Origin of the sequence: Phyllobacterium lublinensis, assembly GCF_020164435.1 — a bacterium.
Lineage (GTDB): Bacteria > Pseudomonadota > Alphaproteobacteria > Rhizobiales > Rhizobiaceae > Phyllobacterium > Phyllobacterium lublinensis.
Genome location: NZ_JAIUDQ010000002.1, coordinates 1 through 230,686 on the forward strand (window position 1 = coordinate 1; position 230,686 = coordinate 230,686).

The 230,686-nt window shown below is 56.9% G+C and carries 214 protein-coding genes, 2 tRNA genes and 6 pseudogenes (1 of these 222 cut by a window edge); 116 read left to right on the forward strand and 106 right to left on the reverse strand.

What is annotated here, in order from left to right; all coding sequences use genetic code 11:
• Positions 1-523 precede the first annotated feature (523 nt).
• Together K9U38_RS03000 and K9U38_RS03005 are read left to right on the forward strand one after the other, a co-directional pair.
• Positions 524-958: a DUF1810 domain-containing protein gene (locus tag K9U38_RS03000; protein ID WP_224492871.1), complete on the forward strand. Its 435-nt coding sequence runs from the start codon at positions 524-526 to the stop codon at positions 956-958.
• 92 nt (positions 959-1,050) lie between these two features.
• Complete coding sequence (locus tag K9U38_RS03005; protein ID WP_224492872.1) at positions 1,051-1,716, forward strand: TetR/AcrR family transcriptional regulator; 666 nt, start codon at positions 1,051-1,053, stop codon at positions 1,714-1,716.
• Between the two features lie 32 nt (positions 1,717-1,748).
• On the opposite strand, the gene K9U38_RS03010 is transcribed toward K9U38_RS03005, so the two are convergent.
• From K9U38_RS03010 to aroQ, 3 genes are read right to left on the reverse strand one after another with little or no spacing between them, the layout of a single operon-like run.
• A complete protein-coding gene (locus K9U38_RS03010) occupies positions 1,749-3,065 on the reverse strand; it encodes an MFS transporter (RefSeq protein ID WP_224492873.1) in 1,317 nt (438 codons plus the stop codon).
• A gap of 43 nt (positions 3,066-3,108) precedes the next feature.
• Entirely contained in the window at positions 3,109-4,014 is a 906-nt protein-coding gene (locus tag K9U38_RS03015) for a shikimate dehydrogenase (protein WP_224492874.1), read from the reverse strand.
• Positions 4,011-4,466, reverse strand: a complete 456-nt coding sequence (gene aroQ / locus K9U38_RS03020; RefSeq protein ID WP_224492875.1) for a type II 3-dehydroquinate dehydratase — start codon at positions 4,464-4,466, stop codon at positions 4,011-4,013. The genes K9U38_RS03015 and aroQ overlap by 4 nt, the downstream gene beginning before the upstream one ends.
• Before the next feature lie 225 nt (positions 4,467-4,691).
• Here aroQ and K9U38_RS03025 point away from each other — a divergent pair, with 225 nt between their 5' ends.
• Together K9U38_RS03025 and K9U38_RS03030 are read left to right on the forward strand one after the other, a co-directional pair.
• The gene (locus K9U38_RS03025) at positions 4,692-5,537 is read left to right on the forward strand and encodes a 3-oxoadipate:acetyl-CoA acetyltransferase (RefSeq protein ID WP_224492876.1); all 846 of its coding nucleotides are present in this window, start codon (positions 4,692-4,694) and stop codon (positions 5,535-5,537) included.
• Positions 5,534-7,426: a bifunctional sugar phosphate isomerase/epimerase/4-hydroxyphenylpyruvate dioxygenase family protein gene (locus tag K9U38_RS03030; RefSeq protein WP_224492877.1), complete on the forward strand. Its 1,893-nt coding sequence runs from the start codon at positions 5,534-5,536 to the stop codon at positions 7,424-7,426. The genes K9U38_RS03025 and K9U38_RS03030 overlap by 4 nt, the downstream gene beginning before the upstream one ends.
• Before the next feature lie 71 nt (positions 7,427-7,497).
• On the opposite strand, the gene K9U38_RS03035 is transcribed toward K9U38_RS03030, so the two are convergent.
• From K9U38_RS03035 to K9U38_RS03045, 3 genes are all read right to left on the reverse strand, one after another.
• On the reverse strand, positions 7,498-7,857 hold the full coding sequence (locus K9U38_RS03035; protein ID WP_224492878.1) for an SPW repeat protein: 360 nt from the start codon (positions 7,855-7,857) through the stop codon (positions 7,498-7,500).
• Between the two features lie 260 nt (positions 7,858-8,117).
• A complete protein-coding gene (locus K9U38_RS03040; RefSeq protein ID WP_224492879.1) occupies positions 8,118-9,341 on the reverse strand; it encodes a TIGR03862 family flavoprotein in 1,224 nt (407 codons plus the stop codon).
• 152 nt (positions 9,342-9,493) lie between these two features.
• The gene (locus K9U38_RS03045; RefSeq protein WP_224492880.1) at positions 9,494-10,483 is read right to left on the reverse strand and encodes a sugar-binding protein; all 990 of its coding nucleotides are present in this window, start codon (positions 10,481-10,483) and stop codon (positions 9,494-9,496) included.
• Between the two features lie 534 nt (positions 10,484-11,017).
• Here K9U38_RS03045 and K9U38_RS03050 point away from each other — a divergent pair.
• The 21 genes from K9U38_RS03050 (at position 11,018) to K9U38_RS03150 (ending at position 32,074) form a co-directional block, all read left to right on the forward strand.
• The gene (locus K9U38_RS03050) at positions 11,018-11,761 is read left to right on the forward strand and encodes an ATP-binding cassette domain-containing protein (RefSeq protein ID WP_224492881.1); all 744 of its coding nucleotides are present in this window, start codon (positions 11,018-11,020) and stop codon (positions 11,759-11,761) included.
• Positions 11,762-11,799: 38 nt separating this feature from the next.
• Complete coding sequence (locus K9U38_RS03055; RefSeq protein WP_224492882.1) at positions 11,800-12,798, forward strand: ABC transporter permease; 999 nt, start codon at positions 11,800-11,802, stop codon at positions 12,796-12,798.
• A 103-nt stretch (positions 12,799-12,901) separates the two neighbouring features.
• Complete coding sequence (locus K9U38_RS03060) at positions 12,902-13,795, forward strand: NAD-dependent epimerase/dehydratase family protein (protein ID WP_224492883.1); 894 nt, start codon at positions 12,902-12,904, stop codon at positions 13,793-13,795.
• 190 nt (positions 13,796-13,985) lie between these two features.
• Positions 13,986-14,867 carry a glycine betaine ABC transporter substrate-binding protein gene (locus K9U38_RS03065; RefSeq protein WP_224492884.1) on the forward strand — a complete coding sequence of 294 codons (882 nt, stop codon included), beginning with the start codon at positions 13,986-13,988 and terminating at the stop codon, positions 14,865-14,867.
• Positions 14,868-14,967: 100 nt separating this feature from the next.
• Positions 14,968-15,582 (forward strand): ABC transporter permease, encoded by a 615-nt coding sequence (locus tag K9U38_RS03070; RefSeq protein ID WP_224492885.1) that lies wholly within the window; start codon positions 14,968-14,970, stop codon positions 15,580-15,582.
• 7 nt (positions 15,583-15,589) lie between these two features.
• Positions 15,590-16,231, forward strand: coding sequence for an ABC transporter permease (locus K9U38_RS03075; RefSeq protein ID WP_224492886.1), 642 nt, complete (start codon positions 15,590-15,592; stop codon positions 16,229-16,231).
• The gene (locus K9U38_RS03080; protein WP_224492887.1) at positions 16,228-17,160 is read left to right on the forward strand and encodes an ABC transporter ATP-binding protein; all 933 of its coding nucleotides are present in this window, start codon (positions 16,228-16,230) and stop codon (positions 17,158-17,160) included. Before K9U38_RS03075 ends, K9U38_RS03080 begins: the two co-directional genes overlap by 4 nt.
• 27 nt (positions 17,161-17,187) lie before the next feature.
• Positions 17,188-17,937 (forward strand): DUF427 domain-containing protein, encoded by a 750-nt coding sequence (locus K9U38_RS03085; RefSeq protein WP_224492888.1) that lies wholly within the window; start codon positions 17,188-17,190, stop codon positions 17,935-17,937.
• Positions 17,937-19,010: an LLM class flavin-dependent oxidoreductase gene (locus tag K9U38_RS03090; RefSeq protein WP_224492889.1), complete on the forward strand. Its 1,074-nt coding sequence runs from the start codon at positions 17,937-17,939 to the stop codon at positions 19,008-19,010. The genes K9U38_RS03085 and K9U38_RS03090 overlap by 1 nt, the downstream gene beginning before the upstream one ends.
• Entirely contained in the window at positions 19,010-20,329 is a 1,320-nt protein-coding gene (locus tag K9U38_RS03095) for an LLM class flavin-dependent oxidoreductase (protein ID WP_224492890.1), read from the forward strand. Before K9U38_RS03090 ends, K9U38_RS03095 begins: the two co-directional genes overlap by 1 nt.
• Positions 20,330-20,343: 14 nt before the next feature.
• The gene (locus K9U38_RS03100; RefSeq protein WP_224492891.1) at positions 20,344-21,345 is read left to right on the forward strand and encodes an ornithine cyclodeaminase family protein; all 1,002 of its coding nucleotides are present in this window, start codon (positions 20,344-20,346) and stop codon (positions 21,343-21,345) included.
• The gene (locus K9U38_RS03105) at positions 21,342-22,817 is read left to right on the forward strand and encodes an HAL/PAL/TAL family ammonia-lyase (protein ID WP_224492892.1); all 1,476 of its coding nucleotides are present in this window, start codon (positions 21,342-21,344) and stop codon (positions 22,815-22,817) included. Before K9U38_RS03100 ends, K9U38_RS03105 begins: the two co-directional genes overlap by 4 nt.
• A 481-nt stretch (positions 22,818-23,298) precedes the next feature.
• On the forward strand, positions 23,299-24,171 hold the full coding sequence (locus K9U38_RS03110; RefSeq protein ID WP_224492893.1) for an amidohydrolase family protein: 873 nt from the start codon (positions 23,299-23,301) through the stop codon (positions 24,169-24,171).
• Between the two features lie 159 nt (positions 24,172-24,330).
• Positions 24,331-25,200, forward strand: a complete 870-nt coding sequence (locus K9U38_RS03115) for an amidohydrolase family protein (protein WP_224492894.1) — start codon at positions 24,331-24,333, stop codon at positions 25,198-25,200.
• Between the two features lie 81 nt (positions 25,201-25,281).
• Positions 25,282-26,190 carry an amidohydrolase family protein gene (locus K9U38_RS03120; protein ID WP_224492895.1) on the forward strand — a complete coding sequence of 303 codons (909 nt, stop codon included), beginning with the start codon at positions 25,282-25,284 and terminating at the stop codon, positions 26,188-26,190.
• A 1-nt stretch (position 26,191) separates the two neighbouring features.
• Positions 26,192-27,556 carry a CapA family protein gene (locus tag K9U38_RS03125; protein ID WP_224492896.1) on the forward strand — a complete coding sequence of 455 codons (1,365 nt, stop codon included), beginning with the start codon at positions 26,192-26,194 and terminating at the stop codon, positions 27,554-27,556.
• Positions 27,557-27,600: 44 nt separating this feature from the next.
• Complete coding sequence (locus K9U38_RS03130) at positions 27,601-28,581, forward strand: PhnD/SsuA/transferrin family substrate-binding protein (protein ID WP_224492897.1); 981 nt, start codon at positions 27,601-27,603, stop codon at positions 28,579-28,581.
• A gap of 8 nt (positions 28,582-28,589) precedes the next feature.
• Entirely contained in the window at positions 28,590-29,495 is a 906-nt protein-coding gene (locus K9U38_RS03135; RefSeq protein WP_224492898.1) for a substrate-binding domain-containing protein, read from the forward strand.
• 14 nt (positions 29,496-29,509) lie between these two features.
• Entirely contained in the window at positions 29,510-30,871 is a 1,362-nt protein-coding gene (locus K9U38_RS03140) for an MmgE/PrpD family protein (protein WP_224492899.1), read from the forward strand.
• 104 nt (positions 30,872-30,975) lie between these two features.
• Entirely contained in the window at positions 30,976-31,533 is a 558-nt protein-coding gene (locus tag K9U38_RS03145) for a chromate transporter (protein WP_224492900.1), read from the forward strand.
• The gene (locus K9U38_RS03150; protein WP_224492901.1) at positions 31,523-32,074 is read left to right on the forward strand and encodes a chromate transporter; all 552 of its coding nucleotides are present in this window, start codon (positions 31,523-31,525) and stop codon (positions 32,072-32,074) included. The genes K9U38_RS03145 and K9U38_RS03150 overlap by 11 nt, the downstream gene beginning before the upstream one ends.
• A gap of 30 nt (positions 32,075-32,104) precedes the next feature.
• Here K9U38_RS03150 and K9U38_RS03155 read toward each other — a convergent pair whose 3' ends face one another.
• Positions 32,105-33,499, reverse strand: a complete 1,395-nt coding sequence (locus tag K9U38_RS03155; RefSeq protein ID WP_224492902.1) for an MmgE/PrpD family protein — start codon at positions 33,497-33,499, stop codon at positions 32,105-32,107.
• 123 nt (positions 33,500-33,622) lie between these two features.
• Entirely contained in the window at positions 33,623-34,603 is a 981-nt protein-coding gene (locus K9U38_RS03160; RefSeq protein WP_224492903.1) for an ABC transporter substrate-binding protein, read from the reverse strand.
• A gap of 398 nt (positions 34,604-35,001) precedes the next feature.
• On the opposite strand from K9U38_RS03160, the gene K9U38_RS03165 reads away from it, so the two are divergent.
• The 12 genes and pseudogenes from K9U38_RS03165 to K9U38_RS21945 form a co-directional block, all read left to right on the forward strand.
• Positions 35,002-36,036, forward strand: coding sequence for a Bug family tripartite tricarboxylate transporter substrate binding protein (locus K9U38_RS03165; RefSeq protein WP_224492904.1), 1,035 nt, complete (start codon positions 35,002-35,004; stop codon positions 36,034-36,036).
• A gap of 71 nt (positions 36,037-36,107) precedes the next feature.
• Positions 36,108-37,142: a Bug family tripartite tricarboxylate transporter substrate binding protein gene (locus K9U38_RS03170; protein ID WP_224492905.1), complete on the forward strand. Its 1,035-nt coding sequence runs from the start codon at positions 36,108-36,110 to the stop codon at positions 37,140-37,142.
• Positions 37,143-37,269: 127 nt separating this feature from the next.
• Entirely contained in the window at positions 37,270-39,360 is a 2,091-nt protein-coding gene (locus K9U38_RS03175) for a tripartite tricarboxylate transporter permease (protein ID WP_224492906.1), read from the forward strand.
• A gap of 87 nt (positions 39,361-39,447) precedes the next feature.
• Positions 39,448-40,704, forward strand: a complete 1,257-nt coding sequence (locus tag K9U38_RS03180; RefSeq protein ID WP_224492907.1) for an MFS transporter — start codon at positions 39,448-39,450, stop codon at positions 40,702-40,704.
• Positions 40,705-40,761: 57 nt separating this feature from the next.
• Positions 40,762-41,994, forward strand: coding sequence for a LysR family transcriptional regulator (locus K9U38_RS03185; protein WP_224492908.1), 1,233 nt, complete (start codon positions 40,762-40,764; stop codon positions 41,992-41,994).
• Positions 41,995-42,258: 264 nt separating this feature from the next.
• Entirely contained in the window at positions 42,259-43,260 is a 1,002-nt protein-coding gene (locus K9U38_RS03190; RefSeq protein ID WP_370631813.1) for an ABC transporter substrate-binding protein, read from the forward strand.
• 38 nt (positions 43,261-43,298) lie between these two features.
• The gene (locus tag K9U38_RS03195; protein ID WP_224492910.1) at positions 43,299-44,189 is read left to right on the forward strand and encodes a substrate-binding domain-containing protein; all 891 of its coding nucleotides are present in this window, start codon (positions 43,299-43,301) and stop codon (positions 44,187-44,189) included.
• A 49-nt stretch (positions 44,190-44,238) separates the two neighbouring features.
• Positions 44,239-45,264, forward strand: coding sequence for an amidohydrolase family protein (locus K9U38_RS03200; RefSeq protein ID WP_224492911.1), 1,026 nt, complete (start codon positions 44,239-44,241; stop codon positions 45,262-45,264).
• A gap of 32 nt (positions 45,265-45,296) precedes the next feature.
• Positions 45,297-46,190 (forward strand): HpcH/HpaI aldolase family protein, encoded by an 894-nt coding sequence (locus K9U38_RS03205; RefSeq protein WP_224492912.1) that lies wholly within the window; start codon positions 45,297-45,299, stop codon positions 46,188-46,190.
• 122 nt (positions 46,191-46,312) lie between these two features.
• Positions 46,313-47,806 carry an FAD-dependent tricarballylate dehydrogenase TcuA gene (gene tcuA, locus K9U38_RS03210; protein WP_224492913.1) on the forward strand — a complete coding sequence of 498 codons (1,494 nt, stop codon included), beginning with the start codon at positions 46,313-46,315 and terminating at the stop codon, positions 47,804-47,806.
• A gap of 38 nt (positions 47,807-47,844) precedes the next feature.
• Positions 47,845-49,266, forward strand: coding sequence for an MmgE/PrpD family protein (locus K9U38_RS03215; protein WP_224492914.1), 1,422 nt, complete (start codon positions 47,845-47,847; stop codon positions 49,264-49,266).
• 45 nt (positions 49,267-49,311) lie between these two features.
• Positions 49,312-49,500, forward strand: a pseudogene (locus K9U38_RS21945) (4Fe-4S dicluster domain-containing protein); the annotation flags it as partial.
• 129 nt (positions 49,501-49,629) lie between these two features.
• On the opposite strand, the gene K9U38_RS03225 reads toward K9U38_RS21945, so the two are convergent.
• The 3 genes from K9U38_RS03225 to K9U38_RS03235 form a co-directional block, all read right to left on the reverse strand.
• Positions 49,630-50,658, reverse strand: coding sequence for an ABC transporter permease (locus K9U38_RS03225; protein ID WP_224492915.1), 1,029 nt, complete (start codon positions 50,656-50,658; stop codon positions 49,630-49,632).
• A gap of 8 nt (positions 50,659-50,666) precedes the next feature.
• Positions 50,667-52,181 carry a sugar ABC transporter ATP-binding protein gene (locus K9U38_RS03230; RefSeq protein ID WP_224492916.1) on the reverse strand — a complete coding sequence of 505 codons (1,515 nt, stop codon included), beginning with the start codon at positions 52,179-52,181 and terminating at the stop codon, positions 50,667-50,669.
• Positions 52,182-52,291: 110 nt separating this feature from the next.
• The gene (locus tag K9U38_RS03235) at positions 52,292-53,239 is read right to left on the reverse strand and encodes a sugar-binding protein (protein ID WP_224492917.1); all 948 of its coding nucleotides are present in this window, start codon (positions 53,237-53,239) and stop codon (positions 52,292-52,294) included.
• Between the two features lie 573 nt (positions 53,240-53,812).
• Between K9U38_RS03235 and K9U38_RS03240 the strand changes: the two genes are divergently transcribed.
• The gene (locus K9U38_RS03240) at positions 53,813-55,045 is read left to right on the forward strand and encodes an MFS transporter (protein ID WP_224492918.1); all 1,233 of its coding nucleotides are present in this window, start codon (positions 53,813-53,815) and stop codon (positions 55,043-55,045) included.
• 41 nt (positions 55,046-55,086) lie between these two features.
• Here the strand turns inward: K9U38_RS03240 and K9U38_RS03245 are convergent, their stop codons facing one another.
• Entirely contained in the window at positions 55,087-55,974 is an 888-nt protein-coding gene (locus tag K9U38_RS03245) for a sugar phosphate isomerase/epimerase family protein (protein ID WP_224492919.1), read from the reverse strand.
• A gap of 33 nt (positions 55,975-56,007) precedes the next feature.
• A complete protein-coding gene (locus K9U38_RS03250) occupies positions 56,008-56,967 on the reverse strand; it encodes a Gfo/Idh/MocA family protein (RefSeq protein ID WP_224492920.1) in 960 nt (319 codons plus the stop codon).
• A 172-nt stretch (positions 56,968-57,139) separates the two neighbouring features.
• Here K9U38_RS03250 and K9U38_RS03255 point away from each other — a divergent pair, with 172 nt between their 5' ends.
• The gene (locus K9U38_RS03255) at positions 57,140-57,949 is read left to right on the forward strand and encodes a helix-turn-helix domain-containing protein (RefSeq protein WP_224492921.1); all 810 of its coding nucleotides are present in this window, start codon (positions 57,140-57,142) and stop codon (positions 57,947-57,949) included.
• 43 nt (positions 57,950-57,992) lie between these two features.
• On the opposite strand, the gene K9U38_RS03260 is transcribed toward K9U38_RS03255, so the two are convergent.
• Complete coding sequence (locus tag K9U38_RS03260; RefSeq protein WP_224492922.1) at positions 57,993-58,694, reverse strand: hypothetical protein; 702 nt, start codon at positions 58,692-58,694, stop codon at positions 57,993-57,995.
• Between the two features lie 369 nt (positions 58,695-59,063).
• Between K9U38_RS03260 and K9U38_RS03265 the strand changes: the two genes are divergently transcribed.
• The 12 genes from K9U38_RS03265 to K9U38_RS03320 all read left to right on the forward strand — a co-directional run bounded on the left by K9U38_RS03265 (position 59,064) and on the right by K9U38_RS03320 (position 73,142).
• Positions 59,064-60,866 (forward strand): thiamine pyrophosphate-binding protein, encoded by a 1,803-nt coding sequence (locus K9U38_RS03265; RefSeq protein ID WP_224492923.1) that lies wholly within the window; start codon positions 59,064-59,066, stop codon positions 60,864-60,866.
• A gap of 97 nt (positions 60,867-60,963) precedes the next feature.
• Positions 60,964-62,280, forward strand: a complete 1,317-nt coding sequence (hisD, locus tag K9U38_RS03270; protein ID WP_224492924.1) for a histidinol dehydrogenase — start codon at positions 60,964-60,966, stop codon at positions 62,278-62,280.
• A 75-nt stretch (positions 62,281-62,355) separates the two neighbouring features.
• Positions 62,356-63,606: an ABC transporter substrate-binding protein gene (locus tag K9U38_RS03275; protein WP_224492925.1), complete on the forward strand. Its 1,251-nt coding sequence runs from the start codon at positions 62,356-62,358 to the stop codon at positions 63,604-63,606.
• A gap of 79 nt (positions 63,607-63,685) precedes the next feature.
• Positions 63,686-64,582, forward strand: coding sequence for a carbohydrate ABC transporter permease (locus K9U38_RS03280; RefSeq protein WP_224492926.1), 897 nt, complete (start codon positions 63,686-63,688; stop codon positions 64,580-64,582).
• The gene (locus tag K9U38_RS03285) at positions 64,572-65,450 is read left to right on the forward strand and encodes a carbohydrate ABC transporter permease (RefSeq protein ID WP_224492927.1); all 879 of its coding nucleotides are present in this window, start codon (positions 64,572-64,574) and stop codon (positions 65,448-65,450) included. The genes K9U38_RS03280 and K9U38_RS03285 overlap by 11 nt, the downstream gene beginning before the upstream one ends.
• 4 nt (positions 65,451-65,454) lie before the next feature.
• On the forward strand, positions 65,455-66,555 hold the full coding sequence (locus K9U38_RS03290) for an ABC transporter ATP-binding protein (protein ID WP_224492928.1): 1,101 nt from the start codon (positions 65,455-65,457) through the stop codon (positions 66,553-66,555).
• Positions 66,556-66,565: 10 nt separating this feature from the next.
• Positions 66,566-68,068, forward strand: coding sequence for a GMC oxidoreductase (locus K9U38_RS03295; RefSeq protein ID WP_224492929.1), 1,503 nt, complete (start codon positions 66,566-66,568; stop codon positions 68,066-68,068).
• Positions 68,068-69,714: a GMC family oxidoreductase gene (locus K9U38_RS03300; RefSeq protein ID WP_224492930.1), complete on the forward strand. Its 1,647-nt coding sequence runs from the start codon at positions 68,068-68,070 to the stop codon at positions 69,712-69,714. The genes K9U38_RS03295 and K9U38_RS03300 overlap by 1 nt, the downstream gene beginning before the upstream one ends.
• Before the next feature lie 158 nt (positions 69,715-69,872).
• Complete coding sequence (locus K9U38_RS03305) at positions 69,873-70,502, forward strand: HAD family hydrolase (RefSeq protein WP_224492931.1); 630 nt, start codon at positions 69,873-69,875, stop codon at positions 70,500-70,502.
• Complete coding sequence (locus K9U38_RS03310; RefSeq protein WP_224492932.1) at positions 70,499-71,299, forward strand: DeoR/GlpR family DNA-binding transcription regulator; 801 nt, start codon at positions 70,499-70,501, stop codon at positions 71,297-71,299. Before K9U38_RS03305 ends, K9U38_RS03310 begins: the two co-directional genes overlap by 4 nt.
• Positions 71,296-72,318 (forward strand): glycoside hydrolase family 3 N-terminal domain-containing protein, encoded by a 1,023-nt coding sequence (locus K9U38_RS03315; protein ID WP_224492933.1) that lies wholly within the window; start codon positions 71,296-71,298, stop codon positions 72,316-72,318. Before K9U38_RS03310 ends, K9U38_RS03315 begins: the two co-directional genes overlap by 4 nt.
• 491 nt (positions 72,319-72,809) lie before the next feature.
• Positions 72,810-73,142, forward strand: coding sequence for a hypothetical protein (locus K9U38_RS03320; protein WP_224492934.1), 333 nt, complete (start codon positions 72,810-72,812; stop codon positions 73,140-73,142).
• Positions 73,143-73,203: 61 nt separating this feature from the next.
• On the opposite strand, the gene K9U38_RS03325 is transcribed toward K9U38_RS03320, so the two are convergent.
• From K9U38_RS03325 to K9U38_RS03365, 9 genes are all read right to left on the reverse strand, one after another.
• The gene (locus tag K9U38_RS03325) at positions 73,204-73,716 is read right to left on the reverse strand and encodes a DUF995 domain-containing protein (protein ID WP_224492935.1); all 513 of its coding nucleotides are present in this window, start codon (positions 73,714-73,716) and stop codon (positions 73,204-73,206) included.
• Positions 73,717-73,742: 26 nt separating this feature from the next.
• A complete protein-coding gene (locus K9U38_RS03330) occupies positions 73,743-74,705 on the reverse strand; it encodes a glycoside hydrolase family 26 protein (protein ID WP_224492936.1) in 963 nt (320 codons plus the stop codon).
• Entirely contained in the window at positions 74,702-75,268 is a 567-nt protein-coding gene (locus K9U38_RS03335) for a DUF995 domain-containing protein (RefSeq protein ID WP_224492937.1), read from the reverse strand. The genes K9U38_RS03330 and K9U38_RS03335 overlap by 4 nt, the downstream gene beginning before the upstream one ends.
• A gap of 47 nt (positions 75,269-75,315) precedes the next feature.
• Positions 75,316-77,184: a glycosyltransferase gene (locus K9U38_RS03340; RefSeq protein WP_224492938.1), complete on the reverse strand. Its 1,869-nt coding sequence runs from the start codon at positions 77,182-77,184 to the stop codon at positions 75,316-75,318.
• Positions 77,181-78,167 (reverse strand): UDP-glucose 4-epimerase GalE, encoded by a 987-nt coding sequence (galE, locus tag K9U38_RS03345; RefSeq protein ID WP_224492939.1) that lies wholly within the window; start codon positions 78,165-78,167, stop codon positions 77,181-77,183. The genes K9U38_RS03340 and galE overlap by 4 nt, the downstream gene beginning before the upstream one ends.
• Positions 78,167-79,180 (reverse strand): UDP-glucuronic acid decarboxylase family protein, encoded by a 1,014-nt coding sequence (locus K9U38_RS03350; RefSeq protein ID WP_370631817.1) that lies wholly within the window; start codon positions 79,178-79,180, stop codon positions 78,167-78,169. The genes galE and K9U38_RS03350 overlap by 1 nt, the downstream gene beginning before the upstream one ends.
• A gap of 283 nt (positions 79,181-79,463) precedes the next feature.
• On the reverse strand, positions 79,464-80,633 hold the full coding sequence (locus tag K9U38_RS03355; RefSeq protein WP_370631814.1) for a helix-turn-helix domain-containing protein: 1,170 nt from the start codon (positions 80,631-80,633) through the stop codon (positions 79,464-79,466).
• A 685-nt stretch (positions 80,634-81,318) separates the two neighbouring features.
• A complete protein-coding gene (locus K9U38_RS03360) occupies positions 81,319-84,615 on the reverse strand; it encodes a GH36-type glycosyl hydrolase domain-containing protein (protein ID WP_224492940.1) in 3,297 nt (1,098 codons plus the stop codon).
• Positions 84,616-84,698: 83 nt separating this feature from the next.
• Entirely contained in the window at positions 84,699-85,250 is a 552-nt protein-coding gene (locus tag K9U38_RS03365; RefSeq protein WP_255606917.1) for a phosphoketolase family protein, read from the reverse strand.
• A gap of 340 nt (positions 85,251-85,590) precedes the next feature.
• Between K9U38_RS03365 and K9U38_RS03370 the strand changes: the two are divergent.
• Positions 85,591-85,757, forward strand: a pseudogene (locus K9U38_RS03370) (aromatic amino acid lyase); the annotation flags it as partial.
• Positions 85,758-85,910: 153 nt separating this feature from the next.
• On the opposite strand, the gene cax reads toward K9U38_RS03370, so the two are convergent.
• The 4 genes from cax to K9U38_RS03390 form a co-directional block, all read right to left on the reverse strand.
• The gene (gene cax, locus K9U38_RS03375; protein WP_224492941.1) at positions 85,911-86,996 is read right to left on the reverse strand and encodes a calcium/proton exchanger; all 1,086 of its coding nucleotides are present in this window, start codon (positions 86,994-86,996) and stop codon (positions 85,911-85,913) included.
• 41 nt (positions 86,997-87,037) lie between these two features.
• Positions 87,038-87,358 carry a potassium channel family protein gene (locus tag K9U38_RS03380; RefSeq protein WP_224492942.1) on the reverse strand — a complete coding sequence of 107 codons (321 nt, stop codon included), beginning with the start codon at positions 87,356-87,358 and terminating at the stop codon, positions 87,038-87,040.
• Positions 87,359-87,706: 348 nt separating this feature from the next.
• Positions 87,707-89,164, reverse strand: coding sequence for a DUF1254 domain-containing protein (locus tag K9U38_RS03385; RefSeq protein ID WP_224492943.1), 1,458 nt, complete (start codon positions 89,162-89,164; stop codon positions 87,707-87,709).
• A 318-nt stretch (positions 89,165-89,482) separates the two neighbouring features.
• On the reverse strand, positions 89,483-89,866 hold the full coding sequence (locus tag K9U38_RS03390; protein ID WP_224492944.1) for a nuclear transport factor 2 family protein: 384 nt from the start codon (positions 89,864-89,866) through the stop codon (positions 89,483-89,485).
• Positions 89,867-90,262: 396 nt separating this feature from the next.
• On the opposite strand from K9U38_RS03390, the gene K9U38_RS03395 reads away from it, so the two are divergent.
• Positions 90,263-90,616 (forward strand): hypothetical protein, encoded by a 354-nt coding sequence (locus tag K9U38_RS03395; RefSeq protein ID WP_224492945.1) that lies wholly within the window; start codon positions 90,263-90,265, stop codon positions 90,614-90,616.
• Positions 90,617-90,724: 108 nt separating this feature from the next.
• On the opposite strand, the gene K9U38_RS03400 is transcribed toward K9U38_RS03395, so the two are convergent.
• Positions 90,725-90,910 (reverse strand): hypothetical protein, encoded by a 186-nt coding sequence (locus K9U38_RS03400; RefSeq protein ID WP_224492946.1) that lies wholly within the window; start codon positions 90,908-90,910, stop codon positions 90,725-90,727.
• Positions 90,911-91,340: 430 nt separating this feature from the next.
• Here K9U38_RS03400 and K9U38_RS03405 point away from each other — a divergent pair, with 430 nt between their 5' ends.
• Positions 91,341-91,811: a YciE/YciF ferroxidase family protein gene (locus K9U38_RS03405; RefSeq protein ID WP_224492947.1), complete on the forward strand. Its 471-nt coding sequence runs from the start codon at positions 91,341-91,343 to the stop codon at positions 91,809-91,811.
• A 166-nt stretch (positions 91,812-91,977) separates the two neighbouring features.
• Here the strand turns inward: K9U38_RS03405 and K9U38_RS03410 are convergent, their stop codons facing one another.
• Positions 91,978-92,250: a hypothetical protein gene (locus tag K9U38_RS03410; protein ID WP_224492948.1), complete on the reverse strand. Its 273-nt coding sequence runs from the start codon at positions 92,248-92,250 to the stop codon at positions 91,978-91,980.
• 101 nt (positions 92,251-92,351) lie between these two features.
• Here K9U38_RS03410 and K9U38_RS03415 point away from each other — a divergent pair, with 101 nt between their 5' ends.
• Positions 92,352-92,834: a DUF6065 family protein gene (locus tag K9U38_RS03415; protein WP_224492949.1), complete on the forward strand. Its 483-nt coding sequence runs from the start codon at positions 92,352-92,354 to the stop codon at positions 92,832-92,834.
• 177 nt (positions 92,835-93,011) lie between these two features.
• On the opposite strand, the gene arsH is transcribed toward K9U38_RS03415, so the two are convergent.
• From arsH to K9U38_RS03450, 7 genes and pseudogenes are all read right to left on the reverse strand, one after another.
• Complete coding sequence (gene arsH, locus K9U38_RS03420; RefSeq protein ID WP_444357256.1) at positions 93,012-93,713, reverse strand: arsenical resistance protein ArsH; 702 nt, start codon at positions 93,711-93,713, stop codon at positions 93,012-93,014.
• Position 93,714: 1 nt separating this feature from the next.
• Positions 93,715-94,137, reverse strand: coding sequence for an arsenate reductase (glutaredoxin) (gene arsC / locus K9U38_RS03425; RefSeq protein WP_224493186.1), 423 nt, complete (start codon positions 94,135-94,137; stop codon positions 93,715-93,717).
• Positions 94,138-94,139: 2 nt separating this feature from the next.
• The gene (locus K9U38_RS03430) at positions 94,140-94,838 is read right to left on the reverse strand and encodes an aquaporin (RefSeq protein WP_224492951.1); all 699 of its coding nucleotides are present in this window, start codon (positions 94,836-94,838) and stop codon (positions 94,140-94,142) included.
• 8 nt (positions 94,839-94,846) lie between these two features.
• On the reverse strand, positions 94,847-95,281 hold the full coding sequence (arsN2, locus tag K9U38_RS03435) for an arsenic resistance N-acetyltransferase ArsN2 (RefSeq protein WP_224493187.1): 435 nt from the start codon (positions 95,279-95,281) through the stop codon (positions 94,847-94,849).
• Positions 95,267-95,779, reverse strand: a pseudogene (locus tag K9U38_RS03440) (arsenate reductase ArsC); the annotation flags it as partial. The gene arsN2 and the pseudogene K9U38_RS03440, both read right to left, overlap by 15 nt.
• Positions 95,772-96,128, reverse strand: a complete 357-nt coding sequence (locus K9U38_RS03445) for an ArsR/SmtB family transcription factor (RefSeq protein WP_224492952.1) — start codon at positions 96,126-96,128, stop codon at positions 95,772-95,774. The pseudogene K9U38_RS03440 and the gene K9U38_RS03445, both read right to left, overlap by 8 nt.
• A 162-nt stretch (positions 96,129-96,290) precedes the next feature.
• Complete coding sequence (locus K9U38_RS03450) at positions 96,291-96,815, reverse strand: DUF6428 family protein (RefSeq protein ID WP_224492953.1); 525 nt, start codon at positions 96,813-96,815, stop codon at positions 96,291-96,293.
• Between the two features lie 46 nt (positions 96,816-96,861).
• Between K9U38_RS03450 and K9U38_RS03455 the strand changes: the two genes are divergently transcribed.
• Together K9U38_RS03455 and arsK are read left to right on the forward strand one after the other, a co-directional pair.
• Positions 96,862-97,191 (forward strand): ArsR/SmtB family transcription factor, encoded by a 330-nt coding sequence (locus K9U38_RS03455; protein ID WP_224492954.1) that lies wholly within the window; start codon positions 96,862-96,864, stop codon positions 97,189-97,191.
• Between the two features lie 7 nt (positions 97,192-97,198).
• Complete coding sequence (arsK, locus tag K9U38_RS03460; protein WP_224492955.1) at positions 97,199-98,431, forward strand: arsenite efflux MFS transporter ArsK; 1,233 nt, start codon at positions 97,199-97,201, stop codon at positions 98,429-98,431.
• Positions 98,432-98,639: 208 nt separating this feature from the next.
• Here arsK and K9U38_RS03465 read toward each other — a convergent pair whose 3' ends face one another.
• From K9U38_RS03465 to bglB, 9 genes are all read right to left on the reverse strand, one after another.
• Entirely contained in the window at positions 98,640-99,008 is a 369-nt protein-coding gene (locus tag K9U38_RS03465; protein WP_224492956.1) for a hypothetical protein, read from the reverse strand.
• 80 nt (positions 99,009-99,088) lie between these two features.
• Positions 99,089-99,162, reverse strand: a tRNA-Gln gene (locus K9U38_RS03470).
• 142 nt (positions 99,163-99,304) lie between these two features.
• Positions 99,305-100,387 carry an ABC transporter ATP-binding protein gene (locus K9U38_RS03475; RefSeq protein ID WP_224492957.1) on the reverse strand — a complete coding sequence of 361 codons (1,083 nt, stop codon included), beginning with the start codon at positions 100,385-100,387 and terminating at the stop codon, positions 99,305-99,307.
• An 11-nt stretch (positions 100,388-100,398) separates the two neighbouring features.
• Positions 100,399-101,451 carry a carbohydrate ABC transporter permease gene (locus K9U38_RS03480; RefSeq protein WP_224492958.1) on the reverse strand — a complete coding sequence of 351 codons (1,053 nt, stop codon included), beginning with the start codon at positions 101,449-101,451 and terminating at the stop codon, positions 100,399-100,401.
• Positions 101,448-102,476, reverse strand: a complete 1,029-nt coding sequence (locus K9U38_RS03485) for a carbohydrate ABC transporter permease (protein WP_224492959.1) — start codon at positions 102,474-102,476, stop codon at positions 101,448-101,450. Before K9U38_RS03485 ends, K9U38_RS03480 begins: the two co-directional genes overlap by 4 nt.
• Positions 102,477-102,612: 136 nt before the next feature.
• Positions 102,613-103,881, reverse strand: coding sequence for an ABC transporter substrate-binding protein (locus K9U38_RS03490; protein WP_224492960.1), 1,269 nt, complete (start codon positions 103,879-103,881; stop codon positions 102,613-102,615).
• Positions 103,882-103,955: 74 nt separating this feature from the next.
• Positions 103,956-106,439 carry a hypothetical protein gene (locus K9U38_RS03495; protein ID WP_224492961.1) on the reverse strand — a complete coding sequence of 828 codons (2,484 nt, stop codon included), beginning with the start codon at positions 106,437-106,439 and terminating at the stop codon, positions 103,956-103,958.
• Complete coding sequence (gene kduI, locus K9U38_RS03500; RefSeq protein WP_224492962.1) at positions 106,436-107,272, reverse strand: 5-dehydro-4-deoxy-D-glucuronate isomerase; 837 nt, start codon at positions 107,270-107,272, stop codon at positions 106,436-106,438. Before kduI ends, K9U38_RS03495 begins: the two co-directional genes overlap by 4 nt.
• Entirely contained in the window at positions 107,269-108,369 is a 1,101-nt protein-coding gene (gene bglB, locus K9U38_RS03505; protein WP_224492963.1) for a beta-galactosidase BglB, read from the reverse strand. The genes kduI and bglB overlap by 4 nt, the downstream gene beginning before the upstream one ends.
• Before the next feature lie 116 nt (positions 108,370-108,485).
• Between bglB and K9U38_RS03510 the strand changes: the two genes are divergently transcribed.
• On the forward strand, positions 108,486-109,544 hold the full coding sequence (locus tag K9U38_RS03510; RefSeq protein WP_224492964.1) for a LacI family DNA-binding transcriptional regulator: 1,059 nt from the start codon (positions 108,486-108,488) through the stop codon (positions 109,542-109,544).
• A gap of 44 nt (positions 109,545-109,588) precedes the next feature.
• Here the strand turns inward: K9U38_RS03510 and K9U38_RS03515 are convergent, their stop codons facing one another.
• The 13 genes from K9U38_RS03515 to K9U38_RS03575 form a co-directional block, all read right to left on the reverse strand.
• Entirely contained in the window at positions 109,589-110,458 is an 870-nt protein-coding gene (locus tag K9U38_RS03515; protein ID WP_224492965.1) for a response regulator transcription factor, read from the reverse strand.
• A gap of 169 nt (positions 110,459-110,627) precedes the next feature.
• A complete protein-coding gene (locus K9U38_RS03520) occupies positions 110,628-111,062 on the reverse strand; it encodes an OsmC family protein (RefSeq protein ID WP_224492966.1) in 435 nt (144 codons plus the stop codon).
• Positions 111,063-111,243: 181 nt separating this feature from the next.
• Complete coding sequence (locus tag K9U38_RS03525) at positions 111,244-111,993, reverse strand: response regulator transcription factor (protein WP_224492967.1); 750 nt, start codon at positions 111,991-111,993, stop codon at positions 111,244-111,246.
• A gap of 45 nt (positions 111,994-112,038) precedes the next feature.
• The gene (locus tag K9U38_RS03530) at positions 112,039-112,266 is read right to left on the reverse strand and encodes a hypothetical protein (protein ID WP_224492968.1); all 228 of its coding nucleotides are present in this window, start codon (positions 112,264-112,266) and stop codon (positions 112,039-112,041) included.
• Between the two features lie 131 nt (positions 112,267-112,397).
• On the reverse strand, positions 112,398-112,634 hold the full coding sequence (locus tag K9U38_RS03535; protein ID WP_224492969.1) for a hypothetical protein: 237 nt from the start codon (positions 112,632-112,634) through the stop codon (positions 112,398-112,400).
• 200 nt (positions 112,635-112,834) lie between these two features.
• On the reverse strand, positions 112,835-114,535 hold the full coding sequence (locus K9U38_RS03540) for a S8 family serine peptidase (protein ID WP_224492970.1): 1,701 nt from the start codon (positions 114,533-114,535) through the stop codon (positions 112,835-112,837).
• Positions 114,536-114,585: 50 nt separating this feature from the next.
• Positions 114,586-115,317 carry a phosphatase PAP2 family protein gene (locus K9U38_RS03545; protein ID WP_370631818.1) on the reverse strand — a complete coding sequence of 244 codons (732 nt, stop codon included), beginning with the start codon at positions 115,315-115,317 and terminating at the stop codon, positions 114,586-114,588.
• 242 nt (positions 115,318-115,559) lie between these two features.
• Positions 115,560-117,539: an SARP family transcriptional regulator gene (locus tag K9U38_RS03550; protein WP_444357259.1), complete on the reverse strand. Its 1,980-nt coding sequence runs from the start codon at positions 117,537-117,539 to the stop codon at positions 115,560-115,562.
• 330 nt (positions 117,540-117,869) lie between these two features.
• Entirely contained in the window at positions 117,870-118,247 is a 378-nt protein-coding gene (locus tag K9U38_RS03555) for a hypothetical protein (protein ID WP_224492973.1), read from the reverse strand.
• 74 nt (positions 118,248-118,321) lie between these two features.
• Positions 118,322-118,795 carry a Urb2 domain-containing protein gene (locus tag K9U38_RS03560; protein ID WP_224492974.1) on the reverse strand — a complete coding sequence of 158 codons (474 nt, stop codon included), beginning with the start codon at positions 118,793-118,795 and terminating at the stop codon, positions 118,322-118,324.
• A gap of 42 nt (positions 118,796-118,837) precedes the next feature.
• Positions 118,838-119,656, reverse strand: coding sequence for a polyphosphate kinase 2 (gene ppk2, locus K9U38_RS03565; protein ID WP_224492975.1), 819 nt, complete (start codon positions 119,654-119,656; stop codon positions 118,838-118,840).
• A complete protein-coding gene (locus tag K9U38_RS03570; protein ID WP_224492976.1) occupies positions 119,653-121,386 on the reverse strand; it encodes a SulP family inorganic anion transporter in 1,734 nt (577 codons plus the stop codon). Before K9U38_RS03570 ends, ppk2 begins: the two co-directional genes overlap by 4 nt.
• Positions 121,380-121,601, reverse strand: coding sequence for a hypothetical protein (locus tag K9U38_RS03575; RefSeq protein ID WP_224492977.1), 222 nt, complete (start codon positions 121,599-121,601; stop codon positions 121,380-121,382). Before K9U38_RS03575 ends, K9U38_RS03570 begins: the two co-directional genes overlap by 7 nt.
• Before the next feature lie 379 nt (positions 121,602-121,980).
• On the opposite strand from K9U38_RS03575, the gene ydiK reads away from it, so the two are divergent.
• Positions 121,981-123,090, forward strand: a complete 1,110-nt coding sequence (ydiK, locus tag K9U38_RS03580) for an AI-2E family transporter YdiK (protein WP_224492978.1) — start codon at positions 121,981-121,983, stop codon at positions 123,088-123,090.
• Between the two features lie 85 nt (positions 123,091-123,175).
• On the opposite strand, the gene K9U38_RS03585 is transcribed toward ydiK, so the two are convergent.
• From K9U38_RS03585 to K9U38_RS03605, 5 genes are all read right to left on the reverse strand, one after another.
• Complete coding sequence (locus K9U38_RS03585) at positions 123,176-123,703, reverse strand: isoprenylcysteine carboxylmethyltransferase family protein (protein WP_224492979.1); 528 nt, start codon at positions 123,701-123,703, stop codon at positions 123,176-123,178.
• A gap of 173 nt (positions 123,704-123,876) precedes the next feature.
• On the reverse strand, positions 123,877-124,830 hold the full coding sequence (locus tag K9U38_RS03590) for a GlxA family transcriptional regulator (protein ID WP_224492980.1): 954 nt from the start codon (positions 124,828-124,830) through the stop codon (positions 123,877-123,879).
• Positions 124,827-125,834: an SLAC1 anion channel family protein gene (locus K9U38_RS03595; RefSeq protein ID WP_224492981.1), complete on the reverse strand. Its 1,008-nt coding sequence runs from the start codon at positions 125,832-125,834 to the stop codon at positions 124,827-124,829. The genes K9U38_RS03590 and K9U38_RS03595 overlap by 4 nt, the downstream gene beginning before the upstream one ends.
• 271 nt (positions 125,835-126,105) lie before the next feature.
• The gene (locus K9U38_RS03600) at positions 126,106-126,378 is read right to left on the reverse strand and encodes a hypothetical protein (protein WP_224492982.1); all 273 of its coding nucleotides are present in this window, start codon (positions 126,376-126,378) and stop codon (positions 126,106-126,108) included.
• Between the two features lie 110 nt (positions 126,379-126,488).
• Entirely contained in the window at positions 126,489-128,108 is a 1,620-nt protein-coding gene (locus K9U38_RS03605; RefSeq protein WP_444357261.1) for an ABC transporter ATP-binding protein/permease, read from the reverse strand.
• 549 nt (positions 128,109-128,657) lie between these two features.
• Here K9U38_RS03605 and K9U38_RS03610 point away from each other — a divergent pair.
• Positions 128,658-129,430: pseudogene (locus tag K9U38_RS03610) on the forward strand (SDR family oxidoreductase).
• 625 nt (positions 129,431-130,055) lie between these two features.
• On the opposite strand, the gene K9U38_RS03615 reads toward K9U38_RS03610, so the two are convergent.
• Positions 130,056-130,931 (reverse strand): bifunctional helix-turn-helix transcriptional regulator/GNAT family N-acetyltransferase, encoded by an 876-nt coding sequence (locus tag K9U38_RS03615; RefSeq protein ID WP_224492984.1) that lies wholly within the window; start codon positions 130,929-130,931, stop codon positions 130,056-130,058.
• 109 nt (positions 130,932-131,040) lie between these two features.
• Here K9U38_RS03615 and K9U38_RS03620 point away from each other — a divergent pair, with 109 nt between their 5' ends.
• The 7 genes from K9U38_RS03620 to K9U38_RS21950 all read left to right on the forward strand — a co-directional run bounded on the left by K9U38_RS03620 (position 131,041) and on the right by K9U38_RS21950 (position 135,607).
• The gene (locus K9U38_RS03620) at positions 131,041-131,580 is read left to right on the forward strand and encodes an AraC family transcriptional regulator ligand-binding domain-containing protein (RefSeq protein WP_224492985.1); all 540 of its coding nucleotides are present in this window, start codon (positions 131,041-131,043) and stop codon (positions 131,578-131,580) included.
• 771 nt (positions 131,581-132,351) lie between these two features.
• Positions 132,352-132,510 (forward strand): hypothetical protein, encoded by a 159-nt coding sequence (locus tag K9U38_RS03630; protein WP_224492986.1) that lies wholly within the window; start codon positions 132,352-132,354, stop codon positions 132,508-132,510.
• Positions 132,507-132,866 (forward strand): hypothetical protein, encoded by a 360-nt coding sequence (locus K9U38_RS03635; RefSeq protein WP_224492987.1) that lies wholly within the window; start codon positions 132,507-132,509, stop codon positions 132,864-132,866. Before K9U38_RS03630 ends, K9U38_RS03635 begins: the two co-directional genes overlap by 4 nt.
• Positions 132,866-133,282 (forward strand): thermonuclease family protein, encoded by a 417-nt coding sequence (locus K9U38_RS03640; protein WP_224492988.1) that lies wholly within the window; start codon positions 132,866-132,868, stop codon positions 133,280-133,282. The genes K9U38_RS03635 and K9U38_RS03640 overlap by 1 nt, the downstream gene beginning before the upstream one ends.
• 23 nt (positions 133,283-133,305) lie before the next feature.
• Complete coding sequence (locus K9U38_RS03645; protein WP_224492989.1) at positions 133,306-134,448, forward strand: hypothetical protein; 1,143 nt, start codon at positions 133,306-133,308, stop codon at positions 134,446-134,448.
• Between the two features lie 13 nt (positions 134,449-134,461).
• On the forward strand, positions 134,462-135,163 hold the full coding sequence (locus K9U38_RS03650) for a hypothetical protein (RefSeq protein ID WP_224492990.1): 702 nt from the start codon (positions 134,462-134,464) through the stop codon (positions 135,161-135,163).
• Positions 135,164-135,475: 312 nt separating this feature from the next.
• Positions 135,476-135,607, forward strand: coding sequence for a hypothetical protein (locus K9U38_RS21950; protein ID WP_255606922.1), 132 nt, complete (start codon positions 135,476-135,478; stop codon positions 135,605-135,607).
• Here K9U38_RS21950 and K9U38_RS03655 read toward each other — a convergent pair.
• Positions 135,608-135,698: transfer RNA gene (locus K9U38_RS03655), tRNA-Ser, on the reverse strand. It abuts the gene before it with no gap.
• A gap of 355 nt (positions 135,699-136,053) precedes the next feature.
• Here K9U38_RS03655 and K9U38_RS03660 point away from each other — a divergent pair.
• The 3 genes from K9U38_RS03660 (at position 136,054) to K9U38_RS03670 (ending at position 138,336) form a co-directional block, all read left to right on the forward strand.
• The gene (locus tag K9U38_RS03660; protein WP_224492991.1) at positions 136,054-136,377 is read left to right on the forward strand and encodes a hypothetical protein; all 324 of its coding nucleotides are present in this window, start codon (positions 136,054-136,056) and stop codon (positions 136,375-136,377) included.
• 225 nt (positions 136,378-136,602) lie between these two features.
• A complete protein-coding gene (locus tag K9U38_RS03665) occupies positions 136,603-137,598 on the forward strand; it encodes a BMP family lipoprotein (protein WP_224492992.1) in 996 nt (331 codons plus the stop codon).
• 96 nt (positions 137,599-137,694) lie between these two features.
• Entirely contained in the window at positions 137,695-138,336 is a 642-nt protein-coding gene (locus tag K9U38_RS03670; RefSeq protein WP_224492993.1) for a LysE family translocator, read from the forward strand.
• Here K9U38_RS03670 and K9U38_RS03675 read toward each other — a convergent pair.
• Entirely contained in the window at positions 138,320-138,793 is a 474-nt protein-coding gene (locus tag K9U38_RS03675; RefSeq protein WP_224492994.1) for a GNAT family N-acetyltransferase, read from the reverse strand. The two genes, K9U38_RS03670 and K9U38_RS03675, sit on opposite strands and share 17 nt — an antisense overlap.
• A gap of 14 nt (positions 138,794-138,807) precedes the next feature.
• Positions 138,808-139,020 (reverse strand): SlyX family protein, encoded by a 213-nt coding sequence (locus K9U38_RS03680; protein ID WP_224492995.1) that lies wholly within the window; start codon positions 139,018-139,020, stop codon positions 138,808-138,810.
• Between the two features lie 172 nt (positions 139,021-139,192).
• Here K9U38_RS03680 and K9U38_RS03685 point away from each other — a divergent pair, with 172 nt between their 5' ends.
• The 7 genes from K9U38_RS03685 to deoA are packed head-to-tail and all read left to right on the forward strand — an operon-like array spanning position 139,193 to position 145,906.
• The gene (locus tag K9U38_RS03685) at positions 139,193-140,725 is read left to right on the forward strand and encodes an ABC transporter ATP-binding protein (RefSeq protein ID WP_224492996.1); all 1,533 of its coding nucleotides are present in this window, start codon (positions 139,193-139,195) and stop codon (positions 140,723-140,725) included.
• The gene (locus tag K9U38_RS03690; RefSeq protein WP_224492997.1) at positions 140,722-141,273 is read left to right on the forward strand and encodes a cysteine hydrolase family protein; all 552 of its coding nucleotides are present in this window, start codon (positions 140,722-140,724) and stop codon (positions 141,271-141,273) included. Before K9U38_RS03685 ends, K9U38_RS03690 begins: the two co-directional genes overlap by 4 nt.
• Positions 141,270-142,412 (forward strand): ABC transporter permease, encoded by a 1,143-nt coding sequence (locus K9U38_RS03695; protein ID WP_224492998.1) that lies wholly within the window; start codon positions 141,270-141,272, stop codon positions 142,410-142,412. The genes K9U38_RS03690 and K9U38_RS03695 overlap by 4 nt, the downstream gene beginning before the upstream one ends.
• Complete coding sequence (locus K9U38_RS03700; RefSeq protein ID WP_224492999.1) at positions 142,412-143,383, forward strand: ABC transporter permease; 972 nt, start codon at positions 142,412-142,414, stop codon at positions 143,381-143,383. Before K9U38_RS03695 ends, K9U38_RS03700 begins: the two co-directional genes overlap by 1 nt.
• 1 nt (position 143,384) lies before the next feature.
• Complete coding sequence (locus tag K9U38_RS03705; RefSeq protein WP_224493000.1) at positions 143,385-143,789, forward strand: cytidine deaminase; 405 nt, start codon at positions 143,385-143,387, stop codon at positions 143,787-143,789.
• A complete protein-coding gene (locus tag K9U38_RS03710) occupies positions 143,786-144,586 on the forward strand; it encodes a purine-nucleoside phosphorylase (protein WP_224493001.1) in 801 nt (266 codons plus the stop codon). Before K9U38_RS03705 ends, K9U38_RS03710 begins: the two co-directional genes overlap by 4 nt.
• A gap of 6 nt (positions 144,587-144,592) precedes the next feature.
• Positions 144,593-145,906, forward strand: coding sequence for a thymidine phosphorylase (gene deoA, locus K9U38_RS03715; RefSeq protein ID WP_224493189.1), 1,314 nt, complete (start codon positions 144,593-144,595; stop codon positions 145,904-145,906).
• A gap of 16 nt (positions 145,907-145,922) precedes the next feature.
• On the opposite strand, the gene upp is transcribed toward deoA, so the two are convergent.
• Both upp and K9U38_RS03725 read right to left on the reverse strand, forming a co-directional pair.
• Positions 145,923-146,549 carry a uracil phosphoribosyltransferase gene (gene upp / locus K9U38_RS03720; RefSeq protein WP_100000521.1) on the reverse strand — a complete coding sequence of 209 codons (627 nt, stop codon included), beginning with the start codon at positions 146,547-146,549 and terminating at the stop codon, positions 145,923-145,925.
• A gap of 32 nt (positions 146,550-146,581) precedes the next feature.
• Positions 146,582-147,601 (reverse strand): adenosine deaminase, encoded by a 1,020-nt coding sequence (locus tag K9U38_RS03725; protein WP_224493002.1) that lies wholly within the window; start codon positions 147,599-147,601, stop codon positions 146,582-146,584.
• A gap of 107 nt (positions 147,602-147,708) precedes the next feature.
• On the opposite strand from K9U38_RS03725, the gene ubiE reads away from it, so the two are divergent.
• The 4 genes from ubiE to K9U38_RS03745 all read left to right on the forward strand — a co-directional run bounded on the left by ubiE (position 147,709) and on the right by K9U38_RS03745 (position 152,085).
• Positions 147,709-148,485, forward strand: coding sequence for a bifunctional demethylmenaquinone methyltransferase/2-methoxy-6-polyprenyl-1,4-benzoquinol methylase UbiE (gene ubiE / locus K9U38_RS03730; protein ID WP_224493003.1), 777 nt, complete (start codon positions 147,709-147,711; stop codon positions 148,483-148,485).
• Positions 148,486-148,493: 8 nt separating this feature from the next.
• Positions 148,494-150,071 carry a 2-polyprenylphenol 6-hydroxylase gene (gene ubiB / locus K9U38_RS03735; protein ID WP_224493004.1) on the forward strand — a complete coding sequence of 526 codons (1,578 nt, stop codon included), beginning with the start codon at positions 148,494-148,496 and terminating at the stop codon, positions 150,069-150,071.
• A 68-nt stretch (positions 150,072-150,139) separates the two neighbouring features.
• Positions 150,140-151,531: a bifunctional phosphopantothenoylcysteine decarboxylase/phosphopantothenate--cysteine ligase CoaBC gene (coaBC, locus tag K9U38_RS03740; RefSeq protein WP_224493005.1), complete on the forward strand. Its 1,392-nt coding sequence runs from the start codon at positions 150,140-150,142 to the stop codon at positions 151,529-151,531.
• A 26-nt stretch (positions 151,532-151,557) separates the two neighbouring features.
• The gene (locus tag K9U38_RS03745; protein WP_224493006.1) at positions 151,558-152,085 is read left to right on the forward strand and encodes a GNAT family N-acetyltransferase; all 528 of its coding nucleotides are present in this window, start codon (positions 151,558-151,560) and stop codon (positions 152,083-152,085) included.
• A gap of 51 nt (positions 152,086-152,136) precedes the next feature.
• Here the strand turns inward: K9U38_RS03745 and K9U38_RS03750 are convergent, their stop codons facing one another.
• From K9U38_RS03750 to dut, 6 genes are all read right to left on the reverse strand, one after another.
• A complete protein-coding gene (locus K9U38_RS03750; RefSeq protein ID WP_224493007.1) occupies positions 152,137-152,682 on the reverse strand; it encodes an SRPBCC family protein in 546 nt (181 codons plus the stop codon).
• On the reverse strand, positions 152,679-153,077 hold the full coding sequence (locus K9U38_RS03755; RefSeq protein ID WP_224493008.1) for an ArsR/SmtB family transcription factor: 399 nt from the start codon (positions 153,075-153,077) through the stop codon (positions 152,679-152,681). Before K9U38_RS03755 ends, K9U38_RS03750 begins: the two co-directional genes overlap by 4 nt.
• 92 nt (positions 153,078-153,169) lie before the next feature.
• Positions 153,170-154,171 (reverse strand): proline racemase family protein, encoded by a 1,002-nt coding sequence (locus K9U38_RS03760; protein ID WP_224493009.1) that lies wholly within the window; start codon positions 154,169-154,171, stop codon positions 153,170-153,172.
• Positions 154,171-154,827, reverse strand: a complete 657-nt coding sequence (locus K9U38_RS03765; RefSeq protein WP_224493010.1) for an HAD family hydrolase — start codon at positions 154,825-154,827, stop codon at positions 154,171-154,173. Before K9U38_RS03765 ends, K9U38_RS03760 begins: the two co-directional genes overlap by 1 nt.
• Before the next feature lies 1 nt (position 154,828).
• Positions 154,829-155,647: an isocitrate lyase/PEP mutase family protein gene (locus tag K9U38_RS03770; protein WP_224493011.1), complete on the reverse strand. Its 819-nt coding sequence runs from the start codon at positions 155,645-155,647 to the stop codon at positions 154,829-154,831.
• Between the two features lie 24 nt (positions 155,648-155,671).
• The gene (gene dut, locus K9U38_RS03775) at positions 155,672-156,157 is read right to left on the reverse strand and encodes a dUTP diphosphatase (protein ID WP_224493012.1); all 486 of its coding nucleotides are present in this window, start codon (positions 156,155-156,157) and stop codon (positions 155,672-155,674) included.
• A gap of 164 nt (positions 156,158-156,321) precedes the next feature.
• Between dut and K9U38_RS03780 the strand changes: the two genes are divergently transcribed.
• From K9U38_RS03780 to K9U38_RS03790, 3 genes and pseudogenes are all read left to right on the forward strand, one after another.
• Entirely contained in the window at positions 156,322-157,131 is an 810-nt protein-coding gene (locus K9U38_RS03780) for a class II glutamine amidotransferase (RefSeq protein ID WP_224493013.1), read from the forward strand.
• 88 nt (positions 157,132-157,219) lie between these two features.
• Positions 157,220-158,809, forward strand: coding sequence for a peptide chain release factor 3 (locus K9U38_RS03785; RefSeq protein ID WP_224493014.1), 1,590 nt, complete (start codon positions 157,220-157,222; stop codon positions 158,807-158,809).
• Between the two features lie 37 nt (positions 158,810-158,846).
• Positions 158,847-158,963 (forward strand): annotated as a pseudogene (locus K9U38_RS03790) (VOC family protein); the annotation flags it as partial.
• A gap of 37 nt (positions 158,964-159,000) precedes the next feature.
• Here K9U38_RS03790 and K9U38_RS03795 read toward each other — a convergent pair.
• Positions 159,001-160,731: a long-chain fatty acid--CoA ligase gene (locus tag K9U38_RS03795; RefSeq protein WP_370631819.1), complete on the reverse strand. Its 1,731-nt coding sequence runs from the start codon at positions 160,729-160,731 to the stop codon at positions 159,001-159,003.
• 1,043 nt (positions 160,732-161,774) lie between these two features.
• Between K9U38_RS03795 and K9U38_RS03800 the strand changes: the two genes are divergently transcribed.
• Positions 161,775-163,406, forward strand: coding sequence for a Na+/H+ antiporter (locus K9U38_RS03800; protein WP_224493015.1), 1,632 nt, complete (start codon positions 161,775-161,777; stop codon positions 163,404-163,406).
• On the opposite strand, the gene K9U38_RS03805 is transcribed toward K9U38_RS03800, so the two are convergent.
• Together K9U38_RS03805 and K9U38_RS03810 are read right to left on the reverse strand one after the other, a co-directional pair.
• Positions 163,403-165,016, reverse strand: a complete 1,614-nt coding sequence (locus tag K9U38_RS03805; RefSeq protein WP_224493016.1) for a GMC family oxidoreductase — start codon at positions 165,014-165,016, stop codon at positions 163,403-163,405. The two genes, K9U38_RS03800 and K9U38_RS03805, sit on opposite strands and share 4 nt — an antisense overlap.
• A gap of 118 nt (positions 165,017-165,134) precedes the next feature.
• On the reverse strand, positions 165,135-165,578 hold the full coding sequence (locus K9U38_RS03810) for an SRPBCC family protein (RefSeq protein WP_224493017.1): 444 nt from the start codon (positions 165,576-165,578) through the stop codon (positions 165,135-165,137).
• A 200-nt stretch (positions 165,579-165,778) separates the two neighbouring features.
• Between K9U38_RS03810 and pgi the strand changes: the two genes are divergently transcribed.
• The 4 genes from pgi (at position 165,779) to K9U38_RS03830 (ending at position 170,358) form a co-directional block, all read left to right on the forward strand.
• The gene (gene pgi / locus K9U38_RS03815) at positions 165,779-167,431 is read left to right on the forward strand and encodes a glucose-6-phosphate isomerase (RefSeq protein ID WP_224493018.1); all 1,653 of its coding nucleotides are present in this window, start codon (positions 165,779-165,781) and stop codon (positions 167,429-167,431) included.
• A gap of 36 nt (positions 167,432-167,467) precedes the next feature.
• Positions 167,468-168,520: a M14 family metallopeptidase gene (locus K9U38_RS03820; protein WP_224493019.1), complete on the forward strand. Its 1,053-nt coding sequence runs from the start codon at positions 167,468-167,470 to the stop codon at positions 168,518-168,520.
• Positions 168,520-169,260, forward strand: a complete 741-nt coding sequence (locus K9U38_RS03825) for an HAD family hydrolase (RefSeq protein ID WP_224493020.1) — start codon at positions 168,520-168,522, stop codon at positions 169,258-169,260. Before K9U38_RS03820 ends, K9U38_RS03825 begins: the two co-directional genes overlap by 1 nt.
• A 108-nt stretch (positions 169,261-169,368) precedes the next feature.
• Positions 169,369-170,358: a threonine/serine dehydratase family protein gene (locus K9U38_RS03830; RefSeq protein WP_224493021.1), complete on the forward strand. Its 990-nt coding sequence runs from the start codon at positions 169,369-169,371 to the stop codon at positions 170,356-170,358.
• On the opposite strand, the gene K9U38_RS03835 is transcribed toward K9U38_RS03830, so the two are convergent.
• Positions 170,331-170,549 carry a hypothetical protein gene (locus K9U38_RS03835; RefSeq protein ID WP_224493022.1) on the reverse strand — a complete coding sequence of 73 codons (219 nt, stop codon included), beginning with the start codon at positions 170,547-170,549 and terminating at the stop codon, positions 170,331-170,333. The genes K9U38_RS03830 and K9U38_RS03835 overlap by 28 nt on opposite strands.
• A 50-nt stretch (positions 170,550-170,599) precedes the next feature.
• Here K9U38_RS03835 and K9U38_RS03840 point away from each other — a divergent pair, with 50 nt between their 5' ends.
• Positions 170,600-172,567, forward strand: a complete 1,968-nt coding sequence (locus tag K9U38_RS03840) for a PhoX family protein (RefSeq protein WP_224493023.1) — start codon at positions 170,600-170,602, stop codon at positions 172,565-172,567.
• A gap of 105 nt (positions 172,568-172,672) precedes the next feature.
• Here K9U38_RS03840 and K9U38_RS03845 read toward each other — a convergent pair whose 3' ends face one another.
• Positions 172,673-173,239 carry a DUF2239 family protein gene (locus K9U38_RS03845; RefSeq protein ID WP_224493024.1) on the reverse strand — a complete coding sequence of 189 codons (567 nt, stop codon included), beginning with the start codon at positions 173,237-173,239 and terminating at the stop codon, positions 172,673-172,675.
• Between the two features lie 125 nt (positions 173,240-173,364).
• On the opposite strand from K9U38_RS03845, the gene lepA reads away from it, so the two are divergent.
• Complete coding sequence (lepA, locus tag K9U38_RS03850; RefSeq protein WP_224493191.1) at positions 173,365-175,173, forward strand: translation elongation factor 4; 1,809 nt, start codon at positions 173,365-173,367, stop codon at positions 175,171-175,173.
• Between the two features lie 233 nt (positions 175,174-175,406).
• Here the strand turns inward: lepA and K9U38_RS21955 are convergent, their stop codons facing one another.
• Complete coding sequence (locus tag K9U38_RS21955) at positions 175,407-175,538, reverse strand: hypothetical protein (protein WP_255606926.1); 132 nt, start codon at positions 175,536-175,538, stop codon at positions 175,407-175,409.
• A gap of 214 nt (positions 175,539-175,752) precedes the next feature.
• Here K9U38_RS21955 and K9U38_RS03855 point away from each other — a divergent pair, with 214 nt between their 5' ends.
• Entirely contained in the window at positions 175,753-175,917 is a 165-nt protein-coding gene (locus tag K9U38_RS03855) for a hypothetical protein (protein ID WP_224493025.1), read from the forward strand.
• A 393-nt stretch (positions 175,918-176,310) separates the two neighbouring features.
• Here K9U38_RS03855 and K9U38_RS03860 read toward each other — a convergent pair whose 3' ends face one another.
• Positions 176,311-176,859, reverse strand: coding sequence for a hypothetical protein (locus K9U38_RS03860; protein WP_224493026.1), 549 nt, complete (start codon positions 176,857-176,859; stop codon positions 176,311-176,313).
• A 745-nt stretch (positions 176,860-177,604) separates the two neighbouring features.
• Between K9U38_RS03860 and K9U38_RS03865 the strand changes: the two genes are divergently transcribed.
• The 11 genes and pseudogenes from K9U38_RS03865 (at position 177,605) to K9U38_RS03915 (ending at position 188,262) form a co-directional block, all read left to right on the forward strand.
• A complete protein-coding gene (locus K9U38_RS03865) occupies positions 177,605-178,063 on the forward strand; it encodes a hypothetical protein (RefSeq protein ID WP_224493027.1) in 459 nt (152 codons plus the stop codon).
• A pseudogene (locus K9U38_RS03870) lies at positions 178,060-178,335 on the forward strand (Rdx family protein); the annotation flags it as partial. The gene K9U38_RS03865 and the pseudogene K9U38_RS03870, both read left to right, overlap by 4 nt.
• A 119-nt stretch (positions 178,336-178,454) precedes the next feature.
• A complete protein-coding gene (locus tag K9U38_RS03875; RefSeq protein WP_224493028.1) occupies positions 178,455-179,408 on the forward strand; it encodes a sugar-binding transcriptional regulator in 954 nt (317 codons plus the stop codon).
• Positions 179,409-179,520: 112 nt separating this feature from the next.
• On the forward strand, positions 179,521-180,831 hold the full coding sequence (locus K9U38_RS03880; protein WP_224493029.1) for an ABC transporter substrate-binding protein: 1,311 nt from the start codon (positions 179,521-179,523) through the stop codon (positions 180,829-180,831).
• Positions 180,832-180,936: 105 nt separating this feature from the next.
• Entirely contained in the window at positions 180,937-181,809 is an 873-nt protein-coding gene (locus K9U38_RS03885) for a carbohydrate ABC transporter permease (RefSeq protein WP_224493030.1), read from the forward strand.
• Between the two features lie 4 nt (positions 181,810-181,813).
• Positions 181,814-182,644, forward strand: coding sequence for a carbohydrate ABC transporter permease (locus K9U38_RS03890; protein WP_224493031.1), 831 nt, complete (start codon positions 181,814-181,816; stop codon positions 182,642-182,644).
• 18 nt (positions 182,645-182,662) lie between these two features.
• Positions 182,663-183,661: an ABC transporter ATP-binding protein gene (locus K9U38_RS03895; protein ID WP_224493032.1), complete on the forward strand. Its 999-nt coding sequence runs from the start codon at positions 182,663-182,665 to the stop codon at positions 183,659-183,661.
• Between the two features lie 18 nt (positions 183,662-183,679).
• Complete coding sequence (locus K9U38_RS03900; RefSeq protein WP_224493033.1) at positions 183,680-184,456, forward strand: L-iditol 2-dehydrogenase; 777 nt, start codon at positions 183,680-183,682, stop codon at positions 184,454-184,456.
• A 63-nt stretch (positions 184,457-184,519) separates the two neighbouring features.
• Positions 184,520-185,998: a mannitol dehydrogenase family protein gene (locus tag K9U38_RS03905; protein ID WP_224493034.1), complete on the forward strand. Its 1,479-nt coding sequence runs from the start codon at positions 184,520-184,522 to the stop codon at positions 185,996-185,998.
• Positions 185,999-186,001: 3 nt separating this feature from the next.
• Positions 186,002-186,679: an HAD family hydrolase gene (locus K9U38_RS03910; RefSeq protein ID WP_224493035.1), complete on the forward strand. Its 678-nt coding sequence runs from the start codon at positions 186,002-186,004 to the stop codon at positions 186,677-186,679.
• A complete protein-coding gene (locus tag K9U38_RS03915) occupies positions 186,676-188,262 on the forward strand; it encodes an FGGY-family carbohydrate kinase (protein WP_224493036.1) in 1,587 nt (528 codons plus the stop codon). Before K9U38_RS03910 ends, K9U38_RS03915 begins: the two co-directional genes overlap by 4 nt.
• Before the next feature lies 1 nt (position 188,263).
• On the opposite strand, the gene polA is transcribed toward K9U38_RS03915, so the two are convergent.
• A complete protein-coding gene (gene polA, locus K9U38_RS03920) occupies positions 188,264-191,224 on the reverse strand; it encodes a DNA polymerase I (RefSeq protein ID WP_224493037.1) in 2,961 nt (986 codons plus the stop codon).
• Between the two features lie 420 nt (positions 191,225-191,644).
• On the opposite strand from polA, the gene K9U38_RS03925 reads away from it, so the two are divergent.
• Both K9U38_RS03925 and K9U38_RS03930 read left to right on the forward strand, forming a co-directional pair.
• The gene (locus tag K9U38_RS03925; protein WP_255606927.1) at positions 191,645-193,033 is read left to right on the forward strand and encodes a M20/M25/M40 family metallo-hydrolase; all 1,389 of its coding nucleotides are present in this window, start codon (positions 191,645-191,647) and stop codon (positions 193,031-193,033) included.
• 17 nt (positions 193,034-193,050) lie between these two features.
• Positions 193,051-193,668, forward strand: coding sequence for a ribonuclease D (locus tag K9U38_RS03930; RefSeq protein ID WP_224493038.1), 618 nt, complete (start codon positions 193,051-193,053; stop codon positions 193,666-193,668).
• Positions 193,669-193,673: 5 nt separating this feature from the next.
• Here K9U38_RS03930 and K9U38_RS03935 read toward each other — a convergent pair whose 3' ends face one another.
• Together K9U38_RS03935 and K9U38_RS03940 are read right to left on the reverse strand one after the other, a co-directional pair.
• Positions 193,674-194,792 carry an acyltransferase family protein gene (locus tag K9U38_RS03935; RefSeq protein WP_224493039.1) on the reverse strand — a complete coding sequence of 373 codons (1,119 nt, stop codon included), beginning with the start codon at positions 194,790-194,792 and terminating at the stop codon, positions 193,674-193,676.
• A 282-nt stretch (positions 194,793-195,074) separates the two neighbouring features.
• Positions 195,075-195,272 carry a hypothetical protein gene (locus K9U38_RS03940; protein ID WP_224493040.1) on the reverse strand — a complete coding sequence of 66 codons (198 nt, stop codon included), beginning with the start codon at positions 195,270-195,272 and terminating at the stop codon, positions 195,075-195,077.
• A gap of 176 nt (positions 195,273-195,448) precedes the next feature.
• Here K9U38_RS03940 and K9U38_RS03945 point away from each other — a divergent pair, with 176 nt between their 5' ends.
• Positions 195,449-197,647 (forward strand): transglycosylase domain-containing protein, encoded by a 2,199-nt coding sequence (locus K9U38_RS03945; RefSeq protein WP_224493041.1) that lies wholly within the window; start codon positions 195,449-195,451, stop codon positions 197,645-197,647.
• A 4-nt stretch (positions 197,648-197,651) separates the two neighbouring features.
• On the opposite strand, the gene glpK is transcribed toward K9U38_RS03945, so the two are convergent.
• A complete protein-coding gene (glpK, locus tag K9U38_RS03950; protein ID WP_224493042.1) occupies positions 197,652-199,142 on the reverse strand; it encodes a glycerol kinase GlpK in 1,491 nt (496 codons plus the stop codon).
• Between the two features lie 122 nt (positions 199,143-199,264).
• On the opposite strand from glpK, the gene K9U38_RS03955 reads away from it, so the two are divergent.
• Positions 199,265-200,014, forward strand: a complete 750-nt coding sequence (locus tag K9U38_RS03955) for an SDR family NAD(P)-dependent oxidoreductase (protein WP_224493043.1) — start codon at positions 199,265-199,267, stop codon at positions 200,012-200,014.
• A 40-nt stretch (positions 200,015-200,054) separates the two neighbouring features.
• On the opposite strand, the gene xylA is transcribed toward K9U38_RS03955, so the two are convergent.
• From xylA to K9U38_RS03970, 3 genes are read right to left on the reverse strand one after another with little or no spacing between them, the layout of a single operon-like run.
• Positions 200,055-201,365: a xylose isomerase gene (xylA, locus tag K9U38_RS03960; protein WP_224493044.1), complete on the reverse strand. Its 1,311-nt coding sequence runs from the start codon at positions 201,363-201,365 to the stop codon at positions 200,055-200,057.
• On the reverse strand, positions 201,362-202,816 hold the full coding sequence (xylB, locus tag K9U38_RS03965) for a xylulokinase (protein ID WP_224493045.1): 1,455 nt from the start codon (positions 202,814-202,816) through the stop codon (positions 201,362-201,364). Before xylB ends, xylA begins: the two co-directional genes overlap by 4 nt.
• A 23-nt stretch (positions 202,817-202,839) precedes the next feature.
• On the reverse strand, positions 202,840-204,084 hold the full coding sequence (locus K9U38_RS03970; protein ID WP_224493046.1) for an ROK family transcriptional regulator: 1,245 nt from the start codon (positions 204,082-204,084) through the stop codon (positions 202,840-202,842).
• Positions 204,085-204,294: 210 nt separating this feature from the next.
• On the opposite strand from K9U38_RS03970, the gene xylF reads away from it, so the two are divergent.
• From xylF to K9U38_RS03985, 3 genes are all read left to right on the forward strand, one after another.
• A complete protein-coding gene (gene xylF, locus K9U38_RS03975; protein ID WP_224493047.1) occupies positions 204,295-205,338 on the forward strand; it encodes a D-xylose ABC transporter substrate-binding protein in 1,044 nt (347 codons plus the stop codon).
• Positions 205,339-205,424: 86 nt separating this feature from the next.
• Positions 205,425-206,732, forward strand: a complete 1,308-nt coding sequence (locus K9U38_RS03980; RefSeq protein WP_224493048.1) for a sugar ABC transporter permease — start codon at positions 205,425-205,427, stop codon at positions 206,730-206,732.
• 13 nt (positions 206,733-206,745) lie between these two features.
• Positions 206,746-207,525: an ATP-binding cassette domain-containing protein gene (locus K9U38_RS03985; RefSeq protein WP_224493049.1), complete on the forward strand. Its 780-nt coding sequence runs from the start codon at positions 206,746-206,748 to the stop codon at positions 207,523-207,525.
• Positions 207,526-207,576: 51 nt separating this feature from the next.
• Here the strand turns inward: K9U38_RS03985 and K9U38_RS03990 are convergent, their stop codons facing one another.
• From K9U38_RS03990 to sppA, 15 genes are all read right to left on the reverse strand, one after another.
• On the reverse strand, positions 207,577-208,155 hold the full coding sequence (locus tag K9U38_RS03990; RefSeq protein ID WP_224493050.1) for a NifU family protein: 579 nt from the start codon (positions 208,153-208,155) through the stop codon (positions 207,577-207,579).
• A 101-nt stretch (positions 208,156-208,256) separates the two neighbouring features.
• Entirely contained in the window at positions 208,257-208,745 is a 489-nt protein-coding gene (locus tag K9U38_RS03995) for a universal stress protein (protein WP_224493051.1), read from the reverse strand.
• A gap of 44 nt (positions 208,746-208,789) precedes the next feature.
• Positions 208,790-209,869, reverse strand: a complete 1,080-nt coding sequence (gene trpS / locus K9U38_RS04000; protein WP_224493052.1) for a tryptophan--tRNA ligase — start codon at positions 209,867-209,869, stop codon at positions 208,790-208,792.
• Positions 209,870-209,975: 106 nt separating this feature from the next.
• Complete coding sequence (locus tag K9U38_RS04005; RefSeq protein ID WP_224493193.1) at positions 209,976-210,344, reverse strand: VOC family protein; 369 nt, start codon at positions 210,342-210,344, stop codon at positions 209,976-209,978.
• 14 nt (positions 210,345-210,358) lie between these two features.
• The gene (murJ, locus tag K9U38_RS04010; RefSeq protein ID WP_224493053.1) at positions 210,359-211,957 is read right to left on the reverse strand and encodes a murein biosynthesis integral membrane protein MurJ; all 1,599 of its coding nucleotides are present in this window, start codon (positions 211,955-211,957) and stop codon (positions 210,359-210,361) included.
• 121 nt (positions 211,958-212,078) lie between these two features.
• On the reverse strand, positions 212,079-214,892 hold the full coding sequence (locus tag K9U38_RS04015) for a [protein-PII] uridylyltransferase (RefSeq protein WP_224493054.1): 2,814 nt from the start codon (positions 214,890-214,892) through the stop codon (positions 212,079-212,081).
• Positions 214,893-214,974: 82 nt separating this feature from the next.
• On the reverse strand, positions 214,975-217,635 hold the full coding sequence (gene mutS / locus K9U38_RS04020) for a DNA mismatch repair protein MutS (protein ID WP_224493194.1): 2,661 nt from the start codon (positions 217,633-217,635) through the stop codon (positions 214,975-214,977).
• 190 nt (positions 217,636-217,825) lie between these two features.
• On the reverse strand, positions 217,826-218,668 hold the full coding sequence (gene olsB / locus K9U38_RS04025) for a l-ornithine N(alpha)-acyltransferase (protein ID WP_224493055.1): 843 nt from the start codon (positions 218,666-218,668) through the stop codon (positions 217,826-217,828).
• A 154-nt stretch (positions 218,669-218,822) separates the two neighbouring features.
• Entirely contained in the window at positions 218,823-219,326 is a 504-nt protein-coding gene (lspA, locus tag K9U38_RS04030) for a signal peptidase II (protein WP_224493056.1), read from the reverse strand.
• A 13-nt stretch (positions 219,327-219,339) separates the two neighbouring features.
• On the reverse strand, positions 219,340-220,209 hold the full coding sequence (locus tag K9U38_RS04035) for a TrmH family RNA methyltransferase (protein ID WP_224493057.1): 870 nt from the start codon (positions 220,207-220,209) through the stop codon (positions 219,340-219,342).
• Entirely contained in the window at positions 220,206-221,252 is a 1,047-nt protein-coding gene (locus K9U38_RS04040) for an RsmD family RNA methyltransferase (RefSeq protein ID WP_370631820.1), read from the reverse strand. The genes K9U38_RS04035 and K9U38_RS04040 overlap by 4 nt, the downstream gene beginning before the upstream one ends.
• A 126-nt stretch (positions 221,253-221,378) precedes the next feature.
• Positions 221,379-222,353, reverse strand: coding sequence for a bifunctional Delta(1)-pyrroline-2-carboxylate/Delta(1)-piperideine-2-carboxylate reductase (gene lhpI / locus K9U38_RS04045; RefSeq protein WP_224493058.1), 975 nt, complete (start codon positions 222,351-222,353; stop codon positions 221,379-221,381).
• Positions 222,354-222,378: 25 nt separating this feature from the next.
• Complete coding sequence (locus K9U38_RS04050; RefSeq protein WP_224493059.1) at positions 222,379-222,711, reverse strand: LapA family protein; 333 nt, start codon at positions 222,709-222,711, stop codon at positions 222,379-222,381.
• A 42-nt stretch (positions 222,712-222,753) separates the two neighbouring features.
• Positions 222,754-223,038, reverse strand: coding sequence for an integration host factor subunit beta (locus K9U38_RS04055; RefSeq protein WP_224493060.1), 285 nt, complete (start codon positions 223,036-223,038; stop codon positions 222,754-222,756).
• A 91-nt stretch (positions 223,039-223,129) separates the two neighbouring features.
• A complete protein-coding gene (sppA, locus tag K9U38_RS04060; RefSeq protein WP_224493061.1) occupies positions 223,130-224,110 on the reverse strand; it encodes a signal peptide peptidase SppA in 981 nt (326 codons plus the stop codon).
• Between the two features lie 236 nt (positions 224,111-224,346).
• On the opposite strand from sppA, the gene lptC reads away from it, so the two are divergent.
• The 6 genes from lptC (at position 224,347) to ptsN (ending at position 229,743) form a co-directional block, all read left to right on the forward strand.
• Positions 224,347-225,084 (forward strand): LPS export ABC transporter periplasmic protein LptC, encoded by a 738-nt coding sequence (gene lptC, locus K9U38_RS04065; RefSeq protein ID WP_224493062.1) that lies wholly within the window; start codon positions 224,347-224,349, stop codon positions 225,082-225,084.
• A 56-nt stretch (positions 225,085-225,140) separates the two neighbouring features.
• On the forward strand, positions 225,141-225,749 hold the full coding sequence (locus K9U38_RS04070) for an LptA/OstA family protein (RefSeq protein ID WP_224493063.1): 609 nt from the start codon (positions 225,141-225,143) through the stop codon (positions 225,747-225,749).
• A gap of 73 nt (positions 225,750-225,822) precedes the next feature.
• Positions 225,823-226,581, forward strand: coding sequence for an LPS export ABC transporter ATP-binding protein (gene lptB / locus K9U38_RS04075; protein ID WP_106712347.1), 759 nt, complete (start codon positions 225,823-225,825; stop codon positions 226,579-226,581).
• 170 nt (positions 226,582-226,751) lie between these two features.
• Entirely contained in the window at positions 226,752-228,395 is a 1,644-nt protein-coding gene (gene rpoN / locus K9U38_RS04080) for an RNA polymerase factor sigma-54 (protein ID WP_224493064.1), read from the forward strand.
• A 217-nt stretch (positions 228,396-228,612) separates the two neighbouring features.
• Positions 228,613-229,206: a ribosome hibernation-promoting factor, HPF/YfiA family gene (gene hpf, locus K9U38_RS04085; protein ID WP_224493065.1), complete on the forward strand. Its 594-nt coding sequence runs from the start codon at positions 228,613-228,615 to the stop codon at positions 229,204-229,206.
• Between the two features lie 72 nt (positions 229,207-229,278).
• Positions 229,279-229,743, forward strand: a complete 465-nt coding sequence (ptsN, locus tag K9U38_RS04090; RefSeq protein ID WP_224493066.1) for a PTS IIA-like nitrogen regulatory protein PtsN — start codon at positions 229,279-229,281, stop codon at positions 229,741-229,743.
• Positions 229,744-229,789: 46 nt separating this feature from the next.
• Here ptsN and K9U38_RS04095 read toward each other — a convergent pair whose 3' ends face one another.
• Positions 229,790-230,224: a Fur family transcriptional regulator gene (locus tag K9U38_RS04095; protein ID WP_224493067.1), complete on the reverse strand. Its 435-nt coding sequence runs from the start codon at positions 230,222-230,224 to the stop codon at positions 229,790-229,792.
• 122 nt (positions 230,225-230,346) lie between these two features.
• Positions 230,347-230,686, reverse strand: partial view of a glycoside hydrolase family 94 protein gene (locus tag K9U38_RS04100; protein ID WP_224493068.1) — the 3' end only. The gene runs 8,288 nt beyond the window's last position; only the last 340 of its 8,628 coding nucleotides appear in the window; the start codon falls outside the window, past its right edge; it ends in the stop codon at positions 230,347-230,349.

The window sequence follows — 230,686 nt, forward strand, 5'->3', positions numbered from 1 at the left end:
CGGCAACAACCAGGGTGGCAACAACCAGGGTGGCAACAACCAGGGTGGCAACAACCAGGGTGGCAACAACCAGGGTGGCGGCAATCACGATGGGCCCGGCGGCAAGAACAAATAAGTTCATTGCCTGAGTCTCGCCTGAAAGAGGCACACAAAATGACAACAGGCTCCGCTTAATCGGCGGAGCCTGTTTCTGTTTCAGAATTGGGGGTTACCGGCTGTATAACCACCCGGCAAAGAGTACCAACATGGTGATAACCACAAAAAGTACCACATAGGGTCGCATAGGCGTGAGGTATGGCTCGTATTCGGTTTTCTGAGGGGTGCGGTCGTCCGGGTCCATATGATGGTCACGCAAGTGGAAGGGGAGAGGCCCGGCCGGGCATTGGGGGACTGAGGGCCGGGCCTCTGCTGGTCAATCAGCAGCGCAAATCTGCATGGATATTACAGTCGATTCAATAACCGGTTCCTCGCTATAATTTCTTAGATGCAGGACGTGGACCGGTCGTGAGTAGGGAGAATTGGCATGTCACAACGCAATTCGTTCGATCTCCAGCGGTTTGTCGTGGCGCAGGCCCCGGCCTTTGACGCAGCACTGAAGGAACTGCAAAGCGGACGAAAGCAAACCCACTGGATGTGGTTTGTCTTTCCGCAAATGCGTGGCCTTGGCCACTCTTCCCAAGCGGAGTTTTATGGCATTGCGTCTTTGGACGAGGCAAGAGCATATCTGGCCCACGAGTTGCTTGGAATGAGACTCGTTCAATGTACAGAAACCGTCCTGCACACTGAGGCTAGTTCGCTGTACGCTCTCTTCGGTTCTCCTGACGACATGAAGTTCAAGTCGTGCATGACGCTGTTCTCGGTGGCTGCTGATGAACCGGACAATCTGTTTCTTGAAGCCTTGCAGCGCTGGTGCGACGGGAGTCTGGATGAAAGAACATTGGCTCTGATTTCAAACTGACGCAGCCAATTGCCGGTGTTGCCTTGAACGTACAAGTTCGTCCATTATGTGCTGCAAGAGAAACAGATCATAGTGATTGGATACAAGTAGGTATGTCGACATCAACATCCCTTCGCAAGCGCGCTTCGAATGAGCGAAGCCGGACTAACGATCCGGATCGCACCAAGGCCGACATACTTGCGGTGGCAACCGAAGAATTTGCTACCTATGGTTTGAGTGGTGCCCGTGTCGATGCGATCGCGGAACGGACCCGTACGTCAAAGCGCATGATCTACTATTATTTCGGCGGCAAAGACGGGCTGTATCTGGCGGTCCTCGAGAAGGCTTATGCCGATATTCGGGCCATCGAAGCCGCATTGGACCTTGATATGCTCGACCCCATCGACGCGTTACGCCGCGTGATTGACCAGACCTTCGAAAATGATGATAGTCATACGGATTTTGTGCGGCTGGTTACCATCGAAAACATCAACCAGGGCAAGCACCTCGCCGAGGCGCTGTCAATTCGTGAGATCAATCTTCGCATCATTCAGATCATCGGTGCCATTCTCGAACGCGGCCGTGCTTCGGGTGTGTTTCGGTCTGACCTGGAGCCTGTGGATGTGCATATGATGATCAGCGCGTTCTGCTTCTTCCGCGTTGCAAACCGTCACACCTTCGGTGCGATCCATCGCGTTGATCTCTCGGAGCCCGGGAGGCGTCAGAAGCATAAGCAGATGATATCCGATGCTGTCATAGGTCTGCTTCAGCAAAAGTAGCGGGCGGAAAGTCGTTCCGCCCGCATTTTGCATCAGGCAGGGACGGCAACAAGTTTCTTGCCGAGGTCGTGCATCGGTGTGCGATAGGTTTCGGAAGCGGTTGCGGCAGAAATCGCGGCGATGGTAGCGGTAACCGACGTGAACGCCGCCACCGGAACCCAACCCATCGGCCCCGTTCCCAGCAGAGCTGCGCTGATCGTTGGCGCAAAGCCGCCGAGAGCAAAGCCGATCTGTGTACCAATCGCCATGCCCGAGAGCCGCACACGCGTATCGAACATCTCGCCGTAGAGTGCGGGCCAGACCCCGTTGGAGGCGCTGTAGACAATGCCCGAAAGCAATATGCCAAGAACGAAGATCAGCGGAAGGTTGCCTTGGCTGATTGCCCAGATATAGGGCCAGATCAGGACGGCGCAGCCAAGGGCTCCGGTTATGAAGATTGGCTTGCGACCGATGCGGTCAGCGAGTGACGCCCACAGGGGGATCGCGCCAAGTGCCACGAGATTGGCGAGAACGAGAACAGTCAACATTGTCGACCGGTCAATCTGCATCGTATTGACCGCGTAGGAGAGCGTAAACACGCTGAAAATGGTGCTGACTACAGAAATCAGCGCGGCAAAGATGATGCGCAGGACATCGGCCCAATGATTGGTGAACAGCAGCACGAAAGGTACCTTGGCGGTTTCGTGCCTGTTGGTCTCCTCGAGAAAGACCGGTGTTTCCGGCAGGCTTCGGCGCACCCAGAACCCGACAGCCACAACAGCAAGGCTGAGGAAGAAGGGAATGCGCCATCCCCATGACAACAGATCTGCCTCCGGCAATTTCGAGATCGGGATGAACACCAGGGTCGCCAGGATAAGTCCAGCCTGTGTGCCGCTCAATGTGAAGCTGGTAAAAAACGCACGCCTATGTGGGGGAGCGTGCTCGAGTGTCATCGAATTCGCGCCAGCTTGCTCGCCGGCCGCCGAAATACCCTGCAGCAGGCGCGCAATCACGAGAAGGACCGGTGCCAGGATGCCGACATGGTCATAGGTCGGAAGGCAACCAATGAGGAAGGTCGAAATTCCCATCAGCAGGAGCGTGAAGGTCAGCACCTTCTTGCGTCCGAACTTGTCCCCTACATGCCCGAGTATGACAGCGCCAAACGGCCGCGCGATGTAGGCAACGCCAAAAGTCGCAAATGACGCGATGGCAGCAGCCTGGGGATTGGCGGCCGAAAAGAAGATCTTCGGAAAGATCAGCGCGGCGGCCGTGCCATAGATGAAAAAATCATAATATTCGACAGCGCTGCCGATCCAGCTGGCAAGCGCTGCTTTCCCGGGTGCTTTCACACCTGCTATTGGTTGATGCATGGACGTCTCCTCTTCGTCGTGAAAATAAACGGGTGGACCCGGCTCAGGCGATGGCCTCCTTCGCCTCTAAGCCGAGTTGAATGAAATGGCGCAACATGCGCTCGTGATCGGGTTTCACACCTGTAAACAGGCGGAACGCTTCGACGGCTTGGAACACCGCCATGCCACCTCCGTCGAGTGTGCGGCAGCCTATGCTCCGCGCCGCCCGAAGGAGTGCAGTCTCAAGCGGGAAGTAGACGATCTCCGCCACCCAGAGTTCCCGCCGGAGCAATTCGGCCGGCAGCGGCATACCGGGATACTTGTCCATACCGGTCGGCGTACAATGGACCAGGCCATCGGCGACAGCCATCTCCGTAGCAAGGTCGTGCGAGACCCGCACTTGATGCGTTCCAAAGCGCTCGAAACGCCTGTTAAGAGAGGCGGCCAACTCCTCAGCCCGACCATTGTCCCTGTCTGACAGAATGAGTTCGCGCACGCCCAGTGTCATGAGTGCATGGGCAACAGCCGCACCCGCGCCGCCCGCGCCAAGTTGCACCACAGAAGACAGGCTGGCGCCGGGCAAGCCCCGCTTGAAGCTCTCCGAAAAGCCCCACCAGTCGGTATTGTGGCCAATGCGGCGGCCGTTGCACAGAACGACGGTATTAACGGCCCCGAGTGCAGCAGCATCGGCTGATAGTTCGTCAAGATAGGGTATGACCGCCTGCTTGCACGGGTGCGTAACATTCAAACCGGTGAACCCCGTCAGCTCTGCAGAGGCAAGCAGTTCCGGAAGGGCTGCTGCGCCCAATCCAAGGCGCTCGAGATCGATGCTCTGGTAAATGAGACGGAATCCTTGCTCATCTCCCTCGCGCTCGTGCATTGGTGGTGTGCGTGACGCCTGGATTCCTGCACCGATCAGCCCAAGCAGAAAGCGTGAAGGTTCAGCATTGATTTTTGGTGGATGAATCATGGAGCGACCTTTTCAAGAAGCGTGGCAAGTCGGCGAAGGGCGAGCGTATATCCCTGTGTGCCGCAGCCGCAGATCACCGCGGTTGCGACATGGGAAGGGTAACTATGATGGCGGAATGGCTCGCGGCGATGGATGTTGGAAATGTGGACTTCGATGATCGGGCACGGACACGCAGCAAGGGCATCCATTATCGCAACTGACGTATGCGAATAGGCTGCAGGGTTGATGATGATCCCTCCGACAGTCTCGCGCGCTTCGTGTAACCAGGAAATAAGTTCGGCTTCGGCATTGCTTTGGCGGAAGTCCACGGACAGGCCAAGTTCGCTGCCGACGCGCTTGCACTTGGCCTCTACATCCCCAAGGGTTTCGGTGCCGTAGATTTCCGGCTGCCTCTTTCCGAGGAGATTGAGGTTCGGTCCATTCAGGATCAGAATCTGGCGGGCGTTCAGCATGATCCTGAACTCCCTGCCGATAGCGGGAACTGCCCGGCGCGTGCACAATTCGGTTCCATGTCTCCTCCCTGACCACCGCACAATTCCCGCACATGAGGGGTCGTCCGGTATTGACGTATAATGTACGAACTGGTACGTTCATGTCAACAGGTTACGAAAACAGTCTCGAAATGCCCAAAGATGACCTGATACGATGGTATCCAGTACAGCCAGGGAGAGGCCAGGATGAATCCAGTCGTCATAGCAGTTGCCATAACCGGTTCGGTGCCCCGCAAACGCGACAACCCTGCGGTTCCTGTCAGCACTTCCGAGCAGATTGAATCAACGCACGAGGCCTATGAGGCCGGCGCATCGCTCGTCCATATTCATGTCCGCAACGACGATGAAAGTCCTTCGTCCGACCCTGAACGCTTTGCGGCGGTGCAAGCTGGTATCATCCAGCATTGCCCTAACATGATTGTGCAGTTCTCCACCGGCGGCCGGGGTCGCGATCCGGGTGCGCGAGGCTCTTCACTTTACCTGAAGCCCGACATGGCCTCGCTGTCGACGGGCTCAGTCAACTTCCCGACGATCGTTTACGAAAACCATGCGGTGCTAGTCAGAGACCTTGCAGGAAGAATGCGTGAAAATGGTGTGAGACCGGAGATCGAGATCTTCGACCTGTCCCACCTGCATGGCGCGCGGCGGCTTGTTGAAGAGGGCATGATGGACGAACGTCCGCATGTTCAGTTCGTAATGGGCGTCGAGAACGCTCTGCCAGCCGACGAGCATGTTCTCGATCTTCTGCTTGGCGAACTCCGCCGTATTCTGCCGAAGGCCACCTGGACGGCAGCCGGGATTGGCCGTCATCAGGCACCGGTTATGGAATGGGCCTTGCAGCGCGGGGCAGATTCCGTCCGGACTGGGCTTGAGGACAATATCCGGGTCACCAAAGACCGTTTGGCTCGCAGTAATGCGGAACTTGTGACGATTGCCGCCGAGGCAATCACGCGCCACGACCGCCGTACCGCCACCTGCAGCGAGGCACGCAACATTCTTGCCATCTCAAAGGTGAGGGGAGATTTGTCATGAAAACGTCGATTGCCACTGTTTCGCTCAGTGGCGAACTCCCGGAGAAGCTCGATGCGATCGCACGGGCAGGATTTGACGGTGTCGAGATATTCGAGAACGATTTTCTAGCCTTTGACGGCAGCGCGCGCGAAGTGGGTGCGATGGTGCGCGACCATGGCCTGGAAATTACCCTGTTCCAACCGTTTCGCGATTTCGAAGGCATGCCCGAACCGCAGCGGTCACGCGCTTTCGACCGTGCCGAGCGCAAGTTCGACGTGATGCAGGACCTGGGCACTGACCTGGTGCTGGTCTGTTCGAATGTATCACCCATTGCCCTCGGCGGACTCGATCGTGCCGCCGCTGATTTTCATGAACTCGGCGAGCGGGCCGCCAAGCGCGGCTTGCGCGTGGGCTACGAGGCGCTGGCCTGGGGGCGGCACATCAATGACCATCGCGATGCCTGGGAAATTGTCCGGCGTGCCGACCACGCCAGTATCGGTCTCATCCTCGACAGCTTCCATACGCTCGCTCGCAAGATCGACGTCAATTCGATCCGTTCGATCCCTAAGGAAAAGATATTCATCATTCAATTGGCCGATGCACCGCTGATCGACATGGACCTGCTTTATTGGAGCCGCCACTACCGCAACATGCCGGGAGAAGGTGATCTTGCTGTGCTTGACTTCATGCGCTCTGTTGCCGCTACAGGATATGACGGCTATCTGTCGCTCGAGATTTTCAACGACCAGTTCCGCGGCGGCTCGCCGCGGTCGATCGCAATCGATGGGCATCGTTCGCTGATCTATCTTGGCGATCAGGTCAAGCGGAGCGAGCCCGACACCATCATGAAAGTCCCGCCAATGCCGGCGCCCATCGAGGTCGAGGGTGTCGAATTCGTGGAGTTCGCCGCCAATGAAGAAGAAGCTGCGGAGCTTGCATCTCTGTTGCATACGCTGGGTTTCCGCAAGACGGGGACACACAAGACCAAGCAGGTGGTCCGCTACAGTCAGGGCGGTATCAATCTTGTGATCAACACCGAACGGGAGGGCTTTGCCCATTCGTCTTACGCGGTTCACGGCACTTCGGCCTATGCTCTCGGCCTCAAGGTTGCGGATGCTTGTGCAACAGTTGCACGTGCCAGGGCGCTTGGAGCGCAGCCGTTCGAGCAGGCTGTTGGACCGTCAGAGCTCGGCATGCCAGCCATTCGCGGTGTCGGCGGCGGGGTACTGTACTTTGTAGATGACAAATCGGAACTGAAGAACATCTGGACGATCGAATTTGACCCTGTTGCAGACGATGCTGCAGCACAGAATGCCGGCCTGAGACAGTTCGACCATGTTGCCCAGACCATGAACTTTGATGAAATGCTGACTTGGCTTCTCTTCTACACTTCGATCCTCAAAACCAGGAAGACACCGATGGTCGATATCATCGATCCTGCCGGTATTGTACGCAGCCAGGTTGTTGAAAACGAAACCGGCTCCTTGCGCATTACCATGAATGGCGCCGAAAACCGGCGCACGCTGGCAGGTCATTTCCTGGCAGAGAAATTCGGATCGAGCATCCAGCATCTGGCGTTTCGGACCGATGATATTTTCGAAACAGTCGCAGCGCTGAAAGCCAATGGCTTTGTGCCACTGCAAATATCGCAGAACTATTATGACGACATAGAAGCCAGGTTCGGTCTTGATCCCGAGCTTGCCGACCGGCTCAAGGCGGCCAACATCCTCTATGATCGCGACGACAATGGCGAATATTTCCAGCTGTACAGCCCGAACTACGGTGAGGGGTTCTTCTTCGAGATTGTGGAGCGCAGGGCCTACAAGGGCTATGGCGCGCCAAACGCAATCTTCCGGATTGCCGCTCAGAAACGCTACATCCGGCCACAAGGCATGCCAAAGGGTCACTGACACCTGATTGGATTGGTACGAGGCCCGCCGATCACTCAGCGGGCCCCGCAATTAGCGTCCCGGCATTGTGTTTAGGCGTGAGCGTGGGGATGGTGATAGCCCCAGACCGCCCAGGCCGATATGGCGGCCACAAGAAGCCCAAGAACGACATGCGTCCACATCGCGTTGGTACTGGCGGCGAAACCGAGCAGCCAGGGGGACGCGATCAGCCAAAGACCAAGTACGAGATTCGCCCATTCCTCCCATTCGGCGAAAGCCGAAATTGCCGCAACCGCCAGTGCACCGAGCACGATGGCCACGGCCCATGCGTTCCAGGTCGGCGTATCCTCTGACATAAAACCGACGACCCAAGGTGAGATGAACAGGCATACCGCCAAGGCCAGGTTGAGCCAGTCTTGCGGTTTCTTGCCTTCCATAAGTGCGTTTGCCATAACAACCTCCTTAGATGAAGCTTAAGCAAAGCATTACTATCCGCGTGCATTGCACGCTTAAGAATAAAATATTCCTGTTGCCGGGAGCTTTCAAGAGATTTTCAGCGGTAGAGTCTTAACGTTTTCGAGAGTAAATTCTCCAAAAGCATGGTTCGAGCGATTTCAACGCACAACCGCAGGATGTTTTACTGGAAATCGCATGTAGTTTTGAATTCTCAATCAAGTAGCTGTTGGTGCTGGCCGAACTGAAAACTTGCACTTCAGGTGGTTGGGCCGGCCGTATGCAGCCAGGCCTCGATTCCCTGCGCCGCCGCCCTTCCGGTCGCGAAGCAGGCTGTAAGCAGGTAACCTCCGGTAGGGGCTTCCCAATCGAGCATTTCCCCTGCGACGAATATTCCGGGCAGGGCCTTCAGCATGTATCGGTCATCGACACTGTCCCAGGAAACGCCGCCCGCCGACGAAATGACCTCCGCGATGGGTCGTGGTCTGACGACGGATAGCGGCAATGCCTTGATGCGTTGCGCAAGACGTTCGGTGTCGGCAATGTCGGCGGCTTCCGCCAATGTCCGCAACAATGCGGCCTTGACGCCCTCCAGGCCAGCACCCTTGCGAAGGCGATTGGATACACTTGCCTTGGCGTCCTGCCGTGCAAGATCGCGGGCCAGGCGCGTGGCAGTCCGGCCCGGCGAGAGGTCGAGCAGGAGGGATGCCTTTCCCACCGCTACAAGATCGTTACGCAAACTTGCGGCGTGGGCATAGACAAGGCTGCCTTCGATCCCCGTGCGCGTGATAACGAATTCGCCTGGGAACGTACCGGCATGGGAAGTTGCTGTTACGGATTTTACAGGTTCACCGGCGAAACGCTCCCCGAACGCGTCGGTCCAATCAACGTCGAAGCCGCAATTGGCGGGCTGGAGATCAGCAACCTCTACGCCGGCAGCGCGCAGTAACTCGAGCCAGGACCCATCGGACCCCAGTCGCGGCCAGCTCCCCCCGCCGAGCGCCAACAAGGCGGCATCAGACTTAACCAACCTTGTTCCTGCGGGAGTTTCGAAGGAATAGCCGCCATCCTTGAAACCTGTAAAGCGATGGCGCGTCAGGATCCGGACACCTTGAGCCTCGAGTCTGCCGAGCCACGCGCGCAGGAGCGGAGAGGCCTTCATGACTTTCGGAAATACGCGTCCGGACGAACCCACAAAGGTTTCCGTGCCGAGTGAAGTGGCCCACGCACGAATATCTTCTGGCGTGAACGCGTCGAGCGCTGGACGCAATTGGCCGGAGGCAGTACCGAACCGTTGCACAAACTGCGAATAATCTTCGCCATGGGTGATGTTCAGGCCGGACTTTCCGGCTAGCAGGAACTTGCGGCCAACGGTTGGCATGCTGTCGTAGATCGTTACAGCATGACCGGACAACGACAGGCGCTCGGCTGCCATCAGGCCGGCGGGGCCGCCGCCAACAATTGCAATCTGTTTTCTGGACATATGTTGGTCTGGCACCCGAATCCTTTGGCAGCAGTTTTGGACCGCCATGACCCCAAGTGCAAGACTCTATTCCCTGACGTCTCTCGGCAGAGTTAGCCTAGTTTACCACAGAAGGAGGGGCACGCCTTGTTGGAGCGTGCCCCTGTTTGCACCTACTTCTGTATGCAGGTGTCGACCGTGTCCTTGGTGCATTCGTCAAGACCCGTAAAGACCGGATCCTCCACTGGCTTACCCTCGATCAGGTCGATCATGACCGACGGAGCCTTATAGCCCATCTCGAACGGCCGCTGTCCGACGAGCGCGGTTACAAGGCCTTCCTTGGCGATTGCGACTTCTTCACCGATCGTATCGGCGGCGCCGATGACGAACTCGTTGCTGGCGATCTTGTCAGCCAAAGGCTTGAACAGGTCGCGATAGGGCTGAGGCGCACCAAACAGCGGCCAGCCGCCCATGATGCCGAAAGCATCCAGTTTTGGGTTGGCAGCAAGAATGTCTGTCATCGCCTGGACACCCTTGGCGCCATCATCATTGGTGAAGACAGGGCAGCCCGCGACTTCCGTCCAACCACCTTCGCCCTTCAGCTCTGCGAGGCCCTTCTGGCCGGTCAGCGCATCGCGCATCCCCTGAGCGCGGCGCAGGATATTATCTGCACCGGTGTTGCCTTCGATCGTGCAGACCGTGCCGCCATTGGGCTTGGCCTTCTTGATGTATTCGCCGATCTTGAAGCCCATCAGGTAATTGTCGGTGCCGAGGTAGGTCTTGCGAAGCGCAGAGTCTTCCGCGGCGAGGTCCGCGTCGAGCGTCATTACGGGAACCGACGGATTGGCCGTCTTGATGGTTTGAGCGATCAGCTTGGCATTGGATGGCGAGATGGCAATCGCGGCCGTGTCGGCTTTGCCGAGAACGTCCTGAACGATTTGCGCCTCCCCAGCTTCATCGGATGTTGATGCTGGGCCAGTATAGAAGCACTCATATTCCGAGCTGGCGTTCTCCTTGTTCCACTTCTGGCAACCTTGATTGATTGCCTCGAAGAAAGGATTGTCGAGACCCTTTACGACGATGACAAGCTGTTTTTTTGCAAGGGCAGGTCCGGCGCCAAGTGCCAGAACCGCAGCAGTGATGAGCAGTAGTGATTTCCTCATTTGTTCCTCCCATAAACAGACGGACGTTGGTGTCCGTCACACCAGATTAACTTCGGATACTGTGCAGGACGGCGCATTTTGCAGACGCTTGAATCGCCATGCCAAGTCGAAGAGCATTTTTCAGTCCATAACTCGAATTCCAGCCCAAGAGGTGTTTTGCCTTGCTTGTGTCCACCCAGTCCCTGAGTTGAGACTGGTCGCAGAGCGCGCGGATGTGAGCATTGGAAAATCGGTGTGATCGGGCGTCCTCCCCCGACCTTGCCTACCGCGCTGGTGACAAGGATTTTCCTCCCAACACTAGCTAATATCGCCGAAGTTCGTACGTCAACGGCTATTTGTCATATAAAACGATTTTTGGGTGTTGCGGGCTTGAATTCACCTGAAAGTTGATTGATGCTCGCGTCCGAACGCCTAGAATGAGCTCACCGTTTTCCGTGGAGGAACTTGGACAACGGGATCGCGACAACGTCCGCCACGATTGCGAACGATGCCTGACGACGCCGAGCATGCAACGGACGGGAGGCTATACGACGGATGGCAGTTCTTGAGCTTATCAATATTTCGAAACATTTCGGCGCCATCCAGGCTGTCAGTGACGTTTCAATTTCCATAGAAGCCGGCGAGGTGGTTGGCCTGATGGGAGACAATGGAGCCGGCAAATCGACGCTCGTCAAAATGATTGCCGGCAACTTTCGACCCAGCCATGGTTCCATGCGGATGGATGGCACCGAACTTAATCTTCACAAGCCGGTCGAAGCCCGCCAGCATGGCATCGAGATCGTTTATCAGGACCTTGCGCTGTGCAACAATCTGACTGCGGCGGCGAATGTGTTTCTCGGCCGGGAGCTTCGGCGCGGCTTCGGCCCCTTTCGAATTCTCGATTACGCCACGATGTACCGTCGGGCAGGTCAGATTTTTGCGGAGCTTAAATCGGAGACGCGCCCGCGCGATCTTGTCAAGCAGATGTCTGGTGGTCAGCGCCAGGCAGTCGCGATTGCCCGGACCAGACTGTCCGAGGCGAAGATTGTGCTGATGGACGAGCCAACTGCTGCTATTTCTGTGCGGCAGATCGCTGAAGTCCTGAACTTGATACGTCACCTGCGAGACCAGGGCATCGCGGTCGTTCTCATCAGTCATCGGATGCCGGATGTCTTTGATGTTGCCGATCGCGTGATTGTCATGCGTCGTGGCAGGAAAGTAGCGGACAAGCGCATTGAAGCAAGTTCACCCGAGGAAGTAACGGGGCTGATTACCGGCGCCATCGAACAAGTTGTATAATCGGCGCTCGCCTAAATGAAAGAAATTGAAGGTCGACAATGGCAATAACTCTTGACCAGACGATCGGACAGAAGCAGCAGAGCTGGCTCTCCGAAAAGTTGGCGAGCCAGACATTCTGGGTTCTCGTCGCCGTCGTTCTCGCCTGCATTTTCCTGTCGTTCGCCACGGATTCGTTTGCGACGTCAAAAAACCTCTACAACATCACGCGCAATGTCACATTCGTCGCGATCATCGCTCTGGGCATGACACTCGTCATCATCACTGGAGGCATCGATCTTTCAGTGGGTTCGGTGCTCTGTCTTTGCAGCATGATACTCGGCGTCGTCATGCATGCGGGGTACAGCATCGAGGTCGGGATAGCGGCTTCGATCGCCACGGCTCTCGCAGTCGGCGCATTTCACGGACTGTTGATCGCCTATATCGGCATGCCGCCATTTGTGGTGACGCTTGGCACATTGTCCATCGCGCGCAGTCTGGCGATGGTAGCCTCCGGCAACACGGTAGTGTTCCAGTTTGGACCTGATCACGACAAGCTTCTTGCCCTCGGCGGGGGCGCTTGGCTTTTTGGTATCGCGAACCCGGTCCTTTACATGATTGTGCTGGCATTGCTGACGGGCTTCGTGCTCCGCTGGACCAAATTCGGTCGTCACGTCTACGCGATCGGCGGCAATGAGCACGCCGCGACGCTTACAGGTGTACCGGTCAAGCCGATCAAGGTGGCGGTGTACATGATTTCCTCGCTTTCAGCGGGTATCGCCGGCATCATCCAAACCGGTTGGCTCGGCGCCATTACGACCAACATTGGCACTGGCCTCGAACTCCAGGTTATCGCGGCAGCGGTTATTGGCGGAGCTGCACTGGCCGGTGGTGTCGGCACGGCCTTTGGGGCCCTTGTCGGTGCGGCACTCATAGAAGTTATCCGCAATAGTCTTGGGCTGCTCGGTATCAACGCCTTCTGGCAAGGTTGCTTCATTGGCGGCGCCATACTGCTGGCGGTCTTGTTCGACCGGCTGCGGAAATTCCGGCAGAGCGACTAACGGGTCAAGCGACTTCGCAGTTCCTGCCTGACAGGGACGAAAGCGCGTGTGGAGACATCCCCAGCGCGGCGGCAAGGTTTCGAATATCCAAGGAGATACCAAGATGAAGAAGCGGATTGTATTCACCGGTGGCACCGGCAAGGCCGGACGTCACGTCGTCCGTTATCTGGTCGACCAAGGTTACGACATCCTGAATGTCGATCTTGTGCCGCTCGAACAGCCGGGCGTAAACACGTTGATCGCCGACATTGCCGATAGCGGAGAGATGTTCAATGTTTTGACCAGCCATTTCGGTTTCGAAGGCTTCGAGACCGGCAAGGGCCCAGGACCTATAGATGCTGTCGTGCATTTCGCAGCGGTGCCGCGTGTTCTCATCAAACCGGACAATGAAACGTTCCGCATCAACACCATCGGGACGTACAACGTTATTGAAGCCGCCGTTAAGCTCGGCATCAGGAAGATCATTATCGCTTCCAGCGAAACGACCTACGGCGTCTGCTTTGCGGAAGGCGACAAGGACTTCCATCATTTTCCGCTTGAGGAAGACTACGACGTCGATCCCATGGACAGTTACGGTCTTTCCAAGCTCGTGAATGAAAAGACCGCTCGCGCCTTCGCCATGCGGACAGGGGCTGATATTTACGCGCTGCGGATCGGAAACGTGATCGAGCCACATGAATATGATCGCTTCCCTGCATTTCTTGCTAACCCGATGTCACGCAAGCGCAATGCGTGGAGCTATATCGATGCCCGGGACCTCGGGCAGATCGTTGATCTGGCAATACGCAAGGATGGTCTCGGTTTTCAGGTGTTTAACGCAGTGAACGACACCATTACCGCCACGCTGCCTACACGGGAGTTTCTGGCAAAATACTGTGCCGGTGTGCCGGTGCAACGGCCGCTCGCTGAGTTTGAAGCGCCATTGTCCAATCGCAAGGCACGCGAGGTGCTCGGCTTCAGGGAAGAGCACGACTGGCGCAAATACGTTCCACGTTGAAATTGATGCTGGGCCGGCGACCCAGGCTTCTCCACGAGGATCCCGAGTTGCAATCGTCCCATAAATAAATTCTACTTCTGCTGGAAACATTGGCAAATTGTTCTGCGACTTGCCAACGAGGATGACTAGCATGCGAGTTCGAAACCGAAACCCGTAGGATACGCTCCTACCTCAGCTTGCAGGGAACATCATGATTTTGAAGAGTGTCGCCTCGATTGGACTTGGCGTTTTGGTGGCTTTGGCGGCGACAACGTCGGGTATCGCCCAAACCGTGAAAATTGGCAGCAAGAACTTTACCGAGCAATTTGTTGTCGCCGAGATCTACGCTCAGGCTCTGGAAAAAGCAGGCATTACTGTTGAGCGCCGGCTCAATCTCGGGGCAACGCTGATTGCTCATTCTGCTCTGACGAATGGTGAGATCGATCTATATCCGGAATATACCGGCACTGCGCTGGCTGCCGTGGTGAAGGGCGACCTCTCGGGTTCTGCCGACAAGATCTACAAGGACGTCAAGGATTATTACGAGAAGAACCTGCAGCTGACACTGCTCGATCCGACGCAAATCAATAATGGCTATGCGATTATCACGCTTCCGGAGACGGCCGAGAAATACAAGCTCAAGACATTGACGGACCTTGGACCGGCGTCAAAGGAACTATCCTTCGGTGCTGAGGGCGGCTTTGGTGAACGCAAGGACGGTCTTCCGGGTCTGAAGCAGGTCTATGGCATTGAATTCAAGGATTTCCGCATCTTTGCCAAACTGGGCATCCGCTACAGTGCGCTGACAAGCAAGAACATTGATGTCTCCTACGGCTTCAGCACCGACTGGCAGATTGCCGACAGCAATCTCGTGGTGCTTGATGACGACAAGCATCTGTTTCCGCCCTACTATCTCGTACCGGTCGTCCGCCAGGACGCGCTTGCCAAGAATCCGAAGATTGCCGAAGTGCTCAACAAGGTAAGCCCGCTGCTGACGAATGAGATCATGCGTGATCTCAACGCGGCGGTAGAGCGGGACAAGAAGGAGCCAAAGGAAGTTGCAGAGGAATTCCTGAAGGCCAAGGGAATTTGATCGGGTTGCTGTGAACCGCAAAGTTCCGGCGGTCATTTGAACATCAGCGGCGGAGATGATCCCATCTCCGCTGTTTCGTTACTGAGGCAGGACAGCAGGTTTGAACTGGGCACCCAAAAACATTCCGGAAATTCTGACGGCGACCTGGCAGCATCTTGTCCTCTCGGTGTCCTCCGTACTCATCGGGTTGGTGATCGCCTTGATCCTTGGGATCCTGTGTGCCCGCCGGCAGAGGCTTTATGCTTTCGTCCTGACCATCACAGGCATCATCTTCGTCATACCTAGTCTTGCGTTGTTCGCGCTGCTCATCCCCTGGCTTGGCCTGGGAACCAAGCCTGCGCTTGTCGGGCTCTCCTCCTATTGCCTGCTCATACTCCTGCGCAATGTCGTTACCGGCCTTCGGGGTGTGCCGTCTGATGTGCTCGGTGCGGCCGACGGCATGGGCTACAGTGCGTGGCAGCGCCTTGTCCGCATAGAACTGCCGTTGGCTCTGCCGCTCATCGTCTCGGGCGTTCGGATCGCTCTCGTCACGGTCATCGGCATCGCGACAGTTGCCGCTTTCATCGATGGCGGCGGTCTTGGCACCATCATCCTCATGGGGATCGATCAAAGCTATACGGAGAAAATACTCGTTGGCGGCATTCTGACGGCGTTGATGGCCACGTTCTTCGATGTGCTCCTCAGCAAAGCTGAAAAACTGCTGGTTCAGGGGTGATGACAATATGCTAGTCACCGCATTCACCTGGATCATCAACAACCAGTCCGAGTTCTATGAGGCCCTTGGCCGGCATCTCGTCATGTCGGGAGTATCGTTGGCATTTGCGTTGATGATTGGATTGCCGCTCGCCGTTCTGATCATCAATCGCGGCGGACTTGCCATGATCGTCATCAATACCATCAACGCACTGCGGACCATTCCCAGCCTGGCGATCTTGGCCATCATGATGCCGCTGCTTGGCATCGGCCTCTGGCCCTCGATCGTGGCATTGACGGTCCTTGCCCTGCCGCCGATCCTGCTTAATTCCTTTATCGGCTTGCGCGATGTGGATCCGGATGCAGTCGAGGCAGCGACTGGCATGGGCATGAGTCGCCGACAGATATTGACCAAGATCCGCGTCCCGCTTGCCGCGCCTGCCATGTTCGCCGGAGCACGCACGGCAGCGGTTCAGGTTCTCGCGGGCGCCACGCTTGCACCTTTCATCGGGGGCGGCGGACTTGGGGACTTCATTGCTGTCGGAATCAGCATGATGGACATGTCACGCCTGCTCGTCGGTGCCATTCCCATAGCGATACTGGCGCTCGCCACCGAGTTCATTCTCGGCCTCGCCGAGAAATACTTCTTTGGAGAAAGAGCCACTGCATGATTACGATGGAGCATGTCACCAAACGCTATACCGAGGGTGGCGCGGCTTCGGTCGATGACCTGTCGCTCGTTGTTCCCGAGGGGACGACGACAGCCCTGATCGGACCCTCCGGTTGCGGCAAGACCACGACCATGAGGATGATCAACAGGTTGATCGATCCGACCGAAGGCAAGATCATCGTCAATGGGGAGGACGTAACCAGGGTTGATCCCGTCAAGCTGCGCCGCCATATCGGTTATGTGATACAGCAAGTCGGCCTTTTCCCGCACATGACAATCGCGCAGAACATTGCGGCGGTGCCGAAACTCCTTGGCTGGACCGAAGCAAAAATCAGGAGCCGCACGGCAGAATTGCTCGACCTTGTCGGCCTGGATCCCGACGAAATGCTCAGGCGCTATCCCCGGCAACTTTCAGGTGGACAACGCCAGCGGATTGGCGTGGCGCGTGCGCTCGCCGCTGACCCTCCAGTGTTGTTGATGGATGAACCTTTTGGAGCGATCGATCCGATTGCCCGGACTCGCCTTCAGGACGAATTTCGCCAGATATTGCAGCGCGTGCGCAAGACGGTCGTGCTCGTCACCCACGACCTGGACGAGGCGATTCGGCTTGGCGATCGTATCGCCATTATGAAAAATGGAAAGATCGTGCAGTATGATACGCCGGACGCCGTGCTATCCAATCCTGCGGATGCCTTCGTGGAAAATTTTGTCGGCATCGATCGGGCGATCAAGCGGCTCAGCCTTTTCACGGTCAAGGATGTCATGGACAGCCTTGCGCCGCGTGAGGACAGTGCGAAAGTGACATCGGGCAGCAATCTGCGCGATGCGCTGGCATTGATGGTCGCCGCCAATAGCGACGTTCTCGCCGTCGTTGACGATGGCGGTTCTGTAAAGGGTCAGTTGACGCGAGACGCAATCTTCTCGGTATGATTTCACTCACATTGGGAGAGCCAAGCAATGTCGATCGCCTATCGTTCCTCGGAAGTCCCGGCGGTATTGATTGAACCGACCAGCCGCCGTATTCGCCTCAAGCTCGGTGACCGGTTTATCGCCGACTCCACGCGTGCCATCGTCATCTACGAGAATGGAGCCCGCCCGACCTATTATTTGCCGAAGACTGATTTCGTGAGCGGCGCACTGTCCGCTGCGTCAAAAAGCGAACCGGCTCCGCTTTATGGCACGAAGACATTCTGGTCCCTGCAGTCCGAGGGCACATCCTTGCCCGACAAGGCCTGGAGTTATGATGGAGCAAAGCTTGGCACTCCCGAACTGGCCGAATATTTGACGGTCGACTGGCGTTCTGTACGCTGGTTCGAGGAGGATCAGGAAATTTTCGGTCATCCTCGAAATGCCTATCATCGCATTGACACCCTGCCGAGTTCGCGGCTTGTTGAGGTCATTGTTGACGGTAAGCCGGTTGCCCATACCAGACGGGCGATCTTCCTGTTCGAAACCGGAATGATTGCCCGGTATTATTTCCCGGTCGAAGATCTGGTCGCAGGGACGCTTGTTCCAAGCGACTACACGACATATTGCCCCTATAAGGGACCGGCCGCCTATTACCATTTCGAACTCGACGGCAAGCGCCACGAGAACATCGTCTGGTACTATGTCGAACCATTTCCGGAAGCCAGCAAGATCAAGGGGCTGATCTCATTCTACAATGAGAAGGTTGACACGATCCGCGTCAACAGTGGCACAGAATAATGCACCTTGGAATGTCGATCACGCCGTTCGGTCATCACCCTGCAGCATGGCGTACCGGCAGATCGGTAGAGGCGATCGGTTTCAATCGCCTCGCGGCACAGGTCGCCAAGGCTCAAGCGGGAAACCTTGCATTCGTGCTGCTCGCAGACCGCTTCGGACAACGGCCGCTCCATGACTTGTCGCCGGAAGCCGTACCCTTTGAACCGACAACACTTGCAGCTGCACTCGCAACCGCTTCGCGCCAAATCGGCATCATCGCCAGTGCCGCGACCAGCCAGCACGAGCCGTATAATATTGCCAGGCGCTTTGCGTCGCTGGATGCGATCAGTGCCGGAAGATCCGGCTGGAACCTGGTCGTGTCAGCAGAGGCCTTGGCGCGGGATAAAGAATACGTCGAAGTGGTCAGCGGGCTTTGGGATAGCTGGGAGGAAGACGCGTTCATCTGCGACAAAGCTGCGGGTCGCTTCTTCGTCCCGCATAAAATGCACGTGCTTGATCACAGAGGCGAACATTTTACGGTGCGCGGCCCCCTTAACGTCAATCGATCGCCGCAGGGAAAGCCAGTGATTGCCCACAAGCTGACTCTCCCGACATTTGAGATTGCAGCGCAATATGCCGAAGTGATCTTTATTGATGCGCCATCGCCGGAAAAGGCCAACGGGCTCGTTGCGGCCTTTGCTCGACGACTTCACCATTATGGCCGCGACAGATCCGATGTGAAAATACTTGCTGATGTCGTCATTTACCCTGGTGCGACGTCTGCCGGAGCACAGGAATTGCGCGACAGTCTCGATGCGATGGCTGGGCATGTTCAATGGTCAAACGCGCTTCAGCTTGTAGGGGATACGAGGGAAATTGCTGATCGCATGCAGCAGTGGACTCAGGCGGGCATCGTTGACGGGTTTACCATTCTGCCATGCCTCGTACCGGAGAGTGTTCATGCGTTGGTCGACCATATCGTTCCCGAACTGGACAGGCGCGGATTGCTTCAAAGATCTGACGAAGGCTTCACCTTGCGTGATCATCTTGGGTTGCGAAAGCCGCAGCATCCGGCCAGCCAGGTGGTGGCGTGATGAGCGCGGGAAGGTCAATGAAACTTGGTGCTTTCCTGATGGCGGGCGGCCATCATATCGCGGCGTGGCGCCATCCGCTTGCCGTCGCGGACGCAGGTGCTGATATTGCTCATTTCATAGCGCTGGCGCAGATCGCCGAAGCTGCGAAATTTGACATGATCTTCATTGAGGACGCGGCGGCCATCCGTGAGCGTAATGCCAATATTGCGAGCCAGGCGTCCCGCTCGACAATGTTCGAGCCATTGAGCCTGTTGGCAGCGCTTGCCGTGAACACGTCGCATATCGGGCTGGTAGCAACGGCGTCCACAACCTACAACGAACCCTATGGTCTTGCACGGACTCTGGCCTCCATCGATAACCTGAGCCGCGGTCGCGCCGGCTGGAACCTTGTAACGTCGGCAAGCGAGCTTGAAGCGGAGAATTTCGTTTCAAGCGGTTTGCGGCCGCATGCACAGCGCTATGAACGGGCGGAAGAGTTTGTCGGGGCGGCAATCGCAACCTGGGATAGTGTCGATGCCGGTGCGTACGTGGTCGACGGTGGAATCTATGCCGATCCGTCCGGGTTACATCCTGTCGATCATCTAGGGACGCATTTCACTGTTCATGGGCTTCTTGACAGTCCACGCTCTCCCCAAGGTCGTCCGGTAATGGTTCAGGCTGGAGCATCTGACGCTGGCAAGAATCTCGCGGCCCGCACTGCCGACGTGGTGTTCACGGCGGCCCAGACCCTGCAAGAGGCGCAGGAATATTACGGCGATCTGAAATCTCGCATGCCCGCCTTTGGTCGCAATCCAGATGATCTGAAGATATTGCCTGGCGTATTGCCCATAGTCGGCCGCACCGAGAGCGAGGCTCGGCAAAAGTATGCGGAGTTGCAGGAACTCATACCCGATGAGGTCGGCGTGGCACTGCTTGCCAGCTATCTCAGCATCAAGGACCTGTCACAATATCCATTGGATGGTCCGTTACCGGCAATGCCGCAGACCGATGGCATACAGAGTCGCCAGCAGCTGATTATCGATCTCGGGCGTCGTGAAAATCTTTCGATCCGGCAGCTTGCACGCCACTTTGCCGGGTCGCGCGGACACTGGCAAATCATCGGAACGCCGACTCAGATTGCCGATGAGCTGGAGGAGCGCTTCCGCGCAAAGGCGGCAGACGGGTTCAACATAATGGGTGCATATTTCCCGGCCGGGCTTGAAGACTTTATCTCCCTCGTCATTCCAGAACTATGCCGCCGCGGGCTCTTTCGGAAGAATTACGAGGGGCGGACACTGCGTGAGAACCTTGGAATAAAGATACCTGCGCATGGCGCATGAATAGAGAGAAAAGCATGCAACCCATCTATATCGATTATCTGAACGCATTGGACATCGATGCATTGGCCCTGACCAATGCGGAAATTTTGTCAGCGATCGAAATCTCGCTCGCCGCACAGGGCAATGGTGAAACCGTGATCGAGCCGCGTGTCCACCTTGAACCGGATACAGCTTTTCATGGTCATTTCAATGTGCTGCGGGGTTACGTTGCCCCTTTGAACCTAGCTGGCGTCAAGATAGTTGGCGACTTTGTCGACAATTACAAGCTGCAGTATCCATCTGAATTCGGCGTCCTCAACCTGTTTGACCCGCGTACAGGCGTCCCCCGCGCCATTCTGGATGCGACTGTCATAACGGATATGCGCACGGGCGCAATTACTGCCCTCGGCGCTAAGTATCTTGCTCGCACCGGTTCGAAAATCCTTGGCCACATCGGGGCACGTGGTACCGCCTATTGGAACGTGCGGCTGCTGGACCATCTATACGATTTCGACGAGATTCGCGTTCATTCGCGGCGGCCGGAAAGCCGGGACGCGTTTGCCGAGAAGCTGTCAAACGATCTCGGCAAGAAGATTGTCGTAACCAACGACTGGCAAAGCTGTGTGGAGGGTGCCGACATTGTGGTTGAGGCATCGCGCCTGCCGGAACCGTATCCAATGCTGAAGACCGCCTGGATCAAGCCAGGTGCTTTCGTCGTACCCTACGGAACAATGAGCGCGGTGGAATTGTCATTGACCGATATCATGGACAAGCTCGTGGTGGATGATTGGGGCCAATGCAAGGGCGGCAAATTTGGCTCGCTAAGGGCGCACGTCGAAGCCGGCAAACTATCCGAACAAACTTTGCACGCCGAGCTTGGCCAAATTGTTGCGGGTCGCAAGATCGGGCGTGAGACCGATGCCGAGACGATTCTGTTCTGGCATAGAGGTCTGTCGCTGAGCGACATTGCGCTTGGCCACGCCCTGCTCGAAAAAGCCAAGGCGGCTAACATTGGCCAAAGGTTACGTTTCGCATGAGACCGATCATATTCAACGGAACCGGTGTCAAGATTGCCGACATTGCGGCAATTGCCCGCAAGGATGCACAGGTCGAGGTCGATCCCAATGTCTATGATCGCCTGACGAGAGCCCGCGCGCTTCTCGATCGGGCAGCCGCTTCCGGCCAGAAGATATATGGTCTGAACACCGGCCTTGGCGCCAATCTCAAGACGTCGGTCACCACGGATATCAGCATGTTCCAACAGCAGCTGGTCCGCGGACGAAGCGTCGGCGTTGGGCCATCCTTGCCCCGCGACCTGACCCGGGCGGTGCTGGCTGCGAGGCTATCGATGCTTTCGGTCGGAGGATCGGGGACATCCCCTTCAGTCTTCGATGATCTGCTGGCGCTGTTGAACATGAAAGTTCATCCGGTCATTCCGTCAGTGGGCTCGATCGGCGCAGGCGATCTCGTATTGCTGGCATCGGTCGCCCAAACGCTGATCGGCGAGGGTAGGGCGGAGTTCCAAGGACAGGTCTATCCGTCTGCGCAGGCGCTTGAAATGGCTGGTCTGGCCCCTTCCAGACTTGGCCCGAAAGATGGCCTGTCTCTGCTCAATGCCTCGGCGGTATCGGTTGGCCAGGCGGCTTTGGTGGCTGTAGATGCAACCAGCCTCATGGATTTCCAAAGACAGGCAGCGGCACTCAGCTTCGAGGCTCTTGGCGGCAATCCCCTTATTCTGGCGCCCTCGATCCAGCGTGCCCGGCCTGCCGGCGGGCAGACCGAAGAGGCGCAGATACTGTTGGCGCTGCTTGAGGGTTCGTCACTGTTTGATGCCGATCCGGCGATACAGGATCCGCTGAGTCTGCGCTGCGTTGCGCCGATCCACGGCGCGTTTGTGAATGCATTGAACGCAGCGACGGAGGCCGTCGAGATCGAACTGAATGCTGCGGCGGACAATCCCCTGGTCGTGCTTGAAGAAAATAGGGTGTTGTCGACAGGTAATTTCCATACGCCGGCATTGGCGCTCGCTTTCGAAGCCATCGGTGTCGCAATAGCACAAATGGCGCTCGCCAGCGCGGCGCGCTTCATCCAGCTAACGGGTGCGGGCCGGAATGGTTTGCCGCGCTATCTTACCCCGATGGGCGGCGCTTCCGCAGGATTCGTGCCGCTCCAGAAAACCGTCACGGCCCTGATTGCGCAAATTCGGCACAAGGCCAATCCGGTTGTGCTCGATTTCCTTCCGGTCTCGGAGGGCGTTGAAGACCACGCGACACAAACACGTCTGGCCGTTGCGAAGGCGGCCGAGATTGTCGATTCGTGGCGTTATGTGGTCGCTTGCGAACTCTTGGCCGCAGCCCAGGCGATCGATCTCAAACCCGGTCACATCTGTGGCAGGCGATCGTCACAGACATACCGGTTCGTACGCGAGGCTTCTTCCAAGCTGGCGGAAGACCGCGCCCTCGGAATTGATGTGTCTGAACTGGCTGACCGCCTTCGCGGTGAAACCTAGCGGAGGGCTTGGGCGCCAGGTTTGCCCGGCGATCTTCCGCCGGGCCTGTCGGAGTGGCGTCAATGGCGTCAAGACAAAATGGGTATGGGTGATACTTTCCAACCGATGCGCTTTCTTGCCCACCAGCCTTCTCCCCTATTTGCTTTAGACTTGTTGCGCCGGCCGAGGGTGGCAGCGGCACGCGCTGCCGCGAGGGGCCTCTCGCAACCTGCTTAGCTAATTCCGATGGCACTTGGCATGATTAGGATTTGTGCAAAGTAGCCTCCAGGTATTTCAGTGACCAAAACAAAATCTGAACGAAATTGAGTTTGGCAAGCCGAAGGACTGCCGACGCGGCGGAGGATCGGGCTGAAGCAGTGGCGGTTGGACGATAAGGAAACGCAACGCATCGCCGACGTAACCATCGATCAACATGGCCGATCGGCGGCCATTCTCAAACCGAAGGCTGAAGAAAACTATCCCTAAACCAAGAGGAAACACCATGAGTGAAATCGTCGACATCCACCCGCACATCGTGTCTGCAGATGAAGCACGCTATCCGGTCACGCCGATCGGCGGCAAGCGCTCAGACTGGTCGCATGAGCGTTCGATCACGCTGGAGCAGCTCATCGAAAGCATGGACGAGGCCGGTGTGGACAAGGCGGCCGTCGTGCATTCCTCAACTACCTATGGCTTTTCCTGCGAGTATGTCTCGGATTCGGTCCTGCGTCATCCCGATCGGCTGACCGGGGTGTTCTCGGTCAACGTGCTTGAGCCGAGCGCGCCGGCCGACATGAAGAAGTGGTTCGAGCGCGGCTGCACGGGCATGCGCATTTTTTCGCGCGGCAGTACACTGTCCGGGTCCTGGCTTGCCATCGATGATCCGCGCATCTTCCCCTGCTACGAATATGCGTCCGAAAAGGGCATATCCATCGCTTCCAACATCACGGTGGAATTGTTCGACCAGCTGGAAAACGTGCTCAAGCAGTTTCCCAAGGTGAACTATGTTCTCGACCACCTCGGCAGGACGGACTTCCATTCCGATGGTGCGCCATTCAAGGCGGCCGAACCCCTGTTTCGCCTAGCCAAATATCCGAACCTTTACCTGAAGGTCGCGACCCGCAACTTCTCCGAGGCAAACAACGGCAAGTCGACTTCCGAAACCCTGTTCAAGAAGCTGACGTCGGAATTCGGCGCCAACCGCATGGCTTGGGGGTCAAACTATCCGGCATCGGCGGGAACGTTGAAGGAATTGCTTCAGCTGGCGAAGACCGGCCTTTCATCCCTGCCGCAGGCCGACCAGGACTGGATTCTCGGCAAGACGGCGCTGCATCTCTATCCGGTGCTCGACAAGAACAAGGCCGCTGCGGCCTGAACTGCTGCGGTATCGTGGATCATTCGAGGTTGGCCGAGCTCGGGCTTGGTCAGCGTCTCGGATAGCGGACCCAGCCGACACATGACGACCATATGGCGCACTGCCTTGAGTGCGTCCAATCACAAAAGCGGTTCCGAGAACCGGGCAAGGGAGAGAAGAATGAGTGAAATCGTCGATATCCACCCTCACATCGTGTCTGCAGATGAAGCGCGCTACCCGGTCACGCCGATCGGCGGCAAGCGCTCCGACTGGTCGCATGAGCGTTCGATCACGCTGGAGCAACTTATCGAAAGCATGGACGAGGCCGGTGTGGACAAGGCGGCCGTCGTCCATTCCTCGACCACCTACGGTTTCTCCTGCGAATATGTATCGGATTCGGTCCTGCGTCATCCCGGTCGGCTGACCGGGGTGTTTTCGGTCAACGTGCTTGAGCCGAGCGCGCCGGCCGACATGAAGAAATGGTTCGAGCGCGGCTGCACGGGCATGCGCATCTTTTCGCGCGGCAGCACGCTGTCCGGTTCCTGGCTTGCCATTGACGATCCACGCATTTTCCCCTGCTACGAATATGCGGCAGAAAAGGGCATATCCATCGCTTCCAACGTGGCCTTCAAGGATTACGACCAGATGGAGAATGTGCTGAAGCAGTTCCCGAACGTCAAATTCATCACTGACCACATGGGAAACAGCGATTTCAGTGACGGTGCGCCGTTCAAGGCGGCCGAACCCCTGTTTCGCCTGGCCAAATATCCCAACCTGTTTCTCAAGGTCGTCACGCGCAATTTTCAGCAGTCCAACAATGGCGAGGCAACATCCGCAACGGTGTTCGAGAAGATCGTTTCGGAATTCGGTGCCAATCGCATGGCCTGGGGCTCCAACTACCCGGCGTCCGCCGGCTCGCTCAAGGACCTTCTTACACTGGCAAGGAAATCGCTTTCCTCGCTGCCACAGAGCGACCAGGACTGGATCCTCGGCAAGACGGCGCTTCATCTTTATCCGGCTCTGGTCAAGCAGAACGTCGCGGCAGCCTGACACCGCTCCGGTCAAGCGCGGAGCATATGACAGGAAAATTGAGCGGGCGGCATTCCAATGGGCCCGCAAGCGAGGAAACAGATGAGCGAGATCGTTGATATCCACCCGCATATCGTCTCCGATGACGAGAAGCGCTATCCAATCACCCCGATCGGCGGCAAGAGGTCCGACTGGTCGCATGAACGCTCGGTGACGACGGAAACGCTGCTTCAGTCCATGGCCGAGGCGGGGGTCGACAAGGCTGCTGTCGTTCACTCCTCGACCACATACGGCTTCTCCTGCGAGTATCTGGCAGATGCCGTGGCGGAGCATCCGGACAAGCTGACGGGGGTGTTTTCGATCAACGTCCTGGCACCTGACGCCGCCGAGACAATGCGGCACTGGTACGAAAAGGGCCTGACGGGGATACGCATCTTCACGCGAGGCAGCACGATGAAAGACGCGTGGCTTGCCATCGACGATCCCAGGGTATTTCCCTGCTACGACTATGCCGAACAGAACCGCATCCCGGTTGCCGTCAACGTGACGATTGACGTCCTCTCGCAGCTTGAGAATGTGCTGAAGCAGTTTCCAAGGGTCAACTTCATTCTTGACCAGCTCGGCAAAGCCGATTTCAGCAGCGGAGCGCCCTATGAGCCTGTCCAGCCGCTGTTCGACCTTGCGAAATATCCCAATCTTTATCTGAAGCTCAAGAGCGCTGCCTTCTCTGAGGCGAAGAAGGGCAACTCCACGCCAGAAGCGATGTTCGGCAGGCTCGTGGCCGAATTTGGTGCCAATCGCCTGGCCTGGGGTTCGAACTATCCGGCATCCAACGGCTCGTTGAAGGACCTCCTGGACCGGGCAAGGCAGGGCCTCTCTTCGCTTTCAGGGAGCGATCAGGATTGGATCCTCGGCAAGACCGCCCTTCATCTCTACCCGGCTCTCGACCGCGCACTGCCGCGGTCTGAGACCGCCCAGCGGCCAGCATTCGTTGCAAAGGGAGGTCGCTGAAATGGTCTATTCCTCCGAGGGCAGAGACATCCGGTTCGTGGCGGTCGGTGACGCCATGCCAACGCGTAGTCTGACGCGGTTCGAAGAACCCGAATATCTGCAGCTGGTCGAATTGCTTCGATCCGCGGACGCGTCGATTGCCAACCTGGAAACGACCGTTCGCACCGAGAATGAGGGCAACCCGAACGTTTCGACAGGAACCATCATGTCGACCCCGCCCGAACTGGTGGGCGATCTCCAATGGATGGGCATCAACCTGGTGTCCGCCTCCAACAACCATGCCTGCGACTATGGTGTCGGCGGTATTCTCGCGACGAAGAAATACCTTGGCGAGGCGCGGCTGCCATTTGCCGGGATTGGTCCGACCCTGATGACGGCGCGAGCGCCCGGCTATCTCGACACCAGGAACGGACGGGTGGCGATCGTATCGGCGACCTCGTTCTTTGGCGCCCATGCGCGGGCAGGAGACAGCAGGCCGGATACGCCCGGCCGGCCGGGCATCAATCCGCTGCGGTTTACCAAGGTGCATACCGTCGATGAAAAATCGTTCGGTGAGATTTCACGGATGAAGGAAGCGCTTGGCTATGCCAAGGCGCAGAAGCGAAATGCCAGCCACTTCTATTCCAGCACCGAAGCGCCGCTGGATCGCGCAGAAGAGATTGTCTTCCTCGACAACAAGTTCCGCTTGGGTTCGGATTTTTCCGTGACGACCGCCGTTCATCCGGAAGATGCGGCAGACAATCTGCGCCAGATCAGTGACGCCCGCCGGCGCGCCGATTGGGTGGTGTTTGCCTTTCACAACCATGAGCTCGGCCCGGCCGGTCAGGAAGAGGCCAAATCCAAGGCGGACATGGAAGAACCGGCGACGTTTGCGCTTGAGTTCTGCCACGCCGCGATCGATGCCGGTGCAGACATGGTGGTCTGCCACGGCCCGCATGTGCCCTTCGGCGTCGAGATCTACAAGGGAAAGCCAATCCTGCATTCGCTGGGCAACTTCATTCTCCAGAACGATACGGTGACTGCCTATCCGGCCGACGCCTATGCGCGCTTCGGCATGGCCGTCGATGCCACGCCCGCCGACTTCATTGAAGAACGCTCCGGCAACGGCACGAAAGGTTTCGACGGCTCGCGACGATATTGGTCGAGCATCGCAGCTGAATGTGAATTCAAGGCGGGTCGCCTCTCGAAGCTGATCCTGCATCCACTCGACCTTGGCTATGGCACGCGGCGGTCGGAACGGGGCAGGCCGGTTATTGCCACCGGCGAGGTTGCACAGTTCGTGCTGGAGCGCGTCAAACATCTCAGCGAGCGCTTCGGCACCACAGTGGTGATCGAGGGAGAGCGCGCAACCGTTGCCATCGAATAACGCCGGCGCCACGGGGCATTGGCATCATATGCAAGGAGACAGTCTTGGCTAACAACGACAAACCGGTTGGCATTTCCCTGCGGACCTATGGCCATACCGCCGATATCAAGAACGGGAATATCCCCGTTGACGGCGCAAAGCTCGATTTCATCGAGGTCGTTCCGCAGGTTGCCGCATTCAGGCGCATGATCCGCGACGTCGAGTTCGAAATCTGCGAACTGGCGCCGACGACCTATTTTATCGCCAAGGCCATCGGCCATGCGCCCTACAAGGCGCTGCCGGTCTTTTTCGAGCGACGATTCCATCACGGAGGCTTCGTTGTCCGCGAGGATTCCGGCATCAATACCGTGCGTGACCTCGAGGGCAAGCGGGCAGGGGTCCGGTCCTATTCCGGTACGACCGGCGTGTGGACCCGCGGTGTCTACATCAACGAGTTCGGCCTTGACAATGACAGGGTGACTTGGGTTGTCGATGACGAGGAGCACGTCACGCAACTGAAACTGCCACCGAATGTGGAGCATGCCCCGCCGAAATCACTGCCGCAGCTGATGGCATCGGGCAGTATCCAGGGAGGCTTCCTGAGCCGGGCCGACAAGGCGGCGAATGACGGCCATGCTGGCCTGGGTCGGGCCGGCCTTTCGGCGGAAACCGCGCAGTATCGCGAGCTCGTGGACAATCCGTTCGAACGCGGCGTTGAATGGTACAATCGCACAGGCATTTATCCGATGCACAGCCTGCTGGTTATTCGTGACGACGTGCTGGCCGATCGGCCCGGCTTGGCCCATGCGCTCTATGATGCCCTCAAGGAAGGCAAGCGCCGCTACCTGGGAAGCCTCGACAACGGCACCGCCGACGCGGCGATCGACAATCGCTATCGCAAGCAGCAGAAGGCGGTGGGCGATCCGCTGCCATATGGCTTGAGGGCGAATATGCCAACGCTCGAAGCGCTGATGACTTATGCAGTGCAACAGAAGCTGATTCCCCGCGCCCTGCCGGTCAAGGATCTCTTCCTCGACATCGATTAAGCGCGATGGTGAGGCTTCGCACGCTTCTCGGCAACCATGCCCATCTGCAGCCTCTGAAGGACGGCCGCATCCGTTCCCCAAGGGTGACGCTGGATTTCGCCGACGAACCCCAGCCGCACGAGGCCTTCAAGCCGTTCGTGCGCGATCTGGCGTTTGATTGCGGTGAGCTTGCCATCGTCACCTATCTTCAGGCCAAGGCCTTCGGAAAATCGCTTGTGTTGCTGCCCGTCGTCGTCAGTTCGCGCTTTCACCACGGCAGCATCTGCTACAACTCTGCCCACGGCGAACTTTCGCCGAAGGATATTGAGGGCCGTTCGGCCGCCGTCCGCACATATTCCCAGACAACGGGCGTCTGGGTCCGAGGAATCCTCGATCAGGACTATGGCGTCGACAGCGATCAGGTCACCTGGGTGACCTGCGACGAGTCACATCTGGCGGAATATTCCGATCCGGCCAACGTCGTTCGCGCAGCGCCCGGCCAACAGCCGGACGGTTTGCTGGGAGACGGGGAGGTCGCGGCGGCGATCCCCATCTCGCTTGCATCGAGGGCGCTCTATACACCTCCCTATAGGACACTCGTTCCGGATCCCCAGGCGGCAGCGATGCAATGGTATGAGCGGCACCATATCGTACCGGTCAATCACCTCTTCGTTGTGCGCAAGTCGATCGTGGAATCCGATCCGGAGTCGGTCGTGGAGCTGGTGCGCATGCTCCGCGAGAGCAAGGAAGCGGCGGGCGCCAGGTCGGACCTCGGCATAGACATGGTGCCGTTCGGCATCGAGGAGAATCGCAGGAATCTCGAACTGGTTATCCAGTTCGCCTATCAGCAGCACCTGATCGATCGGCCGTTCGAGGTCGATGAGCTGTTCGATGACATTCGAGGCATCGCCGGGGCCGCGGGCATGACAAGCTAGGAGGAGCGCTCACAATGGCGGATGAAACATCGCAGCTTGCCGAATATGCAGCCGGTCTCAGATACGAAGACATCCCGCCGGACGTGCTTCGCCGTGCCAAGGACTGCCTCATCGATTCGGTTGCCATTGGTTATCGCGGCAGCCGTGCGAGATGGATCGACATCCTAAAGGGATATGTTGGGACACCCGCGACGGGCGCTTCGGTCCTGTTCTCAAATATCGCGCCGAACAGCACGCCCGAGATTGCTGCGCTGGTGAATGGGCTGCTGATCCATGGCCTTGAAATGGACAGTCTTCGCAAACCGGGCGTTGGCGTGCATCCAGGTGCCACCATCATTCCGGCTGCGCTCGCAGTAGCGCAGCAGAAGAATGCTTCCGGAACCCAGCTGCTGACGTCGATCGTGGCGGGTTGCGAAGTGCTCATCCGCGTTGGCAAGGCGACGAAGCAGTCCATTGAAACCAATGGCTTCCATGCACCGGCGATCACCGGTCCGTTCGGCTCAGCCGCCGCCGCGGGCCATCTGCTGGGTATCGACGGCGCAAGGATGGCAAGCGCTTTCGGCATAGCGGGTTCGATGAGCGGCGGACTGATGCAGTTTGCAGCTGGCGGCGGGCCCCTGGTGAAAAGGCTTCATCTCGGCAAGGCGGCCCAGAACGGGGTTGCGGCCGCACTGTGGGCAGCATCAGGCATGGTCGGACCATCGGGCGTCCTGGAGGGCAAATACGGCCTGCTGAACGGTTTCTGTTCCGAGCATGATGCCAGCCTGCTTGTCGTTGGGCTTGGCGAGACGTTCGAGACGCTGTCGATTTGCTTCAAGCGCTACGCCGCGCACATCACCGCCCACATGCCGATCTTTGCCGTGGAGGTTCTGCGTTCGGAAAACAGCTTCGTTCCGGACGATGTGGAGCGCGTGATTGTGAGGGGCACGCATCGTATGGTTCATCACAATTCGAACCAGCAGCCGAGCGACCCGATCAGCGCATCCTACAGCATCCCGTTCTGCGTGGCGGTGGCGCTCTACGGCCACGAGGCCGACCCTGATGCCTTTGGGGAACAGTCGTTGCGCCATGAGGGCATGCGTCAGCTTCGCGACCGTATCTCCGTCGAGCTGCGCGACGGTGCCGGCGGTCATTCCGACTGGACCGCGGAGATCGAGATCGAGCTCCGCGACGGGCGTGTCTTGCACCGCTATCAGGAGGATTTTCCGGGCACGCCGACGATGCCGACAACCGCCGAGCAATTGGGACGCCGCTTCTTGACCCTCACGGAGCCTGTGTGCGGTCACCACGGCGCAAAGGACCTGCTAGCGCGGTTGGAAAACATCGAGAACGAAAGTGGAATTACGTGGATCGGGCAGCTCCCGCACGCTGCTTGACAGCCTGCGCGTCTCCGGTCAGGCAGCAGGGCGAGAAGGTTCGAGGAGATTCGCATGATTGACCATTGGCGGTCCGAAGACAGAGCCGTCTGGCGGAGGCGCGAATGACCGAGGTCAAGCAGAATGGGCCTTCGGTCCTGCAGATGTTCACCATCGCCTTCAAGGTCAGCATGTTCAGCTTTGGCGGTGGAGTCTCGGGCTGGACGTTTCGAGAATTCGTCAACAAGCGCGCATGGGTTACGGAAGTCGAATTCCTCAGCGACATGGCGGCCGCCCGCATTCTGCCGGGAGCCAATTCGGCTAACGTCACGGCCATTCTGGGCTATCGGCTTCTGGGTGTAAGGGGGGCGATCGCAGGACTCGCGGGCAACCTGATCGGCCCGTTCTGTCTGGTGCTTGCCATCTTTTATCTGCTCCGATGGTTCACGGGGCCCGCGATGGATGCGGTCATGCAAGGAGCTGCGGCGGGGGCAATCGGTCCCGTTTTCTACGTGATGGTCCGGAGCATCCGGCATGGTGGCAAGGAATGGTATGGAGCATTGGTCCTTATCGCTACCGCCGTCGCAGTCCTTGCGAAAATTCCCCTGTTGCTGACGGTCGCCGTTGCACTGTGCATCAGCTTCGCCGGGGTAAGACTTTTTGGGCGCACCCATGAAGGATGAGGGCTTCAATCTTCTGATAAAGCTGTTCCTGGTCTTCGCCCCGCTTTCATTGTCGGCGTTCGGCGGAGGCATATCCGTCCTCTCGGCGATCCAGCATCAGGTGGTCGATGTCTATCACTGGACGACGGGTCCGGAGTTCCTGGAACTCTTTGCAATTGCGCGGGCAGCACCCGGTCCCGGCTCGATGATGTTGACCACGCTGATCGGTCTGAAAGTCGCGGGCATACCCGGCGCGCTGGTCGCCACGATCGGCATGTTCCTGCCCTCGTCGATCCTTTGCATCGCCTGTGCCGCCATATGGGGCCGTTATCGTACCCATCCCGTCATGCGAACCCTGGAAAAAGCGCTGCTGCCCATCGGGGCGGGCCTGCTCATTGCAGGTGTCACCAGCATCGGCATGCTGGTTTCGACCAGCCTCGGCCTGCTGGCAATTGCTGCGGCATCGGCGGCGGCATGCCTGTTGTTGCCTGGCCTGCATCCCCTGATCGTCATCGGTGCCGGAGCTGTGGCCAACCTTCTGATCAGCCTGCTCTTTGGCTGAGCGAGCCGCATCACGGAGGTGCGTTGGGCTTTATGGGGTGAGCGAGGAAAGCAGCTCGGCCATGTCGGTTTCACTATCGAGCGCCCAGAGACGCCTCAAAGCCGCCCGGGCGCGATCTTCTCCCAGAACCGGGGTGACAAGGCCGACAAACTTGGTGCTCAGCCCTTCGTCGGAAAGCGGGAATTCCGGCGCGCCGAGCGCCTCGTCCACCTGCTTGGTGAAGCGACCCTGCTTCGTGGTGACCGTGACTTTCGACGGTCGCAAGGCTGGGTAGAGCTTGTCCATTTCCTCCGTCACGACCACCCGAACCCGACCGCACAGGTTAGCAATGGAGGGGTCATCGAGAACCTCACGCTCGAAATGTCCGAGCTGGATGTCGTGATATGTCGCCGAGATCGCCATGATGAATGGAAAGCTCAGCTGAGCGGATGCAAAATCATTCCATCCCATATCCGCAAATTCACCGGCAAGATGGTAGGTTTCGACGAGGATCTCATCTATTTCCGACGCCTCTATTCCGAACTCGTGAATGAGGAAGATCAGCGCTTCCGCGGCTGGTTGCAAATGCCTGCAACAGGCGAAAGGCTTTATATAACATCTACTTATCAGGTAGTGTGTTCCATTTGAAGGGGTGAATTTTTCCGCTTCGGCACCGGAGGCAAAACATTGAAGGAAGCCATCCTTGCCCTCGACGACGTTGGGCGGTCCGGCAATTCCCTCCTTCGCAAAGAGAGCCGCCTGAAGTCCCTCGCGAGCGGCATGCCCGCCATGCAGGCGTTTTACCTCGGCACCTCCGCTCACATAGGCATGCAGGCCTGCCGCGCTGCTGGCCGCAAGTCCGAGCGCGTTGGATGAGGCCTGGTGCGACAGGCCAAGCAGTTTGGCAGCACCGGCCGCGGCGCCGAGCGTCCCGATTATACCAGTGGGATGGAACCCCCTGCGCCTGAGCACGGGGTGCACGGCCTGTGCAATGGACAGCATCGTCTCATAGCCGGCGACCATGGCCGTGAGGAAATCGGTGCCTGGACTCCCCCGGTCGAACGCGATCGGAAGAATGGCGGAAACGATTGGAGCCCCCGGGTGGACCGCACCTTGCCGAAAACCGTCATCGAGTTCAATGCCGTGGGCGGATATCCCGCCAAGATAGGATGCGTCCAGAATATCAGCGCGCCTGGCCCGGCCGGGAACCGGAACGCTGCCCGCCGGTCTGAGGCTTGAAAGCAGGTGTTCGGCCTGGGTCGTGATTTCGCTCTGCGCTCCGGCAATCATGGCGCCGATTGTATCCAGGCAGTGCCGTTTTGCGGCGTGCCGGACGTCGTGGGGCAAGTTCGACCAGACGAGCTCCTGATTGAGCCGCAACATTTCAGCGGTCGGCGTCGGGCCCGCTTGCGCATCGATATCCGTCTCCCTGACGACATGTCCCATTATTTTCCTCCGACCGCTGATTTGAGGAGCGCTCCGCACCCCGCTTTTCCCTTGGTCGGCCGCGACGAGCGGTCGACCGGCAAGACAGGCGGCGAAGCATCGCTGCATTCGCCGGCAGGTCGTTCAATCGAAGTTGTAGAACAGGTCTTCGATGGGCATGCGCGTGGGCATCAGACCCTGTTGGAAAGCATAGGTTCGCAGCGCTTCAATTGACTGCAGGTTGGCTTTCAGGCCGTAGGGCATCGGGTCAGGGCCAACGAGATCGATCATCTTGCGAACGCTGTTGTCCTTCTTTTCCGTCGCCTCGCCACTGCGCACTTTTTCCAGATAACGCTCCTTCGATTCGAGGAAGGCATCATAGAGCCGGCGGGGCAGGTCCGGGTACTTTGCTGCAACTTCATCCTTGATGACGATCGTGCCGTGGCAGGGCAGGATACCGGTGCGCTTGTACCATTCCGCTTCTGCGGCTTCCGCGTCCGGGATAAGTTCGCGATAGGTGTCGGTGGGATAGCTGGGCTTTGCCGCCCAGTCCTCGCGGGGTTTGCCCTCGCGGCCGATCCCGGCATTGGCAAGAAACCCTGCCTGAATCTCACCATTTGCCATCATGCTGGCCAGCGACTTGTCTTCCGGAACGTGCTGGACGTTGTCTGGCAGCTTGAGTTCCTGGACGTGCTCTTCGTCATCTACCATCCAGTTCACCTTGTAGGGGTCGACGCCGTATTCATTCTGGAGAATGCCGCGCGTCCACACACCGGTGGTAACTGTATAGGCACGAACACCAACCTTCTTGCCTTCCAGATCCTTGGGCGTGGAAATACCCGAGTCCGGGCGAACGACAAGCCCGTGATGGTGGAAGCGGCGACCAAAGAATACCGGCAGAGCCTTGAACGGCTTACCAAAACCGCGCGCGATCATATAGGTCGTCGACGCAAGCTCGCAGATGTCGAATTCCACGTTCCGCACCATGCGCCGATACGCTGCGATCTGCGGCTTGATATCGAGAAATTCGAAATCAACGCCCGGAACCGTCACGGAACCGTTCTTGAGGTCTGCCGTCTGGCCGTGCGTGCGCACGGCTGCAGTGAAGGTATGCGTGTCTGCCATAGGTGTTCCTCCGTAGCGGCGACCGGACGGCGAACACTTGAGCAGTCGCGTCCGGAAGATCGCCTGTTTTGACGGTTCTCTAGTATCCCTCCCGCGCGCGCCGCTCACATAGAATCCTCGGGCGAGGCCATAAGATTCGGGGACATCGAATAGCAGCGCGTCGCCATAAGATTCTCGGAAACTGTATTTTCGCAGGCGATTGGATGTTCTAGCTCTAACAAACATTGCAATGGCGAACAGCGTCATTGGCCAGTGTTTGAGCGGGAGGAGGACCCGATCAACCGGGCTGCAATCACAGGTGATCCCGCAAGGAACGCACCAGCGGGGAACCGGTACCGTACGAAGTGAGGAGAATTGGAATACGAGGGCAGGCGAAGTAATAACAAAGGGAGGAACCATTGAACGTCATCAACGCATTCAGAACTTCCGGATTGACACTGGCACTATGCCTGTCTGCACATTCGGTCGCATCGGCCCAGACGGTCGAGGAATTCTACAAGGCAAACACGGTCACGCTGGTCGTCAGCGCCGCTCCCGGGGGAGCTGCGGACTTCTTTGCCCGAGAATTCCTGCCTTATCTGTCCAAGTACATTCCCGGCCAGCCAAAAATAATCGTCGAGAACCAGCCAGGTGCCGGCGGCATGGTCACAGCGCTTCAATTGCAAAGCACGCGGCCTCGCGACGGTACCGTGATTGCGCTTCTGCAGCGCAACAACATGTATCTGCCGCTGGTGTCCGAGGAAAACAAGGCATTCGATCCACGTCAGATCAAGTGGCTGGGCAGCCTGAACAAGGAAAACTACACGGTCGCCGCATGGGATTCTGCCCCGGTCAAGAAGGCGGAGGATCTGTTTACCACCACGCTGAAGATCGGCTCGACCTCGTTCGCCAACGAGAATCGCACTTTCCCCGCCATGCTCAATCAGTATTTCGGTACCAAGTTCGATATCGTCACGGGCTATGAAGGCAGTGAGGCGATCGGTCTTGCGATGGAGCGCGGCGAGGTCCAGGGTCGCATGCTGACCGTCAACAACCTTACCGCAGGCAATGAAGCCGGTTGGGTCAAGGAAGGGAAGCTGCACGTCATCGTACAAGTTGGCGTGGAGAAAAGCCCTGCGTTTCCTGATGTTCCGAACATCACGGAATTCAGCAAGGACCCGGAGGTTTTGGCATTGGCCAACTTCATGTTCGCTCCGCTCAATGCCGGCCGGCCGTTCGCCGTACCGCCTGGCATCCCGGAAGATCGCCTTGCCGCACTCCGCAAGGCTTTTGATGAGGCGGCGGCCGACCCGGACTTCCTGGCAGCCATGAAAAAGATGAACTCATCGGTCGAGCCGATCACGGGTCAGGAGGTCGAGGCAATCATCGCATCGCTCTACGCGACACCGGAATCGGTGGTCGCCAAGGTCAAGGCATTGATGACACCGCAATAACCAAGGTGTTTGCAACGGAAAATGGTCGACAGCCCAAAGCTTTCGACCCAAGAATAAATCAGGAGGATCCAATGAAACTGCTTAAAATGGTGAGGATCGCGGGTGCTGTATTCGGCGCTGGTCTTGTTCTGACTGGCGCTGCTCAGGCCCAGACGGTCGAGGAATTCTACAAAGGCAAAAACCTGACATTCATCATCAGTGCTGCTGCTGGCGGCTCCACGGACTTTTTCGGTCGGGCCTTTGCAAAGTATTATGCAAAGCACATCCCCGGTCAGCCCAACGTGATCGTTGTCAATCAGCCGGGTGCCGGGGGCCTGCTGGTCGGAACGCAGCTCCAGACCACCCAGCCGCGTGACGGAACGGTGGTTGCACTCCTGCAGCGCAACAATCTCTACCTGCCGCTGGTATCGGACGAGAACAAGGAATTCGATCCACGCAAGGTGAACTGGCTCGGCAGCCTGAACAAGGAAGAATATGCCATTACTTCGTGGGAAACCTCTCCGGTCAAGAAAACCGAGGACCTGTTCACGACCCAGATGACGATGGGCGCAACGGGCTATGCCAACGAAACCCGCACCATCCCGGCGCTCATGAACGAGTATCTGGGGACCAAATTTGACATTGTCATGGGCTATCAGGGCAGCGAAGAAGTGGGCCTCGCCATGGAACGCGGGGAGGTCAATGGAAAGGCCGGCACGGTCAGCAACCTCGCGACCGGCGCTGAAGCAGGGTGGGTCAAGGATGGCAAGCTGAAGGTTCTGATGCAGATCGCCATGCAGCCGAATCCGAGCCTTCCGGAAGTGCCCAACATCATGACCTACATCAAGGATCCTGATGTGAAGTCGCTGTTCACCTTCATGGTTTCGCCCTTCGAGGCTGGCCGTCCGATGGCGGCACCGCCGGAAGTGCCTGCTGATCGCCTCGAAGCCTTGCGCAAGGCCTTTGACGATGCTGCCGCAGATCCGGAATTCATCGCCGATCTGAAGAAGGTGAACTCAACCGTCGAACCGGTATCCGGCGTTGCGGTGCAGGAGATCGTCGAGAATCTCTACAAGACGCCGCAACCCGTTCTTGATAAGGTCAAGGCGCTCATCAAGAAGCAATAGCCTCAAACGCTGCGTGAAGCGGTTCGCGTGTAGAAAACACCATGCGAACCGCAAAGCCTTGTGCCGGTCTTGAACCGTGGTTTCGCCATGGGCGAACAAACCTTTCTGGAAAATTGGGAGAGAAATTGTGGCACCTGACGTAAGCATGCTCGGAGCAGCCTGGGACGCTTTGGTAATCCTGTCTGATCCGATGCGTCTGGCGGTTCTTGCCCTGGCTGCGCTGCTGGGCGTAATCCTGGGCATCCTGCCGGGTATCGGTGGACTCGCCGGGACAGCGCTCTTGCTGCCTTTCACGTTCACCATGGACCCCTATACGGCGTTTGCCTTCCTTCTCGGTCTCGGGGCGACCACGTCGACAGGCGATCCTATTCCGGCGGTTCTGTTCGGTGTGCCCGGTGGCGCAGGGTCGGCCGCGACCGTGCTCGATGGCTTGCCCATGGCGCGGCGAGGTGAAGCCGGTCGCGCGCTTAGTGCGTCCTACATGTCGTCTCTCATGGGCGGCCTGTTCGGTGCAGTCCTGATGGGTGCCGCCGTTCCGGTCCTGCGGCCCATCATGCTCAATGTCGGCACGCCCGAAATGGCGGCACTGGCGATCCTTGGTCTGTCCATGGTCGCGGCTCTCAGCGGCAACGCGCCCCTGCGCGGACTTGCAGCCGCCTGCATCGGCATCATCATCGCAATGATCGGCACTGATCCGCGCACCGGCACATTCAGGTGGACGTTCGACACGCTCTATCTCTGGGATGGCATGCCCCTGGTCCCGATTACGCTCGGGCTGTTTGCCTTGCCGGAACTGTGCGACCTTGCGATCGGCAGAAACTCCATCTCGGAAGGAGCACGTTACAGCATCAAGTCGGGAATGTGGCTGGGTGCGCAGGACTGCTTCAGGCACTGGTGGCTGATCCTGCGCTGCAGCTGGATCGGCGCCGCCCTTGGCGCGGTGCCGGGAATTGGCGGCGCAGTCGTGGACTGGATGGCCTATGGACATGCGGCGCGAACCGAGAAGGACGCAGACAAGACATTCGGAAAGGGTGACGTTCGTGGCGTGATCGCATCTGAAAGCGCCAACAACGCGAAGGAGGGCGGCTCGCTGCTCACGACGGTCGCCTTTGGTATCCCCGGCAGCGCCGGCATGGCGATCATCCTCGGCGCGTTCATCGCCCAGGGGCTCATTCCAGGGCCGGACATGCTCGGCAAGAACCTCGCCATCACCTATTCGATGGTGTGGAGCATAGCCATCGCCAACATCATAGGCGCTGGGCTTTGCTATCTGTTCAGCGGGCAGTTTGCGAAGCTGGCCACTCTTCGGTACACGCTCATTCTGCCGGTGGTGCTCAGCATCATCTATATCGGCGCCTTCGGCGGATCGCGCCAATGGGGCGATCTGTTCGCATTGCTCGCATTCGGCATTCTCGGCTGGGTGATGAAGCGCATGAGGTGGCCACGCCCGCCGCTGATCCTCGGCGTCGTCCTGGGGGCCTCGATCGAACGCTACATGTTCATCTCCATAAAGCTGGATGGCGCTGGCTGGCTCTTCCATCCTGTCGTTCTAGTCTTCTTTGCCATCGCCGGCTACGGGCTGCTTGGACCGTTCATCAAGAAGTCCCGGGAGAAACGCCGTGCGATAGCCGCGGGCGAAATTGCCGCAAAGTCTGCAAAACCCGCAAATGGCAACAGATTTTCGTTCCACCTTGCCGATTTGTTCCCGGCGGCCCTGTTCGTCGCCATTGCCACGCTGCTTTACCAGACGCTTGGCTGGTCGGGGCAATCGGCACTGGTTCCGCGCATCGTCTGCATTGTCGCGCTGTTTGCGATTGGTGCAAGCCTCCTGCAGGGCGCTTGGGGCCGGACGGAAGGCCTGAGCTTTGCCAAGCAGGCGGAAGCGGAGGCAATGGAAGGGCTGCACATGGATACGCAGAGCGACACCGACCATGTCGATCAACGCGATATTCTACTGCGCGCCGGCATGTTCTTTGGATGGCTTATCGCCTTCATGGCATCCATGGCGATCATCGGGCTCATTCCAACGATACCGCTTTTCGTCATCGCCTTCATGCGCGTTGAGGCGCGTGAACCTTGGAAAATCGTCCTGCCACAGGCAATCCTGTTGACGATCTTCGTCTACGTGGTCTTCGACAAACTGCTCAACCTGCCTTGGCCGCAGACACTCATGCACCATCTGTTCCCGGCATTCGCAAGCCTTATACCATCCATGTAAGCCTACTGGCCGGGAACGCCCATCTGAGCGCCGCCCCGTGTGGAAATTGCGGGACGGCGCTGATCGTCAGGAAACAGGATATTCAGAGTGAATTTAGTCCCGATTGCTGAAAAAGCAGCACAGGCAGATGAACAGTCCCCGTTCTCAGATCCCGACGTCATCCGCTTGCTGTGCGGCCGGTTTCTCTGGATCGCCGGCACCCAGATCTGCAACGTCGCAATTGGCTGGTTCATCTACGACCTGACACGAAGCGCCTGGTCGCTTGGCCTTGTCGGCCTTGCAGCATTCGCACCCAAGCTGCTTCTCAGTCTCGTGGCCGGTGTCGTCGCGGATCGCTATGACAGGCGATGGATCGCAGCAATATGCCTCGCCAGCAGTGGCCTGGTCGGCCTCGGGCTGCTGTTTGCGGTCGTGAATCCTGGCACCTCCATTGGCGCCATATACATTCTCTTCATGGTTTCCGGGGCGGCGAGGAGCTTTGCGGGACCTGCGATCCAGGCAATGATCGCCAACGTTGTCCCCCGTGCGCAGTTCAGCCGGGTCGTTGGAATGTCGTCCTCGGTCGGGCAGACTGCTATCGTTATGGGACCGATGTTGGGTGGATTTTTGTACATCGGGGGAGCTTGGCTCCCTTTCGCCTGCGCCTCGGCATCCTTCCTTGTGGCAAGCGCCCTTTATCTCGGCATCCGTAAGCACAATCACACTACGTCCAAGGAGCCGGTGAAGTTCTCCGACGCGCTTGCCGGACTCGTCTTCATGTGGCATCGCCCCGTGATCCTGGGGGCGATTTCGCTGGACATGTTCTGCGTGCTTCTCGGCGGGGCAACGGCCCTCCTTCCCATCATAGCCAGTGAAATTCTGCATATCGGACCATTGGGACTTGGATTGCTGCGCGCCATGCCTGGCGTCGGCGCGATTACCCTCGGCATCGTCCTGTCCTATCGCCCGATCGAGCGCCGGGCAGGGGCAAAGCTCTTTACGGCAACGACCATCTTTGGATTGGCCACTATCGGCCTCGGTCTGTCGGCGAATTTCTACCTGTCGTGTCTGTTCTTGTGGATCATCGGCGCGTCTGACGTGTTTAGCGTCGTCATCCGGCAGACGCTCGTCCAGAGCGACACGCCGGATGCCATGCGTGGTCGCGTTGCGGCCGTAAACACGCTCTTCATCGGTGCCTCCAACGAACTTGGCGAGTTTGAATCCGGCGCGACCGCCGCGTTGTTCGGATTGGCGCCCGCGATCCTGCTCGGCGGCGCCGGAACAGTCGCAGTTTCGATCCTGTGGGCCATGATATTCCCGAATCTGAGGCGCCGTGACAGACTTGTCCGGTCATCGGCGACGTGAGGCCGGCGGGCTTTGAAGGTCGATGCCATAATGTGCTAATAGTTGGATATGGTCACAATGATCGCGCGTGAACCCAAAATATTCTTTCCCAGCCTGACGCAGCTGAGGGCGTTCTCCGAAGCCGCACGCCTGGACAGCATTTCGCGGGCGTCCGAAGAGCTTCGCAGGTCGCAGTCGGCGGTCACCCAGGCGATTCAGAACCTTGAAGTCGAGCTCAATGTGTCGCTGCTGGCCCGGACAAGCACCGGATCCTATCTCACCGATATGGGGCGAATTCTGCACCGGCGGGCTGCCGCCTGCTTTTCGAGAATGGATATCGGCCTTCAGGATATCTCTGATGATGATCCGATCAGCCTGGCAAGAGCATCTGCCGTCGCCCGCAGGATTACGAAATCGCAGATTCTTGCGCTGATCGCGGTTAACGAACATGGCTCGTTCGCGCAAGCGGCACGTCATGTACAGGTCTCGCTCACATCGCTTCACCGCTCGGCCCGGAGTTTGGAACATCAGGTCGGGCGTAAGCTGTTCAAGAACACGGCCCAGGGGGCCACCACCAACGAGGCAGGCGCAAAACTGTCGAATCATCTGCTTCTGGCAATCCGCGAGCTGGAATGGGCAGAGGAAGAAATAAGGGCCCAGAAGGGCGTCCTTCGTGGTCGTCTCCTTGTGGGCTCCCTCATGCTTGCCGGCAGCTATTTCATCTCGCTTGAGCTCGTTCACTTCATTCCGAAATATCCTGAGGTCAAAATCAACCTCGTCAACGGAACATATGATGTCCTGCTGACCAAACTCCGCTCGGGAACAATGGATTTTCTACTGGGAATCCTGAAGAATCCGCCGCCAATTGATGATGTGACCGAGGAAATCCTGGGATATGACCCCTATGTCATCGCCGTTGGCCGGCAGCATCCCCTGACATCCAAAAAGAAAGTCACTCTTGAAGATTTGCGCGCTTCGGAATGGCTGTTGCCGCAAACCAGCGCCCACAGGCGGGGCGCCTTCGACCGGTTGTTCAAGAGCGGATCGCTACCTCGCTACAACATAGAGACGCATTCGCTTCCGACCATTTTCGTGATGCTGGCAAGCGGTGATCGCATGGCGCTTCTCACCCAGTCTGAGCTGGCTTTCGAACAAAGGCTTGGCAATCAGCTCGTAGCACTCAACTACAAAATAGATGAGCCGCCGGCCGCGCTTGGCGTTACGTGCCGAAAGAATTGGGAGCCGACGCGCTTGCAACGAACATTCCTCGACTTCCTGAGAGAACAGGCCAAGGCGCGTCTGGCGCAATAGCGGCGACCTGTCGACCAGCATGATCTACTGATTCTTCTTGCCGCCCCGTGCGCCCCCGCACGCGGCAGATGGCCGTCTTGTGGGTGTTTTCGCTGCCCGCTTCACAAAAACAGATGGCATCGAACATCAATGGAATTTGATTTGCGACCCTCCAAAAGGCGAGTTTCAGCCAGCAAAGAATTGTGCTGGGATCGGTGAAGCAGAGCAGGTGGACACTCCGTCCGCCGCGTCGTTTCGGGATAGCCATCCAGCCCGCCAGAATGGATGAAACGCTTGGAAACGAAGCTAGCCCCCGTAACTTTGGACGTCGCCTTGCGCAAGCAGGGCCATACAGATGATCTGCGCGATGGCGTAGTGAAAATCCGCGGGGTAGGCCTCAATCATATCGATGTCCAACCCGCCATAGCGGCTTACCGGCGGATGGTGCGTGACGTCGAGTTTGACCTCTGCGAAATGGCGCCGACAACCTATTACATTGCCCGCGCGCACGGTGCTCCATTCAAGGCATTGCCAATCTTCCTCACCCGGCGGTTCCATCACCTCGGTTTCGTTGTGCGTGACGATGCGGGCATCAGGAGTCCGAAGGATCTCGAAGGCAAGAAGGTCGGTGTGCGCGCCTACTCGGTAACCACCGGGGTCTGGGGCCGCGGTATCCTCGCCAATGAATATGGCGTCGACATATCCAAGGTGACGTGGGTCGTCGATGACGAGGAGCACGTGCAGCAGTTGCAGCTGCCCGACAATGTCGAGCACGTACCGGCAGGCAGGTCTCTGGCGTCAATGATGGCATCGGGTGAAATCCAGGCAGGTTTCACTGCAAATGCCGGCATCGGTCGCGAAGGACCGCCGCAACCGGGCTGGGAAGCGAAAAAGCATACCGAAACCACCTCTTACAAGGAGCTTTGGCCAAACGGTCTCGAGCTCAGCGCGCAATGGTTTCGGCGCACCGGAATCTATCCCTTTCACGGACTTGTGGTGGTCAAGGACTCTGTCCTGAATGCCCATCCATGGATTGCCGACGAACTGTTCAGGGCATTTTCACAAGCCAAGGAGAATTGGCTGAAGCGGTTGCACGCGGGCGAAGCGACGAGTGCTGAAGATCTGGAATACAAGCACTTTTCCGCCATCGTCGGCGATGACCCGCTTCCCTACGGGATTGCCGAAAATCTCCCGACGATCGAGGCGCTTATCGATTACTCGGTCCAGCAGAAACTCATGCCCAGGAGACTGTCGGTAGACGAGCTGTTCGTCGACGCAAAAGCATAGAACTCGCGAAGTCAAAGAATAAACTGGAGGAAATGTCCATGGTTCAGGCCCAAGCCGCCGCGACGAAAAAATTGAAGGTCAAGACGCTTCTCGGTGCGAAACCGTGGAACGAACCGCTGCGCAACAATTCAATTGTTTCAGATGTTGTCGATTTCGATTTTTACGATGCCGAAGAGATCAGCGACGAATTCAAGCCGATGGTGCGGGAGCTGGCCTATGACTGCGGCGAGCTGGCGATCGTTACATTTCTGCAGGCAATGGCCTACGGCAAACCTCTCGTTCTTTTGCCGTTCGTCGTGTCGGGCAAGTTCCATCACAAGAGCTTCGCATACAATTCGGAACTGGGTGAGCTGACGCCTTCGACACTTGCCGGCAAGCGTATCGGTGTGAGGACCTATTCGCAGACCACTGGCGTCTGGGTGCGCGGCATCCTGCAGAATGATTATGGCGCTGATTTCAGCAAGTCCACATTCATCACGTTCGACGATGCGCATCTGGCCGAACATACCGATCCGGCCAACTGCGTGCGCGCGGCGGCCGGCAAGAAGCTCATTCCCATGCTGTTGGGAGGGGAACTCGATGCAGGTCTGCTTGGCAGCAACATGCCGAAAGACCCCAAGCTGAAGACCCTTATTCCAAATCCGCCGGAAGCCGAGAAGGAGTGGGAGGCAAAGCATGGCGTGACGCCAATCAACCACATGTTCGTTGTGACCAGGGAACTTGCTGACAACCGCCCCGATGCCGTCCGATCCATCTTCGACATGTTGGCGGAAGCTCGCTCCAGAACGAAGTCCGAGTTTCCGGTCGGGCTCGATGGCAACTGGAAGGCCCTGGAGCTAGTGAGCGAGTACGCCTTCCAGCAGGGCGTCATCCCGCGGCGCTTTTCCATAGACGAGCTGTTCGCCGACGCTGCCAGGATCCTGCGCTGAGGCCACCCTAACCCTGCACATTCACCGCAAGTAAAAGTGAGCGGATAAAATGATCATCGATTGTCATGGACACTACACAACTGCCCCGAAGGGTCTGCCTCTTTGGCGCGAGGCACAGATTGCTGCTCTCAAGGACCCGGATAACGTACCGGCCAAGGGCACAGTCAATATTTCAGACGACGAGATTCGCGAGACCCTGGAGACGTGGCAGCTCAAGCAGCAGCGCGAGCGCGGGACGGATCTTGCGTTGTTCTCGCCGGGTGCCGGCAAGATGTCCCACCATATCGGCAACGCAACGACCAGCCAGCATTGGTCGGAACATTGCAACGATCTCATCTACCGCGCCTGCAATATCTTTCCCGAGAACTTCATCGGAGTCTGCCAGCTGCCGCAGTCGCCGGGTGTCAATCCTGCCAACTGCATTCCCGAGCTGGAACGGTGCGTCAACGAGCTGGGCTTCGTTGGCTGCAATCTCAATCCGGATCCGTCCGGCGGCTATTGGACAGATCCCCCGATGACGGACCGGTGGTGGTACCCGCTCTACGAAAAGATGGTCGAGCTCGAAGTTCCGGCGATGATCCACGTCTCCGCTTCCTGCAATCCCAATTTCCATGGCACCGGCGCCCACTACCTTTGCGGTGACACGACCGCCTTCATGCAGTTGCTGCTGTCGACGCTGTTCAAGGACTTTCCGACCCTGAAATTCATCATCCCGCATGGCGGCGGGGCGGTACCCTATCACTGGGGCCGTTACCGGGGCCTGGCACAGGACATGAAGCTGGCACCGCTGACCGAACTGCTGCTCGACAATGTGTTCTTCGACACCTGTGTCTACCACGATCCGGGCGTTCAGCTTTTGACCAAGGTGATCCCGATCAAGAACGTGCTGTTCGCGTCGGAAATGGTCGGCGCTGTGAAGGGTATCGATCCGCAAACCGGGTTCAACTTCGATGACACGAAACGCTACATCGATGGCGCCCCGCTGACGGCCGAAGAACGCGCGATGATTTTCGAGGGCAATGCCCGGCACGTCTATCCGCGTCTCGATGCCAAGCTGAAGAGCCGTGGCCAGTAACGTCCGATCATATTTCGAAAGCGAGTAACCAGATGGCAAACCTACCACGGCTCAACGGCATCATCCGCGCACTTGAGCAGAACCTGCCGGCATTCACATCCTTCGCCATGCCCGACATCACGACGGCGCTTGCCTTCAGCAAAACCAAGTATGATGGCGTGGTTTTCGAGATGGAGCACAATCACTATGACGTCTCCAACCTGCGCGACAGTCTCCAGTATTTACTCAACCGGGAGCTTATCGCAAAGTCTGGCTCTGTCGCCCCGGCGGTGACGCCGATTGTCCGTATCCCGCCCAACGGATCGGAGATGAACCAGTTCATCGCCAAGCAGGTGCTCGATGTCGGCGCCTATGGTGTGGTCTGGCCCCACATAAGCACCGCCGAAGAAGCTTACAATGCCGTTTCCGCATGCCGGTACTCGCGCCCGAAGTCTGCGGAAAACTATGAACCGGCAGGCATCCGCGGTGATGGCCCGGGCAAGGCGCTGCGCTACTGGGGCGTGAGTCAGAAGGAATATTACGAACGGGCAGACGTCTGGCCGCTCGTGCCGACCGGTGAAATCCTCGTCGTCACGATGATCGAGGACAGCAAGGGGGTCGGCAATCTCGACGACATCCTGTCGCGTGTCGATGGCATTGGTATCGTATTGATCGGCGAAGGTGACCTCAGCCAGGATCTTGGCCACCCGCGTGACTACGAGCATCCAGTCGTGCGCGAGGCGATGGCCCACGTGGTCGCGACCTGCAAGAAGCACAATGTCGTGGTCGGCCACCCGCACGTCAACAAGAACAACGTCGAGAGCGTTCTGCAGCAAGGGTATCGGTTCCTTATGGCGGGGCCGACGACGAGCTATCCGGCGCTCGAAAAGGGCCTCGAACTGTCGGGGCGTCAGTCCGAGAAGGCATCGGGGGGCAACGACCACTAAGCATTGACCGGCGGTGCCGGGCCCGCCAGCCGTTGCGCCCTGGCAACGGCTTGAACGGCTGCGCCAACCGGAATCCATTGTGCCGGTCTGTGCCGGCGGGCAAGAACAAAGGGTGGAGAAACATGAAAATCAATATCGAAGACGTGGACGTGCTTGTCGTCGGAGCCGGTAATGCGGCCTCGTGCGCAGCTCTGTCAGCCAGGGAAGCCGGCGCACGCGTCGCGATGATCGAGACCGCTCCGGAAGAAGCACGTGGTGGCAACTCGGCCTATACCGGTGGTGCTTTCCGCTTTCCGTTCACGAGCGTCGAGCAACTGCTCGAACTTTCGCCAGACCTTGCCGAAATGGACCTGTCGAAGATTGATTTCGGCACCTATCCCAAGGAACAATATTTCTCCGACGTTGCCGAATGGACGGAATACCGCTGCGATCCTGTCCTGACAGAAATTCTCGTCGACAACAGCTACCAGGCGGGCCTCTGGCTGCGCGGCCACGGCGTTCGCTTCCAGCCTGCCTTTGGCCGGGTAGCGTTCAAGGTTGGCGATACCTTCCGGTTCTGGGGCGGACTTGCTTGCCACATCTGGGGCGGCGGCGAGGAATTGCTGCGGGCACAATACAAGGCGCTGGAGAAGGCAGGCGTCAAGGTGAACTACAACACCACCTGTGTGGGCCTGCTGGAAGGCGACGGCCAGATCGAAGGCGTAAAGGTGCGCACTGCCGACGGCGTGGGAGAAATCCGCGCGAAGGCGGTCGTTCTGGCCTGCGGCGGGTTTGAATCGAGCCCGGAAATGCGCGCGCGCTATCTCGGCCCCAACTGGGATCTCGTGAAGGTTCGCGGCACCCGCTACAACACCGGCCGCGGCCACCAGATGGCCATCGAGGCCGGGGCAGCCGTTACCGGACATTGGTCGGGAGCGCATGCCTGCCAGTGGGACATGAATGCACCCCCCTATGGTGACCTGTCCATCGGCGACAAGTTCCAGAAGCACAATTATCCGCTCGGCATCGTCGTCAATGCGCGCGGCGAGCGCTTCATCGACGAGGGCCTGGATTTCCATGTCCTGACCTACGCGAAATACGGCCAGGAAATGGTCAAGCAGCCTGGCTTGATTGCCTGGCAGGTCTTCGACCAGAAGGTGACGAAGTATTTCCGCGATGAGTACCGTATGCGGCCGGTCACCAAGGAAACCGCCGATACGCTCGAGGAACTGGCCACCAAGCTTGCCGGCGTCGATCCGGAGGGGTTCCTGAAAACAGTACGGGAGTACAATGCCGCACCACGTCCGGACGTGCCCTTCGACCCGAGTGTGCATGATGGCCTGAAGACCAGCGGCCTGGCCATCGACAAGACCAACTGGGCCAATCGTCTGGATTCGCCGCCCTATGAAGCCTTCGGCGTGACAGCCGGCATTACCTTCACCTTCGGCGGATTGAAAATCTCGACGGAAGCCGAAGTGGAGGATGCATCAGGCAAGCCGATCAAGGGTCTGTTCGCCGCCGGAGAGATCGTTGGGGGACTCTACTATCACAATTATGGTGCGGGGACGGGGTTGGCCGCTGGCGCCGTCTTCGGTCGCATTGCCGGCGCAAGCGCTGCACGGTTGGCGCGGGGCTAACCGGCGGCACCGCCAAAACCTGTCAAGGAGAAGACACGATGGGATCGACGTATCGCACCGGTTCTGACCCATTCGCGCCCATTCGCGAAATGGCAAAGTGGACCCTGCAGGAGGACCCCGCATGGTCTTCCGGAAAGATTGCAACCCAGACGAGGCTGCTTATTCTGGATTCGATTGCCTGCGCGATCGCCGCGCTTGATGCGACCACGCCGCGCCGTGTCGCGACGATGCTCGGTCAACTGGGCGGCAATCCGCAATGCACCATCATAGGCGAGGGGGAGAAATCTAGCATTCTCAATGCCGTGCTGATGAATGGCGCACTGGTGCGGTCGCTGGATTTCAACGACGTGCAGTTCTTCCTCAAGGAGGATAAGCTCAGCGTTGCTGGCCATTGCAGCGACAACATCCCCGTCGCCCTCGCGGCCGCCGAGCAATTCGGCTCGTCCGGCTCAAAAATGATCGAAACGATTGCGATGGGCTACGAACTCTTCGGCCGATTGCGCTCTCTGATGCCTTTCATCTCGGCATGGGATGGCACAAGTGCATCGGGGCTGGTAGCTGCGGCCATGTATGGCAGGCTGGCAGGCTTCGACAGCGAGACCCAGGCACACGCCATTGCGTTGGGAGCGATCCGCTGCGCGACGCCTTCAGTCGTGCGCTGGGGCAAGCTGTCGGGAGCCAAGAATCTCGCCAATGCCTTCATCGCACAAAGCGGCGTGCAGGCAGCGATCCTTGCCGGGCTGGGCGTGACCGGTCCGCTCGAGGTACTCGACGACCGAGGCGGCCTGCACCAGGTGTTCGATCCATTGCTCGGCATGGAAAAGCTGTGGGCACCGCTGGAGGGCGTGCCATATATCATGACCTCGCACATCAAGCCCTATGCCTGCATAGGCACCGCCCAGACCACGATTGCGGCGGCGCTGGCGCTCCATGACCGGGTCAAGGAGCGGGTGGACCAGATCAGGAAGATCGAGGTCATCATGGCCGACCTGCCGATGATCCGCAAACAGCAGGACGAATTGCACCGCCGTTATCCCAAAAGCCGCGAGGCAGCCGACCACAGCTTCACCTTCCTGCCTGCCATCGCCATGGTGGAAGGCAGGATGACCGACGAACAGTTCCACGACAGGCGCTGGGAAAAGCCGGACATGACGCACCTGATCGAACTCACCAAGCTTTCAGTCGACCCCGGTCTTGCGGCAAGAGCGCCGGGAAGCATGCCGAGCCGCATCGTGGTCACTTTCGCCGATGGCAGCAGGATCGAGGAAGAGTGTCTCTTCGACCCCGGGCACTCTTTCCCGGATACAGGGCTCGATGAAAAAGTGGTCCGGCAGAAGTTCAACGACATCGCATCCGCCCGGTTGACGGAGGTTCAGATCGAAGGAATGATCGAGGCGGCAAACGACATCGGAACCACCGGAATAGAACCGTTGATGCAGGCATTGCGACATATCGCATGAGCCGCGGTTTAACGGCCGCCGGCATCGCTCGAATCGCTAGCATCGCCGATCACCTATCCGAAACCAGATGGCGTCCTGACCTTCGACCGCCTGTCCTCAGTGTTCCTGTCCAACGCCAACCATGAGGAGAACGAGTCGTTTCACCGGATCGTCAAGGATCGGGCACGGCAGAGAACATCCGAGCACGATGTCTATGCCGGATCGCCACCCGCTATTGGTCCTGCGGGCGGCTATCTCGCGGCTTCAGCAGCATGCTCCCCCTGGGTGTCATGCTCTACAGTTCGACTGTAACAATACTATGAGAACTCCCCAGGCGGAAACCGTTTACCACTACGGCTTTGGCGAAGATGGCGGAGCCATCCGCTATCTGATCTCGTCGGTAGCGGCCGGCGCCTCACGACGCGTCGAGCCTTTTTTGGTCAGCAAGCCGAGAGCGTTCGCGGCCTTTCTCTTTGCCCGGTAGCGGTTGAACTGCTGGTCTGCCAAGACCCCGAACAGGATCACTACTCCCATCACCGCGAAATTGAGCGAAGAAGGTATGCCGAGAAGATTGACCAAGTTCTGCAACTCCTGAAGCAATACGACGCCCAGCACGACGCCGATGATCGAGCCTTCTCCGCCACGCAAGGAGAAGCCCCCCAAAACGGCGGCTGCGATAGCGTAGAGTTCGTAGAAATTGCCATGTGACGATGGTTGCACCGATCTGGTGAACATAGCGAAATAGACCGCTGCGACGGCGGTCAGTACAGCGCAGATAACATACGCAGCGGTGATGACGAAACCGGTGCGAATGCCCGAGTACCGTGCCGCATCCTCATTCTTGCCCACTGCCTGCAGATGCCGGCCGAATACAGAGCGGTGAAGCAGGAGCCAACAGACTACACCGATGAAGATCATGGCGTAGAAGGAGTGCGGAATCCCAAACGAGCGCCCAATCGTCAGCCATTCCAATCCTGGATAGTTTGCGCCGAAGGGAAAGCCGGCAGTAGCTTCGCCCGTATAGCCGCGCGCTACACCGCGATAGATCAGAAGGCCACACAGTGTCACCACGAAGGGTTGCATTTTGAGTTTGGTGATCAAAAAGCCGTGAGCCAGGCCCAGGAGCGTTCCGATAGCGATAACGACAAGGATCGCCACTGGCCACGGCACTCCAAACTTTCCAACCATATCGACAAATATTACACCGAGCAGCGCAATCATCGACCCAACCGACAGATCAATACCACCCGTCATGATCACAAAACCCTGCCCGATAGCGAAGAGGCCAAACAGGCCGATCAGGTTGGCCGTATTGCCCAAATTGATTGGCGAAAGAAACAACGGATTTCGCAGATAGACGACCGCCCCCACAATTATGATCAGAACTGCCAGCCCGAGGTCTTTTTTATGCATTGGTTTTCCTAATCTGCGCCGACAGCGAGCTTGAGCACATTGTGTTCCGAAAACTCCGATCGCGACAGCGATCCGGCGATTTCTCCTTCCCGCAACACGACGATACGGTCGGACACGCCGATCACTTCTTCCATGTCGCTGGAGATCATCATGACCCCAACACCTGCGTCTGCCAAAGCGCGCATGAGCCTGTAGATTTCAACCTTGGAGGCGACATCAATGCCGCGGGTGGGCTCGTCAAAAATGATCAATATCGGCCGCATGGAAAGCCATTTGCCCAACACAACCTTTTGTTGATTGCCCCCGGAGAGTTCGGCGGTAGTACGCATGACATCGGTGGTTCTGATTCCGAGTTTTGCACGCTGATCTTCGGCGCGCGCCTTGACCAAGTTTTGCGAAACGAAGCCGTTGCGCGATACTGCGCTCAGATCGGCGAGGCAAATATTCTCGCAGATCGCGCTTTCTAGTAAGAGGCCGGTACGTTTGCGATCCTCCGGCACGAGATAGACCCCCGCTTCGATGGCGTCACGCGGTGAAGCCGCCTTGAACGGCTTGCCCGCCAGCATGATCTCGCCCTCGAGAATGGTACCGATACCGAAAATGGCCTCGGCCAGTTCCGTTCGTCCCGCGCCGACCAGCCCGGCCACTCCCAGAATTTCCCCGTAATGGATATCGAATTCGACCAGCGCGGATGGTTTTGCACCGGTTCTGACAGCCGTCAGGGACAAGATTGCCCCTCCAGCAGGTTTGGCCGGCGGCGCATATAAAGAATTAAGATCGCGTCCGATCATCATTCGGATCATGGCATCATGATTTATTTCAAATTTGCTGAGTTCACCGGCCGCCTTGCCGTCGCGCAGTGCGAAGACGCGGTCGGCACATTCCTCAATCTCGCTCAAACGATGCGATATGTAGATGACAGCGATGCCCTCGGCCTTGAGATCGGCAATGACGTTCATCAGAGTTTTCGTTTCTGACAGAGTCAGTGACGACGTCGGTTCATCCATTATGATGACGCGCGCCTTGATGGAGAGTGCCTTGGCGATTTCGAGTAATTGCCGTTCGGCCAATGATAGATCAGCTACCAGTGTGTCGGGCTTGAACGTGGCCCCTACGCGTCGCAGAAGCGGTTCGGCCGCGGCACGCATGGTTTTATCATCCAATAGCCCGAGGAAACCCGACCGTATTTCGCGCCCCAAGAACATGTTGGCAGCGACATCGAGATTGTCGAAGACATTCAGTTCCTGATGCACGAACGCGATCCCGGCGGACTGTGACTCGGTCACATGAAATTGGTCGCATCGTATATCATCCACAATGATATGGCCCGAACTGGGTTGTACAATACCTCCCAGAATTTTCATCAGCGTGGATTTGCCGGCACCATTCTCCCCGATCAGGGCCAGCACTTCGCCAGCCATGACCGACATGGAAACATTAGAGAGGGCCACCACGCCGGGATAAGCTTTCGAAATGCTCTCAAGCACCAACAGGGGGCGTTTCCGGTCCGATTCACTCGTCATTTATCGGGGCCATCTGATTCACCAAAACAGAGATAGTAGAAGCTGCTTGACAAGCTCGCACCGGGCCGGTTGAACAGCCCCTGCCCGATGCGCCGCATTTGCCGGGAGGACTACCCGCCAAGACGCTGTTTGAGTTCCGCCTCGAAGGCATCGACGTTGGCAGCGTTGATAACTTTGGTAGGTACAATAATGAGGCCATCCGCCGGAACCCCCGACTTGTCACCCTCGAGATACTTCGCCATAAGATGCATGCCTTGATAGCCCCACTGGTAAGGATCCTGCACGACCGTTCCGGCGAACTTGCCTTCCCGCACGGCTCCGAGGGTAATCGGGTCTTCGTCGAATGCGATGACCGTGATGGCGCCCAGCTTGCCCGCAGCCTGGAGGGCCTCGTAGATCTTTGGTGGATTGTAGGAATAAAACCCTACCATGCAGGTGATGTCCGGATTGGCGGCAAGCACGTCATCGACATTAGACCGGGCGCGGGCGAAATCGACGTCGTCGCCGCGCACGTCGGCAAGCTCGATCCCGGATCCTTCCACCGCCTTACGGAAGCCGGCGATACGCTCAACAGCGTTGTCGGCTCCCAGGAACCCGACGAAACCCATGCATTTCCCACCCTTGGGCATCGCGGCGACTGCGATTCCACCAGCCTGCACGCCCGCTAAAGTGTTGGAGGACCCAAGATAGGCGATACGCTTGCTGGCAGGCGCGTCACTGTCCGTGGTGAACAGCGGCACTTGGGCCGCAATACGATTGAATGCGTCGATGGAGTTCTTCGGGTCAGCCGACGATATCATGATCGCATCGGTGCCGGCAGCCACAAGGTCATCCATCAGAGCATTCTGCAGAGCAGCAGTACCTTGAGCCGGATAACGGAACTGCAGTTCGTAGCCCGGCAACTCCTCTTGGGCCTTCTTGACGCCGGCTTCGGCGAGCTTCCAGAAGTCCGAAGCGGCATTCACGACGAAAGCCAACTGGGGCTTATCCTGGGCGACAGCGGAGCCGGTAAGACCGGAAACCACCATAGCGATCGAGACGGCAAGGTTCAGTTTCATTGCTTATCCTCCCATTTTGAGAGCATGACCGCGGCCATGCTCGTCGGTGTATTGGATGCCCCAAGCAATCTGTTACCACATGGCCGTATATATCCTTTGCTTGGGCGTGCGCCTGGACGGTCCCAAATCGGATTGCCCCGGAGCCGGCGTCGGATATTGGCACATGTCTTACCCGGGTACCAGACAGGCTGCGGGTCATCGTGCGCTCCGTCATAGGCGGCGATTTATGAGGAGATTTAGGTAGACGCCAGACGCCAAACGAGCCGCATTCGTACCCTTAGTATTGTCGAGCCAGTGTTTGTAAAGGGCCGTCGGAACTTCTACCACCGGCAAGCCGTACGAGGAGTTCGATTTGGCTCGACGCAGGCGCACTCCACCAGCACATCCCTCTCTGCCTCGCGGGCATTCGCACAGTTCTGCGGAACAACTTCGACGAAATGCGTCAGTCTGCGTCATTGATAACAAAAGTGCGAACTTGTCTCCCCAAAGGCAGTCAAATACAGCTTCGTGAGAAGCGCACAATCACCAGCACGTCTCTTTCCTTACTTGCCGCGACTTTGGATGGCATCCGCTATGGCTATGAACCGAATTCGCGTCGACAAAATCCGTAGCTCGAAGAGAGCGCGGTGCGCCCTGTTCTTTCTGGCTGGTGGACTCGGAATCGGCGCATGGGCCTCAAGCCTGCCGTTGCTCTCCGGAACGATGGGCCTGGACAAGGGGCAACTCGGAATTCTGCTCCTGTGTTTTGCGGCCGGGGCGATAGTCCTCATGGTAAGAATGGGCGGGACCATTGACCGGATGGGCGGCAGCCATTTCTTTAGCCTAGGCGGCTGCGTCATATTCGGTTGCGCAATATTCATGATCCCGTTGGTGCAAGGCCTGCTACCGCTAGGACTGCTTGTCTTCATTGCCGGAGCCGGCTTTGGAACGCTCGATGTTTCAATGAACACTGAGGCTTCCGAGATCGAGCGCGCGAGGGGCAGGCATCTGATGTCGTCATTCCATGCCTTGTTCAGCATCGGGAACATCCTCGGCGCCTTTCTCGTTGGCAAAGTCGTGGCCTATGGGGGAAATTTGCAGTGGTGCCTAGGGGGCGGTGGAGCCCTCGTAATTTTAACGGCGCTCTCAACGTGGTTTTTCGCCAGGAGTGCCACCAGTCAAGGTTTGCACGCCGATACCGCTACCAATGCCAAACTAGACGCCAGACTCAATGTCTCGCAGAAGGCCCTTGTGCTGGTACTTGGCGTGATCGCGTTCCTGGCGTTGCTCGCGGAAGGCGGGATGATGGACTGGACTGCAATCTACATGGTCGACACCCTAGGTGCTTCCGAAAGCGTTGGAGCTTATGCATTTGCCGTCTTTGCTGCCGCCATGGCTATTGGCAGGTTGATTGGTGATTATGCGACGAAACGAATTGGCCATGTGAATCTTCTCAGAATAGGGGGTGTCGTATGCGCTGTGGCGCTTATGACAATGCTGATCACAAAGGGTGTGGTAACATCTTTGGTGGTGTTAGGAATTTGCGGCTTAGGTGTGGCCAATATGGTGCCGGCGGTCTTCGCGTCAGCCGGTAACATTGGCGCTCATGCAGCCGGGCGCGCAATGTCCATTGTAACAACGATGGGATATAGCGGTCTTTTGCTTGGACCTGCTTTGCTGGGTTTCGTTGCACAGGCTTCCAGCCTAACAGTTAGCCTCGCACTCATCATGCTGGCTTTTGCTCTTATCTCGGCAGGAACCTTTTATCTCAACCGGCGGCTCAAGGACCATCACGAAAAGTATCGGCCAGGCAAATGCCTTGCTTGATCAGGTGATGCAATTGACGCGAGATCGACGATCGTAGCAGATCATGCAAGGACCAATCGCTCCATCAAGGTCTTCAACTCCTGTGCCACGTCGTAACTGTTGTCCTGGTGCTGCCGATTGCAAAAAAGCTCGCAGCTCCACCAGCCCTGAAATCCGGTTGACTTCACGGCGTCCACCCATTCCTGCAAGTTGAGGATGCCGTTCCCCGTCGGAACGTCGCGTAATATAGCCTCGTTGGGAATTCCCCCACTGAAGGGCAGTGAATCGCACAGGTGCACGCCGTAGATAAGGTCCTTATCGAAACGCGCAATCCTTTCCGGCGTATCACCCGACGTGTATGAATGCCAGAAATCGATAACCAACCGCACATTGTCGCGTTGGCAGAGATCAATAATCCGCATCTGTGCATCCATGGTGTTCAGTGGGGTCCAGGAAAGAGCTTCGAGATATACGATCAACCCATAGTTTGCAGCGATATCGGCAACCGCGCGCAAGTTCTCGGCAGTGAGGACAGTCTGTCTATCCAGGGGTAGATCAATGAGTCCTCGATAAATATCGGGATAGCGCTCGGTGGCGTTTTGCTCAAACACGCGAATATCCAGAGGCCCGGTAATTGCCTCAATGCCTTGTGCGCCTGATGCCGCAGCGAGACTGCATAGGCGTTCCGCCTCGAGCAGCATGTCTTTGCGGTTCGCTCCCTGCCGCTCAACATCGATCAAGAACCCAATGCCGGGCATGGACAGGCCATCAAGTCGCGACCTCAGTTCTTCTTCTGAGAAGCCTGCCCCAAGAAACGCTGAGATTTTGGTTCCTGAAGTTTCGAGGCCGTCGAACCCAAGGGTCCGGGCGATGTCGATGTCAATTGCTAGTGTATTCCATTTGGAGGCCATCGAGTGGTAAATCAGTTGGTTCTTGTTGGGGTTAAGCATGGTTCAGCCTACTTTCGACGTGTCTGGGATCTGTCAGAAGATGATTGTTCGCCGCTTTTTTTGAGCAGCAACGATGGCTTCGACGGCTTTCAGTGCAACGACATTGTCTTTGCCCAGGCAAACCCATTCCGAAGGACAGTGGATGGAGCTCAGGAAGCCTTTAATCATCGTGTGGTGCGGATCACGCTCTCTGACAGGTATTAGTTCGCTTCGTGTCGCTGTTCGACGGACGAGCGTTCCCAGTCCCTTGTTGTTCAGTGTACTATGAGCAATGAGTGCGCCGTGATCACCTGCCAGCATGACTACGCTTTCAAGCTCGGTCGTCGAAAAGCTTTCATAGGCTTGAAAAACGACGTTGCCGGTCATGCGAATAGCGTAGGCGGTCTGCTGCCTCGGGTCACCCGCTGCTTCCGAAGGTAGTGAAGTTACTTCAACCGGTTCACGCCCTGTCAGGAAACGCGCCAGATCGATATCCTCAAGCGAAGCATTGAGGAGGATGTCACCTGGCATGGCGTGGTCCGTTCTGCGGTTGGGATGAGGTTGAAAAGGCGCTGCACGGATGATCAAAATTGACTGCAGCGCACCAATCTCGCCTTCCAGAAGCAACCGGCGCATCGTCTGATGTATGGTCGACGAACGCAATGGTTGATACACGGCAAGCGTAACGCCTGCCTTCTCGCACTCAGCGACAAGCGAACTTGCGACCCGGCTTCTATCGGAAATCGGCCAGTCACACAGAACATGCTTTTTAGCAGTTGCTGCCGCGACAATATAATGCTTGCGTCTTTGGCGCGCTGCACTGACGTATACGAAACGTACGAGCGGATCCTCTAACGCCCTTCGCGCATCAGTTGATGCGTTGAGAATGCTCATGTCCTCAGAGAAGTGTTTTGCGTACTTTTTACTGCTGCTAACAACCCATCGAGGATTGTGCCCGGAGGCGCGAATCGCCGCTACAATGTGTTCGGATGCGATGGTACCCGTACCCATCATTGACCATCCTGCTGCCTCGCCAGAGTCCACCGTTTATTCCTTAGGTTGAGTGTAGTGACTTTGTACGCGGGCGCTGGAAGTCACAATTTCGCAGACCGTTGAAGTCCTTGTCAAACTGACGTATTTTTAGCGTCAACGTGCTTCACATAGGCGGACAATGGAATATTGGGGAATGAACAAAGTTGCCTTGGCGGCCAATTTGAGGACGCTCTGCGAAACGCAAGGCTCCGTCGCTGCGGTGTGTCGCAAGATTAATGTGAATCGCCAGCAGTTCAACAAGTACCTTTCCGGCACCCATGTCCCTTCAGCCACAAACCTGAGGATCATCGCGAACTATTTTGGTCTAAGCGTCTCCATTCTTTTTTCCGACCCGAATGAATTTCGCACGCTGGTGGACGGTAACTTTTTCCACGCTATGGCAACTGCGCGGCAATTGCCGGAGTTCTCCCGCTTCGTGTCGAGCATGATCGTTGAGAACAACGCCGATCGTGAGGATATTGTGGGTGTCTACGACCGCTATCAATTCTCGTCAATCTATAAGGGATTCGTACTCCGATCAGCCTTTTGCATCTACCGGAATAAGGAATTTCTCCAGCACTATTATGTTGAAAGGTTCCCGAGTTTTGATGATCCGAGCAAGATTGAATATGTCTTCAAGTATTATGGCTTCTGCTTTCCGGTGGCGGATCGTTTGTTCACTGCAGATTTTGAAGGCATTCAATCAAATGAACTGACGTTCGGAGTGTACGCTCAAGTCAAACGCAACACCAAGAAGTTCATGTTCGGTATTTCGAGCGGTATCGCAGCGACTGTATTTCGCCAGCCTTATTCAACCAAGGTTGTGCTGCATTATCGTGGACCTGGCCTGCTGCGTCGCGAACATCTCAAAGAACTCACCGTGATGGATCGCAACGATCCCGCGATCCCACGTGAAGTCCTTCAATATCTGGGTGACGGTTCTGACATGATCCAAATGAGCTAGGTAGTGTCGGATATCAGTCCGTTCCGCTAGGCTGCAATGCCGGTCATGGATGGAGTTCGACAGCAAGCCAGACGCTGTCGGTATCGGCGTAGTACCGGTGCCAAGGATAAGTCCATTGGTTCGGGCCCGTCACTCTGCAGAACGGGTCATGCGAATAACCGATTGGCATCACTACGTCTTCATAGAGTGTTGATGGGTCACGTTCCCGAAATTTCTGCATCCGACCGACGCCATGAATCTGGGTGTGCGTTTCCAGGAACGGATGCTCATGGTGGATGTAGCAATCCGTATCCCCAGGCGACCACCAGAGATTTAGCTTGATGGTGAAGGTCTGGTCGGCCTCTGAGCGGCGAAGCTCGTTGGTGAACACGCGTGGATCAAGGGTCACAGTGCCGATTTCGTCCTGTGGGGAAATGTAGAGTGGCGTGTCCCGAGGGAAGCTGCGAATACGATTGCCAAGCCAATCCCACCCTCGGAACATACAGCCTCCAAGATTGGTAGGTTGGATCACTTTGATGATGGCTGCGCGCTCGGCAGACCGAATTCGCCCACCCTTGAGCCATGTCGATTTCCAAGCCGGTACAATCGCAGGATGGTCGTCCCCCGTCACCATGGGTGAGGGGCTGATGTTGACTACCACAGCGTCCTTAACGTCGTAGTCAAACACATCCTCCACGAGGTTAGCGGTGATAAATTCATCCGCGAACGCAAGTTCTCTTGTACGGTTGTGCACTTCGGGCCTCATTCTACGAACCAATGTATCGATATTAGCAAGCCACAGCGCGCGGCAGCGCAAAAGTGCGCGGATCGATTAATTTATTCGCACAGTGACGCAATGCCGAACTCACATTGCGAATGATCACGGTCGGATGACAGGTGCTGTGCGCGCAACCGCCTGGTTTGAAACCATGGCTCCAGTCAGAGTTAACGTGTGAGATCCTCTACACAGTGGATGCATCGTGAACCTAATTGTGCGTCAGCTCGCGTCAGCGTTTACGTTCCTGCGAACTTGATGTTCACGCTGCCCCGCCGGACAATGCCATCACGTTGGAAGGCATCAGAGCCTGACACCCTTCCAGTCAGAACAATAACGAGCTTAGAGGGTCGAGATCAAATGAAACTGACAGGTGGCCAGGTAGTTGCAAGAGCACTCAAGGAATATGGTGTTGAATATGTCGCCGGCGTGCCTGGGCACGGGATCTGGTCGTTGTTCGACGCATTTCTGCAGGAAGGCTCGGAATTGCCATTCATCCAGGTGATGCACGAGCAGAGTGCCGTACATATGGCAGACGGCTATTTTCGTGCGTCAGGACGCCCGATGGCCTGCTCGACGTCAGTAGGGCCGGGTGCTGCAAACACGATCATCGGTCTGGCGACCGCCTATTGCGACTCCACCTCGCTATTTTATGTCTCCGGCTCGCCGCAGACCTATATGCACGGCCACGGCACCATGCAGGAACTGGAGCGACAGCAGGACAACGCGTTCCCCCGGATAACGGAACAGGTGACAAAGCGCGCCTGGCAAGCAAACTCGGTTTCAGTGCTTCCAAGCATCATGCACCGCGCATTCAGCGCCATGATGACGGGGCGTCCCGGTCCAGTCCATGTCGAGGTACCGATGGACGTACAGGTCGAGGCGGCGGATGTTACAATCCACCCCTTGGAAAAGCGCTTGCCAGTCGGTGTCGCCTATCCCGATCCGAAAGCAATTGAGGCTGCCGTTAGGCTCCTCTTGACGGCGGAGCGGCCGGTGATTGTCGCTGGCGGCGGAGCGATCAGCGCAAATGCATCAAGCGAATTGACACGCCTTGCAGAAAAATTGGGCGCCGCCATTTCAATCACTTGGAATGGAAAGGGTGCAATCTCAGAAGACCATTCATTGTTTATCGGCGCGGTAGGCCAGACTGGCACGACGTGCGGCAACAGGATCACTGCGTCGGCAGATGTCGTCATATCCGTCGGTTGCCGCTTCACCGACTGGTCTGCCTCATCTTATGCCAAGGGCGTGTCCTTCTCGATCCCCTCGGCCAAGCTTATCCATATCGACCTGGACCCACGCGAGATTGGGAAGAATTACGAAACCGAGGTCGGCATCGTTTCCGATGCCAAAGTCGCGCTGGAAGCAATACTCGGCATGATCTCCGATGCCGACTCGACAAGGATGCTGGCGCGTCGTGAGACCTTCCTGGCAGATGTTCAGAGAGCCAAGTCTGACTGGGACGAACAAGTTGCTCCACGACTGAATAGTCGCGAGACCCCATTTACCTCTCAACGACCCCTGGCTGCATTGCGTAATGTGCTCGATCGCGACGGCATCGTCGTGGTCGGTTCGGGCAACACGCAAGGTGCGGTGAAGCAAAGCTTCCCGGTTTATGAACCGCGAACGCACCTGACATCCGGATCCTATTCACCGATGGGCTGGGCGGTCCCGGCCGCCCTTGGCGCTAAACTGGCTCGCCCCGACCGTCAGGTTGTGGCCATTGTGGGCGACGGCGATTTTATGATGTCCCTGCCCGAAATGGGTACGGCGGTTATGAATGGCATCAACGTCGTGTTCCTGGTGTTGAACAATTCAGGCTACATGTCTATCCGGGGCGGTCAACGCAAGTTCATGGGCCGCCATGTCGCATCCGAATTCAACCATCACTCGGGGAATGGCGAACCTTACTCGGCTGACATAGCTGCTTCGGCGCGTGCCTTCGGGCTTGAAGCGTGGAAGGTCGAGAAGGACGAAGATCTGGAAAGCAGTTTGAAAGCTGCGCTCGAATGTGGCGGGCCGGCTTTGGTGGAAGTTATCGTATCGCGCGATGCTGCAGGGCCGTTCGCAACGGGTTGGTGGGACTTCCCGTCGCCGGCCTACTACGACAAGGAACAGGCTGCTTACGTCCAGATGCGTGAACTGGAACAGCACCTGTAAATGAAGTGATCGGGGGCACGGATGCCCCCTTGGTCTCCCCCCTTTAATCACCTTGGACTGCGGAGCACGTGGCTTCCGCAAACGAAGAGTCATTCTCATGATACGGCACATCAAGACAGCTCAGGCTTCAATTGCAGGCGGCACCGACGGATCAGTTACCAAAGCCGTCGAGGCGCTCCTTGCCAAGGTGGAAACCGGCGGCGATAAGGCAGTCCGGGAACTCTCCGTCCAGTTTGATAGGCTTGATCGCAACTCCTACCGCCTAACGAACGACGAAATCGCGGACGCAATTAACTCATTGACCAAGCGTGAGCGGGAGGACCTTGATTTCGCTCAGGAACAGGTTCGCAAGTTCGCTCAAGCTCAAAAGGACAGCCTGAAGGATCTGGAGATAGAGACGCTACCGGGCGTGATCTTAGGTCATCGCAATGTCCCGATCCAGAACGTGGGTTGCTATGTCCCAGGTGGCAAGTATCCGTTGCTGGCTTCTGCTCACATGACCGTGTTGACCGCACGCGTTGCGGGCTGCGAGCGCATCATTACCTGTGCCCCACCCTTCAAAGGTAAGATCTCCGAAAAAATTGTGGCAGCTCAAGCACTCGCTGGTGCAGACGAAATCTATTGCCTCGGCGGCGTCCAAGCAATCGCAGCTATGGCTTTCGGGACCGAGACGATCGATCCGGTGGATATGCTGGCCGGACCGGGCAATGCTTACGTCGCCGAGGCCAAGCGCCTGCTGTTCGGCAAAGTCGGCATCGATCTCTTCGCTGGCCCCACCGAGACCCTTGTAATCGCCGACGACAGTGTTGATGGCGAACTGGTCGCCACCGACCTTCTTGGACAGGCCGAGCACGGGGTCAATTCACCGGCCCTTTTAGTCACCAATTCGGAAAAGCTTGCCCGTGAAACACTCGCAGAGATCGACCGGCTGCTCGGCATCCTGCCGACTGCCGAGATAGCAAGGAAGGCATGGGAAGATTTCGGCGAGATCATTCTGTGCGACACGATCGACGAGATGGTCGCTGAAGGAGACCGGGTTGCGTCCGAGCACGTCCAGGTCATGACCCGGGATCCTGACCACTTCCTGAACAACATGAAGAATTATGGTGCGCTGTTCCTTGGCCCCCGCACCAATGTCGCATTTGGCGACAAGGTCATCGGCACAAATCACACACTGCCGACGAATAAGGCTGCCCGCTACACCGGCGGCCTCTGGGTCGGCAAATTCCTGAAGACCTGCACCTACCAGCGCATCGAGACGGACGCAGCGTCGGCGCTGATCGGTGCATACAGTTCAAGGCTCTGCCTCATGGAAGGCTTCGCCGGACATGCGGAGCAGGCAAACGTACGCGTCCGCCGCTATGGCGGTCGCAACGTACCTTATGCAGCAGCGGCAGAGCCGATCGACGCGTAATCCGAACGGCAAGTCCGGCTGCCGATCAACTGCCGCACAGAGTTAACCACCAATGCCAAAAACAGGGGAACTGACATGAAATTGACCACTCTTCTCGCCGCTTCTATATCCCTTTTGCCGGCCGTTGCCATGGCGGAAGACAAGGGCAAGGTAGAAGGCATTCATCATTGGGTATCCGAGAGTGAGGTGAACGCACTCAAGGTCATCACCGACAAGCTCTCAACCAAGGGATATACCTGGCAAGACAGCGCCGTTGGCGGCCTGTCGGGCGCCAACGCCCTTCAGGCGCTCCGAACCCGGCTGGCAGCAGGTAATCCACCGGCGACAATGCAGTTTCTCGGTTATGAGGGACTCGACTGGGCCAAGGAGGGTGTCCTGCGCTCGCTCAACGAGTTGTACACCACGAATGGATGGGACAAGGCACTTGCGCCGCAACTCTTGGCATTCGTCAAGACCGGTGACGATTACATCTCTCTGCCGATCAACATGCACCGCCAGAACTGGGTATGGGCTAATAAGGCCGTTTTCGACAAGGCCGGCATTGCCGAGCCGAAGAGCTGGGATGAACTCATCGCGGCTGGTGACAAGCTCAAACAAGCTGGCGTGGTGCCGCTCGCGATTGGCGACGAGCCGTGGCAGATACTCGAGGTCTTCGAAGCGATCCTCGTCGACGTCAACGGTCCTGATTTCTATAAGAAAGTGGTCATCGACCTCGATGAAAGTGCCCTTTCCAGCGAGCAAATGGTCGATGTTTTTGATAAACTTCGCAAGGTCCGTGGTCTCGTTGACGATGGTTTCACCGGCCGCGATTGGGCTGTCGCAACCGGTATGGTGGCGAGCGGTAAGGCTGGCATGCAGATTATGGGCGATTGGGCCAAGGGCGAATTCCTCGCCAAGGGCATGAAACCGGGCGTTGATTTCCTTTGCTTCCCCACTCCAGCTGCAACCCCCAACTATAAATTCGTCATTGACGCATTCGGACTTTTCAAAATCGATGACGCAGCGATTACGGCGGGCCAGGATGCCTGGGCAGAGTCCATCATGGATCCGGAAGTCCAGAAGAACTTCAACAAAATCAAGGGTTCAATTCCGGCCCGCTCCGACGTCTCTGTCGAAGATTTTGACGCCTGCGCCCAACGCAGCTTTGCCGATCGCGAAGCGGCCGTTTCCAGCGGTGCTATGCTCGGTGGATTAACCGAGGGTTTCGCCGCACAGCCACAGTTCGCCGGTGTCTTCAGTGACGTCGTGGGCAAGTTCTTCGTCACTGACATGTCATCTAATGATGCCGTTCAGGCGCTCGTTGATGGAATCAACAATGCGCGCTGATCCTGATCTGATCAGCCAGCCGGGGTGTCACCCGGCTGGCGCGTCAAGTGGCATTAGCGAAAACATTGGGAACGCGGTCATGCGCAGTACACTTTCGCTGAAGGATAGGTTCACGCTTTGGCTGCCTCGGCTCGTTCTATCTCCGAGCCTAGTTGCGGTGTTTGTGGGGGTCTATCTCTTCATTGCCTGGACAGGTTGGATTTCGCTGTCTTCGTCCAAAATGGTTCCGCAATACGATTTCGTTGGCCTCGAGCAGTATGTGCGCCTGTGGGCGACCCCACGGTGGGGCACCGCTGTGGCCAATCTGTTCGTATTCACGGCGCTGTTTCTTACAATTACAATTTCGGTCGGTTTGGCTATTGCGATTCTGCTTGACCAGCGAGTCCGCGCTGAGGGCTTCCTGCGCGCTGTATACCTGTATCCAATGGCATTGTCGTTTATCGTCACCGGAACCGCCTGGAAATGGATACTGAACCCCGATTTGGGTGTTGAGAAGGTCGTCCAGGAGCTTGGTTGGAGCAGCTTCGTCTTCGACTGGATTACAAGGCCGGAATACGCCATCTATTGCGTTGTGATTGCAGCGGTATGGCAGTCGACCGGCTTTGCAATGGCAATCTTTCTGGCCGGGCTACGTGGTATCGACAATTCAATTATCAAAGCGGCACAAATCGAAGGCGCCGGTCTGCCACGTATCTATTTGAGCATCATTGTGCCGATGCTCCGTCCGGCATTTCTGAGCGTCATCGTTCTGCTCAGCTACATATCAATCAAGAGCTTCGACCTGGTTCTCGCATTGACCAATGCCGGGCCGGGAAACGCAACCGAAATGCCTTCAACGTTCATGTTTTCGGCCACGTTCCGGCGCAACCAAATGGGCGTCGGCGCCGCCAGCGCGATGATGATGCTGATGACGGTGGCCGCCATCATCGTTCCTTACCTGTATTCTGAACTGAGGGAGACCCGCAATGAGCACTGAGATCAGTTCGGCGCATCGCTCTCACCAGCTCGGGCGCATCTTCATCTACGGGTCGCTGATCGTTCTGGCCGCGTTCTATTTGATGCCGCTCTGGGTGATGATCGTGACATCGCTCAAGTCGCTGGATGAGATCTACTCAGGTTCCTTCATCGGTCTGCCTAAGTTGATTACGATTGAGGCTTGGGAAAAGGCATGGGGGCAGGCCTGTATCGGGACGGCGTGCGATGGATTGCGCCCGTATTTCGTCAATTCGCTGCTGATGGTTATCCCAGCCGTCGTTCTTTCGACGGGCATCGGCGCGATAAACGGTTACATCTTGACCAAGTGGCGCTTCCCTGGCTCCAATCTGGTGTTCGGCCTGCTGCTGTTCGGCTGCTTCCTCCCGTTCCAGGCCGTTATTCTCCCCATGGCGCAATTGCTTGGCAAACTTCGGCTCTCCGGGACAATCCCGGGACTTGTCCTCGTCCACACGGTCTATGGCATCAGCTTCACAACGCTGTTCTTTCGCAACTATTTCATCACAATTCCCGACGAGCTGACGCGTGCTGCGCAGATCGATGGGGCCGGATTCTTTCGGATATTCTTCTCGGTAATGCTGCCGGCTTCGCTTCCGATCATTGTCGTTTCCTGTATTTGGCAGTTCACGCAGATTTGGAACGATTTCCTGTTTGGGGTGTCCTTCACCGCGGGGCAATCCTCACCGATTACCGTTGCGCTCAACAACATCGTCAACGTCACTATGGGGCGCAAGCAATACAACGTCGATATGGCCGCGGCTATGATCGCCGCCATCCCAACCCTGATCGTCTACGTCGTCGCAGGGCGTTACTTCGTCCGCGGATTGACCGCTGGCGCCGTGAAAGGCTGAGACAATGTCAACTCTTGAAATCGATCGCGTCCGCAAATCCTATGCCAGCCTCGAGGTTCTGAAGGAGGTTTCGATCTCCATTGGTACTGGCGATTTCCTCGTGTTGCTCGGCCCGTCGGGATGCGGCAAATCCACTCTCCTCAATATGATAGCGGGGCTTGAGACCATCACGGGCGGTGAGATCCGCATTGCAGGCAAGGTCGTCAACAATCTCTCGCCTAAAGACCGAGATATCGCCATGGTGTTCCAATCCTACGCTCTTTACCCGACGATGACGGTTCGCCAAAACATCGAGTTCGGTATGAAGATCCGCGGCCTTCCTGCGGCAGAACGGGACAAGGCCGTCAAGATCGCCGCAGATCTGCTGCAAATGAGTCACCTTCTTGACCGCAAACCGTCCCAGCTTTCGGGTGGTCAGCGTCAGCGAGTGGCAATGGGTCGCGCGATCGTGCGCCAGCCGAAGCTGTTCCTCTTCGATGAGCCGCTTTCCAACCTTGATGCCAAGCTGCGTGTGGATATGCGTACGGAAATCAAGCGCCTGCATGCCCGTCTTGGGACGACCATCGTGTATGTCACCCACGATCAAATCGAAGCGATGACATTGGCGACGCGTGTGGCCGTCATGAAGGATGGCGTTGTGCAACATCTCGACGAGCCGCAGGCCGTATACGACCGTCCGGCCAATGTTTATGTGGCCCGATTCGTCGGGTCGCCAGCCATGAACATCATTCCTGGCGTGCTTGAGGTAAATGGTTCAACCGTAAGTGCCGTAATCAACGTCGCCAACAGGCCGGCGGCGAGTATCTCGGGGATGTCGCTATCCGGGGATGCTGCACGAAAGTACGCCGGCAAAAAGGTACTTGTGGGCATCCGCCCCGAAAACTTTTCCATCACCACCGGTAATGCTCGCCCGACGGTCTCCGTCGACATTGATGTGGTGGAACCCACCGGCCCCGATACGTTAGTCGTCTTCCAGCTTGGTGGCGTCGAGGTGACTGCCCGCCTGCCGCCAAAGCAGGCCAATGCCGGACAAGAGGCTATCCTGTCGGTGGATACGTCCAAGGTCGTCATCTTTGATGCTGACACCGAAACGCGAATCGACTGAGGCGAAGTTTATGACACAAACGGCGGACATGGTTATCATCGGCTCGGGCGTTGGCGGTGCATCCTTGGCTTACAGCCTGGCAGCCTCCGGATTGCGCATTGTCATACTCGAACGAGGCGACTACCTGAAGGATAGCCCGCAGGCGCGGGATGATATCGCCATCTTCCAGAGGGGCTTCTACAGGTCATCCGAGGAATGGCTGGGAACCGACGGTGAGAGCTTCCTGCCGGGCAATTACTATTATGTGGGGGGCAATTCAAAGTTCTTCGGTGCAGTCATGTACCGCTACCGTCACGAAGATTTCGCACCACGACCGCATGCAGACGGGATGTCGCCAGGATGGCCGATCTCTTACGAGGAATTAGCTCCCTGGTATGACGAGGCGGAAGCAATCTTCCGCGTGCGGGGTTCCGTGGGGCAAGACCCGACGGAGCCGGCTCATAGTAAGCCCTATGGACACCCGCCCGTGCCCGACGAACCCGCCATCGCGTCGGTCCGGCAAAGACTCGAAAGAGTGGGCATTCACCCTTCGTCGCTTCCCCTTTCGATCGATCTGGATGCTTGGCTGGAGCGCGCCGGCACCGGTTGGGATGCGTTTCCCAATACGGGTCTTGGCAAGATCGACGCTGAAGTTGGCCCTCTGACAAAGGCGCTTGGCCATCCAAATGTCAGCATCGTGACAGGTGCAAATGTTGCGCGCCTGGAAACAGATGCAACCGGGCGTAGGGTCACGGCGGCAGTCTACACAAAAGAAGGTATCGAGCACCGCATCTTAGCGGATCGCTTTGCGGTCGCCGCCGGGGCTGTGCAGACTGCGGCCCTGCTTTTGCGCTCACGCAACCAAGTGCATCTGACTGGGCTCGCTAACAGCTCCGACCAGCTTGGGCGCAATTTCATGAACCATAATACGACCGCAATGCTGGCCATCGACCCATTCGCGCCGAATACATGTGTCTATCAGAAGACGATAGCGTTCAATGATTTTTACAACGAAAACAACGAGTACGGTTTTCCGCTCGGTAACGTGCAGTTGCTGGGGCATATCACCGGCAACATCTTGAAGGCGAATTTTCCGGTTCCCGTCCCCGCATGGTTCGCCAAAGTCGTCGCCCGCTACGCCTATGGGTGGTTCCTTACCAGCGAAGATCTTCCAAACCCAGAGAGCCGGGTCACCGTTCACGATGACCGAATTGTCATGCATTGGGTTCGATCGAACATGCGCGCTCATGAGGCACTCATCGCAAAGACCCGCGCCGTTATGCGCAAGGCTGGGTTCCCGATTGTCCTGACCCATACGTTCGGCCGCAAGACAACATCTCACCAATGCGGCACGGCCCGCATGGGAAATGATCCCAAAACGGCAGTCGTCGACACGGATTGTCGCAGCCACGACGTCGAAAACCTTTTCATCACAGACGCTTCGGTGCTGCCGACGTCAGCTGCGGTTAATCCAGCCCTGACCATCGCTGCGCTCGCGATCAAGGCTGGCGCCGCCATTTCAAGGCAGGGATAATGGCATTTCGTGATTACGGATCGGCACGCCTCGGAATTCGTCCGCCTCGGACTGACGAGCTCGCTACGTACGACTATATTATTGTTGGCGGCGGCTCTACCGGCTGCGTGGTAGCCTCCCGTTTATCGGAAGATCCGAACGTGAACGTGCTGCTCTTGGAGGAGGGGCCGCGCGATCTCAATCCCTATATCCATATCCCCGGTGCGTACTACAAGACGGCCCAAGGTCCGCTGCTCAAACGCATTCCGTGGGAGCCAATTACGGAGCAGGGATCGGTCGACACGCCCACTATGGTGCAGGCAAGAGTGCTCGGCGGAGGTAGTTCGGTCAATGCGATGATCTATATAAGAGGTGTTCCTTCTGACTACGAACAGTGGGTCACCATGGGTGCAGCCGGCTGGAGCTATGCCGACGTACTGCCTTACTTCAAACGTGCCGAGGACAACAACCGGTTCTGCAACGAGGTCCATAGCGTTGGAGGCCCGCTTGGCGTGTCCGACATTGATAGCATTCATCCTTTGACGCGAGCTTGGCTACAGGCCTGTCAACAGTCAGGTCTTCCGTACAATCCCGATTTCAATTCCGGCGATCCGACTGGCTGCGGCCTCTACCAGATCACCGCTCGCAATGGCCGCCGAAGTTCGGCGGCTGTAGCCTATCTCAAGCCAGCCCGTAAGCGACAAAATCTGCACATCGAGACTGGCTGCGCCGTGACGCGTGTGATCGTCGAGCGGGGAAGGGCGGTTGGCGTGGAGTGTAACAAGCATAACCGCACGGTCACGTTCAAGGCACGACAAGAAATAGTAATATCGGCGGGCGCGATCGCCACCCCCAAGCTGTTGATGCTATCGGGGATTGGCCCCGCTGATCAAATCTCGCGCCACGGGTTGATCGTTCATGCCGATCTGCCGGGGGTCGGACAGAACCTACAGGATCATATCGAGATTTCACTGGTCTACCAGCTCAACGGCCCCCACAGCTATGACAAATATAAAAAGTTGCATTGGAAAGCTTTAGCGGGGCTGAACTACGCCCTCTTTCGCAACGGCCCAGCTTCCTCCAACCTCATCGAAGGTGGTGCTTTCTGGTGGGGCAACAAAAAAGAAGCAGTGCCGGACATACAGTATTTCATGGTCGTCGGCGCGGGAATCGAAGAAGGTGTAGAGGCTGTTCCCGGAGGCAATGGCTGTACCGTTAATCTTGGACAGATCAGGCCACGCTCCAGGGGGGAAGTTACGCTTGCAAGCCCCGATCCAACAGTTAACCCCCGCGTGGCTCCGCGGTATTTCTCGGATCCATACGATCTTGAAGCCATCACTGATGGAACCATGACTGCAATGGATATCATGGCTCAACCGGCAATTGCGAAGTATGTGGCTACAAGACACACTCCGTCGCTGGGTCTCACAGCACGTCAGGACATCAGAACGTTTTGTCAGCAGAATGCGCATGCGGCTCTGCATCCTTCGGGAACATGTCGCATGGGCGTCGACCGGATGGCAGTCGTGGATCCCGAGCTGCGAGTTCGAGGGATCGAGGGGCTGCGCGTAGCTGACGCTTCGATCATGCCGACATTGATTTCCGGCAACCCAAACGCAGTCTGCATCATGATTGGCGAGCGGGCAGCAGATTTCTTGCGTGCCTAACGCGCAACCTTAGTGTTCACATTCGAGTCTCCGCGGCTGTCGCCTGCGAAGCCGCACTAGCGGCATCGAGGTACAAGAAACAAGCAAAAATACGCAAAGAGTATTGCATGTCTATGCATGATCATGCATAAAAGCGCAATACTGAAAAGAGGCAAAGAATGATTCCAAATGCTGTGGTCTTCGATATTGGCGGTGTGTTGATTGACTGGAACCCTGCCTATTTGTACCGGCAGCTGCTTCCTGACGAGGCATCCGTTTCGGAGTTTCTCGCAAACATCTGCACGCCTTCTTGGAACGAGCAGTTTGACGCTGGAATGCCATTTGCCGATGGGACAGCCGACCTCGTAAGTCGCTATCCCGAGAAATCCGATTTGATCGAGGCCTATTGGCACCGGTGGCACGACATGTTGGGAGGAGAAGTCCCGGGAGTGCCCCAAATTCTCGAGCGATTGAAGTTGGCAGGCATCCCGATTCATGCCATCTCGAATTGGTCGGCTGAGACTTTCCCCAGAGCACGTGCAATCTTTCCGTTCCTTGACGCATTCGACGTATTGGTCGTCTCCGGACAGGAGCGGATGCTGAAGCCGGACGCAGCAATCTTCAAATTGTTCCTGGAGCGTGCGGGTGTTTGCGCAGAGGAATGTCTGTTTATCGACGATAACCCAGCAAACATTGCGGCTGCGACAGCGCTCGGATTTCAGACCGAACATTTCCAGACGGCTGCCAAGCTCGAGCGGCGGCTGGTGGGCATGGGAATCCTTCCCCAAGTTCAGGAGATCGAAAGTTGAGCACGGACAATGCGGCTCTCTCGCTACTTTCGCCAGAAGAACGCCAAGGTATCATCATCAAGAAGGTGAATGCGGCAGGGCGGGTGATTGCGTCTGCCTTGGCCCAGGAATTCGAGGTCTCCGAGGATTCCATCCGACGAGATTTACGAGAACTTTCTGACGCCGGGCTCGTTCAACGTTTCCATGGAGGAGCATCGCGCATCGTCGCCCCCGCCCTTGATTTTCACAGGCGCGAAACGCTTGGAGCCGGCGAAAAGCACCTCATTGGCAAAGCGGCAGCAGCAACCATACCCGAAGGAGCGACGCTTCTGGTCGACTCAAGCACGACAGTGTTGCATTTCGTCCGAAATCTACCCGCAACTCTTTCCGTGCGCATCATCACAACAGCCGTCGATGTAGCAGCTGCTGCACTCGATCATCCGCTTGCCGAGGTCATCCTGCTCGGTGGTCGCCTTAGTAAATTGACACGTAGTGCTAGCGGCGCCGGTGCAATCGAAGCCATCCACTCGTTAAGGGTTGACTACTGCATCCTCGGAACATGCGGTATCGACAACGACTTGATGCTTCGCGCCGACGATTTCGATGACGCTTTCCTGAAAACGATCATGATTAAGGCGGCGAACAACATCTTGTTGCTTGTACCATCCGAGAAGCTCGGGCGAGCTGCAATTTATCAAGTGGCACCAGTCTCCGTCGTCTCAACGCTTTTCACCGGAAGTCGAGAGAGTTCCATCCTGACACGAATCCAGGAGCTTGGCGTGGGTGTCGAGGTGGTTTCACATGGAGAAGGAGTATGACCTATTCGCTGGACCAGAACGCAAGAGCAGTACTTCTGCCCGCTTTCGACAATCTCATTTTTGCAGAAGTGATGAATCCGTTTCTGGATATGGGCGGCCATTCCATTTTGATAGGCGAAACGCGAGCAGAATACACAGCACGGTCAATGTCGAAGGAGAGGCTTGCCACTGAAACGCCGAGCATGTTCCGCACTAGCGTCGAAAAACTCAGGGTACGGTGCCCGGAGCTCATTGTTGCCGTGGATCAGGAAATGGGCGGCATCCAGAGGCTGCAGGGGCTGGCCCCAGCGCTCCCGGAGTTGGTTGATACGAGGTCGATGACTGACGATGAGCTCGCGGAACATTGCTTCGGAACGGCCAAGGCTGCCCGCGAACTTGGCGTGTCAATGTTCCTCGCGCCAATCGCCGATATTGTAGACGGTCAAAATCCATGGCTAGACAACCGAACCATGGGGACAGATCCGCAAAATGTGGCGAGGCTGGTCGGAGCATTTGTCAAAGGCGTGCAGAGGGCCGGGATCTCAGCTGCAACAAAACACTTCCCCGGATTCAACAATTTGAATGCTGACCCAGCACTCGTTGATGTGTCCCTGCACACCGACCGAGACCACATCATCCGTAACGCCTTGCCGTTCACGGCCGCGATCAAGGCTGGAACCAAAGCAATCATGACTGGACCAGCACCAGTTGCCGCGCTTGATGCCAACAATGCCGCCAGCACCTCGGCTGCTGTGATTGCTCTCTTGCGGGAGCAGTTTGGATTCACAGGTTTGATCGTGAGTGACGATCTGGACGCTCCCGCGACGATGCGGGGCAAATCGCTGCTGGACACTGCGGTCTCCGCGATCAATGCTGGGGCGGACCTCTTGTTAGTAGCTGGTGGCCCTCATCTCAACTCCTTGTCTGAAGGCATCGTAGCCGCAGTGCGCACAGGCAAGATTTCCGCTGACCGCCTGTCGGATGCGGCAACTCGCGTGAGAAAGAATGCTGGGGGTCACCAATTTCAGTCGGATGCTTGATCTCAGCTGCCCTTCTTGCGTTGTTTGCCGATGGCGCCGAAGTTAGAACACGGACCTGCCCCAAATCAGGCGGAGTGAAGACGACCGCTTTGCGTCTCCAAACCGGACATACAGGCAAATTTTTGCTGTGTCCGGAAGTAGACGTCGCCACTGACATGCCGGAGGTCGTGGTTGCGCCAGAAGCGTCATTCGTTAAGAACCTTGAAAACGCAGGAGTTAGCTATAGTGGGCTGGTTTGCGTTATGCCATGATAGTCGTAGATTGAATTGAGCAATCATGCGTTGAGCTGGTAACCGCATTCGGGTCAGTCAGGAACTGCATGCTACGCCGTGCAGCAGCGTTCCGCCTTGTAAGCGTTCAAGGCCGCTGGGAATTCAACCGGCTGTGAACGATCACCTTTCAGTTGTTTCTAATTGTATCTATTCGTTTAAATGGGCAGAAATGTGTCGCATGCTAAGCATTCGCACATCAAATGCGCGGAGTTCTTGGATATGTACAATAAAAACGAAGTATTAACTATCAAAACAAGTAAAGTAAAAATTAAAAAAACAGCGTATTCGCTGCTCTCTGTCAAAGGCATGCCGACGATTGCTTTTGTGATGGCCGCTTCATTGTGTACTATGTTGCCTGCAAATGCTGGCGAAGTGCGGTCGAATTCGATGAAGCTGGGTTACTCTGGCTCAGCGAAAACATACGTCATAACGAGAAAAAACATCAAGACCCGCAACGTCGTGACTGTTGCAAAATCGGCCTATCTCGGGCAGGCCCCTTTTATTTGCACGCCAAGCGGATTTGGACGTACTTCGACCTGCTTTGCCAGGTGACAGTTGTGGAAGCGGCCGGGCAAAGAACCTGGCCTTTCTTCACAGCTGTCAAACCTTCTGCCTAGCTGCCGCGCGATATTTTGGACTTCATCCGATTCATTCGGGTTGTAACATAATCACCTGGCCGTATCTTGCGATATTCGTCATCAGCTCGAGCCGGCGTGGTCTTGAACTGGTACCAATCCCCATCAGGCTCGCGTTTCTGGAACACAGCATTCCCCTTCTTGCGATGGCTGAAACAGGTCAGCGCCGGAGCACTACCCCCCTTCGCGTGCCATACCGCCCTGAAGCACAGTTTGCCCGGATCTGTGATGAACCAGCGCCCCACACCGTATGATCCTCCGCCGTCAGCAGTCCAGGATATAAACTCGCGCTGCCTGTTCGCGAAATATCCCGCGCCATCCTTCCAGATCCAGGATCGATTGCTGTAGAGATTGAACAGTTCCTGGCTGGATAGCGGTTCAGACATCGCCGGCGGTTTCGAGGGCTTGCTTTGTGCAGCACTGGAAGCTTGGGCAAATGTGCCCACTATACCAACGATGCACAGCAACGATATCGCTCGGAACATGGTCATTTTTACCTCCTGAAGGGGCATCCTGGTTAATTCGTCGCTTCTCTCACAACTCGCCAATCGGGAAGGCCGTAGGGGCGAGGCCAAGGATAAACTTCCTTGTCGTTGAAATACACGACGGCTGTCAGATCCGGAAACTCCGGAGACCGTTTGGCGGCGTCTTCAGCCCAGCTGCGAACGTAGTCGGAGTCACCTTCGTAGCCAAGTTCTGCAACAACGATAGGTTTGCCCAAGGCTTTGACCAAGCGGTACTTGGACGAGAGCGCCTCAGCGAATGTCTGATCTTTGCCAAGATGATCCCGGTCATATTGTTGCAGGCCGAATACGGAAAGGCCAACCACATCAACGAATTCATCGCCTGGATAGAATGCTGAGAGGGTTGGTTCTCCCTTGGGTGACCACATGTACTTCGCCGTTTTATTATGCTCGCGGCAAACCGTTACCATCCGTTGGTAAGCGGTGACATAGTCGGCTGGAGACCAATGGGCCCAGGTAAACTGGTTGTCGGTTTCGTCCATCTCCTGCGCCCAGCGAATAGTTACGTCGCTCTTGAGTGTTGCTGCTGTCGAGCATACCGCTGCCATGTTGGCATCGTACCTGCCCGCCAGAATGCCGCTGATCAGCGCCTCAGGGGAAGATCGCCAGTCCGCTGCCCATGACCAGGGCTCCACAGTGATGAATAGTTTTCGTCCGCGTTTTTGGGCATATTCATCGGCTAGCGATAGCGTCGACAGATCAACATCTTCCCAGGGCAGGAACAGATGTTCGATCTTTGAATTGGGATCGTCAGTGAAGTCACCATGCGGATCATATGCTCCAAACGTGAGGGAGTCAGGACCGATGATTGGCCGTTTATCACCAAGGTTGCCCGTAGCAACAGGTTTTGCACCAGTTGGGATGCCGCGTGGAATGCTTGCCGCCAGCACGCTACCTGTCAGAACCAGGGTCGCAATTGAGACCACAATTGCAGTACGAGTCTTCTTGTTTTTCATTGAGTTTTCCTCCTGCCAGGGGTCGCATTGCCCGCTAGTCGATTCTGATCCTCAAGATCAGATTTCATGGTCGCCAGATCTGGAGAGACCAGATTCTCTGCGACAAGCTTCTTGAATTCATCACTCTCTGTCGGCGCGGCGTGCTTGAAAATGTACCAGTCGCCCGATGGCTCTTTCTTCTGATAGATCGTTCCGCCATTACGCTTGTGGCTAAAACACGTTTTGTTGGCGAAAACGCCAGACTTCATGTGCCACCCTGCAATGAGGCACATTTGGCCATCGTCCGTTACGGCCCATCGTCCTTGCGCCCAGGTGGTCGCATTTCCGGAGCCTGTCCGGGCAGTGAAACGTCTCCCCTGATCATCGAAGCGTCCGGCTCCATCCGGCCACACCCACGTCTTGTCGCGGTAAAGCAGGTAAAGCTCCAGGGCATTCATTGCCCGGGCATCGGCCGACGGGACGTTTGTTTCGCCGGCGAAGCAAGGACCTGCGAGTGTTGCCGAGAGACAGGCCGCAATTACCAGCGACACGCTACGGCAGGAACCGGACCAACGCGTTCCCACTTTGGCGGCTTGCTGTAAACTTAAAGAACTCGTTCTTCTGTTTGTCATCATCTTGTTCCGCTCTTACGAACACCTTCCAGGAAGGCATTGTTGTCTGATTCGGGAAGCCAGCGTGGCTTGAAGGTCAGCTTGCGCAATTCTCCACCTTTGAGACCTGCGCCAGCCACCGCATACGTGGTTTCATAAAGCCGCAATCGCCCGCCACCCCAAGTGAGGGAATCCAGTCCGTCCTTTCCGCGCTCAACAGTCGCGATTCCTGGCAGGACGATGAGGGAGAGGAGGGCGGCCGCCATTGCTGGACGATATGTTCTGCTCTTGAACCTGACCACATTCTCTCGAGCGTGCTGGATGACGATTGTCAGCAAGAGCACGGTATAGATCACGGCATTGACGATTGCGAAAATGTAAAAACCCCTTGTTTCGCCGGCATCCGTTACAAACAGCACAGGCAATACTGAAACAATTGACAGAAATGCGTAGGGCATCAGAACTCGCGCAGGCAGTGGATCCACCTCAGACGTGCCCTTGGGTGTGATGCGAAAATCCACAAAAGACCCAGTCATCCAGTCGCGAACTGCAGCGACGGTTCCAGCCAAGGCCCAAGGCCAGCGAGCAAAGAGGAAAAACATCGCCTCCCAGCTCAAGACCTTTGAATCAAAGGGACGGAACGAGCCGGTTGCGCGCCAGCGATAGACCAGCACTATCAACGTGATGTAGAGCGGCATGAAGTGCGCAAGAAAAGCCGGATAGGTTACTGCGACGAACGTCTGTTTTGTCACAAGCGCCAGGATGGGCATGGCGAACATCATCGCCATGAACAGCGCAAACAGTGGGTACCACAGCTGCGCAAACACAAATGAAAACTTTAGTTTCAACGGCAGGCGCGGCACGTACGTTGGCGAATATTGCAACAGCAACATGACGAGGCTGCGCGACCACTGGAACTCCTGCGTGACGAGATCGGCGAATGTTGCCGGGCCGTCGCCATGTGCGATCGCATCAAGCGCATGAACGCCACGCCAGCCATGCGCATTCATCATCAGGGTAGTTGAGTGGTCTTCGGCCAGCTCCGGCCCGAGCCCACCTATTTGGCGCAAGGCGACGGTACGTACGGCATAGTGTGATCCGATGCAGAGTGGTGCCAGTCCACCAGTATAGCCGGCCTGGAGCGAACCGTGCATGTTCGCTTCCGCGTAAAGGCGCCCGCGTGCAGACCAGCTTTCTGATGCGTTCTTATCGCAAATGCTTGGTGCAGATACGTATCCGACATCTTCATCGGCAAACGGGCGCAACATTTCGACGAGATAGCCTTGCTCTGGAACATGATCAGCATCGAGCTGCACGACGAAGTCATAGCGCTCATAGCCGAAATGATCATAGAAAAACGCAAGGTTGCCTTCCTTGCAGCGCGTGCGGCGCGGCCAGGTGGCCAAATGATAGTCCGGTCTGTTCTTTCGCGTTGAGACAAGAACGCCGTTCTCTTTGCACCAATTCAACGTCTCCAGGCTTGGATCTTCATCCGCAAGCCATGTGTCGTGTGGATAGTCCTGGGCAAGCATGGCTTCCAGTGTTTCCGCGACGATTGAAAATGGTTCAGACGGCGCCTTGGTCACCACCATGGCCACTCTGCTGCCATCTGGCAGTCGAAGCGGTCCGTTGGGTTTGCGGGCACGGTAGAATATTGTCATGAAATAGGCGGGCAGAAGGGTTACCCATGCCAGCGTCGCTGTGACCAGAGCGAAACTCCAGGAACCGATAATATGCTCTGGCTTCAGCCACCAGGCCCAGAAATAAAAGAGCATGGCCAGCCAGATTGCCGTACATGCGAGATATTCAATCTTGCCATATCCCTTGAGGACCGGAACGAGGGTTGGTTCGGTCACACCTGCCGTAATTTTGGGCGTTGTGCTGGTCATGCCCGCGACTCCAGGCCAAAGAAGGGAGCCGCGGTCCGCACAATCGTATCGATGTCCGAATATTCGGGAGCAAAGCCAAGCGCCCGGCGTGCAAATGCTGGATCGGCATAAAGCGCAGGGGGGTCACCAGCTCGCCTTGGATGCATTTCAACCGGGACTTCACACTTGGTAACACGGCTGATTGCCTTCAGTATCTCGCCAACTGACAGGCCGCGGCCAGTTCCAAGGTTGACCGAAAGGTTTTGACCGCCACTGATGAGGTGATCGAGCGCCAGAACATGCGCCTTGGCCAGATCGGTCACGTGGATATAATCACGAACACACGTTCCGTCTTCGGTGTCATAGTCGTCGCCGAAGACTGCAAGATGCGAGATCGCCCCCGCTGCCGCGAGCAACGCTCTCGGGATAAGATGTGTTTCAGGGTTGTGCCACTCGCCCAGTTCTCCGTCAGGATCCGCCCCACACGCGTTAAAGTACCGCAGGGCCACATACTTCAAATCATAGGCAGCCGCATAGTCCTCCAAAATCTGCTCGGCTATGAGTTTCGTCCTGCCGTAGGGATTGATTGGCTGCTGCGGGGTCGTTTCGGTAATGGGAAGCGACCGCGGTGCTCCATAGGTTGCGCAACTTGAGGAAAAGATGATCTTGTCGATTTGCGCATGGCGGCAGGCATCCAGGAGAGAAAGTGTCCCTGCGACATTGTTCCGGTAGTATTTTGAGGGGTCCTCGACGGACTCTCCGACATAAGCAGACGCGGCAAAATGCACGACTGCATCGGGCTTGTACTGCATGAGGGTCCTCGTCAGACTGCTCGTATCGAGGATGTCACCATGCACGAACGGGCCCCAGCGTACCGAGGAGAGATGGCCTGTAACCAGATTGTCAAAGACAATCGGTTCGATGCCGCATGAGTGGAGTTGTTTGGCGGTGTGACTGCCAATGTAACCGGCGCCGCCCGCTACCAGAACCCTGGGCTGAGCCATTATGCAGTCTCCGCCAGTTCAACTGCTTCCTCGGCAAGGAGGCGATCAAAATAGACGATTGTTTTTTCCAGACCGACCAGGAGTGGCACCTTCGGCTGCCATCCGAGTTCTCGCTGCGCAAGGGATATATCGGGACGGCGCTGGCGAGGATCATCGGTTGGCAATGGTTTGCAGATGGTGGTCGAACGGGAACCGGTCAGTTTGATCACCTGTTCGGCGAGCTCCAAAATCGTGAACTCACCTGGATTCCCAAGATTGACAGGCCCGGTGAATGAAGGGTCGGTTGCCATCAACTGCTGAAAGCCGTCGATGAGATCATTGACGAAACAGAACGAGCGTGTCTGTGAACCATCGCCATAGATGGTTATGTCCTGACCCTTCAGTGCCTGCACAACGAAGTTTGACACGACACGGCCATCGTCTGGGCGCATGTTGGGACCATAGGTATTGAATATTCGGGCGATTTTGATCTCAACATGGTGCTGCTTGTGAAAATCGAAGAACAGTGTTTCAGCACTGCGCTTGCCTTCGTCGTAGCAGGACCGGGGTCCGAACGAGTTCACGTTGCCCCAGTAACCCTCGACCTGAGGGTGAACCAGTGGATCGCCGTATACTTCTGATGTGGATGCCTGGAAAATGCGAGCACCAGTCCGTGCTGCAAGTTCCAGCAAATTGAGCGCTCCAAGAACGCACGTTTTCATCGTGTGTACGGGATCGGCCTGATAATGAGGAGGTGATGCGGGGCACGCAAGGTTGTAAATTTCATCAACTTCAACGTCGATTGGATCGACAACATCATGCTTAATGACGCTGAACCGTTCGAAATTGCGCAGATGGCGTATGTTGCGTTCAAGCCCTGTAGAGAAGTTGTCCAGGCAGATTACAGTGTGTCCTGCCTTAAGGAGGCGTTCGCAAAGATGTGATCCGAGGAAGCCGGCACCGCCAGTCACAAGAATATGTTGAGACTTTTGCTTTGAGTGGACGACACGTACATCACCAAAGAGGGAATTAATATTATGCCGACTGGGATTAGGACGCATTTTCTTCATCATTCGAGCCCCAAAATTTGCCGATTCTTTTCTGATTAAGGACCTAATCAGTTCAAAGTGCTTTTATATCGGCGTTGTTCTTGTAGCTTTCGTATAATTGGGCCTCTGCCGACTGTCGTTAGACGCGCATCCTGATACTTGCCGCAGCGTCCATTTCTGCAGACGAAGGGTTATATCGCTCGTGATCCGAAGCGATTACACCGCTCTGGACGCTCCTTGTTCGATAGAATGTTGGTCAGATATTGCCTTAATGTCCGAGGGACTTGAGCCACTCACCAAATGAGTTTGCACTTTGCCCAAGTTCCACGAGCGGAACTGCGTGGGCGAAATAAGGCGGCACCACGACATTTCTGGCTTCGCGCGGGCTATAGCCAAATTCCTTGCTGAACGCTCGGCTGAAATGGGCGGCAGATGTGTATCCAACAGCGGCGGCGATCTCGACAATTTGCTGCCGATTGGCCGAATTACTTAAGGCGGCGTGAGCTGCCAGTAGACGTCGCTTTTGAATATAATGAAGAACACCTCCGCTCGGCTCGAACAACTGATAGAGCCGGGTGCGCGATATGCCGAGCTCTCGACTAAGCCTATCCGGCGTCAGGTCAGGTGAGCTCAAGTTTCTCTGTATGAAACGACGGACGCGTTCCATCAACGCAAAGTTCCCCTGTGACTCCGTACTGGCGTGCTGTTCGGCAGTCGATGCCAGCCAGGTAACGATCATATCACGTGTCGTCTGTACGACTCGGGGAAGGTCCGGTACTGCCAGGCTGGCTAGTTTTGCCTCCAGACTGTCCATGTATTCGATCAGCAGGTTGGTGTAGGTCCCGGACAATGCCGCATTGACTACATTTGCGTCTGAAAACAACTCGCGTGGAAGATAAAATGAGAGGCTTTCTGCCGCCGTTGCTCGGCCAGTAAAAGGCTGACCAAGGGACGTAAGTTCTACGCTTCCGGGCTTGCCCTGAAAGACCTGCCCCTCAACTTCGGTCCATGTCTTGCCGCTGCGTAACAGCGTTAAGTGCCAGTGATCAATCGAATTTGACCGGAGTTTAGCCGCTGATCGCGCGAAGCTGTGAGGGGGGGCGCTCTGTTGAACGACGAGCATGCTACCAAGATTCCAGGCTGTGTGCGCGGCCGGAAATCCAGATTCCTCAGACACACCATCAGGCAATCTGATATCGACCAGGGGTGACAAGTAGGCCTGCCAAGCTGCAAATTGATCCTTGGCGTCAATATTTCGGGTTGAAAAGGTTAGTGGTTCAAGCGCCGGTGGCGGAATAGCTGCTTCTGCAGTAGTCGTTGGTTGGCGTGGCCAGCGACGGCGCTCAACCGCCGGATCGGAACTGGCTCTGGTTTCCGCGCCCTCGTGTGCTTCAATCGAGTTTAGCGGCTGCTGTCCCTTTTGCGGAGAATCAGGCACCTTGCCCTCCCGAAAGCCGAACGCCTTCCCGGATTTCTACTACCAAATCGCGATCAACGCACTTTAAAGTTAATGTGGAGTTAACAGGGACGTCGGAAGGGCAGGGACATCGGAGCCACACCTAATAGGTCATCTCGATGGTCACAGTTACGGAATCGATCAGGACCCACAATCCGAGCATGCGCCCCGAGAGATTCTATTACTTTATCGAAGGCACGCAGCATAGCGACGCATTGCCAAAATGAGCGCTTTGTTCATGTCCCATGAATTCGCCGTTGCCCCAAGAAAATCGTCGGAATTCGATGGGAGCCAGTTGCAACATGAAAGCGGAGAAGCGGTTGTGCCAACTCTTGGATAACATGTTGATTCTTGTTTGGAAAAGTTTGGCTGGGGAACCTGGATTCGAACTAGGACTAACGGAGTCAGAGTGTTTGAAAAAAAGTTGTTCTAATTGTGCTTTTTGACGTCATGTTGCGCTTATGCCAGCACGAAGAGCGCGTCGCATGCCCCGCTTTCTCGCCGTCTACACCGTGAAGGCCGAAGACCTCGCCCGCTCTCGCAGCATTTCGCGATCGACACCGCCGGGTTAAAGCAGCGGACGGACTGGAAGACGAGGAGCGCCGCATCACTTGCCGTGTGGGTTGTCGCCGACCAAGCGGCGTCTCCGATCGAAGCTATGGCGGCATCAACCGTCCTCACGGGGGATTTGAAAATCTTCGATTTCGTGATGCGCCAGGTTCGCGAGGACAGCCACTGCTTCAGGCAGCAACGGCTTGTGGATCCGCTGACCAAACTCTCGTCTGAAACCAAGTGCCTTCTCGACAAGAATTTTGGTGAAAATACCCGCACCGCTGGAATATATCCGCCATCCTCCGTCTACGGAAATCCGACCGTATCGGAGTTTTTCCCAATCGGTAGTAGCTTCGTAACGGTCGTTGAAGCCGGGATCACTGCTGCTGAAATAGGTATTTAGCTGTCGCAGCGAAGCCTGTGGCAGCAGGTCGGCCAGCGATATGGGATTGGCTAGCGCAAGCCCATTCCACAGGCCGTCAGCATCGCCAACAAGTGCCAACGCTTCGCAATACCGAAGATGGGCATGCGTATACATCAGGCCGATCTCACGCCCGAAAAACGCCGACGTTTCAGCGCGCCGAAAGAGTTTCTCAGTTCCGCCTGAATAGCCAACGGGTTTCTCCATAAGCCGTACGCCGTCGGGAAACAGGAGGTGTTCCTTAATGACTGCCAAATGCCGTTCGCGCTGCTCGGGCGTAAAAAGTCCACCAATGATCGGCTGCGTCATCGAGATCAGCGAGTATTGAAGGCCTGTACGTCTGTCGGATGGATGGATGAGTAACTCGACGTCTCCACTGGGCTCGAATATGCAGTAGCCGGCAACGACGTTGTCACGGATCAGAAAATTACCGAAATCCTCGCGCATGCTTGCAGCCTTGCGCTGCAATTGCGCCGATTCCTCAGCTCGTTCCGCTCGAGCAAGAATGTCAGCATAACGCGCCATCTGTTCGTAAAGCAGTGCGACGGTCCAGCTACTTACCAGGCAGTCCCGAAGTTGCGGATCGGCGGGCTGAAGGGAATCGTTCCAATCTCCTTCGCCGTAACGGATGAGGCTCGTCCCGGGAATGTACCTTTCTTGGACAGTTTGGAGCAACTTTTCGATGTGGTTGGCGAGTGTCGACGTTTCCTTGGTTTGCTCCAACGTGTCGTCGGACCGCCACGGAATATCGACATCGAGAACCGCAATGTCACCTGTCGCCTCGACGTAGTCGCACAGGGCCTTCAGCGGCCAGATAACAATGTCCCCGTGGCTTTCCCCGGCGCGGATGTTTGAATACGGCTCGAGCATAAACCATTGTGGCCAGTCCCCTCGGTCCCGAAACTGTTCACCAAATACAATCCGGATGACCTCTCGAGCCTCGTTGTCGTGCTCGAAGGCCAGAAGAAGCTCAATCGGACCCTGGCAGACATCGCGCGTTCCCCAGGCGGCGCCCGTAAATTGCTCAAGACCGTGCGGAACACTCGCGTGAATAATTGCATCATGAGCGAGCCAAGGAAGGAAAGTTGCTTGGGCGAGAAGGTTGGGACCGTCTCCCTGTATCACAGTCTTCTGCGTGACGCGGCTCCAAAAATCAAAGGCGGAGGCAAGCATGTCGGCTAGATGGTTACCAGCCTCATAACGTTCGGCGCGTTCTTCCCCCCGGCTCGTATCAACCATCGACCCAGTCACAGCAAAACAAAATCGATGGGTCTCAAGGACCTTTACGACTATAAATGGGCCGCCACGCGCTATGCCGTCGGTATACAGGAGCTCGTCTCCTCCAATCTCTCCGACGACTTCAGGCGTTGACGTTACAAGATAATAGGCGGCGTCCGGAAATTTGTTCCCCCAGAGGCCAGCCGCATCCGGCCGGAAAATAATAAGTTTGCGTGCGACGTTAATATCGACACGGCCTCCACTCTCAAATTCGCGTTCACCTAGCGTTAAATGTCCAAAGATGAGGAAACGGCAAGGAGCACCTTCGCTCGTAATTTCCCACTGCATTGCCGGTTCCTTGCCGGACACGGCTGCCGTGATGGTCACGGTGCGCCCCGAAAGTTTATAGACCCACCGGGAATCGCTCAGTCCCATCTCAAAGACGGAAGGAACACCTAAGAGCCTCCAGCCATCGCCCTCGTCAATAAGGATCCTTAGACCATTGGAGATCGTTAAATTGTAGGGATCGCGCGAGACCGAGAAGAGTTTGTGGAAAGACGTATTTCCAATTGTCAGTTGTGCGGCAAAGATTCCTTGCATCCAACAGGTTACAGCAAGAGTATCATTGTCCGGTAGGATGCTCTGACCGCTTCGGAGGATCGCGCCGTGGCGCCTGACGGTGACACGTTCCTTGTCTTTCAGGACGATATGGCGGTTTTGTCGGCTGTCCTGCACGAAGAAGGATAGAAGTTTTCCATCTCTACGTTCTTCTAGGTGCCTCGTGGGGTATAAAGCCGCCACGGACTCGGTATCTAATTCTAATGACATCGCTTCGGCAACGTCCTGAAGCACACTACGAGATACACCTGCTGCCGCCATCTTGTTTCGCAACGGATCGGGACCGACCGGCGCATGTTCGATTCCGTCGAGTCTCGAGAGGTCCTTTTCGCTTGAAGGCTCCGGATGATCGGGTACGAACAGACCAAAAAATGTAGATGATGAACTCGTGGCCGGTGCTATGAAAAGAGGTGTAGATTGGATACTTGGACACGCCAATTCATGCTGCCGACGGAATGCGGGGAGGTTTTCTCCGAAAGCCGGAACCATTGCGCTGTGGCAAGCCTGCCTCGGAAATGCCAGTTGGATCGCGTCTGTCGCGTACGCAGCAGCGCCCGTAACACAACCTTGGGCGAGCCACGGGTTTCGACCGCCCGGCTGCTTGAGGTTCTGGCGGTTCATTACCACCGAACCGAATACTGGGTGATTTGCGATCGTGTGGTCGATGTAATGCGAGGCATAAGCTTCGCTTCCCATCAGAAACTCGGGGGCTCCAATGCCGACGTCCTGCACGAGGACCAAGTCAGCCTCTACAGTGACCTTGGAGGGGTTTTCCAACGTCACGTTCCAGAACCACGTCGCCTGGGTCGGGTGTAGTTCAAGCCGAACAGAATGTGTAATTTCGCGGGATTTGCCCTTCCAGAAGAAGGCTGTCTCGCCCTGACTGAACAAGACCTTTGCTCGCGGTCCAACAATTTCAAAGACACCAGGTTGCGTACCACCAATTCTGAGATAGAGCCTACCAATCCCACCATAGACCGGTGATCCCAAAACCTGATTGATCATAATCACGCCAGCAACATCGCTGTATTCGATAGCAAATAATGTCCCGTTCGGCAGAAGTGAGATCGAAAGACCACTTTCGTTTGACAAGCTTGCGAGACCAAGCCTGTCTCGATGAGGCATCTGGAACGAACGGTGCGTGGCAGAAGGCATAACTTATAACCTCCTATATTCCCATTAAGGAAGCGGGCATGGACGCTGAATTGAGAACCTCCATTGGTCGATTGCACCTTGGCTCAAGTATTATCCCCTTCCGTTGAGGTTCGCGCCGACTCCGTAGTTCCCCCTTTGGCCCCCCATTTCCAGCCGCTTATCGCGGGCATGTCGTCGCCGTGTTGCTCGATATACTGCCTGTGTTCGGCCAGCTTGCCGTGGATGGCCTGCTTGAAATAGGCGGCACGCGCACCCAGTTGCGGAAGCCTGTCAATGACGTCTTCGACCAGATGGAAACGGTCGATCTCATTCAGAACGGCCATGTCGAAAGGCGTCGTCGTCGTACCTTCTTCCTTGTAGCCGCGGACATGCAGATTGCGATGGTTCGTGCGGCGGTAGGTCAGCCGGTGGATAAGGGTCGGATAGCCATGGAAGGCAAAGATGATCGGCTTGTCCTTGGTAAACAGAGCGTCGAAATCGGGATCCGACAGTCCATGCGGATGCTCCTTGGTTGGCTGCAACTTCATGAGGTTGACGACATTGATGACGCGGACCTTCAACTCGGGCAAGTGCTCCCTGGCGGTATTCGCCTCATTCGACCGACGAGCAGTGCGTTCAGTGGTAAGTGAAACCATAGTTGCCTCCCGTCAAGGACGAACCGAATAGCTGGGTCTTGTGGCTCGATATGATTTGCGGTTTCGCCTTTATGTGGAATGTTCCGGAAAACTCGCCGGTAATCAATTCTCGCAGATAGCGTCAAAGCGCTTTTTGCCACCGACGTGCACAGTCCCGCAATTGGCAGTACTTCTAATATACACAATCGACGCGACTTCGTCGCGATCAATATTCTCCATTTGTATTCAGCATGTGACGCAATTCTCCAGCTTACCCAGAATTTATCCGGACTCATCATAGGCTATGGCAACCGCTGTTGAGGCACCTAATCTGTATTCGGAAAGCAAGAACAGCGCAAAAGGCCTTACCCCGGTCGTGCTAGCCGCCAAGGAAGGGCTGGCGCTGATGAACGGCAGCAGGTCTCGACCGCGTTGGCGCTTGCCGGCCTGTTCCGCGCGCCCACCGCGCCGCGCATTAAGTCAGCGTTTTTGGACGTCAACAACACGCCGATCGCCATGGGCACCGCGATAGGGCCGTCCAGATTATGCTTGGCCTGAAAGCAATCCGGTCTCGTGGAATCGAAATAGACGATGCTCTGCACATTTCGGAGCAAATTGAACTCTGAGGAGATCAACGGCGACTTTACGTCAACGCCTGCCACGCTGCATCGCTATTCGCTCCTACTGGCCACTGGGCGGTAGCAAGTACAGCGTCATGGCAAGAATGAGGTAGACCATTAGCATCAACACGCCCACGAACCATGAAGAGCGCCCACCATTGGTGACTATGGTCGCTGTCGCAGTTGCGATCAACACCATGGCAACTGCGCCCGACCAAAATTGCAGGTCCATGGGCGCAGGACCTATGGCGTAACTCAGCAGCACCAGGACTGGAGCGACGAACAGGGCAATCTGCGCAGCGCTCCCGAGAGCAATGCCGACACTTAGATCGAGCCTGTTCTTACGTGCCGCGGAAAAGGCTGACGCCATTTCTGCCGCACCGCCGACCAATGCCACGACGATAAAGCCGACGAATGCAGGCGTCATTCCGAATGTTACCGCTGCTTCCTGAACCGATTCGACAAAAATTTCGCTGACGAGCGCCACCAGCACCGTCACGCCGCCCAAGGTGACCAGGGCCACATTGAGTGGCCAGGTCACCTCCTTCAAACCCTCTTCTGAACTGCCAAAGAGTTCGCGGTGACTCTTCAGTGAGAACACAAGGCCCAGTCCATAGGTGATGATCAGGACGACGGACAGTCCCAAGCTTAGCTGTTGCATGAACTTCGAAGGTACGTCGTTCGAGGCAACGGCCGAGGGGATGATCAGCGCAACTGTGGCCAGGAACAACAGGCTTGTCTGCAGCCGCGCATTGACGCGATTGTAGTCCTGAACGTGGTACTTTAGCCCGCCGAGCAGAAACGATGCTCCCAACATGAACAGCGTGTTTGTAACAATCGCCCCGGCCAAGGATGCCTTCACCAAGGTGAACTGACCGAGGCGCAGCGCGGCCAGCGCAATGATAAGTTCAGTGAGATTGCCGAGTGTTGCATTGAGGAGGCCACCCACCGCATCGCCGGTTTTAGCAGCCACGGATTCCGTGGCATGACTGAGCAAAGTGGCCAACGGAACGATGGCGAGTACCGAGAGCACAAAAAGCAGCGTGTGCGCCTCTGGACCGACCGCCTGCGCCAAAAAAACGACAGGTACCAGGACGAGGAGCCACAGGATTGGATTGTGCCCGATTTCTCGCCACAGATGGTTCATGAGTCCCCCATTTCAACAAGTGCCCAATCGCGCATGAGCAGTTAGGAATTTCGGTCAACCCCACGCAGCGCCTGCACGCTGACCGCTGCGACGAGTCCGGCCAGAACGATGCCACAGAAGCCGATTGCGATGGCCAGAATACGCGATGAGAGGTGTTTCGGTGTCAAATCCCCATACCCGATGGTAAGGCCAGTAACAAAGGTGAAGTAGAGTGAGTCGGTCACCCCCCAGCCTTCCATCTGCCCGACCAGAAAGCCACACAGCACCATTACCAAGATGATCCCAGACAAGATTGGCCATACAACGCGAACCTGATGATACAGCGCCTTGAAGAAGATGCGTCTGGTCTGCCTATATCCCATCAACCCTCCTGATATGAGCGGACGTGGATAATTGTAGGCAACCGTGCGAATAGCAAAAGTACGTTACAGTAAAACACTTGCGAAAACCGTTCTAATGGCAGCTTCGGTTCAATCCCAAACCTTGGCAGGACGAACTCTGGTTTCCGCTTCTCGTGTTAGGGTCCTAGCAGCGGACAGTCGGCTATCGGCCCCGAAGCTGCCGCTTGGCGATCGTGGCGGGACTGACCGCTTTGCGCCCTCATTCCAGACATACATGCAAATTTTGCTGTACCCGGAAGCAGACATCACCACTGACATGATCATGCCATCAGCGGTCATTTCCAGTCGGCGAGCGTCGCATTTAGCTTGTCAGTTTGCCATCTCGAAATCCGGCATCTTGAACGTCTTGTTGTTCATCGCATCCGTCGGACCGTAGAACCGAATAGCTGGCAGCGGCCGCTTGCCCGCCGTGGGTATCCAGTTGGCCTCCAGCCCCTCTGGTGCTTTCGGACCGACATAGAGAGTGACGCTGCCGTCGGCATTCTTCTTCATCCTGTCGAGGTCGTAGGAAGACAAGGTCGTCCGATTGCTGTCGCTGTAGATGAAGGCCATCGTCGCCCGGTCATAGACCGTCAGCGCCCAGAACTGTTTGACAGGCATATCCGCCGGCACATCAAGTTTGTAGAGCTTGCCCGCTTCCAGCAGCTTCCCCTCCTTGTCGGCGATTGCCATCATGTATTGCGTGGCCGGTGTGTCGCTCAGCACCTTGGGCATGTAGGTGCACCAGAAATACTCTGCAGCACGTCCTATCAGATCGATGCGGTCGTCATAGACAAAGGTGAACTTCTTGTTCGTGTCGGTCATCAGCAGGGAGGCGTAGTGCCGGTCTGGCCAGTAGAGCTTGTCCTTGGGGAAGTTGTCGAACCAGTGCTGCAAATAGAACCAGCCATCGGTGGCTGCCTGCCGCATCGCCCGCTTGGTCGTCTCATCGGGAGCAAAGCGCTTGCCTTTTTCAATTCCGAGCGAGGCTAGCATTCCCATCATAACTTTGTCCTGCGGGTTGACTGGTTCAGCGCTCACAACGGCGTGCAAGTCTTCGAAATAGCGCTCGTCATAGATCGGCAGCGTCGGATAACGGTCATTGATCGGATCGACGAAGCGTTGCTTCGGAGGATTGCTGGCCTCTGACAGATAGTACATTCGCAGCTTCTGGGCGTAGCGGTATGCGTCCGCGACGCTCTTGCCCTTTGCGGGTACCGATCGGAAGGCAAACGCAATCCGGAAGTTCGGCGAGGCAACGTTGATGTATTCGTTCGGAACCTTCCCTGTGTAGTCCGGTGGCGTAAAAAGCAGTTTTCCGCCTTTGCCCTTGTCAAGGCCGGACGGTCCAACGTCGGCAATCGTGAGCTGCCACGCATCGACTACCTGACCATAGATGCTGCCTTCAACACCCGCGACGGGGAGCTCTAGTACCACAGGGCCTTTCCGCAAATCCGTAAACGCGGAAATGTAGGGTGTAACGCTGTTGGCGGTAATGGCCTCGAGCTTGGGCGTGGCGGGCGCTGAATACGCGATAATATCGTTGTCCTTCATGCCGAGATCATCAACTGCCGCGCGACGAAAGCTATAGATGGCTGCGGCGGGTATGCCCCACAACACGGCTTCAAATGCCCGCTGGTACTTGATCTGGTATTCAAAATCTTTGACCGATGCGGTCGCACCGGCTGGCGGTTGTCCACCGTTGGGTGCAGTTCCTTCTTGTGCAATGCTTGGTGTGACGACAAGAAACGCCACAAATACAGCTGCTAACCGATGGCTTGCACGCATCACATGTCCCTCCTATCGAAACGTCCGAACCGAGTCGGTGCTGCCAATACGTGCTTACAGAGTCGCAGCTAACCAAGCCTAACTATGGACAGATTGAAAGCCGGTTGTAAGTAACGCAACGGTTACAGCTAATTAGAGGTCCGGATTGGGGCCGGTAGCTGACTGTCCGGTTTTTTTGGCCGAGAGACGGTCCGCGACGATCACAGCCGTTGCTCGAAAGCTGACACTCCATAGGCGCTCACGGTGGGCGATCGACCTCAAGGACATAGGCCAACAAGCCTGGGGCCCGCTCAAGGAGTCATTTCCAGATGGGCATAATCAGAACATTCCGTTTGAGTTGGCGGCGTTCTCGGGCATCATCTGGAGCACGTCCCAGTGTTCAACGATCTTACCGTTATCATCGAGCCGGAAAATGTCGATTCCGGCATAGTCGTTGTTGTTGGGCCAGTGCTGGAAGCAATGCAAAACGACCAGATTGCCCTCTGCAATGGTCCGTTTGACCTCGACCCGCTTGCCCGGCCACTCCCGCGCCATTCGCTCAAAATAATCTATGAAGCCGACCTTGCCGGTTGCGACATGGGGGTTGTGCTGTATGTAGTCATCACCAGCATATCTCTCGATTGCCTCGCGCGGTTTGCAGTCGTTGAACATGAGTAGATAAAAGGCGATCACGTTCGCCTTGTTGCGTTGTAGTGTTTCCATGCCGTCCTCCAAGTGAGAATGGGCGCTTACGCGCCACTCTGTAGATTTGGAGCTTGAAGTTGCCGCCTGGTTCCTCCAATCGCGACGCGCGGATCGTCACGACTGCATCCAATGCTCTCGGTGAGTTTGCCGGCCTCAATGCGAAACTGAGTAGCCTGCTCGCCACCACAAATGCCACACATGAAAATATTTGCTAACCCAAAAATTCTTTGCCGCCATTTGCGTCCCGGAAAGGAACTTACGATGACTGTTCTAGTTTCAGTACGCGAAAAGTTCTGACGATGGCAAGCAATTGGAGCATCTTCGATCAGCTGCTCGACAGGTCCGACTATTTTCGTTCATGGTGCGTTCACCCTCAAAGGCGCATCACTCAGCGTATTGTTAACAGGAGTTACAATGAAAAAAATTGTTTCGTTATTTACTGCGGGATTCCTCGCCGTCTTCATGGGGCTAACATCGCTAAGTGCGGCGTTCGCGTCACCAATTGCTGTGCAGAGCCTTCCGGCTGCTTCAAACGTCGTGCAGGTCCAGTACCGTGACGACAGGCGTTATGAACATCCGAGAAAGAAGCGTTGGGATCGCCGCGAACATCGCTACGAGAGCCGTCGTGATCGGCGGGAACATGGCTACGAGAACCGTCGTGATCGGCGCGGATACTGGAATGGCCATCGTGGTTATCGCGAACAACGCCGCGGCTATCGTCGCCACAATGACGGGTATTGGTACCCCCTGGCACTGTTCCGACTCTAAGCTAATTTCTTCTGCTCTGAGTTAGCAGAAGGCGGCTCTTAGGGCCGCCTTTTTCTATGGGAATATCGCTGAATTCTACTGGCAGTGATGAATAGTGGGCCTTGGCTACTAGTCCCCTTCGTCTTCATCGTCAGACTCAATTACTTCCCATATAAAAGCGTGCAAACGCTCTTCGATGGTTTTCTTCGCGGCTCCGGATTTTTCCATCTCACGCTTGATTTTGAAAAACTGATCTCTGTCGGCTGGCGTGAGGTATTTGGTGGCGTTTTCTAGCGATGATAATTGGCTGGACATACGCGGTTACTACCTTTTCGGCCATGACAATGGAAGTAACATATCATGCTCAAGCGCTTTTGATGTCCACCAACCGCATCTTCTTGAACAACTGCGCGACAAGTACGATGCAGCGCTCGCCGAAGTTTTCTTTCAAGGGATTGATTCGATCAAATCGCAGATAACCCCGCGGATCGTGGACGAACGCCTGGAAAGGACGAATCCCAGACCTCGTGTTGAGCGTCCTGAGCGCGGACAGGCCGCTGTCGGCCCCGTTTCCGTCTGCGATGTCCTTGCGGCAAGTGGATTTATATTGAGGAGCGGGAAGTGCTCGATCTCGTCGGGCAAGTGACAGAGATGGTCTATCAGTGCGATCGATCTGGAGTTGAATCGGGAACGATCGAACTAGCTGCGAGTTGTTGAGGTGCTGATTTGAAACCGGAGCATCAATATGAAAACACTTGCAGAGCTGTTCGAGCACACCCTCAAAGATGTCTATTACGCCGAGAATGCTATCGCAAAAGCCCTTCCGAAAGTATCAAGTGCGGTAAAGAACGCAGCGCTTAAGCAGACCTTGGCTGACCACCTCGCAGAAACAAAGGGCCAGATCAAGACCTTGGAAAAGGTTTTCAAGACCATTGGCGTAAGGGCCGAAGGTGAGAAATGCGATGCTACGGATGGTCTCCTAAAAGAGGCGGACGGTGTTCTTGCGGAAGCCCAGGGTGTTGCCTTAGAAGCTGGTGCATTGGCAGCCTGCCAAGCCGTGGAACATTATGAAATAGCCCGCTATGGCTCGCTGCGCGAATGGGCAAAGGTCCTTGGAAATGAACAGGCTCATGTTCTGCTGAGTGAGATTCTTGATCAAGAAAAAGCCGCAAACAACAAGCTTACCAACTTGGCCGTCACCTCCATCAATAAGTAACTGTCAGTTGGCGGATAGTGCTCGATGCCGATAGTTATACCCATTTTGGGCACTGTTCCCGGCTTTGTCGGCGCGCCATCGTTTGACTGGATGTGGCCTTCAAAAAGTCGCCCAGCTAATAGCTTTTCGAGATCACGCGGATTGGAGAGTGGCTATCTCGAAGCGCTTATCCGTTCGATTCGACGAGGATTACCAGAGACTCAGGCACCACTCCATCGAATGCCATCGCATCGCCGGCGGCCTTGCTCTGCATCGCCGTCTGCAAGGCATTCATATCAGGAACGTCCATCATCAACGCCACACGAGCCGGATCCTCAGGATCAACAAACGTTCGGATGTTGGTCACTCCGAGCGAACCGAAAAATTCCTTGCGCTTCGGTGAAGTAAGCCAGTGGTTCGCGTCCTTTGTGATGTTGTGATGGGCAATAATCGTTGGCATAGTACCCTCCCTGCGACGACGATGACGGCCGGATCGAGGCCGCGCTTCATAACGCAAGGCTACTGTGCCGCGTTTTTAATAAGCTGTAAATTGTGGCGCTCATGTGGGATGGTCACCCAACGACGGAAGCCATCCACTGCAGGTCGACAGGTGGGGCGCCGCTGCCGGCGGTCAGCCACTTTGGCCATGGAATTCCTACCTTCCACATTCCTTGCCTGTTCGAAACAGATCCGGGTGTCGACCTGCTGACGGCTGACGAGCCGTTCTGCCACATATTCCCGGTGGCGCGCGGAGCGTTGGAAGAAATATCTCCGACGATTGAGCCACTCTCATCAAGACCTGACCTTGAGCGGGAATACAAGCTGTGGACCAAGAGCCGCGATCACTTCAATGCGGCACTCACGGACCCAGCTCTACGGCGGCTCGGGAAAAATGGCAGAAATCCTATTTCAGGGGAATTTGCCCCTCAGGAGGTGCAGGTCCCGATGGACATCCCAGCAAGCTGCGGCTTAACTCCTTCAAACGGGGAGCCTGACTTTATTATAATGCTGTTAGGCCTGTCCCCACCAGGAACAGGAAGGTAAATTTAGGGACATTAGCAATTGCGTAAAACGTGGGTCCCGTGCCGCTTACACGTAAACGTCTTTATCGACTTTGCGCCGGCATACTGCGTATACAGGTTAATTTTGTTGTGCCGGAAACAGCCATCGCCCAGATTTTACAGTGTCGTGATCGCGCCATATGCGGACATTGTTGTGAGTTCAAACCGCGTTCTTAAGATTGACGCGCTTCTCTAATTTTGCTGCGCTCTCCTTGCGCTCGCTATAGCGGTCAGTGAGATATCCAGAGACCTCGCGTGTGAGTAGTGTGAATTTGACCAGTTCCTCCATCACATCAACTACGCGATCATAGTAGGCGGACGGCTTCATCCGACTGTGATCGTCAAATTCCTGAAACGCCTTGGCCACAGATGACTGGTTGGGAATAGTTATCATCCGCATCCAGCGCCCGAGCACTCGCATTTGGTTAACAGCGTTGAACGACTGCGAACCGCCAGACACCTGCATGACGGCAAGAGTACGCCCTTGCGTGGGACGGATTGCGCCAACGGAAAGCGGGATCCAGTCGATCTGAGATTTCATCACGCCCGACATGGCACCGTGCCGTTCGGGGCTGGTCCAGACCTGACCTTCTGACCACTGTGACAATTCCCGGAGTTCTTGAACTTTCGGATGATCGATTGACGCTCCATCGGGAAGCGGAAGCCCAGCGGGGTCGTAGATGCGTGTCTCGGCACCAAAATGCTCCAGCAAGCGAGACGCTTCTTGGGTGAGCAGGCGACTATAGGACACTTTGCGCAGTGACCCGTAGAGCAAAAGGATGCGTGGACGGTGCGTGGATCGCGGAGCAGTAAGCTTCGAAGCCTCCGGGATATGCAGCGCATCTGGGACAACATTCGGCAGATCAGACAACGCGCTTTCCTTCAGAGTCGATTACGACCTCACCATCCTCTTTTGTAAACGCGCCTTGTTGAGGTGTTGGCAGAATGTCGAGGACCAGTTCTGATGGCCGACTGAGACGCACACCTTTCTCGGTGACGACGAATGGGCGATTAATCAAGATCGGATGGGCTTCCATGGCGTCGAGCAGCAGCTCGTCCGTCAAGGACATGTCTTCCAGACCAAGCTCGGCATAGGGCGTGTCTTTTTCGCGTATGGCCTCGCGGATGGTCAGACCGGCTCTGCGGATCAGGTCCTTGAGTTCCTGACGGCCAGGGGGCGATTTCAGATATTCGATGACGGTCGGTTCAATACCCGCATTGCGGATGAGAGCCAGCGTGTTGCGGGAAGTGCCACAAGAGGGGTTGTGGTAGATGGTGACGTTCATGGTCATTCAGCACCTTTCAATTTGTTGAGCGCTTGGGGCGTAGGGTTCTGTTCAGCCAGCATCCAACTGGCTAGTCCCATCGCGAGCAGTGCGCCGAGCAACTCTGCGATGATGAAGCCGGGCAAATCGATGGGTCGGATGCCTGCAAAGGTATTGGACAGGGCTCGCGCGATAGCGACGGCCGGATTGGCAAATGATGTCGAGGCAGTGAACCAGTAGGCGGCAGTGATATAGAGCCCAACCAGCCACGGAATTGCATTCGGCCGAAAGCGAAGGCAAGCGAGAATGGTAAAGACCAGTCCGAAGGCTGCTACGGCTTCTGCAATCCACTGTCCCGTCCCGGTGCGAGCCGTATCCGAAACCTCGATGATTGGAAGTTCAAACATGGCGTGTGCCAGAAGCGTTCCGGCTATGCCGCCTGCTATTTGTGCCAGGATGTAGAGGAGTGCTCCATTCGCCTCGATTTCCCGCCGAAGCGCAAAGATCATCGTTACGGCCGGATTGAAGTGCGCGCCCGAGATCGGTCCGAGGATGGTAATCAGCACCACCAAAATCGCGCCCGTAGGGATCGTGTTCCCGAGCAGCGACAGCGCCACGTCGTTAGTCAGCCGGTCGGCCATTATGCCGGAACCGACAACGGTAGCAACGAGCATCGCCGTGCCGAGCGCTTCTGCCGTAAGGCGGCGGGACAGGTTGGGCATGGCTTTCCTTAAATTGAAACGGAACGCGTCAGCACAGACGCTGTCGCAGGGCATAGGGTCGAGGCCTGCGGCGTTGCCAGGATTGCGGCGGGCAAAGCGGTTCGTTCAATCGGATGAAACCCGAGTTTGCCGAAAAACGGGGCCGCATCGGTTGTTAGGACATAACCCGCTTCCGCACCCCGAATATCAGCATAACGCAGCAACAGTCGCGTGATCGCGCTGCCGTGTCCGTGCTTTCTTGTTTCGGGGGGGACCGCGATCGAGCGCAATAGCGCATCCTTGCCGTAAAGCTCGACGCCGCCATACCCGACCCGATTGCCTTGTCGGTCCGAGAAGCGAAAGAACGTTCCATTCGACATGCCAAGATCTTCAGTCGGAAGCGATGCCGAGCGCAAAATTGCGTCAAACTCAGCGTCAATCGGGCTGATCTCTTCAGCTTCCAAGCCCTCACGGCGGCCGATGGCTTGCAGCTTTGTTGTCAGCCACAGCCGATCGATGGAGTCGTGCCGCAGGTTGAGGAACGCCATGATTCTGTTCTTCATGTAGCGGGCAGCGAGCGAGAAAGCCGTTTCCTTTTCGATGTCCTTGCCTTCAACGGCGGCTGGATCTTCGATACCCCAGTGAGCGCTTAACGGATGGCCAGGCCAAATCGGGCAGGCTTCCCCCGCTGCGCTGTCGCAGACCGTGAAAATGAAATCCATCTCCGGCGCGCCGGGTTCGGCAAATTCGTCCCAACTTTTAGAACGGAAGCCTTCCGTAGGATAACCAAGGGCATCGAGAACTTTCAAGGCAAATGGATTGACCTCACCCTTCGGCTGGCTGCCGGCAGAATACGCGCGAAATCGCCCTTTGCCTTCCGCATTCAAGATCGATTCAGCCAGGATCGATCTTGCAGAGTTTCCGGTGCAGAGAAAGAGGACATTATAAACCCGATCATGCATTGGAAATCTCCTTGGGCGGGCAGCATGGAACAATGTCGGCAAGCAACGGCGCGCAAATGTCGGGGTGACCCGCACAGCAATCCTTCAGAAGGTAATTGATTGCTTCCCGGAGGTTCTCGAAATTGGCCCGGTAGATGATCGAACGACTCTGTCGCACCGATGAGATCAACCCCGCCCGTGTCAGGATCGCGAGGTGGGTCGACATGGTGTTCTGCGGCACGTCGAGGATGCGCGAAACTTCACCTGCGGCAATACCATCCGGCTCATGCATTACGATAAGCTTGAATGCATCCATGCGCGTTGATTGGGCGATAGCCGAGAACGCTTCAATAGTTCTTTCTTTTTCCATATATCGGGATATAAAGATATTTTGGATTACTGTCAACCGCCATTACTGGGAACAGCACTGTCACAACGCCGAATCCAGAAGCGAAGCGAATAAAAATGCAGACACCTTGCCTCCTTCAGTGTTCAAGGTCTGGCGATGCGCATGAACGCGCGCTGAACTGTACTACGGACAGCACCCGGTGTTGTTCGCTGAAGTCCCGCAACAGGCCCTGGCCGCAGCATGCTCAGCTCGATGCCTCGGCTTGCAGATGGCAGGGCGTGAAGCAAGGCGCAGGAGAACGTGGTCCGTGCCGAACTCCAAGGCGTGAACATCAAACACCTGCATGGGCGTATCGGGTGGGCCAACTTCGAAAGTGAGGCGCGCGTCCCGGTCGATCTCTACTTTCATCGCCACCTGGTCAAGGATCTTGCGAAATTTCTCGACCGTCATGAAGTCGCGTCCATCCTGTGAAGCAATGTCTTCAACCTGCAAAATGGTTTCGCGCCATTGGTCGGAATTCCCGCCGCAATCGAGCGTAATGAATGAACCTGCCTTCACTTCAGTAACATGGTAGCCCGACTGGATTTTCCGACCTGCATACTCGAGGACAAGAGATTTTGTGCTGTGCGGCTCCAGTCCGGTAAACAGGACGTTGAGCGTTGCTTCATCGCGAAAATCGATCCGGGAAGGGCTGGTCATCGTGTCCATATTGATCTATCCTTATTTCAACATCTTTTGAGATATTGAGGTAATTATGAACGAATTGCAAGCGCTCGATGCCTTTGCTTCACTCTCCCAAGAAACTCGGCTTCGGATTGTGCGTCTGCTTGTTATTGCCGGACCGGACGGAATGGCCGCCGGCGCTGTCGGCGATGCCATGGGAGCGTCATCCTCCAAAATATCGTTTCACCTCAGTCATCTGGAGCGTGCGGGACTGATCCAGTCGCGTCGGGAGGCGCGCTCGATAATCTACAGCGCAGTCTATCCCGCCCTTTCCGGTCTCATAGAGTTTCTGATGAAGGACTGTTGCCAGGGCCGCTGCGATCCCTCAGTCGACACCTGTTCCACGGCTTGTGAGGCGTGAAGACCAAATGGCCGGGCATCAAATTTTACTGGATGCTACCCGCACCCATATCGTAGTGGCAGCACTCGGCATCACCCAGATCATCGGTTATGGCACCCTTTATTACAGTTTCAGCGCCCTTGCTGCATCTATGGCGAAGGATATCGGCTGGCCCCAGGAATGGGTATTTGGGGTTTTTTCGATCTCGCTGCTTGTTGGCGGCCTCGCCGCTCCAATCGCGGGAAGCTGGATCGACAGGTACGGAGCGGGTTCCGTGATGGCCGTTGGCTCAACAGGTGCCGCCATCTCTCTTGTCGTCTGTGCACTTGCGCCTGGTCCGTTCATGTTTGCAGTTGCATTGATGGCAATCGAACTTGCCGCGACATTCGTGCTTTATAACGCCGCGTTCGCTCTCCTCGTTCAGCTCAATCCGACGACGGCACAGCGGAACATAGTCCATCTAACGTTGATTGCAGGTTTCGCATCTACCATCTTTTGGCCACTGACTTCCACCCTGCACGAACAGCTGTCCTGGCGAGAAGTCTACCTCGTCTTTGCCGCCGTCCACCTGCTTCTCTGTCTGCCAATCCATATCTGGTTGGCGAGGCTATCGGGAGTTGCGATTGCGGTGGATCCACGGGCTGCAAGCACCAAGCGGCATGTTGAAGGAAGTCTTCCTGCCGAGCACCGTCAATCAGCGTTTGTATTGATGGTGATTGGCTTTGCCTTGCTCAGCCTCGTAGATGCAGCCATCCTCGTCCACATGTTGCCGATGCTATCCGCATTAGGCCTTGGTAGTACCAGCGTTCTAATAGGTACGCTTTTTGGCCCTGCTCAAGTGGCCAGTCGTCTCTTCAGCATGCTGAGTGGCGAAAGGATACCTGCACTTGGACTGGCGTTGATTTCCAGTCTTCTCGTTCCGCTGTCTGTAGCCGTACTGCTCAGCAGTGGCACGTGGATTCCGGGAGCATTGGCGTTCGCCGTGCTATTCGGTCTGGGAGCGGGCCTTGCAAGTATCGTCCAAGGCACCCTTCCTCTCACCTTGTTCGGCAGCAGCGGCTATGGCCAACGTGTCGGCAAGGCAACAGCGGTTAGATTAACTACCTCAGCGGCAGCACCTTTTGTGTTCGCATTCATGATGCAGCACGTTGGTGTGGAGGTTTCCCTGGCAATATTTGCTGCGCTCGCAGTCACAGCCGCAATTTCGTTCGCAGCGATTCATCAACCAAAGCGGCGAAGCTTGATCCGAGAGCCTTCATAAACGAACCTTTGGAGGGGCGGGGCATTCACAAAGGGCGGAGCCGGCTGTTGCCGGCGAAGGCGCACGGTGTAACGATCATGATCCATGAGATAATGCGTTCAAGGCAACCATCAACAAGATCGTGGTGAAAACACAGCACGTCATTAACGCCGTTGACGGGCGCATGACATAGACCGCAAGCGTCAGGCCTTTGATCTCTCCGCTTGGGTCAATCCCAGACCTTGGCGGCACGAACTCTGATGACCGCTTCTCGTGTGCACTCGTCGCTTTCTTCGCCTTCGCGTGTGATGATGGGCTGCCCTTCCTCGAGGTCGAGGATTGGAACGGGCCGGCCGCCCCATCCGCAGTGGGCGCAACGCGGACGTTCCCAAAGTACGCCGGGTGCCTCATTATTTTCGCCATGTTCGGGTTCGAGATGCGGCGAGCCGCAGTTCGGGCATTCGGGAGGCACCTGGCGCAATTCGCGAATGATCGATGATGTTGCCATGCCGATGGCGTGTTGGTTTAACGATTGCGCCATCTCGGCATCAGTCCACGTGGCCGACTTTGAATGCGTCAGCCAATTTGAGATGTCCATGCGGACTCGAGTGCACTCTTCAAGGCCCCGCGGCGGGTATGCGTTCTCGGATAACATATTGATTTTCTTTAAGAAAACTTTGGCTGGGGAACCTGGATTCGAACCAGGACTAACGGAGTCAGAGTCCGTGGGTCTACCGTTAACCTATTCCCCAACAGTCGCCTGTATGCGGCGGCGGCAATGCCTGTGCGGGTCGTCATATAATTGAATTATCTCAGGATGCAAACCCCCTGTCAGTGGTTTTTGCCAATTCTTTTTGGTTTGGCCAAGTCATGCCCGATAACTTGACCCAGGCATCAGACCATGTGGCCAAGGCGGAGCCCGTTTTCATTGAACAGATGAACCGGCGCTGCCGACAGCGACAGGTGAATACCCTCACCCACCATGAGGTCATGTTGCCCCGGCGCAACCAGCAACACCTTCTGACCCGAGACGTCGGCGTGGAGCACTGTCTCAGAGCCCAGCGCCTCCACGAGCTTGATCTGGGCGGGAATGCCTTTAGTGTCGCCGATAGAAATGTGCTGAGGACGCACGCCCAAGGTCACGCGGGCGCCTTTGGCCGTGCCGTTGCCTTCAATCGGGACTTCCACCCGATGTCCCCCGGCCAGTGTCACGACGGCCTTGTCCGATCCCGAAGATTCTATAGTGCCCTCGAGGAAATTCATGTGCGGTGAGCCGATAAATCCTGCGACAAAACGGTTGGCTGGCGAATTATAAAGTTCAAGCGGCGTCCCGACCTGCTCGATGCGTCCGGCGCGCAATACCACGATCCTGTCGGCGAGCGTCATGGCCTCCACCTGATCGTGCGTGACATAGATCATCGTGGCCGAGAGCCGTGCATGAAGCGCAGCAAGCTCTGCGCGGGTGGAGCCGCGAAGCTCGGCGTCCAGATTTGACAGGGGCTCATCAAGCAGAAAAGCGACTGGCCGCCGTACAATGGCACGGCCAATGGCGACACGTTGGCGCTGGCCGCCCGACAACTGACCTGGCCGCCGCTCGAGATATGGCTCTATTTCCAGCATCCTGGCCGCCTCAGCAATTCGCTCGGCAATCTCCGTCTTCGCCATTTTGGTGTTTTCCAGACCAAATGCGAGATTTTGACGGACACTCATGTGCGGATAGAGTGCATAGGATTGAAATACCATCGCCAGTCCACGATCGGCTGCCGGAATATTGTTGACAACCTTGCCATCGATCGTGAGTTCGCCCCGGCTCGGGCGGTCAAGACCCGCAATCATGCGGAGCAAGGTGGATTTGCCGCAGCCGGAGGGGCCAACGAAAACAACGAATTCGCCGTCGGCTATTTCAAGACTGATGTCGTGGATGACATCGACACTGCCGAAGGACTTTGCGACGTTGGTGAGCTTGATATGTCCCATAAAATCCCCTCTTATTTCAGCCCGGTTCCGGCAATGCCCGTGGTAATGAAGCGCTGCAGGAAGATGAACACCAGAACAACCGGGATCATGGTCACGACTGTCATGGCAAGGATGAAGTGCCATTGCACGTTCAGCTCACCGGAGTAGATGCTGAGCCCTACCTGCAACGTGTACAGTTCCTTGCGCGACAGGACGATCAGGGGCCAGAGGAAGTCGTTCCAGCGCCAGACCACGGAAAAGATCGCAAGCACTGCGAGCGCCGGAGCCGTCAACGGCAGAATGATACGCCAGTAGATTTGCCATTCGGACGCCTTGTCCATGCGGGCCGCATCAATCAGCTCATCGGGAATGGTCAGCATGTATTGGCGGAGAATGAAGACGCCGGTCGGCGTTGCGACCGTCGGCAGGATAACGCCCCAGAGACTGTTGAAGAGGCCAAGCGCAGAGACGATCGAATAAAGCGGTACCATGATGACCGACAAGGGCACCATGAGCGTAGCCAAAATAAGCAGCATCGCTACCGTTCGACCACGAAACTCATATTTGCTGAGCGCAAAGGCCGCCATTGAATTGACGATCAGCGTGATCAGGGTAGCCACCACGGTCACGAAGACCGAGTTCCAAAGATACCGTACAAAATCAAAATGCGTGAACGGCTCGGCATAATTCTCTGACGCGAAAGTCATTTCACGCACCGGTTTGCGCTGGGCGATATTCACCTTGATGATCTCGCCCGGATTGCTCGGGTCGATCATCTGGCTCACGACGCCGATGCGCCGCAGTTCGGCGAGCCGCACCGTCTTGCCGCCCTCAAGCGTCACTTCATAAAGATCAAGCGGCTTGTCAATTCCCTCGACGGTGACCTTCTGGGTAACATAGGGCAATATGGTTGGCGGAAATTCCGCAAGCGCAGCCGGCGTTTTGAACGACGAACCGACGAGCCAGATCGCCGGGCCAAACATGATGAACAGCCCCCCGATGAGCCAGATCCAGGTGACGATGTCAGTCCAATGCCAGCCCTTGCCGCCCTTGCGACGGAAAAGAAACTGCGCGACTCGGCTCATTTGCGGCCACCTTTCTTTTCTCCTGATCGGCTGAGGCTGAGTTGAAGCAGCGTCAGAACGACAAGCACTGCACCCATGAGGATTGAAGCAGCCGCAGCGAGTCCCGGATTGCGGAGTTGGGCGGCGAAGCCCGTTTCGTAAATGTACTGGGTCAGGAACAGAGTGCTGGTGCCTGGTCCCCCGCCGGTCAGAACGTAGACTTCGTCGAAGATCTGCACGGCACGGATCAGCACCAACACGATGACGACAAGGAGGTTGGGCGCTAGCAGGGGAAGGGTAATCCGCAGGAAGACACGCGTCGGTTTTGTGCCGTCCATCTCGGCAGCTTCATAAAGATCTCTGGGTATCGCCTGTAGCCCGGCCAAGAGGATGAGCGTATAGAATCCCATATGTGCCCAAATCGACACGCCGACAGCCGCGGCAAACGACCAGCTACGGTCGTTCAGCCAGACGTGGGGTTCGAAGCCGAGGCTGTAAAGTCCGAAGTTGAGAAGTCCCTGGCGTTGGAGGATCCACTTCCAAATGAGGCCAACCACCACCGGCGACAGCAATACCGGAAAGAAGAACACGGCACGCCAGAAACTGCGTGCCCTGAGGTCGCGGTTCAGAATAAGGGCGGTCACCAGCGACACGACGATCATCAGCGTTACCTGGAGAAGGACGAACCATGCGGTATTGCCCACGGCTGTCCAGAACGTGTCTTCGGCGCAGCTGTTGGCATCGAGATAGTTTGAGCAGTCGAAGAGGCGCGCATACTGATCCGTGCCGACAAAAGTGCGGTCTGGCAGGAAGAGGGCTGTTCCGCCAGTCATCGAATAGGCAAAGTTGATGAAGAACGGCAGCAGCACGAAAATGCCGAATATCAGCATGTTTGGCAGGAGGAAAAAGGTCGCCATGCCACCGATGCCGGTCGTCCTTTGAAGAAAGCGCAACGGTGGATCGATAAGGTCCATCACAAAGCGAACGGGCTTCGCGATGGCTTCTCCGAAGCTGAAACCGGACTGTTCACGTGGGTCTGTTGTCATCGTCGCTTCCTCGGCAAAACCGAAATCGGCCACATCCCGGCCGCTGCCTCAACGCGCTTTGCGACCGGCAACGCTTATGGAGGGACCATGACGGTCCCCGCATATGCTTGACATAGCGGCCGTCACCCAGCGGTCGCTATCGGCCGGAGTCCTTGACCTTGGTGGCGATATCGGCGTCGATACGCGCGAAGGCTTCTTCAAGGTTCAATTCGCCGGCCGCTGCCTGACTCACACGGGTGACCAAAGCGCCGTAGTACGTATCCGACCAATACCAGCCGGGTAGCTTTTGCGCGATGTCGGACAGCGAAGACGTGGACGTAACAAAATTATTCAGGGCCGCCTTTGCCTGCTGGTCATCCGTCTTGAAATCGAGCCCTTTCTCGAGCAGGCCCTTATGGGCCGGCAGGAACAGCGTGCGCTCCGAGAACTCCTTTACGATGTCTTCCCGTGCCAGGTAGTCCATCACCTTGGCAACTTCCTTCGGGTTCTTCGTGTACTTGACCGCTACCAGACCGGCTCCACCCGGCATTCCGGTGCAATTGGCGGGGCCGCATGGACTGCCGGTGGCAACCCAGTCGAAGTTGGTGCCGATCTTCGTCGAGAAGTTTGGTACCTGCCATGAGCCGGAGTAGTAGTAGACGAGCTGGCCGTTGATGAAATCATCTGCGGCGGCCCGATAGGTCGAACCAGCGGCCGAGACCCAGACATCCTTGCTCATTGTGCCGTCAGTGACCCACCCGACGAACTTGGTTATGAAGTTCTTGGCGCCTTCATCGAGCGGCGCGGGCTTACCATCCGCACCAATGTAGTTGGAGCCGTAGGAAAGATTGGGTCCGGTCAAGCGATGGCCCGAGCGATCAAGGGCCATGGCGAACGAGACCTGCTGGCTGTCGGCGACTTGCTTCGCAGCCTTGGCCCAATCATCCCAAGTTGCATCCTTTGGCGGGAGGGCTACGCCGGCCTGGTCGAACAGCGTCTTGTTGGCGAAGCCGCCAGTCAGCGTGATCTGGGTCATGAAGCCCGAAATCTGGTTTGTACCATCGGGGCGCATCCAGTCGGCCTGTCCGCCAAAATTCTTGTCCCAATAGCTCGCATCGGCGACAAGCGGACGCAGGTCGAGCCAATGTTGGCTCATTGCCTTCAAATTGGTCACACGCGCTATGTCCGGACCGTCACCGGCCTCCAGTTGGACGGGCAACTGCTCGCGCACCACGCCATACGCAACGTTGTCGAGAATAACGTTGATTCCCGGGTTTTCCTTCATGAAGCGGTCGAGCAGATCCTTCAGGACCTCGCCCTCCACACCGTCGGAATACCACATGATCCGCACATCGCCGGCCATCGCGGCGGTCGAAGCCAGAAGTCCGACAGCGAATGCTGCCAGCATCGTACTTGTCTTGATCATCACGTTCCTCCTCTTGGTCCGAGCCCTGTTCCCGCTCGGTTATGGATCGCCGGCATGAGGGCCAGCGTTCTTCCCTATTTGGCTGCCAGCATCGTCACTTCGCCAGCAACCGTAAAATGCTTTGGTAGAATGCGTCGGCCTTCGGCCTCCACGGAGCCATCTGAATGGAATTGGACGGGACCGTATTCAGGATCCTCGATCATGAGAGTGCCGTCTGCTCTTTCGATGACCGCGAGCCCGGCAAACCTTGTCTCGACCGCGTTAAGACTTGAGGCTTTGCAGACCCGGACGATCCAGCGTGTGTTTCGCCCGTACTGGCGCAACTCCGCGTTGGCAGATGGTCCAACCTTGACGGTTACCAGTTCCGTGTTGCCGCGCAGCAAGACTGCGCCGTCACCGCTACGGGCAAGTGCGAGGCTGCCCTTTACGGTACTTTCGTCGAAACTGGAGATCGGGAACCAGGCGTGCGTAAAGTCCGGTTGCTCGTCGAACGCCGTGAACTCCAGAACGGCCAACCCTCGATATTGATGAACGCGGGGAAGAGTGCCGCTGCCTCCCCAAAACGATGGCCGCCCATATCCGAACTGAATGGACTCGCCGGGGTGATTGATCCAGATAGCAGCTTCGGGACACTCACCAATGCGAAGGTGAAGTACGGTCTCCTGGTAGCCCCATTCGTTCCAGCGGTAATGAGCGGCTGATCCCATGGCGAAATCACGACTCTTGTAGTGATAGAGCGCAGCGAAGCGGTTCTCACCCTGTGCGAAACACCATTCCTGATGATCGTAACTCTGATGGCTGGCGATCCCCTGCAAGCCTTCCGGGATAACCAGGCCATGGTCACGCAGGCAGACGGCAAGCTGTGGAAGCGCATGGACACGGCGTCCGTACCAGCCCGCACCCCAGAGCAGGCGTGCGACACCAGACAGCTCGAGCGAGCGACCGGCGCAAAGCGTATGCTCGTAGGACCGGCCCTGAGCGGCCGTGATCATCCCGTGATGGGCCGAACGGGCAATGATTTCGCAAAGACGTACGATACCGTTCCTGGCTCGCTCTGCAATATCGGCATCAGGCGAGAGGGCGGCGAGAGCAGTCAGTCCCTTGAGATCGATCGGGAAATAGGGTGCGGAGTTGAACTCCGCCATCTCCCAGGCTTCGAAATGGTCAAGCCATGCCCGCACGCGTGCAGCACCCACGGCGCTCTGTGCCCTGCCGTCGCGGCCCGAACGCATGAACGTCGATCCTGGCAGAAGATGCCCGGCGAGATAGGCGGCGGTATGGAACAGGAGTGCATGGTTTTCGGAGAAGTACCACTGCACGTCGTTACCAGGCTCGTCCATCCAATACCGGTAGTTGAGGATTGCCGCGTCGATGCGGTGACGTGTCCTCTCGCCAATATCAGGGGCCCACGTGGTGCGCGCCCAGATCAGCGGAACAAGTGAAAAGTCAGCACAGTCATGGCAATCTTCGATGGAGGGTAAAATTTCCTCGATCATGGCGTCGGTGTCGGCACCGCCACGACCACTTGCCAGCCGTGCGAAGGCCCGAACCGTGTCGCGTTCCGAATGTTCGGAGATTTCATCCAGTGTTTCCGCAATCCGATCGGCGAGTGTGGCCGGTGCAGCTCCCTGGCGACCGGTATGACAGATCTCGACGCCCAATGAGCGGGAGGCAACGAAACCGTCGACGTCCAGCGTTATGCGGAAATGACGAAAATCGGCGGATGCCTTGTCGGTAGAACCAACGGTAAGGTGGGTATCGCCTGCCGACAGCACGAAGTCGTAGTCAAACCGCTCGGTCGACATGAAGTCGCCTTCGATTGCCACGTTAACCGCTACGTCGACAGACAATGGGTTGGCCAGGAGCAGCGTAATGTCACCATCGAAATATGCCGTGCGGTCGAAATGCATGCCGTCGAGCGCGGCTTCCATATCTTCCGCCACGTCACTTGCACACGGAACCGGAACGACCACTCTCGCTGCAGGGCCGGATAGATAGTCAAGCTGGAAAAAGTAGCGTGCATCCCTCTCGGCGAGATCGTCGAAAAAGATGATGATCTCGTTCAACCCTGTTTTGATCGAGAGGCTCCACTCGGACTTCGACTCGAGATTGCGGCTGTAGGGCGCCGTCCAGCCGACTTCATCGCCATTCAACCAGAGTATGGCGCCACCGCAGGTTCCGAGCCGGACTTTGGCTTCGCCCGCCTCTTCGGCAAGCACGAAGGTGCGTGCCCAGGTGGCAATACGAGTTGGCCGGAACCAGAATCCGGAAAGGTCCAGCCGCGGAGACGCGAAGGGCAGCCACCACCGATCGGCGTTGAACTCGCCGCACACCACCGGTCGCTTGCCGCGATAGCGCTCAGCGAAGGTGGTGCGGCAGGGATATTCATGCGGAATGAAATTCTTGTGTTTGGTCAGAAAGAAGAAGGGGTCCATCTCTCCTTTCATGGGAACGTCGGGAACGTCGAAACGCTCCTCTGCAGTCGCCCCGAGCTGCCAGTAGCGAATTGCTTCACCCGGTTTCAGGTCTCTCGTCAATCGGGAGTTCATTTCAGTCATTTCAAATCTGCCAATGCTACGGGGGCTACGTCGTTATATTCCTGGTTTTCGCCAGTCATCCCCCATACGAAGGCATAGGGACCTGTCCCGGCACCCATGTGTATCGACCAGGCAGGGGAGAGCACAGCCTCTCCGTTGGCCACAAGCAAATGCCGGGTTTCTTCGGGGCGCCCCATGAGATGAACAACCCGGTCTTCATCCGCCATGTCAAAATAGCAATAGGCTTCCATTCGGCGCTCATGCAGATGGGGTGGCATTGTGTTCCACGCGCTTCCTTCGGCTAGGTCGGTAATGCCCATCAACAACAGGCAGGACGGCGCCACTTCCGGATGAATGTACATGGCAAGGCGACGCTTGTTGGATCTGCGTGCATCACCAAGTTCGATCGGCTTCGAGTCCGCTTTTGTGATCAGACGATGGGGAAAATCCGCGCCTGCTGGAACCGAGTTCATATAGAACCGGGCAGGAGTACCAGCAGTGCGACTAGCAACGGTGATTTGCCGGGCCCCCCGTCCGACGTAGAGGACGTCACGGTTCTCCAAAGTGAAGATTTTTCCATCGATGCTGACGGTGCCTGTTCCGCCCAGATTGGCAATGCCCATTTCCCGCGCGGACAAGAGGTATGGCGTGCCGATGTCAGTTCCGGCTCCGAACGAAAGGCTTTCGGCAACTGGCATTGCACCGCCGACAATGAGGCGATCGACATGGGTATAGGTAAAATTGACGCGATCTGCCGCAAACAGCCCAGTTAAAAGGAACGCAGTGCGCAGGCGCTCAGTGTCATAGCTCTTAATGTCTTCGGGACCCGCCCCGTACAAGACCTTCATTGTCATGCCGATTGTCCTTCTGTGCCGACGTGCTGCAATGCTTCTGAAAGACACAAGATCGCGAGTGCCTGGCCATAGCCCGTCGGCTGGATTGGAATATCCCTGTAGAACTGGAAATCGTGGCCCATGCGCGTACCGTAGGAAACATTGAGTACGGTGCCGGTCTCGTCAATGTTGTTCATCACAGCCTGCAGTGCCTTCAGGCCCGCAACCCGCCAGGCGGGTGTTCCAATACCGAGCCTGTAACCCTTCAGCAAACCGTAGCCGATACCGGCTGTCGCCGAGATCTCTTCATACGACTCGGGATCGTCCAGTAGTGTTCGCCATGCGCCGGATGTGGTCTGGAGCGGCAAAAGCGCATCAACCTGTGCAACGAGAACGCCCTGGAGATAGTCCTTCACCGGCCTTGCTAATTCGGCCAGGTCGAAAAGGTCGAGAATGCCTGCAGTAATCCAGGCATTGCCGCGCGCCCAATGCGCCCGGGCAAAATTATGCCGGCCCTGAAAAGTCCAGCCGTGAAACCACAAGCCTGTGTGGGGGTTGGCGAGGTAGCGCGCATGAACGAGGAACTGCCTGGACGCCTCGTCAATCAATTCCTGTCGTCCGCTCGCCTGACCATACGAGGCAAGGAAAAGCGCAACCATGTAGAGTGTATCGTCCCACAATTCATTGTCATTGATCCTGTCGGACACGTGGTGTTCGAAGCCGCCCTCCGGTGTGCGTCCCATGTCTGAAATTACACGGTTCGCCCAATCGTCCAGCAGGGGTTTCCAACGCGGGTCGCCTGTCTTGGCCCAAAGAACAGAAAGACCAAGCATGGGCGCTGTTGTGTTGACATTGAGTTGCGGCAATCCGGCATCAAGCCTTGCCACGTACCAGTTTTCCACTAGCTCACGAAGGTCTTCGCGTCCCGTGAAAAGCCAAAGGCGGACCAGTCCGTACAGTCCCACGCCTTGCGGCCACTCCCAGCTATCGAAGCTGATATAGTCACCGGCGGTACCATCGAGATTTGGTTCGTGGAAGCGGCCCTCATGTTTCAGACCTGTCATTCCGGCGACAAGCCGATCGAGACCAACACGGATGTCGTGGCCATTCGGGCCCATAGTGCTCCTCCCTGTCGTTCCACGCTTGCCGGTGGTTCCGCACGACATTAGATGCATGATGAATTATCTTGCGCAATGTGAAAATTTTTTTCATGATGCGGTAACGGGGGTTCATAATGGCTGCCAAACCATTGCCGGGTAAGCGCGGAAAGAAGAGTCGCCGTGTGCGACTGTCCGATATTGCCAAGTCATGCGGCGTTTCTCTGAGCACTGCGTCGCGTGCCCTGGCGGGTGAAAAAGGAGTGCGGCCGGAAATCCGCCAGCAGGTTCTCGAAGCAGCCAAGCTCGCCAATTATGTGATACCGACGGCAGTTGCGGGGCAAAAGGTCATCCTCGCTGCCTCCAGTGCGGCCATGATTGACTATGTACGCAACCAGTTCACACTTTACGTTCTTGAGGGCTTGAACGAACGTGCCCATGCATTGGATCTCGAGATCGTGACGCGTCCGATTGGCGACAAGCGTGAGGAACTGGCGGTCCTGGACGAAGCGCGCGAAGATCCGCAAGTTGCAGGTGTCCTGTTCCTTACGGTAGACGATGAGGAAATGCTTGAGGCCACACGCGGCTTCGATAAGCCGCTGGTTCTTTTGAACGGCGACGATCCATTCATGAGACTTTCCAGTGTGACGCCCTGCAATCGATCGAGCGCGCGACTTGCGGCCGATCACCTGATCGGTCTGGGCCACCAGCGTATCCTGTTTCTGATGCGGCCAGGTCGGCGAACGATCGAAAGACGATACGAGGGCTGGCAGGATGCGTTGCTGGACCGTGGCTTGACATGTGATCTGGACCTCGTCGTTCACGTGGACGACTGGTTGCCGGAACTCGCGGCCGAGGCCATCGCTTCACGGATACAAACGCGCGGGCTTGATTTTACTGCCGTCCTGGCTGCAGGCGACAGTCTCGCAGTCGGCGCCATGATGGGCGTTCAGCAAAGAGGGTACTCGGTGCCCGGTGACGTTTCCGTGGTGGGAATGGACGACCTGCCACAGGCAGCTTTTTTGAGCCCCCCATTGACGACCATGCACATTCCCATGCGCGAAATCGGCTCTGTCGCGCTTGATCTACTGCGTGACAATCTGTCCGGTATCCCCATGCCGCCGCGCAGGGTCGAACTTGCGTGCCACCTTGTCGAACGCTCTTCCACCGGACCTCGACGCGATGTGCGCGACTGACGACGGCCACGTTGCCGCAAATGCTTTCCCCAGCGATGAAACGATCAGGCTACGCCTTCCAGCATGTGGCGGAAGCGCGCCGCATCATATCGCGTTGCCATGTGCGGTGCTGGCTCAGGAACGCGGCCGATATCGTCGGCGGAAGTAAATTGCTGGGAGAACACGACCGCCTCGGTTCGGTTTGTAGCGTTTAGTTTCCGCATGATATGCGAGATGTGGACCTTGATCGTGTTCTCCGAGAGATCAAGTTCACTGGCGATGATCTTGTTTGGAAGGCCCCGCCGCAGCGTTGCCAATACCTGCCTTTCACGCTCGGTGAATGCAATTTTCGATTTCTTTGTCATGACTGGCGTTTCATCCGGCGCTTGGTTGGCGACCGGCATTGGCAGCGCGCTGATTGTAATAGGCGAAGGCAGGGGATCCGATTGCGTACCAGTGTCGATGGCCATGGACCGTGGGTAATAGGCTCCACCTGCCAGAATGAGGCGGATGGCGGCAAGGACGACCTCGACCTGCGCAGTGTTGGTCGTATAACCTTTGACACCCAAACGGGCGACCTCGGATACAATCGCATCGGTAATCGATGCCTCATCAAGTTGGGTCAAAACCATGAGCGGTGTCTCGGGCCGCACTTGGTGAATGTAGGCAAGATTCAACGAAACCCACTCATCGGTCAGGTTTCGGTATCCTATGTTCAATATTGCGAGATTGATCGATTTCTCGATGATGCCGCCCAATCCGTCCGATGTGGCAATGTCGTAGATGGCGACATCTGGAAGGTCCCTTTGCAGGGCCCGAATGAGACAACTCCGCGACAAAGCCTGGCAATCGATGATGGCAATTGAAGTGCGCTCGCTGGCAATGCTACGCATATCATTGAAGCCGTGTACGTCGGCAGCAAATGAAACTGACATAAATCCCCCTACGCTTTCCCAATGACTCTTGCAACGCGCCGAAAAACGGCCGGCTTCCAGCTTCTGCTGCATGGGCGACATCGCTCTCCATGCCAAAGCATCTGAGGAAACCATACAGGCCGCCTGTCACGCCAACGTGAAACCAACGTGAATGGGAGAAAAAAGTCCGCTAGGTTTCTATCGCCGTCGCGGTATCAACCACTACGAAGTCATGGGTAATCGTGGCGGTCTTGGCCAACATCGCTGATGCCGAGCAGTATTTTTCAATTGACAGTGCGATGGCACGCTCGACCTTGTTGGTGGCCAGACCGCGTCCTTTGACGATGAAATGCATGTGAATGCGTACAAAAACCTTCGGATCCTGCTCCGCCCGGTCGGCGTCGATCTCGACAACGCAGTCCTCGACCGCCTCACGAGATTTTTCAAGGATGTGAACGACATCGAAAGCCGAACATCCCCCAGTGCCAATAAGTACCAGCTCCATGGGGCTTGGTCCTGGTGTTCGTCCGTCGGGCCCGAAGGCTGTTCCGAGTACAACATTATGGCCGCTTCCGGACTCGCCGATAAAGGTTCGATCTTCCACCCATTTGATACGTGCTTTCATCAGATTCTTCCTTTGGTCGATATGCGACCACCATAAATCAGAGGAGGTTGCTGATGTCCAAGCATTTGGCCGCTGGAGTTTCGAGTGCAGGGATCAAAAAAATCCCTCCCTGTAGAAGGGAGGGTAGAAGGGTGGGGCGGTCCCCATCGCCCCAAAGGCGTCTTGTTTGTGAAACGACGCTCTAGATCACTTCGTCGAACATGGCGTTTATCTTATAGATCGCTTCTGCCCGATTTGTTGCGTGTATCTTCTTCAATATGTTCCTGACGTGAACCTTCACCGTGTTTGGTGCCAGTTTGAGCGCATAGGCAATTATCTTGTTGGCCTTCCCCTGCCTCAGAACCTTGATGACGTCCTGTTCCCGCGGCGTGAACATGTCCCAGCGGTCGGATTGGGGGCGTTTTACCCCGAGAACGCGTTGAATATCATGCAAGCTTTCGGCAGCCAGGAAAACACCGCCGGCCAACGCCATCGATATGGCTTCGATGCACACGGAAATTCCGGCATTACCAGGAAGATAGCCACGCGCACCGTGCTCGAGAACGTTTAGAATCTGCGGGGATCCGCACAATTCGGCTTGAACGATGACCGGTATATCCGGAAACCGGCGGACGAGCGCCTCGATTTCGAGCATGATGGAATCAGCCATGCCGTCGTCGATGCTTACAAGTATCACCGAGAACTCGTTGGCTTCGTATTCTTCAATATCCTCCATGGTACCGTAAGTGACCATGCGCAGGCCAAGTCCATTCGAAACCAGCCCCCATGAAAGGCGTTGTCGAGCAACGTCACGTCGCTCAATTATGGCAAGCGTGCGCTGTGGAAGCAGTTCTGTGGATGCGATGCGGAACTCTGCGCGGCGGGCTGCCGCGTGCCGATTGAAAACGGCATGGCCTGCATCCGGTATTCTTTCGTACACGATTCCTGACATTTTCTTACCCCCATAAACGTGCTCACAAATGCACGCTCGCACTATTCAATGGCACCAAGTTTGATCGCCGTGTTTCCTCGCCCGGCTTATGCGGGCCATGCGCTCTGTTAAGAGGCGCATTGCTGCGCAAGAGAGTTCGATACGGTCTCTCTTCTTTTGCAAGGCACCGATATCAGTCAGCCGTTGAACCGTTTGGCCGTCAATTTGCCGAACGGGATCACCGTGTAACAGACGTTTCAATGCTTCCCATTCCTCAAGTGAAAGTTCACTCATCAAAACCATTTCCATCGAGCTCCAGTCCAGACTGTCAGACAAGTTGTCTGGCAGAAGTTGCAGATAAACCCGCCGTCGTGTGACTTTCGTCAGTTTTGGGCGGCCACATTTGTTTGATCCAGCCAACGTGCTCATAGATCAGAGCTGCCTTGCCAGCTTCGCTGCTTGCCGGATTTCAAGTTATTGTCATTGCTTGGAATCGGTATTAAAGCCGGCCTGTGCAATGGCGCCAGGATGGAAGAAATATAAACACTGACCTGTCGTTCCATTGTTGCTTTGAAAAAGTTTCCATGACTACGCAAGCCAAGGGAATGCTTCAGCTTCTGGATCAATTTGGCCAGTGATGGGCGGGTATGAACGGTTGACATTGTCTCGACTCCAGTTGGTGCAAATCCAAAGACCGGTTCTAATCTCCGCAGGTCGGAACCCCGGTGTATTTGTTGGATATTACTGGAGCAGGCGTCTCGCGAGCGCTGCCTCACCGTCAACGCACCGTCAAAAATGAAGAGCAGAACGCAAAAAAGGGCCCGCGGGGAGCCCTTTTTTGCGCGTTTAGTTTGCTGTCACTTCAAATCTTCAGGACAGTACCCACGGCTGTGGCTGCATTGAGCAACCCCGCTCCAAAAAAATACCTGGGATCGATGACATCTTCGTTGTCCGCATTCATACAGTCGGGGGTGAGGGGACGAAGACCCGGTCCAACAGTGCTGTTTTGGCTGGACGCTTCCTCAAGGATAGCCTTCACAGCTACACCGTCTAGTTTGGCCGATCCCCCGTGAACGGCACGGTGCGCTCGCTGGACAAGAGCAGCAACGCCACCGACCAAGGCTGCGGCTCCGGACGTACCGCCAAAGCTCGTATAGTAACCACCGCCAACGCCGGGATTGTTTGCAGAGGGGAGAAGTGATGACCAAGGCGCCTTTCCCTCATCATAACCAAAAACGCCGGGAAGGTCCGTACTCAGAAGACTGAAGTGGGAATAACAATATTCCTTCCCGGTATCGGCATTGTATTGGTGCTTGGCGGTGAAGGGAGACAGACGATTGATCCGCAATTGATGGCGATTGAATACCTCGCCATCGTCAGAGGGTGCAACGAGAGTGAGACCTTCGCCGTAATTGCTGTAGCCGGATCGGAAACCTTCAACTGTTACTGCGCCGACCGCGACAATACCATTATCTGGAGCTGCGAGGCTCGCCGGGTAGATCAACTGGCTTTCACCGCTGTTGCCGGCAGCGCAGATCACCGGGATCTTGCGGCTCACGGCAATGATCAGATGTTTGAGGATCTTCCAAATACGGTCCGGGTTGGAACCGGGCTGTGTTGCCTTTGGTTCAAGCTCTACTGGCCCCTGTTCTGCCACCGCGAGACGGGCAAACAGGTCCGCAGCATCACGATTTGCCCAGCGCTCCAGGTCAGCCTTCAATTCGTTCTTGGGTTGCATGGCGCTACGCTTCGGATCGGGTATGCCTCGGGGCATAACGATGACGTCAACGTTCTGTGAATATGCATAAAGGAATGCAGCAATGAACTGCACAGCATCCTCCTCGAACGAAGTCGTGATGTTGACGAGGCGCGAAAAAGGATCAGCGCCAAAATACGGCAATAAATTGGGATTCTTGTTGGGAAAGGTCCCTGTCGAATCTGGATTCGTGAAGATATATTCTGGTGGAGCCGGGACTTTGCCGTCCTCCGCCGGCAGGGCAGCGGGCTCGGCCACAATCAGACCGGCGCAGGCTGTGCCGTGCGATGCGAACATCGTGTTGGAGTCGAGAATACGGCGTAATACTCCTTGGGAGACCGCATATTCTGCCACGATATCGTCCAGGTAATCCTTGTCATCAACCGATAGCCCGAGGTTTCCGAGTCCGGATATGTCAAGTTCAGCGAAGAAGGCCTGTTTCTCCTCCTTGTAGGTACTGTCTGTCTCGTCGAGAATTTCCGCCGCTCGCGCACCATATTTGTGCGTCGACAAATCGATCGAAGCGCCATGATCGATCCGTGTCGTCAGGTTCGGGTGATCTGGTGATATCCCAACGTCGATCAGTGCCACTCTTGCGGGTGAGATTGCCCCCACGCCGGCAATGGTATCCCAGACCGAACCGGAAATGACCGGAGACGACGTGGTACGCAACGCGCTCTCGTTATTGGGGGGTATCGGATTTTTCGAGGTTCCGAAGTCGGCGGTAATTACTCCCAAAGCAGCCAAATGCCAGAGGTAATAATAGCCGGCAGGCGCAGGCTGTGTGTTGTCCGGTTGAAGGGCCATTTGTAACCTCATTTACGCTAGAGGAACCACTGAAGACAAATGCAATGGCTTCACACCCATTCCTTGTGCACTGCGTTATATGTCGCAGCGAACGCATCTCGCAGATAAGGAGCAAACCGCCGAGCCAGCTCACGCCCACCCTTCGTGTCGCTCGGATAATGGAGACCTGCCCATTCCCGATTTTCTGCAACATTCTGGGCAATGCGAGACAACTCTTCGGTTGCGGGATGCTCGGGAAGGATCGTGTTGAAAGCAAATGCAATGGAAAAGCATTGGAATGCGTGATTGCTGTGGAAAGACTCGTGAGCTGGAACGGCGAGAAGCGGACGTAGCCGAGGCTCGAACTGACTGGGTCGCAACCGATTGAACTTGTTCTTGTAAATAAGGCCGACATACTCGCACGCTGTCAGGATATTCTGGAAAAGCCCCTCGGTCTGTTCGAACCCGGCTATGTTCTCAATATAGAGAGGCCGCGTGAACTCGGCGACAGACAGCGAGGCCTCCTGTTGAATATCCGGGAGTCGTCTGGCCCGTTCGCGGTCACGCTTTTGCATTGACAGCATCACCTTGGTTTCAAGACGGGTGAAGTCGGGTCCGGGTGGTGGAGTAATGTCGAGCATTTCCCACGTGAACCGCGCGGCCGCTGTAAAGGCGTTGCGGGAGGGTTGCTGGTGCAGACGGCGTAATTGAAACGCAGGTATCAATTGTGCATTGCCAGGGCTTATTCCACCGAACGAACTTTTATTCTTGTTTTTGTTCTTGTTCAGGGATGACTTGTTCATGACCGTTTTGTTGGCAACGCCGCCACTCGCCAGAGCGGCTCCGGCCTCCGGCACTTCGGGGCTGACGATACCGGCTCCGTCTGTCGTCCGCGTGGTGAATGGCAAGGGAGGGCAAGGCGACACGTTGTCCGCGTCGACCTCAAATCGAAAACTGTTCAAGAATCGTATCAGCGGTGATTGGGGAGCAACCTTGACCATTTCGCATGTCCTTCATCTATTCGAGCCGAATATTGTTGAGGAAACTATCGGAGCTTGACGCCGGCTTTCGTAAGCCCGGCGATCAGCATCTTGCCCCCGCCGGTCTGAAGCAGCGGGTAGCGATTGTCCTGGAGGGATTCGATCGAGAAATTCGGTTCGACTGTCTCAAGTCGCTCCACGCACTTTCTTGCCAAGTCCATCTCGTCGCGATGCGCGTGGCTCGCTGCCAGGTAACGCAACAGAGAATTGAAATCCGGCCGCATCTTCAGGGCCTCTTCGCCTGCAGAAATCGCTGCGGCATGGTCGCCGGCAAGAGCGGCGCTGATGCACTTGGTTGTATCGAAATAATATTTGTGTGGGCTGTAAAATCCCAGATTCTGAACCCAGTTCGCCATGGCCATGGCTTTCTCGGGCTGCCCGGCATAGCAGTGCAGCATGGAATAGAGATCCCAGCCGAGTGGTTGGGCGGGGTTGAGCCTTATGGCTCTCTCGAACAATCCGGCGGCATAGTCGTATTCGCAGAACAGGAACGAATGGACGTGTCCAACGAGGGCAAGCGCCACGGAATTGTTCACATCCAACTCCAATGCCTTGCGGGCGTAGAATTGGGCTTCCTCGACTATCGTTGCATCATAGGCATTGAAACGTTGCCCCACCCGGAACGTTCGTATGAAGGCGAGCCACGCGTAAACCGAGGAGGAAGGCCGGTTGGCGGCAATTTTATGAAGAATGCGCTCCGCCCTGTCGAGATCGTCCCTGGAAAGTCGGAAGACCGAGTTGACCGCTTCGATCATGGTGGTTTCCCGCTCCCAGTTTCCTCCTTCGCCGCTGAAAAGAAAGCAACCGTGAACTTCATCAATCAGGTGATTGATCAAACCGTGCAACTGATTGGCTTCACCTCGTTCCAGATATAGCCGATCAGCGATGCAACTGTCTTTCCAGACCAGGCTGTGATCCGCCAACCGCAACACGCTGACCACGACAAGGACAGTCTGGCTGGAGAGTGTCAGTTCCAGCTGTATGCCGATGGGCGTTGCCAAGGAGATATCGCTGCTACCAGGGTTGCCACCATGCACGTCCGTCCAACCTCCTCCCCCGAACGAGAAGTCGGTAACGCGGATATCAGTCCCCTCGACGAGTGTTTTCTCGATGAGATTCAATATTCCCGACGCCAGGATCGGGCCATTTTCGCTTTGTCCAGCTATGCGGGGCGGTAGGATCGCAACGACCCATTGCCGCGAACCAATACTGGTAATTGAGCCAGGGGAGGACGATGCGTCGTCCGTTTCTCCGGACGCCGTTCTCTCATCGTCTTGGACCCGTTTACTTGCCGTCAAAGGAACGAGAGACGTCTGCCCCCGGCGTTCACGCGAGAGCTCGAGCTTTGGTTCGATTCTATGCTGTATCTGACCCTCGTCATAACGGCGCTGCCACACCTGTCGCTCAAGCGTCAGCCATTCCTCGAATTCGGGATCTCTGACGTCGACACCTTCGAGAAAATGTTCGGCGGCCGCTTCATCATCGCCTGCAGCGTGGCCACCAGCAAGGATTTCGTCAATATCCAGCCGTACCCGGTCCATGCGAAGCGATACCGTATTCTTGTCAGCCACCAGGATATCGCGTGCATCACCTAGGCACTTCCTGATATCGAGCAATGCCTGACGCAGACTGGCGGAGGCCTGATCTTCAGGGCGGTCGCTCCAAAGTTTGTCGCGGAGCCAGACCCGCGAACGGGATCCCCGCAGGGAAAGAGCCAGCATGGCAAGAATGGCTTGAGACTTTTGGGACTTTGGCGTCAGAGTCCTTCCCGACGGATCGGTGATCGCGAAGGGTCCGATAAGATACATGCGATAGGCCGCTTCGTGCTGCTGACTGCCGTCCATTACGGTGAGCCCCGGAGTAGCGTTGCGGGTTTCTTTATCTTTCTTAAAATCAGCCTCTTGCACCAAGTTTGGCACAAAACACAACTTTAGCAATATGTCTGAGGGCATTGGGAGCCGCAGACCATAACCAGGAACGCCCATTTCCGAAAGAACGTGCACAATTCCGCTCCCATTTTTGACGCTTGTCCTGAAATACAGGGCGCCTGTCATTCCAGCGTGAAAACATCGTGAATGACGGGAAAAAAAGAAACAGATGCATTATCCCTTCGATATGCCTATCCGCGAGAGGAACCGAGCAGGCCAATGAGCGCAGGATCATTCCGGCACAGGCGTGCTTCGATCCATTGACCCGTCCAATTGCAGGCATCCGAGAACAACTCGAAATGCCGGCTCCAATCCATAGAGCCGATCAGGATTGCGGCAGAACTCCCGGGCTCGAGCCGGATGCCCGAACCAGGGTAGCTTGGAATTTTACATGCACCCCTTGTTGAGGAAGTACTTCTCGATACTGGCCAATGCGCCCCCTTGGTATTCCTTAGGGTTGAGGTCGGCTATCAAATCTGGAATTGCGATCTTTGAGTTTGGGGAGTCGATATACTCCTTTAGAAGTGTGCAGTTCTTGTGATCTTGGACGACACGAAGCGCCACTGCTTCAAGAAACCCAACGCAGTATCCATATTTTCCGGAGTCCTTTGTGTTGCTGCACATCGCTTGGAGTTCGGCGAATGTCGGTTCTTGAGCGAGGGCAGGGATCGCAAGCAATGCGATAAGCATCGTAAACAGAATCCTGCACTGGTGCATTTTTACGGCGCATCTTGATGCCGAATTTGCAGGTACTGAAGCAGACATGGTTGTTCCCTCCCGGACAGCGGGACATTTGATCCACAGTGCATTATCTCGGGCATCGTGCCGCTTGACGCGCTTCACGCGCCTATGTCCGAGCCCCAGTTCAAGAAGAAGCCGACATCGCCCGGCATGCCGCCTGGGAAACTGATAATCATGGCCTTTAGGCGATATCCCTGGGGTTTTCCAAATTTCTGATAGCGATCATAGAACTCCTTAGCCTTCCCCTGGAGGGTGTCGGGCCAATTCTTGTCGCCACTGTTGATTGCGCGACCGCTGTCTGAACAAAGGTCTGAGGAGAAGCTGTAAACCATTGCCTCAAACTTGCCGTTCTGGACCGCTGCCGCCACGGTTCGGCGTACCGTCTGAATGTCCGCTTCGCTCACATGATTCTTGAGAAAGTCGGCAGCGAAGTTTGCCAGTTTCTGTTCCTGGACAGACTTGGCTTTCGCCTGTTTTTCCATTTCTTCCATCTCGCGCCGTATGACTTCCTGGCGAAGCTCGGCGGCGCTTAAAGGCATCGCGTTCACGTCAACTTCTTTTTTCTCTGACATCTCTCTGATCCACTTCGTCTGGAGTTAACATGCCAACGGCGCTCACAGCACGTTGGGTACGACGTTCAAAGCTGTCTCTGGGTCCGTGTAGTCAGCAGGTCGTTTCTGACGCTTGCCCAGATCGGGTGCGTCAAACTTTACCCTTTCATAGGGGATCGACTTGAGGATGTGGGAGATACAGTTGACCCTCGCGCGTTCCTTGTTCTCGGAAGGCACGATCCACCACGGCGCATGTTGGCTGTCGCTCATCTTCAACATCTCATCATAGGCACGCGTATAATCCCACCAGCGACGATAGGATTCCACATCCATTGGGCTCAGCTTCCACTGCCGCAAGGGGTCGTCGATCCGACGGCGGAACCGGCGCTCCTGCTCTTCCTCGCTGACAGTGAGAAAATATTTCAGCAGAATGATACCGCTTTCCACGATTGCTGCTTCAAAGCGGGGAGCCAGTTCCAGGAAGCGACGTGCTTTCTTCTCGCTGCAGAAGCCCATCACACGTTCGACACCCGCCCGATTGTACCAACTCCGGTCAAAGATGACGAGTTCGCCAGCGGCGGGGAGATATCCAATGTACCGTTGCATGAAGATCTGGGATTTCTCCCGGTCACTCGGTGTCGGGAGTGCGACGACGCGAAAAACGCGGGGACTGACGCGCTCCGTGATCCGTTTGATCATGCCGCCCTTTCCGGCTGCATCGCGTCCTTCGAACAAAATGACAATGCGGGCTCCTGATTTCTTTATCCACGCCTGCAGATGCGCCAGCTCAATCTGAAGCTTCTTCATCTCCTTATTGTAGCGGTCTTTGGCAACCTTCTTGTCCCCTTCACCGGCAGCCAGCTTGTTATTGTGCTTGTTCATTCTCTCTCCTCCGATAACTGGGTTGAAAATGCCGACGGCTGTTCTTCCTTCTTGTGAAAAGCGCGTATCGCGTCTTCCAGATCGTCGAAGACATATTCAGCACCCACGCGCTCGACCACACCGCCTCGTTCAAGGATCTCCCTTACCTCGGCATGGACTTCTGCAAGACACAGCCTCATGCCCTTGGCAGCGAGTTCTGCTCTGACCTGATCCAGCATTGCGGTGGCCGTGCTGTCGATCTGGACGATTGCGCTGGCGTCAATGACAAACCATTGCGATCCCGGAGGCAATTTGAGAACCGTGGCCCTGATGCGTTCTCCGACGTAGTCAGCATTGAAGAACAGGAGGCTGCCTTGAACCATATAGAGGATGAGACCCGGTATCAGGGTTGCCTCGGGGGAGCGATGCAGTTTGTAAAGGCCATCACGCCCACTTATCCTGCCAAGCAGCGCATCACGGGGATACATTGTCTTGCTCAACAGATAGACCAACGTTGCAGCGATAGCGATGATGACACCATTGAGTACGCCAAAACTTATCGCGCCCCACATTGTGATCATCGCGAAAGCGAATTCGGGACGGCTGATCTGCCAAATGCGCCGCAACTCGCCGATATCGATCAAGCTGAGCGCAGCTGAAATCAGGATAGCCCCGAGCGCAGGCAGAGGCAGGATGCGAAGGATCTCGCCAAGGTAGAGCAGGGTAGCGATCAAGATGGCTGCTGATACGAGCCCTACGACCTGAGACCTGCCGCCTGCCGAAAAGGAGATCGCCGTGCGCGAGTCTGATACGCTGATCGGAAACGCCCCGAAAAAGCCGGCGGCGAGGTTGCCGGCCGATAGCCCTATCAATTCCTTGTTTGCATCGACGGTCTCGCCCGAACGCGTCGCGAAACTGCGAACCGTGATTATGCCCGATCCGAAACTCACCAAAAAGATCGCCGCACCGCCGAGGATCATTTTGTCCAATGGCATGGCCCAAAAGGACGGGATCGAAAATGATGGAAGTCCGAGGGGAACGTCTCCGACTACTCTCACGCCCATTTCGCGAAAACCCAGAAGTGCTGAGAGAATTACGGACACGACCACCACAAAAACCGCACCAGGAATGGGAATTCGCCACGCGGTTACTGCTTGCAGGAGCACGAACATGCTCACACCGAGCAGGAGTGACGGCCAATGGATTGTCGCGCTTTTGCTGATGAGTTCCAGCACGGGTGCGACTAATCCATCGGAATCGATGTCAACTCCGGTGAGTCGACCAAGTTGACCGACCATGATCGATACAGAGATTCCGGCGAAGAAACCAACGAGAATAGGGCGAGACAGGAAGTGTGCGACAACACCGAGACGCAATAGTCGCGCTGCCAGGCAGATGCCCCCTACCACCAAAGCAAAAGCTGAGGCAATTGCAGCGCGGTCTACCGCCGCGTCCGCCGGTAACGATGCAACCACTGACGCTACGACCGCCGCCAGCACAGTCATTGTGGCCGCGTCAGGTCCTACGATCAATTGGCGGGAAGGTCCAAATATTGCATAGGCTATGGGTGGGGCTATGCTGGCGTAAATGCCTGTCTCCGGAGGCAATCCAACGATGGCTGGATAGGCGATAGCGCTCGGCAAGCCGACCGCTGCAACCGCGAGACCCGCGGCTATGTCACTTGACAGCCAACTCGGGCGATAACCTGCCAAACTTTTGAATACCGGCAAGGATTGGGCTTCCGCTACCATATTCGCCACTCCGATGGCATGGAAATCGAAAAGGCTTTGATGCGATTGGGGCTGTGAGCGGGGGCTTCATCGACAACATTGGTAAGAAAATTACGCTCTCTCTCCGGGAGATCGAACTCGACGCTCAATCGAATGCGATCCAGTTGTTCAAGGATGTAAGCATCGGCCAGTTCAATTTGTGAGTTGGCCGACGGACCCATCAAAACAACGCCCACTTCTTGTTCCCCCGAACAACAACTTTAGCCACAGCTGTATGTTACAGTATTTTACGTCCCTGTCTGCGATTATTGCAATATAATCGAAGGCCGTACCGGGTGCGGTGTACGACTTCGACAAAGGTGCCGATGACAGCGCAATTCGGGGGATAATGACATAGGCCGTCAGGGGTTCACCAACCAATGAATGGGAGTTAGGGTTTGTTGTGGTCCGCGCGGCGGTTTATCAGACCAGGGGCGATCGTTAGGACAGTAATCATGAATCTCGCCCTAATTCGGCTGATGATTACGTTACCAGTTAGTGGCATTCTGAATTTGAACCCCGGCAACCGCAATTCTTTGATATGTTTTCACTCTAATTGCCGCAAAGGCTTAAAACATGCTTCAGCCGCGCCAGGACATTACCCGTTTGACGCTAGCTGTCCTCTTCATCGGGGGGCTTCTCGTCAGTTCGATTTGGATCATGCTGCCGTTTCTCGCCGCGATTATCTGGGCGCTGACTTTGGTCATCGCAACGTGGCCCTTGATGATTTGGGTGCAGCGTCACACGGGCAACCGTCGCAACGTCGCCGTTCTCATCATGACGGGTTTGCTTCTGCTGATCCTTATAGTGCCGTTCTGGTTGGCAATCAGTCTTATCATGGACAATACGGACCGGATCACGGAGTACATTCATATCGGGTTTAACCTCAAACTTCCGCAGCCTCCAATCTGGTTAGGTGACATTCCGCTGGTCGGTGAGCGCCTGCGCTCCAGCTGGGAAAAAATCGGAATGCTGGGGGTGAATGAGCTTGGACCAAGGTTGAGGCCTTATGCCGGCTCCCTTGCGCACTGGTTCGCGACCGCTGCGGGAAGTCTTGGTGGCGTTCTCCTTCAATTTCTTTTGACAACAGCGATCGCCGCAATCATTTACGCCAATGGCGAGAAAGGGGCCGCAACCGCCATCCGGTTTGGCCGTCGGCTCGGAGGTGACCGGGGCGAAATGGCGGTGCGCCTCGCTGGCCAGGCCATCCGCAGCGTCGCCCTCGGCGTCGTTGTCACCGCAGTGGCCCAAACCGCCGTCAGCGCAAGCGGCCTGCTGATCGTCGGCATTCCATATGCGGGCGTATTGACGGCCCTGATCTTTGTCCTTTGCCTGATGCAGATTGGCCCCGTCCTTGTGTTGGCACCGACGGTCCTCTGGATGTACTACAGCGGCGACACCCTGTGGGCGTCCGTCCTTTTGCTGGTCGCAATTGTTGCCGGCACGATGGATGGGTTCCTGCGTCCGATCCTGATCCGACAAGGTGCCGATCTTCCTTTGTTGCTCATATTTGCGGGCGTTATCGGTGGCCTGATCTCGTTCGGTATCCTGGGAATATTTGTAGGGCCTACATTGCTTGCAGTCGCCTATGTCCTCTTGGAGGCCTGGATGGCGGAAGGGGATCCCACTTCCCGTCAGGTTGCTGCTGAAGACTTGCAGTCGGGGCCAACGCCGCCGCCAATATGAGGCGGGATTGTCCCGCCCCATTACGTCAACGAATGTGTGGTGCCGGTCTTTCGCTCGAGGCGACACGCCCGGAGTGCCCCTGGCTCTATGACTTGTAGTCCGCGAAAGCAGAACTCATGATGGCTTCTTCCTGACGGATCCTGATGATCAGCGGAATAAGGTAGATCGGCAACCCCACAATAAGTGTCCAGAACGCATTGAGCGCCAAAGCAAACCCTACCAACTCCGGCAAGATGTTGAGAAAGTAATTGGGGTGGCGAACATAGGCGAAGAGGCCGTTACGTATCAGGCGATGATTTTGGCTGATCATGATTTTGATGGTCCAAAGCTCACCGAGCGACCGCATTACAAGGATCAGGATCAGAGCAGATGCGATATAGAGCACCACACCTATAGTGGCGACCGTCGTGTCGATTGACGGCCTGTATGCCGCTTCAACGGTGGCGGCGATATAGAACAGGATATGTACCGCCGCCAAGCACTTGCTATTTGTGGCACCATATTCCTTTGCGGAATTCTTCCTGAGATTTCGCTCGTGGGTTCTGGAGATTAATACGGTCAGCAGACGCCAGGCGTAAGCGGCGCATATGAACAGGACCAGATAGGGATTCATTTTTACCTCAGCGTTGATCGGATTGGATCATTGTTGGAAATGACTTCAGGGCGGCTGTGCCGCGCGCTGGCGGGGAGCGGGGAGACATACTCGGTCTCCCAGAGCGGTACAAGCGGATGGGGATAGTGCCCCCGTGCCCAAACAGATTGGCGGCAAACTTCGGAGAATCCCTGCTAACGGGAGAAACTTTTTCGATAGCTGGCAGGCGAGATCGAAAACTTGCGCAGGAAGGCACGACGCAACGTAATGATGTCACCAAATCCCGATTGCGTCGCAACCGACTTCATCGGGATTTTTGCGTCCTCCGCCAGACGCCGAGCAGCCTCCAAACGCATTGATTCCACATATTGCGCAGGAGTCATCTGTACTTCCTGTTTGAACAAGCGTGCAAAATTGCGCTCACTCATGCCCACGCGCTTCGCGAGCTCGGGCACGGCCAGATTCGCCGACAGGTGGTCATTGATGAACTCTTGAGCCGTTCTTATCGGCGACCTCTGGGCAGTTTGTGCGATCAAATGTGTACTGAACTGAGACTGGCCGCCAGGCCGCTTCAAAAACACAACGAGCTCTCGCGCAACTGCAAGGGCGATGTCCATACCGACATCTTTCTCAACCAGTGCAAGTGCCAGATCAATGCCTGCCGTAACACCGGCCGAGGTCCATACTTTGCCGTCGGAAGTAAAAATACGGTCGGGCTCCAACCGGACGTCGGGATATCGGCGGGCGAACTCGCCCGCCTGCGACCAGTGTGTTGTAGCCCGCAGCCCATCAAGCAGACCTGCCTCTGCCAAAACAAAGGCTCCCGAGCATACCGACCCAAATCGGTCGGCCTGTTTGGATACAGACTTGACCCAAAGCAGAATCGCCTCTGATATTGGCCGCTCCTGGATTTGTGGATCGCCAGCAATCAGCAGGGTGTCGATCTCGCCAGGGGGTTCGTAAATCGTTCGATCGACCATAACCTGTACCCCGGATGATCCTCGGACTGGTCCCGGCTTCGTACTGACAATCTCAATGGTATAATATCCATACCCCAACTGACGGTTTGCCTCGGCAAACACGTCGGAGGGTCCAATAACATCGAGAAGCTGGACTCCTGGCATGGCCAGGATAGCGACTTTTTTCATTTACCGGACTCCAGCCGGAACAATTGGCCCGAAAAGACGATGAGCAGCGTCCGGACAAACAGCACGGCGATCGCAACAGTCAGAAACACGAACAAAGCTATTGCGAAAATCTGCAGCAAGGCACTGTCAACTTCTGATGAATAGCGGAACGTGGCAATGGAAAAGGCAGCGAGCGGAAAGCTGATTGCCCACCAATTCACACCAAAGGGAATGTCGGCACGAAAGACCTTCGGAGCGAGAACCAGCAGCATGAAGAATGCGTAATAAAAGAGTGACGAAGCGAACATGTCGACATGACCGGTGAGGTTCGTATAGGCCAGATACCCTACGGCAAAGGGTGCAATCAGAACCAGCAAGGACGGACGCATGGGCATGGGCATGGCCTCGTGATGGCGTAATCGGCTGAAGATCAATACAACCAGGACACCGGCGACAACCGAACCGACGGCGAAGGCAAGCATATTGACTTCGTGAGCCCATGCGAACGGCATGGCCGATCCGGTTACAGCAATGTCAAGCGTGGCAACCCCCGGTATCAGCAAGGCAGGCAACGTATCCTCTCCCTTGTGCTGTTTGCTTACAAAACGCTGCATGACGGCATAGGCGATTATGAAGGTCAGTATCGTACCGGCAGTCCAGACAGACTGTCCAACGATGGCATCATACGGACCCAGGAACGAGGACAAGAGAAGCATGCCGATGGCGATCGTGGCGAAAAAATTGTTCATGACCGGATGGCTATACTCGGCCATGATAGCACTTGGATGGCGCGCAAACTTCATGCCGTAACCGAGCACAAGACCAACAAAGACAGCGACGGCGATCCAGCCGATCAATTCTCCGGGAAGCACATTGACGAAACCGAGCTTGGCGGCCTCCCGCCAAGCCAGGCTCAGTCCGGCAATACCCATGACGGATGCGAAGAGATTGACCGGTAGCATCCGTATGGAATGCTTCGGTTTCGATTTCATCGTGACCTGATCGTTCAAAACGAACTCGGACATAATAGAGCTCCTGTGAGGCAAGAATTTTCCAACGCCTATGTAAGCAGTCCGGAGTTTGTCTGATATAGTGCATTATATACGAATCCTGCCAAAACTTGGCAGGATTCGGCCGATCCAAGGTCTGGGGTTCCCTCAGACGCCATTCATGCTCATGGATGAGGACATGTCAGTGCAACACAGGCTGCTGCGCGCCAAGCAACGCTTTTGAATTTAGACACCACTTCACGTCACAGCTTAACGAATGCCCAGGCTGTGCCTTGGCCTAGCAATGTCATTTTGACTTGAAGTTATCGTTGGGCCTTGTCGTATTGAAGCGTTGCACAGTGTTGTAGCGCAGGTTTTTGATTTCAACGACGCCACCTTCTAGAACCGTGTAGATGACTTCCCCATTCTTGGCCGTGGCGGTTTCACCGGGCTTTCCCTCGCCTCGTATGATCTTGTTGATGGTTGCGTACTGCGATGCGCTTTCCTCGGCAAATGCATAGGGCAAATGCAATCCGAAGGCGAAGACCAAAGCGAGAAATGCCATGGATATCCTGTTCATGATCATTCCTTCAGCGCAGTAAGCGGCAAGCGAGCCCTGCCATTCCAACTCGATCGGGTTTCATGTGGCGAGCGTCATTCCCCGAAGTGAAGGTGCTGAGTGGATGCATGTCATGAGAGCGAGCCAGTTCTGTCTCCGGAGGGGACCGCCGTCCAACTCCATTGGCCATCCTGCTCACACGCCAGTTTCATGTCATACAAATTCTCACCTGCACCGGTTATACCGCAATTTAAGTAGGCTATCGAATGCGCGGAAAGCGTACGAAGGACATTGTAGAATTCTTCAACCTCGAGTGTGGTGTCAAGCCGATCAAGGAATACGAATCGGGGCGCCGCAATAATGATACCAATCAGCGCCAGCAGCTGTTGCTCACGCAGCGAAAGTACCACCCCCCAGTCCCGGTCCTTGTCCAGGCCACCTGTCTGGCCGATATCGAGATTGAATTCCTGCAGAAGATGGAGAATCTGGTCATCCGATATTTCAGCGGTCCTGTCGGGCGCCACCAGAGTCTGTCGCAACGTGCCTGGCATCAAGTAAGGCTGCTGTGGGAGAAACCGAATACTGTCATGGCTTGGACGTGTGATACGACCGCTTCCCGCGGTCGGAATACCGGCTGCCGCCTTGAACAAGGCCACGCCTGCCACCTGATGGGGTCCCGTGATCAAGACACGAGTGTTTGCATCGACGGATGCTGAGAAATCTTTCAATACGGGCTTTTCGTCGGATGACAGCAAGGTCAACTGCTCGAAAGCCAGGCGCTCTGCCTCGACGATCTCGATTGCTGACGGCGGTGCGGGGGCATGCGATTGTTCGAATGCCTCGATGAGGGAGCTCAGCCGGGTGACCACTGCAGCGAAATTCGAAATCGACTGGAACTGTGTAACGATCAAAGAGAATGCACCCACAAGCATTGCGAACGCTGCGGCCGACTGGGTAATGACTCCAAATTCGACATCGCCCCGGATGAAGGCTGGGGCAACGATGAGCGCTGGTATGATCTGGATCAGCCAGTTGTATCCCGTGGTAAAGAATCCCAGGTTCCGATTGACGGCTATGATCTGGCGAAAATTGCCGATCGCTTCATCCAGGCGCTGCAGAACTCGTGCATGCTGTTGCTGTTCACCCTTCGCCACCATGATGGCTTCGGCGCTCTCTCGAATCTCAATGAGGCCCGAGCGGAAGCTGGCCTCCCTGTCGAGCTGGTCATAGTTCAGCTTGATGAGGGGGCGGCCGAAAGTAATTGTCAAATAAGAGCCGCAAGCAGCATAGAAGACGGCCACGCCAAACAGCAACGGGCTGATGGACCATAAAACGCCTGAAAAAGCCAGGATCGTGAGGCCGCTGTTGAATATCATAATGATGAACGACAACGTGGTGGTCGTGAACGCCCGAACGTCTTCGGCTATGCGCTGGTCGGGGTGGGTGAGTTGTCCCGATGCACCAAGGTGGAAATAGGTGGCATCGGACAGATAGAGTCTGACTGCCCGCCGGGTAAGGAACTCCCTCCAGAGGAGTGCCAGACGCTCCTCGGTAAATCGCGCGAAGACTGCGACTACTGTGGAGGCCGCAAATACGCCGATGTAGAAGATCGCTTGCTGGGTGAATTCCGCCGTCTTGCGGTCGGCAATGGCAGTCATGAAGTTCCTGCCGACGTAACTGTTGACAACGTTCAGTACGTTAATTCCGCACAGGAGAAGCACCAAGCCGGCAAGCATCCACTTCGCCTTCATGCCGGCGTCGGAACTCAAGAAGAGCTTTGCTCCGCGTAAGAAGCGAGCCGCTGTTATTTTAATGGGCGGTTTCTGCTTATCTGTGGCCAAGCTTCTTAAACCCTTCCCTCTTGAACCGACTCGAAGCCATGCCAGCTTCCCCCAACAATGCGCGCTTGTGGAATCGAACGATATTATACGCGGGACTATGTCTTACAGTGCCTTGGCATGATGGCCGCACTCAGCCAATCACATGAGGACAGGAAATGACATGATGAAACTCGCATCGATTTGCATCCAGTCCGCAGACCATCATGGACTGCATCCTCCGCCACCTCGGACTCTCGCCCTTCATCCTAAACCAAGTCGTCGTGCATCTCCACATGCGGTGCCACGCCGCACAAACCGGCTGGTTGCATCCCTTGGCGGCTTATCGGTTAGTTCTCTCTGTTCGTGAAGACAGGTCGACCAATCCCGGAGGCTAGGGTCTCATGCCCTGCGCACAATACAAGGATCTTGCCTCTTCAATCATTGTGGGAAACAGGCATTCACGATCGTGGAGAGATGGGAATGAAAATTGTCGTCATCGGGGGGACCGGTCATATCGGCTCCAAGACCGTGGCGCGTCTACGCAGCAGGGCCATGAGGTCCTTGCCGCTTCACCAAAATCCGGCGTCAACGCCATCACGGGTGAGGGCCTGCCGGAAGCGCTGGAGAATGCCCAGATTGTGATTGATTTGGCGAACTCCCCTTCCTTTGAAGAGAAGGCGGTGCGCGAGTTCTTCGAAACAGCCGGCCACAATTTGCTCGCCGCCGAAGTGAATGCAGGCGTGAAGCACCATATCGCGCTTTCCGCAGTGGGAACCGAACGGCTTCCGGACAATGGGTACTTCAGGGCCAAGCTGGTTCAGGAATTACTTATCAGAGCTTCGCCGATCCCATACACGATCGTTCGTTCCACCCCATTTATGGAGTTCCTGAAAGCCATCGCCGATGCCGGCACTGCCGGCGCTGTCGTTCGTCTTTCTCCCGCCTATGTTGAGCCGATTGCTGCCGACGACGTTGCCGATGTGATGGCCGAGGTCGCCCTCGGCAAACCGCTCAACGGCATGATGGAGATAGCCGGTCCCGAGCTGCTGCGCCTGAATGAAGCAGTTGCGAGGTATCTCAGAAAAACCAATGATCCGCGAACAGTGGAGACGGATACGAACGCCCGCTTTTTCGGAGCGGAACTTGATGATTATTCGCTTGTTCCAGCCAAGGGCGTGCGCATCGGCAAGATCAGGTTCATGGATTGGCTGAACCAATCTCCGCAATCCCGAGAACCCGAAACGGCGAAGTAGGAATCACAAGCAAAGCTGAAGATCGGGACGCTACGGCACCATAGTAATGCCGGGGTACCATTCGGCCGCGACCAAGGTATGGGCCTCCTTGACAGCGGAAGCAAGAGCTATAGCAAAAGCTTCTTGAACGGGCTCAACACAAAGGAGTCCTTGTCCCTTAAAATGCGGATAGCGCTGATGGGATCGATGCTTTGAGTTGAATGGAGAAGTAGAGCGAATCGTCTTGCCGATACCAGTATTGAACAGCATGCTTCGTCACACAGCGGTCGAGCATCGGAGAACTCTCACAGGATCTTCTTACGCCAACTTTCACGTCGAGATAGGACAACTCCCCATCGATTGGAGCCGAAAGCGTCAAGCTTGCAGCATGGGTTAGACGAGCTTCAGAGTGGCGTAGACTGTCGAGATCTGCTGCGATCGTCTGGATGCTGTGTTGGTGTTCCAGATCCGCAGCCAACCCTTCACCTTCCTCCCTAACTACCCCCTTTACCACTCGACCTCGTCTAGGCATTCCCTAACCAAGTTTTTCCGCTCCGATTGGCTGGCCTTCGCCTGCAGCCCCCTGACGTGCGGTTGGAGTTAAACGCATCTGTAAGTTTGATGTGGAACTGCTAGCACAACGCCACTAGAGCCGCTTTTCGAAAAACGTGTCTGGGTAAGGGTCGTCATTGAAACGATCGATCTCAATCCAGCCCGCTCTGCGATAAAGCTGCTCTGCCTCGGTCAGTGCACTATTTGTATCCAGTCGGAGGACCTCTATGGATAGCTCACGGGCGGCGATCTCTGCTGCGGCCATCAGCCGTTTTGCGAGCCCAAGCCCCCGCGATGATGGCGCGACCCAAAGCCTCTTGATCTCCGCGACATCGCCGCCACTGCCCTTCAACCCAACACATCCTATCGGCATGGCATCTAATATGGCCACCAGGAAGACACCGCGCGGGCGGATCATTTCCCTCGCGTCCGGATCCCGCGAAAGTGACACATCGAAACCCTTCTCAAAACGGCGTGCGAGTTCGGCATAGTATTCGCTGAGACAATATCTGGCATCCGGATGTCGAGGATCTCTCTCCTCGAGGACGATATGGTCACGTCTGAGCGATGACGCGACAATATCCATGGCGCGCAAAAGCTCTTCGGGTTGGGAATTTCGCGACAGAAACGCTTTCGCCTGTGCGTTGGAAAGCGCTTCGTAAGCCTCAAACTCTGAACGGCCGGTTTCGGTCAACTTGGCTATACGTCGCCGCGCGTCCTGGGGATTCGGTATGGTAGCGATAAGACCCTCCTCTTCCAGGCTGCGCAGCAGACGACTCATGAGGCCTGAGTCGAGACCGAGATAATCACGGATCGCCGCAACATCAGCTTGTCCTTGGCCGATCGCGTTGAGCACGCGTGCTGCGCCAAGGGGACGGCCGCGCCCCAGGAAAGATGTATCGAGGGCGCCGACTTCCGCAGTGACAGCGCGGTTGAATCGACGGACACGAGAAATAGGATCGTAAGACATTTATCTGACTTAGGTCAGGTAAATGATCTTGTCAATCCTTGCAGCGGCAGAGCCGGTTGCCATACATTGCATTGAAACCGGCCGGCCATAGCTGCGGTGCGATCGATTTTTGGAGCGAGCTGGGCGCGTTGTCGAGGACGACTGGTTTGGGCTTACTCTTGCGAACGATTTCGATCTGCGCGAACTTGGCCTGCTTTATTATGTGGCCGCGTCATCAGAGCGATTGGGCGACGCACTCAAGCGCCTCGATCGGTATGAGCGCATTGCTAATGAAGCGTTGGACCTGCGGATCGTCAAAGGTCCGGGCGGCCTTGTCGGCCTTTGCTACAAGGGAGTGCCCCGCCACCTGGACCGGCACCTGATGGAGTCTTTCGCGGTCGCGATCGTACGGCTCTGCCGCCAGCTTGCTGGGAGGAAGGTCGTGCCGCTTTCGGAAAGCTTCGTGCATCGTCGTGCGGACGATCGAAAAATCCAGCAACTCCTCAGCTGCGAGGCCAACTTCGACGCCCCTATCGACGAGATGCGTTTTGAAGTGAAGCTAAACCTCAGCGAGAGGACGTTCGCGCGGCGGCTGGCAGCCGAAGGATTGAGCTTTGGAGAAATCCTCGACCATATGCGATGCGATCTCGCCATACGCTATCTCAAGTAAAAACTTTCGGACATCACATGGCGGCTTTGCTTCCAACAGCCCAGTGCCTTTAGTCACGCGTGCCGACGCTGGACTGGCAAGAGCCCGAAGGCATATCGCAAGCAAAAGCGTGAACACATAACCCCGTTGCTTTGAAAAGCCCCTTCCGATTGCATGCTTTGAAATATAAAATCCCTTTCTACATCAAGTTTGAATCATTGACTTCTGCCGACAAGTAATTGGCGTCCCGGAGCAAGCTGGGCGGCCTTATAAAGCGTATTAGTTGTCCCGCTTAATGATCAGTTCGCGATACAAACTTTCTGCCTCGGCACGGGGCGAGCGGGACACACTTCGCATGCTATTCGCCGCGATAGAAAATTCAGACGGCATTAGCCACGTCGATTTTGTTCGCACCGCAGGCCGTGAGGCGGCCTCGGACAGCAGTAGCGGGTCTCCCCCATGGCGGGCGCGGATGCGTTCGCATTGCCAACGTCGTCGGTGCGTCGAGCGAAGCGGTTCGCATGCAGATTATTTGGGCGACCAAAACCAGCAGTCGATGGGGCACGGAAAATTTCTACATCAACCGCGTAAGAACGTCGCCGCAGCGCATTCGACGGGCTTCATCACTGACGGCGAAGCTGCGTTCACGCTCGGCATCGAAGCGCCCAGGCCAAAGCCGGTGGTAGCGGCATAATCGTTATCGAAATTTCGAAACGCCCACAAGGGCGTCATTGCCCGCGCGGCGCGAGGCAGTCTGATGAGAAAGCCGACGAAAGGAACGACAAAACCAAAATGGAATTTTTGATTATCCTCTGGCTCATGTGCGGCATTACCGCTGCCGTGATAGCCAGCTCGAAAGGCCGCAACGGCTTCGGCTGGTTCTTCATCGGAGCGCTCTGCGGCATTTTCGGACTGGTCATGGTTTGCGCCATGCCGAAGCTGGCGCGATGAACCGCCTCCTCATTCTGGCAGCTTCGATGCTGCCGCTCGCCGGATGCGTCCAAGGACAGGCGGAATTTTCCGCGCTGCCGGGCCAACCGAAATTGACGCAAGCCAAGTTGATGCAGGCCAAGGGATACTGCCAGATGCGCATGAGCGATCAGGTCGACAGGCAGATCGCACGCTATGGCGCGCTGGTCGGTCCGAATCCCATCGCGCTCGTTGATGATGCCAAGGCGTGCTTCATGTCGCAGGGCGTTCTGATCACCGGCTTCCGCCACAAGGACGGATCGGTACACCAGAATCCCTTCGGCAGGGACGCTGGCACCGGCAGGTTCGACAAGAAACCGGCAAGGGCAGGCTTTTGATGCGCGCAACCTTGGCACTCGTGCTTGCGGCGCTGGCTTTCCCAGCGCAAGCGGCAAGCGTCAACATCATCGACGGCGACACGCTATCGATCGATGGCACCAGAATCCGCATCGTCGAAATCGACACGCCGGAAACCTACAAATCGCACTGCGAGAACGAGTTAGTACTGGGCCTGAGAGCCAAGGAACGCCTGCGGGCGCTGGTCGATCAAGGTCCAGTCCACTACGAGGCGACAGGCACCGACCGCTTTGGCCGGACACTGGCGACCGTCTACGTCGATCTGGCCGACGGCCCGGTCAATGTCGGAGAGACACTCATACAGGAAGGCTTTGCGCTGCCCTACAAGCCGGGCGGCTCCGACAAATTGCGCCGCCTGCAAGTCTGGTGCGGCCCAAACGCCAAACTCGCCTATTAGACCCAATCCCAAGGAAACGAAAAATGGAAATCGAAAAACGGCGGCTTGCCCGTCGCAAACGCATTTACACCAAGATGGTCGAACAGAAGGAGGGCTATCGCGTTCACTGGAAACGCTTCTGGATTGCTTACATCATCGAAGCCGGAATCATCGGTTCGACTGCATATGCGGGATGGCATTTTGCCAACCGCTATGCAGGCGATGAAGCGACAGCCGGGGCGACACAGGTTGCGGCCATCGGAAGCTGGATATTGCCATCCGTGCATCATAGCGATGCATGGATCATGGCGATTGTGGCAACGCTGGCGATCAGCATTGCCGAACTGGCGCGCATGCCACTCGTGCAAGGCTTCCGCACCCAGCGCTCCAAAGTCATGCGCGGCTTTCTGCTGCTGGGCGTCCTCATGATGTGCGTCGTCACAACCAAATCCATGAGCCAAGTCATGGAGCAAATGTTCCATCCGCGCTTGCGTTACGTGCAGGCCGCGAGCGCCAACCTTAGAGTTGAGCAATCCAATCTGGCCAAGCTGGAGGCGCAAAAAGGCAGCGCTGAAGCCCATTCCAAGCCGATGACAGAATCGGTCGAGCGCTTGGACGCGCAATTGCTCGAACTGAACAAGTCTCTGCAAGGGCTTGGCCCGCGTCCGAAACCGATCGCGATCCCGCCCAAGCCATGGACGGACAAAAGGGGCAAGCGCCACAAGGGCGTCACGACCTATACCAACCCACCATGGAGCGGCGACGCTCTGATCAAGCAAATTGAAGAACTGAACGCCAAGCGGCAGGCCGCCGCCGAACAGCAAACCAGCGCCGGAATGACCGTGGTCAATTTCGATGAGCAGATTGCCGACCAGCGCAACATCGTCACCGCCAAGGAAAATGCCCATCGCGAGGCAGTTACCAATTCGCAATTGCATTCGTTCACTGCCATGGTTTTTGGCAAAGACCCGGTTGAAGTGGCCGATGGCGAGGTCCATTGGTTCCTGCGGTTTTTTGTGCTGATCCCGGCGCTGATGATCGCACTGGCCTCGTCGCTGCTGATGATGGCGGCCTATGAGCGGGTTCCGTCCCGCCGCCCGGAAAAATTCAATCTCGACATCAATGCTGATGGGACGCTGGCGCATTTCGTCAAGTCCACCGCATCGCAAGTTATGAAAGGCCAATAACATGGATATGCCCATGCCAGAGGACATCAACCTCACCCGCGCGCTTACCGCTGAATCGACAGCGCGCGGCCTTATGCTGCGCTCACAGACCACCCGTAACATCATGTACGGCGGCAGCGCCCTTGCGCTTGCAATCGGCGTTGGCGCGGCGGCGATCATTTACGCTAATAACCAGAAGCTCGATATTGAAGCGCTGAAACTGGCGGTGTTGCAAATGCCGGAATTGAAGGTGGCCACGATCCCGGCGCTTACCATCGAATCGCCGCCGCCGCTCAAACTGGAGCAAGGCACGGTCACAATTGCCGAGGGCGGCACGGTCGGCATCGATCCCGACTCCACAATCGGCGTAAAGGGGACTGTGAAAGCAGAGGGCACGGTAACGGCCCAGGTGCCCGCCGTCCCGGCCTCAGCGACACAGGCGGCCACAGCGCCAGACCAGCCGGTAAGAACCAGCGGCGGCGAGGCCATCAAGCGGGAAGTGACGGTGTTCAATGAGGTCAGGCTGGCCAAGGGCGCCATCATTACCGGCTGGACCTATGCCAACGGCGAGAGCAAGACGCCGACAAACCAGTACTGCTACTATACCCAGCCTAGAGGCGATGGCACCGAACATCATGTCGATTTGGCCGTCAATCGAGTGCCGGATCGCAACGCCCGGAAAAACGTGCCGAATCTGGATACCATGCTATCCAAGTGCGTTTGGTTTGCGGCCTAAAGCCGCTGAACCCGGCATTGCACACTACATTGGTGGCTGGCGGCAGGCCACTGCACTGTTAATCGATGGTTTCAGGGTTTCATTCCGGGAACATGAGCTCGTGTTTGGTGAGCAGACGATATCACACGCGACGGATGATCGTCGGAGCGGCGAGCGATCATCGAGGTGTTATATCTTGGGTGTCATTCCATCGCATACGTGTCGCGGGCAATTGAGCCGAGGTGAGCGCCTCCCGATGTTCAGATGGCATGCAGAGTGACCTAACTGAAAGAACTGGCGGCAAAGAGGACTGAGTGGAGATGAACATTCGGGATGGATACAGAATTTAGCGATGGATTGGCGCAGAACGAAGAGCAGCGCGCCGTCAAGGTGCAGGAAAAGGTGCAGGGTGAAACTGTCAGACTGCAGAAAATGGACAATAATCAAATGGTTGGGCATGTATAATGGCGGAGAGAGCGGGATTCGAACCCGCGTTACGCTTTTGACGTAAACACACTTTCCAGGCGTGCGCCTTCAACCACTCGGCCACCTCTCCGTCTCACATCCAGCATCTGGCCGGACGGGTCAAATGTTCTCAGCCGGAAAACTTCGGCTTCGAGAGTACCGTCAACCATCGGTCACTCAGATTTGGATAGGCACGCAACGCTCTGTCGATGGTTAGCCGACAGCGACCCCGTGCGGCGCGCACTATAGTCAGAACAGTCGGTTGTTCAACTCCTATTTCAACATAATTGCGCTTTGCCGAAATTTCGCTCCTTCATGGCTGAATTTGTTGGGAATTTTCCTTTATATTTCGACCCGAGCCTGCGAAACACCAGAAAATTCGAATTTATTCGGCTGCGATCCGGTACTAGAATGTCATGCTTGCAGTCCGACCATTGGAGACAAACGTGATCCGATCGCTTTTCAGGTTACTCGCCTATGTGGCCCTCAGTCTGGCGATCATCGCCGCCGTTCTTGATGCCGCGCGTTCGGTTGGCGCATCACATTTGGTCGTGACCTCATTGCAGGAAAGCTGGCAGTCCGTCTCGGCATCTTCGCTCGCCCTCACCGAGGAAAGCATCAAGACACATTTCTATCCCGCCCTGTGGGACCCGGTAATGCTCTGGATACTTGGGACACCAACCTTTGCTGTATTCGCACTGCTTGCATTTCTGCTTTACGCGATGGGTTACCGGCGGCAGAACAGGGTCGGGCGCTTCGCGGCGCGCTGAGTAACCTAGGCTAACTTCCTGATCCAGCCGGCCTTCCAGCGTCGTCCCGCTCTGCAAGGGCCGCTTCTGGTGATATTTGACCATCGGGCAAAATTTTCGCGTGAATTTTGCCTTCCGGCGTGCAAGATTGCTGTCGGGGCGGCCACCATCTGGCGTTGCCGCAACGATTTCAGGGATCAACAGCAAGTTGATCCTGCTCAACAAAATCCAGAGGGTTGGTATCAAATGAAGCGTATTGTTCTTGGTCTCCTGGCTGCCACTGCATTGTCCGTCTCGGCCTTTGCTGCGGATGACAAGCCAGCCGTCATTTATGATCTTGGCGGAAAGTTCGACAAATCCTTCAATGAAGCCGCATTCAACGGCGCCGAAAAATATACGGCAGATTCAGGCGTCAAATATCGCGAGTTCGAAATCCAGAACGAAGCCCAGCGCGAGCAGGCACTGCGCAAGTTTGCGTCGGACGGCAATTCGCCGATCGTGATCGCGGGCTTCTCGGCTGCCGCGGCAATCGAAAAAGTTGCCGCAGAGTTTCCGGACACCAAGTTTGTCATCATCGATGCGGTCGTGGAAAAGCCGAACGTGCGCTCGGTGGTTTTCAACGACAATGAAGGTTCCTACCTTGTCGGCGTGATTGCAGCCAAATCCTCCAAAACCGGGACGGTCAGCTTCATTGGCGGCATGGATGTACCGCTGATCCGCAATTTTGCCTGCGGTTACGTAGGCGGTGTCAAGGCTACCAATCCGGAAGCCAAGGTTATCCAGAACATGACCGGCGATACGCCGGCTGCATGGAACGATCCTGCAAAGGGCGGCGAGATCGCCAAGTCGCAGATGGATCAGGGGTCGGATGTTATCTTCGCCGCCGCTGGCGGTACCGGCATTGGCGTCCTGCAGGCCGCCGCTGACGCTGACAAGCTCAGCATCGGCGTCGATTCCAACCAGAATGGCCTGCATCCGGGCAAGGTTCTGACCTCCATGCTGAAGCGCGTGGATGTCGCGACCTACAACGCCTTCAAGGACGCTGCCGATGGCAAGTTCACTGCCGGCGTCAACGTTCTTGGTGTCAAGGAAGCGGGCGTTGACTATGCCGCCGACGACAACAACGCCAAACTCCTGACGGATGACGTCAAGAAAGCCGTGGAATCGGCAAAGGCGGACATTATTTCCGGCAAGATCAAAGTCCATAACTACAACACCGACAATGCCTGCCCATACAAATAGGCATTGAGGTAAGCGACTTTTGGGCCGCCGGTTTCAGCCGGCGGCTTTGTCTTTCGGACTGCTTTACCAGCATCGAGCGAGCTCAAGGAAACACCCATGACTGCCTTTGCCGTTCTTTTCAGTATCCTTGCTGCAATCGCCATGGGTGCCGTCAGTCCCGGTCCGAGCTTCGTCCTGGTGTCTCGTATCTCCGTTGCCTCGTCACGAACGCATGGTCTCGCTTCGGCGCTTGGCATGGGCGTTGGCGGCGCCTTGTTTGCCGCACTGGCGGTTTTGGGCCTGACGGCCCTGCTAATGCAGTTCGAATGGCTTTATCTCCTGCTGAAACTCCTCGGCGGAGCCTATCTGGTCTATATCGCTGTCCGTATCTGGCGTGGCGCATCCGAGCCCCTGATCCTGTCCGAAGGCAGGGATGCTGCTGGCGGTATAAGCGTGTTCCGGGCCTTTCTGCTCGGCTTGGTCACGCAGCTCAGCAATCCGAAGACTTCGATCGTGTACGCCAGTATTTTCGCGGCGCTCATGCCGCCGTCACCACCGCTGTGGCTGCTTCTTGCCTTGCCGCCAATGCTTTTCTGTGTGGAGGCCGGCTGGTATGCCGTTGTCGCCTTCGCCTTCTCCGGATTGCGGGCACGGCAGGCCTATGCCCGTCTGAAAATCTGGATCGATCGTGGAGCCGGTGCAGTCATGGGTGCGCTGGGATTCAAACTGATGTTCGAAGCTTTCAGGACGCGAGCCTGATCAGTCGTCGCACCATGATGACAAGTCCGGCGTCGGCGCCGGTCAATGGTTCGAGTTCCTGCCAACCGAAACGCTGATAGTACTGAGCTTCGCTCGTGTAGAGATAGAGTTCCGCATGACCCTGATCGCGAGCGACGCTCTCCGTGGCCTGGATCAGCGCCTTGCCTACACCATTGCCCCGCATTTCGGGCATAACATAGAGACTGGCCAGCCATGGTCGCAGATGCATATGCGTTTCGAGGTCGTTCTCGATCAGGAGGGCCAGTCCGACGGGCAGGCCCGAGGCAAAGGCGACCAACGCCTTTTGCCGGCCTGACCGATCGAGAAATCCAAGAAACGCCTCGACGGTTTGTTCCATGGTGCGTCCGGCGGGTTGACCCCATTCCTCGAAATTCCAGCGCGCACAGAGCGGCACGAGCTCAGGGTGTTTTTCCAGCGATTCAACTCTGACCATCATTGATTGGTTACGGCCTAATAGTGCGGCGGCTTGGTTACGGGAATGTCAGGGGCGGTCTGTTCTTCGAGGACGAGAAACCGGTCAGTCAATGCATCGAGCTTGCGTCGCATTGCTTCAATGACCTTCCACTGCTCGGCGACCTGGCCAGAAAGGTCGTCGATGATCTTCTCCTGTTCGGTCACCAGCATTTCGAGGCGGGTCAACCGGTCCGTATTGTCGGATGTCATTGCTCGTCTCCTGTCCCATTATCTTCTTCCTAATCCGGGTTCGGTCGCCATTCAAGTTTGAGAGCCCGTGAACGCTGTTGAATCTTGCGTTTCTTGACTGGAAAGAAAAAAATCCCGTGTTAGGGTCAAATTTCGAAAAGACGGAAAAAGCTGAACAACAGCGGATGGGGATATGGCCGAACCGGCGATCGAACTTGTTGGAATTGATAAGCGTTTTGGTGCGGTTCATGCCAATCGCGATATTCATTTGCGGGTTGAAAAGGGCACGATACACGGCATCATCGGCGAGAACGGTGCCGGCAAATCCACGCTGATGTCCATTCTGTACGGCTTCTATCAGGCCGACTCCGGTGAAATCCGCATCAACGGTTCAGCGGTCAGGATTCCTGATCCCAATGCTGCGATTGCACTTGGCATCGGCATGGTCCATCAGCATTTCATGCTGGTGGAAAATTTCACCGTGCTTGAAAACGTCATGCTTGGCGTGGAGGGTGCGCCGCTGCTGAAGAATGGCATTGCCAAGGCTCGTGCCGAACTGAAACGGTTGGAGCAAGAGTATCAACTCGATGTGGATCCGGATGCACTGATCGAAGAACTCCCGGTCGGCCTGCAACAACGGGTGGAGATACTCAAAGCGCTCTATCGCGGCGCCGAGATATTGGTGCTGGATGAACCTACCGGGGTGCTGACCCCGCCCGAGGCTGACCATCTTTTCCGTATTCTTGAGCAGTTGAAGGACCAAGGCAAAACGATCGTTCTTATCACGCACAAGCTGCGCGAGATCATGGCGGTAACGGACAATGTCTCCGTCATGCGGCAGGGAGCGGTTGTTGCAACGCGCAGGACCGAGGAGACGACAGTTGAGGAATTGGCCGAACTTATGGTCGGCCGCCGCGTGCTCCTGAGGGTCCAGAAGGGCGAGGCCAAGCCCGGTGAGATCAAGCTTTCGGTCGAAAATCTGACCGTGCGTGACAGCCGCGGCGTCGTAATGGTGGACAATGCATCCTTCACGGTCCGTGCTGGAGAGATCGTCGGCATTGCCGGTGTGGCGGGCAATGGCCAATCGCAGCTTATCGAGACGATCGCCGGCATTCGCACCGCCGTGTCGGGCCGCGTGCTCCTGGACGGGCAGCTCATCGATATCACGGGTGCGGCTGATCCGGCCGAACTGCGTGATCGCGGACTCGCCCATGTGCCTGAAGACAGGCATCACATGGGCCTTGTTCTTGCCTTCGAAGAATACGAAAATTCCATTCTCGGCTACCATGACGATCCGCTTTATCTTAATGGGCCTTTTCTCGATCTCGACGCCATTCAGGCCGATGCACGCAAGAAGATCGAGAAGTACGATATTCGTCCGAGCGATCCAAAGCTAAAGACCGCCAATTTTTCTGGCGGCAACCAGCAGAAGATTGTCCTCGCACGCGAGATGGAGCGCGACCCCGGTGTGCTGATCATCGGTCAGCCGACCCGCGGCGTGGATGTCGGCGCGATCGAATTCATTCACCGGCGCATTATAGAAATGCGAGATGCCGGCAAGGCAGTGCTGCTTGTCTCCGTAGAGCTTGATGAAATTCGCTCACTCTCGGACCGTATTCTCGTTATGTTTGCGGGCCGCATCGTCGGTGAACGCGACTCCGATGCCAGCGAAGGTGAGCTTGGATTGCTCATGGCCGGTGTTGAAGAGCAGGAGGCAGCGGAATGACGACGCAGGCACTTGTTGTCATTGACGTGCAAAATGCCATCGATGATCCGAAATGGGGACGACGTGGTCAGGTGGACGCCGAGGCCGCAATCGCCCGCCTGCTTGCCGCATGGCGCGAGCGCCGCTTGCCGGTCATCCACGTTAGGCACGATTCCACAGACCCAACGTCTCCATACCGGCCAGGCACTGCAGGCAATGAGTTCAAGGCGGAGGTGGCGCCGCTGTTGGGCGAGCCGGTCATCGACAAGCGCGCTAACAATGCGTTCGTAGGCACCGACCTGATGGACGTTCTGGATGAGTTGCAGGTGCGCAGTCTCGTCATTACCGGCGTGTTGTTGGAGAACTCCGTCGATGCGACCGTTCGCATGGCCAGTAACCTCGGATTTGACGTGGTCGTTCCGGAAGATGCGGTCGCCAGCATCGATCGCAGGGATCGCCGTGGCAAGCATTGGGCGGCCGAGGACGTGCATGCCCTGACACTTTCCATCCTTGATGGCGATTATGCCCGCATCTCAACCTCCGCAGCCATCATCGAGACCCTGCCATGAGCCAGCCCTTTGCCAAACTGCCTGCCTGGGCCGATTACGGTCTCCTGCCGCTCATCAACCTGATTGTTGCGTTTCTCGTGGCCGGTCTTGTCGTCTTGCTGGTCGGTGAAAGCCCCATCGACGCCGCCGTCCTGATGGTCAAGGGGGCATTCGGCTCTGGAGATGGCGTCGGCTATACGCTTTACTATGCGACGAATTTCATTTTCACCGGCCTCTGCGTCGCGGTCGCCTTTCACTGTGGACTATTCAACATTGGCGGCGAAGGCCAGGCCTATATTGGCGGTCTCGGTGTCGCGTTGGTCGGCTTGGGTTTAGGCCATGTCATCCCGTGGTGGCTGGCTTTCCCGCTGGCAATCGTAGCCTCGGCAATCGTCGGTGCCTTGTGGGCGCTGATACCGGCCTGGCTGCAGGCGAGGCGCGGTTCCCACGTGGTCATCACCACCATCATGTTCAACTTCATCGCCGCCAGCATCATGGTCTATCTTCTGGTCGGTCCGCTCAAGACTTTGGGCAGTCAGGCCCCGGAAACCCGCGTCTTCGGCGAGGGCGGGCAATTGCCGGGTCTCGCATGGCTGCTCAATCTCGTCGGCCTCAACATGCGCTCGGCGCCACTCAACATCAGTTTCCTTCTGGCTTTGCTGGCGGCGTTTCTGGTGTGGGTGCTGATCTGGCGCACCAAGCTCGGCTATGAAATTCGGACGATGGGTTTCAGCCCCAAGGCTGCGCGGTATGCCGGCATCAGTGAATTGCGGATCATCATCATCACGATGTTGATCTCAGGTGCGCTGGCGGGAATGATGGCGCTCAACCCGATCATGGGCGCGCAACACCGTGTGCAGCTCGATTTCGTAGCGGGCGCAGGCTTCGTCGGGATAGCAGTCGCATTGATGGGCAGGTCGCATCCGGCCGGTATCGTCCTTGCGGCCATCCTGTTCGGCATGCTCTATCAGGGCGGGGCCGAAATCGCCTTCGACATGCCGAACATCTCGCGCGACATGATTGTCATCATCCAGGGTTTGGTCATTCTTTTTGCCGGAGCGCTTGAGCACATGTTCCGTCCTTCGCTGCAACGAATCTTTCAGCGGATCGGCCGTTCGAAGCGCGAGCCCGCCCCTGCCATTGCGGGAGGAGGCCAATAATGGACTCGTTCACAACAATCCTACAGCTTTTCGACTCCACGATCCGGCTTTCAGCCCCGCTGCTGCTCGCCTGTCTCGCCGGCCTCTATTCCGAGCGCGCCGGCATCTTCGACATCGGGCTAGAGGGCAAGATGCTGGCAGGGGCCTTCGCCGCAGGCGCTGCTGCAACCTGGTTCGGCTCGGCATATCTGGGGCTGCTGGCGGCCGTTCTAGTCTCGGTCGCTCTCGGGCTCGTCCATGGGTTTGCCTCGATTACTCATCGAGGCAACCAGATCGTGTCCGGCGTTGCCATCAATTTCATAGCCGCAGGCACGACTGTCATCCTTGGTCAGGCGTGGTTCAGCCAAGGCGGGCGGACCCCTTCCTTGCCCAATGCAGCGCGCTTCAATCCGATCAATCTGCCCGGAGTAGAGGCTTTGAGGGGGGTGCCCGTCATCGGGCCGATCTATTTTGAGCTGATCTCAGGCCATTCGATCCTCGTTTACCTGGCCTTCGCCATGGTACCTTTCACCTGGTGGGTGCTCTATCGCACGCGTTTTGGCTTGCGCCTGCGCGCGGTGGGTGAAAACCCTGCGGCGGTAGACACGGCGGGCATCTCGGTCCCGTGGCTGCGCTATCGCGCGGTTATCTGCTGCGGCGTGTTGTGTGGTATTGCCGGCGCTTATCTGGCCACGGCCCAGGGCGCGGGCTTCGTCAAGGACATGACCGCGGGCAAGGGCTACATTGCACTTGCCGCGCTGATCTTTGCGAAGTGGAGACCGGTTCAGGCAATGTTCGCCTGTCTGCTCTTTGGCTTTCTCGATGCCGTGGCGATCCGCATGCAGGGTCATCCGCTGCCCCTGATCGGAGAGGTCCCCGTTCAATTCATGCAGGCCTTGCCCTATATCCTCACCGTCATCCTCCTCGCCGGCTTTATTGGCAAGGCCATCCCACCCAAGGCAGGCGGTGTTGCCTACGTGAAGGAAAGATAGAATGAGCAAGGACCTCTTTGATGCGGCCTTCGCGGCAATGCAGAAAACCCATTCGCCCTATTCCCGGTTCCCGGTGGGAGCCGCTATCCGTACAAGCGATGGGCGCATTTTTTCAGGTTGTAACATCGAGGTCGTTTCCTATCCGGAGGGATGGTGTGCGGAGACAACGGCGCTGTCGCACTTTGTCATGGGTGGCGGCGGCGTCATTGCCGAAATTGCCGTTGTCGCCGAGAAGAAAGCGAAATGCACACCCTGTGGTGGCTGCCGCCAACGCCTGGCAGAGTTCGCCGGACCTGAAGCGCTCCTGCACCTTTGCGACAATGATGGCATCGTCGAAACTTTGACGATGAAGGAAATATTCCCTTATGGGTTCGAGGCTGAAGTACTGGGTAAAGGTGCCGAATGATCTCGCCCGCAACAGCAGCGCTTATACAGAAGTTGAACGGGCTTGCACCGCGCATTGCTCTGGTCCTCGGATCGGGACTGGGCTCGCTGGTCGATGCGGTGGAGAACCCGGTCCGCATTCCCTATGCCGACCTGCCGGGCTTCCCCCACAGCGGCGTTTCCGGCCATGCGGGAGAGGTGGTGGCAGGCTATCTGTCCGGCAAGCCGGTCCTGATGCTGGCAGGCCGCGCGCACTACTATGAAAAGGGCGATGCGTCGGTCATGCGCCCAGTCATCGCTGCACTGGCTGACCTTGGCGTCGAGATGCTTGTACTCACCAATGCGGCAGGCTCTGTCCGCCATGATCTGGCACCAGGCAGCGTCATGCTGGTTGATGATCATATCAATTACTCCGGGCTCAATCCGCTCATCGGTGAACCGTCCGACCAGCGTTTTGTCGGTATGACGTCCGCCTACGACAGCAAGCTGAAGGATGCGCTCGTCATCGCCGCCGGCGAAGTCGGAGAAAAGCTGACGCCCGGCGTGTATATGTGGTTTTCTGGACCTTCATTTGAAACGCCGGCAGAAATTCGCATGGCGCGCACGTTGGGCGCTGATGCGGTTGGCATGTCGACTGTGCCGGAGGTCATTCTGGCACGTTTCTTCGGACTGCGAGTGGCTGCCTGCTCGGTCATTACCAATTACGGGGCAGGCATGACGGGCGCGGAACTCTCGCACGACGAAACCAAGGACGTCGCGCCTACGGGCGGTGCACGCCTGCAGAAAATCATCCGGGCGATGATCCGGGAGATCGGCTGAGCGATGTTGTTGCCCCAGGAAATCATCCGGCGCAAGCGCGACGGTCAGACGCTGGATGCCGCGGACATAACGGCTTTCGTCAATGCAATGAGCTCCGGCGCAATCACCGACGGCCAGATCGCGGCATTCGCGATGGCAGTCTATTTCAACGGCATGAAGCGCGATGAGGCAGTTGCCTTGACGCTCGCCATGCGCGACTCAGGCGATATTCTCGATTGGTCCGATTTGCCTGGTCCCGCGGTCGACAAGCATTCGACGGGCGGCGTGGGCGATAACGTGTCATTGATGCTGGCGCCGATTGCGGCGGCCTGCGGCGCTTACGTGCCGATGATATCCGGTCGCGGACTGGGTCACACGGGTGGTACGCTCGACAAGATGGATTCGATCCCAGGCTATCGCAGCCAGCCGGACAATTCGCTGTTCCGCAAGGTTGTACGCGAAGTCGGTTGTGCCATTATCGGTCAGACAGCCAATCTCGCTCCTGCGGACAAGCGCTTCTACTCCATTCGGGATGTGACGGCCACGGTGGAGTCCATTCCGCTCATTACCGCCTCCATCCTTTCAAAGAAACTGTCGGCCGGTCTTAATGCACTGGTCCTGGATGTGAAGTCCGGCAACGGAGCCTTCATGGCGCGGAACCGCGATGCGGTTGCCCTGGCAGAAAGCATAGTAGCCGTTGCCCAAGGCGCTGGCCTGACGACCTCTGCGCTGTTGACCGACATGAACGAACCACTGGCTCTGGCTGCGGGCAATGCAGTGGAGGTCAAGAATGCGGTCGACTTTCTGACCGGCGACCGGAGGGATGCCCGTCTGGAGGCGGTCACGATGGCACTGGCCGCCGAAATGCTGGTATCGGCCAAAATCGCATCAAATCATAAAGTCGCACAGGAAAAGGCGCGCGATGCCCTCCACAGCGGTCGAGCAGCGGAGATTTTCGGTCGCATGGTGGCCGGGCTTGGCGGGCCGACGGATTTCGTGTCTCGCCCCGGCCGTCATCTGCCGACAGCGCCGGTCATCCACGAAGTGAAAGCCCCTCGGGTCGGGCATGTCGCATCGGTCGATACCCGTGCGATCGGCGTTGCAATCGTGACGTTGGGTGGAGGACGGATACGTCCGCAGGATCCAATCGATCATGCGGTCGGTGTTACCGGGCTTCAGCCGATCGGCGCGAGAATGGAGCAAGGTGAACCGATCGCTTTTGTTCACGCGCGCAGCCACGATGATGCCGCGGCGGCCGCGCAGGTGATTGAAGCGGCCTATGGATTTTCCGAACGCAAACCGCGCACCGTCAACCCGGTATTCCGGCGCATTGGCGCGTGACTAGTGCGCTGACCTGTTATTTCGTTCCATACATGCGGTCACCCGCGTCGCCGAGGCCAGGGACGATGTAACCCTTCTCATTCAGATGACTGTCGATAGCCGCTGTGAATACCTGAACGTCGGGATGAGCTTTCGTAAAGCGCTCGATACCCTCCGGTGCAGCGAGGAGGCAAAGGAAGCGTATATTGCTCGCGCCACGGTCCTTCAGCTTCTGGATCGCCGCAATCGCTGAATTGGCCGTGGCGAGCATGGGGTCGACGACGATGATCAGGCGGTTGACGATGTCTTCCGGCGCCTTGAAGTAATATTCAACCGGAAGCAGTGTTTCGTGATCGCGGTACAGTCCGATATGTGCGACGCGCGCCGCGGGCACAAGGTCCAGCATGCCTTCAAGCAGGCCGTTACCAGCACGCAGAATCGACGCGAATACCAGCTTTTTCCCCTCGATGACCGGAGCATCCATCTCCATCAGGGGCGTCTGTATGCGGATATTGGTCAGTTGCAGGTCGCGGGTCACCTCGTAGCAAAGGAGCAGCGAAATTTCCTTGAGCAACCGCCGGAATCCCGCTGTGGACGTATCCTTGTCGCGCATGATTGTAAGCTTGTGCTGGACAAGCGGATGGGAAACGATCGTCACGCCCATGGGAACCCCCTTCATTCTCAATGACAGCAATACTAGCTGCTCGGAGCCGATCCGGCAAAGAGCTCATCGGCCACACGCACAGTTTTGTCCTGACAGAGTCGCGCAAGCAGAGATGTTCGCGTTTCTTCGTCGACAAAGGCAGCCTTTATCGCGGTTTCCGTCACTTGCTTCAGCATCGCATCATCATAACCGAAATAGGACGTCGCGATTTCATACTCCCTTGCAAGGTCGGTATGAAAATAGGGCGGATCATCGGAATTGAGGGTCACCGGCACGCCGGCGTTGGCAAGGCCGGCAAACGGATGTGACGAAAAATCAGCAAACACGCCGAGCGCTATGTTTGATCCAGGGCAGCACTCGAGCAGGATCTGCTCATCCGCCAGCCGCTTGACCAGCTCGGGGTTTTCGATCGCACGCACACCGTGTCCAATACGAGATGGATTGAGCGCGTCAAGCGTCCCCGCCACGCTTTCCCAGCCTGACAACTCGCCGGCATGGATGGTGATGCCAAGTCCTGCATTGCGTGCCACGTCGAACGCCGCTGCAAAGTCCATCGGCTTGTGCATCCTTTCGTCTCCGGCCATGCCGAAGCCGGTCACGAGCGGATGGGGATTCTCCACTATATATCTGGCTGCCGCCATTACTGCTTCGGGACCCTTGTGACGCAGGCCAGTCGCGATCATGCGGCCTTCGATGCCGGTCGCCGCTTTGGCTCTTCGCATGCCTTCGGCAAGCCCCTCAATATAGGCGCGTGGGTTGATTCCAGCACTGAAGGCATGATCCGTCGAGATGAAGACTTCCGAGTAAATGGCATCTTGCCGGCCCAACGAAAGGAGATAGTCCTCCGCAAGATCGGCATAATCGTCTTCGGTACGGAAAAGCATGGCTGCCTGATCATAGGCATTGAGGAACGACGTGAAGTCATGCCAGACAAATCGTCCGTCCTGAATGAAGCTGGAAACGTCCGCGCCGTATTTGGCGGCTTTTTTCTCGACCAGGCGAGGGGAGGCGGCTCCTTCGATATGGCAGTGCAATTCGGCTTTCAAAACCATTCAGGCAAACCTATAACCTACGCGGCGCTTGATCGCGCTACAGAACAATAGCCTTATGTGTTTCAATCTTCTATGGTTCGCCGCAACAGAAATCAGCAGGTAACACAATGAACCAGCAACGCACCGGTGCCCATGGCGGCATGGAAACGTCCTTCGGCTTTCAGGATGTCGGCGATGGGGAAAAACAGGCACGCGTGAATGACGTCTTTCACCGCGTCGCCAAGCGTTACGATGTTATGAACGATCTCATGTCCGGCGGGCTGCATCGCGTCTGGAAGGACTCGATGATAGCGTGGTTGTCGCCGTCGAAGACCGCCAATTGGAAGGTGCTGGACGTTGCCGGCGGTACCGGAGATGTCGCGTTCAGAATCATTGAGGCCTCGAACCGCAATGCCCATGCGACAATTCTCGACATTAATGGTTCCATGCTTGGCGTCGGCCGCGATCGTGCCGAAAAGAAGGGTCTCTCTGACAACACCGAATTCATTGAGGCCAATGCCGAGGAACTCCCCTTCGCAGATGCAAGCTTCGATGCCTATACGATCGCTTTCGGCATCCGCAATGTACCGCACATCGACCGCGCGCTGGCGGAAGCGTTTCGCGTCCTCAAACCGGGCGGGCGGTTCCTCTGCCTCGAGTTCTCCGAAGTGGAATTGCCTGTTCTCGACAAGGTCTATGACGCATGGTCGTTCAACGCTATCCCAAAGATCGGCCAGGCGGTGACCGGTGATGCGGACAGCTATCAATATCTGGTGGAATCGATCCGTAAGTTCCCGCGCCAGGCCGATTTCGCCGAAATGATCCGCGGGGCCGGCTTCGAGCGCGTTAGCTGGCGCAATTTCACCGGCGGTATTGCTGCGCTGCACTCCGGCTGGAAGCTGTGACGTCCTGAATGAGTAAGCTTGCAGCAACATTTCGCCTGATGAGGGCTGGATGGATCATGACGCGCGAAGGCGTCATATCCGCGCTTCCTGCCGAGGGACTAAGTGGTCTTCCTGCCTTCGGTCACCGGATCGCTGGGTTGTTGGCCCGGCGTCGTGCCAGGACCGCCCGTCGCTCCGAGCGCATGTCACGCGCCATCAACAAGCTGGGGCCGTCCTACGTCAAGCTGGGGCAGTTCTTGGCAACCCGGCCGGATGTGGTCGGAACCGAAGTCGCCGACGATCTGGCGCTTCTGCAGGACCAGCTAGATTTTTTCCCGATGGAGGCCTCAGTCAAGGCGATTGAAGGTTCTCTGGGACGTCCGCTTCTCGATCTATATGTGACCTTTGACGAACCTATAGCGGCGGCATCGATTGCGCAGGTCCACCCGGCCTATGTCAGAAGCAATGGCGAGTTGCTGAAGGTTGCAGTCAAGGTGGTTCGCCCTGGCGTGCGCCAACGCTTCAACAACGATCTGGAGAGTTTCTTTCTGGTGGCCAAATGGCAGGAGCGTTATGTACCTGCCACCCGCCGCCTGCGGCCGATCGAAGTCACGCGTACTCTTGCACAGACAACGCGCATTGAGATGGATTTGCGCCTTGAAGCCGCTGCCCTGTCGGAAATTGGCGAGAATACCAAGGATGATCCGGGATTCCGTGTCCCTATGGTGGACTGGGAGCGCACGGGCAGGGATGTCCTGACCCTTGAATGGATTGATGGCGTGAAAATGTCAGATATCGAGGGTCTGCGCGCGGCCGGCCATGATCTGATCAAGCTTGCCGAAACGCTCATCCAATCCTTCCTGCGCCATACGTTGCGCGATGGCTTCTTTCATGCGGACATGCATCCCGGCAATCTTTTCGTGGATTCGGAAGGTCATATCGTCGCCGTGGACTTTGGAATCACGGGTCGCCTCGGTAAAAAGGAACGGCGGTTCCTGGCGGAGATCCTTTACGGTTTCATCACCCGCGATTATGCGCGCGTAGCAGAGGTGCATTTTGAGGCCGGCTATGTGCCGCACCACCATGATGTGTCAAGTTTTGCCCAAGCGATCCGCGCGATTGGCGAGCCAATCCACGGGCAGCCAGCCGAAACCATTTCCATGGCCAAGCTTCTGACATTGCTGTTCGAGGTCACGGAACTCTTTGACATGGAGACCCGGCCAGAACTCGTCATGCTGCAGAAGACGATGGTGGTGGTGGAAGGTGTGTCGCGTACGCTGGATCCCCATTTCAATATGTGGAAGGCTTCCGAGCCCGTGGTAGGCGGCTGGATACGACGCAATCTCGGTCCTCAGGGGATTCTGATCGATGCCCGGGATGGCGCGCATGCAGTTCTCCATCTTGCCCGCCAGGCGCCCGAGCTGGTAGCGCGCGCGGGTCGCCTGTCGCAGGAGCTCGACCTGATGGCGGCAAATGGATTGCGCTTTGACGAGCAGACGGCGAACGCCATCGGCAAGGCAGAGGCGAAACACACACGGTCAGGTCGCATTGCGCTTTGGGTGATTGCAATTTGTCTGATTGTCATCACGTACAAGCTTGTTTCTTGAAGGTTCAGGGTTGTACATGATATCAATGATTGCAATTAGCAAGGCAATCGCTGTGAAGGTGCAATCAAATGGCCAGCATTACAATTCGGAATCTTGATAGCGCCACCAAGGAGAGACTGCGCCTGCGTGCAGCGGCGAATGGCCGTTCCATGGAAGAAGAGGTCCGCCTTCTGCTTGCCGGGCTTGGGGATGGGATACCTTCGGATCCAAGGCTGGCGATTGCCGCGAATGTTGGTGGTTCCGGCTCGCTTTCAGGGCAAAAAATTCTCCTCATAATCGGCGGTGGTATCGCCGCGTACAAATGCCTCGACCTCATCCGCCGCCTGCGCGAACGAGGTGCACTGGTCCGGCCCGTTCTGACCAAGGCCGCCGAGGAGTTTGTCACGGCGCTGGCTGTGGGCGCGATCGCCGGCGGGAAGGTCTTCACCGAGCTGTTTTCGCGTGAGGATGAGCATGATATCGGCCACATACGCCTTTCTCGCGAGGCGAACCTGATCGTCGTCGCCCCGGCAACAGCTGACCTCATGGCCAAGATGGCCGGTGGCCATGCCAATGATCTGGCATCCACTGTTTTGATGGCGACGGACAAGCGTGTCCTGATCGCACCGGCAATGAACCCAAGAATGTGGGACCACCCAGCGACCAGACGCAACCGCGCGATCTTGGAAAAGGATGGAATTGGTTTCGTTGGTCCGGGAAGAGGGGAAATGGCCGAAAGCGGTGAGAGCGGGTTAGGCCGCATGGCAGAACCAATTGAGATTGTCGCTGCTATCGAAAAGCTTCTCGACAGCCGCTCCAAACCACTCACCGGCAAGACGGTCGTCATGACGTCGGGTCCCACCCACGAACCCATTGATCCGGTGCGATACATAGCCAATCGCTCGTCAGGGAAACAGGGGCATGCCATTGCCGCTGCCCTGGCGAGGCTTGGGGCTACAGTGCGGCTGGTCTCAGGCCCGGTCGCCATCCCCGATCCTGAAGGCGTCCACGTCGTCCATGTCGAATCGGCCCGAGAGATGCGCGATGCCGTCGAACAGTTCTTGCCGGCCGATGCCGCCGTCATGGTCGCAGCCGTTGCTGACTGGCGCACCGCAAACGAGTCTGGCGAAAAGATAAAGAAACAGCCGGGTGCCAAGGCCCCCACAATGCAGATGGTCGAAAATCCCGACATTCTTGCCGGTGTCGGGCATGGCAGCTTGCGTCCGCGGCTGGTGGTCGGCTTTGCCGCCGAAACGCAGGACCTGTTGGCCAATGCCCGCAAAAAGCTTGACAAGAAGGGCGCCGACTGGATCGTTGCCAACGATGTCAGCCATGTGACGGGCGTAATGGGCGGCGACCGCAACGCTGTTCGCATTGTCACTCGATCCGGTATCGAGGAATGGCCGGATATGAGTAAGGACGAAGTTGCCGAACGTCTGGCGGGAAAAATTGCAGCAGCGTTGCAAGACGCCGGCGCATAGTGCCGAGCCCAACACGGAGTATCATCATGGTCCCGATCCTTGAGACCGAACGTCTTGTCCTGCGCGCTCACAGGCGCGGCGATTTTGAGGCAGTGCATGCCATGTGGCAGCGCCCTGAGATTTATATGCAGATCACGGGAAAGCCATCCACCCGCGAACAGTCATGGGCGCGTCTGTTGCGCTATGCAGGACTGTGGCCGCTCATCGGTTACGGCTTCTGGGCTGTGGAAGAAAAGGCAAGCGGGTGCTTTATTGGCGAACTCGGCTTCGCAAATTTTGAACGTCTGATCGAGCCTCCCTTCGGTGAAGCGCCGGAAATGGGCTGGGTTTTCGCCCCGGAAGTGCATGGCAAAGGCTTTGGGAGTGAAGCGCTGGCCAAAGCCGTGGCCTGGGGCGACAGCTTCTTCCGGCACGATCGGGCGCTCTGCATCATTTCGCCCGACAATACTGCCTCGCAGCGTGTAGCGGCGAAGAATGGTTTCCTGAAGATTGCCGAAACGACCTATACGGATGAACCGGTCTGGATGTTTGAAAGGCGATTTCGAAAGCAGTGAGGGCCGGATCGACGGCCCGTCACGTTAATGTTAGCTAAAGCTTACGCAATGTCAGCCGGCGATGATCTGCTTGTATACCTTCTCCAGCTGCGTGAACTTGTCCCAGAACCCACGCGTCTGTTCGCCGCTGAGGTGATCGATAAGGACACCAAGATGGGTGTGCCAGCCGCTGGCGACGCTCACCATCGAGTCATGACCGGCAAGTCGTGTATGTGTGACCCGGAGCAATGTATCGGAACCGGTGGCGGTAAGTTCAAAAGTTACTTCCGATGGTTCGCCCGTGGATTCCGGCCAGGTGAAGCTCAATAGCGTCGGCGGTTCACAACGCGTGACTATGCCCTTGTTGGTGTGCCCCTCGTATTTTTGATAGTCCGCTGGCGTGGGGTCATCTGACAGCTGGGAGTGGCGGAAGGTCAGTTCGACATCGCCACCGACGAAATTTGCCATGGGTCCCTCGGCCAGCCATTTCTTTCGCTTGTCCGATTCAGTGAGGTAGGCCCAGACCCGTTCAACCGGACCGGGAAGGATACGTTCAATGCGGATCGTACGAGGCGCCGTCACAACCCCGAGACGATCATTTCCAACATGCTCGTTCATTTTGTGCTCCTTGACTTCTTTGCAGACTGACCGGGTGGCAATTGTTCGCTTGCCCGAGCCGACGCGCGATCTTCCTCGCGCAGGATTTCCTCGAGATCGTCGAGACGCGTCGTCCAGAACCGCTCATAGGTACGAAGCCATTGCTGCGCCTCGGCAAGGCGTGCCGCCTCGAGCTGGCAAAAATGCGTCCGGCCCTGGACATGGCGACGCACCAATCCGGCCCCTTCCAGCACCTTGATATGTTTCGATGCACCTGCCAGCGACATGTTGAACGGAGTCGCGAGCTCGCTGATGGTATGCTCGCCCTCCGACAGCCGATGCAGGATGGCTCTACGCGTCGGGTCCGAAAGAGCATGGAATACGGCATCAAGATGGGGTGTCTGAAATTCAACCATATGGTTTAATATCATTGCAATCCACAATAGTCAACCAGTTGGTTTAATATTTCAAAGCGCTGCTACCGAGTACTGCGCAACAACAGTTTCCCTTAGAGAACCAGGAAACCTTGGCCGAGAGGATCGTCGTCCTCGACAATATACTCGGCCTTGCCGCTGTAGTAGGCATGCCCGGAAACACGTGCTGTAATTGCGTCAAAATCGCCGGTCCTGGTCCGGGTCGCAACAAAGCCGGCAAAGCGTGATCCAACGATACTTTCAAATATCCGGGCATTGCCTTCGCGGATCTGGCCCTTGGCATGCATGGCCGCGAGGCGGGCCGTCACACCTGAACCAGTCGGGGAGCGGTCCAGCTGCGCATCGGCAAATATGCAGACATTCTTCGTGGGGCCCTCGTTCCAGGCGTCAGCGCCATCGGTCAGGATCGAGCCATAGAGGAAGGCCAGATCCTTGTGGTCGGGGTGGTCGAGTGGCACCGCGTCCTTGACGGCTTCGGTCAAAGTGGTTGCGGCTTCAATGAATTTCCGTGCGGGGTCGCGCCCGAACGCGAGGCCGAACTGGTGGCAATCCGCCAATGCATAGAAGGCGCCGCCATAGGCGACATCAAAGGTGACATCCCCGTAGGCGGGCAGGGTAATCGTCCGATCGCGCGCAAAAAGGAAAGCGGGTACGCTTTCAAACGAAACCCCTCCCGATTTGCCTTCTCGAACTTCGACCGATGCGACAACCATGCCACACGGGCATTCGATGTGAACCGTCGTCACGGGCTCCTCTTTCGGCACGATTCCGGTATCGACCGCATAGCGGCTGAGCGCGATGATCGCGTGGCCGCACATGGTGGAATAGCCTTCATTGTGCATGAAAAGAACCGCCAGGTCGGCTCCTGGAAGATTCGGCTCCACCAGCAGCGCGCCATACATGTCGAAATGCCCACGCGGCTCGAACATCAGGATCTTGCGCAGATGATCAAATCTGTCGCGTACATGGGCACGCTTTTCCAGGATCGTACCCTTCGGCAATTGCGGGTAACCGCTGGTAATGATGCGCAATGGTTCGCCACCAGTGTGCATGTCGACGACCTTCAGTGGCTCCATCACGCTATCCCCAGCAATGCCGGCAGCTTGCGCATGTCGTCAAAAAGAATGCCGCCCGCTGCAGCCAGCCCCTCGCGATCCGCATGGTCGTCACCACAGTATGAAAAGACGCGCATCCCGGCGGCCGTGCCCGCCTTGGTTCCGGCGACGCTGTCTTCGATGACTACCGCCTGCGAGGGTTCAAACCCCATTTCCTTGGCGGCATGCAGGAAGAGGTCCGGAAACGGTTTTCCCCGTGCGACCATGGAAGCGCTGTAAAGCACATCCTGGAAATGGCCAATGAGACCCGTCTTGCCGAGCGTGATGTGCATTTTCTCAACATTGGCCGACGAGGCGACACAATAGGGAAGTTCGGCCTTCTTCACCGCTAAAATGACATCCTCGACATAGGGGATGGCTTCGACGCCATTCTCAAAGATGATTGGGATCGCCTGGTACCAACGGTCGACAAAATCCTCTCCCAGATCATAGCCTTCTGCTTCGATCTTTTCTTTCACCGCCCGCATCGGCATGCCGCAAAGATTTCGGCGGGCTTCTTCGAAGGTAACGGGATAGCCGGATGCGGCAAGCATCTTGACCAGATGGTGGTTGGCCAGTGTCTCAGTATCGACCAGAACCCCGTCGCAGTCGAAGATCACCAGATCGGGGCGGCTCATGTCATCGGTCCTTTTCTGCGCCTTGCGAAAAGAGCTGTTGCAACTCACTGAATGTTACGCCTGCCGTGCTGAACTCGAAGGTGCCCTTGTCGAGAACTTCCCGTGCTGCGTTGCGAATGGCGGTAAATGCAGCCGTGGTCAGGCGCGGCCCGAGCGAGATGCGCCTTACGCCTGCCGAGGCCAGCTCGCTGACCGAGAGCGATGCCGGGGCCAGCACGCTGACAGGTTTGGAAACCGAAGCACAAATCGTTTTGATACGCTCGAGATCGGAGATGCCGGGAGCAAACAGTACATCGGCACCGGCCCTTTCAAAAGCCTGAAGTCGCCTGATCGTATCGTCAAAATCATCCCGGCCGTGAAGGAAGTTTTCGCATCGGGCAGTAAACACGAAGTCTGTCTTGAGCGCTCGTGCAGCCTCGGCAGCGGCAGCAACACGTTCGACGGCGAGCGAAAAATCATAGATCGGGTTGTCGGGGTCGCCGGAAAAATCCTCGATCGAACAGCCGGCAAGACCGGCGGCTTCGGCCGCGAAGATGGTTTCCCCAGCGCTGTCGGCGCTGTCACCCTTGCCCTTTTCGAGATCTCCAGAAACGGGCAGGTCCGTCGCCGAAACCAGATCCCGGCAATGCTGCATCATGACATCGAAGGTTACGCCGCCATCGGGTAGTCCACGTGAAAACGCAAAGCCGGCGCTGCTGGTTGCCAGCGCCTTGAAACCCAGGGAGGTGAGAAATTTCGTCGTCCCGGGATCCCATGGATTGGGCATGAGAAAGATTTCGGGCCGCTCATGCAACTGACGGAAAACCCTGCCCTTGTCCATGACGACCTCCCAGTCGGAAATTAATCAAGCCGTTCCCGTCGATCCGAACCCTCCGGTGCCGCGGGCAGTGTCGCTGGCATGTTGCCGCTCTTCGATGGCGAGCTGCACAACGGGCGCCAGAACGACCTGCGCAATACGCATGCCGCGTGTTACATAGAAGTCATCGTCGCCGAGGTTGATCAGGATCACTTTTACCTCACCACGATAGTCGGAATCAATCGTCCCGGGTGTGTTGAGGCAGGTAATTCCGTTCTTGAGCGCGAGGCCCGAACGCGGGCGGATTTGCGCTTCGAAACCCTGTGGGATCTCGAAAATCAGCCCTGTCGGCGCCAATCCCCTGCGACCGGGCAGGAGCAGCAGCGGCCTGTCTTCGGGCACGGCGGCGCGCAGGTCCATGCCGGCGGAACCGGGGGTTTCGTAGGATGGCAATTCGAGACCCTCGCCATGCGGCAAGCGGACGATCCCGAGCGCGGGATTTTTTTGATAGGCGGAATCGTTTTCTTGAGACATGAAAAGACCTTTTTCACCAGTCGGAACGACCCGTCAACTCACAAGATATGATGCGTCCATTGTTTGCACATAATCTCCTTCTAGCAGGCTTACCCCATCCGGGCGATTCCCAAGCGTGCATTTGCACTGTATCGTCTGTCATTATGATCAGAACCGGGTGATTCATGTGTCGTTGGGCAGCCTATCTTGGACCACAGCTCTACCTTGAAGATGTCATTGCCTCTCCCTGTCATTCCCTGATCGCCCAAAGCCATGATGCGCATGAGGCGAAGACCCGCACCAATGGCGATGGCTTTGGTGTTGCCTGGTACGGCGAGAGGGACGAGCCTGGACTTTACCGCGACATACTGCCTGCGTGGTCTGACCAGAACCTGAAAAGCCTGTCGCGGCAGATCCGCTCCCATCTCTTCCTTGCCCACGTCCGCGCCTCGACGGGCGGTGCAACCAGCCGGATGAACTGCCATCCCTTCGTCTCCGGCAAGTGGAGCTTCATGCACAATGGCCAGATCGGTCATTTTGACCGCTTGCGCCGTGGACTGGAGATCCGGCTCGATGATGCGCTGTATGCACAGAAACTCGGCTCCACTGACTCTGAACTGATTTTCCTGCTGATGCTCCAGCATGGGCTTGACGATGACCCGGCCCAAGCTGTTGCTGAAACCGTTGCCGTCATTGTGGCCGAGGCTGAACGTGCCAATGTACCGGCGTTCATCCGGCTTACCGCCGCGTTCTCTGACGGCAGGCACCTCTATGCGATCCGCTATGCAACCGATCGTTTCGCCCCGTCACTGTACACCGCAACCCTTGCACCGAATGCCGGCCTCTGTGTGGTGTCGGAGCCTCTCGATGGCGAGGTCGGGAACTGGATGCCAGTACCGCCAAACAGCTTTGTGACGGTCAGGAGTGCCAAGCGCATCGCCATAGAGCCGTTTCTGGCGCAAGCGAATTCCGGGCAGGTCGCCGAATCCGTCTGACCTGCCATTCAGAATTGACAGTCGACGGCAGGGGCTCCGACTGATAGAAGGCGCCAACCCTTTCCTTTATCGAGTTTGAGCCCTCTCTATGTCTTCTGCCGACCATCCTGTTTCCAAGCGTCGTACGTTTGCAATCATCGCGCATCCAGATGCGGGTAAAACCACGCTGACCGAAAAGCTGCTGCTTTTTGGTGGAGCAATCCAGCTTGCCGGCGAGGTCAAGGCCAAGAAGGACCGTATCCAGACCCGATCTGATTGGATGAACATCGAGCGCGATCGCGGAATCTCGGTCGTGACATCGGTAATGACTTTCGAATACAAGGATTGCATCTTCAACCTGCTCGACACGCCAGGCCACGAGGACTTTGCTGACGATACGTATCGCACGCTGACCGCCGTCGACAGCGCGGTCATGGTCATCGACGCCGCCAAGGGTATCGAGGCGCGTACGCTCAAGCTTTTCGAAGTGTGTCGCATGCGCGATATACCGATCGTGACCTTCGTCAACAAAATGGACCGGGAAAGCCGCGATCCGTACGAGATACTCGACGAGATCGAGCAAAAGCTGGCGCTTGATACCGCCCCGATCACTTGGCCGATCGGACGCGGCAAGAGCTTTGCGGGCACCTATAATCTGCAAACGAATACCGTGCGCCGCCGCGATGAGGAAGAAGTGCCTACACCCGTCAATGGACCCGAGGCCGCCGGTGCCTCCGGGCTCTTGCCGGAGAACGAGCGCCAGGCCTGGATCGACGAGGTAACGCTGGCCCGCGATGCCTGCAATCCCTTCGATCTTCAGGCGTTCCGAGAAGGGCACCTTACACCGGTCTATTTCGGCTCGGCATTGCGCAATTACGGTGTGCGCGATCTGATCGAGGCGTTCTGCGACTATGGTCCCAGCCCGCGTGCCCAGGATGCCGACACGCGCAAGGTCGAGGCGACTGAAGACAAGATGACGGGTTTCGTCTTCAAGATCCAGGCCAACATGGATCCCAATCATCGCGACCGCATTGCGTTCCTCCGCGTCTGTTCCGGCAAGCTGTCGCGTGGAATGAAAGCCAAGCTGGTGCGGACTGGAAAGCCGATGGGCCTTTCTGCGCCACAGTTCTTCTTTGCCCGCAGCCGCCAGATCGCCGACGAAGCCTGGGCGGGAGATGTTGTCGGCATTCCCAACCACGGAACTCTTCGCATAGGCGATACCTTGACGGAGGGTGAAGATCTCCTCTTTCGCGGCGTCCCGAACTTCGCGCCCGAAATCCTGCGACGGGTGCGGCTCGACGATGCGATGAAGGCAAAGAAGCTGCGCGAAGCCCTCCAGCAAATGGCTGAGGAGGGCGTCGTCCAGCTCTTCCTGCCCGATGACGGTTCACCTGCCATCGTCGGCGTGGTGGGCGCACTGCAGATCGATGTCCTCACGGAACGGTTGAAGGTTGAATACACGCTGCCGGTCGGTTTCGAACCGGCACGCTTCACTGTTGCCCGCTGGATTTCGGCCGACGATCCTGCCGAATTGCAGCGCTTCATCAATGCCCACCGCGCCGACATTGCCCACGATCTGGACAATGATCCGGTGTTCCTGGCGCAGAATTCCTTCTCGTTGTCCTACGAGGCAGAGCGTTGGAAGGCGATCCGTTTCGCGGCGATCAAGGATTACCAGGTTCGCGAAAAGGCCGCCTGACCGCTAGCAAGCACCTTGCGATGGTTGATCCTCCCGCTGTCAGCGCGAGGGGTTGCGCATCATCAAGGGCTTGCGTGACAAAGACTATGGGCTGAGGGCCTTTGCTTTCGAGGATCTGGACGGCAACCGCATCGACGTAGGCCAACCAATCTGATCTCAGCGGGGAGGGATCGCTCCCTCCCCGGTTTGTCCTAGTTCCGCAATTCCCGGCGCAGAATCTTGCCGACATTGCTTTTCGGCAGATCCTCACGGAATTCGACCGAGCGCGGTCGTTTGTAGTTGGTGAGCCGTTCGGCGCAGAAGGCCTTTACGGCTTCTTCCGTCAGCGCCGGATCCTTGCGTACGATAAAGAGTTTGACCGACTCGCCGGAATTGTCGTTGGGGACACCGACGGCCGCGGCTTCGCGAATTCCGGGGTGCTCCATTGCGACCTCTTCGATCTCGTTGGGATAGACATTGAAGCCGGATACCAGGATCATGTCTTTCTTGCGATCGACGATCTTCGTGTAGCCGCGCTCGTCCATGTAGCCCATGTCGCCGGACCGGAAGAAACCGTCTGCAGTCATCACCTTCTCGGTCTCATCGGGGCGGTTCCAATAGCCCGCCATGACCTGCGGCCCCCGTATGCAGATTTCGCCGACCTCCAGGAAGGGAAGCTCCTTGCCATTGTCGTCCCGGATGGAAAAATCCGTTGAGGGCAGGGGGAGACCGATTGTCCCGGAGAATTCCGTGGCGTCGAGCCGATTCGCCGATGCTACGGGGGATGTCTCCGACAGACCATAACCTTCGGTGATCAGGCAGCCTGTCACTTGCTGCCAGCGGTCGGCAACCGGCTTCTGCACAGCCATTCCGCCACCAAGCGAAAGGATCAATCCGGAGAAGTCGAGCTTGCGAAAATCTTCATTGTTCAGGAGGCCGTTGAACAGCGTATTCAGGCCGGGGAAGATGTGCATCTTGTGCTTCTGCAGTTCCTTCACGAAGCCCGGAATATCGCGTGGGTTGGGAATAAGCACATTGAGTGCGCCCTGCTCCATCCCCATCATCGCGTTCACCGTGAGGGCGAAAATATGGTAGAGCGGCAGCGCGCAGATGAATGTCAGGTCGTTGGGCCGCCCCTTGATGCGGTAGGCGACATCGCACCACAGCCGCATCTGAGCGACATTGGAAACAATGTTGCTGTGCGTCAGGATCGCGCCTTTGGAGACGCCCGTGGTTCCGCCAGTATATTGCAGGAACGCGATGTCCTGCCCCGTGACGGCAACGGGCTTCAAGGTCTGGCCCGCGCCCTTGGCCAACGCAGTCTTGAAAGGCGTGTGTCCGGGCAATGACCATGCAGGGACCATCTTCTTGACCCGGCGCACCACGAGGTTCACCAGATGGCCCTTGAGGCCCATCATGTCTCCCATGGCCGCGACGACGACGTGCTGTACCGGTGTCTTGGTGATAACCTTCGCCAGCGTGGCGGCAAAGTTTTCCAATATGACAATGGCTTTCGCGCCGCTGTCCTTCAACTGGTGCTCAAGTTCGCGTGGCGTATAGAGCGGGTTGATGTTGACGACGGTCAGGCCGGCGCGGAGGATGGCCGCAATCGTAACCGGATATTGCAGCACGTTGGGCATCATCACCGCGACGCGGTCGCCTTTGACAAGTCCGCGCGACTGGAACCATGCGGCCATGGACTTGGCATGTCGATCGAGCTCGGCATAGGTAATGGACTTGCCCATGCAGCTGAAAGCCGGGCGGTTGGCATATTTCTCGAAGGCCATGGCGAACAAATCGCCGACCGATTCATATTGCACGGCGGCTATGTCGGCGGGAACACCATCCGGATAGGAGTTCACCCAGAGCTTGGCACGGGTCACCGTCTCCTTGGCCTTCGCCGGTTGCGCCTTGGCTTCTGGCGCACGTTTTCCGGTTTTCATGGCGGGTGTAGTTGTGTTCGCCGCCGTTGCCGCTTTGACTGGAGCCTGGGCGACCATGGCGCCTTTTGCCGGCTTGGCCGGTGTCGTTGCCGGCTCTGCAGGCAAATCCGCCTTCACGGGTGCAGCCTTGGCATTGGAAGCCGATGACCTGGATTTAACAGGACTGGCTGCTTTGACTGGAGCCTGGGCGACCTTGGCGCCTTTCGCCGGCTTGGCCGGCGTCGTTGCCGGCTCTGCAGGCAAGTCCTCCTTCAAGGCTGCGGCCTTGGCATTGGAAGCCGATGGCTTGGATTTTTCAGGACTGGTCGTCTTGTCCAGATCCTTGGTCGTCACCTTTGCAATATTGGCTGGCTTGGCGGGTGCTTTTGCCGGTTTGGTCCCAGCTGCCGCTTCTGCCACAATCGCCGGCTTGGCTTTTGCCTTGGGCGAAGATGGCTTGGCCGCAGCCCCAACTTCAGCCGTTTTAGCAAGAACCTTGCGGGCCTTGCCGGCGTTCGACGTTGTGGCGGAATCACCGCTACTCGCGGCGGTCTTGACAATACCGGTTGGTTTTTTTGTTGCTGATACAGCGGTCTTTGCCGCCTTCTCCGATGCCGGTTGCGCCGGCGCGCGCTTGCGCGCTTTTGCCGGTGTTGTCTCTTTCGCCACTTTAACCTCCCAGTTAGCTCTCTTGAAGCCGTGCGCGGTTCCCCAAAACCCCGCGCATGCTACTCAACAATTCTATCTATTGCGAGAGGTGTCGCTCGCGCAAGTATTTACATTAACGTAAACGTAAAAATGCAGATGCGATTGTTTCCCATCAGTCACCCAAAGAGCACGATATGGGCGCAAAGTTGCCACGGTTCGCCTCGACAAAGCACGGACTCCTCCTTCATCTTGTTAGTGCAAGTTTTGTTCATTCAGAGTCGTTCTGCGGGCAGGTCAAGCCAAGCCGGTCTTGCCTGATGGGTTGGTGTCGGCAAATGTTCCGGTTGCTGACCGACCGGAATATTGGACTGATTTTGAATAGACGGGCCTGCTCGATCGATCGACATGGATTCGCCGTGGAAACAATAACCGTTATCCTGCTGATGCTGCTGGCAGTCGTAGTCAGCGATTCCATAACCCGCATGCTTCCACTGCCGGTCCCGTTGCCGCTGGTTCAGATCGGACTTGGCGCGGCAATCGCATCTGTGACGACCATTCGCGTGGAGCTGGATCCGGATATCTTCTTTCTTCTGTTTCTGCCGCCACTGCTGTTCCTCGATGGCTGGCGCATCCCCAAGGAAGGTCTTTTCCGCGACAAGGGCATCATTCTGGAGATGGCGCTCGGCCTTGTCATTTTTACCGTTATCGGGGTCGGGTTCCTCGTCCATTGGATGATTCCGGGAGTACCGCTGCCGGTCGCCTTTGCACTGGCGGCGATCGTTTCTCCGACCGACCCCATTGCCGTTTCCTCGATTGCTGCCCGCGTACCGATCCCGTCGCGGATGATGCATATCCTTGAGGGTGAATCGCTGCTCAATGATGCATCTGGCCTCGTCTGTATGCGTTTTGCCGTAGCTGCCATGCTGACCGGTTCGTTCTCATTGTCGGAAGCCTTCCTTACTTTCCTGTGGCTTGCATTTGCCGGTATTGCCATCGGGGTCGGCGTTACAGTCGGGGTGACGCGAGGCAAGGCATTTCTGACCCGGCACCTTGGTGAGGAAAGTGGCTCGCAAATCCTCATCAGCCTGCTCATTCCTTTTGGCGCCTATCTCCTTGCGGAACATGTTCACGCGTCGGGAATTCTTGCGGCTGTCGCCGCCGGCATAACCATGAGTTATGCTGAAACCACCGGCCAGTCACTCGCGCTGACGCGCGTCCGGCGTACCGCGGTCTGGGACACTGCACAGTTTGCGGCCAATGGGGCCATCTTCGTGCTGCTGGGCGAACAATTGCCTGGAATATTCTCCGGCGCTGTCGAAAACGTCCAGGCGGGCAGTGCGAGTCCCTTGTGGCTCGGCGTCTACGTTGTCGTCATTTATGCGGCATTGGCAGCATTGCGCTTCCTGTGGGTGTGGGCATCATGGCGCATTGCCCTTGCCCGTCCGGCAAGCGGCAAGCAGTCAGTGGTGCGACCAAGCTGGCAGCTCGTTGCTACCATGTCCTTTGCAGGCGTGCGCGGTGCCATCACCCTTGCGGGTATATTGACGCTTCCTCTCTTTCTCACGGATGGGAGCCTGTTCCCGGCCCGCGACCTCGTCATTTTCCTGGCAGCGGGCGTTATTATCCTGTCGCTGATCATGGCGAGCATCTGCCTTCCCCGGCTACTCAGGAATATGGACCTGCCTGCCGAAGATTCGCATCAGCGCGAAGAAGATTACGCACGTATTGCAGCGGCAGAGGCTGCGATCATGGCGGTCGAACGTGCGCAGCATGAACTCGCTGCGGGCCGTGCTGACGCCGACGTCTACGTTGACGTAGCCACACGGATCATGGAGCTTTACCGCAAGCGCATCGATGGACGCATGCACCTTGGCGAAGAGCGCGAGCAAACGGCGCGCAGCGAGGAGATTGAAAGGCTCCTGCGTATCACAGCGCTCAAGGCCGAGCGCCAGGAAATCTACCGGCTTGTACGGGCAAGAAGGCTGGAAAGCAGCATGGCCACGAGGATGGTCCGGGATATTGACCTGCTGGAAGCCAGATACGGCTAGGTCTGGTCTTCCAGCACAAGCTCAGCACCCTTGGCACCCACCATCATGGCAGCGGCATTGGTATTGCCGGAGATGATATTGGGGAATACCGAGCAGTCGATGATGCGCAGGCCCTCGATCCCGTGGACGCGAAGCCGTGGGTCGACGACGGATTGCGCGGGATCCGCACCCATCCTGCAGGTGGAAACCGGATGGTACACGGTGCCGCTGCGTTTCCTGAAATCGGCAATCAACTCCTCATCGTTCTGGCAACGCGGGCCCGGCAGAAGTTCCTCGACGATCAATCTGGACATGGTAGGCGTCGCGGCGACCTTGCGCAGGAATTTCACCGCATCCAGCATCTCCGCCACATCATGGTCCGTCGAGAAAGCGTTGGGCACAATCCGGGGCTGATCCAGCGGATTGCTGGAACGGATATGGATAGAGCCAACGCTGGTCGGGCGGCAATTGGACAGGCCGATTGAAAACCCTGGCCAGGGGTCCGGGGTCAGGATGGGCCGCTCGCCGGCCTTCGGCACCACGGTGGAGAACGCCTGGAAATAGAGCTGCATGTTGGCGCGCTTGCGCGACGGGTCGGTGCGGAAGAAGCCGCCTCCCTGATTCATGCTGATCGACAGTGGGCCAGTCCGCAACAGCAGGTATTCGATTCCCGCCAGCATTTTGCCCCACCACGGCCGGAGTACCTGGTTAAGTGAAGAAACATTGGCCTTGTAGGTGTAGTTGATCCCGAGATGATCCTGCAGGTTTTCTCCCACCTGAGCGTTGTGATGGACGACAGGGATATCAAGTCCTCGCAAGCGTGTCGCCTCGCCGATGCCCGATAGTTCGAGCAGTTGCGGCGTATTGATGGTTCCGCCCGCAAGGATAACCTCCCGACCTGCCTTGACCGCCTCCTGCCTGCCGTGGCGTGTGAACTCGACCCCGGTCGCTCGCTGTCCGTCGAAGGTGATCCGCGTCACCATCGCGTTCGTGAGCACTGTCACATTCGGCCTCTTCATTGCTGGCCGGAGGAAAGCCCGGGCGGCGGACATACGCCGACCGCCCTTGGTCGTAAGCTGGAATGGACCGACGCCTTCCTGCGTTACCCCATTGAAGTCGGGATTATACCGTAGTCCGGTCTCCTGGGCGGCCTTGATCAGCTGGTTTGCGAGGGGATGAAATAGTTTCGAGCAATCGGTGATCTCAAGCGGGCCACCACGTCCGAGGCTGTTTGGTGGCCCCGCGTGATTTTCAAGCGAGCGGAACACCGGCAGCAAGTCGGCTGCACCCCAGCCAGGATTCCCGTGGTCGCGCCACTCATCGAAATCCTCCGTGGCGCCGCGGACATAGACCATCGCATTGATTGAACTTGACCCGCCAAGCACCTTGCCGCGCGGCCAGTAATCGGCGGTTCCTCCGAGACCTGGATCAGGTTCGGCGCGATACATCCAGTTGACCGATCTGTCATAGAATGTCTTGCCATAGCCCAGCGGCATGGACACGAAAAAGCGCCGGTCGCTGCCGCCCGCCTCCAGCACGAGCACCGTATAGCGCCCGTTCGCGGACAGCCGCTCCGCCACGACCGAACCGGCCGATCCAGATCCGACGATGACAAAATCGAAAGCGCGCATGAACATCTTACCCGGTGCGAAATCGCATGCGGTCAGGATATCCGGCTTCGGCTCCACAAACCCAAACGGCTTTCCGCCATGGCTTATGGAAATTGCGACAGGCCGGCGGGAATTTGTCTCAGCTTCCGCTCACTGCCTGGTTGAGGTTCTCGAAAAACTGCGTCGCAATTTTCTTGGACGTTGATGCTATCAACCGGCTGCCGAGCTGTGCGATCTTGCCTCCCACATCGGCATTGACCACGTATTTCAGCACCGTCTCGCTGCCCTCCTCGATCAGGGTCACGTCAGCACCGCCCTTGGCAAAACCGGCTACGCCGCCCTTGCCTTCGCCGGAGATGGTATAGGAGGACGGGGGATTGAGATTGCTGAGTTCGACCTTGCCATTGAAGCGGGCCTTGACTGGACCCATTTTGACACCCACGGTTGCTTCAAGTTCCGTGTCCGAAACCCTTTCAAGGCTTTCGCAGCCTGGAATGCATGCTTTCAACACCTCGGTATCGTTCAACGCTTTCCATACGGCATCGCGCGAAGCTGCTATCCGTTCTTCTCCCGTCAGATCCATCTTGATACCCTCCCTGCTGACGGAAAGTTAGAATAATATCCACGCAAATAGAAGCGCCCTTAACTGCAGTTCCGCCCGCATCCATCGCGCGCACTTGCCGTATTATGGAAAGTGCCGAGATTCTTGCGTTGATCGATTGAACTGAAGCCGATCCGGTGGCAGTTTGCCCACCAATCAATAGTGGCTTCAGGAGACAGGACATGGTGTCAGCACAAGCGAACGACTTAAAGCGGTCGGTTCAGGCATTGAAAGCACATTGGAAAAAAGGTGCGCCGAAGAACATGCGTGACGCCTTCGCCGATGATCCCAAACGCTTCTCCCGCTATTCGCTTCAGCTCGACGATCTGCTGCTCGACTGGTCGAAATGCCTCGTCGACGACGAAGCGTTGGCGCTGCTTGCGGATCTGGCCAAGGTCGCCAAGGTCGAAGAGCGCCGTGACGCAATGTTTGCCGGCAAGCCAATCAACAACACGGAAGGACGCGCTGTCCTGCACGTCGCGTTGCGCAACCGCTCGGGCAAGCCGATCAAGGTCGATGGCAAGGATGTCATGCCCGGCGTCAAGGAAGTGCTGGATCACATGGCCGCCTTTGCCAATGGCTTGCGGTCGGGCACGATCAAGAGTTCGAAAGGCAAGCCGATCACAGACATTGTTAATATCGGCATCGGCGGTTCGGATCTGGGACCGGCCATGGCTACCCTTGCAATGTCGCCATATCATGACGGCCCGAAAGCCCATTTCGTCTCCAATGTCGACGGCGCACACATCGCCGATACGCTCGCCGGACTTGATCCGGCCACAACGCTGATCATCGTCGCTTCGAAGACATTCACCACCATCGAGACCATGACCAATGCCAAGGCAGCACGCAAATGGATCGCGGATGCTCTTGGCGAAGCGGCGGTCGGAAAGCATTTCGCCGCCGTGTCCACGGCATTGGACAAGGTCGATGCCTTCGGTATCCCGGCTGATCGCATCTTCGGCTTCTGGGATTGGGTTGGCGGGCGCTATTCCATTTGGTCGGCCATCGGCCTGCCGTTGATGATCGCCATCGGCCCGGAGAATTTCGGCCGCTTTCTTGATGGCGCCCATGCCATGGACGAGCATTTCCGCAAGGCAGCGCTTTCCAAGAACCTGCCGATGATGCTGGGACTCGTCGGTTACTGGCACCGGGCCATTTCCGGATATACCAGCCGCGCGGTCATCCCATACGACCAGCGACTGTCCAGGCTTCCGGCCTATCTCCAGCAGCTGGACATGGAATCGAACGGCAAGGGCGTCACAGTCGACGGCAAGCCGGTTTCCGGCCCGACCGGACCCGTGGTCTGGGGCGAACCCGGTACCAACGGCCAGCATGCCTTCTTCCAACTGCTGCATCAGGGCACGGACACCATTCCTGTCGAATTCATTGTTGCCGCCAAAGGCCACGAACCACATCTTGATAACCAGCATGAGATGCTGCTTGCGAACTGTCTCGCCCAGTCGGAGGCACTGATGAAGGGCCGCACCCTGGAAGAGGCCAGCGCCCAGCTCAAGGCCAAGAACCTGCCCCAAGCGGAAGTGAAGCGGATCGCCCCGCATCGGGTCTTCACCGGGAACCGGCCATCGATCACAATCATCCACGACAAGCTCGACCCTTACACACTCGGCCGCCTGATAGCCCTCTATGAGCACCGCGTCTTCGTCGAGGCGCAGCTGTTCGGCATCAACGCCTTCGATCAGTGGGGTGTGGAACTCGGCAAGGAACTGGCGACCGAACTGCTGCCGGTGGTTTCCGGTGAGGTAAAGCCGAAGGGGAAGGACGCTTCCACGCAAGGTCTTGTCGCGCACCTGCGCAAGCGCCGCGGTAAATAGGGCTAAGGTCAAAGACAGGATAACGGGAAGAGAATGATGAAGACTGAAATGATTGCACTCGCGGGCGATGTGCCGGGCAATTCGATTGAACTGCGCGTTCTGCGCTTCGAAGGCAGAAATGAAAAGGCCCCTAGCGCCTATCTGCAATCCTCCCTGCACGGTTCGGAGCTGCCGGGGCAGGCCGCACTCCATTTTCTCATTCCCATGCTTGAAAAGGCCGAGAAGGAAGGCCGCGTCGCCGGCAAAATTACAGTCGTTCCTCAGGCCAATCCCCTCGGTTCTGCGCAATGGCTGGCGCATCAGCATCTCGGGCGTTTCGAGTTCTTCTCCAACGTCAACTTCAACCGTTCCTTCCCGCTTCTCGAAACCTTCGACACCTCCAAACTCCCGGAAATTGACGCACCGAAATCGCTCGCCGAGCGGCTCAAAGCCCAACTTCTGCGTCTGGCACTTCCACATGAAATCGTCCTTGACCTGCATTGCGACGACGAAAGCGAAAGTTACCTTTATATTCACAAAGCCTTCCTGCCCGAGATGTATGATCTCGCATCTGCTCTTGGATCGACAGCCGTCCTTTCCTGGGACAGCACGGCCGATGCGGCTTTCGAGGAAGCCTGCGCCCATCCGGTTCTGCACCTGCCGGAGGAGCAGCGGAAAGCACGGGCCGTCACCACGGTCGAATTCCGCGGCCTGAACGACGTCGATGTCGAGACGGGTAGATCGGATGCCGAGGGGCTCTATCGTTTCCTCGTCCATCGCGGTGTCATCAGCGACAGCAGCATCGAATTGAAGGTCGATTTCAACGGGCCTGTCACCCCTCTTGAAAATGTCGAGATGATCCGCGCGCCACAGGGCGGTATGATCCTCTTTCATGTCGATATAGGTGATGAGGTGGAGGCGGGCGCGAAGCTCGCGACGGTGGTGACCGTACCCGGCGACCCAAATGGCGACGTGACATTGACCGCGCCTCAGGCTGGGCGAATTCTGACCCGCCGCAGTCATCGTTACACGCGGCGCGGGGATGACCTGCTGAAGTTGCTGGGCGCGAAACGTTCTGACAGCGCCAGACCCGGATCGCTGGAAGCCTGATGGCAACTGGCGGCTCATCCCCGATCCGCGGCATCCTGTTCGACAAGGATGGCACGCTTGTCGACTTCAACCGCACCTGGTTCGGCATCACCATGGAGCTGGCGCATCAGGCCGCAAATGGCGACGAAGCGCGGGCACGGACACTGGTGGAGGCGGGTGGTTACGATTGGGAAATGGAGAAATTCCGCGGCGGGTCTGTCGTCGCCGCCGGAACCATCAATGACATTGTCGACTTGTGGCATCCGGAACTCACCCTCTCGGAAAAGCGTGAACGTATTCGCGCCTATGACGAGTACGCGGTGCGGGAGGGCTCGCGCCGTGCCGTCGGCATCGAAGGCCTGCGCGAAACGCTCGAAGCACTGGTAGAGCACGGTTATGTGCTTGGGATCGCCACTAATGATTCGGAGGCAGGGGCACGGGCAACAGCAGAGGCATTGGGCCTGACGGCATTGTTCAAAGTCATCATCGGCTATGATTCCGTCGCGCGTGCCAAACCGCATGCGGACCAGCTCCATCTCTTTGCCGCCAGAACCGGTCTGGCACCCGATGTGATTGCCATGGTTGGCGATAACGCCCACGACCTCGAAATGGCGCATGCGGCCGGCGCTGGACTCGCCATCGGCGTATTGTCGGGCAATAGTACCCTGGACGATCTCGGCCCGCTCAGCGACGCGATCCTGGGTTCCATCGCCGAGCTTCCGCAATATCTGGAAAAGCGCAGGGCAATGCCCACCCCTTGAGGGGCTCCTTGCATCTCCCCGATTGCCACGATGACAATGATTTGCGTGATTGAAGCTGAGCAGAATGTTATCAATCCGAAATCATCAATGCGTTCGAGCGAGGATCGGATGGACAGCAAGGGTTTTGCCGTTGGGATTAATGATGTCGAGGCGGCCGCATCACGGCTGGAGGGTAAGCTTATGCCCACCCGCCTGCTGGAATCGGAAGCGCTGAACGCCAGATACGGCGCTCGCATCCTCTTCAAGCCTGAATGCCTGCAGCGCACCGGTTCATTCAAGTTCCGCGGCGCCTACAACCGTATCAGCCAGTTCACCGATGAAGAGCGCAAGCGCGGCATCATTGCCTATTCTTCGGGTAATCACGCGCAGGGTGTCGCGAGTTCCGCTCGCCTCTTCGGCATCGATGCCGTTATCATCATGCCCGCCGACGCACCGCAGACCAAGATCGCAAACACCCGCTCCTATGGCGCCAAAGTTGTCTTGTTTGATCGCTACAAAGAGAGCCGAGAGGCCGTTGCACTACCTTTCGTCGAGGAACGCGGCATGGTGCTGGTACCGCCCTATGATGATCCCTCGATCATGGCAGGGCAGGGAACAATCGGTCTTGAACTCGTTGCCGAGGCGAGGGATCGCGGCTTGTCCCTGGACGACGTCTTCGTACCCAGTGGCGGCGGCGGTCTCATCAGCGGCATCTCCGTTGCAGTGAAGGCAGGCTCTCCGCAGACGCGCATCTGGGGCGTCGAGCCGGAAAACTTCGATGATCTGCGCCGCTCCCTGATTGCAGGTGAGCGTGTCAGCAACGAAGCCGGCCACCGTTCGATTTGCGATGCAATTCTGACTCCCCAGCCGGGCGAGCTGACCTTCCCGATCAACAAGCGCAATCTTGCCGGAGGTGTTGCCGTATCGGATAGCGCTGTCAGATCCGCCATGCGCGATGCTGCCAATTATCTGAAGCTGATCGTCGAGCCTGGCGGGTGTGTTGCCCTGGCTGCCCTCGCATCTGGCGAGGTCGATATCAAAGGCAAGACTGTCGCCGTTGTCCTTTCGGGCGGCAATGTCGACCTCGACGTCTATGGGGGGCTGATCGCGGCGGCCTGATCCGCCGGGTGCTTAGACCTTCGTTTAAGATGGCCCGAAATGCCGCCAATTGTCATCAAACTGTTATCCGGGATGTCATAGTCAGGCAGAACGATTGAGGTATGCTTATTGAACATGTCCGACATGGTGGCTGCGTCCGCCATGGATCCGTCCTGCGCCAGCAGGTGCGACGGGATCGGCAGCATTGCCAAGAAGCGTGTCCCCAACCGTCCCCCAGCCAGACAGCCAGAGGTCACATTTGATGAGCAAAAAAACCGAAATATCCGAGGGTACGCTGCTCGAACTTTACGGCAGCCCTGAGGTCAATCCGTCCGATAACCAAACCATGGGTGAAATCATATCCCAGCGCTTTTCACGACGCGGCCTGCTCAAGGGTGCGGGTGCTGCTGCGGCCATTGCCGCGACTGTCAGTCCGATGGCGTTGCTGATGGCGGACGAGGCCCGCGCCGATTCGAAGTCATCCTTCAACTTCAAGGAAGTAGAAGCCGGTGTCGATGACACACACCATGTGGCGGAGGGCTATGATGCGGACGTCCTTCTGCGTTGGGGCGATCCGCTCTTCCCCGATTCGCCCGCTTTCGACCCCGCAAACCAGACGCCGGAGGCGCAGGCCAAACAGTTCGGCTATAACAATGACTATGTCGGCTATATTCCGATAGACGGCTCGTCGGAACATGGGCTGCTCGTGGTCAATCATGAATATACCGCTCCGCTTCTGATGTACCCAAAGACCCAGCGCGAATCCGCAGACAGTGCCCTGCAGAAGCAGCTCGCCGACATTGAAATGGCTGCCCATGGCGGCACGGTCGTCGAGATCAGGAAAGTCAGCGGCAAATGGCAGGTGGTCAAGGAAGGCAAGCGCAACCGCCGTATTACCGCCAACACGGAAATGATCGTTTCCGGCCCTGCTGGCGGGAATGAACGGCTCCAGACAATTGCCGACCCATCCGGAACCAAGGTCTTGGGAATGATCAACAACTGCTCGGGTGGGGTAACCCCCTGGGGCACCTATGTCTCTGGCGAAGAAAATTTCGGCAACTATTTCAAGGGCAAGCTCCCGGTCGGGAGCAAGGAGGCCGGCAACTATGCCCGCGTGGGTCTTAAGGAAAAACCCGACTACAGCTGGGCGAACTTTTATGACCGTTTCGACGTCTCGAAAGAGCCGAATGAGGCAAACCGCTTCGGCTGGATCGTCGAAATCGACGTCAATGATCCAACCTCGAAGCCGAAAAAGCGCACTGCGCTCGGCCGCTTCAAGCATGAAGGCGCTTTCGCGACCCTTGCCAAGGATGGTCGCGCCGTCGTCTATCTCGGCGATGATACACAGGGCGAGTATGTCTACAAATTTGTCAGCACGGGAAAATACAATCCCGACAACAGGGCGGCCAATCTCGACCTTTTGGATGAGGGCACGCTTTATGTGGCAAGGTTTGAGGCGGATGGCACGATGGAATGGCGCCCGCTCGTTTTCGGCACGGGTCCCCTAAACGCGACCAATGGGTTCAACAGTCAGGCTGATGTCGTGATCGAGGCGCGGCGTGCTGGTGACCTGCTCGGCGCCACCAAAATGGACCGGCCGGAGGATATCGAGGCCAACGAGGTCAATGGCAAGGTTTATGTCATGCTTACCAACAACAAGTCGCTTAAGTCGGATCAAGTCAATCCGGCCAACCCGCGGCCGAACAACAAGTTCGGTCACATCATCGAGATTGCCGAGGAAGGCAAGGACTTCGGCGCAACCAGGGGCACGTGGGAAATATTGTTGAAGTGCGGCGATCCAAGCATTGCTGACGTCGGTGCGTCTTTCTCCACCGAAACGACCAAGAATGGCTGGTTTGGCATGCCGGATAATTGCGCGGTCGATTCCGCTGGCCGGCTCTGGGTTTCGACCGATGGCAACAATCTCGAGGACACAGGTCGTACTGACGGGATTTGGGCTGTAGAGACGGAAGGGTCTGCCCGGGCAACGTCCAAGCTGTTCCTGCGCGTGCCTGTCGGAGCAGAAATGTGCGGACCGCTGATGCTGCCCAACATGGAAACAATGATGGCAGCGGTCCAGCATCCCGGCGATGGCGATTGGATCGACGACACACGCTCGAATACTTTCGAAAACCCGTCAACGCGCTGGCCGGACTTCAAGGAAGACATGCCGCCGCGTCCCTCGGTTCTCGTCATCACCAAGAAAGGCGGCGGCAAGATCGCTGTTTGAACCTGCCTGACAGGAGCCTTTCGGGGCAGAGCCGCCGCGGTCCACGCGCAGCATGATAGCTAATGCAACGACGGTGCCAAGTGCACTGCAGCATAGCATGTCGGTTTAAGAGGCACTGTCCTCCCAGCCGAACGCCGGTTCTGCGAGCAGGCGGGCGTGGTTGCGCACGTCGGTTGGCCAGACCTCTGTCAAGTCGGTGAAGCGCTGCACGTTGCCCGCATAGAGCGCCCTTGCGGCCTCTTCATAGCTCGGCTGGTTGCCAGCCATCACCATCATGAAGCGGTCGGCTGCCTCCTGCGCCTGCCGCCGCTTCTCGCGTTCGCCGCCGGCGTTACGTGCCGCATCGACGAGCTTGCGTAACGTAACGGATGCGCCGCCGGGCTGCGCGTTCAGCCAGTCCCATTGCCGCGGAAGCAGCGTTATCTCACGGGCCGTAACGCCGAGCTTCGGCCGCCCCGGCTTGCGTGGGGCCGTCTCAAGCCGCGCGCGGATCTCCGCATCGCTGCCGCGCAGGTCGAACTCCACCTGCCTTGCGGTGGCGTCATCAAAGACAAGCACCGTATCCCCGGTGTCCGCTGCCCGCTTCAATGCCAGCGCCACCTCAAGGCGCGTTCCGCTCGCAATCCGCCGCATGCCTTGAAAGGCCGTGCATGTCTGTTCTGTCGTTTCCATCGGGTCACGTTTTACCCGGGTAAAATAATTTCGTCAATCTACCCGGGTAAAACTATTTGCGTCCTTCTCCCGCACCGCACACGCCCGCCCTTCCAAATCGGTCCGAAATGCTCTATGTGGCGCGCATGAGCACGCCATTAGACCACATCCGCAATTTCTCCATTGTCGCCCATATCGACCATGGCAAATCCACCCTTGCCGACCGCCTCATCCAATCGACGGGCGGGCTGGAGCAGCGCGACATGAAGGAGCAGGTGCTCGACTCGATGGATATCGAGCGTGAGCGCGGCATCACCATCAAGGCGCAGACTGTCCGGCTCAACTACCGCGCCAAGAACGGCGAGGACTATGTCCTCAACCTGATCGACACGCCCGGCCATGTCGACTTCGCCTATGAGGTGTCACGCTCGCTGTCCGCCTGCGAAGGCTCGCTGCTGGTCGTCGATGCCTCGCAGGGCGTCGAGGCGCAGACGCTCGCCAATGTATACCAGGCCATCGACAACAATCACGAGATCGTCGTCGTCCTCAACAAGGTCGACCTTCCCGCCGCCGAGCCGGAGCGTATCCGCGAGCAGGTCGAGGAGGTCATCGGCATCGATGCCAGCCAGGCCGTGCTCATCTCGGCCAAGACCGGCCTCGGCATTCCGGATGTGCTCGAAGCCATCGTCAACCAGCTGCCGCCGCCGCGCGAAGGCGATCGCAACAAGCCGCTCAAGGCGATGCTGGTCGACAGCTGGTACGACGCCTATCTCGGCGTCATCGTGCTGGTGCGCATCATCGACGGCGTACTGAAAAAGGGCCAGACCATCCGCATGATGGGCACCGATGCGAAATATCCGGTCGAGCGCACCGGCGTGTTCACGCCGAAGATGCTCGCCGTCGATGAGCTCGGCCCCGGCGAATTCGGCTTTATCACCGCCTCGATCAAGGAAGTCGCCGATACGCGCGTCGGCGATACCATCACCGAGGACAAGCGCCCGACTGCGACCGCCCTTACGGGCTTCAAGCCGGCGCAGCCCGTCGTCTTCTGCGGCCTCTTTCCGGTCGATGCGGCGGACTTCGAGGATCTGCGTGCCGCCATGGGCCGCCTGCGCCTCAACGATGCCTCCTTCTCCTTCGAGATGGAAAGCTCCGCCGCGCTCGGCTTCGGCTTCCGCTGCGGCTTCCTCGGGCTCCTGCATCTCGAGATCATCCAGGAGCGGCTGGAGCGCGAGTTCAACCTCGATCTCATCGCCACCGCGCCGAGCGTCGTCTACAAGCTCAACATGACCGACGGCACCCAGCGCGAGCTGCACAATCCCGCCGACATGCCGGAAGTGATGAAGGTTGCCACCATCGAGGAGCCGTGGATCCGCGCGACGATCCTCACCCCGGACGATTATCTCGGCTCGATCCTGAAGCTCTGCCAGGATCGCCGCGGCATCCAGATCGATCTCAACTATGTCGGCAAGCGCGCCATGGTCACCTATGACCTGCCGCTCAACGAGGTGGTGTTCGATTTCTACGACCGGCTGAAATCCATCTCCAAGGGCTATGCCTCCTTCGACTATCACCTTTCGGACTATCGCGAGGGCAACCTCGTCAAGATGTCGGTGCTGGTCAATGGCGAGCCGGTGGATGCATTGTCGATGATGGTGCACCGCGCCGCCGCCGAAAAGCGTGGCCGCGACCTGTGCGAAAAGCTGAAGGACCTCATCCCCAAGCACATGTTCAAGATCCCGATCCAGGCGGCCATCGGCGGCACGGTCATCGCGCGCGAGACCATCTCGGCGCTGCGCAAGGATGTGACGGCCAAGTGCTATGGCGGCGACGTCTCGCGCAAGCGCAAGCTTCTGGAAAAGCAGAAGGAAGGCAAGAAGCGCATGCGCCAGTTCGGCAAGGTGGAGATTCCGCAGGAAGCCTTCATCCAGGCGCTGAAAATGAGCGACAATTGAGGGCTGAAACGCCAGTGAAGCGACGGGGAGGGGCATTTCCTGCTGACCGCAGTGCGCACCCAAGCCCTTCCAAAGACCCCTCCCAACTGCTTCGCAGTCTCCCTCCCCACAAGGGGGAGGGCGAGAACCCGTTGAAACCCCCACGTTCCCACACTTGTAACCTTAAGCGTCTTCCATCCAGGTTTCTTGTCGGCGGCATGATCGCGTTCAGCCTGGCGCTCGCCGGCTGCACCTCAACCCGGCCACGCACCCCGCCCGCAGCCGTTTCCGCCGCGCAGGGCGACGACCAGCCCGAGCCGCTTGATCCAGGCATCAAGCCGCTGACCGTGGAACAGGAAGAGCAGGTTGGGGGGTAATGTTGCCAAGCCGACTCCAGCAGAATTCTGGTCGGCCTGGTCTCAACGGAGCCCCTTGCAACTCCTAGCTTGGCCAGTATAAACGCGTCGGTTGCCGCCGATTGCCATGAGCAATAGCGCCAGGCATCGCAGGGCATACCTCCCATGCAGATATTGCACTGCACAATCCCCATTCGTGCACTTACCTTATGGCTGTTGAAACATATCCCCAAGGGAAACGGCCATGAGCTTTCTGATTGATTTCGCCACACGCAGCCGCCGTAGGAATGACAGCGCCTATCGCGAGGCCTATGCCATGCTGCAGGGCATGAGCGCTGCCGATCGCGCCGATATCGGCATCAAGCAGGCGGATTTTGCTCGCATTGCACGCGAGATGTCGCGCCGCTGAGGTGTGCGTGCTCTTATGAGGTGCGGCGCTCCGAGATTCGTCGACCTCCCCACGATGAAGAGCTCGCACCTTTCCGTCATCCTCGGGCTTGACCCGAGGACCCACTGCAACGGAACACCATCAGTTGCTGCAAAATAAAACGAGATCCAGCTAGCCGCAGGTCTGCGTAGCGCACCATTGGGACGCTGTTCTCTGGAATGCGTTGTCAGGCTGCAAACTCGTACTCCCTTGCCGTGGGTCCTCGGGTTTTGCCCGAGGATGACGGAGAGGGAGGTGATCTGCGATGATCGGATCGAAATGGATGCGCTCCGATATGAAGGAGAGGGCATGAGCGCGCCGATATCGGCATCAAGCAGGCGGATTTCGCCCGGAAGATCGATCTGACTGAAAGTATCAATCCGGGTTGGAACGACCTCTATCCGTCGCTCTGCTGAACTCCATGATCCAGTTGGTCTCCCAGGTTTCGCCGCCATCCCTGGAAAAGGCCTGCGCCCAAATCGGCGTTTCGGGCGAGGGGGTCCACAGGAAGCGCACGCGCACCGGCAGACCGTCATCCGTGTCGTCGCCGTGGAAAATCCCCTTGCCATTGTCGAAATGGCCAATGACAGGCGGAAACATGACATTGGCGCGGCTGTCGGCCCAGTGCAGCGCCCATGAACCGTCGCGCGGGTTGAAAAGGCGCACCGTCAGCCCGGCAAAGCCCTTGGCGGGAATGGCCATCTCGTCGATATTCCCCGTGCCTTCGAGGATCTTGCGCACGCTCGACGTTGCCGGAAAGATGTCCCATTCGTCGGAGCCCTTGAAACGCTCCTTTAACCGCAGATTGCGGATATTCCATTCACCGATGAGGAAATCGAAATCCGCCGCGCTGCCAAGTGTCTCGATAACCGTGTCCATCGCCTGTCCTCCACACGCCGTTCCTATGCGTTTCGCTGGGAACATAGCGCAGTCCTCCTGACAACCTACTGTCAGGAGGTGTCAGCAGGCGAGGGGATATTTTTCCGGTGCTGTCCCACCATGCCGCGGGAGAGATGATCGGCATCGTAGCCACCTCAGGTTAACAGCTTGCCTTGGCGCTGGGCGTGGTTCGTAGCTCGACAGGCTCGCTATGATGAAGCTCACCATGTGGGAAGTGGGCTGTGCTGCGTTGGCATCGTCCGGTTGCAACAGCCATGCAGGATAATGCTCCCTGCGATCCCCCACCGCCGTCATCCTTGGTCCTCGGGTTTAACCCGAGGATGACCCGAGGATCCACGAAGCTTGCCACGGAAATATTCAGTGAAACTTATCCACGCCCTCCGAACCTCGCTTATGCTCATTGCCGTCCTTCCCGTGGGAACTGCTTCCGGAGCCGTTCGAAGTGGGAGAAGGACCGGCGCCTCCGATGGCGGGTGACGCACCCGCTGTCCGGGGAAGTTGCGTCCAAGGGTTCCCCTGCCGGTACTAAGACCGGCGCGTGCTGGACGAGCACTTTAAGGGGCGTTGGCAGTGAGCTTCCCGCAAGGGCAAGCGATCCGCCGAAGCCCCCCAAGCGGAACGGGCACGATCAAAAGTCGCCGGACGGGCGGTCTTCGGATCGCACCATCACTACCCAAAAGACGCGCTTCGACGACCGCCCGTCTTCCCAACCATTCAATGGCCAGGCGCGAAAGCGGGCGTGGCAAGGGGAGAACGCACGGAGAAAACAATGGCAAAATCGAGGACGCGATCAACGGGAAAACTGGTTTCGTGGCTGACGTTCGACCCAAAACCCATGCCCTATTTTGCCCCGGAGAAATGTATTCGACACCCAGGGCAAACCGATGCCCAGTGGGCCTGGCAACTCGAAGCTTCCAAGAGGCATGCACGGATGTACTCGGTGGCGCTGGCGAATTTTCAAGTGGTAGCCACCGCCTATGGTTACCACAAGACATGCAACAAGCCGGAATGTCGACGCAAAAAAAGGTGCGTGGGACGACGTCCGGCAATGCCGGAAGACGACTATCCACGTCCGTTCTTCCCTATTTGCAGCACAATCGACATGGCAGAACGTGTGATCGAAGGCGTACGCGAAATGTGCGAAATCATGCGTTCGGGATATGTGCCGATGTTTGCCCCAGACGGCAGCTTACATCCGGGTGAGGAAATGGTAGAAGACGAAACATGACCACCACGAAACCACGCATCACCATTCTCTATTGCACTCAATGCAGCTGGCTCCTCCGTTCCGCCTGGATGGCGCAGGAGCTGCTGTCCACCTTTGGCGCCGATCTCGGCGAAGTGGCGCTCATCCCCGGCACGGGCGGGGTTTTCGAGGTCCGTGTCGACGGCGATCTGGTCTGGGAGCGCAAGCGCGATGGCGGCTTTCCGGAGGCCAAGGTGCTGAAACAGAAAGTGCGCGACGTCGTCTGGCCCGAGCGCGATCTCGGACACTCCGACGGGCACAAGAAAGCCGGCGTCCCCATCAGCGACGAGCACCGCGAGGAGCTCAAGGATGGGGCAGACGGGGTCCCCATCAGCGACGAGCACCGCGAGGAGCTTAAGGATGGGGCAGACAAGTGAGTAAGCCGGAAGTTACCACGACCAAGCTGGACGACGCGGCGCGTGCCGGCTGGCTCTATTATGTTGCCGGCAATACCCAGGACGAGATAGCTGCCAAACTCGGCATATCGCGCCAATCGGCGCAGCGCATGGTGTCGCTCGCCGTGTCGGAAGGGCTGGTGAAGGTCAGGCTTGACCACCCGATCGCCCATTGCCTCGATCTTGCCGAACAGCTCAAGCAGCGCTTCGGCCTGAAAATGGCCGAAGTGGTGCCGACCGATCCGGGTTCGAGCTCGACAACCCTTGGCGTTGCCGATGCAGCGGCAGCAGAGATGACGCGCTGGCTCCGGTCGGATGTGCCGATCATCCTAGGCATCGGCACCGGCCGCACGCTCAAGGCGGCGATCGAGCAGCTGTCGCCGATCGAGTGTCCTCAGCACAAGGTGGTGTCGCTGACCGGGAACATTTCCCCCGATGGTTCGGCGGCTTATTACAACGTCATCTTCAACATCGCCGACAAGATCAAGGCGCGCTCGTTCCCCATGCCGCTTCCGGTCATCGCCTCCTCGCCAGAGGAGCGCGAACTGCTGCACAGCCAGGCGATGATCCGCCCCGTGCTGGAATTGTCGGCGCGGGCAAACGTTGCCTTTGTCGGCATAGGCGACCTCGAGGAGGATGCGCCGCTCTTTATCGACGGCTTCATATCACGCGAGGAACTGCAGGCCCTTCGGGCCGCGGGTGCGGTATGCGAAATCATCGGTCGCGCGTTCAATGAAAATGGCGAGCCTATCGGGGGCCTGACCAATGACCGCGTTGCCAGCGCCCAGATACCGCCGCGCGAGACCGCGCTTGTCATCGCCACTGCCAAGGGGCCGAAAAAGCTCCCGGGTATCGTCGCGGCCATAAAAGGCGGCCTTATCAATGGCTTGATCACCGACGAGCATACCGCGGAAATCCTGCTCTCGCGCTAACCACCCTCCCATTGCTGCAATGCAGCGACGAATTGCCCTTGACTTGTTTCGCGCTTGTGTGAGTAATTGCCCATACGACAAGCAATTGCTCATAACATTCGGGAGGAATCAGATGTTATCAAGAACGCTTCTGCTCGGCGCCGTGTCGGTGTTCGCGCTTGCGGGTGCTGCCCATGCCGAGACGCTGACCATCGCCACGGTCAACAATAGCGATATGATCCGCATGCAGAAATTGACCGAGGATTTCACCAAGAAGAATCCGGATATCCAGCTCGAGTGGGTCACGCTCGAGGAAAACGTGCTGCGCCAGCGCGTTACGACCGACATCGCAACAAAGGGCGGCCAGTACGACATCGTGACTATCGGCACCTACGAAGTACCGATCTGGGCCAAGCAGGGCTGGCTGCTGCCGCTCGACGGCCTCGGCGATGCCTATGACAAGTCGGACCTTTTGCCGGCTATCAGCGATGCCGTTTCGGTTGACGGCAAGCTCTACGCTTCGCCATTCTACGGCGAAAGCGCCATGGTCATGTATCGCAAGGATCTGGCCGAAAAGGCTGGCGTTACCATTCCGGAAAAGCCGACCTGGGACCAGATTGCCGAAGCGGCAAGGAAGATGACCGACAAGTCCACCGAGACCTACGGTATCTGCCTGCGCGGCAAGGCCGGCTGGGGCGAGAACATGGCGCTGTTGACGGCGACCGCCAATTCCTTCGGCGCGCGCTGGTTCGATGAAAAGTGGACACCGCAGTTCGACCAGCCGGAATGGAAGAAGGCACTGCAGTTCTACGTCGACCTGATGAAGGAAGCCGGCCCTCCCGGAGCATCGTCCAACGGGTTCAATGAAAATCTCGCCCTGTTCCAGACCGGCAAGTGCGGCATCTGGATCGATGCGACGGTTGCGGCTTCCTTCGTGACCAATCCCAAGGAATCCAAGGTTGCCGATCAGGTGGGCTATGCCCTGTTCCCGACTGGCGGCACCGAGAACCATGGCAACTGGCTGTGGGCCTGGAACCTTGGCGTTCCGGCTGGCACGCAGAAGGCGGAAGCCGCGCAGAAGTTCGTCTCCTGGGCGACCGACAAGGCCTATACCGAGCTCGTGGCAAGCAAGGAAGGCTGGGCCAACGTACCTCCAGGTACCCGCAAGTCGCTCTACGCAAATCCGGAGTATGGGAAGGCTGCCGCATTTGCCAAGATCACGCTCGAGGCAATGAATGCTGCGGATACCAGCAAACCGACTGTCAAGCCGGTGCCCTATACGGGTGGCCAGTTCGTCGCCATCCCCGAATTCCAGGGCATAGGCACAGCCGTCGGCCAGCAATTCTCGGCTGCTCTCGCTGGTTCCGTCAGCGTGGATCAGGCCCTGCAGAGCGCGCAGCAGCTGACAACCCGCGAGATGACCAAGGGCGGCTATATCAAGTAGGATCCTCCTGGCTCCGGACGGCTTCCTGACGCGAATGTCAGGAGCCGCCCGGACCTCCTTTTACAGAGCTCCGCTTTTCAGCAATCGCTGCATTGGAAACCAACAATGGCTACGCTTCAGACACGCGCGACTGCCCGTATCATGATGTCCCCCGCTGTCATCCTGCTGTTTCTGTGGATGATCGTGCCGCTTGTCATGACGTTGTACTTCTCGTTCCTGCGCTACAATCTCTTGATGCCTGGAACCGAGGAATTTGTCGGCTTTCTCAACTATCAATATTTCCTCACCGACCCGGCATTTTTCACCGCACTTAAAAACACGCTGGTGCTGGTAGGCGGCACGTTGCTGATCACGGTGATCGGCGGGATATTGCTGGCGCTGGTGCTGGATCAGCCATTCTTTGGGCAAGGAATTGTCCGGCTATTGGTGATAGCGCCGTTCTTCGTCATGCCGACCGTGTCTGCGCTGGTGTGGAAAAACATGCTGATGCATCCGGTCAACGGCCTCTTTGCCTGGATCGCACGCTCGTTCGGGTTCCAGCCGATCGACTGGTTCGCCGAAGTCCCGATGTTCTCGATCATTCTGATTGTCGCCTGGCAATGGCTGCCCTTTGCCACGCTCATCTTGCTAACTGCCTTGCAGTCGCTTGACGGCGAACAGATCGAGGCGGCGGAGATGGATGGCGCGGGAGCGTTCTCGCGCTTCTTCTACCTGGTACTGCCGCACATGTCGCGGGCGATCACCGTCGTAATCCTTATCCAGACGATCTTCCTGCTCAGCGTCTTTGCCGAAATACTCGTCACCACCAATGGCGGTCCGGGCATCCAGACGACAAACATTACCTATCTCATCTATGCGCAGGCACTATTGCAATTCGACGTGGGCGGCGCATCGGCCGGCGGCATTGTGGCGGTCATCCTTGCCAATATCGTCGCCTTCTTCCTCATTCGCCTCATCGGCAAGAACCTGGAGAGGTAGAGCCATGGCCCGCGCAGTCACCACCCGACGCAAGATGACTTTCACCATCATCGGCTGGGCGATCGGCTTTGTGATCTTCTTCCCGATCCTGTGGACGTTCTTGACCAGCTTCAAGACTGAAGGAACCGCAATCGCAACGCCGCCGCAGTTCCTGTTTTTCGACTGGACTATCGAAAACTATCATGAGGTGCAAAGCCGTTCCAATTACATGAAGCATGTGACCAACTCGGTTGTCATCTCGGTGGGGTCGACGTTGATTGGCCTTGCGCTTGCCATCCCCGCTGCCTGGGCCATGGCTTTTTCGCCTACGAAGCGCACAAAGGACGTCCTGATGTGGATGCTTTCCACCAAGATGATGCCGCCTGTCGGCGTTTTGGTGCCGCTCTACCTGATCTTCCGCGATTGGGGTCTGCTTGATACGCGTCTTGGTCTTGTTGGGATTTTGACCATGATCAACCTGCCGATCATCGTCTGGATGCTCTACACCTATTTCAAGGAAATCCCGGGCGAGATACTTGAGGCGGCGCGCATGGATGGTGCGTCGCTGATGAAAGAGATCGTTTACGTGCTGACGCCCATGGCTGTGCCCGGTATCGCATCGACCATGCTTCTCAACATCATCCTTGCATGGAACGAGGCATTCTGGACATTGAACCTTTCGGCCGCAAATGCGGCGCCGCTTACTGCATTCATCGCGTCCTATTCCAGTCCGGAGGGCCTGTTCTGGGCCAAGCTGTCGGCCGCATCCACCATGGCGATTGCTCCCATTCTCATCATGGGGTGGTTCTCGCAAAAGCAATTGGTTCGCGGCCTGACGTTCGGCGCGGTGAAATAGGATTTCAGGGAGGATATAATGGGAAGTATTACGCTCCAAAAAGTATCGAAGTCATTTGGAACTACCTCGGTCATCCCGGAAATCGACCTCGAAATCAATGACGGAGAATTCGTTGTCTTCGTTGGCCCCTCGGGCTGCGGAAAATCGACCCTGTTGCGCATGATCGCAGGGCTTGAGGACCTCAGCGGCGGGCGCATCATCATCGATGGCAAGGACATGTCCAACGAGGCTCCGGCAAAGCGGGGACTGTCGATGGTGTTCCAGTCCTATGCCCTTTATCCGCACATGAGCGTGTACGGCAACATTGCCTTTCCGCTGAAAATGGATGGCCAGGACAAGACGGCGATCGACAAGAAGGTCAAGGATGCGGCCCACATCCTCAACCTCACCAATTATCTGGACCGGCGGCCCGGACAACTGTCCGGTGGACAGCGCCAACGCGTCGCCATCGGTCGTGCCATCGTGCGTCAGCCCAAAGCATTCCTTTTCGACGAGCCTCTATCCAATCTGGATGCCGCGCTTCGCGGCAACATGCGGCTGGAGATCAGTGACCTGCATCATCAACTCGCAACGACGATGATCTATGTGACCCACGACCAGGTGGAAGCCATGACGATGGCTGACAAGATCGTCGTGCTCAATGCCGGTCGGATCGAACAGGTTGGATCACCGCTGGAGCTCTATCGCAACCCGCGCAACGTTTTCGTTGCGGGCTTCATAGGTTCCCCGCGCATGAACCTGATCGAGGGTCAGGAAGCGGCAAGGCAGAACGCGGTAACCCTTGGCGTCCGGCCCGAGCATGTTCGCATATCGAAGACTGAAGGTGTGTGGAAGGGTATCGTCGGCGTAACCGAACATCTCGGCTCCGATACATTCATCCACGTTCAGGCGGATGGCGTTGGCAAAGTCACGGTGCGCACGGATGGCGACTTTGCGGCAGAACACGGACAGCCGGTCTTTCTGACACCTGAATCGGCACGGCTCCACCGGTTCGATGCCGATGGCCAGGCAATTTGAAATGATAGGCAAGCTGAAATGAACAGACTGGAAGGCAAGACGGCATTCATCACGGGTTCGGCACGCGGCATTGGTCGGACATTCGCTGAGGCATACCTGCGCGAGGGCGCTGCCCATGTGGTGATAGCCGATATCAATCTGGAACGCGCCCAGGCGACAGCCAAGGAGCTTGGCGGCGGCGCATACGCGGTTCGTCTCGACGTTACAGACCAAAGTTCGATAGACGGAGCTGTCGGCGAGACAGTCGACAGGTTCGGCGGTATCGACATCCTCGTCAACAATGCAGCGTTGTTCGATCTCGCGCCGATCGTGGAAATCACGCGTGAAAGCTATGAAAAGCTTTTCGCTGTCAATTTTTCGGGGACGCTGTTCACCTTGCAAGCCGTTGCGAGGACGATGATTGCACGCGGCAAGGGTGGCAAGATCATCAACATGGCCAGCCAGGCAGGGCGACGTGGGGAGCCGCTGGTTGCCATCTATTGCGCAACGAAGGCCGCGGTCATCAGTCTTACCCAGTCGGCCGGGCTCAACCTGGTCGAGCACGGTATCAATGTGAATGCGATAGCACCCGGAGTAGTCGATGGCGAGCACTGGGAGGGCGTGGATGCACTCTTTGCCAAATATGAGAACAGGCCACGGGGCGAGAAGAAGCGGCTCGTCGGTGAAGCAGTGCCCTATGGGCGTATGGGTACCGCTGATGATCTGACCGGCATGGCGATATTTCTCGCAAGCAGCGAGAGCGATTATGTCGTTGCCCAAACCTACAATGTCGACGGCGGCAACTGGATGAGCTGACGTTTTCCTGCACTGCGGCAACCGCAGCCAGGTGCACCTTATGTGAAAGAGGGGTGAATCCCGATGACTGTCAAACTCTCAAAAGCCACCCTGCAAAAATTGCCGCAAAGCGTCGGCGCTCCCCGCTACGACCAGTCCGAACTGAAGGCCGGTATCGTTCATTTTGGCATCGGCAATTTTCATCGTGCACATCAGGCCGTCTATCTCGATGAACTGTTCAATGCGGGCACTGACCACGAATGGGCCATCGTCGGAGCTGGGGTTCTTGCCTCCGATGAAACCATGCGACAAAAGCTGGCGGCACAGGATTGGCTGACGACCGTCGTTGAGCAGGACAGCGGCCACAGGATTGCCCATGTGACGTCGTCGATGATCGATTACCTGGAACCTGGACAGACCGGTAATACCATAGCGCGGCTCGCTGACCCGGCTATCCGCATCGTCTCATTGACGATTACCGAAGGCGGTTATTTCATTGATCCTGCCTCAGGTGTTTTCAATCCAAAACATCCGGCCATCGTCGCCGACGCAGCAAACATCAAGGATCCAAAAACGGTGTTCGGCCTTATCCTCGCCGGGTTGATCCGCCGTCGCGACGAAGGTACAGCGCCGTTTACGGTGATGTCCTGTGACAACATACCTGGCAATGGCCATGTCACAAGCGATGCGATCAGTGGGCTTGCCGCACTCGTCGACCCAAAACTTGCCGAGTGGGTCAAGGACAATGTTGCGTTTCCAAACAGCATGGTTGACCGTATCACGCCGGCCACGACTGACCGTGAGCGCAATTTGTTGGCCACGGATTTCGGTGTCGAGGACAATTGGCCGGTTTTCTGCGAACCATTCAAGCAGTGGGTGCTGGAAGACCACTTTCCAACAGGACGTCCTGCGTTGGAAAAGGTGGGCGTCACTTTTGTTAAAGATGTGGCCCCCTATGAGTTGATGAAAATTCGCATTCTCAATGGCGGACACGCGGCCATTGCCTATCCGGCAGCGCTCATGGACATCCACTTCGTCCACGAAGCCATGGAAGAACCATTGATCCGCGACTTCCTCACCAAGCTTGAGTCCGAGGAAATCATTCCGGTGCTGCCACCTGTTCCGGACATGCCCTTCGATGACTATTTCGCTCTCATCGTCCGGCGCTTCTCCAATCCAAAGATCGGCGATACGATCCAGCGCCTCTGCCAGGATGGCTCCAATCGGCAGCCAAAGTTCATTCTGCCGACGACTGCGGACCGTCTCAGAGCTGGCAAGAGCATAACTGGATTGTCACTGGTTTCAGCGCTCTGGTGCCGGTTTTGTGCCGGGACGACAGATAGCGGCAAGCCGACAAACTATCTCGATGCAAGCGCAGAGCGATTGAAGGTCGAAGCCTTGAAGGCAAAGGCCGATCCGAAAGCGTTTCTTGCGATGAGCGACATTTTCGGCGATGTTGGAACGTCTCCGGTTTTTGTCGAATCGTTCTCGCGAATCCTCCGGACACTTTGGGACAAGGGCGCGCGTGAAACCTTGAAGCTCTATCTGTCAAGCAAGCTTTGACGAATGGCAAAGCCCGCTCTTGTCATCTTCGATTGTGACGGTGTTCTTGTCGACAGCGAGCCGATTTCGATCGCTGTCTTGCTCGATATGATTGCCAAAAGCGGAACGACATTGTCTGAAGACGATGCTTATGACCGGTTCCTTGGTCGCAGCATGACGACAATCAGCAGGATCTTGCACGAGGACTACGGCTTTGCTGCGAGCGAGGCTGATCTTGATGAGATGCGTGCCAATCTCTTTGCGCGATTTGAACGGGATTTGCAGCCGATCCCAGGTATTGCTGAGACGTTGAAGCAACTGGACGTGCCGCGCTGCGTGGCATCGTCGAGCCAACCGGACCGCATTCGCTTGTCGCTGACGTTGACTGGCCTGCTTGATCTGCTCGACCCGCACATATTCAGCGCAACCATGGTGAAGCGAGGCAAACCAGCACCTGATCTGTTCCTTCTTGCGGCCAAAACCATGGGCGTCGAGCCGCGCCATTGCCTGGTAATCGAAGACAGCCCCGCCGGAATCGAGGCGGCGAAGAGCGCGGGCATGCGTGTTTTCGCCTTCACCGGCGGTACCCATTCGCGCGGCGGCCGGCTGGAGGCAGCACTTGCGTCTCTCAAACCAGACCGTATATTCGACGACATGTTGCAATTGCCGGGCTTGCTGGAAGCCACACCGAAAGTTCGTTGATGCCGAAATTCGTCTGTGCGGTCGATGTCGGGACAGGGAGTGCGCGGGCAGGCATCCTTGATCCCAAGGGAAACCTTCTGGGTCGCGTCGAACATCCCATTCTAATGAATCGTCCCCTTGCCGATCATGCTGAGCACGATTCGGAGGACATCTGGAAATCCGTTTGCATCGCCGTACGGGGTGCCGTCTCGGCCGCAAAAATTGATGCTTCCGATGTTGCGGGAATAAGCTTTGACGCCACCTGTTCGCTGGTTGTGCGAAACACGGAAGGCGATCAGCTCACAGTTTCCACCACTGGCGAGCAGCGATGGGATACGATCGTCTGGCTCGACCATCGCGCATTGGGCGAAGCAGACGAGTGCACGGCAACAGGTCACAAGGTGCTCAGCTTCCTTGGTGGCGTCATGTCACCGGAAATGCAAACACCAAAACTCATGTGGCTGAAACGGCATTTGCCGGATACATGGAAAAACGCCGGCTATTTCTTCGATCTCGCGGACTATCTCACCTGGAGGGCATCCGGGTCGCTGGCGCGATCGCAATGCACGCTGACATGCAAATGGACCTATCTCGCCCACGAAAGCGAAGGCTGGCAATCGGACTATCTCAAGGTTATCGGCCTTGAGGACATGATCGAACGCGGAAATCTCCCTGAACATGCAAGCCCGATGGGTGCCTTCGTCGGCGCGCTCACGCCGGAGGCCGCCGAGGCATTGGGGCTGACCACCGCATGTCGGGTCGGCGCCGGACTGATCGATGCCTATGCCGGTGCGCTGGGCGTACTGGGCGGCTTTGCCGGGGATCTTTCGGAGATCGACCGCCATCTTGCCTTGATTGCGGGGACCTCAAGCTGCCTGATGGCCCTGTCGCAGGAGCCGGTTTCGTTCAGTGGTGGCTGGGGCCCCTATTACGGCGTGGCCCTGCCGGATTGCTGGCTGAGTGAGGGTGGTCAATCGGTGACCGGCGCTTTATTGGATCACATCATTCGCTGGCATGGGGCAGTTGGCGAACCGAACACCGCCTTGCACAAGAGGATCACTGACCGGGTAATGGAGTTGCGTGCAAAGGAGGGGCTGGACCTCGCCGGCAGATTGCATGTTCTTCCTGACTTTCATGGAAACCGCTCGCCGCTCGCCGATCCGCATGCTGTGGGTGTGATCAGCGGCCTCAGCCTTGATGCTTCGTTCGACAGTCTCTGCCGCCTTTATTGGCGTACGTCCGTTGGCATTGCGCTTGGTGTACGGCACATTCTCGATGCGCTGAACGACAAGGGCTATGCGATCGATACCATGCATGTCACCGGCGGACATACCAAGAATCCGCTGCTGATGGAGCTTTATGCGGATGCCACGGGTTGCACGGTGATTACATCCGCCGCGGACGACGCGGTCCTGCTGGGTACCGCCATGGTCGCGGCGACGGCGGCGGGGCTTTATCCAGAGTTGCCGTCCGCCTGTATTGCAATGAAGCAGGGCGGTTATCCAAGGCAGCCGAATGCGGACGCCCGTAAGCGCTTTGATAGGGATTACAGCATTTTCCTTGAGATGCACGCCCAACGAAAGGCGTTGGACGCGCTGCAATAGCTCAGTGCGCTTCCTCCCAATTGTTCGCGGCACGAGCGTCAACCTGAAGCGGCACAGCAAGCGAGATGGCAGGCATAGCGGCGTTCTGCATGACGTCCTGAATAACCGGTATCGTCGCTTCCACTTCCGCATCCGAAGTTTCGAAGATCAGTTCGTCATGAACCTGCAGCAACATGCGCGCAGAGAGCTTGGCTTCACTCAGTGCCGGTTCCATTCGAACCATGGCGCGTCGGATGATGTCGGCGGCCGAGCCCTGAATGGGCGCGTTGATCGCGGCGCGTTCGCTGAATGCACGGTGTTGCGGATTGGACGAGCGAATTTCTGGATAGTGGGCACGCCGACCGAAGATTGTTTCGACATAACCGTGCTGGCGGGCAAATGCCTTGGTGGATTCCATATAATCCCGGATACCGGGAAAGCGCTCAAAATATGTGCGGATGTATTGCCCGGCCTCCTCACGCGGGATTGACAACTGATTGGCAAGCCCAAAGGCGGAAATGCCATAAATAATACCGAAATTGATGGCCTTGGCACGGCGGCGCACTTCCGATGGCATATCCTTCACCGGAACGCCGAACATTTCCGACGCCGTCATCGCGTGAATGTCGATGCCGTCGGCGAAAGCCTGGGTGAGTTGCGGAATCTCGGCGACATGGGCAAGAACGCGCAGTTCGATTTGGCTGTAGTCGGCCGATATCAGCTTGTTCCCGGGCTCTGCAATGAAGGCTGTGCGAATCTTGCGGCCTTCACTGGTGCGCACCGGGATGTTCTGGAGGTTCGGCTCGGACGAGGAAAGCCGGCCAGTCGAGGTTGCCGCCATGGCATAGGACGTATGAACACGCTTCGTTCGCGGGTTGATATAGCCGGGCAGTGCGTCGGTATAGGTGGATTTCAGCTTGGTCAACTGGCGCCAATCGACGATCTTCCGCGGTAATTCATGACCCTCTGCGGCAAGGTCCTCCAGGAGCTGGGCGGAGGTGGACCATTGACCGGTCTTGGTTTTGGATCCGCCAGGCAGGCCCATCTTGCCGAACAGGATGTCACCCATTTGCTTGGGCGAGCCAATATTGATCTTTTCCCCGGCGAGCCGGTAGATGTCTTCCTCGATGGCGGCGGCCGATTGGGCGAGATCGCCTGAAAGACGAGACAGGATTTGCCGGTCAACGGAAATGCCGCGCTCCTCCATGCGGGCGAGCACGGGAATAAGCGGGCGTTCGAGTCGCTCATAGACCGACACGAGTCCGTCCGCGACAAGACGTGGCTTCAATAGCCGCCACAGGCGCAAGGTCACATCGGCATCTTCCGCCGCATATTGGGTAGCATGTTCGACGGCGACCTTGTCGAAGGTAACCGATGATTTTCCGGACCCGATCAGATCCTTATAGGAGAGAGGCTTGTGTCCGAGCCAGCGATCGCAGAGGCCATCCATGCCGTGGCTGCCTTCACCGGCATCAAGCACATAGGAGATCAGCATCGTATCATCCAGCCGATGAAGATCGATGCCGTGGCGATGCATGATGAGCCACTCATATTTCATGCCGTGCGCGACTTTCAAAACCGAGCGGTCCTCAAGCAGCGGCTTCAGCAGACGGAAGACATCCTGTTCCGGTATTTGGTGGTCCACCAATCCGCCGCCAAGGAGGTCTCCTTCGCCCGATTTGTGGTTGATGGGGATATAGGCAGCTCTTCCCGGTCGGGTGGCCAGCGACAAGCCCACAACGTCTGCCTGCATGGGGTCGGCCGAGTTGGTTTCGGTGTCGAAGGCAATGACTCCGGATGTCATCGCCTCGTTGATCCAGACCTCCAATGTCGCGATGTCACGGATGGTTGTGTAGGCGCTTCGGTCGAACTTGGCAGTCAATATCTCGTCGGTTCGCGATTTGACGAGGTCCGCAGGGGTTGCCCCTGCATTTGACGCGGATTGTTTGGGGGAGGCGACCGAAAGATCAGTCTCTGGCGATACCGGGCGCGCTGCATCCGACGCGGTCGCGGGTGCCATATCGACGTCCGGGCCATGTGCCTCGGCAACCGCTTCGATCTTCAGCTGCGCGGGCTGGATCTGACTTGCATCGACGCCGGTGGCTTCCGCCGCACGCCGGATCAACGAGTTGAATTCCATTGTTTTCAGAAATGCAATGAGCTTCTGGCCGTCCTGCGGTTCCAGGCTGAAATCCTCGAGGCCAACGTCGACCGGCGTATCCGTCTTCAAGGTTACCAGTTGACGCGAAATGCGGGCTTGCTCCGCATATTGAAGAATGTTTTCGCGCCGCTTCTGCTGCTTGATTTCGCCTGCACGGGCCAAGAGCTGATCAAGGTCACCGAATTCCTCCAGCAACTGCGCCGCCGTCTTTGGTCCGATACCGGGAACGCCCGGCACATTATCAGTCGAGTCGCCGGTAAGAGCCTGAAGGTCGATCATTTTCTCCGGCGGCACGCCCCATTTCTCGATGACATCCGGAATACCGATCTGCTTGTCCTTCATGCTGTCATACATCGACACGTTTGGCGTGACGAGTTGCATGAGGTCCTTGTCCGAGGAGATGATGGTAACTTCGGCGCCGGCCTCCTCGGCCATGCGCGCATAAGTTGCTATGAGGTCGTCAGCTTCGAATCCTTCCTTCTCGATGCAAGGCAGATTAAAGGCTTTCGTTGCCTGGCGAATGAGTCCGAATTGCGGGATCAGGTCTTCAGGGGGAGCAGAACGGTTCGCCTTGTATTCCGGATAGATTTCCTTCCGGAACGTATGGGATGAATAGTCGAAGATCACTGCAAAATGTGTCGGGGTATCCCGCACCGACGTATCCCGCGCTTCCCGCAGCAGCTTCCATAGCATGTTGCAGAATCCGGAGACTGCACCCACGGGTAAGCCGTCGGATTTGCGGGTCAGCGGGGGGAGTGCATGATAGGCCCGAAAGATGTAGCCGGACCCGTCGACGAGGAAGAGATGATCACCTTTTTTCATGGGCCATAGGATTAAATGATGATCTGCAAAAAGGGAATGAGCTGTCGTTTCGTTTCCCCGAAAGATCGTTCAAAGATGGTTCGATACTGACAGGTGAGCATCACGCGTTTGTTACAAACATGTAATGTCCGGCGCCCTTGAATTGCCACGGTTTGCCCCCCAAATCGTAGGTGTCGACGTTAGATCGATGTCCGGGTTAAAAGGCTCGTCCCCCGCCTGACCCCGGACGCGGCCAGCCTCATCCCCCTCTCCAGGGTTGACCGCTAATGAGTGTAGTGATCTGGTCGCCTGTGGTCCCCCCGCCACGGCGACCATTTCTTTTTGGTGGGTAATATCAGGCACTTTTTTGTGCCGATGTTCCAAAAATGCGCTAAGAAGAACCCCCTCACGAATCCAGGCCCCACAAATCAGGAAATATCCATGCCAGCTCTCGAACCTGTCTTGAACACACTTGATGGCAACCTCGACAAAAGCCTGGAGCGCCTCTTCGAATTATTGAAAATCAAGTCGATCTCAACCGATCCGGGTTTCAAGGCAGAATGTCGCAGAGCTGCCGAATGGCTGGTTGACGATCTCAAATCCATTGGCTTCGATGCCAGCATTAGAGATACGCCCGGCCACCCGATGGTCGTGGCCCACCACGCCGGGCCGACGCCTGATTCGCCACACGTGCTGTTTTATGGTCACTACGATGTACAACCCGTGGACCCCCTGGATCTTTGGGAGAACGACCCTTTCGCGCCGGCGATCAAGGATGTTGGCGAAGGTCGCAAGATCCTGACCGGACGGGGAACGTCCGATGACAAAGGCCAGTTGATGACCTTTGTTGAAGCCTGCCGCGCCTACAAGCAAGTGCATGGCCAGCTCCCGGTAAAAGTATCCATCCTGTTCGAGGGTGAGGAAGAATCGGGCTCGCCATCGCTCAAGCCGTTTCTGGAGGCCAATCGCGATGAGTTGAAGGCCGATTTTGCCCTCGTTTGCGATACTGGTATGTGGAATGCCGAAACACCCGCAATTTCAGTTGGTCTGCGCGGACTTGTCGGCGAAGAGATTGTGGTCAAGGCCGCAGACCGGGACCTTCACTCCGGCCATTTCGGGGGGGCTGCCGCCAATCCCATTCGGATTCTCGCGAAGGTTCTCGCTGATCTGCATGACGACAATGGCGCGGTCACAATCCCCGGCTTCTATGATGGTGTCGAGGAAACACCCACTCAGATCCTGCAAATGTGGGATGGACTTGGCACCACCCCTGAAAGCTTTCTCGGACCGATCGGACTTTCGATCCCTTCCGGAGAACGTGGCCGTTCGATTTTGGAGTTGACTTGGGCCCGTCCGACAGCCGAGATCAATGGCATAACGGGCGGCTACACCGGACAGGGCTTCAAGACCGTGATTGCCGCGCAAGCTTCGGCGAAAGTTTCGTTCCGTCTCGTGCACAAGCAGGATCCTGGCAAAATTCGAGAGGCGTTGCGCGCCTTTGTTCGCGAACGCATTCCAGCGGATTGTTCGGTCGAATTTCACGAGCACGGCGGCTCCCCTGCTATTCAACTATCCTATGAGTCGCCCCTTCTGACCAAAGCCAAGAATGCCTTGAGTGACGAGTGGCCAAAACCCGCCGTCCTTATCGCAATGGGAGGATCAATTCCGATCGTCGGCGATTTTCAAAGGATGCTCGGCATGGAATCGCTTCTCGTTGGCTTCGGCCTTGAGGATGACCGGATCCATTCACCAAATGAAAAATATGAGCTGAATTCTTTCCACAAGGGTCAGCGGTCGTGGGCGCGTATTCTTGCCGCGCTCGCCAAGTAATCGAAAGAGACAGTCAGATGAGCATCCGCTTTCACCGCAACGATCTTCCAGATTTGAGCAATTATCAGGTCGATGCCGTTGCAATCGACACCGAAACGCTCGGCCTCAATCCGCATCGCGACCGGCTTTGCGTGGTGCAAATCTCACCAGGGGACGGCTCAGCCGACGTTATTCAGATCGATAAGGGCCAGAAAACAGCGCCTAACCTGGTTAAGCTTCTCGCAGACAGTGAAATCACCAAGATCTTCCATTTCGGGCGATTTGACCTTGCAGTGTTGTTCCATACCTTTGGAGTTATGCCAAAGCCGGTATTCTGTACCAAGATCGCTTCGCGTCTGGTGCGGACTTACACTGACCGGCACGGCCTGAAGGAAATCTGCAGCGAACTGCTGGACGTAAATCTCTCCAAGCAGCAGCAATCGTCAGATTGGGCAGCACCGGAGCTGTCGCAGGCCCAGTTGGAATACGCGGCGTCGGACGTGCTCTACCTCCATCGCCTGCGCACCATCCTGCAGCAACGGCTGGTGCGTGACGGGCGATCCGATGAGGCCGAGGCTTGTTTCGAGTTTCTGCCAACCCGCTCCAAGCTAGACTTGATGGGCTGGGAAGAGCAGGACATTTTTGCTCATAGTTGAGCCGGCTATTCGGCCGAAGCCAGTGCTTCCCGACGAACCGGGGCGCGATCAATATGCGCCCATTGCGGTCGCTTGAACAGAAACTGCCCGTACCCGGACCATTGGATGAGCCAGTAAAGCACAACGGGGCCAAGGACACCGCTCGCAACCGTCAGCAGGGATATTGTGCCGATATCGGTAACAATGCCAGTTTTGAGGAGTAAGGTGCGGGCGATTGCCATTGGCAGGAAGAACGCCAGGTAAACAACAATCGAATGCGCGCCGAGCCAACGCAATGGTGCGATTGCCCTTTCGGCATGCGGCGCAAGGCTTGCGAGCAACGCAGAGACCGAGACGATCGCCAGCGCCCCGGCGAAACCCGCCGCCAATGAGATTACGGGTACACTGCTCCAGCCGCCGAGACCGCCTGACGCGTAGCTTTCCTCCGGGATCCAGGCTGAAAATGGCGCTGATGCCGGACTGAAAACGAGCCAGCCATTGATAAGCGCCCAGACGCCGAGAAAGGCCAAGGTGATCGATGGGCGTTGCCGCAGCCAGTCTGCCACACGGAAAATTGCCGGCGCCAAGGCGTATCCGGCAAAGAAGTAAACGAACCGGCTGCAGAATTCGTCAATCACAAGCCAGCCGGTATGGATGGGCAGCGTCTCGAGCAGAGCCGCGCCGAGCAGGATAAGCCAGATGTTGACGTTCTTGACCAGCCGTGTGACCACAAAGAAGACTGGCAACAGGTATATGAACCATAGGGTTCCAAAAGGTTGAACAAAAGCAAGAAGATACGCGGAAACTGCGCCGGTGGCGCCACTTTCGGCAACGATGCCCGGCGCCTTGAACAAGAACTGTATGGTCAGCCATAGCACATAGAAGTAGGCAAAGTGGACGATCTTGCGGTCGGCATAACGCAGCCACGGCCGGTCGATGACAAGACCCAGAAAAAGGCCTGAAATCAGAAAGAAATCAGGCATGCGGAAGGGCTGGGCAAAAGCCACAATGGGATGCATCCAGCCTCGCGCCCCGGCTTCGTTTTCAACACCGAGGACCGAATGCATCATGACGACAAAGATGATGCAGATGCCTTTGGCAATATCGACCCAATCAACGCGTGTCTTTGCGCCAGTGCCTACCATGCTCTGCTCCCCAATCCGTTCTCCTTTGATACTCGAAAAATCAGAAGAGGAAGTAAAATTCGGGTGATGAATCCGCCAAAAACAAAAATGCCGGGCAAAAGCCCGGCGAATTGTGAACGCTAATGCGTCCAGAGGGGAACACGCAACGAGCGAAAAATGGGAGGAGAACCACTCGTTACGCAAGGATGAAAATAGGACCGGCCCAACGGCTTTTCAAGGGCCGTAACATATTTTTTTACGCGTGCGATGATTTTTTGTCCGGGACAGCTTAAACCGAACAATTCAGTTGGGCGGATTACCCGCCTGTGCGTTCGTACCGGCGAATTCCTCCATGTCCTTGCAAACGCCATGGCCCCGGAGCTGGCAACCGCCAAGACGATACTGTGCCTCCGATGCAGGGGCAGGATTGAGACGCTCGATGGCCCCGCCACCACAGCCGCTCAGTATCACCCACAAGCCAGCGAGGATTACAAAACGCATTGAAATACTCCCTTACCGATGCCCGAAAGGTAACCTTACCCGTGGCTTTTCTCAATCGTGTGGGGGCCGCGCCAAATCATGCTACTCGAACTTTAACTGCACCTTAAATCGCCGCATTTACCCTGCAACCGGTCGCGGATCATTCTTGCGGCTCAGGTGGGGCGGAATTTTTATCAATGGCATCACGCGACAGGGGCAGACAGCGAATCGAGCCGGGGTTCAGTTCGGACCGCCGTTCGGGTGACGATTTGCGCGCAGATCCGGAGGACAGGCCCGTGGCAAAACGCAAGACCGCACGCAAATCCACCAAGTCCAAACGGGGAAAATCGCGCCGGAGTAGCGCAAGTGGCGGCTTCTTCGGCATGATGCGGCGCGCCGTCTATTGGTCATTCGTATTATGCATCTGGGGCGGCATCGCCCTTGCCGGAACGATCATATATTTCGCGGCCAAGATGCCGCAAACAACGACGTGGTCAATTCCCGACCGTCCGCCCAACGTGAAGATCGTTTCGGTAGAGGGCGATCTGATTGCCAATCGCGGTGCTTCAGGTGGCGAAGCCATCAGCCTGCACGACATGTCGCCATACCTGCCCGAGGCTGTGGTTGCGATCGAAGACAGGCGTTTCTACTCGCATTTCGGCGTCGATCCGATAGGTTTTACCCGTGCCATGGTCGCGAACGTCATGTCCGGACGATTGGTGCAGGGCGGGTCAACCATTACCCAGCAATTGGCGAAAAATCTGTTTCTGACGCCGGATCGCACGATCGAACGCAAGGTCCAGGAAGTTTTGTTGGCCCTTTGGCTGGAGCAGAAATACACAAAGGACCAAATCCTGGAGATGTATCTGAACCGGGTATATTTGGGTTCGGGCTCCTACGGTGTTGCGGCGGCTTCGCGGCGCTATTTCGACAAGTCGGCAAAGGAGGTCACTCTGCCGGAGGCGGCCTTGCTTGCAGGACTGCTGAAAGCACCTTCAAGGTTGTCGCCGGCGCGCGACCCTAAAGCGGCAAGAGAGCGTGCTCAGCTTGTCCTTGGGGCCATGCGTGAACAGGGAATGATTGGAGACAAGGAACTGACTTTCGCCATGAAGCAGCCGGCAACGCGCGCTGCATCCTATTGGAGCGGTTCGGAACAATATGTGGCTGACCGCGTCATGGAAGATTTGCCGGGACTGATTGGTGACGTAGGCAGCGACGTTATCGTGGACACTACGGTAGACCTTGGGTTGCAAAAGCTTGGCGAGGCATCGATCCGCGACTTGATCAGCAAGAACGGCGAAAAACTGAACGTCTCGCAGGGCGCCATGGTGTCAATAGACGGGACCGGCGCCGTTCGGGCCCTCATCGGCGGCTATGACTACGCCAACAGTCAGTTTGACCGCGCCAGCGAGGCCAAGCGCCAACCGGGATCGGCGTTCAAGCCATTCGTTTATCTGTCGGCACTCGAGCAGGGCTTTACACCCGAATCCGTCCGCAATGATGCGCCGATACGCATCGGCAACTGGACTCCTGGGAACTACAACGGCAAATATTTCGGCAAGGTGACGCTTGCCGAGGCGTTGGCTCGATCGTTGAATTCGGTTTCGGCGCAGCTTGTCATGGAAGTAGGCCCGAAGACGGTCGTTTCCACGGCGCATCGCCTCGGCATCGAATCCAACCTGACCTCGAATGCTTCCCTGGCACTCGGAACATCCGAGGTCACGCTACTTGAGCTGACCGATTCCTTCGTGCCCTTTGCCAATGGCGGTTACAAGGCGCCAGTGCATATTATTCGCCGGGTCACCACGAACGAGGGCAAGGTGCTCTATGAGCACAAGAGCCCGGCTCCAAATCGTGTTGTTGATTTGCGCAATGTCGGCATGATGAATGCGATGCTGAGACAGACCGTGGAAAGCGGGACCGCCACAAAGGCGAAGTTCGGTTGGCCCGCAGCTGGCAAAACAGGTACCAGCCAGAATTTCCGCGATGCCTGGTTCATCGGGTACACATCAAACCTGACGACAGGAGTGTGGTTCGGCAATGATGACGGCAAGCCGACCAAGAAAATAACCGGCGGTTCGCTGCCCGCTATCGCGTGGAAAGACTTCATGGTTGCCGCCCACAAGGGCGTTCCGGTTGCATCACTACCGGGCGAGTATCAGCTGGATCATCAGGTCGACGAAGGCAACGATATCCTGCCGTCGTCCGGAGTGGACCCGGCGGTGCCCGCATCGGAAGGCGTGCCTTCGGCGCAGCTCAACACCGGGGGCCCCATGCCACCGGTTGACGTGGGCGATCAGACCGGCTCCACCCGACCGGTGCCTCCCGCTGACGTTGGAGGCAACGGTCAGAGGGGACGCAAGACCACGCTGTTCGATCTAATCATGGGTAACTGATGCTCTAACTCGTAAGCGTTCGCTTCACGGCAGTTTTCCAACCGGCAATCTTTGTCTTGCGGGTCTTTTCGTCCATCTTCGGTATGAACTGGACATCGCGCTCCCAGGTCTTGGAAAATTCGCGCCGGTCGGGCCAAATACCGGCTTTCGAACCGGCAAGCCAAGCGGCGCCGAGCGCGGTAGTCTCCAGGATCACGGGGCGATCGACCGGTGCATCAAGGATGTCGGCGAGTCGTTGCATCGTCCAATCGGATGCAACCATGCCGCCATCGACACGCAACACCGTCTTCGTGGCGGACGACTTCCAGTCCTTGCGCATTGCGTCGAGCAGGTCGCGCGTCTGGTAGGCAACCGATTCAAGCGCTGCACATGCAAATTCTGCCGGACCGGTATTGCGGGTAAGGCCGTAGATCGCTCCTCGTGCATCCGCATCCCAGTGTGGAGCGCCAAGACCGACGAAGGCAGGAACCAGGTAGACGTTCTGGCTGGGATCCGCCTGGTCCGCGAGTTTACCCGTCTCAGGGGCAGAGCCTATAATCCTCAGACCATCGCGCAGCCATTGGACGGCTGCGCCTGCGATGAAAATCGAGCCTTCAAGTGCATAGGTCGTTTTTCCATTGAGCCGGTATGCAATGGTCGTCAGCAACCGGTTCTTTGACAGCACCATATCGCTACCGGTGTTGAGGAGCGCAAAGCAACCCGTACCGTAGGTGGACTTGAACATGCCAGGTTCGAAACAGGCCTGACCAATCGTGGCGGCGTGCTGGTCCCCGGCCACGCCAAGTATGGGAATCGTGGCGCCAAACAGGTCCGCCTCGGCGGCGCCATAGTTGGCGGCGCAATCCTTGACTTCCGGCAACATGGCGCGTGGGATACGGAGCAAATCCAGAAGCTCGTTGTCCCACTCATTGGTGGCGATATTGAACAGCAGCGTGCGAGAGGCATTGGTGGCATCGGTGGCGTGCACCTTGCCGTCGGTCAATCGCCAGATGAGAAAACTGTCGACAGTTCCGAACAGCAGATCGCCATGGGCAGCACGCTTGCGCGCCCCGGGAACGTTGTCGAGAATCCAGGCAAGCTTGGTGCCGGAGAAATAGGGGTCGAGAAGCAAGCCCGTCTTCTTGGTGAATGTCTTTTCAAGCCCCTGCTTCTTCAATTTTTGGCAGATCGGTGCCGTACGCCTGTCCTGCCATACGATTGCATTATGAACGGGTTTTCCAGTCGCTTTGTCCCAGACGATAACCGTCTCGCGCTGATTGGTGATGCCGATGGCAGCAACGTCGCCCGCCTGGATCTTGGCATTCTCGATCGCTACCTGGCATGTACTGAGGACGGATTGCCAGATTTCTTCCGGATCGTGCTCGACCCAGCCAGATTGCGGGTAGATCTGTGTGAATTCCTGTTGGCTCTTGCCAACCACCTTGCGGTTTCTGTCAAAGATGATGGCGCGGCTCGATGTTGTGCCTTGATCGATGGCCAGGACGTATCCGTTCATGCTTCCCCCCTTGATTTGGGCGTCACAATATTTACCCCGGACTGACAGATCAATCGTTGCGACATGATAAGCCTCGAATTTCATCTGGCGATGCGATATTGCTGTGCCAATGGAGTATCCTCATGACCAACAATGAACCACGCAAGGTGCTTGTGCTGACCGGTGCCAGTCGCGGTATCGGCCACGCCACCGTGAAACGTTTCTCGCGCGCAGGCTGGCGCGTCATCACCTGCTCCCGCCAGAGCTTTGACGACAACTGTCCTTGGCCGGCCGGACCGGAGGACCACATCAAGGTGGATCTGGCTAATCCCTCCGACGTCGACCACGCGGTTTCCGAGATACGGCAGCGGCTGGCGGCGGAGGGCGGAAGGCTCAATGCGCTGGTCAACAATGCCGGCATTTCACCCAAGAATGGCTCTGGAGAGCGGCTTGATTCGATCGAAACACCCATGCAGACATGGATGGCGGTTTTTCAGGTGAACTTTTTCGCGCCGATCATGCTGGCGCGCGGCCTGTTCAAGGAATTGGAGGCAGCACAGGGTTCGGTTGTTAATGTGACTTCGATTGCGGGTAGCCGCGTGCATCCTTTCGCAGGCACTGCCTATGCGACGTCAAAGGCGGCGCTCGCTTCGCTGACCCGCGAGATGGCATCGGATTTCGGCCCGCATGGGATCCGCGTCAATGCGATCGCACCCGGCGAGATCGACACCGCCATTCTGTCTCCGGGCACCGACAAGCTGGTCGAACAACTGCCGTTACGTCGTCTCGGCAAGACGGCCGAAGTTGCCGAGACGATCTATTTTCTCTGTACCGAATCGTCGTCCTACGTCACCGGATCTGAGATCCACATCAACGGCGGTCAACACGTCTAGGTAACAGCCCTCCCACGCGGGGAGGGCTGTGTTCCAATCTTCAAACGTAGCGGTTTACAACGTTCTCCAGATATTCCTGCCTGCCCGAACGCGGTTGCGGCTGGATGCTGCCGCCTTCGACCTGCTTGGCGATGTCTTCAAGCGAGAGTTTGCCCGAGAGCATGGCCTGCGCATCGGGTTTCGACCAACCGGCGTAACGGTCATCGACAAAGCTGGTTAGAACTTTGTCCTCGATCATTTTGGCCGCCGCCTTGAGGCCTCGGGCACATGTGTCCATGCCACCGATGTGCGCGATCAGCAAATCCTGAGGATCGAGCGATTGGCGGCGCAGCTTGGCGTCGAAGTTCGTGCCACCCGTTGTGAAGCCACCGGCCTTGAGGATCTCATAATAGGCCAGCGCGACTTCCGGAACATTGTTCGGGAACTGGTCGGTATCCCAGCCGGATTGGTAATCGTTACGGTTCATGTCGATCGAGCCGAAGATGCCCAATGCGGCTGCCGTGGCCAGCTCATGTTCGAAGGAATGACCCGCAAGGATCGCATGGCCCTGTTCCAGGTTGACCTTGACCTCGTTTTCGAGGCCGAAACGCTTGAGGAATCCGTACACCGTCGCAGTGTCGTAGTCATACTGGTGCTTGGTTGGTTCCTGTGGCTTTGGCTCGATGAGAATCGCCCCCTTGAAACCGATCTTGTGCTTATAGTCGACAACGAGACTGAGGAAACGACCCATCTGGTCGAGCTCGCGCTTCATGTCAGTGTTGAGCAATGTTTCATAGCCCTCGCGACCGCCCCAAAGGACGTAATTCTCGCCCTTCAGCTTCTGGGTAACGTCGATACAGCTTTTCACGGTTGCCGCCGCATAGGCGAACACTTCGGGATCCGGGTTGGTCGCAGCGCCCGCCATATAGCGGCGGTTGGAAAAGAGGTTGGCCGTGCCCCAGAGCAACTTGGTGCCGGTCGCTGCCATCTTGCCTTCGAAATAATCGGCGATCTCGTAGAGGCGCTTGTTGCTCTCGGCAATCGTATCACCTTCGGGACGAACATCGGCATCGTGGAAACAGAAATAGGGTGCGCCTAGGATGGAGAACATCTCGAATGCCACGTCGGCCTTCAGCCTCGCGCCATCCATCGTATCGTTGAACCATGGGCGTTCGAAAGTCTGCCCGCCGAAAGGATCGCCGCCCGGCCAAACGAAGGAATGCCAATAGGCGATTGCAAAGCGAAGATGATCCTCAAGACGCTTGCCGAAAACAATCTCATCGGGATTGTAGAAACGATAGGCGAGCGGATTGGTGCTTTCCGGGCCTTCGTATTTGACTGGTTTTATATCACCAAAGAATCCGCTGCTCATGATTGAACTCCTTTTAATGCAGGATAAAGGTTGTGATAACGATTGTATGCCGCGTCGAAGGCGCCGGAGAGACGCGTTTCGGGCTCGATGGTATAGTCAGTAGCCGGGGCGGTGCAGGTCGCGCGCGCGTCGGTATTTTCAGCTGCGATAAGCCCGAGCCGTGCAGCTCCGAATGCGGCACCGAAATCACCGTCTGCTGGAACGTCAACGGGAACGTTCAGCGCCGTCGCGATCGCCTTGAGCCAGTAGGCCGAGCGCGAACCGCCACCGACTGCGGTGACGCGCTCGAGCTTCGTTCCCGCCGCAGCAAGCGCATGCAGGCAGTCGCGGAATGCAAAGGCAACGCCTTCAAGGACGGCCTGTGTCAGGGCAGCCCGGCTGCTGGCGTGTTCCAGGCCGTGAAACGAGCCGCGAATGGTGGAGTCGTTAAGTGGCGTACGTTCACCGGAAAGGTAGGGAAGAAACGTCACGCCGGATGGAGCATGCAACTCATCGCCAAGTTCGCCAGTAAGCTCGGCTGGCGTTCGCGATGCGATCCCGGCATACCAGTTCAGAGCGTCGGTGGCGGACAGGATAACGCCCATCTGGTGCCAGGTGTTGGGCAGGGCATGGCAGAAAGTATGAACGGCGCTTTCCGGATTTGGCAAGTAGGCGTTATTGGCGGCAAACAGAACTCCTGATGTGCCCAGAGAAACAAAAGCATTGCCTCCAGCGACCGTGCCCATGCCGCAGGCAGACGCTGCATTGTCGCCGGCACCGCCTGCAACCACAACGTTGCTTCCCAGGCCCCAGCGCGTGGCGAGTTCGGATCGCAAGATGCCGGAAGCCTCGGTCCCTTCTACAAGCGATGGCATGTAGCTTGGATCAAGACCGGTCGCTGCAAGCAGTTCCTCTGACCAGGCACGCTTCCCTACGTCCAGCCACGACGTTCCGGCTGCATCGGACATTTCCGACACATGTTCACCCGTGAGCCACAGCCGCAGGTAGTCCTTCGGCAGGAGCACTCGGCTCAGCTTCGCAAAAACGTCAATTTCATTGTTCTTGACCCAGGCGATCTTTGGCGCGGTGAACCCGGGAAAGACGATATTTCCGCTAATTGCGCGAAACCTGGGATTACTGTCCAGTTCGGCGGCTTCCTTATGGCTGCGGGTGTCATTCCACAAAATACAAGGACGCAATACCTGGTCACTGGCATCGAGCAGCGTTGCGCCGTGCATCTGACCAGAGAGACCGATTCCTCTTACGGCACCAAGCTGCTTGGCGTGCGTGGCCTTGATTGCGGCGATGGCATCGTCGGTGGCCCTGATCCAATGGGACGGGTCCTGTTCCGACCATCCGGAGTGCGGCCGCGCAACATCGAGTGTTCCGGTTCCAGAGGCTATGACGGACTGCTTATCGTCAATCAGTAACGCCTTTACCCCGGACGTGCCCAAATCGAGCCCTAGATACATGGATTTTTCTCCTGAATTCTTTCTTAAATTGCACGCTTCAGCGGTACTTCCTTGACGTCGCCCGGCGCGAATACCTGGGTGTCGAGATGAAGCAACGACGTCATCATGCAGCCTTGCAGGATCAGAGGATGCTCGTCCGGGTAGCAGCGGATGTTGAGGTCCTGCGCTGCGCCCCAGCCTGACGTGCCCGAGACAATTCCGCGCAACTCATCCTCCATGAGATCGAAAACGCCAGCGCCTGGACCAACCAACGCCACTGGAACCGGATCAATAAGGGAAAACAGACTGCGCAATCCGGATCCGATTGCCTCACCGGCCTTGCGAAATGCCGCGCGCTCACGGCCGTCTTTAGCCCGTGCACGATCGGCGAGCTCGCCAAAAGCTGCAGCATCCACATCCTGGGCTGGCTGCGAATCATCTTCCTGGCCAGACGTTTTTCGAAGGATCGCATAGTCGCTGGCGTAAGCTTCGATACAACCGTGCCGGCCACATCGACATAGTGCGCCATTGGGTAGGTGCAGCATGTGGCCGAATTCGGCGGCCGAAGATTGGGCTCCCACAAATGGTTTACCCTTCAGGTACAGGCCCATGCCGATGCCATGCGAAAGCAGAATCGCTGCAAAGTCTTCGGCGTAATGGTCGGGGTCCATCCAGCGCAGTGCCTCGGAGATCATGTTGCAATCATTTGCAACCGCAACTGCAACGCCGTAGCGCCGTGAAAGCGCGGCACCAAAAGCGATATTGTTATCGGGCGTAATCGGTGACCATAGCATTGTCGCACTGGCTGCATCCGTTACCCCCTGCACCCCCATCGATATGTGCATGAGCCGTCCGGACTTGGGGGGGAGACTTTCGAGCTGGTTGTCAAGCATCTGGCAGATGGAGTCGTTGAGCGTGTCCTTTGTTGCGGCCAATGTCGGTACGCGGCGAAATTCCTCGGAAATCATCTGCCCCCTATAGTCGAACAGGACGGTGTGAACGAGATTAAGGGCAAGTTCGACAGCCGCAATCGTGGCGATTTCCGGATTGAGTGCGAGAGCGACCTGTGGCCGTCCGCGACGATTGGATGCGACATCGCCATCGCGGCTCTCGCCAATGATACCTTCGCCTATGAGGGCTGTCGTGATGGCCGATACGGTCGACGGACTGAGACCTGTCTGGGCAACAATGTCGGTGCGTGACAGCGATCCGTGTCTACGCAGGGCAGTCAGGACAAGCCTCCGATTTTGACGCCGGACGTCGTCAGGCCGCGCGATCTCGTCGATCAACAAAATGACATCCTCCCAGAATCTTTTTTTGTGCAGTGCAAAATTATTGTTGCGCTGCAATAGGTTATCCTACCTAAATCTAAGTTGACATAGAAATGATTTTAAGTCACTATTTTTTTCGAGCCTCGAAATAAAGGGGTTTAGGTGCAGACCGGAGGTGAAGGTCATGCATCGATCAGTCAACGTGCTGCATGCACTGGGAGGGTTATCATGAAAAAATACGCAACCGCTTTGGCGGGCGCTGCGGTCCTTGCTGTCTCCATTGCCGGACCTGCTCTGGCGAAAGACAAGATCGTAGGTGTCTCCTGGTCCAACTTCCAGGAAGAACGCTGGAAGACGGATGAAGCCGCCATCAAAAAGGCACTCGAGGCCAATGGCGACAAGTATATTTCCGCAGACGCGCAGTCTTCTGCGTCCAAGCAGTTGACTGACGTTGAAAGCTTGATTTCCCAGGGTGCGAACGCACTGATCATTCTTGCCCAGGATTCGAGCGCCATCGGACCAGCAGTCGAAAAGGCCGTCGCCGAGGGCATTCCGGTCGTGGGCTATGACCGCCTGATCGAAAACAAGGATGCCTTCTACATTACGTTCGACAACAAGGAAGTCGGCCGCATGCAGGCACGCGGCGTGTTTGCCGTCAAGCCTGAGGGCAACTACGTCTTCATCAAGGGCAGCTCCGCTGATCCGAACGCAGATTTCCTGTTCTCTGGTGCCGAGGAAGTCCTGAAAGAAGCGATCGACTCCGGCAAGATCAAGAATGTCGGTGAGGCCTACACGGATGGCTGGCTCCCGGCAAATGCCCAGAAGAACATGGAGCAGTTCCTGACTGCCAATGACAACAAGGTCGACGCTGTCGTTGCAGCCAATGACGGTACCGCCGGCGGCGCTATTGCAGCCCTGCAGGCTCAGGGTCTTGCAGGAAGCGTTCCCGTCTCGGGCCAGGATGCTGATTTCGCGGCGTTGAACCGTGTTGCGCTTGGTACGCAGACCGTTACGGTCTGGAAGGACTCGCGGGAGCTGGGCGCTCAGGCAGCGGGGATTGCCTCGGCGCTCGCCGACGGCAAGAAGATGGAAGAAATTCCGAACGTCCAGAAGTTTGCAGGTGGTGCCAACAAGGTTGAAGTCAATGCAGTCTTCCTGACGCCGGTACCGGTGACGAAGGACAATCTTGATGTTGTCATCGACGCTGGTTGGGTAACGAAGGATGTTGTCTGCCAGGGCGTGAAGGCAGGTGCAGTAGCCGCCTGCAAGTAATAGCGACAAATCTGTTAAGATTGAGCGCCGCTGATCCATTGGGTCAGCGGCGTTTTAAAAAGAAACTTGGAACTGGGAGAAACAAAATGAGTGATCCGGCCATCAGTATTGACCGGGCCCGCGCGTCCGAACTTGGCATGGTTGCCCGGTTCTTCAAGGCGACGGAGCTCGACACACGCCTTCTCGGCATGATCGGAGCGTTGGTCATCATATGGCTTGCTTTCCAGTTTCTCTCCGGCGGTCAGTTTTTGACACCGCGCAATTTGTGGAACCTGTCGGTCCAGACATCCTCCATTGCCGTAATGGCAACTGGCATGGTCTTGATCATCGTTACCCGTAACATTGATCTTTCCGTCGGCTCCGTGCTCGGATTTGTTGGCATGATCATGGGCGTAACGCAGGCTGAGTTCCTGCCGAAGCTCATAGGTTTCGAAAATCCTGCCACCTGGATCATCGCTTTGGGCATTGGCGTTGTCACAGGCGCGCTGATCGGCGGATTTCAAGGATTCATCATCGCCTTTCTTGGCGTCCCTGCCTTCATCGTCACGCTCGGCGGGCTTCTTGTGTGGCGTGGCGCTGCTTGGTGGGTGACCTCCGGCCGTACCGTTGCACCAATGGACTTGACCTTTCGTCTCATGGGTGGCGGACCTGAAGGGTCCATCGGCGCCATGTGGAGCTGGGTCGTCGGCATCGTCGCGTGTCTTGCCATCGTTGGCATGGTCGTCAACAGCCGCCGCCAGCGTAAGCGTTTCAATTTTCCACGTAGGCCAGTCTGGGCAGAAGTCTTCATGGCCGCGGTTGGCTGCGGTCTTGTCCTCGGAGCGGTCGCCCTCGCCAATGCCTATTATTGGCCGATCGGCATCGTGCGCAAATACGCTGAGGCCAGCGGCATCACCATCCCGGACGGTGGCCTTTTCATTTCGCATGGCATCGCTTTGCCTGTGCTGATCGCTGTGGCCACCGGCATTGTCATGACCTTCGTCACGACCCGCACACGCTTCGGCCGCTATGTCTTCGCCATGGGCGGCAACCCGGAGGCGGCCGACCTTGCTGGTATCAATACCCGCTGGGTGACGATGAAGATCTTTATCATCATGGGCATTCTTTGTGCCATTGCCGGCGCCATTTCGACCGCCCGGCTGAACGCAGCGACCAATGCCCAAGGTACTCTGGATGAACTGCTGACAATCGCGGCCGCCGTCATTGGGGGCACTTCTCTGGCGGGCGGTGTCGGAACGATTGCCGGTGCCATGATCGGGGCATTGCTCATGCAATCGCTGAGTTCCGGCATGGTACTACTTGGTCTTGATACGCCTTTGCAGAACATTGTCGTTGGTCTGGTTCTGGTCGTAGCCGTATGGCTTGACACGATCTATCGCCGTCGTACCGCTTGAGGGGAGAATAGAGATGACTGACACACAAGCACCTCTCGTCGATATGGAGAACATTTCGATCGCGTTCGGCGGTATCCGGGCGGTCGATGGAGCTTCTGTCGATTTGTATCCGGGTGAAGTTGTCGCGTTGCTTGGCCACAACGGGGCCGGGAAGTCGACGCTGATCAAAATCCTTTCTGGCGCTTACAAGCGTGACAGCGGCACGATCCGAGTCAATGGTGAAGAGGCCACGATCAGCAACCCACGCGATGCCAAATCCTACGGGATCGAGACCATCTATCAAACCTTGGCGCTGGCAGACAACGTGGATACCGCCGCTAATCTCTATTTGGGCCGTGAGCTGATGACCCCTTGGGGGACGCTGGACGACGTAGCGATGGAGCACAGTGCGCGAGAGGTCATGGGGCGGCTCAATCCTCGCTTCCAGCGGTTCAAGGATCCGGTGAAGGCGCTCTCCGGCGGTCAGCGCCAGTCAGTGGCGATTGCCCGCGCTATCCTTTTCAACGCGCGCATCCTTATCATGGACGAGCCGACTGCAGCACTTGGACCGCAGGAAACAGCCCAGGTTGGAGAACTCATCAAGCAGTTGAAGAGCGAAGGCATCGGTATCTTTTTGATCAGCCATGACATCCACGACGTCTTCCATCTCGCCGACCGCGTGGCTGTGATGAAGAACGGTCAAGTTGTCGGCACGGCCAAGGTGGGCGACGTCACCGAGGATGAGGTGCTTGGGATGATCATTCTCGGCAAGTGTCCATCGGGGGCGATACCGGGACCCGGTGCGGTCAACTAGTCACAAAAAAGGCCGCTTCGAGCGGCCTTTTTCATTCGATGGATTTGAAGGTCAGATTGACTCGACCTGTTGGACTTCCGGAACGAAATGCTTCAGGAGGTTCTGAATACCGTGCTTCAGCGTTGCGGTGGATGATGGGCAGCCAGAGCAGGCTCCCTTCATGTGCAGGAACACCGTGCCGTTCTCATAGCCGCGGAATGTGATATCGCCACCGTCTTGAGCGACGGCCGGACGGACACGAGTTTCAAGCAGCTCCTTGATCGTATCGACGATTTCTGTGTCCGCGCTGTCGAAGAATTCGCCATCGGTCTCACGCTGCGCCGAATCCGCAACCTGGCTGGCATTGGCCATGACAGGCGCGCCAGACATGAAGTGCTCCATGATCGCGCCGAGAATGGCGGGTTTCAAGTGTTGCCACTCCGGGCCCTCGACTTTTGTCACAGTCACGAAATCGTATCCGAAGAAAACGCCGTTAACGCCGGGGATTGCAAAGATCTTGCCAGCGAGCTGGGAGGCCTCACTTGCACTTGCCGCGTCGCGGAAATCAGCCGTACCTTCCTCCAGCACGACCTTGCCAGGCAGGAATTTCAAGGTCGCCGGATTCGGCGTTGCTTCAGTTTGAATGAACATGGCGGATCTCGCGTCTCTAGTTTAGAATTGTTCAAAGGCGATATAGGCCTTTAAACCCAACTCTTCAAGTCAAGATTGTATCACGATTTTGCCGTACGCAATCACGTGATAGCGTCGATGTCCTCATCGGAGAGATTGTATGGAACCACTGTAACGGGGATGGAAAAGGATTCACGTCCGGCGAGGGACTGGACGAGGGGCCCGGGGCCCTCCTTGCCGGAGCCTGCGGCAAGCACGAGGATGGCAATATCCTGGTCCTCTTCGATCAACTTCTGAATCTCTTCCGAAGTAATTCCCTCCCGTACAACGAGTTCAGATTCGATGCCAATCGTTTCGCGCACACTTGCCGCAAATTTGCTGAGGGTCGAATGGGCCCGCTCCTCGGCTTCCGCACGCATGATTTGCTCTACACCGAGAAACGCTTGAAAATCGGCTGAATCGATGACGAACAGGAGCAGCAATACGCCACCCGTTGTCTTCGCGCGGCGAGAGGCATAAGCGACTGCGCGCTCGCATTCTGGCGTCTCATCGATGACTGCCAGAAATTTGCGACGGTGGCCGGCTTCGCGGCTGAGACGTTTCGATACCATGTGGTCAACCTGCCCTAACCATTGATAGTCCGCAAGGCCCGGGGCTAGTCCTGCAGGAAGCCCATAATATCACGGACATGACGCATCGTCTTCTCGGCAAGAACGCTGGCGCGTTCGCCACCATCCTTCAAGATCGCATCGACATAGCCAGGGTCGGCGGAAATCCGCCGCATCTCTGAGGCGATAGGAGCGAGTTTTTCCACGGCAAGGTCGGCAAGCGCCGGCTTGAAGACTGAAAACTGCTGGCCGCCGAAATCACGAATGACGCTTTCCTTGTCGCTGTCGATCAGTGCAGCGAATATTCCAACGAGATTGTCCGCTTCCGGCCGTTCCTTTAGTCCGTCTATTTCTGACGGCAGAGGTTCCGAATCTGTCTTGGCTTTACGGATTTTTTTAGAAATGGTGTCCGCATCATCAATGAGATTGATACGGGAGAGATCCGACGGATCGGACTTTGACATCTTCTTGGTGCCATCACGCAAACTCATGACACGCGCGGCCGGGCCGCCTATGACGGGTTCGGTAAGCGGAAAGAAACTTGCAATTGTCTCGTCGCCCGACTGCGTCTCTACACCAAGGCCGAGCTCTGCTATTCGGGCTGAAAAGTCCGTATTGAACTTCTGGGCGATGTCCCGTGTCAGTTCCAGGTGCTGCTTTTGGTCCTCGCCGACCGGCACGTGGGTCGCGCGATAGGCGAGAATATCGGCAGCCATCAGGTTGGGGTATGTGAACAGACCGACCGACGCATTCTCGCGATCCTTGCCCGCCTTGTCCTTGAACTGTGTCATGCGGCTTAACCAGCCCATACGGGCAACACAGTTGAATATCCAGGCAAGCTCGGCGTGCTGGCGTACGCGGCTCTGGTTAAAGACAATATGCTTCTTTGGATCGATTCCCGAAGCCAGGAACGCAGCAGTCACTTCCCGCGTGTTGCGCATAAGCTCGGCCGGCCCGCCCCAGACGGAAATGGCCTGGGTGATCGCATGCTGATCCACGACACAATAGATGCAGTTATTGCTTTGCTGCAGCGCTACCCAACGGCGGATTGCTCCCAAGTAATTGCCGAGATGCAAATTTCCGGTTGGTTGGACACCGGAAAAAACGAGCGGTTCAAACGTGCTCATAAATCGTCCTTGATCGTTCGGAGATCGGGCCTTTGGGACCGATGGCGATGAAGTCGCGGTTTTGGCAGAGGGAGACGCCGTATTCAAGCCCTATCAATGCCATCCCTTATTTCAGTTCCAGGAGATCCCATTTATTGCCATACAGATCTTCAAACACAGCCACGCTTCCATAGGCCTCATGTCGAGGTTCTTCGAGGAAGCGCACCCCGCGTTGCCGCATGGTGCCGTAATCCTTTTCAAAACTGTCCGTCTGCAAGAACAATGCGACCCGTCCACCGGTCTGGTTGCCAATGTGAGCTTCCTGTGTGTCGCCATCCGCCTTGGCCAGGAGCAATCGGCTCTCGCCCCCTTCGGGCGCAACGACGACCCAACGCTTGGCCCCGGAAAGCTGTATGTCGCTGACGAGTGTGAAGCCGAGAACCTCGACATACCAGGCAATCGCTTCGTCGTAATCGCGAACAACCAGGGTGACCATGCCAATCTGACGGCTCACGGTTTGGGATCCTCGTGCGAATTATCGGGGCTGCGTGCTCCGCGTCTTACATTGCGCCGTATCATGCCGAGACTGGCGCCGCCCGTACCGAACGCCAGCGCGAAGTAAAGGATCATCGATAATGCGACCAGGGACATGACGGCAATTGCTTGTGTGTGCAGCGGTGCATGGGGAGCAAGCGCCGGGCCCATCCAGCCAATGGCAAAATAGAGCGCTAGCCCCATCAACCCGGCAGCGAGGACAAGCCGTGGAATACGTGTAAGCAGAGGAATATCGCGGCCCCAATGGCCCCTCCAAACCAGCGTTGCGAACAGCAGGAGAGCATTGGTCCAACCGGCAACGACTTCTGCCGTTGCGATTCCGGTCTCTGCCATGATGGGGAAAAGGGTAATGGCCAGCGTAACATTCACGATGACGGCGACGATGGCAAAGATCATCGGCGTGCGCGTGTCCTCGCGTGCAAAAAATCCCGGCAAGAAGGCCTTGATGAGGACGAAGGCAGGAAGACCAAGGCCATAAATGGCCAGAATGTTACCGACAGTGTGGGTAGAGCTTGTGGAGAAATTGCCGCGCTCATAGAGCATGCGGACTATAGGCTCCGACATGACCAGCAAAGCAGCCGCTGCCGGAAGCGTCAGGAACAGCGTAAACTCCACCGACCTGTTCTGCAGGCTGCCGGCCTCCTTGAGATTGCCAGACCGCAGCGCGCGGGCAAGTTCCGGCAGAAGGACTGTTGCAACGGCGATGCCAACGACGCCGAGTGGAAGCTGATAGATACGGTCGGCATAGGCGAGGGCCGAAATAGCACCCGATTTACCCGAAGCAATATTCGTGTTGATAAGAAGATTGATCTGGGTAATTCCACCCGTAACGGCGGCTGGAAAAGCCAGTACCAGCAGGCGTTTCACGTTGGCGGTCAAGTGCGGCAAACGGAAACCGATTGAAATTCCGGCGTTGCGGACGGCGAACCAGACGATCGCGAGCTGAACGACACCTGAAACCATCACGCCCCAGGAGAGCGCGTAGCCAACTGTCGTACCGTCATGTCCTTTGAGCCAGGCGTAGCCGAGTACGGCGATAAGGATCACGTTCAAGAAGACGGGCGCAATCGCGGCTGCAAAATAGCGATGCAGGGAATTGAGCATCCCGCTCATCATGGCGGCAAGCGACATGCAGGCCAGATAGGGAAACATGATGATCGCCATCGACACGGTGTTGTCGAATTTCATCGGATCATCGACAAAGCCAGGCGCAATCACATAGCGGACGATCCATGGCATGGTGAGTTCCATGAGGATTGTCAGGCCGAGCAACACGGTAAACAGGACGCCGAACACTTCCTCTGAAAAACGGCGAGCTCCGGCGAGGCCGTTCGCTTCGATTTCCTTCGCAAACAATGGAACAAAGGCGGCGTTGAAGGCCCCTTCTGCGAATAGTCTGCGGAACGTGTTTGGGAACCGAAAGGCCGCGTTGAATGCATCGGCGATAGGGCCGGTACCCAGCGCAGCAGCCATCAACATCTCGCGGGTAAAGCCGAAAACGCGGCTCATCAGCGTTCCGGATGCAACTGTTGCGAACTTCCTGACCAGACTCATCGACGGCTCTTTCCCGCCGTGCCCATCGCACGGTTTCCGGCGGCGCAAAGCCACGCAAGCACCCGCAAAGCGCGAGCATTCATATCTTCTCCTGATCTCGTCACAAGGGCCTCCGTCAGCATTACTCTGCCGTCATGAGAAGGTTTTGCCGCTGAGGCTGCGCTGTCGTTATGTCGCCTTCACCGAACAGCGCGAGCAATTTCTTTCGGGCCCGGTTCTGCCTTGCCGTGTTGGTAATTTGATGACCCACGAGGTCGGTAACATAAAAAACGTCAATGACCTTTTCACCAAACGTCGTCACATGCGCGGAGGCGATGTCGAGCGAAAGGTCAGAAATGATACCAGTGATTTCGGACAGGAGGCCGGGGCGATCCAAGCCTTCTACCTCGATGACGGTGAATTTGTTGGAGAGCGTGTTGTTGATCTCGACCCGCGGGGTAATCCGAAACGCCTTGACGGCACGCTTCGGCTTGGTGCGCGCGGCAAGCATTTCCGGCAAGTAGGACTTCCCGGAAAGCACGTCCTCGATCAAGCGGCCAACCCGCATGGCGCGCCGCCGCTCATCGTCGTCTGTCGGAAATTCACGGCTGATAAGGATCGTATCAAGGGCGCGTCCGTCACTGGTCGTAAAGATCTGCGCGTCGACAATGTTTGCACCGGCCGCAGCACAGGCTCCGGCGATGATGGAAAGCAACCGCGGATGATCCGGCGAAAGCACGGTAATTTCGGTCACGCCCTCGAAATCATGCGTCTTGACCATGGTGGCGAGGGCCTTCCCGCCTGCATCGGACTCGCGAATAAAGTTGGCGTGACGAACCTGGTCATCGAGGCTGACAGTCAGAAGATAGTTCTGATAATGCAAAGCCAGATAGGATTGGCGCTCAACCTGGGGCCAGGATGACAGCGCATGCCCAAGTTGTGCCCTGGCATGATCGGTCCGGTCTTTGCGGGAGACCTCCGAAAATCCGCCCGTCAACATCAGCTCCGTTTCGTAAAACAGGTTGCGCAACAATTGGCCTTTCCAGCCATTCCAGACACCTGGTCCAACCGCCTTGATGTCGCAAATGGTGAGCACGAGCAGCAACTTCATTCGATCAAGGGTCTGCACGATCTCGGCAAAATCCTCGATCGTCTTGCGATCATTGAGGTCGCGCGATTGCGCCACCCTGCTCATCGTAAGATGCTGGTCAACGAGCCAGGCCACAGTTTCCGTATCAGCTTTAGAAAGTCCAAGGCGCGGACATACCCGTCGTGCAATGCGGGCACCGGCAACCGAGTGATCTTCCGGTCTACCCTTGGCGATATCGTGCAGTAGCAATGCAACGTAGAGGAGTTTGCGGTCTTTCTTGAGGCCGGGCATGATCTGGTTGGCCAGCGGGTGTTCCTGGCCAAGATCACCGTGTTCGATTTCCGAAAGTACAGCGATGCAGCGCAGCAAATGCTCGTCGACAGTGTAGTGATGATACATGTTGAATTGCATCATTGCGACGATCTTGCCGAAGTCTGGTATGAATTTACCAAGAACGCCGGACTCGTTCATGCGCCGGAGGATCAATTCGGGATTGCGCTCCGAGGTAAGGATTTCAAGAAACAGACGATTTGCTTCGGGATTTTCCCGAAGTTCGGCGTTGATCAGCGACAGGGAACGCGTCACCAGTTGCATGGCATCTGGGTGAAACTCCAATCCGTGCTCATCGGCAAAGTGGAACAGTCGCACGAGATTGACTGGATCCTTGCGAAACACGCCATCATCGGCAATCGTAATACGATGGTTGTCGACGACAAAGTCTGTCGTACCGGCTATCTTGCGCTTGCGCCGCGAAAACGTCAGGAAAATCCTGTTGAAGCCCGGAACGTGCTTTGCCTGTTCCTCCTCAAGCGCTGCGCAGATGATGCGGGTGAGATCACCGACTTCCTTGGCGACCAGAAAGTAGTGCTTCATGAAACGCTCAACGTCACGTTGGCCGGGATGTGCCGTATAGCCAAGCCGCCGGGCGATCTCGCTCTGAATGTCAAAGGAAAGCCGCTCTTCGGCCTTGCCGGTCAGAAAATGCATGTGACAACGCACGGCCCATAGCAGGTCTTCGGCTTTGCGGAAGATTTTGTGTTCAGCACGGGACAAAACCCCGAGCGTGACCAATTCGTCACTGGTTTTCACCCGGTAGTAATATTTTGCAATCCAGAACAGCGTGTGCAGGTCACGCTGACCACCCTTGCCTTCCTTTACATTTGGTTCGACCAGGTAGCGCGTTGCGCCAGCCTTGCGGTTGCGTGCATCTCGTTCAGCGAGCTTGGCTTCGATGAATGCGGGTCCGGTACCCTTGACGACTTCCACATCGAACCGCTGTTCCAGGCTGGTGAAGAGTTCCTGATTCCCGCACAGATACCGTGCTTCCAGGATGCTTGTTCGAATCGTCATGTCGGACAGCGACAGACGGATGCATTCGTCAAGATTACGGGTGGCGTGGCCGACTTTTAGCCCGATATCCCATAGCATGTAGAGGATGTACTCGACGACTTGCTCACCCCAAGGGGTCTGTTTGTAGGGCAACAGGAATAATAGATCGATGTCGGATCCGGGAGCGAGACCGCCGCGGCCGTAGCCGCCGACGGCGACGATGGTCATCCGTTCGGCTGTTGACGGGTTAACAGCAGGATAGACATGGCCAACGGCAAACTCGTAAAGCGATGAGATGATCTGGTCCATCAGATAGGAAAGACGCATGGCGCATGTTGTGCCGCCCGCATCTTTCATCAACATGTCTTCGGCAGACTTGCGTCCGGTAACCAGCGTGTTTTTCAACAGCTGCAACACCTCATTGCGATCAATAGAGGTCGCGCCCTGCCGTCTTGCCGATTGGACCAATTCCTCAAATTGACGATGAAGATTGGCCGGGTTGACGATCTGTTCCAGTTTCAGGTCTGAGGCGCTCATGAACACGTCTTTACGAATGATGGCCGCACGCTATAGCGCGAATTTGCTTGGAACGGAATGATTACATTTAACCGACATCGAATCAGGATGTGGGTTGGGCAACGAGGCCCTTAAGCTTGTAGAGAGCGTCGAGCGCGTCACGTGGGGTCAATTCATCCGGGTTTATCGATGAAAGCGCTGCAAGAAGGGCGCTGTCCTTGCCTTGCGCTGGTTTCGGGGCCTGCCGCCTGACTTCGACCGAGAAAAGCGGCAAATCATCAATCAGCTTTTCTGCCTTGCCGGAAGTCTCTCCGGCTTCAAGCTGATGCAGCACGTCACGAGCACGATTGACGACTGCCTCCGGCAGTCCGGCCAAGCGTGCCACCTGCACACCGTAGGAACGGTCGGCGGCCCCTTTGGCAACCTCGTGCAGGAAGACGACGTCGCCATCCCACTCCTTGACCCGCATGGTTACATTGCTAAGTCGCGGCAGTTTTTCGGAGAGTGCAGTCATTTCGTGGAAGTGCGTTGCAAAAATCGCCCGGCATTGATTCTTTTCATGCAGATACTCGACAGCCGCCCATGCGATGGAAAGGCCGTCAAATGTGGCCGTGCCACGGCCGATCTCATCGAGGATGACCAGCGAATGATCTGTGGCCTGATTGAGGATCGCGGCTGTTTCGACCATTTCGACCATGAAGGTGGAACGTCCGCGCGCGAGATCGTCGGAAGCACCAACACGCGAAAACAACCGATCGACGATACCGATATGCGCGGAGCCCGCTGGAACGAAAGAGCCCATCTGGGCCATGATGGCAATCAGAGCATTTTGGCGCAGGAATGTGGATTTGCCGCCCATGTTCGGGCCGGTCAGCAGCCAGATCGCACCCTTGGATGCGACCTCGGGTGAAAGATTGCAATCATTGGCAACGAAGGGATTGGCCGCCTGGCGGCGCAACGATTGCTCCACCACCGGGTGCCGGCCGGCAACGATCTCGAATGCAAGGCTGTCATCGACGACCGGTCGGCAATAGCCCTGTTCGTCGGCAAGGGCAGCCAGTGACACGGACACATCGAGCGCAGCCATTGCGGCGGCGCCGGCGCGTATCCGATCGGCATTGGCGACGGTCTCATTTGTCAGCACATCGAAAACGCCCAGCTCGATGGTCAGCGCCCGATCTGCGGCATTGGCAATTTTGCTTTCCAGTTCCGCGAGTTCCGTTGTCGTAAACCGCATCGCATTGGCAATGGTTTGGCGATGAATGAATTTCCCGCGGGCTTCATCTGTGTCTGTCAGGGCTGAAGCCTGGTTGGCGGTCACTTCGATAAAATAGCCAAGAACATTATTATGCTTGATCTTGAGTGACTTGACGCCAGTCATGTCCGCATAGCTGGCCTGCAGACCGGCGATGATGCGGCGCGAATGATCGCGCAGTGCACGCATTTCATCGAGTTCGCCTTGATATCCTGCTCGCACGAACCCGCCATCCCGTTTGAGCAGCGGCAACTCATCGCCAAGCGCCTGGTCAAGGTGGCCCAGCAAGTTGGATGGCAGCTGACCGAGATGACCGCGAACGTTTGCGATTTCGGGCGGCAAGGCCTCGCTGCCGAGCAACTGCAAGATTTCGGCAGCGGCTTCGAGCCCTCGGGCGAGTGCTCCAAGGTCGCGCGGTCCTCCTCGTCCCACCGCCAGCCGCGACAGGGCTCGGGGTATGTCAGGCACGCCCTTCAGAGCTTCGCGCATGATGTCAGCAAGTGACTGGCGGGCAAGAAAGAAGGAAACCGAATCCAGCCGCGCCGTTACAGCGAATGGATCGGTTAGGGGAGATGTCAGCCGCTCCGCCAGAAGCCGCGCACCTCCTCCCGTGATCGTTCGGTCGATGGCCTTCAGGAGACTCCCCTCTCGATTACCCGACAGCGTTCGCAGGAGTTCGAGGTTGGCGCGGGTGGCCGGGTCGATGAAGAGCGATCCGCCCTCCGATTCTCGCTCCGGCCGCATCAGCGGTGGTCGTTCGGCAATCTGCGTCTTCTCGACATAGGCTATCGCGCCTGAAATGGCGGAAAGTTCGGCACGGGTGAACTGGCCAAAACCATCAAGTGTCCTGACATCGAAATAGCGTTGTACACGCGATTCCGCCGTGGCGCTGTCGAAGAGTCCAGCTGGCTGCGGACTGACGGAACGGCCGATTGCATCGAATACCGGCCTGAATTCCGGGTCATGGAATACTGGCTCCGCAACGATCAACTCCCGCGGCTCTACCCGCAGAATATCAGCAAGGAGCCGCGAGGTGTCGGTTTCGCTGACACGAAACATACCAGTCGATATATCGATCCAGGCAAGGGCAAGCTGTCCCTGTCCGGCTCCCTTGACTCGGCCAAGCGTCATCAAATAATTGGCCTCGGACGGATCGAGGAGCTTCTCCTCCGTGATTGTCCCTGGTGTTACAAGCCGTACGACGTCCCGTTTGACGACGGATTTTGCGCCCCGTTTCCTTGCTTCGGCGGGGTCTTCGATCTGCTCGCAAACCGCTACGCGGAAGCCGCGGGCAATCAGCTTCTGCAGATAATCATCCGCCGCATGGACAGGTACGCCGCACATGGGGATGTCGTCGCCGAGATGTTTGCCACGCTTGGTCAATGTGATGCCGAGTGCACGAGAGGCTTCAACGGCATCGTCGAAGAACAATTCGTAAAAATCGCCCATCCGATAGAACAGCAGGCTATCGGGATTTGTAGCCTTTATCTCGATATATTGCTCCATCATCGGCGTCGGCCGTGCCAATGGTTCCGCCTCGTAAGGCGACGGTTCGATGATAGATGCCAATTCGGCCAAAGCGCGCTCTCCATTGACCGGGTGTGATCAGGAGCAATCTATTCGCTATTGCACGATTTACCCACCTCTTCAGTGGTCATCTGTGGCTTTTCTCCACAGCTGATGAAGTGTCAACGCGATTTTATGCGAAGCGCTTCGCCTCGGCGGCGTAATGGCTTATGTAGCGTTCCGAAATGCGGCTGACGGGGAGGATGATGAACACATCTGTTGTCCCGAAATCCTTATCGATGACAGCCCCGTCACCAATCATTGCTCCGAGACGCAAATAGCCCTTGATCAAAGGCGGCATGGCGAACAATGCCACCCGGGCGTTAATTGCCTCGGCGGGAACCAGATCCATGGGCTGGTAGCGTGCGGGAAGAGCCCGGACATCCCAATCCGGCGTGGCTCGGCAATTATGTTGCAGAAAAGACAACGGCAGTGCATGAGCGGCGGGGACCACTCCATGGAATGAGGCGCATCCGAACATCACGCCTATGGAGTGGTGGCGGCAATACGTCCATATCCCCTGCCATAGCAGCTCCACCGTACGTTTTGAGCGATATTCGGGCAAAACGCAGGAGCGGCCGAGTTCAAGAAAGCGAAGTTCTGGCTTCGCCGATACCAAGCGATCGACGGCATACTCGCTTGCCGAATAGAATCCGCCGGTCTCGAACGCCTTTTCCCCGCGCAAAAGCCGGTATGTTCCGACGATCTGCTTGTGCTTGGGTCCGGGAATAGAAGTGTCGTAAACGAGTAGATGATCGCAGAAGGGATCAAAGCGGTCGGCGTCACGCTGTTCCATGGTCGCCGAGCCCTTGGCGCCGAGTTCGTCAAAAAAAACCTTGAAACGAAGCTGCTGCGACGATGCGATCTCGTCCTCGGTTTGCGCAAGGCAAACTTCCATTGTTCCGATGCGGCCGAGCACCGAAACGAGCTGTGGCGCCGTAAACGGCGAGGGGGTTGAATCGACCTGCGCAATCATCTGTTGATCTTTAGTGATTGATGCAGGTTCAAGCAAGGCGATGCCCATAGCGATTCGATCTCGTTCGCGGGTTTGATCAGAATGGTTCAGCCTTGAATACAACAATTGAATGACGGCTACATGACGTGGAAAACGGCAAATTTCCGGTTTTGCTTCAGTTTTCGCCAGCCGCTCCGTTTCGTGAACGCCGTTCGCGCAGCCAGCCTAAAAATTCTTCCATTACGACGAGCGCAGCACCGATTGAAATATAGGCATCGGCAAGATTGAAGACGGCAAACGACCACGACGGCAGGTGGAAAAGTATGTAGTCGACTACATATCCGTGAAGGCTACGGTCGATGAGATTGCCGATGGCGCCGCCTATGATCAATGCGAAGCCAGTTCGGGATATCCAACGGTCCCGTGCAGTCGTCCACCACAGATAACTGACGAAGCCGATAACGACCACAGTAAGTCCGATCAAAGCCGCATCGTGCAGCCCACTGAGCATGGAGAAGGCAATGCCATCGTTGTGAACCCTGAAAAGCGCGAGAAACGGCAAGAGATCGATTTGCTGTTGGTAGTCCATACCGGTCTCGACCAGATATTTGATGATCTGGTCGCTTATGACAGCGATGGCGATAACAATCAGAAGGCTGTAAAAGGCTTTGCTCTTCATAAGTGTCGATTTCTCAAGTTTCGCTGCCAAGTTGCAGGCTATTGCGCCTGATCTCGAACAGCATGACGCCGGTCGCGATGGCGAGATTGAGGGAGTCGGCTCGGCCTTGCTGCGGTATTCGCGCAAGCTTGCCGCACGCTGACGCAAGATTGTCCGGCAGCCCCTGTTGCTCGTTGCCCATCATCAGGACAACTGGCTTGCCGTCGTAATCTATGGTTCTGTAGTCTACGGCTCCTTTGAGGTGCGTTCCGACGACGAGGCCAGAAAATCCCTTTCGCCAGGAAAGGAATTCGGCCTCGGTAGCGCGCGCTACCGGCATGGCAAACACTGAACCCATCGTAGCGCGAACTGTTTCCAGCGAAAATGGATCCGTGGTCTCTCCAATGAGAATGATGCCCTTTGCGCCCACGGCGTCGGCCGTGCGGATGATGGTACCGAGATTTCCCGGGTCACGTACGCGGTCGAGCGCGACATAGACCTCGTTGCCATGCGGCTTGATTGCAGACAGCGACAGCAGCTTCTGCTCGAAGACACCGACGACCATCTGGGGGTTGTCGCGCCGGGTGATGGCTGCAATCACTTTCTCGCTGACTTCGAGCACGTCGCCGCCCTTGGCGATGGTGCGGGCAGCGACCTGCTCGACCAATGAATTGCCCTTGCCTGCCTTGGAATACACAAGAGTCTTTATTGTCCAGCCGAGGTCGAGTGCATCGATAACCAGCTTGAGACCCTCGGCAATAAAGGCGCCCTGCTGATCGCGAAACTTCTTCATTGCCAACGCGCGCAGGTCTTTGACGATGGGGTTGGTCAGGCTGGTGACCTCCTTGACCTTGCCTGGACGGGCCAGCCCGCTGTCCCGATAGCGGTCGTCATGTCTCGTCATGTTGCACCCCAACGGCTGAAGAGGGAGGTAGAAAGCGCCCGGCCGGACGAGCGTTCGCGCAGGATCAATTCACCTGACTGCACTTCCCCACCAAGGCCGGTAAAGGCGTCCCGCATCAGTTCATGTATGGCAAAGAAGGAAGCGCGGATGGAATAGGCGGTCAGGACTACTGCGAGTGCGTTCGGCGTAAGGATCGCCCTGCAAAGATCGACCATAGCAGGCAAACTGTCGAACAACTGCCAAACTTCGCCATTCGGCCCACGACCGTAGGCGGGCGGATCGAGCAGGATAATGTCATAGGTGCTGCCGCGCCGTTCCTCGCGCGCGACGAATTTCATAGCATCTTCGCAGATCCACCGGATTGGTTTGCCGGACAGACCGGCCATTTCTTGGTTTTCACGTGCCCAGACGATGGCCTTTTTCGAAGCATCGACATGGGTCACCTCAGCGCCCGCCCTCGCAGCGACCAGCGATGCAACGCCCGTATAGCCAAACAGGTTCAAGACCTTCACCGGGCGCTTGGCGCTACGGATCAAATCATCCATGTGCGACCAGTGAGTGCCCTGTTCGGGAAACACGCCAACATGCCGGAAAGATGTGAACCGGCCAAAAAACGGCAGGCCATCAAAGGCAAGCGGCCAGGTCTCACCGAGTGGCACTTTCGGAAAGTGCCACCGGCCGACACCTTCTTCATCAGTATTGCCGGTGAATACCGCGTCGGCTTTGTCCCATTCTGCCCTATCCCAAGCGGGTAGCCATATGGCTTGGCCCTCAGGCCGGATAATCCGGTAGGGTCCGTATTGCTCGAGCTTCAACCCATTGCCACTGTCGAGGAGCGCATAATCGTGTGACGGGAGCGTTTCAAGGATAAGGCCGGTTTTTTCTTGCGGCCGTGGGCCCGAACGACGTGCCAAGACCCGTCCCGGCGTTGGCTCCGCACGCTGCGCCGGTTTCTGCGCCTCGCTGTCGGCAACGCGCACCGGCTTGGCAAACTGCGGACGTGGCTTGGTCGCAGTCTGCCGATTGGAGCCGGCTTTGGTGATGGCCCCCTTGGGGCCGGCGCCCTTGGCTTTCCTGATTTTTCCGCCAGACGATTTCAAGTCGTGCTTTCCTCGCAATACATTGGAGGTTTCCTATGCCATGACGAGGAAAGGCGAAAGCAAAAACAATCAAGCTGATGCGGTTAGCGCCTTTTCATAGATGAGAATTCCCGCGGCGAGGTCTTCCAAAGCAGCACCGACGGACTTGAACAAAGTGATTTCATCGGCGGTTTGACGCCCTTGCACTGTACCGCGCGTCAAGCCGAACAAATCGCCGATAACATGACTTTCGGTAACGATGCCCGCCTTGATGGGCTGCACTATGTCGCCGCCTTCCTTCAAGGCACCGTCAACAGTATCAACAAAGACGCGGGCAAGCCGCACACATTCATCATCGCTCTCACGCATCGAGGGAGTAAATGCGCCGATCAAATCCACATGGGCGCCGGGCTTGAGATATTTGCCCAGAATCAGGGGTTCGGTGGACAGTGTGCCAGCGGTGATGATGTCAGCCTCGGCGATCGCAGCGTCCTTGTCGCGGACGGCCCTTGCGTTAAACCCTTCCGCAGCAAGCTCCGTTGCTACTTTCTCTGCGCCGGCGAAATTGCGATTCCAGATCGAAATTTCATTGATCGGCCGGATGGCGCTGTGCGCCCTTGCCAGAAAGCCGGAGAGGGCACCCGCTCCCAGTATCACGAGCTTTGTTGCGTCTTCGCGAGCAAGAAAGCGGGCGGCGAGGGCAGATGCTCCTGCTGTACGCCATAATGTCAGGCGTTGGCCATCAATGAGCGCCTTGGGTTCCCCCGTCTTGCCGTCGAGAAGAAGATAGACACCCATGACTGCGGGTTTGGACACGGCGCCATTGTCCGGCGAGACTGTGACGATCTTGACCCCCACATAACCTTTGGAGGAATCGCCAAGCGCATCAAAATCCGACCAAGCGGGCATCAGCAGCAAAGTCGATGCGGCACCGTCCGGCCGACCAATGGTGTGATGATGACGAACTGGCTGGATTACGCCTTGCCGGAAGGCTTGCCCGATCGCGGCGATCATGTCGGGCCAATTCAAGAGCCCGTCGATCTCGGCCGGAGAGATCAGTTTCATGGAGAATCCTTGTCGATTATATCGCTCAATGCAGCGAAGGAAGATTTGGTGTGGACGTATTCTCCGCGGAAGCCTTGCGTGCTTCCTTACGCAGCGCCTCTGCCTCGAGTTTACGCTGTCGTGCAAGCTTCCGATGCTTGCCTTGATTGTACCACGTCGCGAGACTTCCAAGCACCAAACCGATGAAGAGTGCAACAAAGAGCCAGACGAACATCGGCGCGGTATAGGAGAGCAGGGGATTGCCCGGATTGAACGGGTCGACCGTAAAGGACACTGCCTGGCGATTGGCGACTGATAATGCAATCAGGATGACGGCAAGCGGCAGCAGAATGAGCACGACAACGATGCGATTGACCATACCTATCTCCCGGGAGCCTCTCTAATGCTCATTGGATGCGCATTAGCCGTGCGCATTGAGCCTGTCGCGGAGCTCCTTGCCGGTTTTGAAAAACGGCACCCACTTTTCCTCGACATCGACGCTTTCGCCCGTACGCGGGTTGCGGCCGCTGCGCGCCGGTCGATTCTTTACGGAGAAGGCGCCAAAACCGCGGAGCTCGACCCGGTTGCCCTCAGCCAGTGCGTCGGTGATCTCGTCAAAGATGGCACCAACGATGTTTTCCACGTCGCGTTGAAACAGATGTGGATTGCGGTTGGCAATAATCTGAACGAGCTCTGATTTGATCACAGCGAAATCCCTTCCGGTTCAAGATCGGGGAGGCACGGTCGAAAAGGCTTCAGCTTAACGACTATGTCACTGATCTTATGTGTTTAATACCTTATTGCGCCCCGACAGGCTTGCCGTCAACGTGCCAAACAGAAACGAGCCCGTCAAGGAAGATACGCTCACCTGTCAATTCCCGTACTATTCCTGCGCTTTCCTGCGGAATGCCGAGGTACTGCGCGAGCATCTTCAGGGCGGATTCTGAAAATAGCCGGCCGAGGGACGATTTTTCGACAGGCTTCCATTCTACCACAGGCAGCTTGCCATCCACTCCTTTTGTTGCAAGCCAACCCACGGCCTTGTCTTCGCCGCCAAGTTCGTCAATCAGCTTGTTGGCAATCGCCTGTCGACCAGTGAAGACAGACCCGTCGGCAAGTGCCAGCGCCTGCTCATGAGTAAAATTGCGCCTTTCCTGAACAAGTCCGACAAACCAGTCGTAAGAATCGATGATCATGCGATGAATCATTGCCTTGGCTTCATCACTGGCAGGATTGAAGAAGTTCGGCTCTGCCTTCAACGGACTGGATTTGATCGTTTCAACCTTCACACCCAGTTTGGTTAACAGCTGCGAGATATCCGGATACTGGAAAAGGACGCCGATTGACCCGATGATTGAGGATTGGCGGGCGACGATATGGTCGGTGGCGCTAGCGATCATATATCCGGCGGAAGCGGCAAGAGTACCAACCTGTGCAACCACCGGCTTCTTCATGGCGAGTTTCCGGACGGCCTCGTAAATCGCCTCGCCGCCCGCCGTAGTGCCGCCGGGTGAATCAATGGTGAGGATAACGCCTTTCACAGCCGCGGATTCTTCCACGTCGTGGAGGCGCTTGAGCAGTTCGTCGTTCTCGAAAATCGTCCCCTCGACGCGAACCTTGGCAATATGCGGTGCTGATTTACTGGAGAAACCATCTCCGGAGAGAAGAAAGAACGAAATCAATGCAAGCGCGACAAGGACAAGGGTGAAAGCGCGCCAGAATGTCAATTTCCTGCGAAGGCGTCGTCTGTCTATGATTGCATCAGCGGTATTGGCCATCGTCGTGTTCGCTCTCAGGTTTGGTCGCATTTTTCTTCTGCGACAACAACTTATGGAAGTCCAGACATCATGCCACGGCGTTTGATCCGCACCGGCATCTTGTAACTCGTCCAATGAGGGCATACTTGTTGCCTCGAATGCAACTTGTGCGACGAGTACATGTCCATTTCATCGAAAAATAACCATATTGGCGTTCAGTAGCCATTATATTGTAATCGGTAAGCGCAGTCAGACCTATGTCAATCGAAACAACCGATATGCATCCCGGGCGCGATGCGGCCGCAGATGTCGACCACCATGCTGAGGTGGCGAGGCAGTTTGCTGCCTCCGACAAGGATTCCAAGGTGTTTCGTGCCGCTGAGCGCCATTCCCGCCGTGTCCGTTTCCTGAAGTTTGCCTTGCCGGCAGCTGCATTGCTTGGGGCCGCTGTGTTCTCGTGGTTTACGTTCTTTTCGACGTCCAGCATACCAAGCAATATCTCGCTCGATAATGCGGGCATCGAAGACGGCAAGCTGGTGATGACCAATCCGAAGCTCGACGGGTTTACAAAGGACAAGCTTCCCTACAAAATGAGCGCGGTCCGAGCCTTGCAGGAAGTGGGCAACAGCAATGTCATTTCCCTGGAAGGGATTGACGCGGAAATTCCGCTCGGTACAAAGTTGCGTGCCCAAGTCAAAGCGAAGTCGGGAGTTTTTGATAACGCCAATCGCCAGTTGACGCTCGACAGCGACATAAGTCTGACCACATCGGATGGCGTCACGGCGGTGCTGCAATCGGCTGATATCGATATAGCAGGAAATTCCATGTCGACTGACCAGCCGGTCAGCATTAACAACAGTACTTCGCAGATTACCGCTGACAGCATGCAAATCACTGAAAGTGGTAAAGTAATGACTTTTGAAAAGCGCGTAAGGCTTGTCATTCAGCCTGCAAAGCGGCAAGAAGGTGACCAGGAAATCAAATCGCCAGAGTAATATCTGGAATGGATTGCTGATTTCATGGGACTATCCGAGGTTTAGGAGAGAAGACGATGTCGTGCGGGGCAAGACTGATCAGCATTTCGACCGTTGCGTTGGGTTTATTGGCATCCTCAATGATCGCTCCCGCCGCGGCGCAGGAAGCTGGCGCCGCGAGCGGCATAAAGCTCTCCGGTGACCAACCGATCCAGATCGATGCGGACAAGCTTGTGGTACATGACAATGAAGGCACCGCAACCTTCACAGGTAATGTCACCGTTGTTCAGGGCGCGACGCTTCTGAAGGCCGGCTCAATGATTGTCTACTACGTCAAGGGGGCCAAGCCGGCTGAAGGCACGGCTGGAACCGAGGCGCCCAAAACTGGCGGGCTCGCTGGTGGCCCTGGATCACAGGATATTGACCATCTCGAAGTGAGCGACAAGGTTTACGTGAAGTCCGAGGATCAGGTCGCGACCGGCGATCATGGTACTTTTGATATGAAAACAGAGGTTTTGGTCCTCACCGGTGACAAGGTCGTCCTCACTCAGGGCGACAATGTTGCCATAGGATGCAAATTGACCGCTCAACTCAAAACCGGAGAGGCGCAGCTTGAAAGCTGCAAGAGCGGCCAGACGGGTCGCGTTTCGATCGTTGTTGCGCCCAAGAACGCTCCTAAGAACTGAGCCGTAAGTGACCTTGTTTTCGCGTCGCCCCACCAGCAAGGCTCCTGCGCGGCCAGACTCCAGTGTTTCCGAAATGCGACCAGCCGATCCGGCAGCCAAGGATCGTATGAAAGGGACACTTGTCGCGCGCGGGATAACCAAAAGCTATAATGGTCGCCAGGTGGTGAATGGTGTTTCGTTTGGTGTTCGATCGGGCGAAGCCGTTGGTATTCTCGGGCCGAACGGTGCCGGGAAGACGACGTGCTTTTACATGGTCACCGGTCTTGTACCGGTCGACAAGGGCACGATCGAGATCGATGGGTTCGATGTGACCACGATGCCCATGTATCGCCGTTCGCGGCTTGGCATCGGCTATCTGCCGCAGGAAGCATCGATCTTTCGGGGACTTTCAGTCGAAAACAATATCAAGGCAGTTCTCGAGGTGGTCGAGAAGGACCGGGGTGCTCGCGCGCAAGAACTCGACTCCCTGCTTGAAGAGTTTCATATTGCCCATCTGCGCAAGGCCCCTGCTATTTCGTTGTCGGGTGGTGAGCGGCGTCGACTGGAAATTGCGCGCGCCCTGGCATCCAGGCCGAATTTTATGTTGTTGGATGAGCCATTCGCCGGTGTTGATCCAATTGCCGTTGCGGATATTCAGCAGCTGGTACGTCACCTGACGGGACGAGGAATCGGTGTGCTCATTACCGACCACAATGTGCGCGAGACACTTAAGCTGATCGATAGGGCCTATATTATTCACGCCGGGCAGGTGCTCACCCATGGGCGTCCAGACGAAATTATTGCCAACCAGGATGTGCGCCGCCTGTATTTGGGCGATCAGTTCAAACTCTGAGTTTTCGCAATTGCTGACTGAAATTCGCAATAGAATGCGATTTTAGCACCCGCTTTGGTTGAAATTGACCGATATGCGACGATTTTTACCCCCTTGTGATTGACAAGCAAGGATTGGGCCAGTTCTGTATATCGGTAAAGAAATTCCGTGCGGGAGCGGCATCATACATCATGGCCTTGTCGCCAAAATTGGATCTTAGGCAAACTCAGGCACTGGTGATGACGCCGCTGCTCATGCAGTCGATCCGACTGCTGCAGCTGACACATGTCGAGCTCGAACAGTTTATCGATCAGGAAATCGAAAAGAATCCCCTGCTGGAGCGCGAAGAGTCCTATGGGGAGCGTATTTCGCTGGATGAACGGATCGCTGCAGGGGATCGCAGCTACAATGAAACCGAAGATTTCAGCAAGGCTAGCGCGGGCGGAGAACTCGATGATCGTGATCATTCGAGTGAGCGGAGCGATCACTGGCTGTCGAGCGGCGAGTCGACCAGCGCAGGCCAGATGTCAGATACGTTCGATAGTTCACTCGAGAACATCTTTCCCGATGACCCGGGTACCCAGGATTTCATAGCGGGTGATCTCGCCTCTCAGTGGAAGTCATCGTCTGGCGACGGTTATGTCTCTGTCGGGGGCGAAGGCTATAATCTTGAACAGGTTACCGCCTCTCCGCATACGCTTCGTGATCACGTTGGCGAGCAGATTATCTTTGCTTTCCCAAGCGCCGCAGACCGGTTGATCGCTGCGGAACTGGCAGATCATCTCGACGAGATGGGATACTTGCGGGCCGACACATCCGAAATTGCCGAAAGGCTCGGTATCGACGTGTCATATGTCGAAGAACTGATTGCTGTCATGCAGGGGTTTGAACCCTCGGGGCTGTTTGCGCGAGATCTGGCGGAGTGTCTTTCACTCCAGCTTCAGGCGCGAAACCGGCTCGACCCTGCAATGAAAATTCTACTACAGAACCTCGACCTTCTGGCCAAACGCGATTTCAACACCCTGAAACGGCTTTGTGAGGTAACCGACGCCGATATTCTCGACATGTTGCGAGAGATAAGGCTCCTTGATCCGAAACCCGGGACCGCGTTCTCTTCTGGAGTCGCTGACAGCATCATTCCGGATGTTCAGGTCGACGCAGCTCCCGACGGAACGTGGCGGATCGAACTCAATCCCGATGCGCTCCCGCGCGTGCTGGTCAATAACAACTATTATGCAACCGTCTCGAAGGCCAAAGTCTCAACGGCAGAGAAAACCTTTCTCAGCGAATGCCTCCAGAATGCCAACTGGTTGACACGTAGCCTCGATCAGCGCGCCCAGACGATTCTGAAGGTCGCCAGCGAAATTGTCCGCCAGCAGGAAAATTTCCTCCTGCATGGCATTGCCCACTTGAAGCCGCTGAATTTGCGCAATGTCGCGGACGCGATTGGCATGCACGAGTCAACCGTGAGCCGGGTTACTGCAAATAAGTACATGCTGACCAGGCGCGGTGTGTTTGAGTTGCGCTACTTTTTCAACGCGGCTATTTCGGCAACAGAAGGTGGGGAGCAGCATTCGTCGCAATCTGTTCGCCATCACATAAGGCAACTTATCGAAGCTGAAGCACCGAACGACATTCTTTCTGACGACACAATTGTTGATCTGCTCAAGGAACAAGGCGTCGATATTGCCCGACGTACCGTCGCCAAATATCGCGAAGCCATGAATATCGCGTCCTCCGTGCAAAGGCGGCGGGAGAAAAAAGCCCAAACGGCTGTGCGCAAGGGTAATGGAAGGTCTGGATTCGTCCGCAACACGGGTGTAGGGTTTTCGTGAGTGGGTAAATGATCCGGGCCAAAGAAGCCCGGACAGGGAGAGAGAAGCGCCGGTCATTTGCGACAATTGGAGCGAAAGCGCGCGTTTGAACATGAAGAAATCGGAAAGGGAAATGTGATTGAACGCTCGCACTGAATGTGCGGGATGTCTTTGCTCGGCTGTCAACAACAGTGTAGATTGGCTCAGGCAATGAAAATCACAATGAAGGTGAGGTATCATGAGTCTGCGTGTATCTGGGAAACATATGGACATTGGTGACGCTTTCCGCATTCGGATCGAAGAGCGGATCGGGGAGATGGTGACCAAATATTTCGATGGCGGATATACCGGCCACGTCACAGTGGAAAAGCAGGGATCGCGATTTATTGCAGACTGCCTCATCCGCCTTGATACTGGTACGGTGTTGCAGGCTGCAGGTGAAGCGCAAGATCCGCTTCTCGCCTTTGACGCTGCAGGAGAGCGTGTCGACAAACGCCTCCGTCGCTACAAGCGGCGTCTCAAATCGCACCAGGCGCCAGGTTCGAATGGTGTTTTCGACGACATTTCCTATCGCGTCATGGCTCCGGCACCTGATGACGATGAGGATTTCCCGGAGGATTATGCTCCTACGATCGTCGCAGAAACATCAATGGCGCTGCGAAGCATGAGCGTGGCGTCGGCTGTCGTGGAACTCGATCTGAAAGATAGTCCTGTAGTTGTCTTCCGCAACTCTGGAAGTACGCAGGTTAATATCGTATATCGCCGTCCTGACGGAAATATCGGTTGGATCGATCCCTCGGCAGTAGCTGGACAAGCCGCTGTCCGGCAATGAGACGTAGCATAATTTGAACTATCGTTCGCGCTCCTGTAAGAGCGCGGACGGTAACTGGAAGGAAGAGAGATAATGGATCTGGGTGATCTCATTCAGCCTGACGCTGTCCTGCCCGCATTGAAAGTCAACTCCAAAAAACAACTTTTGCAGATCATGTCCGAAAAGGCAGCTGCCTTGACGGGCCTGAGCGAGCGGGAAATATTCGACACTGTCTTGCAGCGCGAGCGCCTTGGTTCCACTGGCGTGGGCAATGGCATTGCAATCCCGCATGGGAAGATCAACAGCGTGAAACGCATTGCCGGTGTTTTCGCCCAGCTTGAGTCACCGATTGATTTTGAAGCTCTTGACGATCAGCCCGTTGATATCGTGTTCCTGTTGCTGGCGCCGGAGAATGCGGGTGCGGATCACCTCAAGGCCTTGTCACGCATCGCCCGCTTGCTGCGTGATCCGGAGCGGATAGCAAAGCTGCGCACCGCACATGACGCGAATTTGATCTATGAACTTTTGACGTCGCAGCCGACATCGAACGCAGCTTGATCGGCTTCTCTCGACGCCAAAAATCGCCGCCCGCTCGGGCGGCTTTTCATGAAGATTGGTCGATTTTCCTGCCGTAGAGTTCGAGACGGTGGTAAATAATATCGTAGCCCAGAGCCTTGGCGACCTCTTCCTGCAGCTTTTCGATTTTGTCCGACTTGAACTCGATGACCGCCCCCGTATCGACATCGATAAGGTGATCATGGTGGTCACCATGCGCCTGTTCGAACCTGGATGGCCCGCCGTTGAAAGCATGGCGATGTATGGCGCCCATTTCCTCGAGCAGGTTCATGGTGCGATACACCGTTGACAGCGAGATGCTGTCATCGATCTCGATGGCACGATGAAAGATCTTCATCGCATCCGGGTGATCTTCGGTCGAAGTCAGAATATCGAGAATAATCCGGCGGGGTCGGGTGATGCGCACGCCTGCATTGCGCAGCTCTTTTTCGTAATCCGGCTTTTGATTGAGGATGTGTTTCATGAGCACGACTATGCGCCAGATCGAACTCAGTTGCAAAGATTCTCAACTGGAATTCAGGCGTTTGAGACTCGCCGGCGAAGCACCGCCAGCGAAAAACAACGCTGGCGGTGTTGACATTGGTATTAGCTGACGGCCGTCGCTGTCATGTCCGCTAGAGCCTTGGTTGGCGGAACTTCAACGAGGACTTTGTGTTCGCCAGAGTCTTCCAGAGGAATTCCACCATCGGGCTTGGCCAGCTTCTTGCCGTTGACGGTGATTTTCTTGCCGCCCTTTGCAGCTGGCTTGACTTCCACAGTGTAACGCGCATCGCCATTGCGCAGAACAAAGCCAAAGCCGTCCCAGTCCGAAGGCAGGGCAGGGTCGACAAACAGCCGGTCATTCTGGCGGCTGATGCCGAGAATGCCTTCGGTTGCCACGCGATAGAGCCAGCCAGCGGAACCCGTATACCAGGTCCATCCACCC

Bases quoted from the DNA above. Each gene is read 5' to 3' on its own strand.
- K9U38_RS03810 (WP_224493017.1), bottom strand. From the start codon at position 165,578: ATGGATCTGACGGGAGAAGAACGGATAGCAGCTTCGCGCGATGCCGTA.
- K9U38_RS03525 (WP_224492967.1), bottom strand. From the start codon at position 111,993: ATGTCAGGAATCGTGTACGAAAGAATACCGGATGCAGGCCATGCCGTT.
- K9U38_RS03090 (WP_224492889.1), top strand. From the start codon at position 17,937: ATGCACCTTGGAATGTCGATCACGCCGTTCGGTCATCACCCTGCAGCA.
- K9U38_RS03275 (WP_224492925.1), top strand. From the start codon at position 62,356: ATGAAATTGACCACTCTTCTCGCCGCTTCTATATCCCTTTTGCCGGCC.
- K9U38_RS03250 (WP_224492920.1), bottom strand. From the start codon at position 56,967: ATGATGGGTACGGGTACCATCGCATCCGAACACATTGTAGCGGCGATT.
- galE (WP_224492939.1), bottom strand. From the start codon at position 78,167: ATGGCTCAGCCCAGGGTTCTGGTAGCGGGCGGCGCCGGTTACATTGGC.
- K9U38_RS03925 (WP_255606927.1), top strand. From the start codon at position 191,645: ATGCCAGCTCTCGAACCTGTCTTGAACACACTTGATGGCAACCTCGAC.
- K9U38_RS03695 (WP_224492998.1), top strand. From the start codon at position 141,270: ATGAGCCAGCCCTTTGCCAAACTGCCTGCCTGGGCCGATTACGGTCTC.
- ubiB (WP_224493004.1), top strand. From the start codon at position 148,494: ATGAGTAAGCTTGCAGCAACATTTCGCCTGATGAGGGCTGGATGGATC.
- K9U38_RS03415 (WP_224492949.1), top strand. From the start codon at position 92,352: ATGTGGGATGGTCACCCAACGACGGAAGCCATCCACTGCAGGTCGACA.
- K9U38_RS04095 (WP_224493067.1), bottom strand. From the start codon at position 230,224: ATGAAACACATCCTCAATCAAAAGCCGGATTACGAAAAAGAGCTGCGC.
- K9U38_RS03055 (WP_224492882.1), top strand. From the start codon at position 11,800: ATGGCAATAACTCTTGACCAGACGATCGGACAGAAGCAGCAGAGCTGG.
- K9U38_RS03865 (WP_224493027.1), top strand. From the start codon at position 177,605: ATGGCAAAATCGAGGACGCGATCAACGGGAAAACTGGTTTCGTGGCTG.
- K9U38_RS03045 (WP_224492880.1), bottom strand. From the start codon at position 10,483: ATGAGGAAATCACTACTGCTCATCACTGCTGCGGTTCTGGCACTTGGC.
- K9U38_RS03670 (WP_224492993.1), top strand. From the start codon at position 137,695: ATGACTGCCTTTGCCGTTCTTTTCAGTATCCTTGCTGCAATCGCCATG.
- K9U38_RS03030 (WP_224492877.1), top strand. From the start codon at position 5,534: ATGAAAACGTCGATTGCCACTGTTTCGCTCAGTGGCGAACTCCCGGAG.
- K9U38_RS03705 (WP_224493000.1), top strand. From the start codon at position 143,385: ATGAGCAAGGACCTCTTTGATGCGGCCTTCGCGGCAATGCAGAAAACC.
- K9U38_RS03640 (WP_224492988.1), top strand. From the start codon at position 132,866: ATGCGCGCAACCTTGGCACTCGTGCTTGCGGCGCTGGCTTTCCCAGCG.
- K9U38_RS03860 (WP_224493026.1), bottom strand. From the start codon at position 176,859: ATGTTCCCAGCGAAACGCATAGGAACGGCGTGTGGAGGACAGGCGATG.
- K9U38_RS03985 (WP_224493049.1), top strand. From the start codon at position 206,746: ATGACTGACACACAAGCACCTCTCGTCGATATGGAGAACATTTCGATC.
- K9U38_RS03305 (WP_224492931.1), top strand. From the start codon at position 69,873: ATGATTCCAAATGCTGTGGTCTTCGATATTGGCGGTGTGTTGATTGAC.
- K9U38_RS03410 (WP_224492948.1), bottom strand. From the start codon at position 92,250: ATGCCAACGATTATTGCCCATCACAACATCACAAAGGACGCGAACCAC.
- K9U38_RS03100 (WP_224492891.1), top strand. From the start codon at position 20,344: ATGCAACCCATCTATATCGATTATCTGAACGCATTGGACATCGATGCA.
- K9U38_RS03585 (WP_224492979.1), bottom strand. From the start codon at position 123,703: ATGAATCCCTATCTGGTCCTGTTCATATGCGCCGCTTACGCCTGGCGT.
- K9U38_RS03025 (WP_224492876.1), top strand. From the start codon at position 4,692: ATGAATCCAGTCGTCATAGCAGTTGCCATAACCGGTTCGGTGCCCCGC.
- K9U38_RS03140 (WP_224492899.1), top strand. From the start codon at position 29,510: ATGGCGGATGAAACATCGCAGCTTGCCGAATATGCAGCCGGTCTCAGA.
- K9U38_RS03680 (WP_224492995.1), bottom strand. From the start codon at position 139,020: ATGACATCCGACAATACGGACCGGTTGACCCGCCTCGAAATGCTGGTG.
- K9U38_RS03155 (WP_224492902.1), bottom strand. From the start codon at position 33,499: ATGGGACATGTCGTCAGGGAGACGGATATCGATGCGCAAGCGGGCCCG.
- K9U38_RS03600 (WP_224492982.1), bottom strand. From the start codon at position 126,378: ATGAACAGGATATCCATGGCATTTCTCGCTTTGGTCTTCGCCTTCGGA.
- K9U38_RS03295 (WP_224492929.1), top strand. From the start codon at position 66,566: ATGACACAAACGGCGGACATGGTTATCATCGGCTCGGGCGTTGGCGGT.
- K9U38_RS03605 (WP_444357261.1), bottom strand. From the start codon at position 128,108: ATGAAGGCGAAGTGGATGCTTGCCGGCTTGGTGCTTCTCCTGTGCGGA.
- K9U38_RS03480 (WP_224492958.1), bottom strand. From the start codon at position 101,451: ATGAGCCGAGTCGCGCAGTTTCTTTTCCGTCGCAAGGGCGGCAAGGGC.
- K9U38_RS03325 (WP_224492935.1), bottom strand. From the start codon at position 73,716: ATGACCATGTTCCGAGCGATATCGTTGCTGTGCATCGTTGGTATAGTG.
- K9U38_RS03320 (WP_224492934.1), top strand. From the start codon at position 72,810: ATGTACAATAAAAACGAAGTATTAACTATCAAAACAAGTAAAGTAAAA.
- K9U38_RS03685 (WP_224492996.1), top strand. From the start codon at position 139,193: ATGGCCGAACCGGCGATCGAACTTGTTGGAATTGATAAGCGTTTTGGT.
- K9U38_RS03665 (WP_224492992.1), top strand. From the start codon at position 136,603: ATGAAGCGTATTGTTCTTGGTCTCCTGGCTGCCACTGCATTGTCCGTC.
- K9U38_RS04070 (WP_224493063.1), top strand. From the start codon at position 225,141: ATGTCGTGCGGGGCAAGACTGATCAGCATTTCGACCGTTGCGTTGGGT.
- K9U38_RS03675 (WP_224492994.1), bottom strand. From the start codon at position 138,793: ATGATGGTCAGAGTTGAATCGCTGGAAAAACACCCTGAGCTCGTGCCG.
- xylF (WP_224493047.1), top strand. From the start codon at position 204,295: ATGAAAAAATACGCAACCGCTTTGGCGGGCGCTGCGGTCCTTGCTGTC.
- kduI (WP_224492962.1), bottom strand. From the start codon at position 107,272: ATGACAATGAAGGTCTTGTACGGGGCGGGTCCCGAAGACATTAAGAGC.
- K9U38_RS03845 (WP_224493024.1), bottom strand. From the start codon at position 173,239: ATGGAAACGACAGAACAGACATGCACGGCCTTTCAAGGCATGCGGCGG.
- K9U38_RS03510 (WP_224492964.1), top strand. From the start codon at position 108,486: ATGGCTGCCAAACCATTGCCGGGTAAGCGCGGAAAGAAGAGTCGCCGT.
- K9U38_RS03595 (WP_224492981.1), bottom strand. From the start codon at position 125,834: ATGTCCGAGTTCGTTTTGAACGATCAGGTCACGATGAAATCGAAACCG.
- K9U38_RS03285 (WP_224492927.1), top strand. From the start codon at position 64,572: ATGAGCACTGAGATCAGTTCGGCGCATCGCTCTCACCAGCTCGGGCGC.
- K9U38_RS03230 (WP_224492916.1), bottom strand. From the start codon at position 52,181: ATGACGAGTGAATCGGACCGGAAACGCCCCCTGTTGGTGCTTGAGAGC.
- K9U38_RS03555 (WP_224492973.1), bottom strand. From the start codon at position 118,247: ATGTCTGCTTCAGTACCTGCAAATTCGGCATCAAGATGCGCCGTAAAA.
- ubiE (WP_224493003.1), top strand. From the start codon at position 147,709: ATGAACCAGCAACGCACCGGTGCCCATGGCGGCATGGAAACGTCCTTC.
- K9U38_RS03530 (WP_224492968.1), bottom strand. From the start codon at position 112,266: ATGAGTGAACTTTCACTTGAGGAATGGGAAGCATTGAAACGTCTGTTA.
- K9U38_RS03035 (WP_224492878.1), bottom strand. From the start codon at position 7,857: ATGGCAAACGCACTTATGGAAGGCAAGAAACCGCAAGACTGGCTCAAC.
- K9U38_RS03520 (WP_224492966.1), bottom strand. From the start codon at position 111,062: ATGAAAGCACGTATCAAATGGGTGGAAGATCGAACCTTTATCGGCGAG.
- K9U38_RS03550 (WP_444357259.1), bottom strand. From the start codon at position 117,539: ATGGGCGTTCCTGGTTATGGTCTGCGGCTCCCAATGCCCTCAGACATA.
- tcuA (WP_224492913.1), top strand. From the start codon at position 46,313: ATGAAAATCAATATCGAAGACGTGGACGTGCTTGTCGTCGGAGCCGGT.
- K9U38_RS03765 (WP_224493010.1), bottom strand. From the start codon at position 154,827: ATGAGCCGCCCCGATCTGGTGATCTTCGACTGCGACGGGGTTCTGGTC.
- K9U38_RS03515 (WP_224492965.1), bottom strand. From the start codon at position 110,458: ATGTCAGTTTCATTTGCTGCCGACGTACACGGCTTCAATGATATGCGT.
- K9U38_RS03170 (WP_224492905.1), top strand. From the start codon at position 36,108: ATGAAACTGCTTAAAATGGTGAGGATCGCGGGTGCTGTATTCGGCGCT.
- K9U38_RS03245 (WP_224492919.1), bottom strand. From the start codon at position 55,974: ATGCTTAACCCCAACAAGAACCAACTGATTTACCACTCGATGGCCTCC.
- upp (WP_100000521.1), bottom strand. From the start codon at position 146,549: ATGGGCGTGACGATCGTTTCCCATCCGCTTGTCCAGCACAAGCTTACA.
- K9U38_RS03785 (WP_224493014.1), top strand. From the start codon at position 157,220: ATGTCTTCTGCCGACCATCCTGTTTCCAAGCGTCGTACGTTTGCAATC.
- K9U38_RS03225 (WP_224492915.1), bottom strand. From the start codon at position 50,658: ATGCATAAAAAAGACCTCGGGCTGGCAGTTCTGATCATAATTGTGGGG.
- K9U38_RS03385 (WP_224492943.1), bottom strand. From the start codon at position 89,164: ATGCGTGCAAGCCATCGGTTAGCAGCTGTATTTGTGGCGTTTCTTGTC.
- K9U38_RS03405 (WP_224492947.1), top strand. From the start codon at position 91,341: ATGAAAACACTTGCAGAGCTGTTCGAGCACACCCTCAAAGATGTCTAT.
- K9U38_RS04050 (WP_224493059.1), bottom strand. From the start codon at position 222,711: ATGGTCAATCGCATCGTTGTCGTGCTCATTCTGCTGCCGCTTGCCGTC.
- hpf (WP_224493065.1), top strand. From the start codon at position 228,613: ATGAGTCTGCGTGTATCTGGGAAACATATGGACATTGGTGACGCTTTC.
- arsK (WP_224492955.1), top strand. From the start codon at position 97,199: ATGGCCGGGCATCAAATTTTACTGGATGCTACCCGCACCCATATCGTA.
- arsC (WP_224493186.1), bottom strand. From the start codon at position 94,137: ATGAACGTCACCATCTACCACAACCCCTCTTGTGGCACTTCCCGCAAC.
- K9U38_RS03455 (WP_224492954.1), top strand. From the start codon at position 96,862: ATGAACGAATTGCAAGCGCTCGATGCCTTTGCTTCACTCTCCCAAGAA.
- K9U38_RS03590 (WP_224492980.1), bottom strand. From the start codon at position 124,830: ATGAAAAAAGTCGCTATCCTGGCCATGCCAGGAGTCCAGCTTCTCGAT.
- K9U38_RS03770 (WP_224493011.1), bottom strand. From the start codon at position 155,647: ATGGACAAGGGCAGGGTTTTCCGTCAGTTGCATGAGCGGCCCGAAATC.
- K9U38_RS03855 (WP_224493025.1), top strand. From the start codon at position 175,753: ATGAGCTTTCTGATTGATTTCGCCACACGCAGCCGCCGTAGGAATGAC.
- aroQ (WP_224492875.1), bottom strand. From the start codon at position 4,466: ATGCTGAACGCCCGCCAGATTCTGATCCTGAATGGACCGAACCTCAAT.
- K9U38_RS03930 (WP_224493038.1), top strand. From the start codon at position 193,051: ATGAGCATCCGCTTTCACCGCAACGATCTTCCAGATTTGAGCAATTAT.
- K9U38_RS03780 (WP_224493013.1), top strand. From the start codon at position 156,322: ATGTGTCGTTGGGCAGCCTATCTTGGACCACAGCTCTACCTTGAAGAT.
- cax (WP_224492941.1), bottom strand. From the start codon at position 86,996: ATGAACCATCTGTGGCGAGAAATCGGGCACAATCCAATCCTGTGGCTC.
- K9U38_RS03105 (WP_224492892.1), top strand. From the start codon at position 21,342: ATGAGACCGATCATATTCAACGGAACCGGTGTCAAGATTGCCGACATT.
- lptC (WP_224493062.1), top strand. From the start codon at position 224,347: ATGTCAATCGAAACAACCGATATGCATCCCGGGCGCGATGCGGCCGCA.
- K9U38_RS03450 (WP_224492953.1), bottom strand. From the start codon at position 96,815: ATGGACACGATGACCAGCCCTTCCCGGATCGATTTTCGCGATGAAGCA.
- K9U38_RS03235 (WP_224492917.1), bottom strand. From the start codon at position 53,239: ATGAAACTGAACCTTGCCGTCTCGATCGCTATGGTGGTTTCCGGTCTT.
- K9U38_RS03395 (WP_224492945.1), top strand. From the start codon at position 90,263: ATGAAAAAAATTGTTTCGTTATTTACTGCGGGATTCCTCGCCGTCTTC.
- K9U38_RS03265 (WP_224492923.1), top strand. From the start codon at position 59,064: ATGAAACTGACAGGTGGCCAGGTAGTTGCAAGAGCACTCAAGGAATAT.
- lptB (WP_106712347.1), top strand. From the start codon at position 225,823: ATGCGACCAGCCGATCCGGCAGCCAAGGATCGTATGAAAGGGACACTT.
- K9U38_RS03115 (WP_224492894.1), top strand. From the start codon at position 24,331: ATGAGTGAAATCGTCGATATCCACCCTCACATCGTGTCTGCAGATGAA.
- K9U38_RS03540 (WP_224492970.1), bottom strand. From the start codon at position 114,535: ATGGCCCTTCAACCGGACAACACACAGCCTGCGCCTGCCGGCTATTAT.
- sppA (WP_224493061.1), bottom strand. From the start codon at position 224,110: ATGGCCAATACCGCTGATGCAATCATAGACAGACGACGCCTTCGCAGG.
- K9U38_RS03900 (WP_224493033.1), top strand. From the start codon at position 183,680: ATGAACAGACTGGAAGGCAAGACGGCATTCATCACGGGTTCGGCACGC.
- xylB (WP_224493045.1), bottom strand. From the start codon at position 202,816: ATGTATCTAGGGCTCGATTTGGGCACGTCCGGGGTAAAGGCGTTACTG.
- K9U38_RS03910 (WP_224493035.1), top strand. From the start codon at position 186,002: ATGGCAAAGCCCGCTCTTGTCATCTTCGATTGTGACGGTGTTCTTGTC.
- K9U38_RS03290 (WP_224492928.1), top strand. From the start codon at position 65,455: ATGTCAACTCTTGAAATCGATCGCGTCCGCAAATCCTATGCCAGCCTC.
- K9U38_RS03260 (WP_224492922.1), bottom strand. From the start codon at position 58,694: ATGAGGCCCGAAGTGCACAACCGTACAAGAGAACTTGCGTTCGCGGAT.
- K9U38_RS03935 (WP_224493039.1), bottom strand. From the start codon at position 194,792: ATGGTAGGCACTGGCGCAAAGACACGCGTTGATTGGGTCGATATTGCC.
- K9U38_RS03560 (WP_224492974.1), bottom strand. From the start codon at position 118,795: ATGTCAGAGAAAAAAGAAGTTGACGTGAACGCGATGCCTTTAAGCGCC.
- K9U38_RS03825 (WP_224493020.1), top strand. From the start codon at position 168,520: ATGGCAACTGGCGGCTCATCCCCGATCCGCGGCATCCTGTTCGACAAG.
- K9U38_RS03215 (WP_224492914.1), top strand. From the start codon at position 47,845: ATGGGATCGACGTATCGCACCGGTTCTGACCCATTCGCGCCCATTCGC.
- polA (WP_224493037.1), bottom strand. From the start codon at position 191,224: ATGAAAAAAGGTGATCATCTCTTCCTCGTCGACGGGTCCGGCTACATC.
- K9U38_RS03630 (WP_224492986.1), top strand. From the start codon at position 132,352: ATGGAATTTTTGATTATCCTCTGGCTCATGTGCGGCATTACCGCTGCC.
- K9U38_RS03365 (WP_255606917.1), bottom strand. From the start codon at position 85,250: ATGGTTTCACTTACCACTGAACGCACTGCTCGTCGGTCGAATGAGGCG.
- olsB (WP_224493055.1), bottom strand. From the start codon at position 218,668: ATGATTGCGCAGGTCGATTCAACCCCCTCGCCGTTTACGGCGCCACAG.
- K9U38_RS03185 (WP_224492908.1), top strand. From the start codon at position 40,762: ATGATCGCGCGTGAACCCAAAATATTCTTTCCCAGCCTGACGCAGCTG.
- K9U38_RS03995 (WP_224493051.1), bottom strand. From the start codon at position 208,745: ATGGTATCGAAACGTCTCAGCCGCGAAGCCGGCCACCGTCGCAAATTT.
- K9U38_RS03710 (WP_224493001.1), top strand. From the start codon at position 143,786: ATGATCTCGCCCGCAACAGCAGCGCTTATACAGAAGTTGAACGGGCTT.
- K9U38_RS03340 (WP_224492938.1), bottom strand. From the start codon at position 77,184: ATGACCAGCACAACGCCCAAAATTACGGCAGGTGTGACCGAACCAACC.
- K9U38_RS03160 (WP_224492903.1), bottom strand. From the start codon at position 34,603: ATGGCAGACACGCATACCTTCACTGCAGCCGTGCGCACGCACGGCCAG.
- K9U38_RS03430 (WP_224492951.1), bottom strand. From the start codon at position 94,838: ATGCCCAACCTGTCCCGCCGCCTTACGGCAGAAGCGCTCGGCACGGCG.
- K9U38_RS03725 (WP_224493002.1), bottom strand. From the start codon at position 147,601: ATGGTTTTGAAAGCCGAATTGCACTGCCATATCGAAGGAGCCGCCTCC.
- K9U38_RS03700 (WP_224492999.1), top strand. From the start codon at position 142,412: ATGGACTCGTTCACAACAATCCTACAGCTTTTCGACTCCACGATCCGG.
- K9U38_RS03645 (WP_224492989.1), top strand. From the start codon at position 133,306: ATGGAAATCGAAAAACGGCGGCTTGCCCGTCGCAAACGCATTTACACC.
- K9U38_RS03195 (WP_224492910.1), top strand. From the start codon at position 43,299: ATGGTTCAGGCCCAAGCCGCCGCGACGAAAAAATTGAAGGTCAAGACG.
- K9U38_RS03040 (WP_224492879.1), bottom strand. From the start codon at position 9,341: ATGTCCAGAAAACAGATTGCAATTGTTGGCGGCGGCCCCGCCGGCCTG.
- K9U38_RS03380 (WP_224492942.1), bottom strand. From the start codon at position 87,358: ATGGGATATAGGCAGACCAGACGCATCTTCTTCAAGGCGCTGTATCAT.
- K9U38_RS03635 (WP_224492987.1), top strand. From the start codon at position 132,507: ATGAACCGCCTCCTCATTCTGGCAGCTTCGATGCTGCCGCTCGCCGGA.
- K9U38_RS03390 (WP_224492944.1), bottom strand. From the start codon at position 89,866: ATGGAAACACTACAACGCAACAAGGCGAACGTGATCGCCTTTTATCTA.
- K9U38_RS03315 (WP_224492933.1), top strand. From the start codon at position 71,296: ATGACCTATTCGCTGGACCAGAACGCAAGAGCAGTACTTCTGCCCGCT.
- K9U38_RS03190 (WP_370631813.1), top strand. From the start codon at position 42,259: ATGAAACGCTTGGAAACGAAGCTAGCCCCCGTAACTTTGGACGTCGCC.
- K9U38_RS03495 (WP_224492961.1), bottom strand. From the start codon at position 106,439: ATGACTGAAATGAACTCCCGATTGACGAGAGACCTGAAACCGGGTGAA.
- K9U38_RS03750 (WP_224493007.1), bottom strand. From the start codon at position 152,682: ATGAACGAGCATGTTGGAAATGATCGTCTCGGGGTTGTGACGGCGCCT.
- K9U38_RS03465 (WP_224492956.1), bottom strand. From the start codon at position 99,008: ATGGACATCTCAAATTGGCTGACGCATTCAAAGTCGGCCACGTGGACT.
- K9U38_RS03545 (WP_370631818.1), bottom strand. From the start codon at position 115,317: ATGAACAAGTCATCCCTGAACAAGAACAAAAACAAGAATAAAAGTTCG.
- K9U38_RS03650 (WP_224492990.1), top strand. From the start codon at position 134,462: ATGCCAGAGGACATCAACCTCACCCGCGCGCTTACCGCTGAATCGACA.
- K9U38_RS03445 (WP_224492952.1), bottom strand. From the start codon at position 96,128: ATGGAAAAAGAAAGAACTATTGAAGCGTTCTCGGCTATCGCCCAATCA.
- K9U38_RS03205 (WP_224492912.1), top strand. From the start codon at position 45,297: ATGGCAAACCTACCACGGCTCAACGGCATCATCCGCGCACTTGAGCAG.
- ydiK (WP_224492978.1), top strand. From the start codon at position 121,981: ATGCTTCAGCCGCGCCAGGACATTACCCGTTTGACGCTAGCTGTCCTC.
- ppk2 (WP_224492975.1), bottom strand. From the start codon at position 119,656: ATGAACAAGCACAATAACAAGCTGGCTGCCGGTGAAGGGGACAAGAAG.
- xylA (WP_224493044.1), bottom strand. From the start codon at position 201,365: ATGAGCAGCGGATTCTTTGGTGATATAAAACCAGTCAAATACGAAGGC.
- K9U38_RS03940 (WP_224493040.1), bottom strand. From the start codon at position 195,272: ATGCGTTTTGTAATCCTCGCTGGCTTGTGGGTGATACTGAGCGGCTGT.
- K9U38_RS03065 (WP_224492884.1), top strand. From the start codon at position 13,986: ATGATTTTGAAGAGTGTCGCCTCGATTGGACTTGGCGTTTTGGTGGCT.
- K9U38_RS04035 (WP_224493057.1), bottom strand. From the start codon at position 220,209: ATGACGAGACATGACGACCGCTATCGGGACAGCGGGCTGGCCCGTCCA.
- hisD (WP_224492924.1), top strand. From the start codon at position 60,964: ATGATACGGCACATCAAGACAGCTCAGGCTTCAATTGCAGGCGGCACC.
- K9U38_RS03475 (WP_224492957.1), bottom strand. From the start codon at position 100,387: ATGGGACATATCAAGCTCACCAACGTCGCAAAGTCCTTCGGCAGTGTC.
- K9U38_RS03255 (WP_224492921.1), top strand. From the start codon at position 57,140: ATGAACAAAGTTGCCTTGGCGGCCAATTTGAGGACGCTCTGCGAAACG.
- K9U38_RS03200 (WP_224492911.1), top strand. From the start codon at position 44,239: ATGATCATCGATTGTCATGGACACTACACAACTGCCCCGAAGGGTCTG.
- K9U38_RS03095 (WP_224492890.1), top strand. From the start codon at position 19,010: ATGAGCGCGGGAAGGTCAATGAAACTTGGTGCTTTCCTGATGGCGGGC.
- K9U38_RS03570 (WP_224492976.1), bottom strand. From the start codon at position 121,386: ATGGTAGCGGAAGCCCAATCCTTGCCGGTATTCAAAAGTTTGGCAGGT.
- K9U38_RS03905 (WP_224493034.1), top strand. From the start codon at position 184,520: ATGACTGTCAAACTCTCAAAAGCCACCCTGCAAAAATTGCCGCAAAGC.
- K9U38_RS03945 (WP_224493041.1), top strand. From the start codon at position 195,449: ATGGCATCACGCGACAGGGGCAGACAGCGAATCGAGCCGGGGTTCAGT.
- K9U38_RS03330 (WP_224492936.1), bottom strand. From the start codon at position 74,705: ATGAAAAACAAGAAGACTCGTACTGCAATTGTGGTCTCAATTGCGACC.
- murJ (WP_224493053.1), bottom strand. From the start codon at position 211,957: ATGAGTCTGGTCAGGAAGTTCGCAACAGTTGCATCCGGAACGCTGATG.
- K9U38_RS03110 (WP_224492893.1), top strand. From the start codon at position 23,299: ATGAGTGAAATCGTCGACATCCACCCGCACATCGTGTCTGCAGATGAA.
- K9U38_RS03760 (WP_224493009.1), bottom strand. From the start codon at position 154,171: ATGGAGCCACTGAAGGTCGTCGACATGCACACTGGTGGCGAACCATTG.
- K9U38_RS03240 (WP_224492918.1), top strand. From the start codon at position 53,813: ATGGCTATGAACCGAATTCGCGTCGACAAAATCCGTAGCTCGAAGAGA.
- coaBC (WP_224493005.1), top strand. From the start codon at position 150,140: ATGGCCAGCATTACAATTCGGAATCTTGATAGCGCCACCAAGGAGAGA.
- K9U38_RS03795 (WP_370631819.1), bottom strand. From the start codon at position 160,731: ATGAAAACCGGAAAACGTGCGCCAGAAGCCAAGGCGCAACCGGCGAAG.
- K9U38_RS03300 (WP_224492930.1), top strand. From the start codon at position 68,068: ATGGCATTTCGTGATTACGGATCGGCACGCCTCGGAATTCGTCCGCCT.
- rpoN (WP_224493064.1), top strand. From the start codon at position 226,752: ATGGCCTTGTCGCCAAAATTGGATCTTAGGCAAACTCAGGCACTGGTG.
- K9U38_RS03955 (WP_224493043.1), top strand. From the start codon at position 199,265: ATGACCAACAATGAACCACGCAAGGTGCTTGTGCTGACCGGTGCCAGT.
- K9U38_RS03015 (WP_224492874.1), bottom strand. From the start codon at position 4,014: ATGATTCATCCACCAAAAATCAATGCTGAACCTTCACGCTTTCTGCTT.
- K9U38_RS03615 (WP_224492984.1), bottom strand. From the start codon at position 130,931: ATGTCTTACGATCCTATTTCTCGTGTCCGTCGATTCAACCGCGCTGTC.
- K9U38_RS03830 (WP_224493021.1), top strand. From the start codon at position 169,369: ATGGACAGCAAGGGTTTTGCCGTTGGGATTAATGATGTCGAGGCGGCC.
- trpS (WP_224493052.1), bottom strand. From the start codon at position 209,869: ATGAGCACGTTTGAACCGCTCGTTTTTTCCGGTGTCCAACCAACCGGA.
- mutS (WP_224493194.1), bottom strand. From the start codon at position 217,635: ATGATGGAGCAATATATCGAGATAAAGGCTACAAATCCCGATAGCCTG.
- K9U38_RS03490 (WP_224492960.1), bottom strand. From the start codon at position 103,881: ATGATCAAGACAAGTACGATGCTGGCAGCATTCGCTGTCGGACTTCTG.
- K9U38_RS03805 (WP_224493016.1), bottom strand. From the start codon at position 165,016: ATGCGCGCTTTCGATTTTGTCATCGTCGGATCTGGATCGGCCGGTTCG.
- K9U38_RS03125 (WP_224492896.1), top strand. From the start codon at position 26,192: ATGGTCTATTCCTCCGAGGGCAGAGACATCCGGTTCGTGGCGGTCGGT.
- K9U38_RS03050 (WP_224492881.1), top strand. From the start codon at position 11,018: ATGGCAGTTCTTGAGCTTATCAATATTTCGAAACATTTCGGCGCCATC.
- K9U38_RS03880 (WP_224493029.1), top strand. From the start codon at position 179,521: ATGTTATCAAGAACGCTTCTGCTCGGCGCCGTGTCGGTGTTCGCGCTT.
- K9U38_RS03690 (WP_224492997.1), top strand. From the start codon at position 140,722: ATGACGACGCAGGCACTTGTTGTCATTGACGTGCAAAATGCCATCGAT.
- K9U38_RS03150 (WP_224492901.1), top strand. From the start codon at position 31,523: ATGAAGGATGAGGGCTTCAATCTTCTGATAAAGCTGTTCCTGGTCTTC.
- K9U38_RS03890 (WP_224493031.1), top strand. From the start codon at position 181,814: ATGGCCCGCGCAGTCACCACCCGACGCAAGATGACTTTCACCATCATC.
- K9U38_RS03535 (WP_224492969.1), bottom strand. From the start codon at position 112,634: ATGTCAACCGTTCATACCCGCCCATCACTGGCCAAATTGATCCAGAAG.
- K9U38_RS03485 (WP_224492959.1), bottom strand. From the start codon at position 102,476: ATGACAACAGACCCACGTGAACAGTCCGGTTTCAGCTTCGGAGAAGCC.
- ptsN (WP_224493066.1), top strand. From the start codon at position 229,279: ATGGATCTGGGTGATCTCATTCAGCCTGACGCTGTCCTGCCCGCATTG.
- K9U38_RS03060 (WP_224492883.1), top strand. From the start codon at position 12,902: ATGAAGAAGCGGATTGTATTCACCGGTGGCACCGGCAAGGCCGGACGT.
- dut (WP_224493012.1), bottom strand. From the start codon at position 156,157: ATGTCTCAAGAAAACGATTCCGCCTATCAAAAAAATCCCGCGCTCGGG.
- lhpI (WP_224493058.1), bottom strand. From the start codon at position 222,353: ATGAAACTGATCTCTCCGGCCGAGATCGACGGGCTCTTGAATTGGCCC.
- K9U38_RS04005 (WP_224493193.1), bottom strand. From the start codon at position 210,344: ATGGTCACCCTGGTTGTTCGCGATTACGACGAAGCGATTGCCTGGTAT.
- K9U38_RS03745 (WP_224493006.1), top strand. From the start codon at position 151,558: ATGGTCCCGATCCTTGAGACCGAACGTCTTGTCCTGCGCGCTCACAGG.
- K9U38_RS03080 (WP_224492887.1), top strand. From the start codon at position 16,228: ATGATTACGATGGAGCATGTCACCAAACGCTATACCGAGGGTGGCGCG.
- lepA (WP_224493191.1), top strand. From the start codon at position 173,365: ATGAGCACGCCATTAGACCACATCCGCAATTTCTCCATTGTCGCCCAT.
- K9U38_RS03010 (WP_224492873.1), bottom strand. From the start codon at position 3,065: ATGCATCAACCAATAGCAGGTGTGAAAGCACCCGGGAAAGCAGCGCTT.
- K9U38_RS03005 (WP_224492872.1), top strand. From the start codon at position 1,051: ATGTCGACATCAACATCCCTTCGCAAGCGCGCTTCGAATGAGCGAAGC.
- lspA (WP_224493056.1), bottom strand. From the start codon at position 219,326: ATGAAGAGCAAAGCCTTTTACAGCCTTCTGATTGTTATCGCCATCGCT.
- K9U38_RS03075 (WP_224492886.1), top strand. From the start codon at position 15,590: ATGCTAGTCACCGCATTCACCTGGATCATCAACAACCAGTCCGAGTTC.
- K9U38_RS03280 (WP_224492926.1), top strand. From the start codon at position 63,686: ATGCGCAGTACACTTTCGCTGAAGGATAGGTTCACGCTTTGGCTGCCT.
- K9U38_RS03990 (WP_224493050.1), bottom strand. From the start codon at position 208,155: ATGTTCATTCAAACTGAAGCAACGCCGAATCCGGCGACCTTGAAATTC.
- glpK (WP_224493042.1), bottom strand. From the start codon at position 199,142: ATGAACGGATACGTCCTGGCCATCGATCAAGGCACAACATCGAGCCGC.
- pgi (WP_224493018.1), top strand. From the start codon at position 165,779: ATGGTGTCAGCACAAGCGAACGACTTAAAGCGGTCGGTTCAGGCATTG.
- K9U38_RS03895 (WP_224493032.1), top strand. From the start codon at position 182,663: ATGGGAAGTATTACGCTCCAAAAAGTATCGAAGTCATTTGGAACTACC.
- K9U38_RS03885 (WP_224493030.1), top strand. From the start codon at position 180,937: ATGGCTACGCTTCAGACACGCGCGACTGCCCGTATCATGATGTCCCCC.
- K9U38_RS03000 (WP_224492871.1), top strand. From the start codon at position 524: ATGTCACAACGCAATTCGTTCGATCTCCAGCGGTTTGTCGTGGCGCAG.
- K9U38_RS03360 (WP_224492940.1), bottom strand. From the start codon at position 84,615: ATGCCTTCTGCCACGCACCGTTCGTTCCAGATGCCTCATCGAGACAGG.
- K9U38_RS03400 (WP_224492946.1), bottom strand. From the start codon at position 90,910: ATGTCCAGCCAATTATCATCGCTAGAAAACGCCACCAAATACCTCACG.
- K9U38_RS03755 (WP_224493008.1), bottom strand. From the start codon at position 153,077: ATGGTTGAATTTCAGACACCCCATCTTGATGCCGTATTCCATGCTCTT.
- K9U38_RS03145 (WP_224492900.1), top strand. From the start codon at position 30,976: ATGACCGAGGTCAAGCAGAATGGGCCTTCGGTCCTGCAGATGTTCACC.
- K9U38_RS03820 (WP_224493019.1), top strand. From the start codon at position 167,468: ATGAAGACTGAAATGATTGCACTCGCGGGCGATGTGCCGGGCAATTCG.
- K9U38_RS03120 (WP_224492895.1), top strand. From the start codon at position 25,282: ATGAGCGAGATCGTTGATATCCACCCGCATATCGTCTCCGATGACGAG.
- K9U38_RS03840 (WP_224493023.1), top strand. From the start codon at position 170,600: ATGAGCAAAAAAACCGAAATATCCGAGGGTACGCTGCTCGAACTTTAC.
- K9U38_RS03085 (WP_224492888.1), top strand. From the start codon at position 17,188: ATGTCGATCGCCTATCGTTCCTCGGAAGTCCCGGCGGTATTGATTGAA.
- bglB (WP_224492963.1), bottom strand. From the start codon at position 108,369: ATGGGCCCGAATGGCCACGACATCCGTGTTGGTCTCGATCGGCTTGTC.
- K9U38_RS21950 (WP_255606922.1), top strand. From the start codon at position 135,476: ATGGATACAGAATTTAGCGATGGATTGGCGCAGAACGAAGAGCAGCGC.
- K9U38_RS03980 (WP_224493048.1), top strand. From the start codon at position 205,425: ATGAGTGATCCGGCCATCAGTATTGACCGGGCCCGCGCGTCCGAACTT.
- K9U38_RS04015 (WP_224493054.1), bottom strand. From the start codon at position 214,892: ATGAGCGCCTCAGACCTGAAACTGGAACAGATCGTCAACCCGGCCAAT.